General features: G+C 42.7%; 230 protein-coding genes, 1 tRNA gene, 21 pseudogenes, 3 riboswitches and 1 other annotated feature (1 of these 256 running past the window's edge). Of the genes and pseudogenes, 175 read left to right on the top strand and 77 right to left on the bottom strand.

Annotated features, from left to right (window positions below; translation table 11 throughout):
* Window positions 1–509: pseudogene (gene tnpB / locus NSQ23_RS11730) on the top strand (IS200/IS605 family element RNA-guided endonuclease TnpB); it begins 646 nt to the left of the window's first position.
* A gap of 31 nt (window positions 510–540) precedes the next feature.
* Here tnpB and NSQ23_RS11725 read toward each other — a convergent pair.
* Entirely contained in the window at window positions 541–1,224 is a 684-nt protein-coding gene (locus tag NSQ23_RS11725; protein ID WP_339170868.1) for a Crp/Fnr family transcriptional regulator, read from the bottom strand.
* A gap of 175 nt (window positions 1,225–1,399) precedes the next feature.
* Here NSQ23_RS11725 and argC point away from each other — a divergent pair, with 175 nt between their 5' ends.
* The 9 genes from argC to clpB all read left to right on the top strand — a co-directional run bounded on the left by argC (window position 1,400) and on the right by clpB (window position 13,683).
* Entirely contained in the window at window positions 1,400–2,425 is a 1,026-nt protein-coding gene (gene argC / locus NSQ23_RS11720) for an N-acetyl-gamma-glutamyl-phosphate reductase (RefSeq protein ID WP_192949180.1), read from the top strand.
* Window positions 2,426–2,439: 14 nt separating this feature from the next.
* On the top strand, window positions 2,440–3,666 hold the full coding sequence (gene argJ, locus NSQ23_RS11715) for a bifunctional ornithine acetyltransferase/N-acetylglutamate synthase (RefSeq protein ID WP_339170866.1): 1,227 nt from the start codon (window positions 2,440–2,442) through the stop codon (window positions 3,664–3,666).
* A gap of 12 nt (window positions 3,667–3,678) precedes the next feature.
* Entirely contained in the window at window positions 3,679–4,437 is a 759-nt protein-coding gene (gene argB / locus NSQ23_RS11710) for an acetylglutamate kinase (RefSeq protein ID WP_339170864.1), read from the top strand.
* Window positions 4,434–5,591, top strand: coding sequence for an acetylornithine transaminase (locus NSQ23_RS11705; RefSeq protein WP_339170863.1), 1,158 nt, complete (start codon window positions 4,434–4,436; stop codon window positions 5,589–5,591). Before argB ends, NSQ23_RS11705 begins: the two co-directional genes overlap by 4 nt.
* Window positions 5,592–5,640: 49 nt before the next feature.
* Window positions 5,641–6,708 carry a carbamoyl phosphate synthase small subunit gene (locus NSQ23_RS11700; RefSeq protein WP_339170862.1) on the top strand — a complete coding sequence of 356 codons (1,068 nt, stop codon included), beginning with the start codon at window positions 5,641–5,643 and terminating at the stop codon, window positions 6,706–6,708.
* Entirely contained in the window at window positions 6,701–9,805 is a 3,105-nt protein-coding gene (locus NSQ23_RS11695) for a carbamoyl phosphate synthase large subunit (RefSeq protein ID WP_339170861.1), read from the top strand. Before NSQ23_RS11700 ends, NSQ23_RS11695 begins: the two co-directional genes overlap by 8 nt.
* The gene (gene argF, locus NSQ23_RS11690; protein ID WP_004891859.1) at window positions 9,802–10,746 is read left to right on the top strand and encodes an ornithine carbamoyltransferase; all 945 of its coding nucleotides are present in this window, start codon (window positions 9,802–9,804) and stop codon (window positions 10,744–10,746) included. The genes NSQ23_RS11695 and argF overlap by 4 nt, the downstream gene beginning before the upstream one ends.
* 89 nt (window positions 10,747–10,835) lie before the next feature.
* On the top strand, window positions 10,836–11,015 hold the full coding sequence (locus NSQ23_RS11685; protein ID WP_003395421.1) for a YjzC family protein: 180 nt from the start codon (window positions 10,836–10,838) through the stop codon (window positions 11,013–11,015).
* An 85-nt stretch (window positions 11,016–11,100) separates the two neighbouring features.
* Window positions 11,101–13,683 carry an ATP-dependent chaperone ClpB gene (clpB, locus tag NSQ23_RS11680; RefSeq protein WP_339170858.1) on the top strand — a complete coding sequence of 861 codons (2,583 nt, stop codon included), beginning with the start codon at window positions 11,101–11,103 and terminating at the stop codon, window positions 13,681–13,683.
* Between the two features lie 25 nt (window positions 13,684–13,708).
* Here clpB and NSQ23_RS11675 read toward each other — a convergent pair whose 3' ends face one another.
* The gene (locus NSQ23_RS11675; RefSeq protein ID WP_064220507.1) at window positions 13,709–13,888 is read right to left on the bottom strand and encodes a YjzD family protein; all 180 of its coding nucleotides are present in this window, start codon (window positions 13,886–13,888) and stop codon (window positions 13,709–13,711) included.
* Between the two features lie 318 nt (window positions 13,889–14,206).
* Here NSQ23_RS11675 and NSQ23_RS11670 point away from each other — a divergent pair, with 318 nt between their 5' ends.
* From NSQ23_RS11670 to fabF, 3 genes are all read left to right on the top strand, one after another.
* Window positions 14,207–15,160: a BMP family ABC transporter substrate-binding protein gene (locus NSQ23_RS11670; RefSeq protein ID WP_192949177.1), complete on the top strand. Its 954-nt coding sequence runs from the start codon at window positions 14,207–14,209 to the stop codon at window positions 15,158–15,160.
* A gap of 107 nt (window positions 15,161–15,267) precedes the next feature.
* On the top strand, window positions 15,268–16,200 hold the full coding sequence (locus NSQ23_RS11665; RefSeq protein WP_339170857.1) for a beta-ketoacyl-ACP synthase III: 933 nt from the start codon (window positions 15,268–15,270) through the stop codon (window positions 16,198–16,200).
* Window positions 16,201–16,232: 32 nt separating this feature from the next.
* Window positions 16,233–17,474 carry a beta-ketoacyl-ACP synthase II gene (fabF, locus tag NSQ23_RS11660; protein ID WP_339170855.1) on the top strand — a complete coding sequence of 414 codons (1,242 nt, stop codon included), beginning with the start codon at window positions 16,233–16,235 and terminating at the stop codon, window positions 17,472–17,474.
* Between the two features lie 205 nt (window positions 17,475–17,679).
* Here the strand turns inward: fabF and NSQ23_RS11655 are convergent, their stop codons facing one another.
* Complete coding sequence (locus NSQ23_RS11655; RefSeq protein WP_339170721.1) at window positions 17,680–18,909, bottom strand: IS110 family transposase; 1,230 nt, start codon at window positions 18,907–18,909, stop codon at window positions 17,680–17,682.
* Between the two features lie 432 nt (window positions 18,910–19,341).
* On the opposite strand from NSQ23_RS11655, the gene NSQ23_RS11650 reads away from it, so the two are divergent.
* From NSQ23_RS11650 to NSQ23_RS11640, 3 genes are all read left to right on the top strand, one after another.
* Complete coding sequence (locus NSQ23_RS11650) at window positions 19,342–20,064, top strand: DUF2268 domain-containing protein (protein ID WP_339170853.1); 723 nt, start codon at window positions 19,342–19,344, stop codon at window positions 20,062–20,064.
* A gap of 54 nt (window positions 20,065–20,118) precedes the next feature.
* Window positions 20,119–20,325, top strand: coding sequence for a hypothetical protein (locus NSQ23_RS11645; protein ID WP_006318836.1), 207 nt, complete (start codon window positions 20,119–20,121; stop codon window positions 20,323–20,325).
* Between the two features lie 76 nt (window positions 20,326–20,401).
* A complete protein-coding gene (locus NSQ23_RS11640) occupies window positions 20,402–21,142 on the top strand; it encodes a YjbA family protein (protein ID WP_339170851.1) in 741 nt (246 codons plus the stop codon).
* A 29-nt stretch (window positions 21,143–21,171) separates the two neighbouring features.
* Here the strand turns inward: NSQ23_RS11640 and trpS are convergent, their stop codons facing one another.
* On the bottom strand, window positions 21,172–22,161 hold the full coding sequence (trpS, locus tag NSQ23_RS11635) for a tryptophan--tRNA ligase (protein WP_339170849.1): 990 nt from the start codon (window positions 22,159–22,161) through the stop codon (window positions 21,172–21,174).
* A gap of 48 nt (window positions 22,162–22,209) precedes the next feature.
* Window positions 22,210–22,438, bottom strand: a binding site (T-box leader).
* A 35-nt stretch (window positions 22,439–22,473) separates the two neighbouring features.
* Complete coding sequence (locus NSQ23_RS11630) at window positions 22,474–22,803, bottom strand: DUF3899 domain-containing protein (RefSeq protein ID WP_192954053.1); 330 nt, start codon at window positions 22,801–22,803, stop codon at window positions 22,474–22,476.
* Between the two features lie 287 nt (window positions 22,804–23,090).
* On the opposite strand from NSQ23_RS11630, the gene NSQ23_RS11625 reads away from it, so the two are divergent.
* From NSQ23_RS11625 to NSQ23_RS11605, 5 genes are all read left to right on the top strand, one after another.
* A complete protein-coding gene (locus NSQ23_RS11625; protein WP_339170847.1) occupies window positions 23,091–24,743 on the top strand; it encodes a peptide ABC transporter substrate-binding protein in 1,653 nt (550 codons plus the stop codon).
* A 103-nt stretch (window positions 24,744–24,846) separates the two neighbouring features.
* Entirely contained in the window at window positions 24,847–25,776 is a 930-nt protein-coding gene (opp3b, locus tag NSQ23_RS11620) for an oligopeptide ABC transporter permease (RefSeq protein WP_064221105.1), read from the top strand.
* Window positions 25,773–26,786 carry an oligopeptide ABC transporter permease gene (gene opp3C / locus NSQ23_RS11615; RefSeq protein ID WP_035018837.1) on the top strand — a complete coding sequence of 338 codons (1,014 nt, stop codon included), beginning with the start codon at window positions 25,773–25,775 and terminating at the stop codon, window positions 26,784–26,786. Before opp3b ends, opp3C begins: the two co-directional genes overlap by 4 nt.
* Before the next feature lie 13 nt (window positions 26,787–26,799).
* Window positions 26,800–27,858, top strand: a complete 1,059-nt coding sequence (locus NSQ23_RS11610; RefSeq protein ID WP_064221106.1) for an ABC transporter ATP-binding protein — start codon at window positions 26,800–26,802, stop codon at window positions 27,856–27,858.
* A complete protein-coding gene (locus NSQ23_RS11605; RefSeq protein ID WP_339170845.1) occupies window positions 27,855–28,793 on the top strand; it encodes an ATP-binding cassette domain-containing protein in 939 nt (312 codons plus the stop codon). Before NSQ23_RS11610 ends, NSQ23_RS11605 begins: the two co-directional genes overlap by 4 nt.
* Window positions 28,794–28,896: 103 nt before the next feature.
* Here the strand turns inward: NSQ23_RS11605 and NSQ23_RS11600 are convergent, their stop codons facing one another.
* Entirely contained in the window at window positions 28,897–29,088 is a 192-nt protein-coding gene (locus NSQ23_RS11600) for a hypothetical protein (RefSeq protein WP_064221108.1), read from the bottom strand.
* Window positions 29,089–29,336: 248 nt separating this feature from the next.
* Between NSQ23_RS11600 and spxA the strand changes: the two genes are divergently transcribed.
* Window positions 29,337–29,747: a transcriptional regulator SpxA gene (gene spxA, locus NSQ23_RS11595; RefSeq protein WP_004891816.1), complete on the top strand. Its 411-nt coding sequence runs from the start codon at window positions 29,337–29,339 to the stop codon at window positions 29,745–29,747.
* A gap of 12 nt (window positions 29,748–29,759) precedes the next feature.
* Here spxA and cls read toward each other — a convergent pair whose 3' ends face one another.
* Together cls and mecA are read right to left on the bottom strand one after the other, a co-directional pair.
* Window positions 29,760–31,268, bottom strand: coding sequence for a cardiolipin synthase (gene cls / locus NSQ23_RS11590; RefSeq protein WP_339170842.1), 1,509 nt, complete (start codon window positions 31,266–31,268; stop codon window positions 29,760–29,762).
* A 57-nt stretch (window positions 31,269–31,325) separates the two neighbouring features.
* Complete coding sequence (mecA, locus tag NSQ23_RS11585) at window positions 31,326–31,991, bottom strand: adaptor protein MecA (RefSeq protein WP_004891810.1); 666 nt, start codon at window positions 31,989–31,991, stop codon at window positions 31,326–31,328.
* A gap of 224 nt (window positions 31,992–32,215) precedes the next feature.
* Here mecA and NSQ23_RS11580 point away from each other — a divergent pair, with 224 nt between their 5' ends.
* Together NSQ23_RS11580 and pepF are read left to right on the top strand one after the other, a co-directional pair.
* Window positions 32,216–33,400: a competence protein CoiA family protein gene (locus NSQ23_RS11580; RefSeq protein WP_339170840.1), complete on the top strand. Its 1,185-nt coding sequence runs from the start codon at window positions 32,216–32,218 to the stop codon at window positions 33,398–33,400.
* Between the two features lie 37 nt (window positions 33,401–33,437).
* The gene (gene pepF, locus NSQ23_RS11575) at window positions 33,438–35,234 is read left to right on the top strand and encodes an oligoendopeptidase F (protein WP_339170838.1); all 1,797 of its coding nucleotides are present in this window, start codon (window positions 33,438–33,440) and stop codon (window positions 35,232–35,234) included.
* 24 nt (window positions 35,235–35,258) lie between these two features.
* Here pepF and NSQ23_RS11570 read toward each other — a convergent pair whose 3' ends face one another.
* The 5 genes from NSQ23_RS11570 to NSQ23_RS11550 form a co-directional block, all read right to left on the bottom strand.
* The gene (locus tag NSQ23_RS11570) at window positions 35,259–35,423 is read right to left on the bottom strand and encodes a hypothetical protein (RefSeq protein WP_339170836.1); all 165 of its coding nucleotides are present in this window, start codon (window positions 35,421–35,423) and stop codon (window positions 35,259–35,261) included.
* A 238-nt stretch (window positions 35,424–35,661) separates the two neighbouring features.
* The gene (locus tag NSQ23_RS11565; RefSeq protein WP_339170835.1) at window positions 35,662–36,474 is read right to left on the bottom strand and encodes a ClpXP adapter SpxH family protein; all 813 of its coding nucleotides are present in this window, start codon (window positions 36,472–36,474) and stop codon (window positions 35,662–35,664) included.
* Window positions 36,458–36,862 (bottom strand): hypothetical protein, encoded by a 405-nt coding sequence (locus tag NSQ23_RS11560; protein WP_004891799.1) that lies wholly within the window; start codon window positions 36,860–36,862, stop codon window positions 36,458–36,460. The genes NSQ23_RS11565 and NSQ23_RS11560 overlap by 17 nt, the downstream gene beginning before the upstream one ends.
* 56 nt (window positions 36,863–36,918) lie before the next feature.
* Window positions 36,919–37,527, bottom strand: a complete 609-nt coding sequence (locus tag NSQ23_RS11555; protein WP_339170834.1) for a lytic transglycosylase domain-containing protein — start codon at window positions 37,525–37,527, stop codon at window positions 36,919–36,921.
* Window positions 37,524–38,114, bottom strand: a complete 591-nt coding sequence (locus NSQ23_RS11550) for a CYTH domain-containing protein (protein ID WP_004891796.1) — start codon at window positions 38,112–38,114, stop codon at window positions 37,524–37,526. Before NSQ23_RS11550 ends, NSQ23_RS11555 begins: the two co-directional genes overlap by 4 nt.
* 127 nt (window positions 38,115–38,241) lie before the next feature.
* On the opposite strand from NSQ23_RS11550, the gene NSQ23_RS11545 reads away from it, so the two are divergent.
* Genes NSQ23_RS11545 through NSQ23_RS11530 form a run of 4 tightly spaced genes read left to right on the top strand, consistent with a single transcriptional unit; the run spans window position 38,242 to window position 40,938 of the window.
* Window positions 38,242–38,598: a hypothetical protein gene (locus tag NSQ23_RS11545; RefSeq protein ID WP_339170831.1), complete on the top strand. Its 357-nt coding sequence runs from the start codon at window positions 38,242–38,244 to the stop codon at window positions 38,596–38,598.
* Window positions 38,599–38,610: 12 nt separating this feature from the next.
* Entirely contained in the window at window positions 38,611–39,249 is a 639-nt protein-coding gene (locus NSQ23_RS11540; RefSeq protein WP_128356856.1) for a GTP pyrophosphokinase family protein, read from the top strand.
* Window positions 39,250–39,255: 6 nt separating this feature from the next.
* A complete protein-coding gene (locus tag NSQ23_RS11535) occupies window positions 39,256–40,047 on the top strand; it encodes an NAD kinase (protein ID WP_339170829.1) in 792 nt (263 codons plus the stop codon).
* 12 nt (window positions 40,048–40,059) lie between these two features.
* A complete protein-coding gene (locus NSQ23_RS11530) occupies window positions 40,060–40,938 on the top strand; it encodes an RluA family pseudouridine synthase (RefSeq protein ID WP_339170827.1) in 879 nt (292 codons plus the stop codon).
* Here the strand turns inward: NSQ23_RS11530 and prpE are convergent.
* The 4 genes from prpE to NSQ23_RS11510 form a co-directional block, all read right to left on the bottom strand.
* On the bottom strand, window positions 40,935–41,672 hold the full coding sequence (gene prpE, locus NSQ23_RS11525; RefSeq protein ID WP_339170826.1) for a bis(5'-nucleosyl)-tetraphosphatase PrpE: 738 nt from the start codon (window positions 41,670–41,672) through the stop codon (window positions 40,935–40,937). The genes NSQ23_RS11530 and prpE overlap by 4 nt on opposite strands.
* Before the next feature lie 67 nt (window positions 41,673–41,739).
* The gene (locus tag NSQ23_RS11520; RefSeq protein ID WP_318256263.1) at window positions 41,740–42,096 is read right to left on the bottom strand and encodes a hypothetical protein; all 357 of its coding nucleotides are present in this window, start codon (window positions 42,094–42,096) and stop codon (window positions 41,740–41,742) included.
* 52 nt (window positions 42,097–42,148) lie between these two features.
* A complete protein-coding gene (locus NSQ23_RS11515) occupies window positions 42,149–43,249 on the bottom strand; it encodes an amidase domain-containing protein (RefSeq protein WP_012575650.1) in 1,101 nt (366 codons plus the stop codon).
* Between the two features lie 178 nt (window positions 43,250–43,427).
* The gene (locus NSQ23_RS11510; RefSeq protein WP_339170824.1) at window positions 43,428–44,591 is read right to left on the bottom strand and encodes an FtsW/RodA/SpoVE family cell cycle protein; all 1,164 of its coding nucleotides are present in this window, start codon (window positions 44,589–44,591) and stop codon (window positions 43,428–43,430) included.
* A gap of 111 nt (window positions 44,592–44,702) precedes the next feature.
* On the opposite strand from NSQ23_RS11510, the gene mgtE reads away from it, so the two are divergent.
* Both mgtE and fabI read left to right on the top strand, forming a co-directional pair.
* Window positions 44,703–46,025 (top strand): magnesium transporter, encoded by a 1,323-nt coding sequence (gene mgtE / locus NSQ23_RS11505; RefSeq protein WP_192951461.1) that lies wholly within the window; start codon window positions 44,703–44,705, stop codon window positions 46,023–46,025.
* 90 nt (window positions 46,026–46,115) lie between these two features.
* Window positions 46,116–46,892, top strand: coding sequence for an enoyl-ACP reductase FabI (gene fabI, locus NSQ23_RS11500; protein WP_339170822.1), 777 nt, complete (start codon window positions 46,116–46,118; stop codon window positions 46,890–46,892).
* A 312-nt stretch (window positions 46,893–47,204) separates the two neighbouring features.
* Here the strand turns inward: fabI and NSQ23_RS11495 are convergent, their stop codons facing one another.
* Complete coding sequence (locus NSQ23_RS11495; protein ID WP_339170820.1) at window positions 47,205–48,644, bottom strand: DDE-type integrase/transposase/recombinase; 1,440 nt, start codon at window positions 48,642–48,644, stop codon at window positions 47,205–47,207.
* A gap of 164 nt (window positions 48,645–48,808) precedes the next feature.
* Between NSQ23_RS11495 and NSQ23_RS11490 the strand changes: the two genes are divergently transcribed.
* Window positions 48,809–49,165 carry a CotO family spore coat protein gene (locus tag NSQ23_RS11490; RefSeq protein ID WP_339170818.1) on the top strand — a complete coding sequence of 119 codons (357 nt, stop codon included), beginning with the start codon at window positions 48,809–48,811 and terminating at the stop codon, window positions 49,163–49,165.
* Here the strand turns inward: NSQ23_RS11490 and NSQ23_RS11485 are convergent.
* On the bottom strand, window positions 49,149–49,313 hold the full coding sequence (locus NSQ23_RS11485; RefSeq protein ID WP_339170817.1) for a hypothetical protein: 165 nt from the start codon (window positions 49,311–49,313) through the stop codon (window positions 49,149–49,151). The genes NSQ23_RS11490 and NSQ23_RS11485 overlap by 17 nt on opposite strands.
* A 108-nt stretch (window positions 49,314–49,421) precedes the next feature.
* On the opposite strand from NSQ23_RS11485, the gene NSQ23_RS11480 reads away from it, so the two are divergent.
* Complete coding sequence (locus NSQ23_RS11480; protein ID WP_339170815.1) at window positions 49,422–49,754, top strand: DUF1360 domain-containing protein; 333 nt, start codon at window positions 49,422–49,424, stop codon at window positions 49,752–49,754.
* A 20-nt stretch (window positions 49,755–49,774) separates the two neighbouring features.
* On the opposite strand, the gene NSQ23_RS11475 is transcribed toward NSQ23_RS11480, so the two are convergent.
* Complete coding sequence (locus NSQ23_RS11475; protein ID WP_339170814.1) at window positions 49,775–50,449, bottom strand: hypothetical protein; 675 nt, start codon at window positions 50,447–50,449, stop codon at window positions 49,775–49,777.
* A 200-nt stretch (window positions 50,450–50,649) separates the two neighbouring features.
* Here NSQ23_RS11475 and NSQ23_RS11470 point away from each other — a divergent pair, with 200 nt between their 5' ends.
* Entirely contained in the window at window positions 50,650–50,910 is a 261-nt protein-coding gene (locus tag NSQ23_RS11470) for a hypothetical protein (protein ID WP_339170813.1), read from the top strand.
* 34 nt (window positions 50,911–50,944) lie between these two features.
* Here NSQ23_RS11470 and NSQ23_RS11465 read toward each other — a convergent pair whose 3' ends face one another.
* A complete protein-coding gene (locus NSQ23_RS11465) occupies window positions 50,945–51,664 on the bottom strand; it encodes a hypothetical protein (protein ID WP_128356805.1) in 720 nt (239 codons plus the stop codon).
* Window positions 51,665–51,819: 155 nt separating this feature from the next.
* On the opposite strand from NSQ23_RS11465, the gene NSQ23_RS11460 reads away from it, so the two are divergent.
* The 13 genes from NSQ23_RS11460 to NSQ23_RS11400 all read left to right on the top strand — a co-directional run bounded on the left by NSQ23_RS11460 (window position 51,820) and on the right by NSQ23_RS11400 (window position 57,604).
* The gene (locus tag NSQ23_RS11460; protein ID WP_004891747.1) at window positions 51,820–52,086 is read left to right on the top strand and encodes a hypothetical protein; all 267 of its coding nucleotides are present in this window, start codon (window positions 51,820–51,822) and stop codon (window positions 52,084–52,086) included.
* A gap of 71 nt (window positions 52,087–52,157) precedes the next feature.
* On the top strand, window positions 52,158–52,280 hold the full coding sequence (locus tag NSQ23_RS11455; protein WP_004891743.1) for a hypothetical protein: 123 nt from the start codon (window positions 52,158–52,160) through the stop codon (window positions 52,278–52,280).
* Between the two features lie 18 nt (window positions 52,281–52,298).
* Entirely contained in the window at window positions 52,299–52,490 is a 192-nt protein-coding gene (locus NSQ23_RS11450; protein ID WP_004891742.1) for a hypothetical protein, read from the top strand.
* Between the two features lie 84 nt (window positions 52,491–52,574).
* Window positions 52,575–52,778: a DUF1657 domain-containing protein gene (locus NSQ23_RS11445; RefSeq protein ID WP_003395336.1), complete on the top strand. Its 204-nt coding sequence runs from the start codon at window positions 52,575–52,577 to the stop codon at window positions 52,776–52,778.
* Between the two features lie 153 nt (window positions 52,779–52,931).
* Window positions 52,932–53,387, top strand: coding sequence for a YhcN/YlaJ family sporulation lipoprotein (locus NSQ23_RS11440; RefSeq protein ID WP_339170812.1), 456 nt, complete (start codon window positions 52,932–52,934; stop codon window positions 53,385–53,387).
* Between the two features lie 9 nt (window positions 53,388–53,396).
* The gene (spoVAC, locus tag NSQ23_RS11435; protein WP_004891735.1) at window positions 53,397–53,879 is read left to right on the top strand and encodes a stage V sporulation protein AC; all 483 of its coding nucleotides are present in this window, start codon (window positions 53,397–53,399) and stop codon (window positions 53,877–53,879) included.
* Window positions 53,876–54,892 carry a stage V sporulation protein AD gene (gene spoVAD, locus NSQ23_RS11430; protein ID WP_339170810.1) on the top strand — a complete coding sequence of 339 codons (1,017 nt, stop codon included), beginning with the start codon at window positions 53,876–53,878 and terminating at the stop codon, window positions 54,890–54,892. The genes spoVAC and spoVAD overlap by 4 nt, the downstream gene beginning before the upstream one ends.
* Window positions 54,889–55,245: a stage V sporulation protein AE gene (spoVAE, locus tag NSQ23_RS11425; RefSeq protein WP_339170809.1), complete on the top strand. Its 357-nt coding sequence runs from the start codon at window positions 54,889–54,891 to the stop codon at window positions 55,243–55,245. Before spoVAD ends, spoVAE begins: the two co-directional genes overlap by 4 nt.
* A 6-nt stretch (window positions 55,246–55,251) precedes the next feature.
* Window positions 55,252–55,458: a DUF1657 domain-containing protein gene (locus NSQ23_RS11420; protein WP_088223447.1), complete on the top strand. Its 207-nt coding sequence runs from the start codon at window positions 55,252–55,254 to the stop codon at window positions 55,456–55,458.
* A 2-nt stretch (window positions 55,459–55,460) separates the two neighbouring features.
* Window positions 55,461–56,318 carry a DUF421 domain-containing protein gene (locus NSQ23_RS11415; protein WP_339170807.1) on the top strand — a complete coding sequence of 286 codons (858 nt, stop codon included), beginning with the start codon at window positions 55,461–55,463 and terminating at the stop codon, window positions 56,316–56,318.
* A gap of 296 nt (window positions 56,319–56,614) precedes the next feature.
* Entirely contained in the window at window positions 56,615–56,842 is a 228-nt protein-coding gene (locus tag NSQ23_RS11410) for a helix-turn-helix transcriptional regulator (protein WP_019418193.1), read from the top strand.
* A gap of 5 nt (window positions 56,843–56,847) precedes the next feature.
* A complete protein-coding gene (locus NSQ23_RS11405) occupies window positions 56,848–57,141 on the top strand; it encodes a hypothetical protein (RefSeq protein WP_019418192.1) in 294 nt (97 codons plus the stop codon).
* Window positions 57,142–57,298: 157 nt separating this feature from the next.
* Window positions 57,299–57,604 carry a hypothetical protein gene (locus NSQ23_RS11400; protein WP_088223444.1) on the top strand — a complete coding sequence of 102 codons (306 nt, stop codon included), beginning with the start codon at window positions 57,299–57,301 and terminating at the stop codon, window positions 57,602–57,604.
* Window positions 57,605–57,624: 20 nt separating this feature from the next.
* On the opposite strand, the gene NSQ23_RS11395 is transcribed toward NSQ23_RS11400, so the two are convergent.
* Window positions 57,625–57,945 carry a thioredoxin family protein gene (locus NSQ23_RS11395; RefSeq protein ID WP_192949583.1) on the bottom strand — a complete coding sequence of 107 codons (321 nt, stop codon included), beginning with the start codon at window positions 57,943–57,945 and terminating at the stop codon, window positions 57,625–57,627.
* Between the two features lie 84 nt (window positions 57,946–58,029).
* On the opposite strand from NSQ23_RS11395, the gene NSQ23_RS11390 reads away from it, so the two are divergent.
* From NSQ23_RS11390 to NSQ23_RS11380, 3 genes are all read left to right on the top strand, one after another.
* Entirely contained in the window at window positions 58,030–58,272 is a 243-nt protein-coding gene (locus tag NSQ23_RS11390) for a hypothetical protein (RefSeq protein WP_339170804.1), read from the top strand.
* A 68-nt stretch (window positions 58,273–58,340) separates the two neighbouring features.
* Window positions 58,341–58,469, top strand: coding sequence for a YjcZ family sporulation protein (locus tag NSQ23_RS11385; RefSeq protein ID WP_192950917.1), 129 nt, complete (start codon window positions 58,341–58,343; stop codon window positions 58,467–58,469).
* A 90-nt stretch (window positions 58,470–58,559) separates the two neighbouring features.
* On the top strand, window positions 58,560–58,814 hold the full coding sequence (locus NSQ23_RS11380; RefSeq protein WP_192948339.1) for a stage VI sporulation protein F: 255 nt from the start codon (window positions 58,560–58,562) through the stop codon (window positions 58,812–58,814).
* A gap of 17 nt (window positions 58,815–58,831) precedes the next feature.
* Here NSQ23_RS11380 and NSQ23_RS11375 read toward each other — a convergent pair whose 3' ends face one another.
* Window positions 58,832–60,952, bottom strand: coding sequence for an ATP-dependent helicase (locus NSQ23_RS11375; RefSeq protein ID WP_339170801.1), 2,121 nt, complete (start codon window positions 60,950–60,952; stop codon window positions 58,832–58,834).
* Window positions 60,953–61,061: 109 nt separating this feature from the next.
* Between NSQ23_RS11375 and NSQ23_RS11370 the strand changes: the two genes are divergently transcribed.
* On the top strand, window positions 61,062–61,199 hold the full coding sequence (locus NSQ23_RS11370) for a hypothetical protein (protein ID WP_167316073.1): 138 nt from the start codon (window positions 61,062–61,064) through the stop codon (window positions 61,197–61,199).
* On the opposite strand, the gene NSQ23_RS11365 is transcribed toward NSQ23_RS11370, so the two are convergent.
* The 4 genes from NSQ23_RS11365 to NSQ23_RS11350 form a co-directional block, all read right to left on the bottom strand.
* Window positions 61,196–61,873: a DUF421 domain-containing protein gene (locus NSQ23_RS11365; protein WP_339170798.1), complete on the bottom strand. Its 678-nt coding sequence runs from the start codon at window positions 61,871–61,873 to the stop codon at window positions 61,196–61,198. The two genes, NSQ23_RS11370 and NSQ23_RS11365, sit on opposite strands and share 4 nt — an antisense overlap.
* Before the next feature lie 66 nt (window positions 61,874–61,939).
* The gene (locus NSQ23_RS11360; protein WP_339170796.1) at window positions 61,940–62,371 is read right to left on the bottom strand and encodes a GNAT family N-acetyltransferase; all 432 of its coding nucleotides are present in this window, start codon (window positions 62,369–62,371) and stop codon (window positions 61,940–61,942) included.
* A 4-nt stretch (window positions 62,372–62,375) separates the two neighbouring features.
* Entirely contained in the window at window positions 62,376–62,888 is a 513-nt protein-coding gene (locus NSQ23_RS11355) for a YjcG family protein (RefSeq protein ID WP_339170794.1), read from the bottom strand.
* 59 nt (window positions 62,889–62,947) lie between these two features.
* Complete coding sequence (locus NSQ23_RS11350) at window positions 62,948–63,238, bottom strand: alpha/beta hydrolase-fold protein (protein WP_339170793.1); 291 nt, start codon at window positions 63,236–63,238, stop codon at window positions 62,948–62,950.
* 101 nt (window positions 63,239–63,339) lie between these two features.
* Here NSQ23_RS11350 and NSQ23_RS11345 point away from each other — a divergent pair, with 101 nt between their 5' ends.
* Entirely contained in the window at window positions 63,340–63,855 is a 516-nt protein-coding gene (locus tag NSQ23_RS11345; RefSeq protein WP_339170792.1) for a phosphatidylglycerophosphatase A, read from the top strand.
* A 22-nt stretch (window positions 63,856–63,877) separates the two neighbouring features.
* On the opposite strand, the gene NSQ23_RS11340 is transcribed toward NSQ23_RS11345, so the two are convergent.
* Window positions 63,878–64,063 carry a hypothetical protein gene (locus NSQ23_RS11340; RefSeq protein ID WP_339170791.1) on the bottom strand — a complete coding sequence of 62 codons (186 nt, stop codon included), beginning with the start codon at window positions 64,061–64,063 and terminating at the stop codon, window positions 63,878–63,880.
* A gap of 43 nt (window positions 64,064–64,106) precedes the next feature.
* Between NSQ23_RS11340 and NSQ23_RS11335 the strand changes: the two genes are divergently transcribed.
* Window positions 64,107–64,589, top strand: a complete 483-nt coding sequence (locus tag NSQ23_RS11335; RefSeq protein ID WP_339170790.1) for a cupin domain-containing protein — start codon at window positions 64,107–64,109, stop codon at window positions 64,587–64,589.
* 89 nt (window positions 64,590–64,678) lie between these two features.
* Here NSQ23_RS11335 and mscL read toward each other — a convergent pair whose 3' ends face one another.
* Window positions 64,679–65,074 carry a large conductance mechanosensitive channel protein MscL gene (gene mscL, locus NSQ23_RS11330; RefSeq protein ID WP_339170789.1) on the bottom strand — a complete coding sequence of 132 codons (396 nt, stop codon included), beginning with the start codon at window positions 65,072–65,074 and terminating at the stop codon, window positions 64,679–64,681.
* Between the two features lie 13 nt (window positions 65,075–65,087).
* Window positions 65,088–65,858, bottom strand: a complete 771-nt coding sequence (locus NSQ23_RS11325; protein WP_339170787.1) for a class III extradiol ring-cleavage dioxygenase — start codon at window positions 65,856–65,858, stop codon at window positions 65,088–65,090.
* 121 nt (window positions 65,859–65,979) lie between these two features.
* Between NSQ23_RS11325 and NSQ23_RS11320 the strand changes: the two genes are divergently transcribed.
* Entirely contained in the window at window positions 65,980–66,459 is a 480-nt protein-coding gene (locus tag NSQ23_RS11320) for a cupin domain-containing protein (protein WP_339170785.1), read from the top strand.
* Window positions 66,460–66,834: 375 nt separating this feature from the next.
* Here the strand turns inward: NSQ23_RS11320 and NSQ23_RS11315 are convergent, their stop codons facing one another.
* Window positions 66,835–67,401 (bottom strand): DUF5626 family protein, encoded by a 567-nt coding sequence (locus tag NSQ23_RS11315; RefSeq protein ID WP_339170783.1) that lies wholly within the window; start codon window positions 67,399–67,401, stop codon window positions 66,835–66,837.
* A 384-nt stretch (window positions 67,402–67,785) separates the two neighbouring features.
* A riboswitch (SAM riboswitch) is annotated at window positions 67,786–67,893 on the top strand.
* A 72-nt stretch (window positions 67,894–67,965) separates the two neighbouring features.
* Between NSQ23_RS11315 and NSQ23_RS11310 the strand changes: the two genes are divergently transcribed.
* Complete coding sequence (locus NSQ23_RS11310) at window positions 67,966–69,069, top strand: methionine biosynthesis PLP-dependent protein (RefSeq protein ID WP_339170781.1); 1,104 nt, start codon at window positions 67,966–67,968, stop codon at window positions 69,067–69,069.
* A 3-nt stretch (window positions 69,070–69,072) separates the two neighbouring features.
* Complete coding sequence (gene metC / locus NSQ23_RS11305; RefSeq protein ID WP_004891689.1) at window positions 69,073–70,212, top strand: cystathionine beta-lyase; 1,140 nt, start codon at window positions 69,073–69,075, stop codon at window positions 70,210–70,212.
* A 20-nt stretch (window positions 70,213–70,232) separates the two neighbouring features.
* On the opposite strand, the gene NSQ23_RS11300 is transcribed toward metC, so the two are convergent.
* Complete coding sequence (locus NSQ23_RS11300; protein WP_219985493.1) at window positions 70,233–70,769, bottom strand: HD domain-containing protein; 537 nt, start codon at window positions 70,767–70,769, stop codon at window positions 70,233–70,235.
* A 193-nt stretch (window positions 70,770–70,962) separates the two neighbouring features.
* Between NSQ23_RS11300 and NSQ23_RS11295 the strand changes: the two genes are divergently transcribed.
* From NSQ23_RS11295 to iscB (NSQ23_RS11265), 7 genes and pseudogenes are all read left to right on the top strand, one after another.
* A tRNA-Val gene (locus NSQ23_RS11295) sits at window positions 70,963–71,035 on the top strand.
* A gap of 157 nt (window positions 71,036–71,192) precedes the next feature.
* Window positions 71,193–71,624 carry an Rpn family recombination-promoting nuclease/putative transposase gene (locus NSQ23_RS11290; RefSeq protein ID WP_339170780.1) on the top strand — a complete coding sequence of 144 codons (432 nt, stop codon included), beginning with the start codon at window positions 71,193–71,195 and terminating at the stop codon, window positions 71,622–71,624.
* Window positions 71,625–71,922: 298 nt separating this feature from the next.
* The gene (locus tag NSQ23_RS11285) at window positions 71,923–73,380 is read left to right on the top strand and encodes a class I SAM-dependent DNA methyltransferase (RefSeq protein ID WP_339170779.1); all 1,458 of its coding nucleotides are present in this window, start codon (window positions 71,923–71,925) and stop codon (window positions 73,378–73,380) included.
* A gap of 7 nt (window positions 73,381–73,387) precedes the next feature.
* Window positions 73,388–74,560 carry a restriction endonuclease subunit S gene (locus tag NSQ23_RS11280; RefSeq protein WP_339170777.1) on the top strand — a complete coding sequence of 391 codons (1,173 nt, stop codon included), beginning with the start codon at window positions 73,388–73,390 and terminating at the stop codon, window positions 74,558–74,560.
* A 48-nt stretch (window positions 74,561–74,608) separates the two neighbouring features.
* Complete coding sequence (locus NSQ23_RS11275; RefSeq protein WP_339170776.1) at window positions 74,609–77,950, top strand: DEAD/DEAH box helicase family protein; 3,342 nt, start codon at window positions 74,609–74,611, stop codon at window positions 77,948–77,950.
* A gap of 274 nt (window positions 77,951–78,224) precedes the next feature.
* Window positions 78,225–78,656: pseudogene (locus NSQ23_RS11270) on the top strand (transposase); the annotation flags it as partial.
* 417 nt (window positions 78,657–79,073) lie between these two features.
* Complete coding sequence (gene iscB, locus NSQ23_RS11265) at window positions 79,074–80,354, top strand: RNA-guided endonuclease IscB (RefSeq protein WP_339170774.1); 1,281 nt, start codon at window positions 79,074–79,076, stop codon at window positions 80,352–80,354.
* Between the two features lie 148 nt (window positions 80,355–80,502).
* On the opposite strand, the pseudogene NSQ23_RS11260 reads toward iscB (NSQ23_RS11265), so the two are convergent.
* Window positions 80,503–81,685 (bottom strand): annotated as a pseudogene (locus NSQ23_RS11260) (IS701 family transposase).
* 221 nt (window positions 81,686–81,906) lie between these two features.
* Between NSQ23_RS11260 and NSQ23_RS11255 the strand changes: the two are divergent.
* The 10 genes from NSQ23_RS11255 (at window position 81,907) to copZ (ending at window position 90,235) form a co-directional block, all read left to right on the top strand.
* Complete coding sequence (locus NSQ23_RS11255; protein ID WP_339170773.1) at window positions 81,907–82,137, top strand: hypothetical protein; 231 nt, start codon at window positions 81,907–81,909, stop codon at window positions 82,135–82,137.
* 240 nt (window positions 82,138–82,377) lie between these two features.
* On the top strand, window positions 82,378–83,778 hold the full coding sequence (locus NSQ23_RS11250; protein WP_339174405.1) for an ATP-binding protein: 1,401 nt from the start codon (window positions 82,378–82,380) through the stop codon (window positions 83,776–83,778).
* The gene (locus tag NSQ23_RS11245; protein ID WP_339170771.1) at window positions 83,756–84,433 is read left to right on the top strand and encodes a response regulator transcription factor; all 678 of its coding nucleotides are present in this window, start codon (window positions 83,756–83,758) and stop codon (window positions 84,431–84,433) included. The genes NSQ23_RS11250 and NSQ23_RS11245 overlap by 23 nt, the downstream gene beginning before the upstream one ends.
* Window positions 84,434–84,439: 6 nt before the next feature.
* Window positions 84,440–85,021, top strand: coding sequence for a VTT domain-containing protein (locus tag NSQ23_RS11240; RefSeq protein WP_339170770.1), 582 nt, complete (start codon window positions 84,440–84,442; stop codon window positions 85,019–85,021).
* A gap of 119 nt (window positions 85,022–85,140) precedes the next feature.
* Window positions 85,141–86,115, top strand: a complete 975-nt coding sequence (locus tag NSQ23_RS11235) for a F510_1955 family glycosylhydrolase (protein ID WP_339170769.1) — start codon at window positions 85,141–85,143, stop codon at window positions 86,113–86,115.
* Between the two features lie 114 nt (window positions 86,116–86,229).
* Window positions 86,230–86,958, top strand: coding sequence for a sulfite exporter TauE/SafE family protein (locus tag NSQ23_RS11230; protein WP_339174402.1), 729 nt, complete (start codon window positions 86,230–86,232; stop codon window positions 86,956–86,958).
* 24 nt (window positions 86,959–86,982) lie between these two features.
* Complete coding sequence (locus NSQ23_RS11225; RefSeq protein ID WP_339170768.1) at window positions 86,983–87,186, top strand: SHOCT domain-containing protein; 204 nt, start codon at window positions 86,983–86,985, stop codon at window positions 87,184–87,186.
* 98 nt (window positions 87,187–87,284) lie between these two features.
* The gene (locus NSQ23_RS11220; RefSeq protein WP_339170767.1) at window positions 87,285–87,596 is read left to right on the top strand and encodes a metal-sensing transcriptional repressor; all 312 of its coding nucleotides are present in this window, start codon (window positions 87,285–87,287) and stop codon (window positions 87,594–87,596) included.
* 17 nt (window positions 87,597–87,613) lie between these two features.
* The gene (locus NSQ23_RS11215) at window positions 87,614–90,010 is read left to right on the top strand and encodes a heavy metal translocating P-type ATPase (RefSeq protein WP_339170766.1); all 2,397 of its coding nucleotides are present in this window, start codon (window positions 87,614–87,616) and stop codon (window positions 90,008–90,010) included.
* A gap of 21 nt (window positions 90,011–90,031) precedes the next feature.
* Window positions 90,032–90,235, top strand: a complete 204-nt coding sequence (copZ, locus tag NSQ23_RS11210; protein ID WP_035019187.1) for a copper chaperone CopZ — start codon at window positions 90,032–90,034, stop codon at window positions 90,233–90,235.
* A 41-nt stretch (window positions 90,236–90,276) separates the two neighbouring features.
* Here the strand turns inward: copZ and NSQ23_RS11205 are convergent, their stop codons facing one another.
* Together NSQ23_RS11205 and NSQ23_RS11200 are read right to left on the bottom strand one after the other, a co-directional pair.
* Window positions 90,277–91,851 carry a multicopper oxidase family protein gene (locus NSQ23_RS11205; protein ID WP_339170764.1) on the bottom strand — a complete coding sequence of 525 codons (1,575 nt, stop codon included), beginning with the start codon at window positions 91,849–91,851 and terminating at the stop codon, window positions 90,277–90,279.
* Between the two features lie 149 nt (window positions 91,852–92,000).
* Window positions 92,001–92,873, bottom strand: coding sequence for a C39 family peptidase (locus NSQ23_RS11200; protein ID WP_339170762.1), 873 nt, complete (start codon window positions 92,871–92,873; stop codon window positions 92,001–92,003).
* A 192-nt stretch (window positions 92,874–93,065) separates the two neighbouring features.
* Here NSQ23_RS11200 and asnB point away from each other — a divergent pair, with 192 nt between their 5' ends.
* Window positions 93,066–94,964 carry an asparagine synthase (glutamine-hydrolyzing) gene (asnB, locus tag NSQ23_RS11195; RefSeq protein ID WP_339170761.1) on the top strand — a complete coding sequence of 633 codons (1,899 nt, stop codon included), beginning with the start codon at window positions 93,066–93,068 and terminating at the stop codon, window positions 94,962–94,964.
* Window positions 94,965–95,236: 272 nt separating this feature from the next.
* The gene (locus tag NSQ23_RS11190) at window positions 95,237–96,721 is read left to right on the top strand and encodes a type I restriction-modification system subunit M (RefSeq protein WP_339170760.1); all 1,485 of its coding nucleotides are present in this window, start codon (window positions 95,237–95,239) and stop codon (window positions 96,719–96,721) included.
* Window positions 96,722–96,991: 270 nt separating this feature from the next.
* Here the strand turns inward: NSQ23_RS11190 and NSQ23_RS11185 are convergent, their stop codons facing one another.
* Window positions 96,992–98,125, bottom strand: coding sequence for an IS4 family transposase (locus tag NSQ23_RS11185; RefSeq protein WP_339170758.1), 1,134 nt, complete (start codon window positions 98,123–98,125; stop codon window positions 96,992–96,994).
* Window positions 98,126–98,210: 85 nt separating this feature from the next.
* On the opposite strand from NSQ23_RS11185, the gene NSQ23_RS11180 reads away from it, so the two are divergent.
* From NSQ23_RS11180 to NSQ23_RS11170, 3 genes are all read left to right on the top strand, one after another.
* Window positions 98,211–99,269, top strand: coding sequence for a restriction endonuclease subunit S (locus tag NSQ23_RS11180; RefSeq protein WP_339170757.1), 1,059 nt, complete (start codon window positions 98,211–98,213; stop codon window positions 99,267–99,269).
* Between the two features lie 205 nt (window positions 99,270–99,474).
* Window positions 99,475–100,755 (top strand): RNA-guided endonuclease IscB, encoded by a 1,281-nt coding sequence (iscB, locus tag NSQ23_RS11175; RefSeq protein WP_192953104.1) that lies wholly within the window; start codon window positions 99,475–99,477, stop codon window positions 100,753–100,755.
* Window positions 100,756–100,817: 62 nt separating this feature from the next.
* The gene (locus NSQ23_RS11170) at window positions 100,818–103,772 is read left to right on the top strand and encodes a type I restriction endonuclease subunit R (RefSeq protein ID WP_339174398.1); all 2,955 of its coding nucleotides are present in this window, start codon (window positions 100,818–100,820) and stop codon (window positions 103,770–103,772) included.
* 42 nt (window positions 103,773–103,814) lie between these two features.
* Here the strand turns inward: NSQ23_RS11170 and NSQ23_RS11165 are convergent, their stop codons facing one another.
* Window positions 103,815–104,543: a SprT family zinc-dependent metalloprotease gene (locus tag NSQ23_RS11165; protein WP_339170755.1), complete on the bottom strand. Its 729-nt coding sequence runs from the start codon at window positions 104,541–104,543 to the stop codon at window positions 103,815–103,817.
* 229 nt (window positions 104,544–104,772) lie between these two features.
* Between NSQ23_RS11165 and NSQ23_RS11160 the strand changes: the two genes are divergently transcribed.
* The 3 genes from NSQ23_RS11160 to NSQ23_RS11150 are packed head-to-tail and all read left to right on the top strand — an operon-like array spanning window position 104,773 to window position 107,114.
* Window positions 104,773–105,024, top strand: a complete 252-nt coding sequence (locus NSQ23_RS11160) for a FeoA family protein (RefSeq protein ID WP_004891660.1) — start codon at window positions 104,773–104,775, stop codon at window positions 105,022–105,024.
* On the top strand, window positions 105,017–105,751 hold the full coding sequence (locus NSQ23_RS11155; protein WP_004891658.1) for a FeoB small GTPase domain-containing protein: 735 nt from the start codon (window positions 105,017–105,019) through the stop codon (window positions 105,749–105,751). Before NSQ23_RS11160 ends, NSQ23_RS11155 begins: the two co-directional genes overlap by 8 nt.
* A complete protein-coding gene (locus NSQ23_RS11150) occupies window positions 105,720–107,114 on the top strand; it encodes a nucleoside recognition domain-containing protein (protein WP_339170752.1) in 1,395 nt (464 codons plus the stop codon). The genes NSQ23_RS11155 and NSQ23_RS11150 overlap by 32 nt, the downstream gene beginning before the upstream one ends.
* Window positions 107,115–107,158: 44 nt before the next feature.
* On the opposite strand, the gene NSQ23_RS11145 is transcribed toward NSQ23_RS11150, so the two are convergent.
* The 5 genes and pseudogenes from NSQ23_RS11145 to NSQ23_RS11125 all read right to left on the bottom strand — a co-directional run bounded on the left by NSQ23_RS11145 (window position 107,159) and on the right by NSQ23_RS11125 (window position 111,308).
* Window positions 107,159–107,776: a histidine phosphatase family protein gene (locus NSQ23_RS11145; protein ID WP_004891652.1), complete on the bottom strand. Its 618-nt coding sequence runs from the start codon at window positions 107,774–107,776 to the stop codon at window positions 107,159–107,161.
* 39 nt (window positions 107,777–107,815) lie between these two features.
* Window positions 107,816–109,538 (bottom strand): annotated as a pseudogene (locus NSQ23_RS11140) (EAL domain-containing protein); the annotation flags it as partial.
* Between the two features lie 352 nt (window positions 109,539–109,890).
* Window positions 109,891–110,013: pseudogene (locus tag NSQ23_RS11135) on the bottom strand (oxidoreductase); the annotation flags it as partial.
* A 15-nt stretch (window positions 110,014–110,028) separates the two neighbouring features.
* On the bottom strand, window positions 110,029–110,985 hold the full coding sequence (locus NSQ23_RS11130; protein WP_004891650.1) for a cation diffusion facilitator family transporter: 957 nt from the start codon (window positions 110,983–110,985) through the stop codon (window positions 110,029–110,031).
* A 14-nt stretch (window positions 110,986–110,999) separates the two neighbouring features.
* Window positions 111,000–111,308 carry a metalloregulator ArsR/SmtB family transcription factor gene (locus NSQ23_RS11125; protein WP_009361456.1) on the bottom strand — a complete coding sequence of 103 codons (309 nt, stop codon included), beginning with the start codon at window positions 111,306–111,308 and terminating at the stop codon, window positions 111,000–111,002.
* Between the two features lie 150 nt (window positions 111,309–111,458).
* On the opposite strand from NSQ23_RS11125, the pseudogene NSQ23_RS11120 reads away from it, so the two are divergent.
* Window positions 111,459–112,354, top strand: a pseudogene (locus NSQ23_RS11120) (cation diffusion facilitator family transporter).
* A gap of 90 nt (window positions 112,355–112,444) precedes the next feature.
* Here NSQ23_RS11120 and NSQ23_RS11115 read toward each other — a convergent pair.
* A complete protein-coding gene (locus tag NSQ23_RS11115) occupies window positions 112,445–113,167 on the bottom strand; it encodes a ZIP family metal transporter (protein ID WP_009361454.1) in 723 nt (240 codons plus the stop codon).
* Window positions 113,168–113,851: 684 nt separating this feature from the next.
* On the opposite strand from NSQ23_RS11115, the gene NSQ23_RS11110 reads away from it, so the two are divergent.
* From NSQ23_RS11110 to NSQ23_RS11065, 10 genes are all read left to right on the top strand, one after another.
* A complete protein-coding gene (locus NSQ23_RS11110) occupies window positions 113,852–114,769 on the top strand; it encodes an Rpn family recombination-promoting nuclease/putative transposase (protein ID WP_339170750.1) in 918 nt (305 codons plus the stop codon).
* 402 nt (window positions 114,770–115,171) lie between these two features.
* A complete protein-coding gene (locus NSQ23_RS11105; RefSeq protein WP_013146668.1) occupies window positions 115,172–115,489 on the top strand; it encodes a hypothetical protein in 318 nt (105 codons plus the stop codon).
* A gap of 669 nt (window positions 115,490–116,158) precedes the next feature.
* Window positions 116,159–116,992 (top strand): pirin family protein, encoded by an 834-nt coding sequence (locus NSQ23_RS11100; RefSeq protein WP_339170747.1) that lies wholly within the window; start codon window positions 116,159–116,161, stop codon window positions 116,990–116,992.
* Between the two features lie 154 nt (window positions 116,993–117,146).
* The gene (locus NSQ23_RS11095) at window positions 117,147–117,881 is read left to right on the top strand and encodes a metallophosphoesterase family protein (protein ID WP_035067472.1); all 735 of its coding nucleotides are present in this window, start codon (window positions 117,147–117,149) and stop codon (window positions 117,879–117,881) included.
* 470 nt (window positions 117,882–118,351) lie between these two features.
* Window positions 118,352–118,639 (top strand): hypothetical protein, encoded by a 288-nt coding sequence (locus tag NSQ23_RS11090; protein WP_339170745.1) that lies wholly within the window; start codon window positions 118,352–118,354, stop codon window positions 118,637–118,639.
* Between the two features lie 158 nt (window positions 118,640–118,797).
* Window positions 118,798–119,283 carry a GNAT family N-acetyltransferase gene (locus NSQ23_RS11085; protein ID WP_339170744.1) on the top strand — a complete coding sequence of 162 codons (486 nt, stop codon included), beginning with the start codon at window positions 118,798–118,800 and terminating at the stop codon, window positions 119,281–119,283.
* Between the two features lie 62 nt (window positions 119,284–119,345).
* On the top strand, window positions 119,346–119,909 hold the full coding sequence (locus tag NSQ23_RS11080; protein WP_339170743.1) for a winged helix-turn-helix domain-containing protein: 564 nt from the start codon (window positions 119,346–119,348) through the stop codon (window positions 119,907–119,909).
* Entirely contained in the window at window positions 119,902–120,405 is a 504-nt protein-coding gene (locus NSQ23_RS11075; RefSeq protein WP_339170741.1) for an IS630 family transposase, read from the top strand. Before NSQ23_RS11080 ends, NSQ23_RS11075 begins: the two co-directional genes overlap by 8 nt.
* A 48-nt stretch (window positions 120,406–120,453) precedes the next feature.
* Complete coding sequence (locus tag NSQ23_RS11070) at window positions 120,454–121,206, top strand: uridine phosphorylase (RefSeq protein WP_309138159.1); 753 nt, start codon at window positions 120,454–120,456, stop codon at window positions 121,204–121,206.
* 564 nt (window positions 121,207–121,770) lie between these two features.
* Window positions 121,771–122,646 (top strand): hypothetical protein, encoded by an 876-nt coding sequence (locus tag NSQ23_RS11065; protein WP_033025400.1) that lies wholly within the window; start codon window positions 121,771–121,773, stop codon window positions 122,644–122,646.
* A 59-nt stretch (window positions 122,647–122,705) separates the two neighbouring features.
* On the opposite strand, the gene NSQ23_RS11060 is transcribed toward NSQ23_RS11065, so the two are convergent.
* Window positions 122,706–123,752 (bottom strand): IS630-like element ISBs2 family transposase, encoded by a 1,047-nt coding sequence (locus NSQ23_RS11060; protein WP_150825609.1) that lies wholly within the window; start codon window positions 123,750–123,752, stop codon window positions 122,706–122,708.
* A gap of 297 nt (window positions 123,753–124,049) precedes the next feature.
* Between NSQ23_RS11060 and NSQ23_RS11055 the strand changes: the two genes are divergently transcribed.
* The 3 genes from NSQ23_RS11055 (at window position 124,050) to NSQ23_RS11045 (ending at window position 126,778) form a co-directional block, all read left to right on the top strand.
* Window positions 124,050–124,511: a GNAT family N-acetyltransferase gene (locus tag NSQ23_RS11055; RefSeq protein WP_318274958.1), complete on the top strand. Its 462-nt coding sequence runs from the start codon at window positions 124,050–124,052 to the stop codon at window positions 124,509–124,511.
* The gene (locus tag NSQ23_RS11050; RefSeq protein ID WP_339170740.1) at window positions 124,483–124,986 is read left to right on the top strand and encodes a GNAT family N-acetyltransferase; all 504 of its coding nucleotides are present in this window, start codon (window positions 124,483–124,485) and stop codon (window positions 124,984–124,986) included. The genes NSQ23_RS11055 and NSQ23_RS11050 overlap by 29 nt, the downstream gene beginning before the upstream one ends.
* Window positions 124,987–125,563: 577 nt before the next feature.
* The gene (locus tag NSQ23_RS11045) at window positions 125,564–126,778 is read left to right on the top strand and encodes a hypothetical protein (RefSeq protein WP_128999913.1); all 1,215 of its coding nucleotides are present in this window, start codon (window positions 125,564–125,566) and stop codon (window positions 126,776–126,778) included.
* 41 nt (window positions 126,779–126,819) lie between these two features.
* Here NSQ23_RS11045 and NSQ23_RS11040 read toward each other — a convergent pair whose 3' ends face one another.
* Both NSQ23_RS11040 and NSQ23_RS11035 read right to left on the bottom strand, forming a co-directional pair.
* Window positions 126,820–127,227, bottom strand: a complete 408-nt coding sequence (locus NSQ23_RS11040; protein WP_042896001.1) for a DUF86 domain-containing protein — start codon at window positions 127,225–127,227, stop codon at window positions 126,820–126,822.
* Entirely contained in the window at window positions 127,220–127,624 is a 405-nt protein-coding gene (locus tag NSQ23_RS11035) for a nucleotidyltransferase domain-containing protein (RefSeq protein ID WP_043968371.1), read from the bottom strand. The genes NSQ23_RS11040 and NSQ23_RS11035 overlap by 8 nt, the downstream gene beginning before the upstream one ends.
* Window positions 127,625–127,721: 97 nt before the next feature.
* Between NSQ23_RS11035 and NSQ23_RS11030 the strand changes: the two are divergent.
* The 11 genes and pseudogenes from NSQ23_RS11030 to NSQ23_RS10980 form a co-directional block, all read left to right on the top strand.
* A pseudogene (locus NSQ23_RS11030) lies at window positions 127,722–128,033 on the top strand (RNA-guided endonuclease TnpB family protein); the annotation flags it as partial.
* Between the two features lie 182 nt (window positions 128,034–128,215).
* Window positions 128,216–129,274: a 2,3-butanediol dehydrogenase gene (locus NSQ23_RS11025; RefSeq protein WP_339170739.1), complete on the top strand. Its 1,059-nt coding sequence runs from the start codon at window positions 128,216–128,218 to the stop codon at window positions 129,272–129,274.
* A 339-nt stretch (window positions 129,275–129,613) separates the two neighbouring features.
* Window positions 129,614–130,894: an RNA-guided endonuclease IscB gene (gene iscB / locus NSQ23_RS11020; protein ID WP_339170738.1), complete on the top strand. Its 1,281-nt coding sequence runs from the start codon at window positions 129,614–129,616 to the stop codon at window positions 130,892–130,894.
* A 91-nt stretch (window positions 130,895–130,985) separates the two neighbouring features.
* Window positions 130,986–131,750: an alpha/beta fold hydrolase gene (locus NSQ23_RS11015; RefSeq protein WP_339170737.1), complete on the top strand. Its 765-nt coding sequence runs from the start codon at window positions 130,986–130,988 to the stop codon at window positions 131,748–131,750.
* Between the two features lie 145 nt (window positions 131,751–131,895).
* Window positions 131,896–132,260: pseudogene (locus tag NSQ23_RS11010) on the top strand (hypothetical protein); the annotation flags it as partial.
* An 88-nt stretch (window positions 132,261–132,348) separates the two neighbouring features.
* Complete coding sequence (locus tag NSQ23_RS11005) at window positions 132,349–132,636, top strand: transposase (protein ID WP_339170735.1); 288 nt, start codon at window positions 132,349–132,351, stop codon at window positions 132,634–132,636.
* Window positions 132,637–132,816: 180 nt separating this feature from the next.
* A pseudogene (locus NSQ23_RS11000) lies at window positions 132,817–133,506 on the top strand (IS3 family transposase).
* A 213-nt stretch (window positions 133,507–133,719) separates the two neighbouring features.
* Entirely contained in the window at window positions 133,720–134,271 is a 552-nt protein-coding gene (locus NSQ23_RS10995) for an isochorismatase family cysteine hydrolase (protein WP_014195912.1), read from the top strand.
* Window positions 134,272–134,812: 541 nt separating this feature from the next.
* The gene (locus tag NSQ23_RS10990) at window positions 134,813–135,730 is read left to right on the top strand and encodes an Rpn family recombination-promoting nuclease/putative transposase (protein ID WP_339170733.1); all 918 of its coding nucleotides are present in this window, start codon (window positions 134,813–134,815) and stop codon (window positions 135,728–135,730) included.
* Between the two features lie 10 nt (window positions 135,731–135,740).
* Window positions 135,741–136,740 (top strand): annotated as a pseudogene (locus NSQ23_RS10985) (ISL3 family transposase); the annotation flags it as partial.
* 588 nt (window positions 136,741–137,328) lie between these two features.
* Window positions 137,329–138,222, top strand: coding sequence for a CPBP family intramembrane glutamic endopeptidase (locus tag NSQ23_RS10980; RefSeq protein WP_339170732.1), 894 nt, complete (start codon window positions 137,329–137,331; stop codon window positions 138,220–138,222).
* A 201-nt stretch (window positions 138,223–138,423) separates the two neighbouring features.
* On the opposite strand, the gene NSQ23_RS10975 is transcribed toward NSQ23_RS10980, so the two are convergent.
* Window positions 138,424–139,797: an IS1380 family transposase gene (locus NSQ23_RS10975; protein WP_339174395.1), complete on the bottom strand. Its 1,374-nt coding sequence runs from the start codon at window positions 139,795–139,797 to the stop codon at window positions 138,424–138,426.
* Between the two features lie 16 nt (window positions 139,798–139,813).
* Between NSQ23_RS10975 and NSQ23_RS10970 the strand changes: the two genes are divergently transcribed.
* The 8 genes and pseudogenes from NSQ23_RS10970 (at window position 139,814) to NSQ23_RS10935 (ending at window position 145,354) form a co-directional block, all read left to right on the top strand.
* Entirely contained in the window at window positions 139,814–140,152 is a 339-nt protein-coding gene (locus NSQ23_RS10970) for an anti sigma factor C-terminal domain-containing protein (protein WP_339170730.1), read from the top strand.
* Window positions 140,153–140,604: 452 nt separating this feature from the next.
* Entirely contained in the window at window positions 140,605–140,814 is a 210-nt protein-coding gene (locus NSQ23_RS10965) for a hypothetical protein (RefSeq protein ID WP_339170729.1), read from the top strand.
* Complete coding sequence (locus NSQ23_RS10960) at window positions 140,807–141,055, top strand: hypothetical protein (RefSeq protein ID WP_339170727.1); 249 nt, start codon at window positions 140,807–140,809, stop codon at window positions 141,053–141,055. Before NSQ23_RS10965 ends, NSQ23_RS10960 begins: the two co-directional genes overlap by 8 nt.
* Before the next feature lie 105 nt (window positions 141,056–141,160).
* Window positions 141,161–142,389, top strand: a protein-coding gene (locus NSQ23_RS10955; RefSeq protein WP_339170726.1) for an IS3 family transposase whose coding sequence is annotated in 2 segments (ribosomal slippage) — window positions 141,161–141,449 and window positions 141,449–142,389 — 1,230 coding nt in all. Because the reading frame shifts where the segments join, the coding sequence is not laid out codon by codon here.
* Between the two features lie 524 nt (window positions 142,390–142,913).
* The gene (locus NSQ23_RS10950) at window positions 142,914–143,336 is read left to right on the top strand and encodes an NUDIX domain-containing protein (RefSeq protein WP_339170725.1); all 423 of its coding nucleotides are present in this window, start codon (window positions 142,914–142,916) and stop codon (window positions 143,334–143,336) included.
* Between the two features lie 916 nt (window positions 143,337–144,252).
* Window positions 144,253–144,510 (top strand): annotated as a pseudogene (locus tag NSQ23_RS10945) (transposase family protein); the annotation flags it as partial.
* 118 nt (window positions 144,511–144,628) lie between these two features.
* Window positions 144,629–144,946 (top strand): annotated as a pseudogene (locus NSQ23_RS10940) (transposase); the annotation flags it as partial.
* Window positions 144,947–144,958: 12 nt separating this feature from the next.
* Entirely contained in the window at window positions 144,959–145,354 is a 396-nt protein-coding gene (locus NSQ23_RS10935; RefSeq protein WP_339170724.1) for a hypothetical protein, read from the top strand.
* A gap of 333 nt (window positions 145,355–145,687) precedes the next feature.
* Here NSQ23_RS10935 and NSQ23_RS10930 read toward each other — a convergent pair.
* Window positions 145,688–145,825: pseudogene (locus NSQ23_RS10930) on the bottom strand (helix-turn-helix transcriptional regulator); the annotation flags it as partial.
* A gap of 2 nt (window positions 145,826–145,827) precedes the next feature.
* Between NSQ23_RS10930 and NSQ23_RS10925 the strand changes: the two are divergent.
* Window positions 145,828–146,781, top strand: a complete 954-nt coding sequence (locus tag NSQ23_RS10925; RefSeq protein ID WP_339170722.1) for an RHS repeat-associated core domain-containing protein — start codon at window positions 145,828–145,830, stop codon at window positions 146,779–146,781.
* Between the two features lie 150 nt (window positions 146,782–146,931).
* On the opposite strand, the gene NSQ23_RS10920 is transcribed toward NSQ23_RS10925, so the two are convergent.
* Window positions 146,932–148,161, bottom strand: coding sequence for an IS110 family transposase (locus NSQ23_RS10920; protein WP_339170721.1), 1,230 nt, complete (start codon window positions 148,159–148,161; stop codon window positions 146,932–146,934).
* A 432-nt stretch (window positions 148,162–148,593) separates the two neighbouring features.
* On the opposite strand from NSQ23_RS10920, the gene NSQ23_RS10915 reads away from it, so the two are divergent.
* Both NSQ23_RS10915 and NSQ23_RS10910 read left to right on the top strand, forming a co-directional pair.
* Window positions 148,594–149,028: a hypothetical protein gene (locus NSQ23_RS10915; RefSeq protein ID WP_153126382.1), complete on the top strand. Its 435-nt coding sequence runs from the start codon at window positions 148,594–148,596 to the stop codon at window positions 149,026–149,028.
* Between the two features lie 124 nt (window positions 149,029–149,152).
* Window positions 149,153–149,906: pseudogene (locus tag NSQ23_RS10910) on the top strand (transposase).
* A 69-nt stretch (window positions 149,907–149,975) separates the two neighbouring features.
* On the opposite strand, the gene NSQ23_RS10905 reads toward NSQ23_RS10910, so the two are convergent.
* Entirely contained in the window at window positions 149,976–150,353 is a 378-nt protein-coding gene (locus NSQ23_RS10905) for a hypothetical protein (protein WP_025950780.1), read from the bottom strand.
* A 145-nt stretch (window positions 150,354–150,498) separates the two neighbouring features.
* Between NSQ23_RS10905 and NSQ23_RS10900 the strand changes: the two are divergent.
* Window positions 150,499–151,065, top strand: a pseudogene (locus NSQ23_RS10900) (IS982 family transposase); the annotation flags it as partial.
* An 80-nt stretch (window positions 151,066–151,145) separates the two neighbouring features.
* Here the strand turns inward: NSQ23_RS10900 and NSQ23_RS10895 are convergent.
* On the bottom strand, window positions 151,146–151,301 hold the full coding sequence (locus tag NSQ23_RS10895) for a hypothetical protein (RefSeq protein ID WP_155116435.1): 156 nt from the start codon (window positions 151,299–151,301) through the stop codon (window positions 151,146–151,148).
* Window positions 151,302–151,662: 361 nt separating this feature from the next.
* Here NSQ23_RS10895 and NSQ23_RS10890 point away from each other — a divergent pair, with 361 nt between their 5' ends.
* The 7 genes and pseudogenes from NSQ23_RS10890 to NSQ23_RS10860 all read left to right on the top strand — a co-directional run bounded on the left by NSQ23_RS10890 (window position 151,663) and on the right by NSQ23_RS10860 (window position 160,049).
* Window positions 151,663–152,031: a metalloregulator ArsR/SmtB family transcription factor gene (locus NSQ23_RS10890; protein ID WP_012875087.1), complete on the top strand. Its 369-nt coding sequence runs from the start codon at window positions 151,663–151,665 to the stop codon at window positions 152,029–152,031.
* Window positions 152,024–154,162 (top strand): heavy metal translocating P-type ATPase, encoded by a 2,139-nt coding sequence (locus tag NSQ23_RS10885; protein ID WP_339170720.1) that lies wholly within the window; start codon window positions 152,024–152,026, stop codon window positions 154,160–154,162. Before NSQ23_RS10890 ends, NSQ23_RS10885 begins: the two co-directional genes overlap by 8 nt.
* A 117-nt stretch (window positions 154,163–154,279) precedes the next feature.
* A pseudogene (locus NSQ23_RS10880) lies at window positions 154,280–154,890 on the top strand (helix-turn-helix domain-containing protein); the annotation flags it as partial.
* A 232-nt stretch (window positions 154,891–155,122) separates the two neighbouring features.
* On the top strand, window positions 155,123–156,403 hold the full coding sequence (gene iscB, locus NSQ23_RS10875) for an RNA-guided endonuclease IscB (protein ID WP_339174393.1): 1,281 nt from the start codon (window positions 155,123–155,125) through the stop codon (window positions 156,401–156,403).
* Between the two features lie 694 nt (window positions 156,404–157,097).
* Window positions 157,098–158,309, top strand: coding sequence for an MFS transporter (locus NSQ23_RS10870; RefSeq protein WP_339170719.1), 1,212 nt, complete (start codon window positions 157,098–157,100; stop codon window positions 158,307–158,309).
* A gap of 247 nt (window positions 158,310–158,556) precedes the next feature.
* The gene (locus tag NSQ23_RS10865) at window positions 158,557–159,462 is read left to right on the top strand and encodes an Rpn family recombination-promoting nuclease/putative transposase (RefSeq protein WP_339170718.1); all 906 of its coding nucleotides are present in this window, start codon (window positions 158,557–158,559) and stop codon (window positions 159,460–159,462) included.
* A gap of 149 nt (window positions 159,463–159,611) precedes the next feature.
* Window positions 159,612–160,049, top strand: a complete 438-nt coding sequence (locus tag NSQ23_RS10860; RefSeq protein ID WP_339170717.1) for a GNAT family N-acetyltransferase — start codon at window positions 159,612–159,614, stop codon at window positions 160,047–160,049.
* A 92-nt stretch (window positions 160,050–160,141) separates the two neighbouring features.
* Here the strand turns inward: NSQ23_RS10860 and NSQ23_RS10855 are convergent, their stop codons facing one another.
* Entirely contained in the window at window positions 160,142–160,579 is a 438-nt protein-coding gene (locus NSQ23_RS10855) for an IS630 family transposase (RefSeq protein ID WP_339170716.1), read from the bottom strand.
* A gap of 77 nt (window positions 160,580–160,656) precedes the next feature.
* Window positions 160,657–161,176 (bottom strand): annotated as a pseudogene (locus tag NSQ23_RS10850) (winged helix-turn-helix domain-containing protein); the annotation flags it as partial.
* Window positions 161,177–161,746: 570 nt separating this feature from the next.
* On the opposite strand from NSQ23_RS10850, the pseudogene NSQ23_RS10845 reads away from it, so the two are divergent.
* The 16 genes and pseudogenes from NSQ23_RS10845 to NSQ23_RS10770 form a co-directional block, all read left to right on the top strand.
* A pseudogene (locus tag NSQ23_RS10845) lies at window positions 161,747–161,965 on the top strand (ISNCY family transposase); the annotation flags it as partial.
* A gap of 31 nt (window positions 161,966–161,996) precedes the next feature.
* Window positions 161,997–162,215: a DUF6444 domain-containing protein gene (locus NSQ23_RS10840; RefSeq protein ID WP_339170714.1), complete on the top strand. Its 219-nt coding sequence runs from the start codon at window positions 161,997–161,999 to the stop codon at window positions 162,213–162,215.
* A pseudogene (locus NSQ23_RS10835) lies at window positions 162,205–162,696 on the top strand (transposase); the annotation flags it as partial. The gene NSQ23_RS10840 and the pseudogene NSQ23_RS10835, both read left to right, overlap by 11 nt.
* Before the next feature lie 359 nt (window positions 162,697–163,055).
* On the top strand, window positions 163,056–164,315 hold the full coding sequence (urtA, locus tag NSQ23_RS10830; protein ID WP_339170713.1) for an urea ABC transporter substrate-binding protein: 1,260 nt from the start codon (window positions 163,056–163,058) through the stop codon (window positions 164,313–164,315).
* A 60-nt stretch (window positions 164,316–164,375) separates the two neighbouring features.
* Window positions 164,376–165,275 carry an urea ABC transporter permease subunit UrtB gene (gene urtB, locus NSQ23_RS10825; protein ID WP_064220639.1) on the top strand — a complete coding sequence of 300 codons (900 nt, stop codon included), beginning with the start codon at window positions 164,376–164,378 and terminating at the stop codon, window positions 165,273–165,275.
* Between the two features lie 12 nt (window positions 165,276–165,287).
* A complete protein-coding gene (urtC, locus tag NSQ23_RS10820) occupies window positions 165,288–166,361 on the top strand; it encodes an urea ABC transporter permease subunit UrtC (RefSeq protein ID WP_042535400.1) in 1,074 nt (357 codons plus the stop codon).
* Window positions 166,318–167,067: an urea ABC transporter ATP-binding protein UrtD gene (gene urtD, locus NSQ23_RS10815; protein ID WP_042535398.1), complete on the top strand. Its 750-nt coding sequence runs from the start codon at window positions 166,318–166,320 to the stop codon at window positions 167,065–167,067. Before urtC ends, urtD begins: the two co-directional genes overlap by 44 nt.
* A complete protein-coding gene (urtE, locus tag NSQ23_RS10810; protein ID WP_339170711.1) occupies window positions 167,061–167,762 on the top strand; it encodes an urea ABC transporter ATP-binding subunit UrtE in 702 nt (233 codons plus the stop codon). Before urtD ends, urtE begins: the two co-directional genes overlap by 7 nt.
* A 34-nt stretch (window positions 167,763–167,796) precedes the next feature.
* Window positions 167,797–168,099, top strand: a complete 303-nt coding sequence (locus tag NSQ23_RS10805; RefSeq protein WP_339170710.1) for an urease subunit gamma — start codon at window positions 167,797–167,799, stop codon at window positions 168,097–168,099.
* Between the two features lie 12 nt (window positions 168,100–168,111).
* Window positions 168,112–168,447 carry an urease subunit beta gene (locus tag NSQ23_RS10800; protein WP_339170709.1) on the top strand — a complete coding sequence of 112 codons (336 nt, stop codon included), beginning with the start codon at window positions 168,112–168,114 and terminating at the stop codon, window positions 168,445–168,447.
* Complete coding sequence (gene ureC, locus NSQ23_RS10795) at window positions 168,444–170,153, top strand: urease subunit alpha (protein WP_064220634.1); 1,710 nt, start codon at window positions 168,444–168,446, stop codon at window positions 170,151–170,153. Before NSQ23_RS10800 ends, ureC begins: the two co-directional genes overlap by 4 nt.
* A gap of 12 nt (window positions 170,154–170,165) precedes the next feature.
* Window positions 170,166–170,615: an urease accessory protein UreE gene (ureE, locus tag NSQ23_RS10790; protein WP_339170707.1), complete on the top strand. Its 450-nt coding sequence runs from the start codon at window positions 170,166–170,168 to the stop codon at window positions 170,613–170,615.
* 1 nt (window position 170,616) lies between these two features.
* Complete coding sequence (locus tag NSQ23_RS10785) at window positions 170,617–171,288, top strand: urease accessory protein UreF (RefSeq protein ID WP_339170706.1); 672 nt, start codon at window positions 170,617–170,619, stop codon at window positions 171,286–171,288.
* 26 nt (window positions 171,289–171,314) lie between these two features.
* Window positions 171,315–171,929 (top strand): urease accessory protein UreG, encoded by a 615-nt coding sequence (gene ureG / locus NSQ23_RS10780; RefSeq protein WP_339170705.1) that lies wholly within the window; start codon window positions 171,315–171,317, stop codon window positions 171,927–171,929.
* A complete protein-coding gene (locus tag NSQ23_RS10775; protein ID WP_064220632.1) occupies window positions 171,926–172,741 on the top strand; it encodes an urease accessory protein UreD in 816 nt (271 codons plus the stop codon). The genes ureG and NSQ23_RS10775 overlap by 4 nt, the downstream gene beginning before the upstream one ends.
* Before the next feature lie 23 nt (window positions 172,742–172,764).
* The gene (locus NSQ23_RS10770) at window positions 172,765–173,397 is read left to right on the top strand and encodes an urease accessory protein UreH (RefSeq protein ID WP_339170704.1); all 633 of its coding nucleotides are present in this window, start codon (window positions 172,765–172,767) and stop codon (window positions 173,395–173,397) included.
* Between the two features lie 140 nt (window positions 173,398–173,537).
* Here NSQ23_RS10770 and NSQ23_RS10765 read toward each other — a convergent pair whose 3' ends face one another.
* Together NSQ23_RS10765 and NSQ23_RS10760 are read right to left on the bottom strand one after the other, a co-directional pair.
* Window positions 173,538–175,079 (bottom strand): cation acetate symporter, encoded by a 1,542-nt coding sequence (locus tag NSQ23_RS10765; protein WP_339170703.1) that lies wholly within the window; start codon window positions 175,077–175,079, stop codon window positions 173,538–173,540.
* Window positions 175,079–175,414: a DUF485 domain-containing protein gene (locus tag NSQ23_RS10760; protein WP_004891560.1), complete on the bottom strand. Its 336-nt coding sequence runs from the start codon at window positions 175,412–175,414 to the stop codon at window positions 175,079–175,081. The genes NSQ23_RS10765 and NSQ23_RS10760 overlap by 1 nt, the downstream gene beginning before the upstream one ends.
* Window positions 175,415–175,829: 415 nt before the next feature.
* Between NSQ23_RS10760 and NSQ23_RS10755 the strand changes: the two genes are divergently transcribed.
* From NSQ23_RS10755 to NSQ23_RS10745, 3 genes are all read left to right on the top strand, one after another.
* On the top strand, window positions 175,830–177,236 hold the full coding sequence (locus tag NSQ23_RS10755; RefSeq protein ID WP_004891557.1) for an amino acid permease: 1,407 nt from the start codon (window positions 175,830–175,832) through the stop codon (window positions 177,234–177,236).
* A 91-nt stretch (window positions 177,237–177,327) separates the two neighbouring features.
* On the top strand, window positions 177,328–177,483 hold the full coding sequence (locus tag NSQ23_RS10750; protein WP_339170702.1) for a hypothetical protein: 156 nt from the start codon (window positions 177,328–177,330) through the stop codon (window positions 177,481–177,483).
* A gap of 130 nt (window positions 177,484–177,613) precedes the next feature.
* A complete protein-coding gene (locus NSQ23_RS10745; protein ID WP_339170700.1) occupies window positions 177,614–178,219 on the top strand; it encodes a DedA family protein in 606 nt (201 codons plus the stop codon).
* A 42-nt stretch (window positions 178,220–178,261) separates the two neighbouring features.
* Here NSQ23_RS10745 and NSQ23_RS10740 read toward each other — a convergent pair whose 3' ends face one another.
* Window positions 178,262–178,564 carry an AzlD domain-containing protein gene (locus NSQ23_RS10740; protein ID WP_004891553.1) on the bottom strand — a complete coding sequence of 101 codons (303 nt, stop codon included), beginning with the start codon at window positions 178,562–178,564 and terminating at the stop codon, window positions 178,262–178,264.
* Window positions 178,554–179,243 carry an AzlC family ABC transporter permease gene (locus NSQ23_RS10735; RefSeq protein ID WP_339170699.1) on the bottom strand — a complete coding sequence of 230 codons (690 nt, stop codon included), beginning with the start codon at window positions 179,241–179,243 and terminating at the stop codon, window positions 178,554–178,556. The genes NSQ23_RS10740 and NSQ23_RS10735 overlap by 11 nt, the downstream gene beginning before the upstream one ends.
* 126 nt (window positions 179,244–179,369) lie before the next feature.
* On the opposite strand from NSQ23_RS10735, the gene NSQ23_RS10730 reads away from it, so the two are divergent.
* Together NSQ23_RS10730 and NSQ23_RS10725 are read left to right on the top strand one after the other, a co-directional pair.
* Window positions 179,370–179,546: a hypothetical protein gene (locus NSQ23_RS10730; protein ID WP_003399256.1), complete on the top strand. Its 177-nt coding sequence runs from the start codon at window positions 179,370–179,372 to the stop codon at window positions 179,544–179,546.
* The gene (locus NSQ23_RS10725) at window positions 179,543–180,301 is read left to right on the top strand and encodes a serine/threonine-protein kinase (RefSeq protein WP_339170697.1); all 759 of its coding nucleotides are present in this window, start codon (window positions 179,543–179,545) and stop codon (window positions 180,299–180,301) included. The genes NSQ23_RS10730 and NSQ23_RS10725 overlap by 4 nt, the downstream gene beginning before the upstream one ends.
* A gap of 13 nt (window positions 180,302–180,314) precedes the next feature.
* On the opposite strand, the gene NSQ23_RS10720 is transcribed toward NSQ23_RS10725, so the two are convergent.
* Window positions 180,315–180,647, bottom strand: a complete 333-nt coding sequence (locus NSQ23_RS10720) for a helix-turn-helix transcriptional regulator (RefSeq protein WP_339174390.1) — start codon at window positions 180,645–180,647, stop codon at window positions 180,315–180,317.
* A gap of 185 nt (window positions 180,648–180,832) precedes the next feature.
* On the opposite strand from NSQ23_RS10720, the gene NSQ23_RS10715 reads away from it, so the two are divergent.
* The 6 genes and pseudogenes from NSQ23_RS10715 to ytvI all read left to right on the top strand — a co-directional run bounded on the left by NSQ23_RS10715 (window position 180,833) and on the right by ytvI (window position 186,873).
* Window positions 180,833–181,843, top strand: a complete 1,011-nt coding sequence (locus NSQ23_RS10715) for an asparaginase (protein WP_339170695.1) — start codon at window positions 180,833–180,835, stop codon at window positions 181,841–181,843.
* Between the two features lie 67 nt (window positions 181,844–181,910).
* A pseudogene (locus tag NSQ23_RS10710) lies at window positions 181,911–182,048 on the top strand (ATP-binding protein); the annotation flags it as partial.
* Window positions 182,049–182,149: 101 nt separating this feature from the next.
* Window positions 182,150–183,049 (top strand): Rpn family recombination-promoting nuclease/putative transposase, encoded by a 900-nt coding sequence (locus NSQ23_RS10705; RefSeq protein ID WP_339170693.1) that lies wholly within the window; start codon window positions 182,150–182,152, stop codon window positions 183,047–183,049.
* A gap of 511 nt (window positions 183,050–183,560) precedes the next feature.
* Window positions 183,561–184,643, top strand: coding sequence for a DUF1611 domain-containing protein (locus NSQ23_RS10700; protein ID WP_035018798.1), 1,083 nt, complete (start codon window positions 183,561–183,563; stop codon window positions 184,641–184,643).
* A complete protein-coding gene (locus NSQ23_RS10695; protein ID WP_339170691.1) occupies window positions 184,640–185,740 on the top strand; it encodes an alanine/ornithine racemase family PLP-dependent enzyme in 1,101 nt (366 codons plus the stop codon). The genes NSQ23_RS10700 and NSQ23_RS10695 overlap by 4 nt, the downstream gene beginning before the upstream one ends.
* Before the next feature lie 110 nt (window positions 185,741–185,850).
* On the top strand, window positions 185,851–186,873 hold the full coding sequence (gene ytvI / locus NSQ23_RS10690; RefSeq protein ID WP_339174389.1) for a sporulation integral membrane protein YtvI: 1,023 nt from the start codon (window positions 185,851–185,853) through the stop codon (window positions 186,871–186,873).
* A gap of 15 nt (window positions 186,874–186,888) precedes the next feature.
* Here the strand turns inward: ytvI and NSQ23_RS10685 are convergent.
* Both NSQ23_RS10685 and NSQ23_RS10680 read right to left on the bottom strand, forming a co-directional pair.
* Window positions 186,889–187,107, bottom strand: a pseudogene (locus NSQ23_RS10685) (DMT family transporter); the annotation flags it as partial.
* A gap of 43 nt (window positions 187,108–187,150) precedes the next feature.
* Window positions 187,151–187,786: an FMN-dependent NADH-azoreductase gene (locus tag NSQ23_RS10680; RefSeq protein WP_004891529.1), complete on the bottom strand. Its 636-nt coding sequence runs from the start codon at window positions 187,784–187,786 to the stop codon at window positions 187,151–187,153.
* 294 nt (window positions 187,787–188,080) lie between these two features.
* Here NSQ23_RS10680 and NSQ23_RS10675 point away from each other — a divergent pair, with 294 nt between their 5' ends.
* The 3 genes from NSQ23_RS10675 (at window position 188,081) to NSQ23_RS10665 (ending at window position 191,477) form a co-directional block, all read left to right on the top strand.
* The gene (locus NSQ23_RS10675; protein WP_004891527.1) at window positions 188,081–188,752 is read left to right on the top strand and encodes an N-acetylmuramoyl-L-alanine amidase; all 672 of its coding nucleotides are present in this window, start codon (window positions 188,081–188,083) and stop codon (window positions 188,750–188,752) included.
* Between the two features lie 77 nt (window positions 188,753–188,829).
* Complete coding sequence (locus NSQ23_RS10670) at window positions 188,830–190,485, top strand: DUF6044 family protein (protein WP_339170688.1); 1,656 nt, start codon at window positions 188,830–188,832, stop codon at window positions 190,483–190,485.
* Entirely contained in the window at window positions 190,482–191,477 is a 996-nt protein-coding gene (locus NSQ23_RS10665; RefSeq protein WP_339174387.1) for a glycosyltransferase family 2 protein, read from the top strand. Before NSQ23_RS10670 ends, NSQ23_RS10665 begins: the two co-directional genes overlap by 4 nt.
* Before the next feature lie 8 nt (window positions 191,478–191,485).
* Here the strand turns inward: NSQ23_RS10665 and NSQ23_RS10660 are convergent, their stop codons facing one another.
* Window positions 191,486–192,652, bottom strand: coding sequence for an MFS transporter (locus NSQ23_RS10660; protein ID WP_339170687.1), 1,167 nt, complete (start codon window positions 192,650–192,652; stop codon window positions 191,486–191,488).
* Window positions 192,653–192,789: 137 nt separating this feature from the next.
* Between NSQ23_RS10660 and NSQ23_RS10655 the strand changes: the two genes are divergently transcribed.
* The 7 genes from NSQ23_RS10655 to NSQ23_RS10625 all read left to right on the top strand — a co-directional run bounded on the left by NSQ23_RS10655 (window position 192,790) and on the right by NSQ23_RS10625 (window position 199,044).
* The gene (locus tag NSQ23_RS10655) at window positions 192,790–194,046 is read left to right on the top strand and encodes a HAMP domain-containing sensor histidine kinase (protein ID WP_339170685.1); all 1,257 of its coding nucleotides are present in this window, start codon (window positions 192,790–192,792) and stop codon (window positions 194,044–194,046) included.
* A 97-nt stretch (window positions 194,047–194,143) separates the two neighbouring features.
* Window positions 194,144–195,559 carry an amino acid permease gene (locus NSQ23_RS10650; RefSeq protein ID WP_339170684.1) on the top strand — a complete coding sequence of 472 codons (1,416 nt, stop codon included), beginning with the start codon at window positions 194,144–194,146 and terminating at the stop codon, window positions 195,557–195,559.
* A 252-nt stretch (window positions 195,560–195,811) separates the two neighbouring features.
* A complete protein-coding gene (locus NSQ23_RS10645) occupies window positions 195,812–196,597 on the top strand; it encodes a TerC family protein (protein WP_339170682.1) in 786 nt (261 codons plus the stop codon).
* A 56-nt stretch (window positions 196,598–196,653) separates the two neighbouring features.
* Complete coding sequence (locus NSQ23_RS10640) at window positions 196,654–197,157, top strand: ferritin (protein ID WP_035019246.1); 504 nt, start codon at window positions 196,654–196,656, stop codon at window positions 197,155–197,157.
* A 93-nt stretch (window positions 197,158–197,250) separates the two neighbouring features.
* Window positions 197,251–197,403: a hypothetical protein gene (locus NSQ23_RS10635; protein ID WP_158074585.1), complete on the top strand. Its 153-nt coding sequence runs from the start codon at window positions 197,251–197,253 to the stop codon at window positions 197,401–197,403.
* Between the two features lie 18 nt (window positions 197,404–197,421).
* The gene (locus NSQ23_RS10630) at window positions 197,422–198,120 is read left to right on the top strand and encodes a type II toxin-antitoxin system VapC family toxin (RefSeq protein ID WP_339170680.1); all 699 of its coding nucleotides are present in this window, start codon (window positions 197,422–197,424) and stop codon (window positions 198,118–198,120) included.
* Between the two features lie 69 nt (window positions 198,121–198,189).
* On the top strand, window positions 198,190–199,044 hold the full coding sequence (locus NSQ23_RS10625; protein WP_339170679.1) for a DnaD domain protein: 855 nt from the start codon (window positions 198,190–198,192) through the stop codon (window positions 199,042–199,044).
* 11 nt (window positions 199,045–199,055) lie between these two features.
* On the opposite strand, the gene NSQ23_RS10620 is transcribed toward NSQ23_RS10625, so the two are convergent.
* From NSQ23_RS10620 to NSQ23_RS10605, 4 genes are all read right to left on the bottom strand, one after another.
* Complete coding sequence (locus tag NSQ23_RS10620; protein WP_339170677.1) at window positions 199,056–200,402, bottom strand: (Fe-S)-binding protein; 1,347 nt, start codon at window positions 200,400–200,402, stop codon at window positions 199,056–199,058.
* Window positions 200,399–201,811: a glycolate oxidase subunit GlcD gene (gene glcD / locus NSQ23_RS10615; RefSeq protein WP_339170676.1), complete on the bottom strand. Its 1,413-nt coding sequence runs from the start codon at window positions 201,809–201,811 to the stop codon at window positions 200,399–200,401. Before glcD ends, NSQ23_RS10620 begins: the two co-directional genes overlap by 4 nt.
* Window positions 201,812–201,906: 95 nt before the next feature.
* Window positions 201,907–203,010 (bottom strand): sugar diacid recognition domain-containing protein, encoded by a 1,104-nt coding sequence (locus tag NSQ23_RS10610; protein WP_339170675.1) that lies wholly within the window; start codon window positions 203,008–203,010, stop codon window positions 201,907–201,909.
* A gap of 469 nt (window positions 203,011–203,479) precedes the next feature.
* Entirely contained in the window at window positions 203,480–203,872 is a 393-nt protein-coding gene (locus NSQ23_RS10605) for a DUF3905 domain-containing protein (protein WP_339170674.1), read from the bottom strand.
* A gap of 32 nt (window positions 203,873–203,904) precedes the next feature.
* On the opposite strand from NSQ23_RS10605, the gene NSQ23_RS10600 reads away from it, so the two are divergent.
* The 3 genes from NSQ23_RS10600 to NSQ23_RS10590 are packed head-to-tail and all read left to right on the top strand — an operon-like array spanning window position 203,905 to window position 204,334.
* Window positions 203,905–204,045, top strand: coding sequence for a hypothetical protein (locus NSQ23_RS10600; protein WP_004891500.1), 141 nt, complete (start codon window positions 203,905–203,907; stop codon window positions 204,043–204,045).
* A 2-nt stretch (window positions 204,046–204,047) separates the two neighbouring features.
* Window positions 204,048–204,203: a hypothetical protein gene (locus tag NSQ23_RS10595; RefSeq protein WP_035018793.1), complete on the top strand. Its 156-nt coding sequence runs from the start codon at window positions 204,048–204,050 to the stop codon at window positions 204,201–204,203.
* Window positions 204,200–204,334 carry a hypothetical protein gene (locus NSQ23_RS10590; protein WP_269194787.1) on the top strand — a complete coding sequence of 45 codons (135 nt, stop codon included), beginning with the start codon at window positions 204,200–204,202 and terminating at the stop codon, window positions 204,332–204,334. The genes NSQ23_RS10595 and NSQ23_RS10590 overlap by 4 nt, the downstream gene beginning before the upstream one ends.
* 12 nt (window positions 204,335–204,346) lie before the next feature.
* Here the strand turns inward: NSQ23_RS10590 and NSQ23_RS10585 are convergent, their stop codons facing one another.
* Window positions 204,347–206,074 (bottom strand): B12-binding domain-containing radical SAM protein, encoded by a 1,728-nt coding sequence (locus NSQ23_RS10585; RefSeq protein ID WP_339170673.1) that lies wholly within the window; start codon window positions 206,072–206,074, stop codon window positions 204,347–204,349.
* A gap of 154 nt (window positions 206,075–206,228) precedes the next feature.
* Between NSQ23_RS10585 and NSQ23_RS10580 the strand changes: the two genes are divergently transcribed.
* The 6 genes from NSQ23_RS10580 to NSQ23_RS10555 all read left to right on the top strand — a co-directional run bounded on the left by NSQ23_RS10580 (window position 206,229) and on the right by NSQ23_RS10555 (window position 212,416).
* Window positions 206,229–206,948 (top strand): FadR/GntR family transcriptional regulator, encoded by a 720-nt coding sequence (locus NSQ23_RS10580; protein ID WP_339170672.1) that lies wholly within the window; start codon window positions 206,229–206,231, stop codon window positions 206,946–206,948.
* 107 nt (window positions 206,949–207,055) lie between these two features.
* Window positions 207,056–207,772 carry a (Fe-S)-binding protein gene (locus NSQ23_RS10575; RefSeq protein WP_339170671.1) on the top strand — a complete coding sequence of 239 codons (717 nt, stop codon included), beginning with the start codon at window positions 207,056–207,058 and terminating at the stop codon, window positions 207,770–207,772.
* 12 nt (window positions 207,773–207,784) lie between these two features.
* The gene (locus NSQ23_RS10570) at window positions 207,785–209,203 is read left to right on the top strand and encodes a LutB/LldF family L-lactate oxidation iron-sulfur protein (RefSeq protein ID WP_339170670.1); all 1,419 of its coding nucleotides are present in this window, start codon (window positions 207,785–207,787) and stop codon (window positions 209,201–209,203) included.
* Window positions 209,204–209,866 (top strand): lactate utilization protein C, encoded by a 663-nt coding sequence (locus NSQ23_RS10565; RefSeq protein ID WP_192954257.1) that lies wholly within the window; start codon window positions 209,204–209,206, stop codon window positions 209,864–209,866.
* A 153-nt stretch (window positions 209,867–210,019) separates the two neighbouring features.
* A complete protein-coding gene (locus NSQ23_RS10560) occupies window positions 210,020–212,179 on the top strand; it encodes a PAS domain S-box protein (protein WP_339174386.1) in 2,160 nt (719 codons plus the stop codon).
* A gap of 33 nt (window positions 212,180–212,212) precedes the next feature.
* Entirely contained in the window at window positions 212,213–212,416 is a 204-nt protein-coding gene (locus NSQ23_RS10555; RefSeq protein ID WP_339170669.1) for a hypothetical protein, read from the top strand.
* A 53-nt stretch (window positions 212,417–212,469) separates the two neighbouring features.
* On the opposite strand, the gene NSQ23_RS10550 is transcribed toward NSQ23_RS10555, so the two are convergent.
* From NSQ23_RS10550 to iscB (NSQ23_RS10520), 7 genes are all read right to left on the bottom strand, one after another.
* Window positions 212,470–213,429: an ABC transporter permease gene (locus tag NSQ23_RS10550; RefSeq protein ID WP_091701149.1), complete on the bottom strand. Its 960-nt coding sequence runs from the start codon at window positions 213,427–213,429 to the stop codon at window positions 212,470–212,472.
* 2 nt (window positions 213,430–213,431) lie between these two features.
* On the bottom strand, window positions 213,432–214,919 hold the full coding sequence (locus NSQ23_RS10545; RefSeq protein WP_339170668.1) for a sugar ABC transporter ATP-binding protein: 1,488 nt from the start codon (window positions 214,917–214,919) through the stop codon (window positions 213,432–213,434).
* Window positions 214,916–216,034, bottom strand: coding sequence for a sugar ABC transporter substrate-binding protein (locus NSQ23_RS10540; protein ID WP_339170667.1), 1,119 nt, complete (start codon window positions 216,032–216,034; stop codon window positions 214,916–214,918). The genes NSQ23_RS10545 and NSQ23_RS10540 overlap by 4 nt, the downstream gene beginning before the upstream one ends.
* Window positions 216,031–217,089 carry an S-methyl-5-thioribose-1-phosphate isomerase gene (gene mtnA, locus NSQ23_RS10535; protein ID WP_339170666.1) on the bottom strand — a complete coding sequence of 353 codons (1,059 nt, stop codon included), beginning with the start codon at window positions 217,087–217,089 and terminating at the stop codon, window positions 216,031–216,033. The genes NSQ23_RS10540 and mtnA overlap by 4 nt, the downstream gene beginning before the upstream one ends.
* Window positions 217,076–218,245: an S-methyl-5-thioribose kinase gene (gene mtnK / locus NSQ23_RS10530; protein WP_339170665.1), complete on the bottom strand. Its 1,170-nt coding sequence runs from the start codon at window positions 218,243–218,245 to the stop codon at window positions 217,076–217,078. The genes mtnA and mtnK overlap by 14 nt, the downstream gene beginning before the upstream one ends.
* Before the next feature lie 72 nt (window positions 218,246–218,317).
* Window positions 218,318–218,417, bottom strand: a riboswitch (SAM riboswitch).
* A gap of 87 nt (window positions 218,418–218,504) precedes the next feature.
* Window positions 218,505–219,299 (bottom strand): carbon-nitrogen family hydrolase, encoded by a 795-nt coding sequence (locus NSQ23_RS10525; RefSeq protein WP_339174385.1) that lies wholly within the window; start codon window positions 219,297–219,299, stop codon window positions 218,505–218,507.
* Between the two features lie 36 nt (window positions 219,300–219,335).
* Entirely contained in the window at window positions 219,336–220,640 is a 1,305-nt protein-coding gene (iscB, locus tag NSQ23_RS10520) for an RNA-guided endonuclease IscB (RefSeq protein ID WP_339170664.1), read from the bottom strand.
* Between the two features lie 327 nt (window positions 220,641–220,967).
* On the opposite strand from iscB (NSQ23_RS10520), the gene NSQ23_RS10515 reads away from it, so the two are divergent.
* From NSQ23_RS10515 to NSQ23_RS10495, 5 genes are all read left to right on the top strand, one after another.
* Window positions 220,968–222,140: a pyridoxal phosphate-dependent aminotransferase gene (locus tag NSQ23_RS10515; RefSeq protein WP_339170662.1), complete on the top strand. Its 1,173-nt coding sequence runs from the start codon at window positions 220,968–220,970 to the stop codon at window positions 222,138–222,140.
* A gap of 89 nt (window positions 222,141–222,229) precedes the next feature.
* Window positions 222,230–222,336, top strand: a riboswitch (SAM riboswitch).
* Between the two features lie 60 nt (window positions 222,337–222,396).
* Window positions 222,397–223,617 (top strand): 2,3-diketo-5-methylthiopentyl-1-phosphate enolase, encoded by a 1,221-nt coding sequence (gene mtnW / locus NSQ23_RS10510; protein ID WP_091704040.1) that lies wholly within the window; start codon window positions 222,397–222,399, stop codon window positions 223,615–223,617.
* The gene (locus NSQ23_RS10505; protein ID WP_339170661.1) at window positions 223,614–224,273 is read left to right on the top strand and encodes a 2-hydroxy-3-keto-5-methylthiopentenyl-1-phosphate phosphatase; all 660 of its coding nucleotides are present in this window, start codon (window positions 223,614–223,616) and stop codon (window positions 224,271–224,273) included. The genes mtnW and NSQ23_RS10505 overlap by 4 nt, the downstream gene beginning before the upstream one ends.
* Window positions 224,270–224,875, top strand: a complete 606-nt coding sequence (locus tag NSQ23_RS10500; RefSeq protein ID WP_192954260.1) for a methylthioribulose 1-phosphate dehydratase — start codon at window positions 224,270–224,272, stop codon at window positions 224,873–224,875. The genes NSQ23_RS10505 and NSQ23_RS10500 overlap by 4 nt, the downstream gene beginning before the upstream one ends.
* A 14-nt stretch (window positions 224,876–224,889) precedes the next feature.
* Window positions 224,890–225,426, top strand: coding sequence for a cupin domain-containing protein (locus NSQ23_RS10495; RefSeq protein WP_192954261.1), 537 nt, complete (start codon window positions 224,890–224,892; stop codon window positions 225,424–225,426).
* 8 nt (window positions 225,427–225,434) lie between these two features.
* Here NSQ23_RS10495 and NSQ23_RS10490 read toward each other — a convergent pair whose 3' ends face one another.
* From NSQ23_RS10490 to NSQ23_RS10475, 4 genes are all read right to left on the bottom strand, one after another.
* The gene (locus NSQ23_RS10490; protein ID WP_339170660.1) at window positions 225,435–226,286 is read right to left on the bottom strand and encodes a DMT family transporter; all 852 of its coding nucleotides are present in this window, start codon (window positions 226,284–226,286) and stop codon (window positions 225,435–225,437) included.
* Between the two features lie 12 nt (window positions 226,287–226,298).
* Entirely contained in the window at window positions 226,299–227,033 is a 735-nt protein-coding gene (locus tag NSQ23_RS10485; RefSeq protein ID WP_339170659.1) for a ZIP family metal transporter, read from the bottom strand.
* 11 nt (window positions 227,034–227,044) lie between these two features.
* Window positions 227,045–228,460 (bottom strand): ATP-binding protein, encoded by a 1,416-nt coding sequence (locus tag NSQ23_RS10480; protein WP_339170658.1) that lies wholly within the window; start codon window positions 228,458–228,460, stop codon window positions 227,045–227,047.
* A gap of 102 nt (window positions 228,461–228,562) precedes the next feature.
* Window positions 228,563–229,984: an amino acid permease gene (locus NSQ23_RS10475; RefSeq protein ID WP_339170657.1), complete on the bottom strand. Its 1,422-nt coding sequence runs from the start codon at window positions 229,982–229,984 to the stop codon at window positions 228,563–228,565.
* Between the last annotated feature and the right edge of the window lie 83 nt (window positions 229,985–230,067).

Raw genomic sequence — 230,067 nt, 5'->3', positions numbered from 1 at the left:
GTATTCTTTCCAGACGAAAAAAAGGTGGCTCGAATTGGAATAAGCAACGAATAAAAGTTGCTCGTATTCATGAAAAAATCGCAAACGCTAGAAATGATTACTTACACAAAATTTCCACCGAGATTGTCAAAAACCACGACATTATCGGGATGGAAGATTTGTCGGTAGCTAATATGCTAAAAAATCATAACCTTGCAAAAGCGATTCAAGAAGTATCTTGGTCAATGTTTAAAGCCATGATCGAATACAAAGCTAGATGGTATGGAAAACAGATCGTAACCGTAGCAAAAAACTTTCTGTCTAGTCAGCTTTGTTCGTGCTGTGGCTATCAAAACAAAGACGTGAAACATCTTGCTTTGCGTGAATGAGAATGTCCTGTCTGCCATACTCATCACGACCGAGATGTGAACGCAAGTATCAATATTAAAAACGAAGCGATTAGGCTTCTTAACCACAGGAACTGTGGGGATCGCCTACTAAATAACCGAAAAAACTTTCGGTGTTCGTAGGAATCCACTATGGCTTTAGCCTAGTGGTAGTTCAATTCATATTGCATACGTCAATGGGGCAACCTTCGCAACGAATTTCATCTTTTAAAAACTGCAAATCGTGAATCGTTATTTTTCCTTTGTGGACAGAGATGATTTTTAGCTCTTTTAACTCTTTTAATAATCGGCTGACGACTTCGCGTGCACTGCCACAAAAATTGGCGAGTTCTTGCGTCGTCATCGGAAGATCGATAGAAATGCCGTCTTCTGTTTCAACACCGTAGCTATTCGCTAAACGAATGAGTGTGGAATAAAGCGCACCTTTTTTTCCGTGCAAAATTAAATCGCGCACTTTTGCTTGCATCCGTTGCAATTGTAAATGAATCCATTGCATAAACCGCAACGCAAACGCATGGTCTGTCGTCAATTTTTCTTCGAGTTGTTGCTTGTTGATGACAGCTAACGTCCCCGCCTCCATCATTTTTGCGCTAACGGTACAAACGCACATCGGTTGAAACGGAACGATCTCCCCAAACGCGTCCCCTTGCTCACAGATGCGCAGCAATAGTTCGCGTCCTTCATCGGTTGTTTTACTCAATTGTACTTTTCCTGTACATACAACATACAGCTCGCTTGTCGCTTCTCCTTCACGAAAAATATATTCTCCTTTTTGAATGTCGATCGTATGGTGAGAGAGGGAAAGAAGTTCGGATAAGGAGATCGGTTGAATTGTCATATGCTAACCACCTTTTGTTGTTATCTAATTCCATTAAAAAGAAAAACAGGTGTAGCGTCAATAAAGGAGGTGAAAAAATAAAAAAAATATTTAAATATACATTTGATTTTATTTTTATGCAGTATTATAATGATAACTAAATTTATAAAATATACAGAAAGTGGGGAACAGGTTAATGAAAGTCTCCGTTATTGGAGCGACAGGATACGGGGGAATTGAACTCATTCGCTTATTGCAACATCATCCGCATATGCATGTCGCTTCTGTTCATTCATCTTCACAAGCAGGTGTTTCGCTACATGACGTGTATCCGCATATCGAGGAGCGTTTCGTCTTGCGTGATATTCGAAGCGACGATATCGAAGGCGAGCTTGTGTTTTTAGCGACACCGCCTGGCGTATCGAGCGAATGGACGCCAAAATTGCTGGCAGCAGGGCATAAAGTTGTTGATTTATCCGGAGACTTTCGTTTGCGTGACGGGAACGTATATGCGAAATGGTATAAAAAAACGCCACCGAGTGAAGAAATGCTTAAACAGGCTGTATACGGTTTAACGGAATGGAATCGTGAGCATATTGCGAAGGCGAATGTCGTTGCCAATCCCGGCTGTTACCCGACAGCGACGTTGCTCGGATTAGCGCCACTTGTCATTCAAAAATGGGTTGTTTCTGATTCGATTATTGTCGATGCGAAGTCAGGTGTGTCTGGTGCAGGGCGCGGAGTGTCGCTTGGCGTTCATTTTGCAGAAACGAATGAAAACGTAAAAATATACAAAGTGAATACGCATCAACATATTCCTGAAATTGAACAAATGTTAGGCGATTGGAATGACCAAATTGGGCCGATTACGTTCAGCACGCATTTAATTCCGATGACACGCGGCATTATGGCGACGATATATGCGGAAGCGGCATGTATCGTATCGGTTGATAGAATAATAGAGTTATATAAAGAAACGTACAAACATTGCCCGTTCGTGCGCGTGCGGGAAGCTGGATCGTTCCCATGTACGAAAGACGTATATGGCTCAAATTATTGCGATATTGGGATTGCTTATGATGAGCGTACGAATCGCATTACTGTTGTGAGCGTGATCGATAATTTAATGAAAGGGGCGGCAGGGCAAGCCGTTCAAAATGCAAATGTGATGTTTGGATTCGACGAACAAACGGGACTGACGGCGATGCCGATGTATCCGTAAATGGGGGGAGAAAAGTGAAAGTGAAAGAAAAAAAAGTAAAATATATAGCCGATGGAACGATTGTTACACCGAAAGGATTTCAAGCCGCTGGTGTGCATGCGGGACTGCATTATACGAAAAAAGATTTAGGGGTGATTGTTTGCGACGTGCCGGCAACATGTGCGGCAGTGTATACGCAAAATGTGTTTCAAGCAGCCCCTTTGCAAGTGACGAAAGAGAGCATCGCCGTTGAAAATAAGTTGCAAGCCGTTATCGTCAATAGCGCCTATGCTAACGCATGTACGGGCGAACAAGGGCTAAAAGATGCGTACGACATGCGGAAGTTGTGTGCGGAAGCGTTCGGGCTTCATGAGCATCTCGTAGCGGTCGCATCGACAGGAGTCATTGGTGAGTATTTGCCGATGGAAAAAATTCGTGCGAGCATTCCAAAATTGAAACCGAAGGCGGAATGGGATAGTGCAGTTGATTTTCAAACGGCTATTTTAACGACTGACCTTGTTATGAAAAAAACGTGCTACGAAACGATCGTGGACGGTCAAGTGGTGACCGTTGCAGGAGCGGCAAAAGGTTCGGGGATGATTCATCCAAATATGGCAACGATGCTTGCTTTTATTACGACGGATGCGAACATCCCATCAGACGTATTACAAGATGCGCTGCGCTCCATTACAAATGTATCGTTTAATCAAATTACGGTCGACGGAGAAACGTCAACAAACGATATGGTCATCGTCATGGCAAGCGGATTAGCAGGCAATGAGACGCTTTCCCCGCAACATCCGGATTGGGAAAACTTTTATGAAGCGCTTCGCCAAACGTGTGAACATTTAGCGAAACAAATTGCGCGCGACGGTGAAGGGGCAACGAAATTGATTGAAGCGCGCGTCAAGGGAGCGCGAACAGACGAAGAAGCGAAATGGGCGGCGAAACATATCGTCGGATCGAATTTGGTGAAAACAGCAGTATATGGGGCAGATGCAAATTGGGGGCGTATTATCGGTGCGATTGGACATAGCGGAGCATACATCAATCCTGATTGTGTTGACGTATGGATTGGCTCCATTCAAATGTTAAAGCAAAGCCAACCGGTGCCGTTTTCAGAGGAAGAAGCTAAGGCGACTCTGATGGAAGATGTTGTCGTCATTACAGTCGATTTGCATGTCGGCGAAGGAGAAGGGATCGCATGGGGATGCGATTTAACGTACGACTACATTAAAATTAATGCGAGCTATCGCACATAAGGTGGGATCGTTGTGATTGTCATTAAATGCGGCGGCAGTGTGCTTCATGAGTTATCTCCATCGTTTTTTACGAGCGTTAAACAACTAAGAGAAAGTGGACTTGATGTTGTCATCGTTCATGGCGGCGGGCCAGACATTGGGCATTTGTTACAGGCGCTCAACATTCCGTCCGAATTTGTCAACGGCTTGCGAAAAACGACAAAAGACGTGCTAGACGTTGTTGAAATGGTGTTAAACGGAAAAGTGAACAAGACGCTCGTTTCACTTTTGCAAACAAACGGCATTCGTGCGGTTGGTTTGTCCGGTGTCGACGATCGCTTGTTACAAGCGAAACCGATCGACGTACAAACGCTCGGCTATGTCGGTGAAGTTGTGAACGTTCATACGAAGTTATTGCATACGTTGCTGCGTCACGGATACGTCCCTGTCATTGCGCCAATCGGTGTGGATGAACACGGTCAGACGTATAACATTAACGCAGATACAGCCGCAGCGGCTGTGGCACAGGCACTTTCGGCTGATAAACTCGTTTTTGTCACAGACGTCGCTGGCATTTTAAAAAATGGAGAAGTTGTTAAAGAAGCAACTGCTCAAACGGTTGAGGCAATGATGGCTGATGGAACAATTTCAGGTGGGATGATTCCAAAAGTCAAAGCCGCCCTTCATGCGCTCAACTCGGTCAATGAAGTGGCGATTGTAAGCGGAAAAGTTCCATTTTTTAAAGACGGAACATGGCATGGAACGATGATGAAGAAAGAGGTGTACGTATGATTTTTCCAACGTATCAACGATTCCCGATTACGGTGGCAAAAGCTGAGGGGACGAAACTTATCGCAACAGACGGAACATCATATCTCGATTTTGTTGCAGGCATTGCGGTATGCAATCTCGGTCATCGCCATCCTGCAGTGCAACAAGCCCTCGAGGCGCAACTAAATGAAGTATGGCACGTGTCCAATTTATTTCATCTCCCGATTCAAGAAGAAGTCGCTTCTCTTCTCGTTCAACATTCTGTTGGCGATGCGGTGTTTTTTTGCAATAGCGGAGCGGAAGCAAACGAAGCGGCGATCAAGCTTGCACGCAAACATACGGGACGTTCGAAAATCATTACGTGTGAACAATCGTTTCACGGGCGTACATTTGCGACGATGTCAGCAACAGGGCAAGCGAAAATTCATGACGGCTTTGGCCCGTTGTTGCCGACGTTTGTGTATGTACCGTTTAACGATATCGATGCCCTTCAGAGAGAAATGGACGAAACGGTAGCGGCTGTCATGGTGGAAGTCGTGCAAGGTGAAGGCGGTGTTGTCGTCGGAGAAAAATCATTTTTACAGGCAGCACAACAGCTTTGTCAAACGTATGGAGCATTGTTGATTGTCGATGAAGTGCAAACAGGGATCGGGCGAACAGGAACGTTATTCGCTTACGAACAGTTTGACATTTCACCTGATGTTATTACGATTGCGAAAGGGTTAGGAAGCGGATTTCCTGTTGGGGCGATGCTCGGAAAAAAACATGTCGTCGCAACGTTTAGCGCAGGTGTGCACGGCTCCACGTTTGGCGGAAATGCTTTGGCGATGGCAGCAGCGAAAGCAACGCTTGAAATCGTCACTCAGCCTTCGTTTTTACAAGAAGTACAGGAAAAAGGAATATATTTCAAGAAAAAATTAGCCGAGCAGTTAAAAGACGTTCACATCGTTCAAGACGTACGTGGTTTAGGACTGATGGTTGGTATTGTATGCAGCGAACCAGTCGCAAACATATTGCCGCATATTCATGAAAAAGGGCTGCTCGTTTTAGCGGCGGGACCGAACGTTATTCGCTTGTTGCCACCGCTTATTGTCACGAAGCAAGAGATTGATGAAGCGGTAAATATATTACAAGATGCGTTAACATCGTATGAACGCAATTTTTTATACGCATAGATGAATAAAAATTCTATTTGTTTAATAAACATTCGGTTGGGGTGTTGAAATGGAAGCGTATTTACATTTACAAAACGGCAAAACGTTTGTCGGCAATTTAGAAACGGCGTGGACGGGAGATATTGCGGGAGAAGTTGTCTTTTTTACAGGAATGACAGGATATCAAGAAGTGTTAACAGACCCGTCGTATAAAAATCAAATGATTGTTTTTACGTATCCGCTCATTGGAAATTACGGGATTAATGAAGTCGATTTTGAAAGTAAAAAACCGCATGTGAAAGCGGTGATCGTCTATGAAGCGGAGGAAACCGGTTATCATTACGAAGCGGCCTATAGCCTCAAGCAATATTTGCAAAAATGGAACGTCCCCCTTCTTACGCATGTGGATACGCGGGCGGTTGTGAAACAAATTCGTGAACATGGGGCGATGCCTGCCGTCATTTCAACAAGTCGTCAAGCGGTCGTGCAAATGGAGGAACAAGCGCCTGTTCCACTCGTTAGTACATCGGATGTACAAACGTACGGAGACGGTCATATGCATGTTGTTTTATTTGATTTTGGCTATAAAAAATCAATCGTTCATTCGCTAATCGATCATGGGTGTCGGGTGACCGTCGTTCCGTACAACACGACGTTACAAACGGTAGAACAACTTGATCCAGATGGGGTGTTATTATCGAACGGACCGGGGGATCCGAAACAGTTGTCGCATCATTTACGAAACATTCTTTCCGTTATTGAACGGTATCCAACGCTTGCGATTTGTCTCGGACATCAGCTCGTGTCGCTTGCTTACGGCGGGGATACGGAAAAATTGCCGTTTGGGCATCGTGGGGCAAATCAGCCGGTATATGATACGAAGACGAAAAAAGTGTTGATGACGTCACAAAATCACGGCTATGTCGTCAAGGCGGAAAGTTTAGCCGATACGCCGCTCTCCATTCGCTTTATTAACGTTAATGACGGTTCAGTGGAAGGAGTCGTCCATGAAACGAAGCCGATTTTATGCGTGCAATATCATCCTGAAGCGCACCCTGGACCAAACGATACGCAATTTATCTTTGCAGAATTTGTCGACATGATGAAAGCAGCAAGAAAGGAGAAAGTGTATGCCTAAAGATACAACGCTTCGCTCGATTCTTGTCATCGGTTCAGGGCCGATCGTCATCGGGCAGGCAGCGGAGTTTGACTATTCAGGAACGCAAGGTTGTTTAGCATTGAAAGAAGAAGGATACCGCGTCATTTTAGCAAACAACAATCCTGCGACAATTATGACCGATGAAGTGCATGCGGATGCGGTATATTTTGAGCCGCTGACCGTTGAAAGTATGGAAAAAATTATCGCAAAAGAGCGACCCGATGGGCTGTTGGCTACGCTTGGCGGGCAAACCGGACTAAATTTGGCTTTTGCGCTCCATGAACGTGGTATTTTACAAAAATATAACGTTCGTTTGCTCGGTACACCGATTGAATCGATTCAACGTGGTGAAGACCGCGAAGCGTTTCGAGCGTTAATGTATGAATTAAATGAACCGGTGCCAGAAAGCGAAATTGTAACGACAGTTGAAGAAGCGGTGCAATTCGCAAAACAAATCGGGTTTCCGATCATCGTCCGTCCGGCATATACGCTCGGTGGAACAGGCGGTGGCATTGCCGAAACGATGGATGAGCTTGTTGACATTGTCACAAAAGGATTGCAGGAAAGCCCGATTACGCAATGTTTAGTGGAACGAAGCGTCGCGGGTTTTAAAGAAATTGAATATGAAGTGATGCGAGACCATACAAATACGTGCATTACGATTTGTAATATGGAAAATATTGATCCTGTCGGTATTCATACGGGCGATTCGATCGTTGTTGCCCCGTCGCAAACGTTGACGGATGTCGAATATCATATGTTGCGCTCGGCAGCGATTAAAATTATTTCTGCGCTTGGTGTTGTCGGCGGATGCAACATTCAATTTGCGCTTGATCCAACGAGCAAAAAATATTACTTAATTGAAGTCAATCCACGCGTCAGCCGTTCATCTGCGCTCGCATCGAAAGCGACTGGCTATCCGATCGCAAGAATGGCGGCGAAATTGGCGGTCGGCTACACGCTTGCCGAATTAATGAATCCGGTGACAGGCCATACGTATGCGAGCTTTGAGCCTGCACTCGATTACGTCGTCGTCAAATTTCCGCGCTTTCCGTTTGATAAATTTTCGTTTGCCGATCGTCGTCTCGGGACGCAAATGAAAGCGACAGGAGAAGTGATGGCGATCGACCGCAATTTCGAGCGAGCGTTGCAAAAGGCACTTCATTCGCTTGAGTTAGACCATATTGGCTTATATTCACCAACAATGGCGAAACAGCCGACGAAGATGTTAATTGACATCGTAAAAACGGGAGACGATCGGCGCTTTTTTGCGATCTTAGAGCTGCTTCGGCGCGGCATGTCAACAAGTGAAATACATGAGTGGACAAAAATTGACTTATATTTTTTAACGCGTTTTGCTCAGCTCATTGCGCTTGAACAACAGGCGAAAGAAACGACGCTTCATTTGATTGATGAACAAACGTTTCGGGCGTTAAAAGAGAAAGGATTTTCTGATGCGTATTTAGCTCATATATGGAACGTTGCTGAAAAAGATGTACGTGAAAAAAGAAAAGCATACGGCATTGTTCCAGCTTATAAAATGGTCGATACGTGTGCGGCAGAATTTTCAGCAGAAACGTCATATTACTATTCGACATATTTTGGCGAAAGCGAAGTGCAAACGAGCGACAAACCGAAAATGCTTATTCTCGGTTCAGGACCGATTCGTATTGGGCAAGGGATCGAGTTTGATTACAGTTCTGTTCATTGTGTGTACGCTTTACAACAAGCGGGTTATGAAGCGATTTTAATCAACAACAATCCCGAAACGGTAAGTACCGATTTTACGGTAGCGGATCGTTTATATTTTGAACCGCTCACCGTCGAAGACGTATTAAATGTGGTGGAAGCGGAAAACGTCAAAGCGGTCATCGTGCAATTTGGTGGGCAAACGGCCATTAATTTAGCAAGCAAACTTGAAGCGTATGGCGTTTCCATCATTGGAATGAATAGCGATACGATCGATCAGTTGGAAGATCGGGAGCGTTTTTATACGTTGCTTCAATCGCTTGACATCCCACACGTGAAAGGGGCGATGGCAAACGATGAAACGGAATTGTGGAGAAAAGTAGAAGAAATTGGATATCCACTTTTGCTTCGCCCATCGTATGTCATTGGCGGGAGAGGGATGCATATTGTTCACGATAAACAACAGCTTTCTGCCCTTGTAGAGCAAGGCATCGTTTATCCTGTATTAATTGACGAATATGTGCGCGCAAAAGAAGGCGAGCTTGATGCGATTTGTGACGGATATGACGCGTTTGTTCCGACGATCATTGAACATGTCGAAAAAACAGGGGTGCATTCGGGCGATAGTTATGCATTGTTGCCTGCTCAATCGTTTACGAAAGAAGAAAAAGAAAAAATGATCGACTATACGAAACGAATCACAAAAAAGCTTTATTTTAAAGGATTAATGAACGTTCAGTTTATCGTACGAGACGGCGAAGTGTACGTATTAGAAGTGAATCCGCGGGCAAGTCGTACCGTTCCAGTTGTTAGTAAAGTGACAGGGGTACCGATGGTTCAACATGCGACAAACGTATTGCTTGGGAAATATTTGTCGGAAGAAGTCAAACAAACGGTTTTACTCCCGTATGTTGTCTTAAAATATCCGGTGTTTTCGACATATAAATTGCCTGGTGTCGATCCGCTCGTTGGGCCGGAAATGAAATCGACAGGCGAAGGCATTAGCATCGCCAAAACGATCGAAGAAGCGGCATATAAAGCGTTTTATCCATATCTCGTGAAGAAAAAAGAGGCGCATGAAATATACGTCGATGCGCCAGCGGATGCGAAGTCCTTTATTGAACAAGCGCAACAACAAGGAGTAACGATTGTAACAGATGAGCCGTTTGAACAATGGGTCGCGAAAAAAGAGGCGCTTGCGTTTGTTAGCTTTATGCGTGATGAACAAAGTGCGGGGCGAAGAAAACAAGCGCTCGCTCGCCATGTGCTCGTGTTAACGGAAGAAGAAACAGCGAAATTGTTTTTACAAGCGTTGTCCGTGCAACATTTTTCCGTTTGTTCGATTCAAGATTGGTTAAAAACAATAAGTGAAGTGGTGAGAAAATGAACATGACAGCAACCATTCAATTAAAAGGAAAAGATTTTTTAACGTTAGCGGATTATTCAAAAGAAGAAATTGAATATTTGCTTCATTTAGCTGTTGAATTAAAAGAAAAACAACAAAACGGGGAGCGGTATACGCCGTTAAGCGGCAAAACGTTGGCAATGATTTTTGAAAAGCCGTCAACGAGAACGCGCGTCTCGTTCGAAGTAGGTATGGTGCAATTAGGCGGACATGCGCTTCATTTAAGCAGTCGCGATTTGCAAATTGGGCGCGGAGAAACGATTGCCGATACGGCGCGCGTATTGTCCGAATATGTCGACGCCATTATGATTCGCACATTTGAGCATGAAAAAGTCGCGGAACTTGCTCATTATGCGACGATTCCAGTTATTAACGGGTTAACTGACGACGATCACCCGTGTCAAGCGCTTGCTGATTTATTGACGATTTATGAAGTAAAAGGAAAACTACAAGGACTAAAGCTAGCCTACATTGGCGATGGAAACAATATGGCACACGCCTTAATGCTGGCTGCTGCAAAAGTCGGCATGCATTGTGTGGTCGCTTCACCGAAAGGATATGAGCCGAAAGAAGCGATTGTTAAAGAAGCGAAGCAGATCGCAAACGAAAGCGGAGCGACGATCGTTGTCACAAACGATCCGTACGAAGCAATTGCTGATGCGGATGTGGTGTACACAGACGTTTGGGCAAGCATGGGGCAAGAAGCGGAAGCAAATGAGCGCATGCACATTTTTTCCCCATTTCAAGTGAATGAAGCACTCGTCCAACGAGCGAAACAAGATTTTATTTTCTTGCATTGTTTGCCAGCACACCGAGGAGAAGAAGTGACGGAAGGTGTCATCGATGGGAAGCAGTCGTATATTTTCCAACAGGCAGGCAACCGCCTTCATGCACAAAAAGCGCTGCTCGTTTCGTTACTGTAACATTTGGATGCCCATCCGTTATTTCTCATGATGTTTACGAAGCCAAACGGACATATTATAAAATGATGAGACGATGAGGAGGGATACGGATGGGACAAAGTCGACATTTCCGCCCAGGGCAAAAAGCACCTAACAACGGGATATATATTGAAATTGGTGAAACAGGGGATCAAGTGAAAAACCCGAAAAAATTAAAGCTAAAAGCAGGTGACCGTTTCCCCGAGACGTCAAATCATAATCGCATTTGGACGTACTTTCCAAAACCGTAAGCCATCCTTGCATAAGGGTGGCTTTCTCGTTATAATACGTAATAGATAAAAGTCAAATAAAGTCAAAGTCAAAGGGGTGAGCGCGATGAATATGCAACAAATGACGGAAAAAGTGCAAGAAGCACTCATGCGGGCTCAATCGTTGGCGGTGGAAAAACAACATCAAGAAGTCGATGTCGAACATGTATGCATCGCGCTTTTTGAACAAGAAGATGGGCTCGCTCGACGAATATGCGAGAAAATGTCAGTTTCCGTCGCAACGTTGTTAGATGAATGGCATAAACAGCTAAACAAAAAACCGCAAGTTATTTCGAGTTCAGAGGCAGGAAAAATATATGTAACAAATCGTTTACAACAATGGCTTGTGCGGGCAGAACAAGAAGCGAAACAAATGAGAGATGAATATGTATCGGTTGAACATTTGTTGCTTACCCTCGTTGATGATAAAGAAGCGAAACAAATATTGTCGCGCTACGGTATTGACCGAGAAAAGCTACTACAAACGATTATGGGAATAAGGGGGAATCAACGCGTGGTTAGTCCAAATCCGGAAGCTACATACGAAGCGTTGCAAAAATACGGTCGCGATTTAGTCGCAGAAGTAAAAGCGGGAAAAATAGATCCGGTCATCGGCCGCGATAGCGAAATTCGCCGCGTCATTCGCATTTTATCGCGCAAGACGAAAAACAATCCGGTTTTAATTGGGGAGCCGGGCGTCGGTAAAACAGCGATTGTCGAAGGACTCGCGCAGCGCATCGTCCGAAAAGACGTGCCAGAAGGATTGAAAGATAAAACGATTTTTGCACTCGATATGAGCGCGCTCATTGCCGGTGCGAAGTTTCGCGGAGAGTTTGAAGAGCGGTTAAAAGCGGTATTAAATGAAATAAAGAAAAGCGAAGGTCGTATCATTTTATTTATTGACGAACTGCATACGATCGTCGGGGCAGGGCGAGCAGACGGTGCGCTCGATGCTGGTAACATGTTAAAGCCGATGCTTGCGCGCGGGGAATTGCATTGTATCGGAGCGACGACGCTTGATGAATATCGTCAATATATTGAAAAAGATCCAGCGCTCGAACGTCGTTTCCAACAAGTGCTCGTCGAAGAGCCGACGGTCGAAGATACAATTTCAATTTTACGCGGATTAAAAGAGCGATTTGAAATTCATCATGGTGTCAACATTCATGACGGTGCGCTTGTGGCAGCAGCGACATTATCAGACCGTTACATTTCCGATCGGTTTTTACCTGATAAAGCGATTGACTTAGTTGATGAAGCGTGCGCGATGATTCGAACAGAAATTGATTCGATGCCAACGGAACTTGATGAAGTAATGCGAAAAATGATGCAATTGGAAATTGAAGAAGCAGCGCTTAAAAAAGAACAAGACGAAGCGAGCAAACAACGCTTACAGGCGCTATCGCAAGAGCTGGCAAATTTGCGCGAAAAAGCAAACGCGATGAAAGCGCAATGGGAAAAAGAAAAAGAAGCGATTCAACACGTGCGCGCGTTGCGTGAGCAGTTAGAAAAAGCAAAGCGTGAGTTAGAAGAAGCAGAAAACAATTACGATTTAAATAAAGCAGCAGAACTTCGTCACGGACGCATTCCACAGCTTGAAAAACAATTGAAACAATTAGAGCAAAGCGAAAAAGAGCGACGCTTGCTACGTGAAGAAGTAACGGAAGAAGAAATCGCAACGATTGTGTCGAAATGGACGGGCATTCCGGTGACGAAACTCGTGGAAGGCGAGCGAGAAAAGTTATTGCGGCTTTCAAATATTTTACATGAACGCGTTATCGGACAAGATGAGGCTGTTGAGCTAGTGAGTGATGCGGTGTTACGCGCGCGTGCAGGGATGAAAGATCCGAATCGTCCGATCGGTTCATTTCTTTTCCTCGGTCCGACAGGTGTCGGAAAGACCGAACTGGCGAAGGCGTTAGCGGAAGCGTTGTTTGATAGCGAACAACAAATGATTCGTATCGATATGTCGGAATATATGGAAAAACATGCAGTATCTCGTTTAATTGGAGCGCCTCCGGGGTATGTCGGCTACGAAGAAGGGGGACAACTCACCGAAGCGGTACGCAGAAAACCGTATTCGGTCATTTTGCTTGATGAAATTGAAAAAGCGCATCCAGAAGTGTTTAACATTTTACTGCAAATGTTAGATGACGGTCGCATGACGGACTCGCAAGGAAGAACGGTAGACTTTAAAAACACAGTCGTCATTATGACGTCCAATATTGGCTCGCACACGTTGTTAGAAGCGGTCGATGCGCACGGGGAGGTAAACGAAGAAGCGCGCGAACAAGTGTTAAAACAGTTACGTGCGCATTTTAGACCAGAGTTTTTAAACCGCATCGATGATATCGTCTTATTTAAGCCGTTAACGGTACGTGAAGTAAAAGGCATTGTCGAGAAGTTTATCAAACAATTAGAGGAACGGTTAGCGGAGCGTCACATCACAGTCACATTAACGGACGAAGCGAAAACATACATTGCGACACATGGGTTTGACCATGTATATGGTGCGCGCCCGCTCAAACGGTTTATTCAAAAACATATCGAAACGAAGCTTGCGCGTGAAATTGTTGCTGGACATATCAGGGACCATAGCGCGGTTACAATCGATGTCGAAGGCGATGAATTGGTTGTAAAAAAAGGATAAACGGACAAATGCCGTTTATCCTTTTTTAATGATGCACAGGGTCGTCTGGAATAAGTTGCGCGATTAACAAAATGAGAACGGTTGCAATGACTGCCAATGTTGTACCGGTTGCGAAATGGTACGCCACACCGATCATGGAGCTAACGACGTATGTCAACATGTTGACTAATAAAAACGTCCAAAAAAACGTCCAAAAAATGCGCATGTAACTCCCTCCTTTGCACTCTTTTTTTATCTTAACATAAATGATGGATGTGCGAAAACGAAAAATTATAACGCCTAGTACACGAAAAAGAAAATCGCATACGATATATTGTACAATGATGTGCTTAAGGTGGACGGTTATGACAGAGAAGCAACGATTTTTCCAATTCAGCGAGCAATGGTGTGCGATTCATATGAACGCATTTACGAACAATATAATGATGTATAGTCCCCATACCCGTGGGGATTTTTTCTTTACCAACTAGAAACAAAGCAAGTAAAATAAGAGATGAAACGGAAAAAGGAGTGTTGCATGTTGATGTGGCGATATACATATTTGATTTTTGCACTACTTGTTATATTATCTTCTTGCGCTCCTGCTCAATTATCATCGGGACATGTACAAAAGGTTGGTTTGCTCGTTCCGGATACGATCGACGATCAAGTGTGGGGAACGAAAGGATATAAAGGGTTGCTTCGTATTCAAGCGAAGTTTGGCGCTGAAGTGTTTTATCGGGAGGGTGTGAACTCGGAAGCGGCCACAAAACAGGCGGTAAAAGAGTTTCATCAAAAAGGCGTTAAGTTAATTTTCGGGCACGGAAACGAATATGGGGAATATTTTGATGACATCGCGGAAAAATATCCGAACATACATTTTGTATTTTTTAACGGAGAGGCGAAAAAGAAAAACGTCACAAGCTTCAATCTCCAAGGACATGCGATGGGCTTTTTTGGAGGCATGGTCGCAGGACATATGACGAAAACGAATAACATTGGCGTGATTGCCGCATTTGAATGGCAGCCGGAAGTGGACGGTTTTTTCGAAGGAGCGTTATATGAAAACGAAAATGCCCATGTCGACGTCGAATATGTGCAAAATTGGGATGACATAAATACAGCTTTGGAGATTGCTGAGCGGATGATCGCAGATGGCGTAGATGTCATATACCCAGCTGGCGATAAATTTAGCGTACCGATCATTGAAAAAATGAAAGAATATGGGCTTTATGCGATCGGATATGTAACAGACCAATCAGATTTAGGGGAACGAACAGTGCTGACAAGCACCGTCCAACATGTCGATGCACTATATGAACTCGTTGCGCAAAAGTTTATCGATGGGGAGTTAACGTCAGGAACGACATATGTTGATTTTCAAGACGGTGTCGTTGAACTCGGCGCGTTTAGCCCGCTTGTAGATGAATCGTTTCAACAAAAAATGACAAAAGCGATTGAGCGATATAAAAAAACGGGGAAATTGCCGAATGAGTAAATGGGTTGTCGAGTAAGCACCTCATTTTTTTATTGCACGAAACGAAAAAAGAAAGTAAAATTAGTACCAAGTAATAAAGTTTGATAATAAAAGGAGACGATATTTCCGTGAGTGCAGGAATTATTGGAATTGGACGATATTTGCCGGAACGTATTGTGACGAATAAAGAATTAGAACAACAAATGGATACGTCCGATGAATGGATTCGGACGCGTACAGGCATTGAAGAGCGGCGCATTGCGTCAGACGATATCGATACGTCCGATATGGGCTATATCGCAGCGAAGCGTGCGCTTGATGATGCGGGTATTTCTCCCGAACAAATTGATTTGATTTTAGTAGCGACGGTGACACCAGATCGCGCGTTTCCGTCTGTTGCATGTATGCTGCAAGAAAAGCTTGGTGCGGTGCGCGCGGCGGCGCTTGATGTGAGCGCGGCATGCGCAGGATTTATGTATGCCATGGTGACAGCGAAACAATTTATTGAAACGGACACGTACAAATATGTGCTCGTTGTCGGGGTAGAAAAATTATCGAAAATTGTCGATTGGACGGATCGCAACACAGCGGTGTTGTTTGGAGACGGCGCAGGCGCTGTCGTGATGGGAAAAGTGTCTGAAGGTCGTGGCATCGTGTCGTTTGAGTTAGGAGCGGATGGAACAGGTGGAAAATATTTGTATCATGACGATTATGTCGTCATGAACGGACGGGAAGTATTTAAGTTTGCCGTGCGTCAAATGGGCGAGTCGTGCATTCGTGTGTTAGAAAAAGCAGGTTTGACGAAAGCGGACGTCGACTTTTTAATTCCACATCAAGCGAACATTCGCATTATGGAAGCGGCGCGCGAACGGTTAGAGCTCCCAATCGATCGCATGTCGATTACGGTCAATAAATACGGAAATACGTCCGCTGCATCGATTCCGATTTCGCTCGTTGAAGAAGTAGAAGCTGGACGCATTCAAGATGACGATTTAATTATTATGGTTGGCTTTGGCGGTGGTTTGACGTGGGGTGCTATCGCGTTGCGCTGGGGCAAATAACGATGTATGATGAAACAAAGGAGTGATGAGTGGTGGCAAAAAGACGAGTCGTCGTCACGGGATTAGGGGCTGTCACACCGTTAGGACATGATGTGGAAACGACATGGAAAAACATCGTGGCAGGAAAATCGGGCATCGGTCCGCTTACACGGTTAAATGCGGACGATTTCCCTGCGAAAGTGGCGGCAGAAGTGAAAGATTTTCAAGTCGAACAATTTATTGATAAAAAAGAAGCGCGTAAAATGGACCGCTTTACGCAATATGCAGTTGCCGCTTCGATGATGGCAGTAAAAGATGCAAATTTACAAATTACGGAGGATAACGCTACGCGCGTCGGCGTATGGATCGGTTCAGGTATCGGCGGGATGGAAACGTACGAAGAACAATTGAAGACGTTTTTAGAAAAAGGATATCGTCGCGTCAGCCCGTTTTTCGTTCCGATGATGATTCCAGATATGGCGGCCGGACAAGTGTCGATTATGCTTGGGGCGAAAGGAATAAACTCATGTACGGTGACCGCCTGCGCCACAGGAACGAACTCGATTGGCGATGCGTTCAAAGTAATTGAACGTGGCGATGCCGATGTGATGATTACAGGCGGAACAGAGGCGCCGATTACACATATGGCGTTTGCCGGATTTAGCGCCGCAAAAGCGCTCTCGTTTAACCCTGATCCGAACACAGCGTGCCGTCCGTTCGATCAACATCGCGACGGATTTATTATGGGCGAAGGGGCTGGCATTATTATTTTAGAAGAACTTGAACATGCGTTAAAACGTGGTGCACGCATTTATGCAGAAATTGTCGGCTACGGTGCGACAGGCGATGCGTATCATATTACCGCGCCAGCACCGGGCGGAGAAGGCGGCGTCCGCGCGATGCGCCAAGCGCTTCATGATGCGAACATGCGACCAGAAGACATCGATTACATTAACGCACACGGAACGAGCACAGAGTATAACGATAAATACGAAACGATGGCGATTAAAGAAGTATTTGGTGAACATGCGTATAAACTAGCGGTCAGCTCGACGAAATCGATGACAGGGCATTTGCTCGGGGCAGCAGGGGCTGTTGAAGCGATTTTCTCCGTGTTATCCATTTATGATGGTGTTATTCCACCAACGATTAACTATGAAACACCAGATCCAGAATGCGACTTAGATTACGTGCCAAACGTTGCCCGCAAACAAGACGTGCGTGCCGTATTAAGCAACTCGCTCGGTTTTGGTGGCCATAATGCGACGATCATTTTCAAAAAATATGAAGGATGAGGCTTTCCTCATCCTTTTCACATTTTCCTTTCGTTTTTCGTATAATGCGATAACGAAAGTCCTGCGGTAATATGTCAAGGTGAAAAATCATCGAAATTGGAAATTCGATTGTCCGATGACCCGAAAAAAGGCAATACTTAAGAAGCCCAGTCTTGTCTTATGTCATTAACTGGGTTTTAATGCAAAATCAGTTAGATCGATACCCCTATCGATCTTCCCCCTTTCTTGGCGTGTAGATTTGACCGTTGCGTAGCAGCGCATCGATCACACGCACGAGTTTTCGAGCGGTGAGGACGAGGGCTCGTTTGTGTTGGTGCTTTGGTACTTCCTCATACTTCTTCCGGTAATAGGTGCGAAACGACGCATCATGCCGTTGTACCGAGTTGGCAGCCTCCACTAGGTAGTAACGGAGATAGCGATTGCCGGAACGAATGAGGGAAGTCTCCTCGGCTTGGAACCGACCGGACTGGTGCTTAGACCAAGTCAAACCTGCATACTTTGCTAAGGCGGCTTGGTTGTCAAAGCGCTCGATTTGTCCAATTTCGGCTAAGATGCCAGCGGCGTAGACCGGACCAATGCCGGGAATCGTTTGTAACGTATTTGGGATGCCTTCCAAATGGCGAGTAATCGCTTTATCTAGCTCTTTAATTTGCGCTTGAAGGCTACGGATGGATTGAATTGATAGCCCTAAAAGCAAGTCGATGGAATCCTCGACACATTTGGAAAGCCGATACGACGAACGAGCCGCCTTTTGAATGGACTTGGCGATGCATTCCGGATCGGCAAAGCGATTGCGTCCTTTTTGGCGCAAGAAGTCAGCGAGCTGTTGCACGTCCATCTGACTGATTTCGTCTAAGCTAAACGACTCGAGAAGAAGCTCTAAGATGGCATGTCCGAACACGGAGCTGTCCACCTCTTGGGTAAAGGAACTGCACTTGTAAAACAAGTGTTGGAGGAAGTACTGCTTTTCCCGAGTCAGCTGATGGACGAGATGATAGCGCATGCGCGTGAGCCGTTGAAGGGCGATAAACTGTTCTTGCATGACAGCTGTCACTTTCAAACGGCCAAAGCGAAGCCGATCGGCGATGATCCACGCATCGATGCCGTCCGTTTTATCCAAGTCAGTGTACGCTTCTTTAAATTTGCGAATGAGCTTTGGATTGATGGTAAACACCTTGACATTCCAAGACTTCAGCTCCTCCTGTTGGTGGAAAAACATCGCTGGATGCCAGCTGTAGACCGAAGTGGCTTCCATCCCGATGAGAATTTCGGATGGTTGGCGCTTGTTGGCCCACAGGAGGATTTGATCGCGAAGGAAGGTCGCGCCAAGGAGATGATTGTCCACCTTGAATTGGGCGCACGTGTTTCCTTCTTGATCCATGATACACGTGTATAAGTCCGTTGAGCTCACGTCAATCCCGACGTAGAGTTTCATGAGATCACCTCCAATCGTAGTAGGATCGTGGGGTTGGGACTCTTCGGGATGCCCCCGGACCGCGCCTGTTGACCAGTCACCCTCGCATATGAGAACTCACGTTGGGCCATGGGCTGCCTGGAAGCTGCTCCTTCCAGCATGGGAAACCAACGGGAACAGCCTGCGGGTTAGAAGTCCGAACAGGAGCCGGGGAGACAGACTTTCTAAGTAGTCAAAGCTACAGGAGAGAGAAGAGTGTCCCCGATGATCCTAAGACCATTATCCAAGAACATCGCGAAAAGTCCAACCCCGATGTAGTGCCATCCACGGGGGAGGGGCGCGCCCCTCCCCCGTGGGCAAATCACTTACACATATGCGATTGTCAAGGAGCATATCCAACTGGAAATTCGATTTAAAAATCTTTCTAAACATACTATACGAGGAGGGAGTGTTATGGGAATAATTAACACAAAAAACTGGTTTGAACATGACAAATGGCGAGAAAAAATAAAAGAAGACGTACAGCGCCATTTATTTGCGCACGGCATGGCGCGACGCAATCAACAGGAGATCATGAAACAGCTCGCTGAAAAAAATGTATGGGCGTTTGTCGCCAAAAAGTTTGCGGGGCTAAAAAAAGAGTGGAATGGGCCAGATGTGCCGATTTATATTTTTCCTGCAGATGCCACAAATCGTTCGCTCCAACATGAATTTGGCGGAAAGTCAGGCGTCGCTTTTCGCGATCAACTATTTTTGTTTTTGCTTCCTCATGTCTCGGATGAACATATTTACGCCCTCCTCATTCACGAATACAATCACGTTTGTCGTTTACATGTGGATCCGAAAGATGAACGAGAATATACGCTCCTTGACCGCATCGTCATGGAAGGATTAGCCGAACATGCGGTGTATGAGCGACTCGGAAGCGAATATGTCGCCAAATGGACGACATATTACACAGAAGAACAACTGAAGCAGTTTACGAAAAAATGGCTCGTGCTAAACTTGTCTCTTCGTCTGGACGATGCTCGTTATCGTGCCTTGTTGTATGGTTCGATGTTGTATCCACGCATGCTTGGTTACGCAGTTGGATATGAAGTGGTGAGACGAGCGCTAGCGAAAAAGACGATGACGGAGTTACTCACTATGACATCTGAACAAATTTTTTTTATGTAACGCATCGTTATGTCGCTTGTTCATACATATAGTAGTGGACAAGGGGGCTAATGTATGCGTTTCTTTTTTTATTTGCTTGGGTTTGGAATGTCGGTGATCGGTGGAACGACGATGATTGCGTATTTAAACATTATGGCATCGCGCTCAGACTGGAAAGAATATTTGTTATTTATTAGCACAAAAGTGGAGTGTTATTTTTTACCGATTGGCTTATTCATGACGTGGCTAAGCATTTTTTTCCCATTTCGTGATGATGGTTAAATTTAGGGTGAAATGGAATAAAATGAACAACCTCTGACCATACTGTGAACAAATCGTTCGAAGTGAGGGGTTATGTATGTTATATCTTCACGATGTTTGGGTGAATTGGTTTGAAGGAGAAGAAAACGGCTATAACGTTTGCCACTTTTATGAGTGGAGAAAAGATGATGCGATTGAACTGTTAGATCAAGTGCCCGTGTTGAAAGTGAGCGCGCCGTTGTTTCAATACTTAGAAAACAGCTTGGCCGAAATTCCGAAACCGTTGCTTGAAGACGTATATCAAAAAGCGTACGTGCGCAAAAACCACGAACGCATTCAACTTGATTATTGTTTTATCGCCACAGATGGTTACGGCATTATCGCCATTGATACGATTGGTTATCATATTCCGATTCGAAAAAGCCGCCTCATTCCACGTCAAGAACAGCTCGTTTATGAGATGATGAAAGAGCAAGATGTACGCATATATCCGTTTCAACAAAGTGAAAGAGAATATCACATTTTATCGCCTCATCCTGCGCTCATGAGCGGATTGACACGTAAAGAGCGGCAATTGAAACAACTGTTATTTATGGCGCTTGATCAACTATACGGAACGAAAAATGTTGCCGAAGTGCGTTATTGGTATACGGAATGGGCGCCAGAAAAGTATGCGTATATTCAACAAATGTCGTTCGAAGAAGCGTGGAACGGCTTGTATGAAGAAACGAAACATGGATGGTCGGAGCGCCATGCGCATTTGTGCGAACGTCTCGTGAAAGGACAACCGTTTTTTGAAAAACTATGGGAAATGGAACAAGAACCGAAAGTGAATTAAAAACTCAGCCCCACACGGAGCTGAGTTTTTTATCTTCTTTTTCTTCCTAAACCGATGGCATTTTCCATTTTCTTTAACATTTTGCTTGCGACTCGGTTTGCTTTTTCGGCACCTTCGTCTAAAATGTCGTCTAGTTCGGAGCTTTCCATGAGCTCATAATATTTTTCTTGAATTGGCGTTAATGTATCGATAATGACTTGGGCGACGTCCGCTTTAAATTCTCCGTATCCTTTTCCTGCGTAGCGCTCTTCTAATTGCTCAATCGATTCGTTCGCTAAAATGGAGTAAATCGTTAATAAGTTCGATACGCCCGGTTTATTTTCTTTATCGTAACGAATGATGCCTTCGGAGTCCGTCACGGCACTTTTTACTTTCTTCTCGATCGTTTTCGCATCATCAAGCAGCGTAATGTACGATTTTTGGTTTGGATCAGATTTGCTCATTTTTTTCGTCGGATCGGTTAGCGACATAATGCGTGCTCCGATTTTCGGAATGCGCGCTTCTGGGATCGTGAAAATTTCCCCGTATCGTTTATTGAATCGCTCCGCTAAATCGCGTGTCAACTCAATATGTTGTTTTTGATCTTCACCGACAGGAACGATGTCTGTCGAGTAAAGTAAAATGTCCGCTGCCATAAGCGGCGGATACGTTAACAATCCGGCGCTGACCGCTTCTTTTCCTGCTGATTTATCTTTAAATTGCGTCATGCGCTCCAATTCGCCGATGTAGGCGATGCATTGTAAAATCCAACCTGCTTGTGCATGCGCAGGAACTTCTGACTGGATAAATAACGTTGATTTGTTCGGATCGATGCCGACTGCTAAATAAAATGCAGCTAAACTGCGAATGTTTTTACGGAGCGCGAGCCGATCTTGCGGAACGGTAATCGCATGTTGATCGACGATGCAAAAGTAGCAGTTGTAATCGTCTTGCAGTTCAACAAATTGCTTCATCGCCCCGATATAGTTGCCGAGCGTAATGACGCCGCTCGGTTGAATGCCAGAAAAAATCGTCTTCATGAAATCACTCCTTTTTTTATTTTTCCAAATAAAAAAGGCTCTATCATCTGTAGGGACGATAGAACCGTGGTGCCACCCTAGTTATTGTCATGTCGACAATCACTTTGCCCATGCTTTACGCATGGCGCCTTTGTAACGGAAGGCAACCGTCCAAGCTTACTTTCGTTTCAGCTTGAATGCTCGAAAGCCCATTCCATATAACTAGCGGCTTGTTCGCACCATCCACAAGCTCTCTGAACGCCTCGTCATATGTACTATTCTTTGTCATCGCATCGGTTTTTTAAAACATTATATGGTGTTCGTTTTTTTATGTCAATAAACGTATGACAAAATGAGCGTCATGAACGTTACGAATAGCCCAGCGAAAAAAAAAGGAGCACCCCACTGCGTTTTTGTTTCATCATCATGTTTGTCTTGGGCATAATAACGCTCGACAGGTGAGCGAAACAACCGCTTAAAACTCGCGATCGTTACATCGAAAAATCCTCGTTCATAAATGAACCGTAAGCCACCGATGATGATGAGCGGTTGAGCGAGGAGAAACGAAACGTTAATAAAAGTAAGCCATCTATGTGCAGAAAAAAGTGCAACTGTTAGCGCAATAAAAAAGACGAGAACGCTTGTCACAACTAGTTTTTTCACAACTTATCCACCTTTCGTGCTTAATCGCTGTGAAGTATTATACTAAAAAAAGTGTAAATTTTCTATTTACAAATGAGAATAAAACGAATAAAATAGTCATCAAGTTGATTTTATCACATTTGTAAAAAAAACTTACATTCGTTTAAGATGTTAGAAAATTTAAAAAAAGTTTTTAAAAAATCTTTTCAAGTATACTAATTCATTGATATAATATCCTTGTGTTTCAAATCTTCTGATAAATCAGAAGATGGAAATAAATACAATAAAAAGATAAGGGGGAAACTCGCATGAAGAAAAAGCTATCTGTCTTTTTCGCTCTTCTTCTCGTCGCTTCCATGGTACTAGCAGCGTGTGGCGGCAAAAAAGAAGAAGACAAGACTGCCAATGAGGGCGAAAAGCCGGCTCAAGAAGCGCCAGCAAAAGAGCAAGTATTGAACTTGTTAGAAAGTTCGGAAATTCCTTCACTAGACACTACGTTAGCGACTGACAGCGTATCATTCCGCGTCATGAACAACGTATTTGAAGGGTTATATCGTTTAGACCAAAACAACGAGCCAACGCCAGGAATGGCTGAAAGCTATGAAGTAAGCGAAGATGGAAAAGTGTACACATTCAAACTTCGCGATGCGAAATGGTCAAATGGTGAGCCTGTAACGGCAAACGATTTCGTATTTGCATGGAGAAAAGCGCTTGATCCAAACACAGGTGCTGAGTATGCATACATTATGTACGACATTAAAAACGCTGAAGAAGTAAACACAGGAAAAGTGCCTGTTGACCAATTAGGCGTAAAAGCAATTGACGAAAAAACGTTACAAGTTGAATTGAAAAACCCAATTCCATACTTCTTAAGCTTATTAACATTCCCGACGTTCTATCCACAAAACGAGAAATTCGTTAAGGAACAAGGGGACAAGTACGGTCTTGAAGCAAACACAACAATTTACAACGGTCCGTTCGTATTAAGCGAGTGGAAACATGAGCAAAGCTTCCAATTAAAGAAAAACGAGCAATATTGGGATGCACAAACAGTTAAACTTGAAACAATTAACTTCAACATCGTAAAAGATGTAGCGACAGGTGTAAACTTGTATGAAACAAACAAAGCAGACCGCGTCGGTTTAAGTGCAGAGTTTGTTGACAAATATAAAAGCGACAAAAACTTTAAAACAAAATCTGAACCAGTATTATTCTTCATTCGTATGAACCAAAAGAATGAAGTGTTGAAAAACGTAAATGCTCGCAAAGCGATTGCGATGGGCTTCGATAAAGAAGCGATGGTTGCGACGATTTTAAATAACGGTTCTAAAGCAGCGAACTACCTCGTTCCAGAAGGATTCGTTAAAGGTCCGAACGGAAAAGACTTCCGTGAAGAAAATGGCGATTTATTGAAGTTTAACGCAGAAGAAGCGAAAAAATATTGGGAACAAGCGAAAAAAGAGCTTGGCAAAGACAAAATTACGCTTGAATTGTTAAACTACGACAATGATAGCGCGAAGAAAATCGGTGAATTTTTGAAAGAGCAACTTGAAACGAACTTACCAGGTTTAACAATTAACATTAAACAACAACCATTTAAACAAAAACTTGAGCTTGAAAGCAAAATGCAATATGATCTTTCATTTGCAGGTTGGGGTCCAGACTACAAAGACCCAATGACATTCATCGATATGTTTGTCACAAACGGTGCTCATAACCAAACAGGTTGGTCAAATGCGGAGTATGACAAACTTGTAAAAGATGCGAAAACAACGCTTGTTTCTGACTTGCAAGCTCGCTGGGATGCGATGGTAAAAGCTGAGAAAATCTTGTTAGACGAGGCAGTTATCGCGCCAATGTACCAACGTGGTTCAGCGTACTTAGAGCGTGAATACGTGAAAGGTATCGTTGATCATCCATACGGTCCAGACAACAGCTATAAGTGGGCTTATATCGAGTAATCGAAAAAGAAAGGAGAGTATATGTGCGAAAGCATATACTCTCCTTTTGCCTGCTAATCAGTAAAATTTCAAAAAGTTTTTAATTTTTAAGGAGGTGTGCGATATGGCACGATATACGTTGCAACGTCTTATTTATATGATTATTACGCTATTTATTATTGCAACGGCCACGTTCTTTTTAATGAAACTTCTCCCAGGTTCTCCTCTCCAAAATCAAGAGAAGTTATCACCAGAACAACAAAAAATCGTTTTAGAAAAGTATGGATTAAATGATCCAGTTCCTGTGCAATACGTTCGTTATTTAGGCAATTTAGTAAAAGGTGATTTAGGAATTTCCTTCCAATATGATAACCGTCCAGTAACAGAGTTGATCGGTGATCGCATTGGGCCATCGGCACAACTCGGTTTTCAAGCGCTCGTATTCGGGACAATTGTTGGTATTTTGCTCGGTGTGATCGCTGCTGTTCGCCATAATACACCAATCGACTATGGTGCGACAGTACTAGCTGTTCTAGGTATTTCTATCCCATCGTTTGTATTCGGTGGCTTGTTACAATACTACATTGGTGTTAAATTAAAACTACTTCCTGTTGCGTTTTGGGAAGGATTTGAATACACAATTATGCCAACGCTAGCATTATCCGTATCCGTTATCGCGAGCATCGCTCGTTTTATGCGTACAGAAATGTTAGAAGTGCTCGGTTCCGACTATATTTTAACAGCGCGCGCGAAAGGAATTAGCGGCTTTGGCGTCATTTTTAAACACGGATTGCGAAATGCAATGATTCCGATTATTACAATTCTTGGTCCGATGGCTGTTAACTTAATGACAGGAACACTTGTCATTGAGCAAATTTTTGCTGTCCCTGGTTTAGGGGAACAGTTCGTTCGTTCCATTAACTTAAATGACTATCCGGTCATTATGGGAACGACTATTTTCTATAGTGCGTTATTTATTTTTGTTATTTTTATTGTGGACGTGCTTTACGGCTTAATTGATCCGCGAATTCGTTTGGCGGGAGGGAAAAAATAATGACAGAAAAGCAACTATCTCCTGAGTTGTTTGAGTTAGCGACAGAACGTCAAGGTGATATGGAAAAAATTAATCGTCCAAGCTTAACGTTTTTACAAGACGCTTGGCTTCGATTAAGAAAAAATAAAGGTGCTGTTTTCGGACTAATCATGATTATTGCCATTACGTTGATGGCTATTTTTGCACCGATCATGAGCGATCGTACGTACAAACAACAAAATTTAAGTCATGCGAAATTACCACCGCGCATTCCGGTGTTAGAACATATTGATTGGCTTCCATTTAACGGAAAAGATATGAACGGCATTGATGTGTACGAGAAACGTGGCGTAAAAGAGTACTATTGGTTTGGAACCGATGACCTCGGTCGCGATTTATGGACACGTACGTGGTATGGTGCCCGTATTTCGTTATATATCGGGGTGTTAGCTGCAGCCATTGACTTGTTAATTGGAATTATTTACGGTGGTGTGTCCGGTTTTTACGGTGGGCGCGTCGACAATGTGATGCAGCGCATTATTGAAGTATTAGTCGGTATCCCGAACTTAATTGTCGTTATTTTATTTATTCTCGTATTTGAGCCGGGAATTATTTCAATAACGATGGCGATGGTTATTACAGGTTGGGTGACGATGGCGCGTATTGTGCGCGGACAAATTTTAAAGTTAAAAAATATGGAATACGTATTAGCGGCACGTACGCTCGGAGCGTCAGATGCACGCATTATCGGCAAACATTTGCTTCCGAACGTCGTTGGTCCAATTATTATTACGACGATGTTTACGGTTCCAAGCGCCATTTTCACAGAAGCGTTTTTAAGCTTTATTGGACTTGGTATTCGTCCACCAGAAGCATCGCTCGGTTCACTTGTAAATGACGGTTATAAGTCGATCCAAACGTTCCCGCATTTAATGATGATTCCAGCGTTTGTTATTAGCTTGCTCATTTTAAGCTTTAACTTATTAGCAGACGGATTGCGCGATGCGCTTGATCCAAAAATGCGTAAATAGAGGAGGTGGAACAATGGAAAAAGTGCTCGAAGTAAAAGATTTGCACATTTCGTTTGATGTGTACGGTGGAGAAGTACAAGCTGTACGAGGTGTATCGTTTGATTTGTACAAAGGAGAGACGTTGGCGATTGTTGGGGAGTCCGGATCAGGAAAATCGGTGACATCAAAAGCGCTTATGCGTTTACTACCGGTTCCTCCTGCGCGAATTAAACAAGGACAAATTTTATTAGAAGGTCGCGATTTAACGAAGCTGTCAGAGAAAGAAATGCAACGTGTGCGCGGGGCGGAAATTTCGATGATTTTCCAAGATCCGATGACCGCGTTAAACCCGACGATGACGATCGGAAAACAAATTACAGAAGTATTGTTAAAACATCAACAAATGACAAAAGCGGAGGCGAAAGCGCGCGCCGTTGAGTTGCTTGATCTTGTTGGAATTAAAGAGCCAGCGCTTCGCTTTAAACAATATCCACATCAATTGTCAGGCGGGATGCGCCAACGTGTCGTTATTGCAATTGCGCTTGCATGCAATCCGAAAGTGCTCATTGCCGATGAGCCAACGACAGCGCTGGACGTGACGATTCAAGCGCAAATTTTAGAACTCATTAAAGATATTCAAAAAAAGACAGGCACATCGATTATATTCATTACACATGATTTAGGTGTTGTGGCAAACGTAGCTGATCGTGTGGCGGTCATGTATGCAGGAAAAATTGTTGAAAAAGGAACGGTCGATGAAATTTTCTACAATCCGAAACATCCGTATACGTGGGGGCTGCTTGCGTCGATGCCAAGCCTAGAGCACGGAGACGAAGAATTGTACTCCATTCCAGGAACGCCACCAGACTTATTAAATCCGCCAAAAGGCGATGCGTTCGCGCCTCGTAATGCGTACGCGTTAAAAATTGACTATGAAATGGAGCCGCCAATGTTCCAAGTATCAGACACGCACTATGCAGCGACGTGGTTGCTTCACCCGAACGCACCGAAAGTTGAACCTCCGAAAGTCGTTCGTGAACGGATGAAAAAATTCGTTACACTAACGAACAACAAAGGAGGGAATAAGCAATGAGCGAAAAACAAAAACTCGTTGAAGTGAAAAACTTAAAACAATATTTTAAAGTCGGGAAGGGTCAAGTCGTTAAGGCGGTTGACGATGTGACGTTCGATATTTATAAAGGCGAAACGCTCGGTCTTGTTGGGGAGTCAGGATGTGGAAAGTCAACGACAGGCCGTACAATTATCGGGCTATATGAAGCAACAGATGGTGAAGTGTTGTTTAACGGGAAAAGTGTGCATCGGAAAAAGTCAGCGAAAGAAGCGAAAGAATTAAAACGAAAAATGCAAATGATTTTCCAAGATCCGTATGCGTCATTAAATCCACGTATGACGGTTGCGGATATTATTGCGGAAGGCATCGATATTCACGGCTTAGCGTCGTCGCGAGAAGAGCGCATGAATCGCGTATATGAGCTTCTTGAAACAGTCGGGTTAAATCGTGAACATGCGAATCGCTATCCGCATGAGTTTTCGGGTGGTCAGCGTCAGCGGATCGGCATTGCGCGCGCGCTCGCTGTTGAGCCGGAGTTTATTATTGCGGACGAGCCGATTTCGGCGTTAGACGTATCGATTCAAGCGCAAGTCGTCAACTTAATGAAAAAGCTGCAGCGTGAAAAAGGATTGACGTACTTATTTATCGCGCACGACTTATCGATGGTGAAATACATTAGCGATCGCATCGGTGTTATGTATTTCGGAAAAATGGTTGAGCTTGCCGATGCGGAAGAACTGTATCGCAACCCAATTCATCCATACACAAAATCGCTCCTTTCTGCGATTCCGCATCCAGATCCAGAAACAGAGCGGACGCGTAAGCGCATCATTTACGATCCGTCACAACATAACTATAAAGAAGGCGAAGATGTGCGCATGCGCGAAATTACGCCAGGTCATTTCGTTTACTGCTCTGAAGCAGAGTACGAAACATATAAAGCGATGTACAGCTAATCTCTCGGCTTTCGAGAGATTAGTTTTTTTCGTTTGATGAACTAAAGTATTATACAATATTTTGATTCGTTTGACTATTTTGTTTTTAAAAAAAGCTTCGAGACTATTTCGAAGCTTTTTTGCCACCGACCATTTTCCATCCTGTTTGCACATGTTCGCTCATCGCTGTATGTAGCCGCTTTTTTCGTCCGCCAAATATGTTTTCCCCGATGCCGTTTAAAATGACGCCCATAAGCGCCGTAATGCCGATTACTAAAATAGCGACAATCGTAAAGTCAATAAAAAATTGCGCCATACGTTTTCCCCCTTTGTTTGCCATGTCTATTTTTATTGTAGAGAAAATTTAAAATGTAAGCAATAAAAAATGAAACCATTTTGATCGGACAACCGTATAATATGTTGGGTAAAATTGAAAAAAGGTGTATCTTTCTAAACTTTTTTGTTGTATAATATACGTTGTAAAGTTTTTTAAAGTCATTTTAAAATAAGATGTGTTTTAATACAGAAAGCGAACAAAGCAACCCATAAGGGAGTGATTCACATATGGTGATCGTATATTCATCGCCAAGTTGTACGTCTTGCCGAAAAGCAAAAGCATGGTTAGAAGAGCATAACATTCCGTATAAAGAGCGCAATATTTTCGCTGAACCGTTAACGATTGAAGAAATTAAAGGCATTTTGCGCATGACCGAAAACGGGACAGACGAAATTATTTCGACGAGATCAAAAATTTTTCAAAAGCTAAATATTCAAGTCGATTCATTGCCGCTGCAAGATTTATATGAAATTATTCGCCAACATCCAGGCTTGTTGCGCCGTCCGATTATTATGGACGAAAAGCGCCTACAAGTTGGCTACAATGAAGACGAAATTCGTCGCTTTTTACCGAGAAAAGTGCGTACGTATCAATTGCGTCAAGCACAGCAACTCGTCAACAACAAAGGCTTAGCGTAAACGCTAAGCCTTTTATAGTAACGGCGAAAGGAGGCGAGCAGTCGACTCGGCGAGCCGCATCCAAAGCGGACGATGTTGAAATTGTTTTTTATCGATTTGCGTTGAATCGCGAAAGTCGTTTAAAAAGTCATCGACTAACGTTTGCACGCTTGGCGTTTGATATAAAAACGCATTCACCTCAAAATTTAAATGAAAGCTGCGCATATCCATATTCGCTGTGCCGATGGAAGCGAGTTCTCCATCTACAACGATAATTTTGCTGTGCATAAATCCTTTTTCGTATTCGTAAATGGTCGCTCCTGCTTCGAGTAGTTCGGGAAAATAAGAGCGTGACGCGTAAAATACAATTTTCTTATCCGGTCGCTTTGGGACAAGAAGCCGCACGTCAATTCCGCTTAATGCCGCTACTTTTAACGCCGTTAAAATGTCTTCATCTGGAATAAAATACGGCGAGGCGATCCAAATGGAGCGCTGTGCTGATGTAATCATCGCAAAAAATAAATGTTTCAGCACTTCCCATTTCGTATCCGGTCCGCCGGCGACAAGCTGAACCCCTCCAAGTGCTTCAGCCTCAACTGTCGGTGCACTTAAGTAGTTCAGCGTTAATAGCTGTTGACCGGTCATGTAATACCAATCTTGCAAGAAGATGAGCTGCAACGTGCGAACCGCTTCGCCGTAAACGAATAAATGCGTATCGCGCCAAAACCCGAAATATTCGTTTTTTCCTAAATATTCGTCCCCAATATTTAACCCGCCAACAAAACCGACTTTTCCATCAACGACGATAATTTTACGATGGTTGCGGAAGTTAATTGTATTGTTTAAAAACGGCAAGCGCACAGGGGAGAAAGGGATGATATCAACGCCAGCTTCACGCATCTCCTGTATGTACGTTTTCGATAGCTGCCAACTGCCGACCGCATCGTATAAAAAGCGGACGTGCACCCCTTTTTTTGCTTTGCCCATTAATATTTGCTTCAGCCGTTGGCCGATGTCGTCATCGCGGACAATATAATATTCAAGATGAATGTGATGCTCGGCTTTTTCCAATTCGGCAAAAATAGCGGCAAACGTTTCTTCTCCGTTCGTCAACACACGTGTTTTTGTCGCAGTTGAAATCGATTCTTTCGTCATGCGTCTCGCTAGTTGTAGCAACGGCTGTTGATGCGGTTTCATATATAATGTTTGCGCGTCATGCGCCTCGTTGCGCTCTAGTTTGCGAAACGTTTGTTCATCAAGCAACGCCTTTTTTCGAAATAGTCGTTTTTTGCGATAGTTTTGGCCGAGTAAAAAATAAAGAATAAAACCAACGAGCGGAAAGCTGCTGAATAAAACGAGCCATGCGAGCGTTTTTGTTGGATGGCGATTTTCTAAAAAGATGACAAACGAAATAAAAATTACTGACAAGGTGACAAATAAGCTGAACGTTCCGAGCAGCCAGCCTTCCCAATAATCTTCTATCACTACTAAAAAGCCGACGAAAGTAAGTATAAATAGCACAACTTTTAAAGCGTTTCTCATTTGTTGTTCACCTGACCTCGCGAGAAAAAAGCCGATTTCAATCAATTGAAATCGGCGTTATGAGTTTGGAAAGTGTTTGGCGATCATTGTTAATGCTTGTTCTGCGATGACGATTTTTCCGTATTCTTCGAGACGATGAATCGTCATTTGCGAATCTTGCCCGTATTCAAGCAATATGCTTAACATATTGTCAATGTCGCGATCGGTATCTTCTTCTGTAAATTCGACGTACAAGTAGTAGTGATTTTCAAATGCGAATAGTTTGTTGTGTAATGTTGAAAAATCGCGACGGTGCGCAAGGGCAATGACGTCTTCAATCGTTTTGAAACGGATGACGAACTGGAGCGGATTATCAGGTTCTGATGATGATGCTTTTATAATGTTAAAATGTTGGTCTAATATATGTTCAATTTTTTCATCAACCGGTAAGTCTCTGAAGCGTTCATCGACAATTGGCAATTCGAGTTTGCTGCCGTCTTTTGAAATTTGCGCTTTTGTAACGAACACTTCTAACCCTTTTTCAAGAGCATGCACTTGAATCCAAAGCGGTCCTTCTAAATAAATTTCTGCTTCTTGATGGATTTCATCCATCATTTCCCAAAATAATTCTTCACTCCGTTCGCGATTGTACCAAATTTCTTCACGATCGAAGCCGCGTTCTTCAATATCTCCGTAAGATATATATAGTTTCAACGTATATTCATTGATGCGTTCGATTTCCATGTTCCTCAGCTCCCTTCTACGATTATCCAGTCAGGAAGGGAATGTATCCCCGAGCGTTCGCCCATCCTCCTACATCTTGTACTTCTATTGTATGACAAAATGTGAAAGAAGGGAAATAAAAAACGCCTAATTCAATAAATTTAGTTGTTCCCCTATTTTTTGTATTTGTTGCAGGAAAAAAGACGATGGTGGTGAAAAAAATGTGTGGAGAAAGGAGAGGTTATATGTTTGTCGCATTATTGAAAAATGGAGAAACATGTTCGTTGTTAGACGATTGGACGATCGAGCAGCTACATGTATTGCGAGCGACGCAGGCGTTTTTTTGTCCTGTTTGTTTAAAACGAGTTCAGTTGAAAATAGGGACAAAACGTATGCCGCATTTTGCGCACGAAACGAAATGTACGATTGAAACAGAGCGGGAGACATTTGCTCATTTACAAGGAAAACAACAATTGTATGAATGGTTGACAAATGAAAAAATCGAAGTAGAAATCGAGAAGTATTTGCGGCACATTCAGCAACGTCCAGATATATTTGTTCGACATATGCAACACATGTACGCGATCGAATATCAATGTTCCGTCATTCCATTCTCTTTATTCGCGAAACGAACGAATGCATACAAGAACGCACATATTGTCCCGATTTGGTTACTTCATACATCCCATGTCAAACGCCGCAGTTTGTTTTTTCAACTTTCCTCATTTTCATGGCTATTTTTCAATGATCAAGAAGTCATCCCGTTTTATTGTGATGAACGCCGAGAAGTATCGTTTCTTCATCATCTTATTCCGCTCTCTTCTACGCTCGCATACGGAGAATGGGCGACGTTTCCACTTCATGCGATATCGTTTTCTTCTTTTTTTCAGACGCCACAACGACAACATGATGTTTTGTTTCATGCATGGCAAATGAAAAAGAAGCAATGGCGGCTATCTCCCCTATACTATCGCACAAATCGAACGTTTTGCCGCATTGTATATCATGCGCATATGACCCCATCGTTATTTCCTCATGAGGCAGGCATTCCGCTTCGCCATGCGTATTGGTTTGAGACACCTCCGTTTATTTGGCAAACGTATATGTTGCTTGAGATGATGCGTATTCCGCTTCATGTGACGTTTTCGTTTCATCAATTATATGAGCGAATGCGATATTTCATTCGTCAAAATCTTATTCATATTCGCCGCTTGCCGCTTGTGACAAAAAGTCATTACTCATATGCCCTTATGGATTATTTACATGCGCTCGTTTCGCTTCGTTTTTTAAAAAAAGTCGGAAAAAGTTCGTTTCAGCGCATTCGGTCATGGTCGCTTCCGCGCAACGCTGAAGAAGCGATCGTTGGAGATGAGCAACTATTGCGACGAATTGTAAGCAAAAAAGAGGATTTTTTCACAAAACGAGAATAATATATAAGTAAACATTTTGATGTAAGAGGTGATTGATATGGAAAAAACGTTGCCGACACGTAAAGACGTTCCGGTAGAGTACACATGGCGTCTCGAAGATATTTTCGCAACAGATGAACAATGGGAACAAGAATTTCAACAAATTCAAGCACTGCTTCCGAAATTTTCGGAGTATAAAGGCAGATTAGGGGAAAGCGCACAGATGTTATACGAAGCGTTACAATATCGCGACCATGTGTTCATGCGACTAGGAAAATTATATGCGTACGCACATATGCGCCATGACGAAGATACGGCTAATTCGCTTTATCAAGGATTGGAAACGAGAGCGGAAGGGTTGTATGCGGAAGCAGGTCAAGCGACGGCGTTTATCGTGCCAGAAATTTTAGCGATGGATGAAGATGTGTTGCGCACGTTTTTACAACAATACGAGCCGCTTCGTTTGTATGCGCATGAATTAGATGAAATGAACCGCCAACGTCCGCACGTGTTATCGGAAAAAGAAGAAGCGTTGCTTGCACAGGCGGCGGAAGTGATGAACGCATCAAGCAATACGTTCGGGGCGTTAAATAATGCTGATTTGCGTTTTCCGACGATTACAGATGAAAACGGAGAAGAAGTGGAAGTGACGCACGGCCGTTACATTCGTTTTCTCGAAAGCGAAGATCGCCGCGTCCGCCGCGATGCATTTAAAGCGGTATACGATACATATCGCAAATATGAAAATACGTTTGCGAGCACGTTAAGCGGAGCGGTGAAGCGCAATAACTTTTTTGCGCGCGTTCGCAACTATCGCTCAGCGCGCGAGGCGGCATTAAGTAAAAACCAAATTCCTGAAACGGTGTACGATAACTTAATTGAAACGATTCATCGCTATTTGCCACTTTTGCATCGTTACGTTCAATTGCGCAAGCGCGTGCTCGGATTAGATGAATTGCATATGTACGATTTATATACGCCGCTTGTCAAACAAGTCGATATGAAAGTGACGTATGAAGAAGCAAAAGACATATTGTTAAAAGGATTGACGCCACTAGGTGACGAATATATTTCGATCGTGAAAGAAGGGTTTGATAACCGTTGGGTTGACGTGCAAGAAACGCGCGGCAAACGAAGTGGAGCGTACTCGTCTGGTTCATATGGAACGAATCCGTACATTTTAATGAACTGGCAAGATAATGTGAACAACTTATTTACGCTTGCCCATGAGTTTGGCCATTCGGTGCATAGTTACTATACGCGCAAATATCAGCCGTATCCGTACGGAAACTATTCGATTTTCGTTGCGGAAGTCGCATCGACGTGCAACGAAGCGTTGTTGAACGATTATTTATTAAAAACGATCGATGACGAGAAGAAAAAGTTATATTTATTAAACCATTATTTAGAAACGTTCCGAGGGACGGTGTTCCGTCAAACGATGTTTGCGGAGTTTGAACATATGATTCATCAAATGGCACAAAACGGGGAAGCGTTGACTGCCAAAGTATTGACGGAAAAATATTATGAGCTAAACAAAACGTATTTCGGGGATGGCGTCGTCATCGATGAAGAAATCGGTTTAGAATGGGCGCGCATTCCGCATTTTTACTACAACTATTATGTGTATCAATATGCGACAGGCTTTAGCGCTGCGACCGCATTAAGCAAACAAATTTTAGAAGAGGGTACACCTGCGGTTGAACGTTACATTGGATTTTTAAAAGCAGGAAGCTCCGATTATCCGATTGAAGTGTTGAAAAAAGCAGGTGTCGATATGACAGCGCCTGAGCCGATTGAACAAGCGTGTCAAGTGTTCGAACAAAAATTACAAGAACTCGAGCAACTATTGTAAAAGGCGACCGTGCGTCGCCTTTTTTCAATGAAATCCGCGAAAGCGGTGGCGGTTGTTCAAATAATTGAAAAACGAAAGGAAAGAAAGGAATAAAAACGGAGTTGAGATGAGCAGCGGAAATAAACGCATTAATGCAAAAAAGTGAATGATGAGTGCGACGATGATCCAGACGATATGCAACGCGAACATGCTGATCCCCCCTTACTTATTCATAGTAAGCGAGGGAGAAAATAATTATGACAAATGTGTGAACAAGTAAGCAAAGCACTTGTCAAGGCATAAAGGAGTCTGTTAATATATAAACGTGAAGTGAATCACAATCAAACAAACTTATACCCCTTTGTTTGACCGTGAAGAATTTCTCCCATCCCCTTTGTTGTCTTTATGACAAAGAAAAAGGACTCGGCATCCCCCGAGTCCTTTTTCTTTATCCGATCCAGCGCCAAAATGAGCCGATTTTCTCCACTTTTTGCTTTAAACGCAACTTTTTTAATTCGCATTCCGCTTTGCTGCGCGGGATGTTGTATACCATGGCAATATCATCGGTCGTAACAAATAGCGCATGATGTAAAAACTGTTCAATTGGTGGAAGTGAAGATGGTTGAGGATGAAATCCGAGCATTTCATGGATTAAATCGACATATACGTCGTACGGATAACAGCCTGAAATTTTAATGCCTTCCTCTTCAATGTTTTCGTTAAAAAAGACGAGCGTTGGAACTTCGCGAACGTCCATTTCTGCACTAATTTTTAAATCGCATTGTAGCGCTTTAACGGCACTTGGAGAAGATAAATCGTTTATAAACTCTTGCACATCTAAACCAGCATCGATGGCGCATTGAATGAGTGTGTTTGTTTCTGTAATCGTTTTGCCTTGAATAAATACAATTTCTTGTAGTTGACGCAAAAAGCGAATGCTCGCTTGACGCCCTTGCAATTCGGCTGCTTTCACAGCGAGCGAAGCAATGTATGGGATCGGCAACGGCGTTTGAAGAAGCACGCGGTCTTCACAGGCGATGCCGACGCGCGACGCATGCCGATCGATTTGTTTATAACTGACGCCATTCAGCCGATCGAGTTGACCGGTTAAGACGTGACGCAAAGCAAAATATTGTCCGTATTCGATCCATAATTTTTTTAACACAGGTTCAAGCGCCCAACAGTCTGGGCAAAGAGGATCGACAAATAAGTAAATCTCTAATTGCTTTGCCGTTCCTTCTTGCTTACCATTCACCTTCATGCTCCTTTCGCTCGTCATCTGGTGTATTAATCATATGTTGGGCAGTCAAAACAAGGCGTTGATACAATTCATCTCGAACAGGTCCTTTTAGTCCGATCGCATCCATCGCTTCATGCATACACGCAAGCCATGCTTTTGCGCGCGTTGGTGTAATTGGAAACGGCAAATGACGGGCGCGCAACATCGGGTGTCCGTGTTCGGCTGTATATAGCGGAGGGCCGCCTAAATATTGCGTTAAAAATTGTTTTTGTTTTCGCGCGGTTTCCGTTAAATCGTTCGGGAAAATAGGCGCCAAGTCAGGATGCTTTGCGACTCGTTCATAAAAAGCATCAACGAGTTTTGAGACAACTTGTTCGCCTCCAATCGCTTCATAAGGGGATTGAAACATATGAAAAACTCCTTTGCCGAGATATATACATATTGTAACAACGACTTTGTTTCATCTCAAACGATGTGACTTGCGGCATAGTACGTTTGCATGACTTTTTTCACGTAGTTCATCGTTTCGCGAAACGGTGGAATGCCTCCATGTTTATCGACATTCCCTGGTCCTGCGTTATAAGCCGCAAGCGCAAGGGCGATATTGCCGTCGTACCGATCGAGAAGTTGGCGTAAATATTTTGTCCCGCCTTCAATGTTTTGTTGTGGATCAAAGGCGTCTTGTACCCCTAACATGCGCGCCGTGCTCGGCATTAACTGCATCAGTCCCATCGCCCCGACGCGGCTTTTTGCTTGCGGATTGAAATTCGATTCATGGCGAATGACCGCATAAATGAGTTTCGGATCGACATCGTATTTCGCTGCAGCTTCGCCAATCCATTGATGTATTGTATCTTTATGAAGCGGTGCGCTCACTTTATATGTCGGCGCTTTCGTTTCTTCGCTTGTCATAGGCGGAAGCGATAGGCGCATTGCTTCCGTTTTTTCGTTCGTCTCTGGCGTTAACAGCTCGCGAAATAAGTCGTGAAACGATGTCGTTGGCGCTTCTTTTTTTCCTTGTAAATGTTGCAACGCTTGCAGTTCAAGAAGCAATTTCAATTGTTGCACGTTCATGACGATCGCTCCGTTTCGTATTTAGCTTCGTAAAATCGTTCAATTTTATTTTTTGTTTTTCGTTTTGGAATATGAAACGATTCGAGCAGTTGCGTAAACGTTTTTTCCCCTTCTGCTCGTTCGTTCGCTTCGTATTCGACTTCATAGTCAGCTACGTTCATATATTCGCTATAATCGAAAACGAGCGTGCCATTTTTATACGGGCGTTCCGCGCGCCGAGTTGTGAGCGATCCGAAACAAACGATCGCTGTTGGATCGATATGAAGCGCCTGCAATATGTTGGCGATGTCGCCTTGAAGTGATGTCGCACCCGAAATAAGTGCTGTCGCGGTTTCAGACGTTAGCGGCTCATGCGTTTCTAACAGCCCGTCTTCGTATGGTTGTTTTAATGTTAATGTATATGAGCCGTTTTTGAAACGAATGCGTAATGCGCTTTTTTGTTGTTTCAGTTGAAAGTCTGGCGTGTCAAAATAATAATTTTGTTGCACGTCCCATTCCTCATCGCGCACGCAAAATGCGTTCGTTAAGCGGGAAAATTCTTCAGCCGTCAACACGTTTTTAAATTCAATTTCTAATTCATGCTTCATCGTTTTTTCTCCTTACATCATTCTACTTTTATTATCAACATGTACGCGAAAAAGTGCAACTAGTGAACATCGCTAGGTGAAATGTGGTAAAATAAAGGCGGACATCATGGATGACGGAGGAACAAACATGAAAATATATGTACATACAGCAGAAAAAAAAGAAAACGGATGGTACTTTTTATGTGAGGCGTCGCTTCAAGGGTTACAAGCGAAACGCCATATGCTTGTTGATTCGGATGCATGTGCGTTCGCATACATATTAGAAGCGGCGGATGCGTTCGTTTATGTCATTATGCCAAAGGAAGTATGGGGGGCGATGAAAGAAGCGCTTCGTACAAGCGAGCCGGTGTTTCTTGTCGGAAACGATGCAACAATCGAGTTAGAAGGCATTCATGAAGAAGTGGCATACTTAATCGAAAATATTGCAGGAAATGCAAACTACGGTGAAGAAATGGAACAGGCGGTAACGGCATTTTTCGCATAAGTAGGTGGTTGAATGGAAAGACATTGGGAGTTTTTTTTAGCGCCGTATAAACAGGCGGTGGAAGAGCTGAAAGTAAAGTTAAAAGGGATGCGCGCCCAATTTGAAATGCAAGGGGTGCATTCTCCAATTGAATTTGTGACAGGAAGAGTGAAGCCGATTGCGAGCATTTTAGATAAAGCGCAAAAGAAAAATATTCCACTCGATCAACTCGAAGAACAAATGCAAGATATTGCTGGTTTGCGCATGATGTGTCAATTTGTCGATGACATTCAGACGGTCGTTGAACTGTTGCGCAAGCGCAACGATTTTACGATCGTTGAAGAGCGCGATTACATTACGCAAAAAAAAGAGAGCGGGTATCGTTCGTACCATGTCGTCATTCGTTATCCGGTGCAAATGATTTACGGTGAAAAAAACATTTTAGTGGAAATTCAAATTCGCACGCTTGCGATGAATTTTTGGGCGACGATTGAACATTCGTTAAACTACAAATATAGCGGCAAGTTTCCAGAAGATATTCGCCAACGATTGCAGCGCGCCGCAGAAGCCGCATATTTGTTAGACGAGGAAATGTCAAAAATTCGCTTTGAAATTCAAGAAGCGCAAGCGGTGTTTTCGCGCAAACAAGACTTAAAAGAGAGCGAGGAGTGAAGGCGCGTGAAATTTGCGGTCATATCCAAAGGGGATGCGATATCAAACGAATGTATGTATAAAATTCGTACATATTTAACCGATTTTCGTTTAACGTATGATGAAGATGAGCCGGATATTGTCATCTCAGTCGGCGGGGATGGGACGTTGTTGTATGCGTTTCATCGTTATCGAAGCCGGCTCGAACAGACGGCGTTTGTCGGGGTACATACGGGTCATTTAGGCTTTTATGCCGATTGGGTGCCAGATGAAATTGAAAAGCTCGTCATTGCGATTGCGAAAACGCCATATCAAATCGTGGAATACCCGCTTTTAGAAGTGACGATTCGATATGTGCGCGGCGGACGCGAAGCAAAATATTTAGCGCTCAATGAATGTACGGTGAAAAGCGTTGGAGGGACGCTTGTGATGGACGTTGAAATTCGCGGCGATTTGTTTGAAACGTTTCGCGGGGATGGGTTATGCATTTCGACGCCATCGGGAAGCACCGCTTACAATAAAGCGCTTGGCGGGGCGATTTTACATCCATCGTTAGAGGCCATTCAAGTCGCGGAAATGGCGTCGATTAACAATCGCGTCTTCCGCACGATCGGCTCGCCGCTCGTTTTGCCGAAGCATCATACGTGCATGTTAAAGCCGGTCAACAACGTCGATTTTCAAATTACGATCGACCATTTATCGTTATTGCATAAAGATGTGAAGTCGATACAATGCCGCGTCGCTGATGAAAAAATTCGCTTTGCGCGCTTCCGTCCGTTTCCGTTTTGGAAGCGTGTGCGCGAATCATTTATTCAGTAGAAAGGGATTCGTATGTTTCAAATTCGTTGGATCGTCACACAACAACAAGACGGCATGCTCGTTCGTGAATTTTTAAAACAACAACATATTTCAAAAACAGCGCTCACCGATATTAAATTTCAAGGGGGGCGGATCGAAGTGAACGATGTGCCTGTGACCGTCCGTTACGTGCTAAAAGCAGGCGATGAAGTGTGCATTTCGTTTCCACCAGAACAAAAAGGGGTACATATGGTCGCTGAGCCGATTCCGCTTTCGATTGTGTACGAGGACGATTATGTTATCGTCGTCGATAAGCCGCCGCATATGGCAACCATTCCGTCGCGCGAACATCCGCATGTGACGCTTGCGAATGCGTTATTGCATCATTACGAACAACAACAGTTACAAACGACGGTGCATGTCGTCACACGGCTTGACCGCGATACGTCTGGGCTTGTGCTTGTCGCCAAACATCGCCACGTGCATCATTTACTTAGCGAACAACAAAAGCAAGGGCGGGTGAAACGGCGGTACGAAGCGGTTTGCCACGGTTATGTCACCCCGCTCGTTGGAACGATTGATGCGCCGATCGGACGAAAAGGCGACAGCATCATCGAGCGGGAAGTGCGGCCAGACGGTCAGCGAGCGGTGACGCATTATGAAGTATTGCAACAGAAAAATGAGATGACGCACGTGTCGATTCAATTAGAGACGGGGCGAACGCATCAAATTCGCGTTCATTTTTCTCATATCGGTCATCCGCTCGTTGGTGATGATTTGTATGGCGGTTTTCGGGAGCAAATCGACCGCCAAGCGTTACATAGTTGTGAGCTGACGTTTTTTCATCCGTTTTTTGAAAAAACGATGACGTTTCATGCGCCGCTCCCTGACGACATCGCCCGTTTGCTTTAATCAAACGGGCGAAACTTTTCAGCGACATATGGCATCGTTGATGGAACAGAAACGGTCTCCATTTCTGGATAGCGAAGCGCCGTGAGTTGTCCACCGAATACGCAGCCGGTGTCGATGTTGACGGTGTTGTTTAGCCAGCGCGGCTCTTTGACCGGCGTATGTCCATATACGATGAGCGCATCGCCTCGGTAATGTTTTGCCCAATCTCGGCGCACAGGGGAGCCGTCTGGATGTTTTTCTCCTGTAATGTCGCCGTATAGCACAAACGTTTTTACTTTTTGATTCGATTTGCCAATATAGTCCCCTCGAATGCCGGCGTGGGCGATCACAAGTTTTCCATCGTCTAAGACGGCATAAAGCGGGGCGTTTTCGTACAGCTTCATAAATTGCGTACGAATGCGCGTTTTTGTTTTTTCATCGGCTTGTTCCCACTCCGCTACTGTCGTTTCAAGCCCGTGCGTAATTTGTACGTTTCGACCGAGAAAAAAACGATACAATTTGTCGCAATGGTTGCCCGGAACGTACACCGCTTTGTTTTGTTGAACGAGCGCAACGACCGTGTCAATGACTCGCAACGATTGCGGACCACGATCGGCTAAATCGCCGACGAAGGCAAGCTTTCGCCCGTTCGGATGAATCGGGATATCGTGTTCCCAAACGTAGCCAAGCTTTTTTGTTAATAACATGAATTCGTGAAAACAGCCGTGAATATCGCCAATAATGTCGTATATCATCTATTGATCTTCCCTTTTTTACTATTCATTATGTACAACAAATCCCCAGGGCAATACGCGCTGGGGACTACTCATTTTTTTGCCAAAAGATTTTTGGATCATATTCCGTAATTGTCATTTTGTCGTTGTAAAAACTTACTTCGATCAGTCGATTATCTTTACTGAATATATGGCGATATTCGCCTAATTTTTTTATTGCTTCTTCATCTTTCCATCCTTCATTTACAATAGTTTGATAGAAAGGATGGGACGGTGTAAAGTCAGACATAGGCTCTTCTAACTGGAAGAAAGCTTGACTGATAAAAACAGGATGCACCTTGCCTTTATCGTTATCTATTTTTATGACTTTTGCCCCTTCAGGAATTGGAAATCCATTATACATAGGGATTTCTTTTTTATTGCATCCCATCAACAAACCTAACAAGATAAATAACAATATACACTTCTTCAATGCTTTCTCCTCACTTTAAACTTCACTAATTAGAATACCAGTAATCATTTGTTTGAATAAAGTAATGTTTTGCTAATGAATTGACTGATTTCCAAGGGCGGTTATAGTCACTTGGAGTATGTTGAGCAGTCAAAGGTTCTCCGTTGCTATCATAATTCACTACAATAGAAAGGTGATCGAAATAACCATCGTTGTCAAAGTCATATCCAACAAGACTACCTATTTTCAAATCTTTTACGTTACTTATATAATAAGCACCAAGCCCACCTGCATCATTGTTTCTTCTTGCATAATAAACATAATCATGAGCAACAGACCAACTTGTAGTGTTTTGGTTACCTTGATACCACCACCGCAAATCGCCCCACCAATCCATATTTACTCCACCACCGCGGTTAATTGCTTGTGAAATAAAGTTTGTACAATTATTTGAGAAAACTCTAAAGTCAGGGTTGTTTTTGTTATACCAATTGTATGCATATGATCTAGCTCCTGATCGATTGTACAAGTGTTGTGTGGACATTATGCTTATGTCGTTCGTTGCTTCAATAACTTGTTGTCTATTCATTTCTTCAATTGGAGGTAAGTTGCTATTTGATGCCTGTTCACTAGTGTAATCCATTTCATCTTCAAATTTGTAATCAACTAATGCATATAACTTGCTTCTTTTGTTTTCGCTGGACGTGAAAATAAACTCATGTGTTCTTGTCTCTAGCCATGGATGTTCCTCCATCTGTTTTTTATTTTTGTACTGGTAGTATTTAGCTACCTCCACACGTAAGCTCAATTTGATTGTGTCATTCATTTTATCTATTTGTATATCATCTACGTTTAAAATTTCTATTTTCTTGTAGGATGCACCTAGTTCGTTTATATAATTTTTATCTCTCTTTATAATACTTTCCAATCTCAATTGCGACTTAGTATTTTTTAGTTGAGGTACTTCACTTTCTTCTTGTTGTTGTGAAATAAGAGAGTTGTACCTCTTTTCAATAACTTTCAAAGCTTCTTGAACAACTTTATTTTTCTCTTGCTCACTTATATTGTTATGGGCTAAAGTAGTAGAAAGAGGAAGAATGAAAAAGAAAAGCAAAACAGAGAGAGTTGAGATGAAAATATTTCTCATATAGAAACCTCCTTTTTTTCTGAAAAAAAATTTTATAAATCAAGAATAATTTTAACATGTAAGTAAAAATTATTTCAATAGGGATTATTTACCGTAATTATGGTAGTACGTCGTCTTATATGTGAGAGGAGACGAGATGTGAAAAACAATAGGGGAGGTGACAAAGTCTAAACCTCTCCTATTGTTCTGCAGAAAACATAAATTTTTGTGTGCGGGAGCGGACGTTTAAGACGAGCCCGATCGCAAGCATGTATGTGGCAAGCGAGCTTCCTCCGTAGCTGACGAATGGAAGCGGAAGACCGGTAATCGGTAGTAACCCGATCGTCATGCCGACATTTTGGAATACTTGGAACGTAATCATGCCGATGACGCCGGCGCATAAATAACTGCCGAATGGGTCGTGGCATTCTAGCGCAATTTGAATCATGCGGTAAATGAGCAAGAAAAAGAGCGACACGACGATGCTTGCCCCAATAAAGCCGAATTGTTCTCCGATAATGCTAAAAATAAAGTCAGTATGCGACTCTGGTAAATAGACGTCTAAGTTTTTATATCCTTTTCCATATAATTCCCCAGATCCGATCGCCAGTAGCGATTTAATAAGCTGAAACCCTTGATCGCTTGAATATTCGTACGGATTCAACCAGCCGTAAAAACGGTTTAATTGATATTGTTGAATTTTTAATACGTCTGGGAAATATAAAAACGCCACGATAAACGCTGTTGCGCCAAGTACAGCAACACCGACGATAGCGGCGATAATGCGCAAACGAATGCCGGAAACGAGAATGAGCGAGCCGGTGATCGCCATAAATACCATTGACATCCCCATATCAGGCTGACGGGCAAGTAAAAAAAGCGGCGGCAGTAGCGAAAGCCCGATTTTTCCGAGCAGTTTCAAATCGTCTTGCAACGTCGGGTCATGGTATTTTTCACGATGGTTGACGATCATGCGGCTAATGACGATAATCATAAAAATTTTCATTAGCTCAGACGGCTGAAAGTTTCCGCCCGGCAGGCTGTACCAGCTCGTTGCTCCTTTAATCGTTAATGTACCCGGGACGTTTAATTCTAATCCAAGTAAAAGAATCATCCCGAAGCCGTACAAATACCAAGCGATTTTAAACAGTCGATCGTAATCGACAAGCATCGTCACCGCAATGACGACGACTCCGACGCCATACCACATGAGCTGCTTTTGCGCAAAGTTAATATGTTGCAGTTTAGCGGGGAGTGTCTCGCGCGCGCTTTCGATGGCGATGGCGCTGACGATCGCAATTAAAAATAAAATGAACAATAAATGATAATCTATTTTCGATTGAACGGTTTTTTCGTTTTCCATTTTTGTTCCCCCTGTGTTTCATCGTGCATTCTCATTTTACATCGTTGCTTGCAAGTTGGCAAAGATTCGCGCATAATAAGAAAAGCGATTTTTGTCGAGAGGAGGGGTATTATGTTGCAGGCGTTATATGATGGAAAAATCGAAGCGTTTCGAAAACAGTTTTTAAAATTGCATCCGTATGATCGGGCGAAGTTTTACGTTGAACAAAGCCCGGAAGTAAGAAAACGCATGTATGAATATTTATCGCCAGCGGAAATGGCGGAAATTTTTGACCATCTCGACATTGAAGAAGATGAATATAAAATTTATTTGTCGGAAATGGATCCGTTATTTGTGGCGCAAATGCTCGCGCACATGTATGCCGACAATGCGGCGGACGTATTAAATGAACTAGATAAAAAAGAAGTGGCGAATTATTTAACGATTATGGACGATGAAGCGGCGAAAGATATTCAAGGGTTGCTTCATTATAAAGAATATACGGCCGGAAGCATTATGACAACGGAATATATCGCCATTCACGCCAATCAAACGGTGCGTTCGGCGATGCAAATTTTAAAAAGAGAAGCAGCGAATGCGGAAACGATTTATTATTTGTATGTCGTCAATGAACAACGGCAGCTCGTTGGGGTATTGTCGCTACGCGAGCTGTTGACATCGGATGATGATGCGATGATTTGTGATGTCATGAACGATCGGGTCGTTTCTGTATTTGTTGATGAAGATCAAGAAGAAGTGGCGCGCAAAATGCAAAACTACGATTTTTTAGCGCTTCCTGTCGTCGATATGAACAATCATTTGCTTGGGATTATTACCGTCGATGACATTGTCGACGTCATTTCGGAAGAAGCGACAGACGACTATTCGAAACTCGCGGGGGTTCCGGATGTCGATATTCAATACACTCCGTTCGAAGCGGCGAAAAAGCGGTTGCCGTGGCTCATTATTTTACTGTTTTTAGGCATGATGACGGCGAATTTAATTAGCCGTTTTGAAGACACGTTGCAAAAAGTCGCGATTTTAGCGGTGTTTATTCCGCTTATTGCGGGCATGTCTGGAAATACAGGGACGCAGTCGTTGGCGGTCGCGGTGCGTCGTTTAGCGATGGGGGATTTCGAAAAAGAAGGAAAGTGGAGTATGATCGCGCGTGAGGCGTTGACAGGGCTGATTATTGGGTTGTCGTGTGGCGTCATCATTACGATTGTCGTGTATGTATGGAAGCAACAGTTTTTCTTAGGTGTGCTCGTCGGATTAGCGTTATTTGCGACGTTGACGGTCGCGACAGTTGCAGGGGCGCTCATTCCGCTCTTTATGCATAAATTGCGCATCGACCCGGCTGTTGCATCTGGTCCGTTTATTACGACGATTAACGATTTAATTAGCATTCTTATTTATTTCGGTTTAGCGACGATGTTTATGGACTATTTATTATAAATTCCCTATTTCAAAGTAGGGAATTTTTTGTTATAATCATATTAATACTAGGTTCTAATAACAAATCATAATTTAAGGGGATGAACGAATATGCAATTATCATTGCAAGGAAAGACATACGTCATTATGGGTGTGGCAAATAAACGAAGCATCGCTTGGGGCATTGCGCGTGCGCTTCATGCGGCAGGGGCGCGATTAATTTTTACATATGCAGGTGAGCGTTTTGAAAATGAAGTGAAAAAATTAGTGGCGACGTTAGAAGATGACACAGCGCTTGTGTTACCTTGCGATGTGACGAAAGATGAAGAAATTGAAGCATGCTTTGCGCAAATCAAAGAACAAGTAGGCGTCATTCACGGTCTTGCGCATTGTATCGCGTTTGCGAATAAAGAGCATTTAGAAGGCGAATATATGAACGTCGATCGCGAAGGATTTTTGCTGGCGCACAACATTAGCGCATATTCATTAACAGCTGTGGCGAAAGCGGCGAAAGAGCTAATGACGGAAGGCGGAAGCATCGTCACATTAACGTATTTAGGAGGCGAGCGCGTCGTACAAAACTATAACGTTATGGGCGTAGCGAAAGCGTCATTGGAAACGAGCGTCAAATATTTAGCAAACGACTTAGGCAAATACGGCATTCGCGTCAACGCCATTTCCGCAGGTCCGATTCGCACGTTATCTGCGAAAGGCGTCGGCGATTTTAACTCGATTTTAAAAGAAATTGAAGAACGCGCACCGCTGCGCCGTACAACGACACAAGAAGAAGTAGGCGATACTGCTCTATTTTTATTTAGCGACTTATCGCGCGGCGTCACAGGCGAAATTATCCACGTTGACTCTGGCTACCACATTTTAGCGCGCTAATTTGAAAGCTGTTTGGCATCGACCAAACAGCTTTTTATGTATTATGGCATGCCCCTTTCTTTTTGCGCATATAGTAGTCGTAAAAGGTAGCGTCAAAAAATCTATGAAAAGTCATCACAGGCTACCTTTTGAAGGAAAATAAAGAGGATAGTGGAATCGGATTCGCCCTTGACCAACACTCGCCAAAGGAGAAAAACGGTTAGTAAGGGCAAGGGCAGAAAAGAAGGGCATAGGAAAGCAGCCCTTGCCCTATCCTGATTTTACCTTTGGCGAGGTTCGGATGGTCAAGGGTACGCTCCGCCGAATCCGTCCTTAGGATGCTGCTTGTTGGGTCAACATCTCTTGAGCCATGACAATGAGCTTTGCCCAACGTGCCGGCATATGCGGAAGGCTCTCTAATGCTGGGATGACGACCGGCACTCGTTTTTCTAACGCGCTATGTGGCCGTAAGAAGTTGAAGTACGCCACAAAGAGCGTAACGAAAGAAATAGAGCCTTCTTCGGCTCCAAAGCCGTGAGTCGGTCGATAGTTGCCTTTAAACGTCCGATGGAATCGTTCAATGATCTGTTTGAGTGGTCGATATTCCTCGGACACGGGATCCTCGTTTGTCAGCCCAATGACTTGGCGAACATCGAAAGAAATCCCGTGTTGGGCGAAAAAGTGCTGTGCTAACAAGTAGATGGGATTGCCATCGACGACAAGGGACAAATCTTCAGGAATCGACGGCAGCTTGTTGAGGACATCGTCGATCGCACGGATGGCAGCCAATGTATCCCGATTTGGGGAAACCCGATAAGACAGAACCACCTTTTTCACGGCATCAAACATAAAAAACAGGTAATGCCAGCGTCCTTTGACGCGAATATACGTCTCGTCGCCACAAAAAGAACCCGACAGCTCATACGGAAAATGATCAACAAAAGGCTTGACGATCAGCGCGACGCTATTGGCGTAGTTGATGACAGTCTGGTGGGAAATCGACAACCCATGGATGTCTTTCATGATTCTCGCTGTTTTCCGCGCGGAGAGTCCATAGTTGACGTGATACGTCAAGATGAGTCCGAGTGTATGCGAAGACACGGAAAGACGCGACAAATCCACCTTGGTTTGTATCGGCGACGACGGTGCCAACGGCTGAAAATCAAAGAGAAACTCACGGAAAATGTATCGAACTTTAAAGGCATGCGGCGCGTGTTGAAATTGTTCTTTTTCCTGAGGTGTCATCCGCCGCAAGTTTGTTTGGTAAAACGAACAATCATCATTCTTACATTTGTGAATATGATAATCTTTACGCTCTTTAATTTTTTCAAGGGTCTTTAAACAATGCGGACATCGAAAGACCACTGATTTGGCAAAACGACTACGATGGTTGAAACGGCAGCGACATACTTTACATTGATACTGCCCCTTGCCCCCGTTATTGGCGTACACATACGCAGACGGCGCTTCGCACTGTGGACACGTCAATGCATCAGGCACCGTGGTTTTCGTGTTTGCGTGCCTCTTAATTGGTTTCAATGGTTTTCCGTGTTGTTGTTCGTATTCGACAAGAAGCTGACGATAATCCAAACGCGGAAGCGTTTCGATGACAGGAAGCTCATCGACTTGGAGTTTCTGATACGGTTGATTCACCGGTTCTTCGTCATCCCAGTCAGTGAGGGATTTTCCAAGAAGTGCACCTAACAAATAAATAATGATTTGATATTGGGTCTTGATTATTTGAAGACATTTGATTAATAATTGAGGTAACAAGCTTGTCACTCCTTTGTTTTGGTTGGGTGTGTGGTTACCTCAATCGTACCAAAAACAGCAGGGGTGGCAAGCTTTTTTTGTCGAGAACCGCATAAAATCAATAAAAACTTAGGGTATGTATTTAAAACTTTTGACAATACCTCGTAAAAAGGAGGGGTATGGAAATGAAAAAGCATGTGGAAAATGCACCGTTGTTGTATATCGTTCAGCCGAATTTAGGGACGAAAACGTGCTATATGCAACAGACGTTTCGGACAAAAAAAGAAAAGACGTCGTATCCACCGCCATCGTTTGCGAACTTTCGCGACATGGATACGATCGAGCGCATTGAGTTTTTAGCGACGCTGCCAAACGAGCTTCGGCCAGTGACGTGTGAGTTGAAAACGAAAAACAAGACGTATGAAGGGGTTATTCAAACGTGCGATAAGAAAAAAGTCGTTTTTACGCTAAGCGATGAAGAAAAAACGATCACGATCCCGCTAGAACATATCGTATCCGTATCGCTTATTGGCAAATCGTAATATATACACGCTTAAGCTGCTCGGCTGTGTTTGCGAATGAAAACGTCGTTTCTGCCCGTTTTCGTCCTTCGCGAGCAAGTGCGAGCGCTTTTTCTTTATTTGTTTTTTTTTTTGCTAAAAAGTCTTTGCTGAAAAAAATGCGATACATTCGTTCCACTCCTTTCTTCGTCTAGTACGGAAAGGAAAAGGGGAATGGGCGGTTTGCCGACATTTTTTCATCGTATGTCACATACAGTAGAGCGAGGAGGCGAGAAAGATGGATGCGTTTCACTTTTTTCTTTTATGTATTGCTTCGTTTCGCTTGACGCACCTCATTGTATATGACCGCATTACGTCGTTTTTGCGCGCGCCATTTCATGATGAAGTTGAACAAGATGGAGAAACGTATATCGTCATAAAAGGAACAGGAATACGGAAATGGATCGGAGAACTGTTAAGCTGTCATTGGTGTACAGGGGTATGGTGCGCAGCGGCGTTGTACGTTGGCGTGATGTTCGCCACGTACATTGTCATGCCGTTTGTGTGGATATTAGCGATTGCAGGAGGTGCTGCGCTTATCGAAGTCGTTGTCCAACAATGGAGCAAATAAAAAAGCGGGCAAATGCCTGCTTATTTATTGATAACGATATGATTGAAGGAGGGGATTCCTTGTTTGAGCTGGCGGAAATAAACGAACGCTTCTACAACGATCGTATGGAATATGCGCAATTCGAAAGAGGAAAAGCGCAGTTGTTCATTTGGTAAAAGCGTCGTTTCATCGATTGGCTTTAACCAATATTCTCCTTCTTTTATTTTTTGGCGCCAATTGTCGATCGCAAACGTCCATCCTTCTTCTTCTTGCGTATGTCGAAAAGAAAATTTTCCGCTGAATTGAGCGTGATCGGCAGGGCGGAGACGAACGCAAATGATCGGATCGTTAAGTGGTGTATTACCAATATTTTCGACAACGAAATCGCCGATGACCGTCGTTGGCTCTTCTTTCTCCTCTGAAATCATGACCGTATACGTGAAATACGCATGCGCACGTACGATATCTTGTTTCATTTCTTTTTTTCGCTTTTTTTCTTCTTCAAGCGCCACTTCGTAAAACAGAAGCTGTTGTTCGAGCTTTTCGATCGTTTGTTCATATTCATCCATTTGTTCAAGCTGTTTTTGCAAATAATGATTGCGCAGCTGCTCACGTTTTAGTTCGGTTTCAGCAAGCTGCAAAAGTTGTTTATATTTGGCCACTTCCGAGCGATAATGAAGCACTTTTTGTTGAAGTTGAATATGTTGGTCGTTCATCGCCTCCCCCCCTATAAGCATTCTGGGCATCCTTGCCAACCATTTGGAGTCATATGACTTGGTTGAATGATAAACATCGAACAAATGAAAAATACGACCAATATTTTTTTCGTCATTTTATGCCATCCTCTCTTTTTGTTGTTTCAATATTCATTTTATTTTATCATATGTCATATATACCAAAGTAAAGGTGTGATTGAATGGGAACATCGCTTTCTATTTTGACTACAATCGTATTTTTATTTTTTGTTCCATATGCGGCAAGTGAAAAAACAGGCGTGCCATATATGGAATGGACGTTTCTTGTCGGTGTGATTGCCACAAGTTTTCTTTTTTATATACATGGAAGTGGGTATATGTGGAATAGGTATTCAGAAGAAGTGAAAAATACGTGCTATCGTTCTTATTCCTTTTGGATTGCTTGCACATATACGGTAATCAGCTACATGTTAAACATATAAAAGAAGCAGGCTGTATGTGAGCCTGCTTTACTCATTAATGTGCTGGGAATACTTCAGGGCATTGCGGTGGGAATTTGTCTGTTGGGCAAAGCGTCGCTTCTAAAATTTCTTCGCGCGGCTGGCAGTAGCGTGCTTCGACTTCAAGTTTTACCTCGGCTTCCATTTGCACTTCTAAACATAATGTAATCGATACATCGAGCTGTGAGAAGTTGTCGGTGCAAATTAAGCTAGCGTCACATTCGAAAAATGAAATGTGGCAATCAAGCGTCGTTCCTTCTGGGGCGCATAAAATAAATGTTTGCGCTGTCGCGAATGGAATTGGATTTGATTCACAAACAACGTAGCCGTTTGCGTTTACGACTTGCACAACAACGTGGCCTTTTACGAGCACTTTTACTTTTTGTAATGTGACTGTATCGCCTGATGGAAGAGTGACGTGAACAGGTTGGCGTCCGTCTGGTTGCAAAATTTCTTGGCAAATAAGAGCATTGTTATCTACTGTTTGATCGATGCGGTTTCCTTCATCGTCTGTTAAGAAGCAGCGAATCGAGAAATCGCCAGCACTTAAACCGTTTGATGCGAAGAAGTCACAAACCGATTGCCCTCCACGTGGACATTTGCATTCTGGAAAGATCGCTTCCAAATCCCCATTTGAAAAACTACGCAACGGCACATCGACTTGACGAGTAACCCAGTCATACACTTTGCGTGTTTTAATACACACTTTTTCTTTACATTCTTTATGATGCGTCATGCCTCGTTCCTCCTATTTCAGTTTTTCCCGTCGCATGTATCGGGACTACTGTATAGTATGAGAAAGGTAGGTAAGTGTGCAGGGATATGTGCGGAATTTTTTTGTCATAAATGAGCGCAATGTTGAATTGTTATGTAGTAGAGAGGAGGCGGCATATGCAAAACGAGTTAGACGTGTTGCGAGCGGAAAATGTGTTGTTAAAAGAATTAGCAGCGTTAAGTGAACAGCGTTATCAAGAAATGAAACGGTTAAAAAAAGAAAATGAGGAGTTGAAAAAGCAGCTCGAACAAATGACCAAACAGTTATTTGCCCAAGGAACAGATTCATGGTTTATGCACAATATCAAGCGACAACAAACGTTAAAGCATGGCGGACAATTACCGATGGCGACCCCGTTTTCGTTTGCGGAAAAAAAGAAATAGGGAAAACGCATAGTCATTCGCTCCGTCTTTTTCATATGTTATTGTATCTTACATGTGTGGAGGGTTACAAAATGGAAAAGAAAAAGACGATGGCGCTTCACGGAACACAGTCGGCAAAAGTATATACGTCTTCCCCAGCACCTGTCAAAAAAACGGGTGGCTGCGGATGTGGAAAAAAAATAAAAAAACAATAAGCACGGGGTGAGAAGAAGATGGAGCGTTTTAAAAATTACGGGCTATGGCTCGCAATTGGCGCTTTTATACCGCTTTTCTTGCAAACGTTTGGAGTCGATATTGATTTAGGAAAATATGAGCAATTATGGAACGCCTTTTTAAGTATTTTAGTCATGGCTGGAATCATCAATAACCCGTCGCTCGGAAACGGATTTCGCGATAAATGTTAGCTCCTTTTAGGGGCTATTTTTTTGTATAACTTTACGAGATGTGTGCACACTACGGGATGAAAAAGAAAAAGGAGGTTTTTCAATATGACTGTTGCAAGTTCTGTGAAACAAACGTTAGCTGGATTAAAATCGGCGCAAGCAAGTTTTGAAACGTTCGCTCTGCAAACGGAAAATGAAAAGGCGAAACAATTGTATCAACAAGCGGCACAACAGACGCAAGCGATCGTTGATTTGTTGTCCCCGCGCCTGCAAGAAATTGAACAGGAAGAGCCACAATATAAACAGTAAGTAAGTCGGGTGTCCAATCGTGGGCGCCCTCTCGTCACATGAAGTAAGTGAGTCGGGTGTCCAATCGTGGGCGCCCTCTCGTTACATGAAGTAAGTGAGTCGGGTGTCCAATCGTGGGCGCCCTCTCATTACATGAATAGAAAGGTGAATGCGATGAGACAATTGCTCGTAATGATCCTCTTTTTTTCCATCATAGGTTGTGCACATGAGCCAAAAGAACAAAAACAGTCTCTGCAAAACGAAAACATCACGAACGTAAGCCATGACGGAAGCGCGAAACGAAGCGACCAACAACATGCCGAAAAAGCCGTACAGATGTTAAAAGCACGACGCGATGTGAAAGATGCGGTGGCGGTCGAAGCGAACGGACGACTGCTTGTTGCGTATCAAGTGAAGCATATGCAACGATTTCGTATGAAAGCTATTGAAAAAGATGTACGGAATATGTTAAACGATACGTTCGATGAAAAAGTGATCGCCTCGCACGATTTAAAAATTTTTTGGGAAACGAAAGCGTTAAAAGAAAAAATGGAAACGAAAAACATGAGTGAAAAAGAGATCGAAAAAGAAGTAACGATCATCCAAAAATTAAGTGAAGAACAAACGTGAGGTGAGATGATGGCAAACGAAAAGCGAAAAAATTTAACGCCTGTACAACAACAATATCATCAGTTTGAACAAGCGCGCGAAACGAAGCGTCCGGTGTTGAAAAATTGCGTGCGCGCCTTTTTTGTCGGCGGGCTCATTTGCGTCATCGGACAAGCCATTTCTTATTTTTACATGTACTTTTTCGATTTTACGGAAAAAACGGTCGGCAATCCGACGGTGGCGACGATGGTGTTTATCGCGATGTTATTAACGGGGTTTGGCGTATATGACCGATTGGCGCAATTTGCCGGGGCAGGAAGTGCGGTGCCTGTCACCGGATTTGGAAATGCCGTCATTTCGCCTGCGATTGAGCATCGGACGGAAGGGTTTGTGCTCGGTGTCGGTGGAAATATGTTTAAATTAGCGGGCTCTGTCATTTTATTTGGCACGTTTTCTGCCTTTGTCGTTGCGCTCATTAAAACGATTGCGGTGAGATGGGGTGGGCTCGGATGATGAAAGGGCATCGTACGTGGGTGTTTGAAAACCGTCCGGTCATCGTCTCCACCGCAACGGTTGGCGGCCCGTTTGAAGCGAACGGAAAGATTGCCGATGATTTTGATTTGCTTCATGAAGACCTTTGGCTCGGGGAAGATTCGTATGAAAAGGCGCATAAAGTGTTGTTTGAAGAAGCGTTTTTTCAAGCGATGAAAAAGGCGCGCATCGAAAAGGAACAAGTGCAGTTTATTATTTGTGGCGATTTAATTAATCAAATGACCCCTTCAAGCTTTGCGGCGCGCACGCTCAGCACCCCGTATCTCGGTGTATTTGGCGCTTGTTCAACGTCGATGGAGGCGCTCGCACTAAGCGCGTTTATCGTTAATTACGGCGGCGCAAAGTACATATTAACAGGAGCGGCAAGCCATAATACAGCGGTCGAAAAGCAGTTTCGCTATCCGACGGAATACGGGGGACAAAAGCCGCCGACGGCACAATGGACGGTGACCGGGGCAGGCGTGGCGCTCGTCGGGGGCGAAGGAGACGGTCCGCGCATTACGTCCGCAACGATCGGGCGCGTCGTCGATATGGGATTGACCGATCCGTTTAATATGGGGGGAGCGATGGCGCCAGCGGCTGTTGATACAATTGAGGCGCATTTGCGCGATATGCAAGTCGATGCGTCGTATTATGACTTAATTGTCACAGGTGATTTAGGAAAAATTGGCCGCACCGTCTCGCTCGATTTATTGCGGAAAAACGGAATGGAGCTAGAGGAGGAGCGATATCAAGATTGCGGGTTAATCATTTATCGCGAAGGGCAGCCGGTGTTGTCAGGTGGAAGCGGGGCGGGATGTTCTGCGACGGTCGTGTACGGTCATTTGTTGAATCGTATGAAGCGCGGGGAAATTCGGCGCATGCTCGTCGTCGCGACGGGCGCACTTTTGTCGCCGCTCACGTTTCAACAAGGGGAGACGATCCCGTGCATCGCACATGCGGTGGCGATTGAATATGGAGGCGATCATGGATGATGGCAATGTTTTTTTGGGCGTTTGTCGTCGGCGGGCTCATTTGTGTTATCGGGCAGTTGATGTTTGATGTATTCAAGCTTACCCCAGCCCATACGTTAAGCACGCTCGTTGTCGTCGGAGCGATTTTAGACGGCTTCGGCTTATACGAGCCGCTTATTGATTTTGCTGGAGCGGGTGCGACTATTCCAATTACAAGTTTCGGTAACTCGCTCGTGCACGGAGCGATGCAAGAAGCGGAAAAGCATGGCATCGTCGGGGTGTTAACCGGCATGTTTGAAGTGACGAGCGCCGGCATTTCGGCAGCCATTGTATTCGGCTTTATCGGAGCATTATTATTTAAACCGAAAGGATAGAGGAAGATGACCATTGGTTCACAAGTAAAGCAAAGTTTAGCGAACATGAAGGCCATTCATGCGACGCTGCAACAGTTGGCGCTCACTTCGACAAACGAGGAAGCACAACGGGCGTTTCATGAAGCGATGCTTAAAACGGAACAAATGATTGCGGCGCTGAAAGGTCGAATATCGACGCTTGAACGCGAGGAGCCGCAATACAAGGGGATGTAAATATGCCAGCATGGTTAGAAGTTGCGATTCGCTCCATTTGCATTTTAATCGGACTGTTCATCGTTACGAAATTGTTAGGAAAAAAACAGTTGTCAAAGCTGTCGTTTTTCGAATATATCGTCGGCATTACGATCGGGGATATTGCTGGTACGATGTCAATGGATTTAGATATTCGATTAACGGAAGGGGTTACGAGCATTTTAATTTGGGCGCTTTTCCCCGTCGCCATCTCGCAAATTTCGTTACGAAGCAAAAAATTTCGTGATTTTGTCGAAGGAAAGTCAACCGTATTTATTAAAAACGGAAAAATCTTAGAAGATAATTTGAAAAAAGAGAAATATACGGCGGACGAATTGCTTGAACAGCTGCGGAAAAAAGATGTGTTCCGCGTCGCCGATGTGGAATTTGCGACGCTTGAAGCGAACGGTGATTTAAGTATTTTATTAAAACGCGACAAACAGCCGTTGACGCTCGGAGACATCAAACCGTATGCGCCAGAAGAAAAAGAACCCCAAACGGTCATTATGGACGGCAAAATTTTAGACGAACCGCTTGCGACCGCCCGTTTAAGCCGCGGCTGGTTAAAGCAGCAACTCGATCAAATGGGCGTCGCTATCGAAAACGTCTTTTTAGCGCAAGTCGATTCGTACGGCCAGCTGACCGTCGATTTATATGACGACCGCATTCAAGTACCAGCACCGCAACAAAAACAACTATTGCTTGCCTCGATGAAAAAAGCAGAAGCCGATTTCGAGCTGTTCTCTTTACAAACGAACGATGCAGAAGCGAAACAAATGTATGAACAACAAGCAAAACAAATGCAGCAGCTTATTCAAAAATTGAAGCCGTTTCTTATGTGAAAGATAAACACCGCTCTTATGCGAATAGGCATAGGGGCGGTATTTTTGTTTTTCTAAGGGGAAATGGTTCAGCTTACATATAGAAAGCAAAGTGGACGATGGGTCATTGTCGCATGTAGTGGTTAAGCGATTTAACGTTGACACATGCGAACATTTCATTTTGCCAAGTTATTTTCGGATAGTATACGAGTTCTAGGTGGAAAACGTAACGTTTTTATGTAAAATAAACTTTACATTTTGTAAAAAATACTTTACTATGTGTATATAGAAATCTTTGCATAATGGAGGTGTGATAAATGACAAAGAACAACGGCTCTTTATCCAATCGAATCAACGTTTTAAGAGCCGAACGGAAAATGACACAAAAAGATTTAGCTGAAAAAGTAGGGGTTAGTAGACAAACGATTATTTCAATTGAAAAGGGAAACTACACACCCTCGTTAGTATTAGCGTTTGAAATTGCAAATGCTTTTGGAGTGGACATTAATGATGTATTCCAGTTTAAAAAAAATGAGGAGGTTTGATAATAATGGGTACTTTCGTTCATTTTACTAATATTTTAGCAGTATTAGCACTGGCTGCTTTTTTAGTTTTAATTTTTTTGATTAAGCGAGAAGGTAACGATGAAAGAACACAATATATGGTTTATAAATTGTTTAGTTTTCTGTTTACTTTCCTGCTGATCGGACTATCTTTAATTATAATTGTGACAGGGTGGAAAACTATAGATTATACTTTGCTTAGAGTTAGCATCACTACTTTAATGTCATTGAACATTTTTGTTGGACTTGTTTATTGGATATATCTTAGTAAAACAGCTTAGTAAAAATAAAAGTTGTACACCATTTTTTATAACATGTTGTACTGACATTTATACGAAAGAATAAGCAAATGAATGATGTTTTCACATTCTTGTTCAGGAGAGAGCATCATTTGTCAAGTACATGTTGTGATAATGAACCAAAAAATTTTATCAAAAAATGAAGGAACATTTGAAAGAGGCAGCTGAAAAACCGTATGCCGATATTTATTTACAATCTTCTGTTCCGTTTGTTTTTGTTGATTCCCAAAAAGTATATTTAGCGTTTGTGGATGGCAATCTCAGCTATGAGCATGCGCATGATATGAAATCGGGCGATTATCTTGTTGGATTTTACAAAGATACGTATGTTGGTTTTGGGCTATACAACAACATCAAAAATGAAAAAACGATTCAAGACTGTTATTCACGGTTGTTTGCTGTATTAGAAAGAATAAAATATACAGGAAAAGTGGAGATTCGATAAAGAAGGGCTGACATCATTTGTCAGCCTTTAATTGTTTGCAGAAACTCCTCGACTTGTTCGCGTGTTTTTGCATTGGCGCTATGCAAGTGGGCGATTTTTTCGCCGTTTTGGAATACAAGTAAGCTCGGAATGCCCATAACGTTGTACGTTTCGGCGATGTCTGGCACGTCATCGCGATTGATGTCATACCACTTAAATTGTGGATAAGCAGCGATCACTTCGCCGATAAATTGATCCATGCGCACGCAATCTGGGCACCATGTTGTAAAAAATTTCACGACAACAGGTGTAGCCGATGCGATTGCTTGTTCAAATTGTTGTGCGTCTTGTAGCCGTTCCATATGACACGTCCTTTCTTTTGATTTCGTCTTTTATTTTAGCACATTTTTACGTTTGTTACGTATGAAAAAGCAAGGGGGGAGGCGATGAACCGATTGGAAAAAGAACTGCAATCGTATGCGCGCGCAAAACATCAAAAGCACGATGCGTTCATGAAGGCGTTTGACACATGGGAGAAAGAAGTCGAAGCAACGCTAAGCAAACTTGAAAACATAAACGGTAAGCTATTGCAACAATTTGAAGCAAATATGAGCGATGCCGAAGCGTTTTTTGCGAAAAAAGAAAAGCAGTTCGCGCGGATGTTTCGGCAAGGAGGGAAATTTTTATAGGAGCGCCCATACCAAATTCATTTGTATGCATATGATGTAAGCGACAACGTTCAAGGAGGTGGAGTCTCATGGGCTTCGGATATTGCGGATATGGTTACGGTGGCTACGGCTACGGCGGCGGACACGGTTCAACATTTGTGTTAATCGTCGTGTTGTTCATCTTATTGATTATCGTTGGTGCAGCGTTCGTTCACTAAAAAGAGACGTTCCAAAGGGTCACGCCTTTGGAACGTTTTTTTTTGCTTTTTCATATGCTGAAAAAGAAAAGTGAAGGAGGCGGGAGAAAGATGGATCAACATTTTTTTAAAAATATCGAAAAGAAAACGGGCGTCAATATGCAAGACATTTTTGCGCTCGCCAATTCATTGCAAAACGCAAACTTTAAAGACGAAAAAACGGTGCGCGACATCGTCAAACGCGTCGCGCAAATCGCTAATCGCAACGTGCCGAAAGAATTAGAAGATAAAATTGTTCAATCGATTATCAACAACGGAAAACAAATGGACTTCAATACGATCGCGAACATGTTAAATAAAAAGTAACGAAAAAGCGAAAAGTATTAGACGAGGCTTTTCGCTTTTGTTTGAGAAGAAAGCAAGCGCGAGGCGTTTGCTTTTTTTAAACGGCGCATGGACGGAACGGAAATAAAAAGACGTTGTTTCGCGCGCGTGACGGCGACGTAAAGAAGGCGGCGTTCCTCTTCAAGTGGGTCGACATCGCCGTTTCGGTACGCCTCAAGCGCATAATCGTGAGGTAATAGTCCGTCCACCGCCCCGATGATATATACGATTGGAAATTCTAGCCCTTTTGAGCGATGAATCGTCATGAGTTGAACGCCATCGTCGCATGTCGTGTTGGCGTACGCTTTGGTGCGCGCGACGTGGGCAAGAAACGCGGGAATCGTTTTAAATTTGCGCGCGACAACTTTTACATCGCGTACGTCATCGGATCCTTTTTCTATCGTATTTCCTTCGTTGCCGCGCTTTTTTAAAAATTCGCCAAACCCCATTTCTTTTTCAATGAAATCGATCGCCTCAAACGGCTTCATCTCTTTCACTTTCGCAAATAGCGGAACGATTGTGCGTAATTTTTGTTTTTGAAACGGCGGAATGCCGTCAAGTTTAGCAAGCGCTTCAACGAGCGAACAGTCTTGTAAAATGGCGTTCGCCTTTAAGTCGTTCATAATCGTTTGTTTTAAAAACAAAACGGTGGCGACGTCGGTCATTGCTTGTTCGTCATTTGGATCGAGCGCAAGTTGAAAAAAGCTTAACAAATAGCGCACGATGCGACGATTGTAAAACGAATCGCCGTCTGTCGTGACGGGGATGTGCAGTTGTGAAAGCCGTTCAAAGACGGCGCGCGACGCGGCGTTCGTTCGGCATAAAATGGCGATATCGCTCGGTTTCGCACCTTGTTTCATTCGCTCTTGTATGTCGCATACGATCATCGTCGCTTCTTCTTCTTCATCGTACGGAAAAAACAGCGTCGGACAATGCATGCTGTCGGTTTGAGCGTTCATTTGTTTCGGAATGCGCTTGCGACTTTTAGAAATAATGCTGTTGGCAAGCGATACGATCGGATGTGGCGAACGATAGTTTTCCGTCAACTTTACGATTTTTGTATGTGGAAAATCTTGTTGGAATTGATGAATAAACGATGAATCAGAGCCGCGAAACGCATAAATCGCTTGGTCATCATCGCCGACGGCGCATATATGGTGCGTATGTGACGCAAGCAGTTTCATCGTTTCGTATTGCACGCTGTTAATGTCTTGAAATTCGTCGATTAAAAAGTAATGAAACCGTTCGTGATATTGTCGCAATCGTTTTTCGTCCGTCCGTAACATGTCATAGCACGCGTATAACATATCATCAAAATCAAACAATTCGAGCTGTTGTTTTTTCGCTTCATATTGTTTGTACAATTGCACAACGCGCTCGTCCCATTCGTTTTCAATGGTGATGGTGTGAAGGGGCGTCAGCGTATTTTTCCAATATGAAATACGTTGCATCGCTTCATCGTACGGAAAATCGCGCTCATCGATGCCGAGTTCGCGCCCGATTTCTTTTATCATTCGCTCTTTTTGCCAATCGCGAATGAGCCGCTCATGCCGCCAGCGAAACGGATCGGCATGTTGCAACATGCGATAAAACAAGCTATGAAATGTGCCGACGGTCGGTATGTTGTCAAGGTTGTACGACTGCAGTCTGTCGACTAGCTCTTTTGCTGCTTTTGTCGTAAAGGTGACGATCATCATGTTTGTCGCTTTTATATGATGTTCAGTCATCATCGCTGCGGCGCGCGTCGTTAACGTGCGCGTTTTGCCGCTTCCTGCACCGGCGAGGACGAGAAGCGGTCCTTCGACGTGGCGGACAGCTTCATATTGATCCGCATCGAGCGACACTCCGCATACGATCGTCTGTTTTTTTTCTTTCGCTTGAAACGGTTGGTGCGGTCGAATAGCAACCGCGTTTCCTCGTTGTCGTTCTTCTTTTATGCACGGATTCGAAACATGATAAAAGTGCGGGGCATGTTCAATCGCTAAATGAAAGCGAACGACTCCACCGCACATCGGGCACGTCCATTTGTTGCGTAAACTTTGTTCATACACGAGCTCGTATTTTTCCCTTGGTAACGTATGAATGTCAAACAATTTGCCGTTATATTGCGCCTTATTCATCAGTCAAACTCCTTCGTCTAACGTCAACGTCTATGTTAACAAAACATACAATAAGAGAAAAGGAGTTTTTCGTTAGATGGCGAATATATAAACAAAGGAGGCGATTTGTATGCACATCCCACCGATTCGTTCACATCCGTTAACCGTTCCGCGCGTCACAAACATACAACGAGCAACAAACGAGAAAAAACAAGAAACGTCCCAAAAGAAAAAACGACCTCAAGATCGTTCTTTAAAAAAGCGTTAGTATGATTGTACGTGCATGCCTTTGTCGTCTTGCCATTCGGCGTATAAAATGTCGCTATAGCTTTCAAACCCCGCATGGCGTATATGTTTTTTCAGCCATTGTTCGTCCCAGCCGTTTTCACGTAAATTGTCCCAAATGACTTCCCCATCGATAATGACCGTCACAGGCAATACCGCTTCAGGTGCAGATATGTTGTGATCTTTTCGCGTCGGTTGTTCGTACGGCGCTTTTTTCATGACGCTCACCGTTCCGTCTGTTTCTAAAATGGCGTATTCGACTTCGCGAATGGAAAAGACGTTGCGAGAGCGAAGTAAATGTTGCAGTTGGTTTAAATCAAGCTTCGTTTTTTTCAATGCGTCATATAAAATTTTTCCTTTTGAAATGACGATCACCGGTTTTCCTTCTAGCAGTTCCCTCAGCTCTTTTTTCTTTTGCGTAATCATTTCAGTTGCGTAAATTAAAAGTCCCCAAAGAGCGATTGCGAACAATACTTGCGCAAGTCCGACATTTGCATCGTATAGCCCGTTTCCGACAAGCTCTCCGAGAACGAGGGCGGAAATGAAGTCAAATGGTGTAATTTGCGTAATTTGTGTCCGTCCGAGTATTTTCGCCATAATAAACAAGGCGATATAACCGACAATGAGTTCGACCGCAATTTGTCCAAATTCGTTCATAACAATATCCTTTCTTCTGTCGCTTCTTTTGTTAGTATGCCAAGGGAAAAAGAAAACATGCGACCGTTATGATCGCATGTTGATTGCTTTGACCATTGTCACATGTGGAATGCCAGCGTCAAGGAAGACGCCTGATACGGTTTCATAGCCGAGTTGTTTGTAAAACGGTTCAGCATGTGTTTGAGCGTTTAGTTTTACCTTTGTGACATGTTGTTTTGCGTATTGTTCGATTGCTTTCATGATGCGCTTGCCGATGCCGCGTCCGCGATAAGCAGGGAGGACGCAAATGCGTTCAATTTTACCGATGTCGTCAATCGTTCGGAAGCGTCCTGCCGCAATCGGTTTGTCATCGTCGTATAGTACGAAATGAATGGACGTTTGTTCAAATGCGTCAATTTCTTCCTCTTCCGATACCCCTTGTTCGTCAATAAAAACGGCGCGGCGAACGATCAGGGCGTCGCGCCAAAGCGTTTCCTCTTGTCCGTATTTGACGTACATATGATTATTCCTTTCCGAGATGAAATGTTTCGTATGTCGACCAAGATCCGTTGTCAAGCTGATATAACAGATGGAAGCGGTCGACTTGTTCTTCAAAATGGACGGACTGCATGTTAAAGCGTCCGAATACGTCGGAATATTCGTCGTTTGACAAATCGCGTGCGATCGTAATGTGCGGTACGAACGCATAGTCCGTTTGTTCGATAAACGGTGGACGATGTAATTTTTCATGTAGTTTGATGAGCGGCTCTGTTTTTTCCACTTTTAAATAAATGACATTGTTGACTGGATAAAACGAACTAAATTTCGTGACGCGCAACGTGAATGGCTCTGTTTCGCGCGCGACGTTGCGAAGTTGTTGAACGAGCTCATTGAGCTTGTCCTCTTCCACCTCAAACGCATACTTTAACGTGATATGCGGTGGGATTAAGGCGTAGTGAGAGTCGTACCGTTTACGATACGAATTTGCAAAATCTTGAATTTTTTTTGATGGAAAAATCGCGATGCCACATTTCATGCGATTTCCTCCTTTCATCATTATATTTATATATTATAACAAATTTTCGGAAAATACTGTTACATTTCAATAACTTTTTTTAATCCGATCGGTAAATCCGGTTGCCAGTATGTCCATGAATGATCGCCGTCAAACTCGTGGTAATGATAGCGAGCTTGTTTTGCTTGAAGAACGTGAGCAAGCGCACGATTTGGTTCAATGAAATTACGGACAGCGCCATCTGTAGTTTTCACTTCGGTCTCTTTTATGCCGATGGAATGATAAAAAAGCGGTGTAACAGGTTTTGAACAGTACACAGGTAGCGCCAGTTCTTCGTTTAAATGTTGGCTGTGAAGTTTTAACTCTTGCATGTTCTCCCATCCTTTTACGACGTTGTTCTTTTTTATCGTATCACATTTCTGCATTTTTTGTCGTTGCGTGATATAATGATAGAACGAGAGGAGGATGAGGAATGAAGCGTGTGACAAGTAAAGAAGTGTACGAAAGAACGTTGCAGTTATTAACAGAACGTGGGGTAACGATTCCAGCCATTGCTGAGATTGTATATGAAATGCAAAGTCCTTACAACAAAGAGCTAACGATGGCAGAATGTATCGAAAGCGTCGAAAAAGTGCTACAAAAACGCGAGGTGCAACATGCGATTTTAGTTGGCATCGAGCTTGATAAACTCGCAGAGCAAGGCATGCTGTCCGAACCGCTTCAGACGATTGTTGAAACGGACGAAGGATTGTTTGGCGTCGATGAAACGTTGGCGCTCGGCGCAGTGCTCGGATACGGAAGCATTGCGGTGACAACGTTTGGTCATCTCGATAAAAATAAAGTCGGGATCATTAAGCAGCTTGATACGAAACGTGGCAAAGGCGTGCATACGTTTTTAGACGATTTAGTCGCAAGCATTGCCGCAAGCGCCTCCGGTCGCCTTGCGCACAACTTGCGCGACGAGGAAGAAGCTGTGTTGAATGCATAAACGTTTGAAGCTGCCCAAAAAGTCAGTTACGCTGACTTTTTGGGCAAGCCCCTTTTTGAAAACATGTCGAAGCTAATCCCCCAACCGCTCCCGTACTTCCTTCTTCTCGACGTTGTTCTAAGCTTTTTTTCAATCCTTCTTTCAGCCCTTCAACGATTTCTTCCGTTTTACAATAAATTTTTTGGACATAGGGACGTTGTTCAAGCACGGCGCATAACATAGCGATTGATGATATTGAAAGAGGTGGGAATGTGTACTATTATTATCCGAGCTATATGTATGTGCCGATGTATCCATATGCGATGATGAGGTATCCGCTTCCGCGAGCAACCGCGAAAGATTACGGGCCGAATCCATTTGTTGTTCAAATAGAAGAAGCGACGAAACAAAACAATATGTTTCGTACGGCGCTATGGACAGGGCCGCATTTGCAAGTGACGTTAATGAGCCTTCAAGTTGGAGAAGATATCGGTTTAGAAATGCATTCGGGCGTGGATCAATTTTTACGTATCGAACAAGGGGAAGGCGTTGTGCGCATGGGAAAAAGGAAAGATCAGCTCACGTTTGAAAGAAAGGTAGCGGACGGATCGGCTATTTTCGTGCCAGCGGGAACGTGGCATAACTTGATTAACACGGGCAACGTTCCACTTAAACTGTACTCGATTTATGCCCCGCCGCAACACCCAGCTGGAACGGTGCATCCGACAAAAGCAGATGCCCTTGCGGCAGAATGATAAGAGACTTGGGGCGATGCCTCAAGTCTCTTACTTGTAGTGTCCAATAAGCTCTTGATAGGATGACATGCGACTTTTCGGACAGCCATTTACGACATTTCTTTTTGCTGTTTTAACAAATCGCGAATTTCTGTGAGCAGTTGTTGTTCTTTTGTCATCGTTGGTGCGGTTTGTTTCGTTTCTTCTTGTTTTTTCATTCGCTCGTGCAAGTTGTTTAAAAGTTTGACAAATAGAAAAATCGAAAAGGCGATAACTAAAAAGTCAACGACGGTTTGAAGAAACGCCCCGTATTTCACTTCCGCTTCGCCGACTTTCCAAGACAACCCCCTAAAATCAATGCCGCCTAAAATAAGACCAACGAGCGGCATAATGATGTCGTTGACGAGAGAAGAAACGATTTTCCCGAACGCCCCGCCGATAATGACCCCGACAGCTAAGTCGATGACGTTGCCCCGTACTGCGAATTTTTTAAATTCTTGCCACATCCGAACCCCTCCTCTAAAACGATACAGCCATTAAACTTAAGCTTCCGTACTCGTATGCTCGAAATAAGACGCGTGGAGCTTCTTTGCGGTCGCCTGCTCCGTAAGCGATCCAGTACGGTGCTAAATGTTCTGGTGTTGGGACAGCTTGTTTCGCATAAGGGGCTTTTTCTTCATAGTGAAACACATCTTCACTATGGGCAGATGACTGGGCAAGCAACCAATCATCGAAAGCAACAGCCCAAGAATCTGCTTCCGTTTGTTCATCCCAGCGAAGCGCCATTAAATTGTGCACTGTGCCACCACTGCCGATGATCATGACACCTTCGTCACGCAACGGGCGGAGTGCCTCTCCGAGTTGAAACAATTGCTTTGGTGTCCACCACGGAACGACAGATGCTTGGATGATTGGAATGTTTGCCTCTGGAAATAGTCGGCTTAACAATACCCATGAACCGTGGTCAAGTCCACGTGTTTCATCGATATTGACGATAGGTGAGACGTGCTTCAGATGATGTTGGACGCGTTTTGCCCATTCGACTGAACCTTGTGCAGCATAGGTTACTTCATACAATTCACGTGGGAAACCGGAAAAATCATAAATTATTTCATACGTTCCGTCAATCGATGAAACGGTCGGTTGACGCGTCGTCCAATGTGCAGTAAAGACGACGATAGCTTTTGGATGCATGTGTTTTCCGAGCGTTGTTAAAAACGATGTATATGCGCTATCTTCAATCGCTAACATCGGTGATCCATGCGCAAGAAATAAAGCAGGTGCTTTCATTATCTCCCTCCTTTTTTTTAATGTACCATATATATTTCTGATTTGTCGATTTTTGCATGCGAGGCGCATGGTCGGGCAGTTGTGCATAACATGACGATGAATATGAAAAAGAGGTGAGAACATGTATTATTACTATCCGCATTACGTGTATCCAATGTATCCATATCCGGTCATGCCTTATCCGCTTCCGCCAGCAACCGCGAAAGATTACGGGCCGAATCCATTTGTTGTTCAAATAGAAGAAGCGACGAAACAAAACAATATGTTTCGTACGACGTTATGGACAGGTACGCATTTACAAGTGACGTTAATGAGCTTGCGTGTCGGGGAGGATATTGGTTTAGAAATTCATCCGGGCGCGGATCAATTTTTACGTATTGAACAAGGCGAAGGGATTGTACGGATGGGGAAAAAGAAAAACGAGCTAACGTTTGAACGACGAGTGGGCGACGGTTCTGCTATTTTTGTCCCTGCTGGAACATGGCATAATGTAATAAACATTGGAAACGTTCCGCTAAAATTGTATTCCATCTATGCACCGCCACAACATCCAGCGGGTACCGTCCATCCGACAAAAGCCGATGCTCTTGCGGCGGAATGAGAGAAAAAGGGGGACAATCTTTGTCCCCCTTTTTCACTGCCAAACTACAAAAAATGTGATTGAGTACTCAACTTCAAAACAGAAAAGCTATTGACACAGTGTTGTCGGTTCTATTGGATCTGTGTATTTTGTTCATATTATCTCTTTTTATGATTTTGTTCTATTAGTAATTGGATAATGTGTTCGTTTTGTTTAATTTGTATATCGCTATTTTTTTTTAGCTGGTAAGCACATTTCAAAAGAAAAAATAGTGAAAATGCAAAAATAATAATGGCTACAAGTGAAAAGTATCCCATTGCTCTCCGTCCTTAGTAATTAGTTTTCAATTAAATAATAAAAATCATTCTTAGAGCTAGTGAATATTTATTAATCGTCCTACATTCTTGTACTTATAGTAAGAAGATTCCCAGATAAAATTGCCTTAACATAAACATTTGCTCCACCAAGTCCTCCTAACCATGATACATCAGCAGAAAACTTAGCTGTTTTATCCGTATGATTCAAAGTAATGTTATTCAGAGTTCCTCCGATAATCCAATAATCATAGGAATAAGCTTTAATAATTTGGGATTGTTCGATATTGTTAGGAATGTTAACATCAATAAAATAACTAATTCCCATATAAGGGGTTGTTGCTTTTACTTGGTAAGTAGACTTCCCATATGGAAAAAGATGTTGATACGAAAATACACTTACTTTGTCATAATTCATGCTTTCCGATAAAATAAAGGGCTCAACGATAAAGGTTATTTCTTTCCCAAATTCATCGACGATACTTATCTCGTGTTTTTCTTGATTAGACAAATCGAACTGAACGACAATCTCTTTTTCGTTTTCTGTTTCTTCTGTAACAGATAGTTCTGATGCATATGAAAAAGACTCGTAAAACCCGAATACAAAAATATTAGTCAGAAATATTGTAAGAGTAAGAATTTTTTTCAATTGGAATACCTCCTAGTAATTATAATTTAAGATATATTTTACATGATTTATAGTCCAAAATTCTATATAATTCACATTATTGTAAAAAATAAAGTTTGTCATATTCCTATACAAGGAGGTATGCGTTCTGTTATATCAGATAAGACTTATCTGTTGTTTTTTATATAAAAAAGGGGTTCATCATCACAACATGTGCTTGACAAGCGATATGCTCTCCTAGACAAAGATTTGCAAAAATCATTGACTCACTGATTTTTCCTTACAAGCGCGAGGGGGGCATGTTGCGAAAAAATCAAGCACAACTTTTAGTGAAGAAAACAGTTGCAATTTTGTTGTAAATGATGTACATTAATTAAAAATCAGAAAATTCAATACCGTTTTACGTTCTTATCAAGAGAAGGGGAGGGACTGGCCCGATGAACCTTCAGCAACCAGCCGAAAGCGGTCAGGTGCTAAATCCAGCGAATTGGCGTTCAATTCGGAAGATAAGAAGAAGCGATTGTCTATGGACAAAAAAGCCTTCTTCTTTGAAGGCTTTTATTTTTTTAGAAAGGAAGAGAGCGAATGAGTCATGTGGAAACGATATTAGCGCAAATTGGCAATCGAAGCGAGACGGTGACAGGGACGGTCAATCCGCCAGTATATTTTTCAACAGCGTATCGGCATGAAGGAATCGGACAGTCGACAGGGTACGATTACATTCGAACCGGCAACCCAACAAGGCATATTGTCGAAGAAGCGATTGCACAGCTAGAAGAAGGAGATCAAGGTTTCGCTTGTAGCTCAGGTATGGCAGCGATTCAAACGGTGTTTGCTCTGTTTGAAAGCGGCGACCATTTTCTCGTTTCCGCCGACTTATATGGCGGAACGTATCGGCTATTTGAAAAAGGGTGGAAGAAATACGGTTTGTCGTTTACATACGTCGATTTTCGCGATCTCGATGCGGTAAAGGCGCATGTGACGGACAAAACGAAAGCGATTTTTTTAGAAACGCCGACAAATCCACTTATGCAAGAGGCGGATATTGAAGCGGTGGCAACGTTCGCGAAGCAATATGGGCTTCTTCTTATTGTTGATAATACGTTTTATACCCCTGTGTTACAAAAGCCATTAACGAAAGGGGCTGATATCGTCATTCATAGCGCGACAAAATATTTAGGCGGGCATAACGATGTGCTTGCCGGGCTCATTGTCGCCAAAGGAAAAGAGCTGTGCGAGCAACTCGCGATGTATCATAACGCGATCGGGGCGGTGTTATCACCGTTTGATTCATGGCTGTTAATTCGCGGCATGAAGACGCTTGCGCTGCGCATGCGCCAGCACGAACAAAACGCAAAGGCGATATATAAATTTTTAGTCGAACATGAAGATGTGACGGACGTATTGTATCCGGGGAGAGGCGGCATGTTGTCGTTTCGCGTGCGCGATGAAAAATGGGTGAATACCTTTTTACAAAGTTTAAAACTGATTACGTTTGCGGAAAGTTTAGGCGGTGTCGAAAGTTTTATTACGTATCCAGCGACGCAAACGCATATGGATATTCCAGAGGATATTCGCATCGCAAACGGGGTGTGTAATCGCTTATTGCGTTTTTCTGTCGGCATTGAACATGCGGACGATTTAATTGCCGATTTAACTCAAGCGTTTCAACGCATGAAAGAGGTGTAAAAGATGGATTTACAAACACAACTTGTTCATAATAAATGGCGAATTGATGCGCAAACAGGGGCAGTTAGCGTCCCGATTCATCATGCATCGACGTTTCATCAGTTTGATTTTGATACGTTTGGCAAGTACGATTATAGCCGTTCGGGAAATCCGACACGCGAGGCGCTTGAGGAAACGATTGCGGAATTAGAAGGTGGAGTGAGCGGTTTTGCGTTCGCTTCCGGCATGGCTGCCATTTCAACAGCATTTTTATTGTTGTCAAAAGGAGATCACGTATTAATTACCGATGATGTGTATGGTGGAACGTATCGCATCATCACGGACGTATTGAGCCGATTTGGCATCGAACATACGTTTGTTGATATGACCGATTTAGATGCGGTAGCGCGCCACATTCGTCCAAATACGAAAGTCATTTATATGGAAACGCCATCGAATCCGCTTTTGAAAATTACGGATATTCGTGGGGTTGTGAAGCTTGCGAAAGCGCACGGTTGTTTGACGTTTTTAGATAATACGTTTGCGACCCCTCTGTTACAGCGTCCGCTTGATCTCGGCGTCGATGTCGTTTTGCATAGCGCGACGAAATTTTTAGCTGGCCATAGCGACGTTGTAGCTGGGCTGGCGGTTGTAAAAGACGAGCGTCTCGCAAAACAGCTTCGCAAACTGCAATATTCGTTCGGGGCGGTGCTTGGCGTGCAAGATGCGTGGCTCGTGTTGCGCGGGTTAAAAACGCTTCACGTTCGGTTAGATTATGCTTCACGTTCGGCGTTGCAGCTGGCGCAGTTTCTCCATCATCATCCGAAAGTTGCGCACGTATATTATCCTGGGCTTTCTTTTCATGAAGGACACGATATTCATCGCGATCAAGCGCGCGGATTTGGTGCGGTGCTGTCGTTTGAATTGGAGGACGAACAAGCGGTGCGGACGTTTGTGAAACATGCGCGCATCCCTGTGTTTGCGGTCAGTCTCGGGGCGGTCGAGTCGATTTTATCGTATCCGGCGAAAATGTCGCATGCCGCTATGCCGAAAGCGGAGCGCCATCGTCGCGGCATTACGGACGGCTTGTTGCGCTTAAGTGTTGGATTAGAGGCGACCGATGATTTGCTTGCTGATGTGGAACAGGCGTTATCATATGTATAGGCTAGGCACATCGCCTAGCCTTAGCTAATTTGGTCGAGCGCATCACGCTTCATTTGCTGTTCGACCATGCGATCAAGTTGTTGAATTTTTTTCAAAGCGAGTTCGTCATCGATTTGGCGATAATGATGTTTACCGCCCGGTTCCTCATCCGCTTCATCCGCAAGTTTGACGATCGTCTGTAGCGGCTTTCGTTTTAATTCTCCTTCTGGAAGGTACGAATCGGTGTGAAGCAAAATGGCGAGGGCAATTTCTTTCGCATGTTGAGGGTGTTCGCCGAGTCGAATAAGCAACTTATGCGCTCGCTCTGCCCCTTTAATCGCATGAATATCGTTTTGTTTATATGTTTCATAGTCCCACGTTCCGTTTGAGTACCATTCATAATGACCGATATCGTGAAGCAAAGCAGCTTTTGTCGCTAAATCGACGTTCACTCCATAAAGCAAGGCGAGGCGATATGCGTGGTATGCAGTAGCGATGGCGTGTGCGACGCCTGAACGTTTCAAATATTTTTGAGTGATGGGGTGAAGGAAGATGTCAGTTAATGTGACACGTCTCATAGCTCACCATCCCTTTCGAATGTTTTTCTAATTATCATATCATGTCTTTTTTAGAAAAGGCAATATATATTTTTACAGAAAAGAAAAAATAGACGAAAGACGTCATGACGAAAAAATTTTTTAAAAAAAGTGTTTGACAAACTAGGGGACGATACGTATAATAAAAAATGTGTTCGATAACACAACAACATACGATTCCGTAGCTCAGCTGGGAGAGCGCCACCTTGACAGGGTGGAGGTCGCTGGTTCGAGCCCAGTCGGAATCATCGCAAAACCCGAGTTCGATGAAAGAGCTCGGGTTTTTTTGTTTTGGGGGAAATCTGTTAGGTGATGTTTGTGAAAAATTAAATTTTTAACTTGAAAAACACAGCTCTATGTAATACCTCGATTTAACAATTTCATGTACTCGACTTGTCACAATTTATGGTAAAATGGAAGAAATATCGGAGAGAAGTGAAACAGTCACCGGAATGGCCATGGCTAACGATGTTGTCGGCTGTCGATGGACGAACGAAAAAAATGGATGAAGAGATGTTTCGTGAATTGGAGGGAATAGCCATGACAGAACAAGACATTTTAGAAGCGCTAGAAGAATGGCAAAACTTAAGCGTCGACCCCGAAAACCGTTACGCGTACGAAATGCGGCTGAAATGGCTCCTTGATCAACTCTCAAACATTCGCGGCAGTCGGGAAGAAGGAAGACAAGAAGGATTGAAAGAAGGATTAGAACAAGGTCGAGAAGAAGGGAAAAATGAAACGATTCGAAAAATGGTCGAAAAAGGAATGAGTATAACAGACGTTGCTCATATTCTCGACATGACAGAGAAGGAAGTACGGGAACGGTTGGGAGATTAGCAAACGGTGTCGGGTTCTGTTTGCGCTCCCAGTCTGTGAGGGACTTCCCGAGAAGTGCTCCCAACAAATAAATAATGATTTGATATTGGGTCTTAGTTATTTGAAGCAATTTGATTAATAATTGAGGTAACAAGCTTGTCATTCCTTTGTTTAGGTAGTTGAATGTGTGGTACCTCAATCGTACCAAAAACAGCAGGGGTGGCAAGCTTTTTCGTCGAGGACATCTTAAAATCGGAAAAAACTTAGGGTGTGTCTTTAAAAATTTTTACAATAAAAGAAATGATAAGGGGGCAGCTATATGATTACAGGGGAACTAAAGAGCAAAGTCGATAAAATATGGGAAACATTTTGGACAGGCGGTATTACGAACCCGCTGACGGTTATTGAGCAGTTTACATACCTTTTGTTTATTAAAGGTCTTGATGAAGTGGAAACGAAAAATGAACAAGAGGCTGCTCTGTTAGGTATTGATTTTGAACGAATCTTTCCTGAAGATAAGCAGCACTTGCGCTGGAGTAAGTTTAAAAACTTAGAAGCTACTCAAATGTACGAAATCGTTTCTAATGAAGTATTCCCATTTATTAAAAATCTTCATGACAATAAAGATTCTGCCTACGCCAAATATATGAGTGATGCGATTTTTATGATTCCTACGCCGCAAATGCTCACAAAAATTGTGGATGGTATCGATAATATTCCAATGAAAGACCGCGATACAAAAGGGGATTTATATGAGTATCTACTATCAAAAATCGCGACGGCAGGAACAAATGGTCAATTCCGTACACCTCGTCATATCATCGACATGATGGTAGAGTTAGTCAAACCTACACCGGAAGATATTATTGTCGACCCAGCCGCCGGTTCCGCGGGGTTTTTAGTCGCTGCAGGAGAATATTTGCGCAAACATCGCAGCGACTTATTTTTAGTGCAAAGTTTAAAAGAACATTTTAATAACCATATGTTCTACGGTTTTGACATGGACCGCACGATGTTGCGCATCGGTGCGATGAACATGATGCTCCATGGCATTGAAAATCCAAATATCGAATATCGCGATTCGTTGTCTGAGCAAAACAAAGACAAAGATAAATATACCCTTGTCCTTGCCAATCCGCCGTTTAAAGGCTCATTGGATTATGAAGCTGTTTCTAGTGACCTATTAAAAATTACAAAAACAAAGAAAACCGAGCTTTTATTCTTGGCGTTATTCTTGCGGATTTTAAAAACGGGCGGGCGCTGTGCGTGCATCGTGCCAGACGGAGTGTTATTCGGAAGTTCGAAAGCGCATAAAGACATCCGCAAAGAAATCGTTGAAAATCATAAATTAGAAGCGATTATTTCGATGCCAAGCGGTGTGTTTAAACCATACGCCGGCGTTTCGACAGCGATTATGATTTTTACAAAAACAGGCGTCGGCGGCACGGATCAAGTATGGTTTTATGATATGAAAGCGGATGGCTACTCATTGGACGACAAGCGCAACCCGATTGAAGAAAACGACATTCCGGACATCATTGCGCGATTCCATAACCGTGAAGCAGAAAAAGAACGGAAACGGACGGAGCAATCGTTCTTCGTGCCGGTGGAAGAAATTCGTGAAAACGACTATGACCTTTCGATTAACAAGTATAAAGAGATTGAGTATGAAGAAGTGCAGTATGAAGCGCCAAGTGTGATACTTGAAAGAGTGGAAACGTTGGAAAAAGAGATTATGCAAGGATTACAGAAGTTAAAAGATTTAATTAGAGGATAGTGATAGTATGCCAATTAGAGAGGTAAAACTTGGAGATATTTGTACGATTAAAGGGGGATATGCTTTTAAAAGTAGCGAATTTATCAAGAGTGGTATCCCTGTTGTAAAGATTGCTAATATAGTTGGTAGAGAGATAGATTTTAACGAAGATTCAAGTTTTCTTTCTCCCGCTAATTTAGAACAATATAGAGAGTATGTAGTTAATAAAGGGGATATTTTAGTTGCATTGTCTGGTGCAACAACAGGAAAGTTTGGAATTTATAAGTTGGATGAAATCGCTCTTCTAAATCAGCGTGTAGCAAAAATTGTACCAAAGAATGAACAAGTTTGTCCTAAGTATTTATTTTATTATATGGATAAACTACAGAATAAGATACTACAAAAAGCTGGCGGAGCGGCTCAACCAAATATTAGCCCAAAAGAAATAGCCCAGTTTACGATACCTTTACCTTCAATCGAGATACAAAATAGAATTTCGGAAATTCTCGATAAAGCCCAAGAACTTATCGACAAACGAAAAGCTCAAATTGAAGCGTTAGACCAGTTAACGCAAAGTGTGTTTTTAGAGATGTTCGGGGATCCAATGTTAAATAAGAAACAATGGCCTAAAAAGAAATTAGGAAATATTTGTTCCATTGTCCGAGGTGGATCGCCAAGACCAATAGAGAAGTTTCTTGGTGGCCATATACCGTGGATTAAGATAAGTGACGCTACTAAAGGTGACAGTATTTACTTAAAAAATACAAAAGAATTCATAATAGAGGAAGGTGTAAAGAAGAGTCGACTAATCAAGAAAGGAAGCTTAATATTTGCTAACTGTGGAGTGAGTTTAGGATTTGCCAGAATCATAACTTTTGATGGATGTATTCACGACGGATGGTTAGCTTTTGAAGATATTCCTAATTATGTTAATAAGATATTTTTATTAAAATTACTCAACCAATTCACTGATTATTTTAGAAAGACTGCACCTGATGGAACTCAACCTAATTTAAACACCACTATTATGAAGAATTTTGAAGTCATTTTGCCTCCAATTGAATTACAAAATCGTTTTGCAGATATTGTATTAAAAATAGAATCTCAAAAAGACCTTCTTCAAAAGAGCCTAGAAGAACTCGAAAATAACTTCAGTTCCCTCATGCAACAGGCATTTAAGGGAGAACTATTCAACGATTAATAAATGTGAAGGAAATTCATGTTGGTTTGGTCGAGGGAGGGGTGTTTGTTGTTATCCAACTTTCATTTTTTAATAGGAAAACCTCATTATGAGAGCTTTACGAATGCGTGTTTAGAGGCGGAGAAAAGTTTGGTCGTGAGTCCGGCGACGTGCGCGATTTTGACGCGCCGTGCGCTGGAGCTTGCCGTTAAGTGGGTGTACAGTTTTGACAGCGCTTTGAAAGTTCCGTATCAAGATAATCTTTCCAGTTTGATTCATGACAACGTCTTTTTGTCCATTATTGATGAAGACTTGTTGCCGTTGTTGCGTTACATTGTCAAACTGGGGAATGTCGCGGTTCATACGAACTCGATGATTACGAGGGAAGAAGCGATTCTTTCCCTGCATAATCTGCATCAGTTTGTGTCTTGGATTGATTATTGTTATTCCGATGAATATACGGCTACGGATTTTGACGAATCATTGCTGCCAATCGGAGAGGAAAAGCGCGAGCGTCCGGAAGAATTAAAAGATTTATACGAACGGTTAAGCTCCAAAGACAAGCGTCTTGAGGAAATGATGAAAGAAAATGAACAGCTCCGCGCTCTTCTCACCGCCAAACGGGAAGCGAATACAAAAGAGTACCACTTCCAAGTCGATGAACTGAGCGAATGGGAAACAAGAAAGAAATATATTGATTTAGATTTGAAGCTGGCGGGTTGGGAATTTAAAAAGGACGTTATTGTGGAATACCCTGTCGTTGGCATGCCGAATCAGGAAGGAGTCGGCTATGTCGATTACGTCCTTTTTGGCGATAACGGGAAGCCGCTTGCGATCATCGAAGCGAAACGGACAACCGCTGATCCAAGCAAAGGAAAGCAACAAGCCAAGCTATATGCCGACTGTATTGAAAAAATGCACGGCCAACGACCGATTATTTTCTACACAAACGGTTTTGAAACGTATATGTGGGACGACCTTAACTATCCGGCGCGGAGAGTTTCCGGCTTTTACAATAAGGAAGAATTAAGCTTGCTTATTGATCGTCGGACGATGAAGAAGCCGCTAAAAAATGTGCAAATCAATGACAACATAACGAATCGCTATTACCAAAAAGAAGCGGTTTTAGCCGTATGTGACGCGCTCGGGAACAAACGACGCAAAGCGTTGCTTATCATGGCAACGGGGAGCGGCAAAACTCGGACAGCGATTTCGATTGTCGATGTTCTTACTCGCCACAATTGGGTAAAAAATATTTTGTTTTTAGCGGATCGCAAAACGCTTGTAACGCAAGCGAAAAATAGCTTTAGCCATTTGCTTCCGAACTTGACGCTTTGCAATTTGCTCGATAATAAAGACAATCCAGAGGAAAGCCGGATGGTGTTTTCGACGTACCCGACAATGATGAACGCGATTGACGAAGCGAAGCGAAAAGACGGCAAACGTCTCTTTACCGTCGGGCATTTTGATTTAATTATCGTCGATGAATCCCATCGCAGTATTTATAAGAAATATCGGGCTATTTTTGACTATTTTGATGCGATATTGCTTGGGCTTACCGCCACACCAAAAGATGAAATTGACCGCAATACGTATGAAGTGTTTGATCTGGAAAGCGGCGTGCCGACCTATGCCTATGAGTTAGATCAAGCCGTTCAAGACGGCTATTTAGTCGATTATCGGACGATTGAAACAACGCTAAAGTTTCTCGAAGAAGGCATTCGTTACGATGAGTTATCGGATGAAGAAAAAGAACGATATGAAGAAACATTTGATGAGGAAGTAGGCGAGGATATTGACAGTGCTGCGTTAAATGAATGGCTGTTTAATGACGATACGATTGATACGGTACTGAGAGATTTAATGGAAAAAGGAATTCGCGTAGAAGGCGGAGACAAACTCGGCAAAACGATTATTTTTGCGAAAAACCATCGCCATGCGGAACGAATCGTGGAGCGCTTTGATCAATTGTTCCCTGAATACAAGGGCGGCTTTGCACGGGTCATTGATTACAGCGTGAACTACTACCAAACATTAATCGATGATTTTTCCGACCGTAACAAATTGCCGCAGATTGCGGTATCGGTTGATATGCTCGATACAGGAGTAGATATTCCGGAAGTCGTCAACCTTGTGTTCTTTAAAAAAGTACGCTCCAAATCAAAGTTTTGGCAAATGATCGGACGCGGAACCCGTTTATGCAAAGACTTATTCGGAGTTGGACAAGATAAAACGCATTTTCTTATTTTTGACTATTGCGGCAACTTTGAGTTTTTCCGCGAAAATCCGAAGGGAATCGAAGGAAAAGCGGTGGAAAGCTTAACGGAGCGTCTATTTAATGCCAAAATCGAAATCATTAAAGAACTGCAGCATTTACAATACCAAGAAGAAGAGTATATTGCCTATCGCAATGAATTGATTGACGAGGTGCTAGCGGAAATCAATAAGTTAAACGAAGAAAACTTCCGCGTACGCCAACATATTCAATACGTACACAAGTTCAAAAACCGGACTAAATGGGATTCCTTAACGGCGATGGATGTTAATGAAATTAAAGAACATATTTCGCCGCTGATTGTTCCGCTAAACGATGATGAATTTGCGAAACGTTTTGATTTACTCATGTACACGATCGAATTGGCGAAGCTGCAAACGAAAAATGCCACAAAGCCAATTCGGAGTGTGATTCGCACCGCAGAGGCGTTATCTAAGCTCGGTTCCATTCCTCAAGTGATGGAACAAAAGTACATTATTGAAAAAGTACAGACGGAAGAATTTTGGAGCGAAGCCGATATTTTCGAATTGGAAGCCGTTCGCGAAGCGTTGCGTGATTTAGTGAAATTCCTTGAAAAAGAAACGCAAAAAATTTACTATACGAACTTTAAAGACCAAGTTTTAGAAGTCAAAGAAAATGGTCCGATGTTTAATGTCAATGATCTGAAAAATTATCGGAAAAAGGTTGAACATTATCTGCACGAACACCGCGACCAGATGACCATTTACAAGTTGCGAAATAATAAAAAGCTAACAGTCCAAGACTTAAAAACGTTGGAGCATATTCTTTGGAATGAGCTTGGCACACAGGAAGATTATAAAAGAGAATTCGGAGACACACCGATTACAAAACTCGTCCGCCAAATCGTCGGCCTTGACCCACAGGCCGCCAACGAAGCGTTTTCCGAATTTTTATCAAGCGAACGGTTGAACATCCAACAGAGCCGTTTTGTCAAATTGATCGTCGATTACTTTGTGAAAAATGGAGTCATGGACAAGCGGGTGCTGCAGGAAGAACCGTTTAAAACCGTCGGCAGCATTGTTGAACTCTTTAAAGACAACATGGATGACGCGCGGAAGATTATTAGTATTATCGATGAGATTAACAGAAATTCAGAAGATATTGTGGGGGCGTAGCAAAAGCGCTGTTTGTGATATTTAGTTAGCCGTTGGGGTTGTTGCTAACGTTTCAATATATTCTGTTTTTCTTCGGTGTTAAGGCATCTTTGAGAGTGAAGTATCTCAAAGGTGCCTTCTATTTCTTATACATATAGAACTACATATAGAACGAAACGAGTATAAATGTTGTGTATATAGCCCATATTGAGTCGAAATGGTTCGGCAAATATCCATGTATTTGATAATCTAAAATTGAGCCACTTTTTAGCGAACGGTGCCAGGCACTGTTGTCCGCAACTACATCCGCCAAGACAACCCGATCGCCGCTGCACTACTAAGTAAAATGGGGTATACTGAAAGTGAACGGGTAGAATTGAAAAAACAATTTTTACGCATGCTTGTCCGAATGGAATTAGACGAAGCGAAACAACGGTTGTTGTTTGGCTTTTTTGAAACATATGTGAAACTATCAGATGAAGAAGAACGAAGACTGCGAAGCGAGGTGAATGAAATGGAGACGAAAGAAAAAGAACAAGTGATGGAATTGATTATTTCTTATGAACAAAAGGCGTTAGAAAAAGGAAGAGAAGAAGGGGTGAAGCAAGGAATAAAGCAAGGAATGAAGCGTCTTGTACAAACGATGGCGAAAAAAGGGATGAGTGTAAAAGACATTGCGAACGTCACGGACCTTTCGGAAGAAGAAGTGGAGCGGTTGTTGGAGTAGGGGAGACTGTCATCGACCTTTTTGGAGACGGCAGTTTTTTGTTTTACAATGAGTGGGTGCCAATATGATGTTCGTTTGCCGTTTAACACGCTTTCTTCTAACGTTGCAAATTATCACGAATATTTCTTAAGATGTTCTCATTTTGTTGTCATTGTGCGTGTGTCCGTAAGTATGAGTGTCAACAACCCAACGACTAAAGTCGTGGGCTTGTAAGCCCCATGTTGACCAGACCAAGGCTTGAAACAGAGCCTACGTTATAGATGTCATGACACGGTGGGGTGCTTCTCCAGCCCTACCCCCTGTCGTGCAAGATTAAACAAGCGTGATGGGTGGCGCTAGTGTCTTGCACATAACAAGCATCTATAACATGGTCGAGGAGAATATGACCTGCGTAAGCAGAGGAAAGGGGAGGACCCTATGGTTTTTGTGTTAGACACAAATAAGTGTCCGCTTGCTCCTTGTCACGAAGCAGTTGCGAGAAAGCTGTTGAAACAAGGGAAGGCGGCGATTTACAAACGATTCCCATTTACCATTATCTTGAAAAAATCAGTGGACGAATCAGAAAATGAAACAACATATCGGCTAAAAATCGACTATGGAAGTAGACATACAGGATTAGCGATTTTGCGAGGACAAGAAGTGGTATGGTTAGGGCAACTTGACCATCGCACAGACATCAAGGAAAGAATAGATAAAAGGCGTGCTTTTCGTCGAGCAAGACGAAATCGAAAAACAAGATACAGAAAACCACGCTTTCTGAACCGAAAGCGAAAGGAGGGATGGTTGCCTCCATCACTAGAGAGTCGTGTGCAAAATATCCAAACATGGGTTAACCGCCTAAAGAAGTTATGCCCCATTGGGTATATATCATACGAAAATGCCAAATTCGACACGCAACTCATGCGAAATCCTGAAATCAATGGTGTAGAGTATCAACAAGGCACGCTACAAGGATATGAAGTACGGGAGTATTTGCTTGAAAAGTTTGGGCGGAAGTGTTGTTATTGCGGAAAAGAAAATGTTCCACTTGAAGTGGAGCATATCATTCCAAAATCGAGAGGTGGAACAGACCGAGTGGATAACCTATGTCTTGCCTGTCATGACTGTAATCAGCGCAAAGGAAGTAAGACAGCAGAAGAATTCGGGTATCCGCACATTCAAAAGCAAGTCAAAGAAACATTAAAGGATACAAGTGCTATCAACTCGACAAGATGGAAAGCGTATGAAGTGTTAAAGCAGACAGGATTAGATGTCGAGTGTGGAACAGGTGCACGAACGAAAATGAATCGTATTCGTTTAGACTTGCCGAAAACACATTATTTTGACGCTTGTTGTGTAGGCGAAAGCACAACAAATCACTTATATTTCAAAACAAAAGAAGTGTTATTTATCAAGGCAAAAGGGCGTGGTAGTCGCTCTCGTACAAACCTAGATAGATATGGCTTCCCAAGAGGTTATCTTGCAAGACAAAAATTCTTCTTTGGTTTTCAAACAGGGGACATGGTTAAGGCTGTTGTCCCAAGAGGGAAATATCAAGGCGTTTGGTTTGGCGAAGTCGCATGTAGAAAGACTGGAAGTTTCGATATTAAAGGCAAGGACGGAAAGCGTATCGCACAAGGAATAAATTATAGATATGTCCAAGTCATTCAGCGATTTGACGGATATGCTTATGGAAAGGGGGTGGCGGAACTTGCGTAAGGTGCAATTCCTCCCCGTGCCTAAAGGCAGGGACTTCCTTGCGTAAGTTTCGTGAAGAAGGGATTGGATTGAAAATAGCTAAGGTACTGTAGTTGAGTAATTTTAATTACAATAATTACCATTTAAAAAGAGACAAACAGGGTACCCCTTATGCCACGTGGAGCTGTTTTTTCACGGTATCAATGGGAATATTTTGTTTTGCTGCACGATAAATGAACTCCACGAGGCTATGTCCTTTTCTCTTGCGCAGAAGATCGAGCCCATCAGAAAAATCGCTGTTCGACTCGAACATGCTGTACACATACGCAAGTTGCACTAAGATCCAATACCGTTTCACCGCCCGACGCCCGCGAACGCGGTATCCATCGAGTTTCAGCTGGTCTTTCGCTTGACGGAGAAAACATTCGATCGACCAACGCTGGGCATAGTAGCGCAAGATCTCTTCATCGCTTAGATCCCGGTCGGTGCTCAAGACGCAGTGAAGATGTTCCGATGTCATCGGCTGATCGGCTTTCCAAGCGAGCAGCACCACGGCATCCTTGAGACCGTTCAGAGCGCCTTCGTAGCGATAAACCCGATAACGCTCTTTTCCCACCGTGACGAGGTGAGTGTCTTTCGGTTCGATGTAGCGGGCAAACTCCCTCACCTGAACCGCAATGCCTTTTGGATAAAGAAGCCGATTGGCCTTGAGCATTGCGATTACGTGGAATCCCTTCTTCAGGCAAGCTTCCACGAGCGTTTGCGATGGATACCAAGAGTCCATCAGCACATAAACAGGACGGTGTACATCCAAAGAAGAAAGCATCTCGATCGCGAGTTCCCCCTTGCTTTTCCCAGCCGCCTTGTCGTAGAGGCGAAAGGCAAAAGGAAACGCTTGGGTCATCGTATGAACCATGAGCCAAACGAGAGAATGTCCCCAGATCGACTTTTTCTCTACGTGAGAATAGTGCCAATCACACCCTTGAATGGCGTGCGTTGCCTGTGACGAAGGCTTGGTTTTTTTGGCAAATCGTATCATCGATCGAAACAAAAAGGGGTTGATTCTCCTGTTTGGCGATGCGTTCGACACGATGAAGCCCCCACTGTTGGAGTTTGCGAAGCAGCGTCTCTTCATCTCAAGGGCTTTTCGTGAAAAAATGGCTGAGTGTCGTGCGGTGGTTCGGATGAAAGCTCCAATGATGAAGATCGGTCAATGTTCCCGCAAATCCTTTGGTGGTCAGCGCATCGACGATATGAACGAGATGCTTCATGACAGGTTTTGAAAAATAAAGTGCCAACCCCAACATCGTGAAAAACTTGTGGATTCCTTGATGATGTGCTAATCTATTCATGAGACATGAACCTCCTTGTGGATAGTTGTGGCACATCTATTCTAACCAAGGAATCGGGTTCATGTCTCTTTTTTTGTTTGGTTGTAAATTTATGTTAGTAAATTTGCTCATCTACAGTTACTAATGATAATTCGCGACAAAAATTTGTAAATGTTTATGAACACTTTCTCCATACTTTTTCTTTATTCTAAAACCAGAATAAGAATGGAGGTGTTGAAAAAATGAAAAAATTTATTTCAAGTTTGCTCGTACTTGTTTCAGCTTTTGTGTTAGCTACAGCTGTTTTTGCAGCAAATAAAAATGATAATAATGATTGGAAAGAAATGTTGCCAATGATGAAACAAATGCATCCAAACTTCTCAGAGGAACAATTACAAAAAATGTATGAACAGTGTCGAAATACTAAAAATATGGATCAAATGATGGAACATATGATGAATAATGATGAATAATAGCAAAACGAATCAACAAATGATGAAACAAGGACATATGATGTAAAGATCAGTTATTGAAACACTGTAGGCTTAAAACTACAGTGTTTTTTTCGTCCGCCTATTGTTGTATGATATTTGCAAGGCAATATTCGTGTGTATTTTTCACTGTAAAATCCATCGATTCTGCAAATTTATGTCGTAAAATAAAAAGCGCTCTACATAAAAGTAATAATGAGCTCTTATAAGGAAGGGACAAAAGTGCGAAAAATTTCGTTTAAGTTAGGGCTATTATTTTTTGTCTTTGTGTTAGGAATCGAAACGGTTTTATTTGCGTCGTTATATGTGACACTCGTTAACGCTAGAATTAATGAAGAATTTGAGCAGCTGTTAGCGAGAGGGAACAATCACCGTGATGTATTGGAAAAAAGCTATCACCCTTCTACGTTAGAACATGTCACCATGATGGAGTCGGAAGCGGAGACGGATGTTGTCATTACAGATTCAAAAGGGAATATTTTGTATTTTTCCGATCACATTTTGCCGTTTGCCAAAAAAATCATTCCGTATGCCGATGTCCACCACATTCCTCACAGCGGGATGGTTGTGCAAAACAACTGGAAAAAAGAATCGTATATCGCTACCGCCAGCCCGATTCGGATTGACGGCAAGATCAAAGGGTATGTCTATATGTTTCAGAATACGGCTTCCATTCAAAACATGATTTATAAGTTAAAGCATCATTTCCTTATGGTTGGAATTCTTTCCGTATTTTTAACGATTATTACGATTGCTTTCTTGTCAAGAATCATTACGATTCCGCTCATTCGGATGAAACAAGCGACCGAAAAACTGAGCAAGGGGGACTTTTCTGTCCGCCTGCAAGTAAAGGGAGAAGATGAGTTGGCACAGTTAGGAAAAGCGATTCAAACGTTGGCAAAGGATTTAGAATACTTAAAAAAAGAAAGAAACGAATTTCTCGCTAGTATTTCTCATGAACTTCGTACTCCGCTCACGTATGTCAAAGGATATGCGGACATTGCAAGAAGGCCAACGCTCGAGGAGGAAGAAAGAGCAAAATATTTGTCCATTATTTATGAGGAAGCAGAGCATATGCAAAAGTTAGTGAAAGACTTGTTTGAGCTTGCGAAAATGGATCAACATTCGTTTCAAATCGAGAAAGAGCCAACTCCACTGTGCCTTTTTTTAAAAAAAGTATACGTGAAAATGTATCCCGCGTTTCAGGCGAAAAATATGTCGCTTGTCTACCGCTGTGATGAAGACATTACTGTCCATATTGATCGACAGCGTTTTGAGCAAGTGATGATGAATCTTTTGGACAATGCGTTAAAATATTCTCATCAAGGTTCTACCGTTTCCATTGATGTAAGAATGGAGAAAAAGAACGTGATGATCATGATTTCCGACGAAGGAATAGGAATTCCTGAAGCAGATTTGCCGCATATTTTTGAACGATTTTATCGGGTCGACAAGTCAAGATCGAGAACAAGTGGAGGGACGGGATTAGGATTGGCGATTGTGAAAGAAATTGTCGAAGCGCACGGCGGTTCGATTTACGCAACGAGCCAATTCGGAAAAGGGACAAACATGATCATTACATTGCCAGGAGGGGATGAAGGTGTACACGGTTTTATTGGTTGATGACGAAAAACGAATGTTGGATTTATTAGAGCTGTATCTTGCACCGAAAGGGTACCGTTGTGTGAAATGTGAGTCAGGGGTAGCGGCGATCCGCTATTTGGAAAACAATAAAGCGGATCTCGTTTTGCTTGATGTGATGATGCCAGAGATGGACGGATGGGAAATGTGCAAACAAATACGAGAGTTTTCGAATGTCCCAATTATTATGGTAACAGCAAGAGGAGAAACGACAGATGTTGTCCAAGGGTTGAAAATCGGAGCAGATGATTATATTACAAAACCATTTGACGAATCTGAGCTGCTCGCTCGGATCGAAGCGGTATTGCGCCGTTCGGTCGGAAAACAAGCGAAACTGGAGTTTAACGGCTTAGTTTGGGATGAAGCGCAGCATAAAGTCCAATATGCTGGGCACGATATTTTTCTCACGCCAAAAGAGTTTGCCATTTTAGGACTTTTTCTCAAAAATCCAAACAGGGTATTTAGCCGAGAGCAACTCATCGTGGCATTATGGGGGTATAACGCCAATACAGAAGAACGGACAATCGATTCGCATGTCAAAAATATTCGCGAAAAGCTCCGCCAAGCCGGTTTTCCGATCGATCAATTTCTGCAAACCGTTTGGGGTGTAGGATATAAATGGGGGGGGATAAGGTAAAAAGAAATGGAAGAGAAGCTCATTACATTGTTTCATACATATGAAAGCGTTGCTTATCTCATTAGTATTGCGATCAATATTGTGATCAGTATTTTAGGCGTTGTACCGAGCGTATTTCTCACTGCAGCTAACTTGGCGGTATTCGGTTTTTGGAAAGGCACCTTTTTATCGTTTGTAGGGGAAGCTGTTGGGGCGATTGTATCGTTTCTGTTGTATCGAAAAGGTTTTCGGAAACTTTCGGAAACGAAATGGTTTTCCTATCCGAAAGTGAAACGTTTGCTTGAGGCAGAAGGGGTAGAAGCCTTTTCGCTTATTTTGTCTTTGCGTCTTCTTCCTTTTGTTCCGTCGGGACTTGTGACGTTTGTGGCAGCGATCGGACACACCTCCTTACTGATCTTTATCATTGCCAGCTCGCTTGGAAAGCTGCCAGCACTTTTGTTAGAGGCATATTCGGTTTATCAAGTGATGAATTGGACGTGGCAAGGGAAGGTGATATTGACATTTTTGTCTATTTTTTTACTCCTATTTACTTGGAAAAAAATCAATCGAAAAAAGGCTCGAGCTAACAAAATTGAAAGGGATTTATGAAGAGTGACAAAGAAGTTGTTAATATCATATCCAGAGAGAAACAAACTCCATAAATTCTGCAAATTTTTCTGCTATAAAATATACTATGTCTACTTAATACACGAAAAGGAGTATCAGCAATGAAAAAAATGACGAAAGCGATAATGATTACATCATCCATTCTTCTTCTAAGCGCTTGTTCATCATCCAATGAAAAAAAACAAGCCTTTATTACGAGCAAAGAACAAGCAAAATCCAACACATCTGTTACAAATAATCCTTTCTTTAAAGAAAAGAAAGAAGGAAAGTTCGAACATTTACATGGAATTGGTTATGCAGGCAACCAAAATGCGATTTACTTTGCTACACATGAAGGTTTACTTGTTTACCAAAATAATAAGTGGTATGAAACGATTTCTAATAAGCATGATTATATGGGCTTTTCGGCTACAGACGACGGCTTTTATTCATCAGGGCATCCGGAAGAAGGTTCATCTTTAGGAAATCCACTTGGTCTTGTGAAAAGTTTTGATAATGGACAAACATTGATGAATTTAGGATTTTATAAAGAATCTGATTTTCATTATATGACAGTTGGCTATAAAAGCCATACCATTTATGTTGTGAACCAAGAAGAAAATAAAACGCTCGGACAAGGGGTATTTTACAGTAAAGACGACGGCAAAACGTGGTCGCCAAGTCAATTGAACGGCCTGCCGCAAACTGCAGCGGGAACGATTGCTGCCCACCCAACGGATGAAAATATGGTTGGAATTAGTACATCGGAAGGAATTTTTGTTTCGAGAGATAATGGGAATACGTTTGAACGGTTTACTCGAAAAATCAATACGACGACGTTTGCGTTCCAAGAAAAATTCATTGTATTTGCAGCTGTAGAGAACGATAAACCTATCCTAATCAAACAATCATTAGACACAAAACAAGAGGAAGTTCTTTCTGTTCCTGCATTGGATAAAAAAGATTATATTATGTATATCACCTCTAATCCAACAAATGACAACGAAATAGTGATCGCCACCATGAACGGGGATATTTTCATGACAAAAAATAACGGTGCAAGCTGGACAAAACTAGCATCGAAAGGGAAAATATAAAAAGACATGCGGGTGCATGTCTTTTTGCTTACTGAAAAATATACCACTCCACAATTTCTGCAAAATTCATTGCTACAATATAGACATCAGATAGAGAAGAAGGTGAGAAGAAGGGTGTATTCGTTCTTGAGTCAGATCAGTAACTTTCTAAGTCAACCGTTTCTTAATATGGCAAATAGCATGACAGAGATTCCTATTTTGTCAGCCTTTCTTCTTGGCATCGTAGGAGCGATGGCTCCGTGTCAACTCACCAGTAATTTAGGAGTGATCACGTTATACAGTAATCAGTCCTTGCAAAAAGGAATTGCGTGGAAAGAGTTGTTCCTATTTATTTTTGGTAAAATTATTGCTTTTTCCGGTTTAGGTTTCATCGTTTGGCTGATGGGGAAAGAGATTCAAAGTACGCTAATATTGTATTTTCCGTGGTTAAGAAAGCTTATTGGTCCCATTCTCATTCTTGTAGGCTTATATTTGTTAGGGCTTTTTAAAATGTATTGGAACGTTACCTTGTTCAAAGTGCCTGAGAGATGGCGAAAAGGAAAAATCGGTTCGTTTTTCATGGGATTTGGCTTTTCATTAGCTTTTTGTCCAACGATGTTTGTGCTGTTTTTTGTCACTCTCATGCCTCTCGTCTATTCAACGTCTTATGGGGTACTGTTACCGAGCATCTTTGCCGTTGGAACTTCTGTACCTGTTATTTTCTTTATCTTTATCCTTTGGTACTTAGGATTTAGCGGCACTGTAATGAAAAAAGGAAGACAGGTAGGGGGGATTGTTCAGAAAACAGCCGGAATCGTGATGGTTTTACTTGGTATATTAGATACGATCACTTATTGGTTTTAAAGTTAGGAAAAGGAGGGAAACTCAATGGGAATGTTTGAAGGTTCTTTTATGATGGTTGGGATCATGTTATTTTGGGTTGTATTAATCGCCATTGGTTTTTATCTCTTATATCGTTTTATCAATGATCGTAAAGAAGAACTCTCTCCGATAGAAATATTGAAAGTACGATTAGCCAAAGGAGAGATCTCTTTAGAGGAGTTTGAACGGCTGTCGAAAAAATGTGAATAAATGATGAAAAATTGTTGACGATAACGATGTGTCAACGATCTCTTTTGTTGTGTTGTATACCCATTACCGGTATAATGTAATCAAAGAGGTGATATTTCATGAACCATTGCGAAGATCATAATATGGATAAAAAAATGGTTCCGCGTACAGAAGAAGAGATCGAAAGCATTATCAAGCGCTTGAAGCGCATTGAAGGACAAGTGCGCGGTGTGCAAAAAATGGTGGAGGACAATCGTTATTGTATTGATATTTTAGTGCAAATTTCAGCGATCACGGCAGCGTTAAATAAAGTAGGATTGAACTTGCTAGAACGTCATGTTGGCCATTGTGTGTCGAAAGCGATTCGCGAAGGAAGCGGAGAAGAATCCATTCGCGAATTAATGGATGTCATTAAACAGTTCTCAAAGTGAAAGGAGTGGGAAGCATTATGAGTGAACAAAAGCATGTCACACTTAGAGTGACCGGCATGACATGTGCCGCGTGTGCCAATCGGATTGAGAAAGTATTAAATAAGATGGATGGAGTAGAAGCCAATGTCAATTTGGCAATGGAAAAAGCAACGATTCAATATGATCCATCGAAGCAAACGATCGCCGATATCGAAACGAAAATTGAGAATTTGGGGTATGGCGTTGCGACAGAAAAAGTGACGCTTGATATTGAAGGAATGACATGTGCGGCATGTGCGACACGGATTGAAAAAGGGTTAAATCGGATGGAAGGTGTGACAAGCGCTGCTGTAAACTTGGCGACAAACAGTGCTGTTGTCGAATACAAGGAAGGCGTTACATCTGTCGAAGACATTTTAGAAAAAATCAAAAAGCTTGGGTACAAGGGGCAGATTCGAAACGAAGAACAAGACGATGCTAGCCGGAAAGAAGAGCGGCTTAAACAAAAACAACGGCAACTCGCGATTTCTATCATCTTATCGTTGCCGCTGCTTTATACGATGCTTGCCCATATGCCGTTTGATATAGGCTTGCCGATGCCGCATCTGCTGATGAATCCGTGGTTCCAGCTTCTTTTAGCTACACCCGTTCAGTTCTACATCGGCGGTCCCTTCTATGTCGGGGCGTACCGGGCGTTACGAAACAAGAGCGCTAACATGGACGTCCTAGTGGCGCTTGGAACATCGGCTGCGTACTTTTACAGCTTGTATGAAGCTTTTCGGACGCTTGGGAATCCTGAATATATGCCAAGATTATATTTTGAAACGAGTGCCGTCTTGATTACGCTTGTGCTTGTCGGCAAATACTTTGAGGATCTTGCGAAAGGGAGAACAACAGAAGCTATCTCTAAGCTGTTGAGCCTTCAGGCAAAGGAAGCGACTGTCATCCGTAATGGGGAGGAAAGAAAGGTTCCGCTCGAGGAAGTGGTGATCGGCGATACGATTCTTGTCAAGCCAGGAGAAAAAATCCCGGTAGACGGTACGGTCATCGCCGGGGCATCTTCCGTAGATGAATCGATGATTACTGGTGAATCGATTCCAGTTGATAAGAAGGAAGGCGACTATGTGATCGGGGCGACGATGAATACGAATGGCGTACTGACCATTCGTGCCGAAAAAGTCGGAAAAGATACCGCGCTGGCCAATATCATTAAAATCGTTGAAGAGGCGCAAGGGTCGAAAGCCCCGATTCAGCGGATGGCGGATACCATTTCCGGCATTTTCGTACCGATTGTTGTCGGAATTGCTGTCGTTGCATTCATTATATGGTACTTCTTTGTTGCGCCGGGTGATTTGGCAAAAGCGCTTGAAGTGGCCATCGCTGTTCTTGTCATTGCGTGTCCTTGTGCGCTCGGTCTTGCCACGCCGACATCGATTATGGTCGGTACAGGCAAAGGGGCAGAACATGGTATTCTCTTTAAAGGAGGTGAGTACCTAGAGGGAACGCATCAAATCAATGCCGTATTACTGGATAAAACAGGAACAGTGACAAAAGGAAAACCGGAAGTGACAGATGTGTTACAATTCCAAGAAAACATGCTCGACTATGCCGTTTCAGCCGAGAGCGCTTCGGAACATCCGTTGGCTCATGCGATTGTTGAATACGGGAAGAAACAAGCAATTTCTATTAAACCATTGGAGCATTTCTCTGCCATTACCGGCCACGGAATTGAAGCTGTCATTGACGGAAAAAGCATCCTTATTGGAACGCGAAAATTGATGAAGGAGCGCTCTGTAGAGATTTCTGTGCATGAAGATAAAATGGTAGAGCTTGAAAAACAAGGGAAAACAGTCATGCTCGTTGCCATCGATGGACAGCTTGCCGGCATCATTGCTGTCGCGGATACAGTAAAAGAAAGCTCCAAAGAAGCGATTCAAACATTAAAACAAATGGGTATCGAAGTGTACATGGTAACGGGAGACAATAAACGGACAGCGGAAGCGATCGCAAACCAAGTGCACATTGATCATGTCTATGCAGAGGTGCTGCCGGAAGACAAAGCGAAAATCGTCGAGGAATTGCAAAAACAAGGGAAACGAGTCGCGATGGTCGGTGATGGAATTAATGACGCTCCAGCTCTTGCGAAAGCGGATATTGGGATGGCGATTGGCACAGGAGCGGATGTCGCGATCGAAACGGCCGATGTTACCTTGGTCGGTGGGGATTTAGCCCATATTCCGAAAGCGATTGAGTTAAGCCGCAAAACAATGAAAAACATTCGGCAAAATCTGTTCTGGGCTTTGTTCTATAATACAGTTGGCATTCCTGTAGCCGCTCTCGGGCTGTTGGAACCTTGGATCGCTGGGGCAGCGATGGCATTTAGCTCTGTATCGGTTGTGACAAACGCGCTTCGTTTGAAACGCGTGAAAATATAAACATTTAAGGAGGAATGGATGATGACGATTACATTACAAGTACAAGGAATGACATGCGGACATTGCAAAGCGGCGGTGACAAATGCACTTCAAACGTTAGATGGCGTCAGCCGCGTCGAAGTACATTTGCAAGAAGGTACAGTCGATGTAGATTATGATGAAACAAAAGTAAGCGTAGAAAAACTGAAAGAAGCGATTGAAGAGCAAGGATATGATGTGAAGTAAGGGAGAAAAAGGTGTCCACACAATGTTGGACACCTTCTTTCTTATTCCCCTTTATTCGTTGTGTTATTCGGATCTGGGGTATAATCCGATTTGTAATCGGTATATTTGACTTCTGTGACCATTCCGGCTGAAGCATGGTGCAAGTCATGGCAATGGAACATCCAATTTCCCGGATTATCCGCTTTAAACGCGACTACATATTCTTCACCCGGTTTTAAATTCAAGGTATCCTTAATCAATGGGGAGCCTGTAATTGGCTTACCATTTTTACTTAATACTTGGAAGAAATGTCCGTGTAAATGCATAGGATGTAAATCTTTCGGTGAATTGTTCACCAATTTTACTTTTACTAGATCTCCTGTCTTCACATTTACGGGTGCTGTTTCAGGATACGTTTTCCCATTAATCGTGTAGACCATGCCATCTTTGCCCATGGCTGTTCCTAAATCCATTGTGTACTCTACATCATATTTTTGGTCTAATGTAAATTGACCTAATTCATGTTTTCCGTATTTTGTCATATCAACGATAGGGAGGTCTTTTTTTGCATTTTCTTTATCCGTATTGTTTGCTTGTCCTTCGTATTGAATTTTCACTTTCATGCCATCGGTACCTTCCATATCACCATGACATTCTAATAACCATTCACCCGGGTTATTCGCGATAAATTCAATATCATAACGTTCACCCGGAGCAATACTTAAAAGTTCATCTTTGATTGGTTGCGGATCTTTTAACGGCTGCCCGTCAGTTGCGACAATTTTAAACTCATGACCATGCAGGTGAAGCTTGTGGGACATGTACCCTGCGTTAATTAGGCGAAGTCGCACTTTTTCGCCTTTTTTCACTTTTAACGGTTTGACAGCAGCCCCGCTTTTTCCGTTAATCGTGAAAATATCGTACATATTCATATTATGTCCCATGCTGCTCATATCCATTTGTTGATTATCAGAGCTATTTCCATTATTCATATTACTATGATCCATTCCACTCATATCCATATTTCCTTCATCCGGATTGCTCATCCATTCATCTAACACAAGTGTATAATCTCGATCGACTTTTTCTTCATTTTTCGGTTCTACGATTAATGTACCGTATAATCCCTTGTCCACTTGCTCGGCGCTTTCTTGATGGGAATGATAAAAATACGTTCCCGGCACGGTTGCTGTAAATTCATACGTAAACGTTTCACCCGGTTTAATGGCGTCCATCGTGACACCCGGTACTCCATCTTGGTTATTTGGAACAGGGTAGCCGTGCCAGTGAATCGTAGTCGGTTCTGGCAATTCATTTTTTAAAACAATTTTCACATTATCCCCTTGCTTTACGCGGATTTGCGCACCGGGTACCGATCCATTATACGTGTATACCGGGAGTTTTACTTTATCATTTATTTGTAATAATGCTTCCTTAGCAGTAAGATTAATCTCTTTACCGGATAAAACTTCTGTATTGGTTGCCAAAGGCAGTTTCTTACTGGAGTCCTGTGCGGTGTTTTCTTCCTTCATATTCATGTTGGACATGTCGTGTCCTTGCATCGAAGAATTATTTGAGCAAGCTGCACCAATCGCAACAACTCCTGCCAAAACAGTTCCTAACAATAATTTCTTCATCGCTTTCCCTCCATAAACTTGTGATGTAAGTCATAGTAACATCATCATAAAAAATAAATGTGCAAAATTTATGGGGAAAAATTATATTTTTTTCACACGAAGTAGTTCGAAGATTAAAATAAAAAAGATAAGCCACTACCTATAACCGGTTAATTGCGGTTATAGGTAATAGCTTGTTTGCCCATTTGTATCCAAGCTTGAATAAATTCAGACTTAGGTGCTTTTTTATTTTTCGTACCTGTCAATGGGTCATTAAAATAAATATATTTCTCATCATATCCGGTGATTAACACGGAATGCTCCCGGTATGTTATTTTTATAGGGCCTTGCGGGGTCTGCCATTCAATAAATTCAGACGGAGGAAGTATACGAAAGGTTGTGTTGGTAATAACCCAAACTGGGGTACCTTCAGACAAATACTTATATATTTCTTCAAATGATTGTCCTGTTAAATCAACGATTTGGTTTGGTAAATAAATCTCGGCTAATTCTTTTATAGGTTTATGATAGACACCATATCCCGGTTTCTTTATTGTATACATGTCACCAACAAACCCTTCATTTGGATGTCCATAAAATACTTTTCCATTATGTATTCGATAAGGGGTTGGATTTTTCTTTATTTGCTTCGCTAGTGTCATCTTGTCTACATTGATTCCCGCGTGATTCAAAAGCATTGCCAGACTTGTTACCTCGCACCCCCTTGGTAGTTCTGGGAGTTGCGAGAAAAGGGGGGCACCAATGAGAGCTGATTTAACCGGGATTTGTTCTTTTGAATGTCTAGATGATGGATTTCTCGCTTCAACTTTATTTTTATATGATGTTTTCTGTACTAGATTGTTTATAGCGTCGACCATATTTTCAGAATTTACATAATGGAAAAATAGAGTTAAAAACAATAGGAAAAAAGCGATATAGGATCCTATTGCTAGTTTATATAACTTCTCATTGGTTGGCTTTCGTAAAAGAAAAATAGAAAGTGAAACAATCATAAAGGCTAAAAAAAGTATAATCCCTAACATGACAGCTGCACCCCTTTGTTAAACTTGCTGTTTTTATATTATCGACTACATATGCAGAAACAATGAAGATGATTCTTATCATGTAATTATGTAACAATCTCAAAAAATCCATAACTTCTCCACATTTTATTGTTTTAATATGTTAGAGGAATGAAAATATCGCAAGCAGGTTTCAGGAGGAATAAAAAGTTCATGTGCGGTTTTATTGGTTGTATTCATGATCATCCAAGAATCATTGATGAAAAATGGAAAGAAACGTTTCAAGAAATGAATGATATCATTACTCATCGTGGTCCTGACGATGGTGGTTATTTTTTTGATGAATATGTGAATTTTGGATTTCGACGTTTGAGTATTATCGATCTTGAGACAGGGCACCAGCCATTGTCCTATGAAAATGAACGATATTGGATCATATTTAATGGGGAAATCTACAACTATGTGGAATTGCGAGAAGAATTGCTTGCAAAGGGATATAAATTTACTACTCATTCCGATACAGAAGTCATTATTGCTCTTTATAGTGCTGAAAAAGAAAAAGCTGTAGAAAAGCTTCGAGGTATGTTTGCTTTCGTCATCTGGGACAAACAAGAGAGAACGATTTTTGCGGCACGTGACCCGTTTGGCATAAAACCATTTTTCTATATGGAACAGGGCGACCGTACGTTTTTTGCTTCCGAGAAGAAAAGTATTTTGCTAGCTCTTAAAAATGATTTATTAGACTATGATTCACTGCAGCATTATTTAACATTCCAATATGTACCTGAACCAATGACGATGTCTGTTGGTATTAAAAAGTTAGAACCGGGTCATTATATTAAGAAAAAAATCGGTGAAAAATTAACCATTCATCGCTATTGGAAAGCCAAATTCCAACCTATCATCAAATCAGAAGATGAACTTGTCAAAGAAATTCGCAACGCGCTGTTCGATTCCGTGCAAGTGCATATGCGCAGCGATGTGCCGGTAGGTTCGTTTTTATCAGGAGGAATTGATTCATCCTTCATTGCAGCAATTGCTAAACAATTCAATCCTAATATCAAGACATTTTCTGTCGGCTTTGAGCGGGAAGGCTTCAGTGAAATTGATGTGGCAAAAGAAACAGCGGAAAAGCTGGGCGTTGAGAATATTAGCTATGTCATTTCACCAGAGGAATATATGGCGGAATTACCGAAAGTTATGTGGCATATGGATGATCCACTTGCCGATCCTGCGGCAGTACCGCTTTATTTTGTTGCCCGGGAAGCAAGAAAGCATGTAACGGTCGTTCTTTCCGGTGAGGGAGCTGACGAGTTATTTGGCGGTTACAACATTTATCGTGAGCCACAGTCATTGGAACTTTTTGAGCGAATGCCAAGTACGGTTAAATCAGCTTTGAGAGTGATTGCAGGGCTACTCCCGGAAGGAATAAAAGGAAAAAGCTTTATTGAGCGCGGTACAACACCAATGGAAGAACGATATATCGGCAATGCGAAAATGTATAGCGAGACAGAAAAACAAGAACTGCTAAAAGGATATAAGAGGGGATTAGAATATACATATATTACAGCTCCTTTTTATAGAGAAACAACTCATTATCCTCCTGTAAACCGGATGCAATATATTGATATTCATACATGGCTGCGAGGCGATATTTTATTAAAAGCCGACAAAATGACAATGGCCCATTCATTAGAGTTAAGGGTTCCATTTTTAGATAAAAAGGTATTTGAAGTAGCCGCCAAAATTGCTCCGGAAATGAAAACGACAAACAAAACGACGAAATATATTCTACGAAAAGCAGCAAAAGGAATTGTTCCAGATCATGTTTTAAATCGCAAAAAATTAGGATTTCCGGTGCCAATTCGTCATTGGTTAAAAAATGAAATGCATGATTGGGCGAAAAACATTATAAAAGAAAGCGCAACCGATCATTTATTTAATAAAGATGTATTGTATCGTTTACTAGACGAACATTGCAAAAATAAAGCAGACCATAGCCGAAAAATCTGGACCGTCCTTGCTTTTATGATTTGGCATCAAGTATACATGGAAAAGAAATACGATTTTACAAATATATATAGAAAAGACAAGCTGTTGCTATTAATCTAATTTGACTGATTTTCGTTGCCTGTCTTCTATTGTCGGCCTCCAATCTTGCAAAAACTCCGGGGGATCGACGACAAATGTACCAGTCCATAAAGATGATGGACTAATAACCCCAGCTATGTTCAGATAGCTGGGGTTTCATATATTTGGGCATATGAGACGAGACATGATGTTCTTATCCATTGTTGTCAAATGACAGTAGTCTACAAATAGGAATTTTTGTTATGATTAAAGTTGGAAGAGATGAAAGAACAAGAAAAAACGGAGGCAACACGATGAGCAAGTTAACGCTACAAGAACTTGAATCTCATTTATGGGAATCAGCGAATATATTGCGTGGCAGTATTGATTCTTCTGACTATAAAAACTATATTTTTGGAATGTTGTTTTTAAAACGATTAAACGATGTGTTTGTCGAAACCGCTGAGCGGATTGAAAAAGAAGAAGGAGAAGATTACGGTTGGTATGATCGCGACGAACATCAATTTTTCGTACCTGAAAAAGCACGTTGGAGTTATATTCAATCCCACTCCCAAGACGTGGGGGCGGTTATTAATAAAGCTTTTGAACTATTAGAAGATGAAAATCCTTCCCTACAAGGGGTATTAGCCAATATTGATTTTAACGATAAAGAAAAACTGTCAGATAAAACAATTCTTCAATTAGTACAGCATTTCTCACAAATTGATTTACGCAACGAAAATTTATCAGAACCTGATATCCTTGGTCGTGCTTACGAGTACCTAATTAAGCAGTTTGCTGACGATGCAGGAAAAAAAGGCGGCGAGTTTTATACGCCAAGCCAAGTCGTTAAATTAATTGTCAAACTGATTAAGCCTGAAGAAGGCATGCGTGTATGTGACCCAACAGCGGGATCTGGCGGGATGCTCATTCAATCGGTTGACTATATAAAAGAAAAAGGCGGCAATCCGCGCAACATTACATTGCATGGACAAGAGAAAAACTTAAATACATGGGCGATTTGTAAAATGAATTTGTTGCTTCATGGCTTAAGCGACCATGAAATTAAAAAAGGCGATACAATTCGTGAACCGAAACTATTAGACGAAAACGGCGAGCTTCTACTATATGATCGCGTCATTGCTAATCCTCCATTTAGCTTAAAAAACTGGGGACGTGAAGAAGCAGAAGCAGACGCATTTAACCGTTTTCGCTTTGGTTTACCACCAAAAAACGCAGGAGACTATGCGTTTATTCAACATATGATTGCCACACTCAACGATGAAGGAAAAGCGGGAGTTGTTATGCCACACGGCGTTCTTTTCCGCGGCGGAGCGGAAGGGAACATTCGTCAAGGCATATTAGAAGAAGATTTAATTGAAGCGGTTATTGGTTTACCAGCCAACTTATTCTACGGAACAGGTATTCCAGCATGTATTCTCATCATCAACAAAAACAAAGAAGAACATAAAAAGGGAAAAGTTCTTTTCATTGACGCATCACGGGACTATCAAGAAGGAAAAAATCAAAACGTTCTTCGTGATGAAGATATTCAAAAAATCGTTAGCACATACGATGCATGGAAAGATGTCGAGAAATATAGCCGTGTCGTTACATTAGAAGAAATTAAAGAAAATGACTACAACTTAAACATTGCACGTTACATTGATACAATCGAAGAAGAAGAGGAAATTGATGTCGCAGAAGCGCTTCGTCAACTTCGTCAACTCGAACAAGAACGTGATGAAATTGAAAAGGTGATGTATGGGTATTTAAAGGAGTTGGGGTATGGTGAGTAACTCTAAAACTAAAGATACATTACTAGGGCCACTTCCTATAGATTGGGATGTAAAGAAAATAGAGGAAGTATGTGATATTCTTGATTCTCAAAGAGTTCCTTTGAACAAAGAACAACGAGATGCGATGCAAGGGGAAATTCCATATTATGGTGCAAATGGCGTAGTTGATTATATAAACGAATATTTATTTGATGAACCATTAATCTTGATGGCAGAGGACGGGGGGGATTTTGACGAATACCAAACACGCCCTATAGCCACGGCTGTTGATTATCCAAAATTAGGCATACTACTCCCATATATTCGGGCATACTCAAATAAGACAGCTGCCATCTCGGATTTCCATTCGAGAGGAAGTTGCCCAGAGAAAAAACGACGGACAAACGAAAGAAAGGTAAGGGACGAGGTTGTCCGTTTTTCCGTTCGATGATATAGCCATCTCAGTAACACATAAGCGATAAATGCCGCAAAAAGTTGGTTGTATACCGCATGCTCGTTGGTGCCAAATAAGGTCGGAACGTTTAGATATTGCTTGATCCATCGGAAAAACACTTCCACTGTCCAACGTTCTTGATACATCTCGGCAATCTTTTCCGCCGATGCCTCTAAGACGTTCGTGACCACACGGATTTCATGCCCGTTCGCATCCTGAAAGATCACGACGCGATGGCGCTTTTTGGAACGACATTGTTTCGTTCCTAACTGGCAAGTAAAATCCGCCACAATAGAAGAAGAGGAGGAAGAAAGGCGCTTTAGGCTCTTTTTTTGATGGATCTCGACATTGTCTTTCATCCGAATCACAAACGGTTGCTTCTGTTCGACAAACCGATCGAGGCGTTCAATTTTAAAGTACGCTCGATCTTCGACAAGAACCGTTTGTACGTCTGTGAGCCGCTCTCCCACCGGTCCATCGTGGCGCAACCCTACGGTTTCTACGATGTCGCTCGGCATTTGTTGCTCAGGGGAATACGCGACGTGCATTTTCACTCCGGATCGTTCCCCATGATAGGGTGCCCATGTCAGGCGGTTTTTCCCCACGGTGACGGTCGTGGAGTCTACTATACGCAATGCTTTTGGAAAGCGAAGCGAACGGCGGGTTTGGCGATTGCACTTAGAAACAACCAAAGCAAATAAGCGCTTCATCACCTCGTACGGAACTTCTTTCGCTTTCTTAGAAACCGTCGAGTAATGAAACGTCGGCAATCCGTACATTTTCGCCACATCGGCACCATGACGGAAACTTTTCCATTCGTGAAGTGCCGCCAGCAGAAAAAAATCAACCAACGTGCGCACCGTAAACGTCCGCGAAGTGTCATGGTAGCCAACGGCTTCGGTAATCGACTGGAGATCTTCATCAGAAACAATTTTTTGCATCAAATTTGGGAGTGTGGTATGCTTGTGCATAGAGAGCACCTCCTAGGTTTGTTTGTGTTGTTACTTACATTCTACAGGAAAGGTGCTCTTTTTTCTATGTTTTTTATGGATATTATTGGTTAATCAACACGCCTGCCCTATAGCTTATAAAATTCAGGGAAAAAGTTGGGTAAATAATCACGCACATGTATTGAGACCAAAGGAAAATACGGATTTTGATTGGGTTTTTTATAGCTTAGTTCACAAAAATGTCATACCTTTTATCAATGGTGGAACTCGGGCTAAACTAAATCAAAGTGATTTACGGATTTTACCGATTGCAATTCCACCCCTAGCCGAACAACGCAAAATCGCAGCCATTCTCTCATCCGTCGATGAAGCCATAGAGAAAACCGAAGCCATCATCGAGCAAACGGAGAAAGTGAAAAAGGGGCTTATGCAACAGTTGCTTACAAAAGGAATCGGACATACGAAGTTTAAAAAGACGGAGATTGGGGAGATTCCTGAGGGGTGGGAAGTTGTTGAATTGCAAGATTTATCGAATCCTCATGATAGATACGCTTTTACGGGAGGGCCTTTTGGATCTGACTTAACAGCAAAGGAGTATACGGATGAAGGTGTACAGATTATTCAACTTCAAAATATAAAAGAAGGATACTTCTCAAATGATTATCAAATATTTACAAGTGAAGCGAAGGCTGATGAACTTTTAAGTTGCAATATATATCCAGGAGACATTATTATTGCTAAAATGGCTGAACCTGTAGCACGAGCATGCATTGTACCGAATCATGCACAGCGATTTGTAATGGCATCAGACGGAGTTCGATTATCGGTGGACAAAGAGCGGTTTGTTACCGATTATGTAGTATATGCAATAAATGCTCCTTATTTCAGGGAACAAGCAATAAATAATAGTACAGGAACAACACGTTTGCGAATAGGGCTTTCTGCTTTAAGGAAGCTTAAAATTTTAATTCCTCCTTACGAAGAACAACAAAAAATTGCAGATATAATGACGAAAATTAGTCAAAAGATTGAAGCTGAAAAGACTAAAATTGAAAAACTTACTGTTATTAAAAAAGGTCTCATGCAAGTCCTGCTTACAGGCAAAGTCCGTGTCAAAGTCGATGATGAGGTCAACAACCCAATGACTAAAGTCATGGGCTTGTAAGCCCCATGTTGACCAGACCAAGGCTTGAAACAGAGCCTACGTTATAGATGTCATGACACGTTCGGGTGCTTCTCCAGCCCGTTCCTCTGTCGTGCAAGGTTAAACAAGCGTGGTGGGTAGCGCTAGTGTCTTGCACATAACAAGCATCTATAACATGGTCGAGGAGAATATGACCTGCTTTATGCAGAGGAAAGGGGAGAACCCTATGGTTTTTGTGTTAGACACAAACAAACGTCCGCTTGCTCCTTGTCACGAAGCAGTTGCAAGAAAGCTGTTGAAACAAGGGAAGGCGGCGATTTACAGGCGATTTCCATTTACCATCATCTTGAAAAAATCAGTAGACGAATCAGAAATTAAAGCAACATATCGGCTAAAAATCGACTATGGAAGCAGGCATACAGGATTAGCGATTTTGCGAGGACAAGAAGTGGTATGGTTAGGGCAACTTGACCATCGCACAGACATCAAGGAAAGAATAGATAAAAGGCGTGCTTTTCGTCGAGCAAGACGAAATCGAAAAACAAGATACAGAAAACCACGCTTTCTGAACCGCAAGCGAAAGGAGGGGTGGTTGCCGTCATCACTAGAGAGTCGTGTGCAAAATATCCAAACATGGGTTAACCGCCTAAAGAAGTTATGCCCCATTGGGTATATATCATACGAAAATGCCAAATTCGACACGCAACTCATGCGAAATCCTGAAATCAATGGTGTAGAGTATCAACAAGGCACGCTTCAAGGATACGAAGTAAGAGAATACTTGCTTGAAAAGTTTGGGCGGAAGTGTTGTTATTGCGGAAAAGAAAATGTTCCACTTGAAGTGGAGCATATCATTCCAAAATCGAGAGGTGGAACAGACCGAGTGGATAACCTATGTCTTGCCTGTCATGACTGTAATCAGCGCAAAGGAAGTAAGACAGCAGAAGAATTCGGGTATCCGCACATTCAAAAGCAAGTCAAAGAAACATTAAAGGATACAAGTGCTATCAACTCGACAAGATGGAAAGTGTATGAAGTGTTAAAGCAGACAGGATTAGATGTCGAGTGTGGAACAGGTGCACGAACAAAAATGAATCGTATTCGTTTAGACTTGCCGAAAACACATTATTTTGACGCTTGTTGTGTAGGCGAAAGCACAACAAATCACTTATATTTCAAAACAAAAGAAGTGTTATTTATCAAGGCAAAAGGGCGTGGTAGTCGCTCTCGTACAAACCTAGATAGATATGGCTTCCCAAGAGGTTATCTTGCAAGACAAAAATTCTTCTTTGGTTTTCAAACAGGGGACATGGTTAAGGCTGTTGTCCCAAGAGGGAAATATCAAGGCGTTTGGTTTGGCGAAGTCGCATGTAGAAAGACTGGAAGTTTCGATATTAAAGGCAAGGACGGAAAGCGTATCGCACAAGGAATAAATTATAGATATGTCCAAGTCATTCAGCGATTTGACGGATATGCTTATGGAAAGGGGGTGGCGGAACTTGCGTAAGGTGCAATTCCTCCCCGTGCCTAAAGGCAGGGGCTTCCTTGCGTAAGTTTCGTGATGTCACAGTGACCACTTCAAGTGAATGGAATGAGTTAAACCTCGTAGAAAAACGTTTAATCAATCAGCTTCAAGAGCTGGGCTATGAACATGTACCAGGCTCAGCTCTTGAGTCTGAACGTGATTCATTAAGTGAAGTCATTTTGAAGGAACGGTTAAAGAAAGCAATTCAGCGGTTAAATCCATGGATTGACGAGAACAACCTTGCTCGCATCATTTACAACCTGACTCATATCGAAGCAACAGGATTAATGCAAGCGAATGAAAAGTTTCATGAAATGCTTGTGAACTACATTTCGATTCAACAAGACTTAGGAAAAGGGAAAAAAAATCAAACGGTTAAACTCATTGATTTTGATAACCCTTATAACAATGAATTTCTTGTTGTTGACCAGTTCCGTATTCAAAATGCAAGAGGCACGATTCGTCCTGACGTTGTTATTTTTGTGAATGGATTGCCTTTAGTCGTAATTGAATGTAAAAGTCCAACGTTGCAAGAAGATACGCAAATTTCGAAAGCGGTCAACCAATTACGACGCTATCAAGAAACGCATGAGCAACTTTTCTACTATAACCAATTTATGATTGCGACAAGCAATTATCGAGCGAAAGCAGGAACAATTGGTGCGAAAGTACAACATTACAGTGAATGGAAAGATCCGTATCCAAGAACGGTGCCTGAACTTGGTGACTCACCTACAAAACAAGACATTTTAGTGGCAGGAATGTTATCGAAAGAAAATTTGCTTGACTTGATTCAAAACTTCATTGTCTTTGAAGTTGATGGCGGTCGGGTCATTAAAAAAATTGCCCGTTATCAACAATTCCGTGCGGTCAATAAAGCGATTCATCGCATTTTACATGCAAAAACGCCGAAAGATCGCGGCGGGGTGATTTGGCATACGCAAGGTTCAGGCAAATCGTTGACGATGTTATATTTAGCCGTCAAACTGCGACGAATCAAAGAGTTGCACAACCCAACGATTGTCGTTGTAACCGACCGTAAAGATTTGGATGACCAAATCACAAAAACATTCCGTAAGTGCGGCTTCCCGAATCCGCAACAAGCGGAAAGCGTTAAAGACCTTAAAAGGCTATTACAACAAGGTCCTGGTTCAACGATTATGACGCTTGTGCAAAAGTTCCAACCAGATAAGGATCAAGACGAGTATCCAGAACTTTCAAGGTCGGAAAATATTTTTGTGTTAGTCGACGAGTCGCACCGTACGCAATACAAAGGTTTAGCGATGAACATGCGGAAAGGATTGCCGAATGCATGTTATCTTGGCTTTACAGGAACACCGATCGATAAAGAAGATAAAAGTACAACACGAACGTTTGGCTCTTATATTGACAAATATACGATTGAACAAGCGGTCGATGATGGGGCAACCGTTCCGATTTTCTACGAAGCTCGTATGGTCGACCTTCATTTGCAAGGCGAGTCACTAGATCGCTTATTTGATCGTAAATTTAGCGACTATAGCGAAGAAGACCGTGAGCGTATTAAAAAGAAATATGCCAATGAAGAAGCAATCTTAGCCGCTCCGGGCCGCATTGGAAAAATTGCCTTAGATATTGTAGAACATTTTGAAAATTATATCTTGCCAAACGGCTTTAAAGCGCAAGTGGTGGCGGTGAACCGTGAAGCAGCAGCCATCTATAAACAAAAGCTAGATGAACTCATTAACGGAAAATATGAAACAGCATTAATTATTTCAACAGGTCCCGAAGATAAAAACAATGAATTATTAAAAGACTACTCCCTTTCTCGTGAAGAAGAAAAACAATTAATTGAACGCTTCAAAAAGCCGTTTGAAGAAGACAAACTAGCGATTTTAATTGTTTGTGATAAACTTCTCACAGGCTTTGACGCACCAATCGAACAAGTGATGTACTTAGATAAACCGTTAAAAGAGCATAACCTTCTTCAGGCAATCGCTCGTACAAACCGTACGTATGAAGGAAAAACGTATGGGCTTATTGTTGACTACTTTGGGGTATCGAAATTTTTAGAGAAGGCGCTCGCGATTTTCTCTAAACAAGATATTCAAGGAGCGTTGTTGCCGATTGAAAGCGAATTGCCAAAGTTGAAACAAGCCCACCGAAAAGCGATGAGCTTTTTTGACTATATTAACCGAAGCGATGCCGATGCGTGCGTTCAAGTATTAGAGCCTGAAGATGTGCGTCATGAGTTTGAAAAAGCGTTTAAAGAGTTTTCCAAACGAATGGATATGATTTTACCGAACCGTGAAGCTTCTCCATATATAGAAGACTTAAAGTTTTTAGGGAAAGTACGGCAAATGGCAAAAACGTTATATCGTGACGAGCAAATGGATATTTCCGAGTGTGGCGAGAAGGTCAAACAATTAATTGCAGAGCATTTATATGCTGAGTCTGTCGAAGTCATCCATGAACCGATTGATATTTTGTCCAGTAAGTTTGATGAGCGGCTAAAAAAAGCCCCTTCAAAAGAAGCACAGGCGGCGGAAATGGAACATGCGATTCGTCATGAGATTAAAGTGAAGCTGGAAGAAAACCCTGTATACTACACGTCGTTAAGAGAAAAACTTGAACAATTAATCGAAGCAAGACGGAAAAAAATGATGGATATCGCAGAATTAGTAGAAAAGCTACGCAGCATGGTCAATGACATGCGAAACGTCAACCAACAAGCGCAAAATCTTGGCTTTACACGGGAACAATATCCATTTTACCAGCTGTTCCAACAGCTTCTTCCAGACGAAGAACATAAAGATACGATCGATGCGTTGACGCATCTTGTAACAGACATGATTGCCAAGGAAAGCCAAGTCATTGATTGGGTAAACAAAGAAGATGTAAAACGAGAAATGCGGAAGAAAATTAAAAAGCAGTTGCGGGCAAGTGTTATCCCTAAAGATCAGATAGAAAATGTAACGCAACAGATTATGTCATTAGCGATGGTTCATTATAAACGATAAACGTATGAAAGCCTCCTACCAATCTAGGGAGGCTTTCGTCATTTATAAAGTTAAGGTTGGGCCATTTACACGCAACCATTCTTTTCTTTGTTCATAGTCCGACATCACAGATTTAACAAAATGCCAAAAATCATTGGAGTGATTCGGATATTTAATATGTGCTAATTCATGTACTAATAAATAATCGATAATCGGCATTGGTGCCATCATAATTCTCCAGTTTAAATATATGGCTCCTTCGTTTGTACATGTTCCCCAGCGCATTTTTTGTTCTTTTAATTTAATTTTAGTAGGGGTTACTCCCATTTTAGGGCAATAAATTTTTAAACGTTCTTGTAGTTTCATTTCTCCGTACAGAATATACCAATCTTTGAACGCTTGTTGGAAAAATGAGATTCTTTCTTCTTCTGTTAAATGCGGTGGCACCGTGGCAATAAATTTCCCTTGTTTAAACATAAGAATCGGCTTTGTAACTTCCTCGCTTTTATATACTTTTAATCGATAATTGCGCCCTAAATAAGCAAATTTCTCTCCGCTTACAAACTCTTTTGGAGCAGGGCAATCAGAAATTTGATTCAACGCCTGCCATTTATCAATAATCCATGGAGCTTTTTTATAAAGGATAGAATGTAAAAGTGTAGGCTCTATCCCCTCAGGAGCTACGACCTTTACTCCTTCCAACCATTCAACCGATATCGTCACATCCCGCTTTTCCGGCTTATACTCTACTGCATAATCTATTGTTGTCTTGCCATATTGAAAGCTAGGCATAGAAATACTAACTCCTTCGTTCCTTTAATTGTCTTTCATTTTAACTTTGGGAAAGCAAAAGGTCAATTGCGAACGGTGCCAGGCACTGTTCGTAAGGAATATGCTCTTTTCGCCAAAAAACAAGCAAAATCGTTGACAAAATGACATTCGCTGAATAAGATAAGATTAAAAGTTGGTTTAGGGAAAAATTATAACCTCTGTACAAATTGTTAATAGGAGGGAAACTGTTATGACTCAAGCAAAACTCGAACGTTTATGTGATGCTCAACCAGGAGAACGTTTTCGTATCACAAAGATTAATATAGAAGGAACAATGAAGCGGAGACTGCTTGATTTAGGGTTTGTGCCCGGCTGTGAAGTAACAGTCTTGCAAAAAAGTCCGTTAGGTGACCCAACGGCTTATCGTGTCAGCCATACGACCATTGCTTTAAGAAAGGAAGAAAGTTCTAATATTTACGGGGAGAGGATCGGCAATGAATAATCGTGAATATACGATTGCACTCGCAGGAAATCCAAATACAGGAAAAAGTACGTTATTTAACGTGTTAACGGGCTTGCGGCAACATACAGGAAACTGGCCGGGGAAAACGGTCGTTCACGCCGAAGGCTTTTTCACCTATAAAGATGAACAATATCGAATCATCGATCTTCCCGGAACGTATTCGTTATACTCTAACTCCGTGGACGAAGAAGTGGCGCGGGATTTTATCATTTTTGCCAAGCCTGATGTTACGCTCGTCGTGTTGGATGCAACGGCGCTGGAGCGAAATTTGAATTTAGCGTTGCAAGTATTAGAAATGACCGACCGTGTCATCGTCTGCCTCAACTTAATGGACGAAGCGAAAAAGAAAGGAATTGTCATTGATATCGCTAAACTTTCCAAAAAACTAGGCGTTCCGGTTGTACCGCTTGCGGCGCGTAATAAAGAAGGCATCGAGGAATTGCTCGAAACAATCGTCCGGATGGTTCACGGGGAAATCAAAACAAAACCGATCGTTGTTTCATACAGTCGCGCGATCGAAGAAAAGATCACCAAACTTCTCCCGCTTGTTAAAGAAATTGTCGGGGAGGAATATCCGGCGCGCTGGGTTGCGCTTCGTTTATTAGACGGAGATACGTCATTGCTTCACGCCTTGCAGCATCAGCCGCATCATTTGTTAAAGGGGGTGCCGAACTATGCGTGCCACTGTTCCGCTAAATCCATTTGATGAATTGATGGATTATGCGAAAAGTTTATCGGACGGCGATACAAGGGAACAAATTGTTTCCGCTATTTTCCAAACATCAAGAGACATTTGCAAAGAAACTATTACGTACACAAAACGTGAAAAGCTGCATGAAACCGAAAAGCTCGATCGTATTTTTACTTCAAAAATCTGGGGATTCCCTATTATGCTCGCCATGCTTGCCGTCGTTATTTATATCACAATCGCTGGCGCAAACGTTCCTTCTTCGCTGCTCGCTGAATTTTTCGGATGGTTTGAAGGATATATAACGCTTGCTTTTGAGAAAATGCATGCCCCAGAGTGGCTGCACGGAATTCTCGTGCTAGGATTGTACCGTGGCACAACGTGGGTCGTGAGCGTCATGTTGCCGCCGATGGCGATTTTCTTCCCGATTTTTGCTTTGCTCGAAAACTACGGATATCTTCCACGCGTTGCTTTTAACATGGACCGGTTATTTAAAAAGTCAGGAGCGCACGGAAAGCAGTCGCTGACGATGGCGATGGGGTTCGGCTGCAACGCTGCGGCGATCATGTCCACAAGAATTATCGAGTCGCCACGTGAACGAATGCTGGCCATTTTAACGAACAACTTTGTCCCTTGCAACGGCAGATGGCCGACGTTAATTTTGCTTGCTTCATTATTTATGGCAGCTGGCTATACAGGTGGCTGGAAGACGTTGATGACAGCAAGTGTGGTCGTCGCGATGGTCGTATTTGGAATCGTCGTCACCCTCACCGTTTCCTGGGTGTTATCCAAAACCGCGTTACGCGGCATGCCGACCCATTATACGCTCGAACTTCCGCCATACCGGCGGCCAAAAATATGGGATACGATTGTTCGCTCCACATTGGATAAATCCATTTACGTCTTAAAGCGGGCTGTAACAGTCGCTGCTCCAGCTGGCGTGTTGACATGGGTGTTAGCTAACATTCATATCGGTGATACAACAGTCCTTGCTTATGTCGCCCATTTGCTTGATCCGTTTGCCCGCCAGTTAGGACTCGACGGCTACATTTTGATGGCGTTCATTTTAGGGCTCCCTGCCAATGAAATTGTGCTTCCGATTTTATTGATGGGGTATTTATCGACAGGAGCGTTAACCGAAGTTGATGGGCTTCATTCTCTGAAACAAATTTTCCTCGACCACGGCTGGACATGGCTGACGGCGTTAAATATGATGCTGTTTTCGTTGCTTCACTATCCGTGCGGGACAACACTCATCAATATTTATAAAGAAACGAAAAGCAAAAAATGGACGTTTGTGGCGTTCGCACTTCCAACAGGTATTGCGATTGCCGTAACGTTTACAACCGCCCATATCGTACAGTGGCTAGGGCTCCTTTAATGAACATCCCGCTTCCTTAGTTAAAAGGCAAGCGGGATATTTTGTTATACCTCTTTCACTTCCTCTAAATGCGACACATCTGCTTCTACAAGCAACTCCAATCGCCCGTCTTTCACTCGAACGGTTGTAAGACTCGCACCATGCATAAACGGCCGAGCCCAAAGTTCTTCCAGCGGGGCTTGTTTCAGACGAGTCACGATCGTTTTTAAGACAACTCCGTGCGTTACAATTACAATATTGCCGGAACGGTACTCATTGATGATGTCAGTTAATGCAGCAAACGCCCGATTTTGCACGTCACTAAATCGTTCCCCTCGCTTCGGGGCGTACAAGTGCGGCTCATTCCAAAAATGGTGAAACAAAATGGGGTCGAACCGCTGAATTTCGTCATGCGTTTTTCCTTCCCAATCCCCGAGATGGATTTCCCGCAATCTTTCCTCTTGATAAATCGGAATCAACCGCTCCCCACGGATGATCTTTGCTGTATCAAGCGCCCGTCCGCTTGTGCTCGCATAAATTGCTGTCAAATCGACTTCCTCTAACCTTTTCCTAAGCCGGCGCGCATCTTCCCTGCCTTTTTCCGTCAGCGGCGAATCTTGCCAACCTTGCATGCGCTTCTCTATATTCCACTCCGTTTCCCCATGTCTTGTCAAATATAGCATAAGCACGCTAGTCCCCCCTTGTAACATACCCTCTCACCATTACGTGTTAGAGGGCATGTTTGCTCGGTTATATTGCTCAAGCCATTGCTTTAACTTTTCCGCTTCGAGCGATTTGCTGAAATAAAAGCCTTGGGCAAAATCACAGTGCATTTGTTGAAGGAGAGATAATTGGTGATTCGTTTCGACCCCTTCTGCAAGTACTTGAATATCAAGGCTTTTCGCTAAATGAATAATCGTATCGACAATCGTTGCATCTTTTGAATTTTCAACAATCCCTTGAATAAAGCTGCGGTCAATTTTTAACATCGACACCGGCAAATTACGGATATAGGCAAGCGATGAAAAACCGGTACCGAAGTCATCGATCGCCACTTGCACACCGATGTTTTTCAACTCCGTTAAAATATGCCTGCCTGTTTCGATATTTTCCATCAATCCGCTTTCTGTCACTTCTAAAATTAAATGCTCCGGCGCAAAGCCAGTTTCGTTCAATATGTAAATGACATGACCGACCAGTTCTTTTCGATTCAACAAAAATGGAGATAAATTTACCGCTAATTTTAACTGCGGAAAATGGACTTGCCACTCCTTTACTTGCCGGCATGCCTGCTCTAATACCCACAAGGTAATTTCAAAAATAAATCCGCTTTTTTCTGCAAGTGGAATAAATTCAAGCGGCGGAATTTCTCCAAGTTTCGGATGCCGCCAGCGAAGCAACGTTTCTACCCCCATCGCAGAGCCGCTTCCTAATTCGATTTTCGGCTGATAACATAAATAAAATTGTTCACGCATAATTGCAAACGGAAGATCACGCTTAATCACCGCCGCCTGGTTTTGAACGGGCTGGTAAAAATAATAGCCGTTTTTTCCGCGATCTTTCACATAGTAAAGTGCTTGATCGGCATATTTCATCAGTTGTTCTTGGTCGTCCGCATCACTCGGAAAAAACGCAATGCCGATCGAAAGCGTCGATTGAATCATTTGTTTTTCGTAACGGAACGGCTGGTGAAACGCCTGAATCAACCGCTCCGCTAACTCGGACACTTTTTCTTTTGTTGCATTCGTCAACAATAGCACAAATTCATCTCCGCCAATTCGCGCAAAAAAAATCATCAGCACGCAACACCGCTTGAACCCGCTTCACCGCCTCTTTTAAAAAATAATCTCCCGCCTGGTGCGAAAAATGATCATTAATCCATTTGAACTTATCAAAATCCAAATAGCATAAGGCAAACGTCGTCTGCGCTTCAACAAGCTGACGTATATATTTTTCAAAATAACTGCGATTGGCAATGCCAGTTAACGAATCAAAATAAGCGAGCTGATGCAATTTTTCTTCATATTTTTTGCGCTCACTAATATTTTTCGCCGTAACAACAATGTAATCAAGCTGATCGTCCTCATTTAAAATCGCTTTTCCATGAGCTTCCATCCATACCCATTCGCCTTGTTGGTTGAGTCTACGAAATTCTACGGTTTGTTGCTCGTTCGTTCCATATAACATTTGTAATTTTTCTTGCAAAAGCAACACATCTTCCGGATGTACGTAACGAAACAAATCGTTCTTCAAGCATTCTTCTCGAACGATACCGAACGTGTTTTCAAAAGAAGGAGAAATATACGTTACTTTTCCTTCATTAGAAAGAATTAAAATGTAGTCGGATGAATGTTCAGCGATGATCCGAAACCATTTTTCGCTTTCTTGCAGCGCCGCTTCCATCTGCTTTTGTTCTGTTCGATCGCGTAATACGCATAAAATAGCGCAAACGTTTTCTAAGCGAACAGTGCCAGGCACTGTTCGTAATTGGTTTGTACTAAATATTTTGCATAAAGGAAACTTTTAGGGTAAAAAAAATTGCTCCTACACTTAGAATTAGATATATGTAAGAGCAAAGAAAATGTTGCCTAAATAAATTGTACCTCCGAAAGAATTTTAGTCAAGGGAAACTTTTATTACTTATTAGTTCTTAGGCTCTCTAAAATATTGAACAAGGTACTGACCTTGTTCAAACCATTTAATAATATTTGAAACTTATGTTTGAATGAATACTCTCCCACTTACGTTAAGCTTAGAAGGGCTATAAAAAGTTCTAACCATAACATTGCCATCACCTTCAATGGTTTAAAAAATCATTTATCAAATACTCTGCATCGGCACCCACTCCTCCAATAAGAGCGGATCCTCTTCGATACTGCCACGGCAATCCTAAGAAATATAATCCTTGTACAGAATCAACCAGCTCCGAAGAGGGTTAGATTCTCATTTCCCCGTGATGGATTTGAGAGGTTTCAATTTGAATGGTTGTATGCTGAATTTTAAAGTGTTCCTCAATAAAATGGATCGCTTCTTGTAAAACCTTTTGGCTGTCTTGATGATCTTCAATCAAAATATGGCAACTTAATGAGTCCAACCCTGAAGTAATTGTCCAAATATGAAGGTCGTGAACGTCAATCACTCCTTCAATACTTTCTAAGGCTTTTTTCACTTCATTTTGGTCAATGGTAATAGGCGTTCCTTCCATCAAAATATGAACCGTATGTTTAATAACTCCCCAAGCACCTTTCAAAATTAATAAAGCAACCAAAACTGAAATAATGGGGTCTGCAATATACCAACCAAAGAGCCACATAACGAGTCCTGCAACAATGGCTCCAACAGAACCTAAAGCATCTCCGATAACGTGAAGATAGGCACTACGAAGATTGACATTATTTTTAACATCACCTTTTCTCATTAACGCCCAGGCGCTTAAAAGGTTGGCAAAAAGTCCAATGAATGCAATCAGCATCATAGAACCGCTAGCTACAGTTGGCGGGTTGTAAAAACGCTGAATAGCTTCCCATACGATAAATCCAGCGATAACAAACAAGGTAACTCCATTAAATAAAGCGGCTAAGATTTCAAAACGATAAAAGCCATACGTTTTATTGGGGGAAGCTGGTTTGGTTGCAAACCAAATTGCAACTAAGCTAAGAATAAGTGAACTGGCATCACTAAGCATATGACCAGAGTCAGAAAGAAGGGCTAGGCTGTTTGTGATTAAACCTCCGAAAAACTCTAACAACATAATTCCAGAGGTGATGAGAAGGGCAATCGTAAGCCCCTTTTTATTACCTTCTCTGCCGAAGTCGTGGTGATGATGTCCGTGACCGTGATGATGGTGATGACCGTGGTGATCGTGAGAATGATGGTGATGATGATTATGCATTGTAAAACGCCTCCTTAATGATGTTCAGAATGGTCAATGGCTTGTTTTAATAATGAAATAACGTGTTCGTCATCGCAGGAGTAAAATAGTGTTTTTCCTTCACGGCGATACTTAACCAGTCTCAGATTTCGTAACATACTAAGTTGGTGGGAAACAGCTGATTGAGACATTTCCAATACTTCTGCAATGTGATTTACATTGCACTCTTCTTGCGATAACAAATAAAGAATTTTGATTCTTGTTGGATCGGCTAATACCTTAAATATTTGCGATACATTTTCAATGGTTTCAGATTTTAAGAAAGAATGGTCTTCGGTTTTCATTATGATTTCCCTCACTTTATTTATTATATATGAGCATATGTTCATATGTATGTAATAATATTTTAAATTCAGTTTTTTGTCAAGTTTAGGAAATGTTTTTTAATGAAAATGGGTGATTTAGCTAATAATGAATGAGAGGAGGCTGATGATATGGGAGACAATCATAATCATTCCCACGTATCAGATAACAAAAAGGGATTAATGATCGCTCTTCTTATTACTTCGGGGATAACGGTTTTGGAGTTCTTTGGTGGACTGTTTACGAATAGCCTAGCATTACTATCGGACGCAGGGCATATGTTAAGCGATATTGGCTCTCTAGCTTTGAGCTTGTTTGCTATGTGGTTCGCCGCAAGACCCCCTTCTCCACGAAAAACATACGGTTTTTACCGATTTGAAATACTGGCAGCTATGTTGAATGGACTTCTCTTATTCGTCATTGCGGGATTTATTTCTTACGAAGCTTATAAACGTTTTTTTGAACCTCCAACAGTCGCAAGTGGTACAATGATGCTCATTGCTACCATTGGATTGTTGGCAAACATCACCAGCGCATTTATTTTGACAAAAAAAGTGATACCAAAGAAAATGTAAATGTGCGAAGTGCCTATTTGCATATCATTTCTGATGCATTAGGTGCGATTGGGGCAATTGTGGCAGGGATTGTAATGTACTTTTTCGGCTGGTATGTGGCTGACCCCATCATCAGTGTTGTCGTGTCGCTATTAATCTTGAGAAGCGCTTGGGGTGTGGTAAGCAACTCCTTTCACATTCTTATGGAAGGAACGCCGATTACAATTGATATGGACAAAGTAAAGCAAACTCTTCAATCCATTGAGGGCGTAAAAGATGTTCACGATTTACACATCTGGACAATCACCTCTGGGTTGGATTCGCTCAGTTGCCATTTGCTCATTGATGATACCAAGGATAGTCAGGACATTTTGAAACAGTCCATCCAACGGATTGAAGAAGAATTTCACATCTTGCATACGACAATTCAAGTGGAAAAATCGGACTTACAACATACCGATTTAAGGGTATAAAAAGGACAGCAGTAAGCTGTCCTTTAAAATATAAGCACATCTATTGTAAATTCTTATTCAAATTCCCGTATGACGTTATCCTCAAGTTTTTTACAGAAAAAATAAGTAAAATGAAACCAATACAAAACCAATTATAGCCATTATAACACAGTATATTTTTGTAGATGTGCGTAAAGCTGTTCCAAAAATTTCTTTTCCCGTCACTGAAAGCATTACCCCCATCGCCAATGCGATAATCATTGCTACTAGCCAAGGAACCCCCATTCCATAATTGCTTCCTATGAAGGCTCCAACTCCTACGGGGGCGGAGGCTATGGTTGCCCCAAGTATGATGCTGAGAATTCCAAACCCAGCCATCAACAAGGGAGTAAAAACAGCAATCCCTTCTGGAATATTGTGAAGCATAATCGTAGTCATCATTGGTTTAGTCAATGAAGCGTGAGTATTAGTTCCAAGTGCAATGCCTGTTGGAAAATTGTGCAGGGCAATACTGAATGTTAAAAATAGACCAGAATGTACGAATACGTCTTTTTTAGCGTCATTTGTAATAATGATCACATTATGAGAAACCTTTTCTAGATGCTTGTAAATAAAATAACCAAAAACCAATCCGACAATAACAATAAACCAACCTCCGATTTCTATACTTTCAGGCAAAATTTCCATTGTGACCAATCCAAATATCATTCCACTACATATTGAAAAAATGGTCGGCATTCCTTTTTGTAAACTTTTAAACAACCAAGCAATCACTCCACCAGATAACATTCCAATAGCAGAAGCAGAAAACCCTAAAAGCCCAAGTGAATTCACCCATCGTCCCCCCTTGTACTAGTTGTCTTTACTTTGTATATCTATCAAAACCATAAAATATGCCTTAAGAAAACAAAAAAAATCCTCCGCCGTGGGAGGATTTTAAAGTTGTTATGAGACTTTGACTACGAAAGGAACGGTAATAACCTTGCCTTCGTGTTGGAACTGACCCCAAATTTTATAGATTCCACTCTTAGGGAACTTAGGATCGGTGCCTGTCACCGCCCGAAGTATGTCGAAAAGCTCTGCGGAGAGAAATCTCTGCGGGGCTTTTCTTTTGTCTTCCCTTTCTTTGATTAAAAAGAAAAAAGGCAAAGCGACAATGGCTTTCCCCTGAAATGGATGTGGATGATATCTAGTCATCTGAGACTTTAATCAAAACTTCTTCTCTTTTCCGTTTTATTCGTTTCCAAAGATATGGTCCAGCGAAGAATAAACACTTTGTAACTATTCAGCCACATGATCAAGTGGGCTGAATTTAAACAGTTGGAATTTATTTTATCTTTTAATCACTCTCTCCCTTCAAAAATTAAATTTTCAACCTAAAAAACGGTTCATCCTCCCGCTTTTTTACCCCATTTGTCATAAAAATTTTCCGCAAAATTCAATTTTCTACTTTTGCATTTCCCTTATTTCCCGATTTTAATCAAATTGTCCCCTATATTTTACGAAAGGATGATTTGTATGCAATACCTCGATTTAAAAATGGATTTTATGTTTAAACAACTGTTCGGCCACCCAAGCAGAAAGTCAATCACGATGGCGTTTTTAAATGCGTTGCTGCATCGGACTGGAGATGATCGCATCATCGACGTACAGTTTGAAAACACCGAACTAACGAAAGAAACAGAAGACGGTAAGACTGGACGGTTAGATGTCATCGTTCGCACAAATCGCGGCGAGCGCATTCACGTTGAAATTCAAATCATCCCACAATACGGCATGCCCGAACGGCTATTGTATTACTGGGCAAGGTTGTTTTCATCTTCACTATCGAAAGGAGAACGGTACGACATTCTCCCTCCAACGATTATGATCGCCATCTTAAATTATCCCCTTTTCCCACATGAAACAGATCGCTTTCATACCGTTTTTCACATTCGTGAAGACGAAGAACAGTTTCTTTGGAGCCATCACCTTGAATTTCATGTACTCGACTTGTCACAATTTATGGTAAAATGGAAGAAATATCGGAGAGAAGTGAAACAGTCACCGGAATGGCCATGGCTAACGATGTTGTCGGCTGTCGATGGACGAACGAAAAAAATGGATGAAGAGATGTTTCGTGAATTGGAGGGAATAGCCATGACAGAACAAGACATTTTAGAAGCGCTAGAAGAATGGCAAAACTTAAGCGTCGACCCCGAAAACCGTTACGCATACGAAATGCGGCTGAAATGGCTCCTTGATCAACTCTCAAACATTCGTGGCAGTCGGGAAGAAGGAAGACAAGAAGGATTGGAAGAAGGCTTAGAACAAGGTCGAGAAGAAGGGAAAAATGAAACGATTCGAAAAATGGTCGAAAAAGGAATGAGTATAACAGACGTTGCCCATATTCTCGACATGACAGAGGAGGAAGTACGGGAACGGTTGGGAGATTAGCGAACGGTGTCGGGTGCTGTTCAACTATGTTGTGTCCCTCTTTGTCCCACGTCAATGATGTTGCACAGGTGATTGGAGAGCGATCAGAAAATCGATTCGCTGTTCAAATACGTCCTAAATTAGCGAACGGTGCCAGGCACTGTTTAGCGAACAGTGCCAGGCACTGTTCGTAAGGACTACGGCAGTAAAAAGGTAGCAGATACTATCAGGGAATATGCCGATAATATTGCTGATACCTTGCGGACCATAGCTTCTTGGAAAGACCTTTCTATCCAAATCATTCAAGATCAAGTTAGCGGGGCGTTATATGATCTGGGAGTACCACTGAGTACAGCGAGACAGGTTGGTTGGGTCATTTCAAAATTCGTAGACTGGGTATTACTATAGTACAAGGAGGGTGCTATGAACGAGGAAAGAATCAAGGATCTTGAAGCAAAATTGAGTCTAGCCACCGACGCAATTACGTTACTCTTAGATATGGTGAACAAGGAGCACAAAAGCTTTGCGATTCTGGCCTTAGCCACTGGCTTTACTGCCGACGAGTTGGAACGCCTGGAAAAGCTGTTTTATCACGCTGGCAAATCACAGTGGGACAAGGACACATTTGTGGCAGAGTTCGAGAAGCAGCTTCCCAAAAGAAGTGCAATGTTGAGAAGCATTTTGGAAGGGCTAAAGTCAGATGGAAAGTTCGTATCGTTATGCGAGAAGTATTTGGATTGACAGAAAAAACCCGCCCATGTCGAGGCGGGTTTATTTTTCTTCAAAACATCCAAATCTTCACCAAACGATTCTGTCAATGTCAAGAGAGTATGGAGATCGCGAAACTCAAAGCGAACGGTGCCAGGCACTGTTCGTAAGGAAGGATTGAATGAATCCATTGGCAAGGATATAATGATGGAAACATTAAACATTTTCAATTCAAATATGTTACGAAAATAAAATAGAACAAAACTAAACAACGTCAACTAGAAACAGGAGGAGAGCCTTGTCAACTACCCCCACTTAGCTAACGCTTGAAGTGAGGGCTTGCAACTCCCCAGAAGTGCAAACGGACTTCTTCCTCCTTCCTTGACTTGGGGTTGCATCAGGGGCAGGTTGACGACTACCCAACGACGCAGGTCATGCCTGCATCGTTACCGATTCTCTCGGTGTGTCTGTTGGCAGTACTTGGCTTCCACACACAACAGACGGACCTACGCTCGATGTTTTACGGTTACAACGTTTCCTGTAACCAACTCCATACATCGAGTAGCAGTTATTGGAGTGCCTTTATTGAACGGTTTTCTCCACGCCTTTATTATATCATACACAAAAGAAAGGGGGAACGCGCATTCCTCTCCCACTTACTCCCTTTGGTCGTTGAAGTGGGAGTCTCCTGCGCGAAATAGGATGAAAGCACAACGAGGCATTCGTCGTATTAAGACAGTGCAGTACCAAACAAACAGCCCAATTCACCAGAATGGTTTTGTTTTAGAACCGGGAAATTGGCAAGAATACGACCCGTTCTTAATGCTTGCCGAAGATTTTTTTCAAAGAGGAACGTTCGATCTTCATCCGCATCGCGGCATTGAAACGGTGACATATGTGATTGATGGGGTGCTTGAACATTTTGACAATAAAGCAGGTTATGGAAAACTGGAGCCGGGAGATGTGCAATGGATGACAGCTGGGAGAGGTGTCATTCATAAAGAAGACCCAGCACCTGGTTCTACTGTGCATAGCCTGCAGTTATGGATTAACTTGACGAGCGCGAAAAAAATGACTGAGCCTCGTTATCAAAATTTAAAAAGTAAGGATATGCCTGTGCGTAAAGAAGAAGGGGCTATTATTCGAGTTTTTTCTGGTTCATCAAAAGGGGTACAGGCTTCAACCCTTAATCATGTTCCTGTTACGATGGTAGAAATGTTGCTAGAGCCAGGAGCGAGTGTTGTACAAGATTTGCCGGGAAGTTATAACGGCTTTCTTTATATTTTAGAAGGAAGCGGAACTTTTGGGATCGATGAAACAGAAGGACATAAAGGACAAGTGTTGTTTTTAAGTTCAGCGGACGGAGCTTCCGAGAGCGAAATTAAAATCACTGCTAAAGAAAAACTTCGCATTCTCCTGTATGCAGGTGAGCCAATAAATGAACCTGTTGTCGCATACGGACCGTTTGTCATGAATACAAAAGAAGAGATTCGTCAAGCTATTCTTGATTATCAAACAGGGAAGTTCGATGAATGAAACGGCTTTTATTTTTTATGAACTGAGGGAAAACGCCTTTATTCTTGAATAAAAGGACAAGAACGCCTAATAGGTTGATAGAATGATGGTCTTAGGTATGAAAAAAACAATCACCAAAATATTATAAATTAATAAAGAATTGGAGAGGGGAGTTTTGGAAACAAAATTAGCAATCATAACCGATATTCACGGCAACAGTGCTGCCTTGCGAGCGGTATTGGATGATATTGACAGAAATAATCCAGTAGAACATATTTACTGCCTAGGTGATTTAGTGGCGATTGGACACGAAACAAACAAAGTTCTTGAACTTTTATTTTCCCGCAATGATATATCTTATGTTATGGGGAATCATGATGAAGCCATTTTAAACATAATGAAAGGGAAAGAACCGGGAAGTGTGGGCGAAGAAAAAGAACATCATCAATGGATTGCTTCACAGCTGGACAAAAAATTTATTCCCGCTTTATCGAAAATACCGAAAAAATTATATGCCGAATACAATGGGAAAAAATTATTATTTGTGCATTATCATTTGAACGAAGAAAATCAGTTTATCCCTATTGATCAACAACCAACAATAAAGAAACTTGACGAACTATATAAAACTTCTGACGTAGATGTCGTTTGTTTCGGTCATCATCATATACTACATCATTTTAGATCTAAGGAGAGGCTTTATATTAATCCGGGCGCTTTAGGCTGTTATCACAAGCCTCTAGCTCCATACGCTATTCTAAACATCGGTGCGGAAGGAATCAGTGTCACTTTCAAAGAAGTAGCGTATGACAATCGGGAATTTTTGCTTGCCTACGACAAACTGAAGGTCCCAGCCCGTGATTTTATTCTTCGTGTTTTTTACGGAAATCAACATTTGCAATTTAACTAAATTCTGTTTTCAACTAATGAAATAGACTTAGTGAAGAAAGAAAAGTGAGGATCACTCATAAGGTAGAACATTTCCTTAGATTAATCCTTATTTACAATTTACATAAAGATTGGAAGAGATTTCATTATGAATGATCGCTACTGTCACACCCAGGCGTTTACGTTTCTTGCCTGGGCTTCTTTTTACTGTTATGTGGGTTTATGTTCATCAGTTTGGACAATATGATACTGGTGCTAGTATAGTTTTATGGACAGTTTTTTGTTAGGCAAACAAAACGTCCCTTTGCTACAATAGTTAACGACAAAACCATCGAATGTAGCGAACAGTGCCAGGCACTGTTCGTAAGTGTATTCACTTTTTTTTCATGCGTAGGAGTAGGAATTATATATTATTCTCTACCACTTAATTCGGATGCATTAAATGTAGATAGAAAAAATAATGGTATTTCAATTTATTGGAAAGGTGATTTTTTGGCAAAACGTAGGAATTATAATATATTAATATCTGAAGGTAAAAACAATACCATCAGACTTAAAAATGTTGATTTAGAAAAGATAAGACGAAAAGAATTATTTTCAGAGGCTGCTAAAAATGATTATCAAAACTTATACTTATCTTATTTTGAAGAAAGTGACTTCTATAACAAAGATAAAGGATATGAATATTTTATTATTCCTAGTGATTATGAAGGTTTTATTTATGTGAGTAATACCAATACTAATCTTTACTATATGTATTTATATCCAGAAATGAGATGAAGTCCGAGTTTTTGTGTAAAAAGAAACGGCAAAGATCTGTTTAATTTTCCCAAGGCCTAAATTCGTTGGAACGAGAGCGAAATTTTACACAATAATCAGGACTTGACCGAGTTTGAAGATTAGGATACACATCAATCAGACATGAAAGGTAGATTAATATGAACATCATCCCTACTCATCTTGCTGACCATTCGACAGTGCAGAAGTTTTTTAATGCCCATTGGGGAAGTCCGCAAATGGTTGTTTCAACGGGAGTGTATGATTGCAGCGAGCTGGACGGTTTTGCCGCTCTCCAAGACAACGGGGAAATAGCGGGGCTAATCACCTTTGTCATCCATAAAGGGGAATGCGAGATTGTTTCACTAGACAGTGTGATTGAAAACCAAGGGATCGGCAGCGCTCTTTTGGAACAAGTGGAAGCATTCGCCGCGCAGCATGGATGTGCCTTAATTCGCCTAATTACTACGAACGATAATTTGCGCGCATTGCGATTTTATCAAAAACGAGGCTACCAGATTGTTAAAGTCTTCCCGAATGCCGTGGAAAAAGCAAGACAAATTAAACCGAGCATTCCGCTCTTTAGCGCAGACGGCATTCCGATTCGGGATGAACTGATGCTTGTTAAACAACTGATGTCTGTATGAACACCTTTTTTTCATGGCTATACTGCTCCTAAATATTTCTATACAAAAGGAGCGGAATTGGCATGAAACGTTTGAAAATCACAAATGATCACGGTTGGACACCTCGAACACTTCGGAAACAAGAACGGAAAACCAAAGATGCTTCTCTTCGCGTTCGGGTGACCGCTGTTCGTCTTGTCATGGAAGGTCACCTCGGTAAAGATGTGGCCAAAATGGTCAACGTATGCCGTCAATCCGTTACCATCTACGTTGCACGTTTTAATCAAGGTGGGCTCGATCATCTACTCGATCGTCGGTTGCCGCCTGGTCGTGTGCCATTTCTTACGGAAGAACAACAACAAGAAATCAGACAACTCGTGTTAACCACCACACCTTTGGATGCTGGCTGGGGCATCGCTTCATCATGGAACACGCGCATTTTACAATCTTACATTCAACAAACCTATGGTGTTTCCATGTCACGGGAAGGTATTCGCAAGTTGTTGCATCGTTTGCGTTTGTCATGGACATGCCCGACGTATAAGCTCGTCAAAGGAGACGCTAAGCGTCAAGCTGCTTTTCAAAGAGAACTTGAATTTATAAAAAAAACTAATTACCGAGAATGCCATGCTGTTTTATGTGGATGAGACACATGTTCGTGCTTATCAAGCGCTACGTACGACATGGGCAGAAGTAGGGAATCAAAAACACGTGCCGAGCTACGGTCACCACGCCCACGTTTCTATTTTTGGCGCCGTCGATGTTCAACAAGGCGATGTGGTGTTTCATCGTGCATCATCCGCCAATGCCGAAACGTTCCTTGACTTTTTGCGCCGATTGAAAGAGAAATATGCTGATCGATTCCTCGTGCTTGTATTGGACAATGCGCGTATTCATCATGCCAAGATGGTGCAAGCCTTTCTTAATGGCGAGGAAGGCGATGCGTTTCATTTCATCTTTTTGCCACCGTATTCTCCACAGTTGAACCCAATTGAACGGTTATGGAAGTGGTTGAAAGATGAGGTGATTGCCAACGTTTTTCACAAGGATCAAAATGACATTGCCCAGTCCATTACTCGCTTTGAACAATACGTTCTACAACACCCGGATGAGGTGTTGCGCCGCATCGGGTGTACTGCGTGAACCAGAGGTTAAAATTTTAAATTGGATGTATATAGCACCATCTAGGGAGTGATAATCTTGAAATTATACGGTGAATTTACAAAGAAAGATTGGCTAAAAGCATTTAATATAGAAGAAAAGGATGTTCCAAAGTCATTTATTATTCATGGTGCTTGGGAATATGAAAAAAACCTAACGATATGGAAAGATAAGATTGTTAAGGATATATGGACACCTCATTGGAATTCAATTATAGGGAAATTAAATAATCAAAGAATCGGATTTGCTAATGTATTTGGAGGTCCAAGTGCTGCAGTAATATGTCATCAATTTGCATCTCTTGGAACCGATATTTTCATTCAGACGGGATACTTTGGTGGTCTATCTCATGATGTACAGTTTGGTGATATTTTAATTGTAACCGCTGCTGAAATGGCAGATGGTGTTTCACATTGGTATCTACCAGACCAACAAACAGTACAATCTGATAGAGAACTTATAGAGACAGCAATTAACTTTTGTGAAGACAGGGGATATAGTTATGTAACCGGAACCGTCTTTACAACGGGTGCAATCATGGTAGAAACAAGTGAAATGGTTCAAAAATGGGCTAAAAGTGGTCATATAGGGGTTGATATGGAAACAGCTACAACTCTAGCTGTTGCGAGGAAGTTTAATAAAAAAGCAATTGGACTACTCAATCTTTCTGACCATATTATAAAAAGAGATACATTCTATTCGCCTAATAAAAGACGAGATGAGATAAAGGAAAAAACTGATGAAAAGATAAGAGAACTCGCATTATATCTATCAAGATTATAAAATCTTTTATTCCACTAAGATGCCAAGAGACATGGGAGGGTTCGTCATCATCAGCGATGCAGAGATCCACGGTGCATCCCATACGCTTCCCCTACTACAACCAAATTTAACCAGTAGTGGCCACGAAGTGTACCCACCCAATGTAAGATATACATATATTTAAGAAATAATGTTAGGAACTTTGTCGAAAAATATTTTTTGACACCCCTGAAACGGCTACAACCGTTGATATATTAACATTTATAGAGGGAGGAAACCGCTCATTAACATGCAAATGAATTATATAAAAAGTATGCACTTGGCTGCTTTCATATTATAAGCTTAATAAGGAGCTGGCTTGATTGACAACAAATCGAACGTTTCAAATCTTCATGTTCTACAATTTCATATTTTCGAGATAGCAGTAGAAACCTATCTGTCACCAAAGTATTCAAGAAGAAGGTCATTTGATCTTCTTCTTTTTTAGGTCAACTGGGGCATAATAAGACAGTTTAGTTTAAGAAGGAATTAAAGCTAATCGAGAAGAATAAGTAAATAAAAAAATTACAAAGGAGTAAGGGGTACATGGCATTTACCAATAAATTAAAATTAAAAATGGATGATAAGATCAATGATGAAATTTGGATAAATCTAAATACAAATGACAGAGCCGGTCTAAATTTACTAGACGCAAAATATTTTTCTATTGATAACATAATAAGAGAAATTAATACAGGCTGTTCTCCATGCCCAGATATCTTAACCGAGAATTTTGGAAGTAAACCTTCTGTCATGTTTGTATCTACAGTATATGGATTAGTTAATAAGTATTTAAAGCAGGAATACGATAGATCGAAGCAAGATTGGAATACCTTTTGCAATGATTTCTATAAAAAAATTATTCAATCCGGTACGGGTATATATAAGAGATTAGATAAGATTTATAGGCTGCTAGCGGAAATTAAAGGGCGAGAACTAGATTTTTGTTTTACAGAACTAGTCAAAACTGTATTAGTCGATCATGATAATAAGGTAAGTGGTTTAGGAAGTAAGGGTTCGTTCATAAAATATTTTGAAGAAGTTGAGTTCAGATTCCTTGAAGAAAGAATAAATCAAATAAAAAATGAATGTTTTATATTCTCTTTTTCTGAAGAAGTAACTTATTTTTTAGTAAAAATCTTTAACAAAGGAGCAACTTTAGAGGACGATTTTAATATATTACATACTGAAAATAAGAAGGTTAATATAAATATTAGAATAAAAAGGAACGGAGATTATCAGTTTAATATAGAAGCTGGGGGAACTTATTCAAACTCCGTTGCTTTTAAAACGGTATTAAAGGTAAAAGATAAAAAAATATATATCATTCCTCTGCCACATCCATCGACAGCGAATAATAAATATTGGCAAGAAAATCAATGTTGGGGACAATTAAAAGAACTTTTAAAAATGTGTATATGATTGCACGCAAGCGGATTCAGTTTTTTGCCATTTTTATTTATATAAGTTGAATTAAAGATTTACAACTGAACACACAAACGATCGATCGTTTGTTCTGGTTTCTGGTTGATTCGCTGAATAAAGGCTTGGACATTCTTTCTAATTTCTTGCACACTCGAATAGAACACGTTGTAAATCACGTCTGATTTCAGCCATTTCCATAGCCCTTCAATCAAGTTCAATTGCGGACTGTATGGTGGCAAAAAGACGAGCTCTAACCGATCTTCGTGTTCTTTTAAAAATGGCTGAATGAGTTTGGCATGGTGAATTCGAGCGTTATCTAAAATCATCACTATTTTGCCTGTGGGATAGCGTTCTAACACAAGTTGAAGAAATCGAAGAAATGTTTCCGCGTCATAGCGTTCTTCTTCGATGCAAAACACTTCCCCTGTTTCGTAGTTCAACGTGCCAATCAGCTTCAGCCCTTGATGTTTTCCAAACGTCGGAATGATTCGTTGTTTTCCTTTGACAAACCATGTTTTTTGAATCGCTTGGTAATCACGAATCATCGACTCATCTTGAAAGAGGACATGGGCGATGTTCCCATCTACCAGTTTTTTTTTTACTTCAGGGAAGGTGATTTCGACGAATTCTTTCTGTTTCTCTTCATCGGCATTGGCTAGTGTATAGGTCGGTTTCGTATAGCTTAGCCCTAACCGATGCAGAATGTCACTTGTTCCGCGAAGCGTGTATGTTGGCCCCCACTTTTGTTGAATGAGTTCAGCGATTATCGCAAGCGTCCAATTATATTTTGCTTCGAATCCCACATCTACGGGGAGCTGATGTTCAATGATCAAAGCCAGCTCTTTTTCCTGCTCAGGGGTCAATCGACGTGGGGCGCCAGGTGAGTATTTCATCTCCAGTCCATCAAGACCGCGCTGGGCGTAGGCATGAATATAGTTATAAATAGTTTTCTTGGATCGACCAATAATCGTTGCGATTTCTCCTTTGGTATATCCCTGCAAATGAAGATAAATCGCTTGGTAGCGTTCATATGCTCGTTTACTTTTTGCTTCTTTCATGGCAGTGGACAACTTTTCGATCTCGTCTTTGTGATTTGGCATCATAGTTTTCTCTCCGTTCCCCTATTTTCTCTTTGTATTTATTCGCCGTGGAACGGGAGAAAACCTTTATTTCAATTTATATACAATATTCGACAACATTTTCTGTGACATTTCAGTACAATAGAATTGACGGAGATTTTCGATTTATAAGGGGAGAAGAAACATCACGGGAGATGTTTTATCTCATTGTTGTTTTGTTTCGTTCTAGCAAATGCCGTTATTTTGTACCGATACGGAAGGGTGCAGAACAGAACTGGTGATTACACCGAGCTACTGTCGAAAAGGGAGGGAGAAGAGGATATGGGAAGATGGCATATTGAGCGCGATTTGCAAAATGCTGATTGGAACCGAATGAAAGAAATATACGAATCCGTTGGTTGGGCGAAACATACGGAAGAAATCATTCAGCGCGTGTTTCAAGCGAGCAATATCGTGGCGCTTGCCTTTTCCGAAGGCCGCCTTGTCGGATTTGGTCGCGCCCTTTCTGACGGCGTGTTTAATGCGGCGATTTATGACGTCGTCGTTCATCGCGATGATCAAGGTCGAGGCATCGGGAAGGCGATTGTGGAAGATTTGCTTGCGCAGCTTGAGTCCGTGTCGTGTGTCCATCTTATTTCCACGACCGGAAACGAGCCGTTTTATATGCAAACAGGTTTTCGCAAAGCGAAGACGGCGCTCGCCCGCTATCAAAGCGCGGAGTTGGCAACAAAGTATTTGGAAGGGGGAAACAACATTGAACATTCGCCACGCAACGGTCGATGATGCCAAACGGCTCGCCGCGCTCATTTTGCAAGTCGAGTCGGAGTCGGACTATTTGCTGTTTGAAGCGGGGGAACGCAAGCTCACTCCCGAACAGCAGCGCAGTCACCTCGAAGCGATCACGAACGAAGACAACGCGACTATATTGCTTGCCGAGATGGACGGAGGGGAGTTGGTCGGCTATTTATTGGCAAGGGGGGGATTTGCAAGACGAAACCGACATTCCGTTTACACTGTCATCGGGCTGCTTGCCGCTTTTCGGGGAAAAGGAGTCGGCACGATGCTGCTGACAGAGCTGGAGCGATGGGCGCGGGAAAAAGGCGTTCATCGCCTTGAACTGACCGTCGTGATAGACAATGCCCCTGCGATTTCGTTATACCAAAAGATGGGGTTTGAACAAGAAGGCGTCAAGCGCCATTCGCTGAATATCAACGGTCGATACGTCGATGAATATTGCATGGCAAAATTGCTGTCATAGCTTGTACGAATGAGGAAAAAGGGGGGAAGAGGTAGACCGTGTTTATTTTTTCACCGGATTTCCGGAGGTTATTGCCTCGATGTTGCTTGAGGAGCTGATCGCGAAATGGGCTCCAGAAAAGATTTATACGTTTGTGCTGTCCAATATGAAAGACAAGAAAAGTCCGACGCTGAATATTTCAGGGAATGGTTTTTGTATGAGTTCGGTATTGAACCGGACTCATGCTGTGTTATTTAACTAATGAGGAAGATTTCAATCACTCTTTAAATTTCGTGCATCAAATTATTTGCTGGGACGTAAAACTTGTAGACGGCGATTCGATTGAGGACATTCAAAAGCATTCGTATACTTTTCGGTCATATGCGACAAATAAGGAAGAGCCGTTATAGAAGGTTTTTCTTTGACAGTGATGGTAAGCCGAACAAAGTTGAAGTAATGCAAAATCAAACGAGCTTGCAATACGATGATATGGACACGTTAATGCCGCTACCTCTGCACCTTGCACAAAAGGCAAAAGAATATGCTAAGATGGTGTTGTAGAACGAACAGACGGGAAACAGTGAAAGGAATGGTGCGCATGAATATACAGAAAATTGTTCAGCGGCTTTCTCGTGACGAATTGTTGGAGCTTGTGTTGAACTTAATTCGATCGGACAAGCGTGTTCAAGAACGGGTGCTTGATTTTTTGGAACGAAATGGGTGCTTGACAGCCAAAGAAACGGCACAAAAACATAACCGCGAATATCGGGAGAAATTTGCGGAAGCAATCGGTATTATTAAGGAATTTAATATGTATGGTGGTGGACCTGAGGAAGAAGAAGACATTGTTTACGAACATATGGAAACAATCCTCGCGCTCCTTCAAGACGGACATCTTCCTGAAGGCGCTAGAGAAGAAATGATTCATGCGTTAATGGAGCAATATTTAGAAGGTAACTCAGGATTTGAGGATGCGATATGGGAATGGATCGAGCAAATCGCTTCTACTGAAACACATTGGCGCACGATCGTCGATTATTTAGAATCATTGGGGGATAGATACTATCAGTCGCTCATATTAGATATTTATCGCTACAAGCTTGATGATGCGCATACATATGAACAAAGACGGGCTCAGCAGCTTCGCTATGGAAGCGATTATGTCGAATATGCTTTATTTTTGGAGGAAAAAGGCGATCGGGATAAAGCATTGGAAATTGCGGAGAAGGGACTGAAAGAGGGAGAAGGGGCGCTAGACGGCTTGTATGCCTATTTGTTCAAGCGGTACGATGAAATGGGAGAGAAGGAAAAAGCACTTCAATTATTGAAACAACACTTTTTCCATCGTCCTTCTTATGAGCTGTATCAACAAGCGATTGTATACGCACCGCCAAACCAAAAAGAAACAGTGAAACAAGAATTGTACGATTGGCTCGAAAGCCATCCTGTGCACGCTTTCCTCAAAGCGAAAATTGACTACAGCGAAGGAAATAGCGAAGCGCTGCTCCACTATGTGACAAAACGTTCGCGTGCTTTTGATTATTCCAGCCCATCAACATATGAACGGTATTTGAACAAGCACTATCCACTTGAAATGATTGCATACTATAAACGAATCGTCGAAGCGTTACTTGCGGAAAGAAAGCGTTCCGCCTATCGACGCGCCATTGTGTTTATTAAAGAAATCGAGCATGTATACACGAACATTCTCAAAGAGCCGAACAAATGGGACTTCTATTTTCAAAGTTTTATCGTGCCGCATCAACATCGTCTCCCTGCCTTTTTAGATGAGTGGAAGAAGCATTGGGATTAGGATTAGAAAGTGGTTGCTAAGGCGGTGCATATTCGCACCGCCTATTTTTGTCCAACAATTGCTTTCGTAAACTCAGTAAAGTCTGTTAAATGGCTGTCGAGTATTTTTTGTAAAATGGTCAAATTCAGTTCTTGATAGTCATGCACGGCGATATTGCGAAATCCGACCATCGCTTTCATTTTTTGCGATAGGGATGGAGAGATGATGCCGTGTTGTTCTAAAAGAGTAAAAGCATCTCGGCTTGTTTGTGGAAGTCCGAGCTTTTTTTGCGCGACGATGTGCATTGCTAAGTCAATGCTCGCTTCACACGCTCGTTGAAGATTGAGGACAATGGAATCTTGCTTTGTGTAGTTCTCCAAATGTTTTGGATTGTTTTCGTATTCTTCCTGAATACGCTTCAGACACCGTTCAACCACACTTACTTTATTTAAGATGACATCATTAATCATAAACCGACCCACTTTCAGCAATGTTTCGCAAAATTTCTGCTCGTTCTTCGTTTAGCTTCGCATACATTTTCAGAATTCGCCATTCGTACTCCGCTTTTTTTTGTTCGTCTGCACAATAGATGACTTTGCCGCTACTGACGATTTGTGCTTGAAAAACGGTGCTCGCTTGCTTTAAATCGATGAGGTCAACGTCTCGTTGTAATCGCTCTGCCGATTGTTGTGCAAGCATAAAGCGTTCATAATGATCCAACGATCGTTTATCGCTTAAGAAAGCAATATCTATATCGCTATCGGGACGAACGTGTCCTGTTGCTGCTGAACCGAACAAATAAATAACATATGGGGAGACTGCATCTTTTAACATTTCGACTATGATTTGTTCCATTTGTTCCGTCATGCCACCATTCCTCCTATTTCCAATTATATTATTTTCGTTTGTGCCTGTCACCTGTCGAAACTAAGGAAAAACGTGAGGATCGGTGCCTGTCACCGCCCGAGTATCTAATATGTTGAAAAACCATAAATTAGCCAAAGCTATTAGTGAAGTATCATGGTCACAATTTAGAACGATGTTGGAATACAAAGCGAAATGGTACGGAAAGCAAGTTGTAACGGTGGCGAAAAATTTTCCATCCAGTCAGCTTTGTACATGTTGTGGCTATAAAAATAAAGACGTTAAAAATCTTGGATTGCGTGAATGGGAGTGTCCTAATTGTCATACCCATCATGACCGGGATATTAACGCAAGTTTAAATCTTCGCAAGGAAGCCTTGCGATTAACCGTAGGAACTACGGGGATAGCCTAATCAATTAGAGTTCGATAGAACTCTGTACTTAGGAATCCACTATGGCTTTAGCCTAGTGGTAGTTCAAATAGAGCATAAAACGTTTACAAAATGTTCAAATTTCGTGTAAAAATGATGCAGGAATTTTACAAAAGATTGTAGAAACATGTCGATGACACTAAAAAATAGAAGGAGTGTTTAATATGAGAGCAGCAAGATGGTATAACGCAAGAGATATTCGAGTAGAGGAGATTCCGGAACCGAAAGCGGCAAAGGGACAAGTGAAAATTAAAGTTGCGTACTGTGGGATTTGCGGTTCCGATTTGCACGAATATTTGGCAGGCCCGATTTTTGTTCCTGTAAGTGAACCGCATCCGCTTTCAAAAGATAAAGCACCGATTGTGATGGGACATGAATATGCAGGGGAAGTAGTAGAAGTCGGTGAAGGGGTGACAAACGTAAAAGTAGGGGACCGCGTGTGCGTAGAACCGATTTACAGCTGCGGTGAGTGTGCGTCTTGTAAAAAAGGGCATTACAATGTTTGTGAAAAATTAGGGTTTGTTGGTTTGTCTGGCGGTTATGGAGGATTTGCGGAATACAGCGTTGTTCCTTCCAGCATGGTGCATAAAATTCCTGAACAAATGTCTTGGGAGCAAGCAGCGCTGGTAGAGCCTACAGCGGTTGCTGTTCATGCCGTTCGTCAAAGCGATTTAAAACTTGGAGATACGGTTGCGGTATTTGGAACAGGACCTATCGGCTTGCTTGTGATTCAGGCAGCAAGAGCGGCGGGGGCAAGTAAAATTATCGCAGCGGAAATTTCACCTGAACGTCAGGAGTTTGCCAAAAAAGTGGGAGCGGATGTTGTCATCAATCCGTTAGAAAAAGACGTTGTGAACGAAATCAAATCTCATACAGATGGGTTAGGGGTAGATGTAACATTTGAAGTTGCTGGAATTGATGCAGCGTTAAACGCAGCGATTCAATCTACAAAAATGGAAGGAAATGTGGTAAATATCAGCATTTGGGAAAAGGCGGCAGCTATTCCGTTGAACAATCTTATTTTGACAGAAAGGAAAATGACAAGCATTATTGCGTATCGTAACATTTTCCCGCAAGTCATTCAACTAATTGCGAACGGCCAAATCAAAGCATTGGATTTAGTCACCAAATATATCAGCTTAGATGAAATCGTATCAGAAGGTTTTGAGGCGTTAACGAAGAACAAAAATCAAATTAAAATTTTGGTCAATCCATCCAAATAAAGCAAAAAAGCGAGACTATTCTTCTTTTTAGTTATTTGTTAAGTTTGATTGCCATCCCCTATTTACCGGATGAAGCGGCCGTTCATTGAAACACGGTTGGTCAACAACCCAATGACTAAAGTCATGGGCTTGTAAGCCCCATGTTGACCAGACCAAGGCTTGAAACAGAGCCTACGTTATAGATGTCATGACACGTTCGGGTGCTTCTCCAGCCCGTTCCTCTGTCGTGCAAGGTTAAACAAGCGTGGTGGGTGGCGCTAGTGTCTTGCACATAACAAGCATCTATAACATGGTCGAGGAGAATATGACCTGCGTAAGCAGAGGAAAGGGGAGGACCCTATGGTTTTTGTGTTAGACACAAATAAGTGTCCGCTTGCTCCTTGTCACGAAGCAGTTGCAAGAAAGCTGTTGAAACAAGGGAAGGCGGCGATTTACAGGCGATTTCCATTTACCATCATCTTGAAAAAATCAGTAGACGAATCAGAAATTAAAGCAACATATCGGCTAAAAATCGACTATGGAAGCAGGCATACAGGATTAGCGATTTTGCGAGGACAAGAAGTGGTATGGTTAGGGCAACTTGACCATCGCACAGACATCAAGGAAAGAATGGATAAAAGGCGTGCTTTCCGTCGAGCAAGACGAAATCGAAAAACTCGATACAGAAAACCACGTTTTCTTAATCGTAGGAGAAAAGACGGGTGGTTGCCGCCATCACTAGAGAGTCGCGTGCAAAATATCCAAACATGGGTTAACCGCCTAAAGAAGTTATGCCCCATTGGGTATATATCATACGAAAATACCAAATTCGACACGCAACTCATGCGAAATCCTGAAATCAGCGGCATTGAGTATCAACAAGGCACGCTTCAAGGATACGAAGTAAGAGAATACTTGCTTGAAAAGTTTGGGCGGAAGTGTTGTTATTGCGGAAAAGAAAATGTTCCACTTGAAGTGGAGCATATCATTCCAAAATCGAGAGGTGGAACAGACCGAGTGGATAACCTATGTCTTGCCTGTCATGACTGTAATCAGCGCAAAGGAAGTAAGACAGCAGAAGAATTCGGGTATCCGCACATTCAAAAGCAAGTCAAAGAATCATTAAAGGATGCAAGTGCTATCAACTCGACAAGATGGAAAGCGTATGAAGTGTTAAAGCAGACAGGATTAGATGTCGAGTGTGGAACAGGTGCACGAACAAAAATGAATCGTATTCGTTTAGACTTGCCGAAAACACACTATTTTGACGCTTGTTGCGTGGGAGAAAGCACAACAAATCACTTATATTTCAAAACAAAAGAAGTGTTATTCATTAGAGCAAAGGGGCGTGGTAGTCGTTCACGCACAAACCTAGATAGATATGGCTTCCCAAGAGGTTATCTTGCAAGACAAAAGTTCTTCTTTGGCTTCCAAACAGGGGACATGGTTAAGGCTGTTATCCCAAGAGGGAAATATCAAGGCGTTTGGTTTGGCGAAGTATCATGCAGAAAGACTGGAAGTTTCGATATTAAAGGTAAGGACGGTAAACGTATCGCACAAGGAATAAATTATAGATATGTCCAAGTCATTCAGCGATTCGACGGATACACATATCGAAGGGAGGGAATGAACATTGCGTAAGGTGCAATTCCTCCCCGTGCCTAAAGGCAGGGGCTTCCTTGCGTAAGTTTCGTGAGAGGAACGGATTTGACTAGATAAGGGGGAGAGGAAGATGAGCGAACAATATCCGGTGCTCTCGGGCGTGCTCTCGGGCGCCGAGCCGTTTTACGCCGAAAACGGGCCGGTCGGGGTGCTGCTCGTGCACGGATTCACCGGCACGCCCCACAGCATGCGTCCGCTCGCTGAAGCGTATGCGAAAGCCGGCTATACCGTTTGCCTGCCGCGCTTAAAAGGGCACGGAACGCATTACGAAGACATGGAACGGACGACATTCCACGATTGGGTCGCCTCGGTCGAAGAAGGATATGGATGGCTGAAACAACGATGCCAAACCATTTTTGTCACCGGGCTGTCGATGGGTGGGACGCTCACGCTTTATTTGGCGGAACATCACCCAGACATCTGCGGCATCGTGCCGATTAACGCCGCTGTCGACATCCCGGCCATCGCCGCCGGGATGACGGGCGGGGGCGAGCTGCCGAGGTATCTGGATTCGATCGGTTCGGACTTGAAAAATCCGGATGTGAAAGAGCTGGCATACGAGAAAACGCCGACCGCTTCGCTTCTTCAGCTGACTAGGCTGATGGCACAGACAAAAGCGAAACTCGATCGCATCGTCTGTCCGGCGTTGATTTTTGTCTCCGACGAAGATCACGTCGTGCCGCCGGGAAACGCCGACATCATCTTTCAAGGTATTTCATCGACAGAGAAAGAGATCGTCTGCCTCCGAAACAGCTACCATGTGGCGACGCTCGATTACGATCAACCGATGATTATTGAACGGTCTCGCGAATTTTTCGCCAAGCACGCCGGATAAAACGAATCGGTATATGGCTGATCCTGTTCAAAGGAGAGGCCATTTTTTGTTTGTCGGTATTTTTGTGAAAAAATATGTGGCTGTTTTGCCGGGCTTGTTCTACACTTATAAATAGCTGGAAAAAGAATAAGGGAGTTTTCTTTGTATGAATCATATCAAACCGATCGCATTGCTCGTTGAAGAAAAACGAATCGTGGATGCCCTTGCCCAGGTGTGGCCGCTCATGGCTTCGTGGGACGAGATCGAACCGTTTCGGACGCTTGTCCGCCTGTTCGACTACGCGCTTATGTACCGGCATAGCGGGCTTGTCGCCCGGTACGCCCACCGGAAGTTCAACACGCTGCAGACGCTCGCGTGGTTGTGCGACGAATGGCTCGATCAACGCCGGCCGCTCGATGTGGAAGAGGCGCTCACTCCGCGCCTGACCGCCGCGCTCGAAGGCCGGGTGGAGGAGCCGAGGGAAGTGCGATCGCCCGGGCGGCGTTTGCGTTGGTGCGCGCTTTATTGGATAATGCAGCGGATTGATGTTAGTCTAGATTATAGACACAACGAATAGAGAAATGTACAGTAAATCCATCAATCATAGGGAGTGTCTATAATGACAAGACGTTTTGATAAAGAATTCAAAATACATGCAGTAAAATTAGTGGTCGAGGAAGGAAAGGCGGTCGCTCAAACCGCAAGACAACTCGATATTTCGCCAAAAACTCTTCATAAATGGGTCGCAGATTATAAAAAAGATGATGAGCATAGCTTTGTGGGGAGTGGAAACCTCAAGCCGGAAGATCGTGAAAAGCATGAACTTCAAAAACGCATTCGGGATCTGGAGGAGGAAAACGCGATCTTAAAAAAGGCCATGAGCATCTTCGCCAAAAATCAGAAGTAATTTATGCATCCATTCATACGCATAGAAAGGAGTTTCGCGTGGCGAAGATGTGTGAAGTCTTAGGCGTTTCAAGAAGTGGATACTATGCATGGGTCAAACGACCAGAAAGTCAACAAAAGAAAAGACAGGAAGCATTGAAAAAGCAAATCAAAAAGATTCATATCGAGTCAAGAGAAACGTATGGCAGTCCAAAAAATCACAAAAATCCTTCCGAAACAAGGGGTTAAGGTATCTCAAAAAACGGTCGCCAGAATCATGAAAGATGGTGATATTCGTTCAAAAACAAAGAAAAAATATAAGGTAACCACAAACTCGAAGCATCATTTGCCTGTGTATCCCAACTTATTGAATCAGCAGTTTGAAGCAGATGAGCCGAATCAAGTATGGGTAGCGGATATCACGTATATTTGGACGAAAGAAGGATGGCTGTATTTAGCTTCGGTCATGGATTTGTTTTCTCGTAAAATCGTTGGCTAGTGTCTTTCCGAGCGAATGACAAAAGAGTGAGTGATCAAAGCATTAAATCGGGCCATCAACGAGAGAAAGCCTCAACCAGGTCTGATTCACCATTCAGATCAAGGGAGCCAATATGCATCGAACGAGTATCAAGCCATTTTACGACAGCACGGAATGCAAACCAGCATGAGTCGAAAAGGAAACTGTTATGACAACGCATGTGCGGAATCGTTTCATAGCATCATCAAAAAGGAACTGATTTTCCACGAAACCTTTACAACAAGAGGAGAAGCCAAACAGCGAATTTTCGAATACCTGGAATGTTTTTATAATGCCCAACGAATTCATTCGGAAAACGGGTACATGTCTCCGATGGCGTATGAGAAGATGCATCAGCAAGGCAAAAAGCAGTGAACTCTTCTCTCCACAAAGTCACGATATAAGAGGCATCTTTCCTCTTGAGAAGGGGAAGGGTTTACCAAACCGTTCTCCTTCTCAAGAGGCCACCAAACGAAGTGCGGTAGTAGGGTTTTAAAATTTTTCTCGATTTTACGTGTCTATTTTCTTGACATAATACCAATGTACAGCAAGACCCGTTTGTTAGACAAACACGCAGGAGGGATTTTCATGAAGAGGGCACTCATTAACATCGACTACACCGTCGATTTTATCGCCGATCACGGCGCGCTCACATGCGGGAAGCCGGGGCAGGCGATTGAAGAAGAACTTGTACGGGTGACGAAACAGTTTATCGATCGTGGAGATTTTGTTGTCTTCGCCATTGACAAACATGTGGCGGGAGATCACTACCATCCGGAAACGAAGCTGTTTCCGCCGCATAACATTGAAGGGACGGAGGGCCGAAAGCTGTACGGGGAGCTCGAAGAGGTGTATCAAGCAAATAAGCATAAAGACAACGTCTACTGGATGGACAAAACGCGCTACAGCGCGTTCGCCGGGACCGATTTGGAGCTGAAATTGCGCGAGAGAGGCATCACGGAAGTGCATTTGGTCGGCTGCTGCACCGATATTTGCGTCCTCCATACGGCGGTCGATGCATATAATAAAGGCTTTCGCATCGTCGTCCACCGGCGGGCGGTCGCGAGCTTCGACGCGGCGGGACACGAATGGGCGCTCCGCCATTTTCGCCATACGCTAGGCGCAGAAATAGTGGAATAATGGAGAAAACATGATAGAATAGACGGTCAACGTTCTTTTTCTCCATTCGGCGGCGCAGTAAGGCTCACTCCACTGTCACCGCCCGAAGTATGTCGAAAAGCTCTGCGGAGAGAAATCTCTGTGGGGCTTTTCTTTTGTCTTCCTTTTCTTTGATTAAAAAGAAAAAAGGCAAAGCGACAATGGCTTTCCCCTGAAATGGATGTGGATGATATCTAGTCATCTGAGACTTTAATCAAAACTTCTTCTCTTTTCCGTTTTATTCGTTTCCAAAGATATGGTCCAGCGAAGAATAAACACTTTGTAACTATTCAGCCACATGATCAAGTGGGCTGAATTTAAACAGTTGGAATTTATTTTATCTTTTAATCACTCTCTCCCTTCAAAAATTAAATTTTCAACCTAAAAAACGGTTCATCCTCCCGCTTTTTTACCCCATTTGTCATAAAAATTTTCCACAAAATTCAATTTTCTACTTTTGCATTTCCCTTATTTCCCGATTTTAATCAAATTGTCCCTTATATTCTACGAAAGGATGATTTGTATGCAATACCTCGATTTAAAAATGGATTTTATGTTTAAACAACTGTTCGGCCACCCAAGCAGAAAGTCAATCACGATGGCGTTTTTAAATGCGTTGTTACATCGGACTGGAGATGATCGCATCATCGACGTACAGTTTGAAAACACCGAACTAACGAAAGAAACAGAAGACGGTAAGACTGGACGGTTAGATGTCATCGTTCGCACAAACCGCGGCGAGCGCATTCACGTTGAAATTCAAATCATCCCACAATACGGTATGCCCGAACGGCTATTGTATTACTGGGCAAGGTTGTTTTCATCTTCACTATCGAAAGGAGAACGGTACGACATCCTCCCTCCAACGATTATGATCGCCATCTTAAATTATCCCCTTTTCCCACATGAAACAGATCGCTTCCATACCGTTTTTCACATTCGTGAAGACGAAGAACAGTTTCTTTGGAGCCATCACCTTGAATTTCATGTACTCGACTTGTCACAATTTATGGTAAAATGGAAGAAATATCGGAGAGAAGTGAAACAGTCACCGGAATGGCCATGGCTAACGATGTTGTCGGCTGTCGATGGACGAACGAAAAAAATGGATGAAGAGATGTTTCGTGAATTGGAGGGAATAGCCATGACAGAACAAGACATTTTAGAGGCGCTAGAAGAATGGCAAAACTTAAGCGTCGATCCCGAAAACCGCTACGCGTACGAAATGCGGCTGAAATGGCTCCTTGATCAACTCTCAAACATTCGCGGCAGTCGGGAAGAAGGGAGACAAGAAGGATTGAAAAAAGGGTTAGAACAAGGTCGAGAAGAAGGGAAAAATGAAACGATTCGAAAAATGGTCGAAAAAGGAATGAGTATAGCAGACGTTGCCCATATTCTCGACATGACAGAGGAGGAAGTACGGGAACGGTTGGGAGATTAGCGAACGGTGTCATCAAACGGTGTACTTGTTCGTGAAGATAAAGCGCTATCGATGCTGGAATTGTTCTCAAGTGTTTTCCGCCTCTTTGGAATCGATTCAACCAAATCAACACTATACCAATCGATTTTGTGAGCACTTGTATGAACTTTGTGAAGGCTCCACCATTCAAGAGGTTAGCCGAAAGCACCGCATCCCATATACAACATTGGAACGCATTTATTACTCCATCGCATCAAAAAAAGCAAAAGAGCGTCAAACAGCGATAGAAGCATCTTCTCAAGAAGGAATGGTGCTTAGTTTAGATGAAATCGCTGTAAAAAAGGGACATCAGTATGAAACTGTATTGATGGATGTCGGTCATGGGAATGCATGCCGATCGCCAATGTGACTCCGCCATCCACTTGTTGAGCTAAAATATCCTGTCGAAAGAAATGGTCCAAACGGTGATTCTGGACATGTGGGAACCTTATCATAAGGCGGTTCGCGCCCTGTTTCCATCTGCTTCGATTGTCATCGATAAGTACCATGTGGTTCAAAAAGTGACCCAAGCCTTGGATCAAGCAAGAAAGGAATGTTCTCCATTGAAAAAGGCTCGATATCTTCTCTTAAAAGGCTGTGAAAAGCTTCGTAAGGACCAACGGCGTCGATTAGACGATATCTTGGAGGAGTATCCGGTACTTTCCATTGCTTATTATCTGAAAGAGTTGTTTCGGGATTTTTACCGAACCGATGGATATAACGAAGCAAAGGAACGCTTGGAAGAATGGATTAAGTTAGCTAAACAGAGCCCTTTTGCTTCTTTTCAGGAAGCAGCCAACACGCTTGAAAGGTGGAAGGAGCCTATTCTTTCCTACTTTTTGTGCCCATATACGAATGCCCGAATTGAGGGGACGAATCACAAGATCAAAAACATCGAACGCCGGGCATATGGCTATCGAAATCTAGAACGGTTTCGTTTGCGTGTATTTCTGGGGTGTACAGGGAACACTACAGGTAGTCAGGCTGCTTAAGCGCTCCCTTCTTCCGCTATCGGTATGATAGTCGGTAGAATGGAACCCGTCAAGGAAAGCACTTGACTGTTTCCATTCTACCAACTTCGTGGTCTGTATGCGGAAGAAGGATCCTGACTGATGAACCTATTTCATCCAGCTAACATGTATCTAGGATTGAGTAGAAATCACAGAAAATGGTGAAGACCCAAAATTCAAAAGTGGAATATATGTATCATTTTAGATATATAAACTACTTATTCTATATAATGTTACTCAGTGATTCGTCCTCTATTATAAATAACATTGGCACATTTAGTCGATATTGCTCCTAAAGAAATGAACAGAAAGTAATAGAACCTCAATTGTGGAATTTTTATACAATAGAGGAAGTGATGAATAGTGACTCACCTGCAAAGAAAAATAAATATAAAAAACTTCACTATTTTTTTCATTAGTTTTTTATTCATAATCTTAATATGTTCTTTTTTCTTTACACGTATTGCATATAGCTTAGTAGAATTGTTCATAGAGAATCGGAAAACACTCGTACTCAAAGATGAATTTATATTTGTGGTTTTACTAGTAATATTAAATATTATTTTGGTAATGGAAAAAAAGAAACCTTTCCAACTCCAAAAGAAGCTAATTTTTTATAGTTTAGTAGGCGTTTGTTGCATTTTTTTCTTTATTGGCCCCTATATTTTTAAATTTATTCCTTTATACAATATGGACACGATCATTAATGTTTTATTGTTATTACAGATAATTTTAATGGTATTAGCTATTAAGAAGCTTCCGATCAGTAAACCGTCAGAGACCTCTTCTTTTATCGGATTACTTGTTATCGCCATAGTTGAATTCTTTATCACAATAACAATCGTAATTTGTAGAAAAGAAATTTTTTACATAACCCAATATCTCAAAAACAAAACGTTTCATTTTATTCAACCAGTTCTGGTGATTGGTGCTGTTAGCTTTATTCTGCTTTTAATAAGCATAAAGTTGTTTGGCAAGTTAAATATTAGAAGGTTAGAGCTATTCCATGCATTGAGCTTGATAAACGGTATCGCAATATTTTTTTTTATTTGGATTTTGGTTCAGCTCACACAATTTGTAGTTGTTTATTTTTTGGCGAATAAAGTTGTTTGGGTATTTAGCTATGATCACATCATGCCGGCAGAATGGCTTGGCAATTATTTCGCGTATATTTTTGGTGTGGGATTACCCGAGGAGTTTTCCATGCGGGGGTTTATGTTTATTCAACTTTATTCGCTTTTTTTAAGTAAATTTTCATTAAACAAAGAGTGGAGCATTTTCATTTCTTTAATGATATCACAGGCTTATTTTAGTATGAGTCACTTACCTAAATTATTAGAGTTAGGAATGGCATGGGATTATTTGATTCAAACCTTCGTACTTGGTATATTTTTTGTACTTGCTTATCTTAGAACGAGTAACCTATATGTGTCTATTTTTATTCATGGTTTAATTGATTCCTGAATCCGTGATGGATTGACATCGACTTTGACTTTTTTGCTGGTTTTATGGATACGTGATCCACCATTCCCTTTTTATGTTTAAAACAGATGTCATCTTCACTCTCAGAAATGAAATAAATATCTTTTTTAGGTATATAAACCAAAGAAAAAACAAAAAAGGACAGAGGGTTAGGATGAGTACAGAATTGCGAACAATCGTTCGTTATGCTCCTTCTCTCCATTTTATGTAAATGTTCAGAAGGGGCTCGCTATAGCCACTCCTTCGCGTCAGTTTCATCCAGATCTGTCGTGATCGGCGGACGAGTCGACCTGCCATCGTGATCACCGTCTGAATGATCGTCTTGATGCGGCGGCGTTTCACTTTATGATGTAATGGATGTCTCGGATCGCTTAATAGATCTTGTCCAATCAGACGAAGAAGGTTGTACACGAATGCTCCCATGACTAACACGAGCGCATTCGTTTTCATCTTCCCTGATGGAAGTCGCTCTAAATCTAAGTCGCTTTTCAGTTCGCTATGAAACTGTTCGCATGTCGCATGATCGTGATACAATGCGAGCACATCACTCATTCGAACATGCTCGTATCCTTCGAGGCGCACCCAGTAGCTTTCGACTTCGTAATCAGGAACGAGCATCAGCTGTCCATTTCGTTCCATCGTTCGTTCCGTCACTTGGGTGACTTGAACGTACGTATACGTGTGTCCATCAATTGCTGCTGTCTGTGGAAGGCATAACTCATACGTTTGTACTCCTTCGGTTTGTCCATCATCGATGCGTCTGCCCTTTTGCGAAGCGATCTGGAACCAAAGCGCTTTCGATTCTCGGCGTAAGTTTCGCTTGATGACAAAGTCCACGTCTTCCTTTAGACATACGTGCACATTCGCTTCCGCATCGTTTCCTGCATCCATGCGGACAAGCAGACGAGACGAGGTCAGCGGACGAGCTCGACGGATGGCGGTAGTTAAAAACGAAGGCATGTTGTCTTGTACATGTTGTTTCCCTGGACGCAGCTCGGCATGAACGATATACCCTTCCTTCCCTGCGTACGCAAACAACGGCGTAAAACCGTCAAATCCTTTATACGTTCGACTCACTCCTTCTTTCTTCGTATCGGAGTTGTCAAATGGGGAAGCATCTATATCAAGGGGAAGCCATGTCGTTTTCCCTTTCGCCCAACAAGGGGACAAGGTAGCGTGTTGTCGAACCAACAGACGCATCGATTCCTCCCAAATGATGGTTTCGGTCATCGGAAGACAAGCGAGCTGATCGAGACGCTGTCGCAACGTTGGGGAGGAAGGCACGTGCTGAATACCCATTGATGTCGAAAAGATATCGTCCTGACGATACGCTTCGATATGATCAAAATCCGTTTTTCCTGTGGCAAGCAAGCCGATCATCGAGCGAATGACGTCGCTATGGGAAATGTGCACATCTCGACGAACCGTTGGGAGCCGAAGGGCGTTTACTCGTTTATCCAGCTTCGTTTGGTGCAGTAAGTAGCCCACGAGAGCAAGCCCAGCACTTGGAGTAATCGCTTCATCTGTCAATACAAACCGAATCGGGAAATCTTTCATCACATTCACCTACTTGATGAAGAATCGTCAACGTCGTTTTCCCTTATCGTATCAACGGTTTGCGACCATTGTAAAGATGTTTTGTCACGGATTCAGGTCTATATTCAATCGTTCGTTTACTGATTACGAAGAAGTAGTCAAAGGGCTCGAGCTATTGAACAAAAACGAAAAATGGGCAACACAGCTAACAGAATACAAAGACTTAAAAATGGCCGAGCGACTAAAATGGGTAAAAAAACATAAAGAATTAAAGGTTTACGGAATCGCTATTACAGGAACCGCCGAAGATGTTTTGTCCCTAGAAAAGATGAAAGAAGTCAACGTGATTCGATTAGGTCAGATCAATTTGCCATAGCAAAGGGGGAATAGTCGAAAATGAGAATGGTAAGAATCAATATACTAAATACATTGGTGGCTATATTTTTGCTTATTTTGTTAAATGTACAAATTATAGCGGAGATCCCTGTTTTTGATATCAGTTACATTTGGATTTCATTGTTCGGAATGCTCATATGCTTGCTTGGTCTCATAAAACAAGATCGATTCTACTCTTATTTAGGCGGCATCCTTCACTTCATCCTAATCGTATCTTGTATGGGAATGATTTTGTTTGGAATAGGCATTAACTATCAGCCATAAGAAAACTCATGGAAATCACAAACTGTCACATTGCAAATTCACATGTTAAAACACTTGCCAATTTCTATGTTAAAATTCATGTTTCCATCAACGTCTATTGAATATATTTTTATGGAGTTTACCCGATAACAAGTACTTATTATTAGAGAAATATAAGGAGGAACAGATTTGAAAGGACTTTTTAAGTTATTTATTGGATTGTTTTTCGCTTTTTCTTTAACAGGATGTATTGGAGAGCACTATGATTTTACACCTCCTAGCGTTTCACTCGATATCGAATATGGTATTCAATCAATTCAATTAAAAGAAGCGAATATAAATTGGAATTCCGATAAACATTACAAAAAAAGAAACGAAAGATATTCCATCCTTGGCTAGAAAACAAAAACAAGTGAGTGTGAAGTCAGGTCAAGAAGGTCTAATACTTTTTGACAGTGAAGATTTTAAGGTCTTAGACTTAAGGGTTTGGCTATGGCAGAAGGATAAAAAGATGGAATTGAAACTTGATAAAAACCGTAATTTTTATTTCCCTAAAGAAAAAGGAGAGTATCTAATTGAGGTAGACCTTCGTACCGATAGTGGAAGTGCTCAATATGTAGGGAATATAGTGATTGAGTGATAGTAAACACTTGGTGTTATCTCATTAGCCCCCTAATGAATTTAGACACTCGATAAGGTGTTTTTTATAATCGAAGTGACCAAATGAAGGGGGCTTTTGATATACATGAAACGAAGAAAACATTCGAAGGAATTTAAGCTACAAGTGGTGAAAGAAGCATTAGAAGTTGGAAATAAAGCATTGGTAGCTAGAAGATACGAGCTTAGCCCGAATCTTGTGCAAAGATGGGTGAAGGCATATGAAGAAGGAAAACTAGGACAAGAAATGGTTTCCTCTCCCTCTTCAGCTGAAATCAAACGGCTGGAGGAAGAAAACGAGCAGTTCAAGAAGCTATTAGGGGAAAAAGATTTAGAAATCGCGATTTTGCGTGATTTGATAAAAAAGAAGAACCCTCACTTACTGAAAAATTGGAAGTAGCCGAGCAGTGGATCAAGAAAGGATATCCGATTACAAAAGTATTGGAGATTCTAGAAATCAATCGCTCAACCTACTATTATCAGCAGAACGGAGAAGTCGAGAAGAAAACAGTAGGTGGGGGACGTCCAACACCCGGCTACTCTCTAACGGCAACTGGCGAAAAAGTGCCAGACGAACAAATCCAAGAATGGCTCTCTGAGCTTGTGATGGGAGAAGGATTTGCCTACGGATATCGCAAGCTGACCATTCAGTTAAGAAGAGACCATCAGCTTGTGATCAGTAAGAAAAAAGTATATCGATTGTGTAAAGCGATGGATTTACTACGTCCGCAGCGAGAGAAACGGATTCAATATCCGAAGAAACTCGCTCGAAATCGCATTATTACAGGCTCGAATCAGTTATGGGAAATGGATGTGAAATATGGATGTATCGAAGGAGAAGAACGCTTTTTCTTTGTTTTGTCGCTCATCGATGTGTACGACCGTTCGGTGATTGATTACCATATTGGGCTGAGTTGTTCAGGAAGCGATGCCGTAAAGACGCTTCAAAGAGCGTTATTCAAGCGTCAGCAATTTGAACAGGCAAATAAACCTGTGATTCGGACAGACAACGGCCCGCAATTTATTTCTCATGCCTTTGAAGCTGCCTGTGAGCGATTTGGAATCGAACATGAACGGATTCCATCACGGACGCCGAATATGAATGCGCATATTGAAGCGTTTTATCGTTTACTGGAGGAGGAATGTCTAGGAAGAATGGCGTTTGACAGCTATGAAGAAGCTTATCAAGCCGTGATGGAGTACATGAAATTTTATAACGAGCGAAGGATTCATTCGAGTATTCTCGATCTTCCACCGCATGAATTTTACAAAAAAGCGCAAACGGAATCGTTAATCATCAAAGAAGTTCGCGTATAAGGCAAGAGGATTTTGTCTTCTTGCCAAGAAAAAATGAGAAATTTTGAGAATAACCTAAAATAAGATAGGATGTGTCCAAATTTAGGGGGTCAATCCGCAAAAGTGAAAAGGACAGTCCAAATTAAGGCTGTCCTTTTTCAATATAGGAACGTGTTGCAAAAGACATAGATGCATACATATAAAACAAATACCAAATATCCCAAATTTATCTTGATATATTTTACTAGAACATTTAGATTATTCTATAGATACAAAAATGAAATTAGTTTGTAAAATGTCACTTTTCTTATTATCTCAACCGCCGCAATCGGATTGATTTGGGGAGGTTTTCTAAAAAGCAAGTAAAAGATATGGTTTTGAAAGTAAGGATTTATGGAAACGCGGTATGGCTTGTCTTTTTAATGTGCTGGTATATATTTTATAGTTGGTTTCAACAACCATAAAGGTGATTCTTCTTAATTCGTTAATCGAGCGAGGGCAACCGTGTTATATTCATAATTTCATAATGAGGAAAGGTGCTTGAAATGACAGGTTTAAATGAAATGGTTGTAGTTTTGAAAGGGTTTATTTTACACGAAGGAAAAGTATTAATTGTACAACGCGCTAATGATGACGAAGTGGGCGGGGGAACATGGGAGTTAGCCGGAGGAAAAATACACTTTGGGGAAGATTTAGAAGCGGCGTTGTTGCGCGAAATTCAGGAAGAAGTCGGATTGGATGTGACAGCAGAGCGGATTTTATATGCGACGACGTTCCAAACGCACGCCACGCGACAAGTAGTCATTCTTACATACTTATGCAAAAGTGATCATCATGAAGTCGTTCTTTCGGAAGAGCATATCGATTATTGCTGGTCGACTAAAGAGAGAGTGCGTGAACTGCTGACTCCAGCCATTCTTCACGACTTTGAAAGAAATAAAGTGTTTTTGTTGGAAGAATGGGTATAGAGCAGAGATTTAAGATCCGCGGACCGCACTATCCAAACAAGAAGGTTTGTTAAGTTTGCCCAAAATTTACATGGAGGACAGTAAATGCTATATACCCCTGATTTATTAGTGGAAGATCAAATTTACTTGGGTTCTCTTCCAAACAATTGAGTATCCGTTGGTCACAGGGACAACAATTTATTTTATTATGAATTTACTTTTGTACGCCAATATACGTGACAAGCTGAGAGGTGATATTAAAAACGAGAAAGGAAATAAAACAAATTGATTAAAAAGGGGAGGCATTTTGTTGAATATAGTTCCATTATTACTATTAGTAATCTCGACCCTTATGTTTATTTCTTCTGAAGGGTTAAATTTATTTATTATTATTCCAACCGCTACAATTGGATTCATTTGGGGAAAACTTTCTAAAAAACAATCAGAAGATATGGTTTTAAAAATTGGTGTTTTGGGAAATGCGATATGGCTTATCTTTCTAATATGCTGGTACTCATTCATTTTCTATAGTTGGTATCAACAACCCTAAAGCAAAATGTATATAAGATGGTGATGATGCATAACAATCGCTGAGATACACGGGAAGCTTCCAGAATATGAAGGGATGGAGGATTTACTGACATCAGATGTGTTTTCCGACTTTAAAGACTTGTGCTTAGATCTTGCTTTCATTTTAAGAATGTTTATTCAAAAGGTGCCAGGCACTGTTCGTAATCGATCGTTGTGTTATGTGGCAAGCTATTGAAGATTCTATACGCGGTTTGTACGAAACGGCAAGCATTTGATGGGGAACGGATGATGCAAGATATCTTGGTTCATCACCAAATTTTGTGATTTAGTGATAAAAAAGGGAAAGCACTGACGAGATCCTGGCAATAATGTTAGCGGTGAAATCAACATTAGGGAGGTCTCGTAAGTGCTTTCTATATCACTAGGATTGCCAGAATTTAAAGTGATTAAACACGAACTTCTTTCCTATGGTTATGCGATTCATGTAGAGAAAACAGAGACACAGGAACGTTGCCCTCATTGTGGGTTTGCCACTTCCTCTGTCCACGACAAACGGACAAGAAAAGTACGGGATTTGGCGATTTTCCATCAGCCGGTGTACTTGTTCGTCAAGATAAAGCGCTATCGGTGCCGGAATTGTTCCCAAGTGTTTTCTGCCTCTTTAGCGAACAGTGCCAGGCACTGTTCATAAGTGTTACATAAATTGTAAATTGTGTAACCGTAGGTGATAAAAGAGTTTACTAGAATCGAGATTTAGAAGTTAAACTAAGGGTATTGGTAAAGGGGAACAAGTATTAGATAAAGTCAAGACATATGAACAGGCTAGAAATAAAGCACTAGACCTAGTTGGAGATTTAGGACCAAATTCAAATCCATATATAGGAACTCTTAAGTCAAGTGCTGGATATGGTAAAGTAATTGGTAGGCAGTCTGCTGACGGAAAAGTAAGATGGAGATTAGATTATGACCCAAATAAGGGGACACATATAAACATTGAAGATTTTCGAAATGGTAAAGAGGCTAATGCTCGAAAAATCGTTATTCCATTTGAGGGTAACGAAAGCACCTTTAAATCTTTATTAAAACATTTGAATAGATAAGGGGGAATTTGAATGAGTTTATTTGATGAGTGTATTGAAGCACTAGGTGAGAATGTACACGTCTTATCTGATAGTGAGGGAGAGCAAGTACTAAGAGATTTTGAGAATTCTTTTCCATTTACTGAGTGGGGGCGTATTGAATGGGAGAAAGTGACTTATCATGCTAAAGTGAATACAGTTGATGAGATCATCTCCTTTTTGAACCAAAACATTGATGAATACAGCAACGTTATATATGTAATTTGGGATGAAGGGACATTACCTATAATTCAATCTGAGTTAAATAAAGTATTTGAAGTTATAGATGATGTTACTGCTGTAAGTTTTGATACATGGATATTTTCACCATCTTCAGGATATGTTATTGAGATATTTCATGACGGTGAAGTAAGAATAGGATTGAAGTAAAATATCATTGAATTAACCCTCAAAAGGGGAATATAAATTCTCTTTTGAGGGTTTTCTACTAGTGACGTGGTGCCGAACGAGCTGCTAGTGATACAATTTGTGCATGTAATCTATTCAATTTCTATATGATAATTTTTAGAGTTATCTTGTACGCACAAAATGTGTATAAAAAAGATGGCCTATTTTATAATTTTCATCAAATATAACCCACTGAAAAATTATCAGTTACTACCGTTTTTATCGCCAAAAACCTTACCCTTGTTTTCCCACCATTTTATAAAAATTTTTTTCGCAACTTTTTCTTCGCTACCACCGATTACTATAGCGAGAGGATTACTCCACCTCGATTAACTCCTGGATGTCGATGTCTAGCACTTTGCACACTTTTTCTAATGTTGAGAGATAAACTCTGTCCACGTTGTCTGAACAAAGATGGCTGATGGTGTTCGGGCGCAGCCCTGTAAGTCGAGCTCGTGGCACGTGCCTGGAACCTGTCGAACATCGTATTCTTCGATCAAGATACAGATATGTATTTAATGGGCTGGCGCGATTATGATCCAAAAACAGGCCGCTTCATTGTACCGGATGAATATGAAGGAGAAGAAGACGAACCAACTTCGCTGAACCGTTACTTGTACGCCGATGGAGACCCAGTCAACAACATCGACCCGGACGGCCACTTGCCGAAATGGCTGCAGCGCGGATGGAAAGCAACGAAAAAATGGGCGAAGAAAGGATATGACTTCGCAATTGGCGACGATATTCGGACATTGAAAAGCTCGAAATCGAAGTGGTACCATAAAGCTGGAGCCGCCGCGAGCCTTGCGAGCAACTTCATCCCAGGTGCGGGAGCCGTCAAATGGGGCGTAAAAGCCGTAAAATACGGCAAGAAGATGAAGAAGTCGAGGAAATTCGCTGCGGCATCGATTAAAAAGATGCGGAAGGCGAAGTTAAAGACGAAAGCCAAAGTCAGCCGATCCTACCATAAGACAAAAAAGGCTGCGCATCGGGTGAAGAATCGGACTGTCAAATCTAAGGGTGTAGCTAAACTTAATAAGCCTGTTGCCGGAGATAATATAGGAATAAATTTAAGGTCTAAGGGTACGGGTAAAAGTTGGAAAGTAGGAGACCCTATAAATAAATTAACAAAGAAAGGTAATTATCCTTCATGGAGTACAGTAAAAAGTAGGTATTGGAAGAATGTTGCTAATGAAGCAGATGAAGGAGAATATTCAGCACAAAATTTAGCACGAATGAAGAAAGGGAAAGCACCTTTACATCCAAAATTAAATGTACCGAAGGAATTACATCACATTAATGGTAGGAATATACCTGACCCTCATAATATAAACAACTTACAAGAAGTGTGGCCATGGGAGCATGCTGATATTGACCCATTTAGACATTATAAAGGACCACGTCCATAGAAAGTCCTGCGGTAATATGTCAAGGTGAAAAATCATCGAAATTGGAAATTCGATTGTCCGATGACCCGAAAAAAGGCAATACTTAAGAAGCCCAGTCTTGTCTTATGTCATTAACTGGGTTTTAATGCAAAATCAGTTAGATCGATACCCCTATCGATCTTCCCCCTTTCTTGGCGTGTAGATTTGACCGTTGCGTAGCAGCGCATCGATCACACGCACGAGTTTTCGAGCGGTGAGGACGAGGGCTCGTTTGTGTTGGTGCTTTGGTACTTCCTCATACTTCTTCCGGTAATAGGTGCGAAACGACGCATCATGCCGTTGTACCGAGTTGGCAGCCTCCACTAGGTAGTAACGGAGATAGCGATTGCCGGAACGAATGAGGGAAGTCTCCTCGGCTTGGAACCGACCGGACTGGTGCTTAGACCAAGTCAAACCTGCATACTTTGCTAAGGCGGCTTGGTTGTCAAAGCGCTCGATTTGTCCAATTTCGGCTAAGATGCCAGCGGCGTAGACCGGACCAATGCCGGGAATCGTTTGTAACGTATTTGGGATGCCTTCCAAATGGCGAGTAATCGCTTTATCTAGCTCTTTAATTTGCGCTTGAAGGCTACGGATGGATTGAATTGATAGCCCTAAAAGCAAGTCGATGGAATCCTCGACACATTTGGAAAGCCGATACGACGAACGAGCCGCCTTTTGAATGGACTTGGCGATGCATTCCGGATCGGCAAAGCGATTGCGTCCTTTTTGGCGCAAGAAGTCAGCGAGCTGTTGCACGTCCATCTGACTGATTTCGTCTAAGCTAAACGACTCGAGAAGAAGCTCTAAGATGGCATGTCCGAACACGGAGCTGTCCACCTCTTGGGTAAAGGAACTGCACTTGTAAAACAAGTGTTGGAGGAAGTACTGCTTTTCCCGAGTCAGCTGATGGACGAGATGATAGCGCATGCGCGTGAGCCGTTGAAGGGCGATAAACTGTTCTTGCATGACAGCTGTCACTTTCAAACGGCCAAAGCGAAGCCGATCGGCGATGATCCACGCATCGATGCCGTCCGTTTTATCCAAGTCAGTGTACGCTTCTTTAAATTTGCGAATGAGCTTTGGATTGATGGTAAACACCTTGACATTCCAAGACTTCAGCTCCTCCTGTTGGTGGAAAAACATCGCTGGATGCCAGCTGTAGACCGAAGTGGCTTCCATCCCGATGAGAATTTCGGATGGTTGGCGCTTGTTGGCCCACAGGAGGATTTGATCGCGAAGGAAGGTCGCGCCAAGGAGATGATTGTCCACCTTGAATTGGGCGCACGTGTTTCCTTCTTGATCCATGATACACGTGTATAAGTCCGTTGAGCTCACGTCAATCCCGACGTAGAGTTTCATGAGATCACCTCCAATCGTAGTAGGATCGTGGGGTTGGGACTCTTCGGGATGCCCCCGGACCGCGCCTGTTGACCAGTCACCCTCGCATATGAGAACTCACGTTGGGCCATGGGCTGCCTGGAAGCTGCTCCTTCCAGCATGGGAAACCAACGGGAACAGCCTGCGGGTTAGAAGTCCGAACAGGAGCCGGGGAGACAGACTTTCTAAGTAGTCAAAGCTACAGGAGAGAGAAGAGTGTCCCCGATGATCCTAAGACCATTATCCAAGAACATCGCGAAAAGTCCAACCCCGATGTAGTGCCATCCACGGGGGAGGGGCGCGCCCCTCCCCCGTGGGCAAATCACTTACACATATGCGATTGTCAAGGAGCATATCCAACTGGAAATTCGATTTAAAAATCTTTCTAAACATACTATACGAGGAGAAAGATAAATGAAATTTGGTAAAAAACGTATATACAATGATGAATTTGAAGGAAGAAACAATGTAGTTATGTGGGATGTTTTAAAAATTGATAATGAACAAACAATAAAATTAACATTTATTAGTAAGAATTCGAAAAATAGACAGGGAGTTAGATTAGGGATAGATGTAGGAGAAGGATATATTGAAGTTAATGGATTAAAATCAAAAAGTATCGAATTATGGGAAGATACTGCTCCAAAAGAAGTTCTGTGCAAGTGTGTTTCTTCCGAGGGTTTGTTAAGTGTGTATAATATTTGGGATAAAGGTAAGGGACGTCAATCGCAATTATTAACATCGGGAATGATACTTGAAGAAAAAGATAATAAAATAATTTATTATTGTAATGATTATGGTTTTGAAACAGATTTCGATAAATTAGTATTTTCAATAGAAAAACTATAGAGAATTAGAAAAACGGTTATTACATTATTGATAGTAACTATTCAGCCACATCATAAAGTGAGCTGAATATTTTTTGCTTTTCCTGTCCATGATGTGAATATTGATAGACAAGGAGGTGAATCGCATGTTGACGGTACAACAAGCTGTATTTACAGTTGAAAGCTTAATCAGCAAAGTCCAACAACAGAAAAAACTCATTGCTCACCAACAACAAGTCATTGAGCAACTGTTGACAGAAAACAAACAGCTGCGCAAAGAAAATGAACAACTCAAGTACCGCGTTCAAGAGTTGGAAGCACGCACGAAAAAAAACAGCTCCAATAGCCATTTGCCCCCATCTTCTGACCGTTTTCACACCCATTCTTCTCGCAAGCCATCTGGCAACAAATTTGCGTGAATTGAAGGGCTTCATCGAACAAGGGCATACGTGGGCGATGCGCATGACGACGTTTCTGTTAGCCGCCAAACAGGCTGTCGAAGCTCATCACGGTGCGCTTTCCGAAGAAGAAGCGAGACGGTGGGAACGAGTGTATGATCGCATCCTAGAAAGAGCACAACACCGATTGGAAGCGAAGACGCCTCTTCCGAAAAAAGCACTCGCTTTTGTTCGACGCCTTCAAAAACGAAAGGAAGAAGCGTTGCGTTTCTTACGCGAAGTGCATGTTCCCTTTGACAACAACCAAGCCGAACGCGATCTTCGCATGGTTAAAGTCAAAGAGAACATTTCGGGTACATTTCGCGAAGAAATATTCGCCCAGTCTTTTTGCATCACAAGAAGCATCATTCCCACACTGACGAAACACGAAAAAAACGTGTGGGATTCGTTATGTCTTCTGTTGACAGGCGAAACGCTCGATCGTGTTCTTTCTACCACTTAGGGCATTTTCTATTACGGGGATGCCCTATTTGTGTTGCGCTTCTTTACATACTACTATCGGGGTGAATAGTTACTTTAATCCTATATTTTCTGTGTAATCAATTATTTTAAGATCTTTATCCACTTTTTCTAGTTCTTCTTTTGTGTTTGGGTAACGTTTATAGTTATTATCTATATCTCTCTTATATAAGGATTCAATTTGTTTTCCTGAAACATCATATATGAGCTCAATAAATTTTCCGTCTTTAAAAACAATAATACCTGTGTCTTCTCTTTTTAAAATTTGGGTATCAGAAAATATTTTCTCTTTTTGTAAGTATTTATTTTCTAAAGTAATCACTTGATTAATTGCTGAATCATACTTTTTCTTATTTTTTTCCTCGTTACATCCTGTTAATAAGATTGTAATTATTAAAAGAACTACAAAAGGTATTAACTTCAATTTCATTTGATTTTCCCCTCTTTCCGAAAAAGTATGCTTATATATTAGTACCCGTGGTGCTAGATAAAATCGAGTAAGCATAAAAATAGCCCTTGCTTGTGGATCTCCTGTAGAATGAAAGTGCTATCCAACATTCGAAAGGAGAATCCCCATGCAAGAGCACTTTCATTTTGCTACAGATCAGGCAAAGATTCAAAAACAATATGCAGCCATTTTCTTTTTTGTTTCTGCCCAGCTGTCACAAATTCCATTCTATCTTCAACGTCGCAATCGTCATTTGGTGAAACAAGAAGATGCGGTGATCATTGCTATTCATCTTTTAGGAAAGCTGCTTGGCTTCTCTTCCGAACGTGCATGGCATCGCTTTGTGACTGGGAACTTGTTTACGGATGGACATTTTCTCGAACGTTCTCGATACAATCGCCGTTGTCGAGCGCTGCGCTTTGCGATCAAATGGATCCGCCATGAGCTAGCCAAACGTGGACAACACCACGCCTATGCGGTAGTAGATAGCATGCCGCTCGAGTTGTGCCATACCGCAAGAATGTATCGAGTCAAACGACTTCAAGGAATCGCGGACATTGGACTTTGTGCGTCCAAAAAGCAGTGGTACTACGGATTTAAGCTCCATCTTCAGGTGACCAACCAAGGACTGCCCGTGGGATACGTGGTAACGGAGGCGTCCTGTCACGATCGAACTGCAGCTGAAACCGTCATGATTGATTTATATAGCACCACGGGTTTTATGTTAGTAAATTTGCTCAAGTACAGATACGTAGGGAATTATCAATCAGAACTTTAATCTCTTTTGTTCTTTTCATTTAAAATTTTATCTATTTTTTCAGTTAATCTAGAGCTATCTATAGCTCTTCTAACTGCTGTTTCAATTATTACATATAAAATTAACCCTGAAAGAAGACACCAAAATATTAGTAACCCCAAAGATACTTTCACAATCTTCCCCCCAAAACAGATGTTTATCATATTATAACACATAGTTATATTTTTCCTCTTAATAAAACATATCCTACTTTTTGTCTATTTTATTTTAAATTTGGATCTTCATCGAAAGTTGTACTATTCTTTGGTTAAGAAATAGTAAACCTCATTATCTTTTTGCGGATAATGAGGTTTATTGTTTTTAGCTAATAGAATTTTTTGATGTAGCTAATTAAATGAACTACCTGGTAAATATTAGGTTGATTTTTTACATCCAATTCTTTTTTGTTTTTCATTCAAATAAATGTTTGAATAATAAAAGAAATGGGGTATAATATATTCAAACGGAAATTTGAATATGAAAGGGGGATAATGAATGAGTAAGAAAGATACATGTGAAATTTATTGTTATGACGAAGAAAAAGTCAATCGAATACAAGGGGAATTGCAAAAAGAAGATATATCCAGTGTTGTCCTGTTGTTTAAAGCACTGGCAGATGAAAATAGGGCAAAAATTGCCTATTCACTTTGCCAAGATGAAGAGTTATGTGTATGTGATATTGCCAATATCATTGGGGCTTCTGTTGCAACAACTTCCCATCATTTACGCACCCTTTATAAACAAGGGATTGTAAAGTATCGAAAAGAAGGAAAGCTAGCATTTTATTCGCTGGATGATGACCATATTAAGCAGTTAATCATGATTGCGTTAGTACATGATAAAGAGGTGAAAGTCCGTGTCTGAACAACAAGCAAAATTATCTAAATCAGAAGCGAAAACCTACCGTGTTCAAGGATTTACTTGTGCAAACTGTGCAGCAAAGTTTGAAAATAACGTAAAAGCATTGCCAGGTGTTCAAGATGCTAAAGTAAACTTTGGAGCATCTAAAATTACCGTTTGGGGTACAACAACCATCGAAGAATTAGAAAAAGCAGGAGCTTTTGAAAACTTAAAGATTCGGGAAGATAAAGAAAAAGCAGTCAAGCGTGAACCTTTTTGGAAGCAAAAAGAGAATATTAAAGTGTACATTTCCGCCGTTTTGCTTGTGATCAGTTGGTTTCTAGGGATGCAATACGGAGAAGAGCATATCTTTGCGACAATTGGATATGCTGCAGCAATTTTAATCGGTGGATATTCGTTATTTATAAAAGGGTTCAAAAACCTAGTTCGATTGAATTTTGATATGAATACGCTGATGACAGTGGCGATTTTAGGAGCTGCAGCGATTGGTGAATGGGGAGAAGGTGCAACGGTTGTTATTCTATTCGCCATTAGTGAAGCCTTAGAGCGTTATTCCATGGATAAAGCTCGTCAATCCATTGAATCGTTGATGGATATTGCTCCAAAAGAAGCATTAATTCGTCGAGGAAATGAAGAAATGATGGTCCCTGTTGACGATATTCAAGTCGGAGATATTATGATCGTAAAGCCTGGTCAGAAATTAGCGATGGATGGAATCGTCATCAAGGGTACATCTACGCTAAATCAGGCTGCCATTACGGGAGAAAGTGTTCCAGTAACCAAAACAGTCGGTGATGAAGTCTTTGCAGGAACATTGAATGAAGAAGGGTTATTGGAAGTAAAAGTTACAAAACGAGTGGAAGATACAACTCTTTCGAAAATCATCCATTTAGTGGAAGAAGCTCAAGCAGAACGAGCACCTTCTCAAGCGTTTGTAGATCGTTTTGCCAAATACTATACACCAGCCATTATCATTTTTGCTCTTTTACTAGCCGTTATTCCGCCATTATTTATGGGTGCTGATTGGAGCGAATGGATTTATCGAGGTCTAGCTGTATTAGTGGTTGGTTGTCCGTGTGCGCTGGTTATTTCCACGCCTGTTTCGATTGTAACTGCCATTGGAAATGCAGCGAAAAACGGTGTGTTAATTAAAGGTGGTATTTATTTAGAGGAAGCAGGAAACTTAAAAGTGATTGCTTTTGATAAAACAGGAACATTAACAAAAGGTATTCCTTCCGTCACCGATGTGGTCACTTATAATGGCAATGAAAATGAACTAATGACCATTACAGCAGCCATTGAAAAAGGCTCACAACATCCACTTGCTTCCGCCATTATAAGAAAAGCAGAAGAAGATGGATTGAATTTTAATGATGTATCGGTTGAAGAATTCCAATCCATTACCGGTAAAGGGGTCAAAGCCAAAGTAAATAACGAAATGTATTATGTCGGAAGTCCAGGTCTTTTTGAAGAACTTCTTCCAAATGGCATCCAATCAAAAATAAAAGAACAAATTACAACCCTTCAAACACAAGGGAAAACGGTCATGGCATTAGGGACGGAAAAAGAAATTCTGGCGTTAATTGCCGTGGCAGACGAAATAAGAGAATCATCCAAAGAGGTTATTCGAAAACTTCATCAAGTCGGTATTGAAAAAACGGTGATGCTGACGGGAGATAACCAAAGAACAGCCGAAGCCATCGGAAAACAAGTCGGGGTTTCCGATATTAAAGCCGATTTACTTCCAGAAGATAAACTGAATTTCATCAAAGAGCTTCGCGACAAGTATCGAAGTGTTGCGATGGTTGGAGATGGTGTGAACGATGCACCAGCTCTTGCAGCTTCAACCGTTGGTGTGGCAATGGGTGGTGCTGGAACCGATACAGCCCTAGAAACAGCCGATATTGTCTTAATGTCTGATGATTTAAGCAAATTGCCATATACGATTAAATTGAGCCGCAAAGCTTTAGCGATTATTAAGCAAAACATTACTTTCTCTTTAGGGATTAAGGCATTGGCATTACTGTTAATTGTGCCTGGTTGGTTAACGCTATGGTTAGCGATATTTGCGGATATGGGAGCAACATTAATCGTAACATTAAACAGCATGCGATTGCTAAAAGTTAAAGAATAGGCTCTTCACCACAAGTTGTACTTGATCATTTAAGGTAGGTGTGCATAGAGGGTACAAAAAATGCGAATTTTCCTGTATGGTAAAGGTGACCAAACCAAACCATGGAGGGAAATTCGCATGTACTCTCAGTTTATCAAAGAACTCATCGATTTACCAGATGTTTTGATTCAAAAGGTGCGAAAAGAAGGGGAACGTTGGATTTTCGAACTTTCTTTGCCCGAACAATGCCCGTTATGTCCTGTCTGCTTGAAGCGCACGATCAAAATGACAGGAAAAAAGAAGCAATGGATGCATGGCTATGCTCAGCGAATTGGAATTTTTTTGATCGAACTTCCTGTCGAGCGCAGACGTTGTCGTACGTGCGGCGTGACGTTCAGCACGTCGTATCCAGCCATCTCTCCGCGAAGTGTGGCGACGGATGCGTTTCAGCGATGGGTCGCGCAATCTTGCATCGGAACATCCATTCAGGCGGTGGCTCGTATGCTCAAGCTTCCTTACACGACCGTTGAACGCTGGTTTTATACCCATGCTCCTTCCTATCGAATGACGTCCAACCAAAGGCGGTTTGTGTCGATGAGTTTGCTTTTCGAAAAGGGCATGACAACGGAGTGGCGATCATGGATGCCGAAACGGGGGAAGTGTATGCCATGGAAGCAGGAAAGAACGAGGAAGCCATTGGGCGTGCATTGGCTCATGTATCTCGTTCCGTTCAGTATGTCGTCAACAACCCAATGACTAAAGTCATGGGCTTGTAAGCCCCATGTTGACCAGACCAAGGCTTGAAACAGAGCCTACGTTATAGATGTCATGACACGTTCGGGTGCTTCTCCAGCCCGTTCCTCTGTCGTGCAAGGTTAAACAAGCGTGGTGGGTGGCGCTAGTGTCTTGCACATAACAAGCATCTATAACATGGTCGAGGAGAATATTACCTGCTTTATGCAGAGGAAAGGGGAATACCCTATGGTTTTTGTGTTAGACACAAATAAGTGTCCGCTTGCTCCTTGTCACGAAGCAGTTGCGAGAAAGCTGTTGAAACAAGGGAAGGCAGCGATCTACAAACGCTATCCATTTACGATTATTTTAAAAGAAATTGTCGATAATTTTCGACCGAAAACACCGTATCGGCTCAAAATCGATCACGGAAGCAAACACACAGGACTTGCGATTTTGCGAGGACAAGAAGTGGTATGGTTAGGGCAACTTGACCATCGCACAGACATCAAGGAAAGAATGGATAAAAGGCGTGCTTTCCGTCGAGCAAGACGAAATCGAAAAACTCGATACAGAAAACCACGTTTTCTTAATCGTAGGAGAAAAGACGGGTGGTTGCCGCCATCACTAGAGAGTCGCGTGCAAAATATCCAAACATGGGTTAACCGCCTAAAGAAGTTATGCCCCATTGGGTATATATCATACGAAAATGCCAAATTCGACACGCAACTCATGCGAAATCCTGAAATCAATGGTGTAGAGTATCAACAAGGCACGCTACAAGGATATGAAGTACGGGAGTATTTGCTTGAAAAGTTTGGGCGGAAGTGTTGTTATTGCGGAAAAGAAAATGTTCCACTTGAAGTGGAGCATATCATTCCAAAATCGAGAGGTGGAACAGACCGAGTGGATAACCTATGTCTTGCCTGTCATGACTGTAATCAGCGCAAAGGAAGTAAGACAGCAGAAGAATTCGGGTATCCGCACATTCAAAAGCAAGTCAAAGAATCATTAAAAGATGCAAGTGCTGTCAACTCGACAAGGTGGAAAGTGTATGAAGTGTTAAAACAAAGCGGATGCGAAGTAGAGTGTGGAACAGGTGCACGAACGAAAATGAATCGTATTCGTTTAGACTTGCCGAAAACACACTATTTTGACGCTTGTTGCGTGGGAGAAAGCACACCAAATCACTTATATTTCAAAACAAAAGAAGTGTTATTCATTAGAGCAAAGGGGCGTGGTAGTCGTTCACGCACAAACCTAGATAGATATGGCTTCCCAAGAGGTTATCTTGCAAGACAAAAGTTCTTCTTTGGCTTCCAAACAGGGGACATGGTTAAGGCTGTTATCCCAAGAGGGAAATATCAAGGCGTTTGGTTTGGCGAAGTATCATGCAGAAAGACTGGAAGTTTCGATATTAAAGGTAAGGACGGTAAACGTATCGCACAAGGAATAAATTATAGATATGTCCAAGTCATTCAGCGATTTGACGGATATGCTTATGGAAAGGGGGTGGCGGAACTTGCGTAAGGTGCAATTCCTCCCCGTGCCTAAAGGCAGGGGCTTCCTTGCGTAAGTTTCGTGAATGATAAAGAAAAATAGGTATTGCGGTATCACCAAAAAACGGCAGTGAAATTGCTGCCGTTTTAACATTTTTTCTGATTCATCTCTTGAACAGTGCCAGGCACTGTTCGTAAAAAAATTAATTAAAAAGGGGAATATTCATGAAGCTTATTTTGTTAGTTATTTCATGGTTTATTATTCTATTTACTCTGATGATTCAAGATTCCGATACATTCGTTTATCGGCTTAATCCAAATGTAGTATCAATTAGTGATGAAAGGTATTTTTATACTCTGGTACCTACCTTTTTGAATATCCTATTTCTATTTTTCCAAATTAAATTTTGGGGGGCTAGAGAGAGAAAAACAAAAAAAACAACTATCCATAAAATCTTAGTTGGTACATTTGTTATTAATAACATCCTATTCTTATATTACCTGGTTTATCAGTTTATTAAATAATTCAAATCCATTTCAGAGAAACACTACCCCATTACATTACACAAAATTCTTGACGGTGCCGTATTTTCCAAATAAAATAATTATTGTAATAATTGTAATATAATGAATCTTTAGTTATATTAAAACCGCCCCTTATCCTATGTTTTGATTTTGTTCTGTTTCACAAGTGCATTACATGCCTAGTCTCAATCTTTCTAAGGGTGATCATTTTGAACGCTACAAAATTTTGTATAGCAACGTTTCTTTCAAACTTGGGGGATGTCATATACAGTGTTGTTATAGCTTGGTATATTGCTGATGTTTTACAATCAGGTTTTTTGATGGGAGCAGTTTTATTTTCCCTAGGTTTGTCGAGATTTATTGCTGGGCTTCTTTGCGGACCGGTTATTGATCGAATAGGGGCAAAGTTGTTTCTGTGGTTGTCAGACATGATAAGGGCAATCATTGTGTTAGTTTTGGCTATTCTGTTATGGGATCATACTATCTCTTTTGTAATTCTCATAACGGTCTCCGTTTTGTTTGGAGCGATTGATGCTTTTTATTGGTCAGCCTCAGAATCAATAAAGCCAAGATTAGTCGCTACTGAATATTTGAGTCGTCTCAATAGTCAATACTTCACTGTTGTAAGAACAACGATCATTTTGGGACCTTTAATCGCCGCTTGGACGGTTGAATCAATCTCAATAGAACATTCCTTGATAGCCATTTCCATCTTATATGTATTTTCAACTTTTTTAATTTTGTTTATTGACTCTAAAAATAGTCATCTTGAAAATATGAACGATAATAATGACAAAACTTCTTACTTTTCGGATTTAAGACTTGGTTTTAGTTTTTTGAATAGACAAAAAATGATTTTTTATTTGGTTATAACTATGTTTTTTGTAAATATTGGAGCAAACGGGGTTAATGTATTGTTCCCTTTTTTAGCTAAAAATGTTAGTGATGATGCTAAGTATTTAGGATATATATATTCATCGATGTCAATGGGAAGTTTGTTAACTGGTTTAATCTTTTCAGTTAAAAGCATTCACAGGGTTGAATTGAAGATTATTTATTTATCTTTTCTCTTACAAGCTACTGGTATTGCCGCACTATGTTTCACCCAAAATTTTTTGATTATTCTAATTTTTGTTTTTGTAATTGGCTTAATTACTGGTTTTATAGGAGTCCTTATACCTACTTTTGTTCAACGTTCTGTGCCTATTCATTTATTAGGAAGAGTTAATAGTATTATGATGGCGATTTCAATGCTTTCAACGCCAGTAGCCCAGTTTATTTTTGGGGTCAGTGTTGATTATTTCAATATAAAATATCTTTTCTTCATTGCAGGTGCTTTGGGTATAGTTACTAGTTTGTCTTCGTTATTAATTAATAAAAGAAAAGGTACGCCAAGAGAAACTGTAATGTAAAGGAGGTGTTAAGCTTGAATATATTAGTTGGCGTTACAGGTTCTTCAGGAGTTGTTGAACTACCTATGTATTTACGAGTTTTTAGAGAAAAACTAGATGCTAACATTAGACTAGTTTGTACATCGAACGTTCAGAAATTTATTGCGAACGGTGCCAGGCACTGTTCGTAAATTTTCCACTTTTGCATTTCCCTTATTTCCCGATTTTAATCAAATTGTCCCTTATATTCTACGAAAGGATGATTTGTATGCAATACCTCGATTTAAAAATGGATTTTATGTTTAAACAACTGTTCGGCCACCCAAGCAGAAAGTCAATCACGATGGCGTTTTTAAATGCGTTGCTACATCGGACTGGAGATGATCGCATCATCGACGTACAGTTTGAAAACACCGAACTAACGAAAGAAACAGAAGACGGTAAGACTGGACGGTTAGATGTCATCGTTCGCACAAACCGCGGCGAGCGCATTCACGTTGAAATTCAAATCATCCCACAATACGGTATGCCCGAACGGCTATTGTATTACTGGGCAAGGTTGTTTTCATCTTCACTATCGAAAGGAGAACGGTACGACATTCTCCCTCCAACGATTATGATCGCCATCTTAAATTATCCCCTTTTCCCACATGAAACGGATCGCTTTCATACCGTTTTTCACATTCGTGAAGACGAGGAACAGTTTCTTTGGAGCCATCACCTTGAATTTCATGTACTCGACTTGTCACAATTTATGGTAAAATGGAAGAAATATCGGAGAGAAGTGAAACAGTCACCGGAATGGCCATGGCTAACGATGTTGTCGGCTGTCGATGGACGAACGAAAAAAATGGATGAAGAGATGTTTCGTGAATTGGAGGGAATAGCCATGACAGAACAAGACATTTTAGAAGCGCTAGAAGAATGGCAAAACTTAAGCGTCGACCCCGAAAACCGTTACGCATACGAAATGCGGCTGAAATGGCTCCTTGATCAACTCTCAAACATTCGCGGCAGTCGGGAAGAAGGAAGACAAGAAGGGTTGAAAGAAGGTCGAGAAGAAGGGAAAAATGAAACGATTCGAAAAATGGTCGAAAAAGGAATGAGTATAACAGACGTTGCCCATATTCTCGACATGACAGAGGAGGAAGTACGGGAACGGTTGGGAGATTAGCGAACGGTGTCCAAACGGTGCCAGGCACTGTTCGTATGTATTTGAAATGACAGAAACTTTTGAAAGTCTCCGTCTATCTAAGTTCAGTGCTTAAAAAGGTCATTAACGGGCAATCGGCTTATAAATACTGGGAGAGGAGAACTCAATTTATGGAAATTAGAAAACCAAACGATTCGGAATATAAAAAGATTTTATCACTTTCACCACAAGCATTATTCGAAGGTACATTAGGCGAAGCAAAACCGTCAGATGAAAAAGTCAAACAACTTATTGAACCATTATTGCAGAAAGGAAGCTATTATTTGATAGCAACTGAAGGCGATAATCTAATGGGTTGGATTCTTATAGGAACAAGTAAAGACCAATTTACTGGAAAGATATATGGATTTATTTATGAATTGTTTGTGTTAGAGGAATTTAGAGGAAATGGAATTTCAAAACAATTGATGGAAACTGGTATCGAACATCTTAAACAAGATGGATATTCAGAGGTTCGCTTAAGCGTATATGCAGGAAATCAAGCGATTAAACTGTACGAAAAATTAGGATTCAAAAATAGAACCATTACAATGAGTATGAACATATAAAACAAACATCTTTATTGAATATCTAATAGACTGGTTTATTGAGAATTGGGGAACGTTTTATATACATCCAATTTAAAATTTTAACCTCTGGTTCACGCAGTACACCCGATGCGGCGCAACACCTCATCCGGGTGTTGTAGAACGTACTGTTCAAAGCGAGTAATGGATTGGGCAATGTCGTTTTGATCCTTGTGAAAAACGTTGGCAATCACTTCATCTTTCAACCACTTCCACAGCCGTTCAATCGGATTTAACTGTGGAGAATACGGTGGCAAAAAGATGAAATGAAAAGCATCGCCTTCCTCGCCATCAAGAAAGGCTTGTACCATCTTGGTATGATGAATACGCGCATTGTCTAACACAAGCACGAGGAATCGATCGGCATATTTCTCTTTCAATCGGCGCAAAAAGTCGAGGAACGTTTCGGCATTGGCGGATGATGCGCGATGAAATACCACATCGCCTTGTTGAACATCGACGGCGCCAAAAATAGACTTGGCACTTGTTTTTGATTTCCTACTTCTGCCCATGTCGTACGTAGCGCTTGATAAGCACGAACATGTGTCTCATCCACATAAAACAGCGTGACATTCTCGGTAATTAGTTTTTTTTTTATAAATTCAAGCTCTTTTTGAAAGGCAGCTTGACGCTTGGCGTCTCCTTTGACTATACGTCGGACGTGTCCATGACAAACGAAGACGATGCAACAACTTACGAATGCCTTCACGTGACATGGAAACACCATAGGTTTGTTGAATGTAAGATTGTAAAATGCGCGTGTTCCATGATGAAGCGATGCCCCAGCCAGCATCCACAGGTGTGGTGGTTAACACGAGTTGTCTAATTTCTTGTTGTTGTTCTTCCGTAAGAAATGGCACGCGGCCAGACGGCAACCGACGATCGAGTAGATGATCGAGCCCACCTTGATTAAACCGTGCAACGTAGAGGGCAACGGATTGACGGCATAGATTGACCATTTTGGCCACATCTTTACCGAGATGACCTTCCATGACAAGACGAACAGCGGTCACCCGAACGCGAAGGGAAGCATCTTTGATTTTCCGTTCTTGTTTCCGAAGGGTTCGAGGTGTCCAGCCGTGGTCATTTGTAATTTTAAGACGTTTCATGTCCTTTCCGCTCCTTTTACACATGAGTATTTAGGAGCAGTATAGCCATGAAAAAATGTGTTCATACAGAAGTCATCGTTTTAAAGTGCATGTATATAGTACTTAATTAATTATTTTCTGTAAAAGCTAACCTGATCATCTAAATTAATAATTATGTAGTAATCAAAAGCTGATATTAGTCACGATTGAATAACCTTTAAGTGATTTTTCTACAATACTGTTAACTTAAAATTCAATCGATCATCCTAGGAGGGAACTTAGGTTTGTACAATGTACTCTTAAAGGTTATAATTACTTGTAATAATTACTAATAGTGTAAAGGAGATATGAAAAATGAACAAAGAAACTATGGGAAAAAGTGCAATAAGGTGGATTATATACGCTCTCTTAGCTTTGGCCGTAATAAGATTTATAGACAAATTAATTTAATTAATCAATTAGTTTTTATGAAAGTGTTGCAAAATGCATAATGGATAATAATGGATGCATAAAGAGAAAACAAAAAATCCACCCATTTTGGAAATCATTATAGAGTGACCAAAAACTCAGTTCCAATGGGTGGATACTATCATTATTTCCAATTTTATCAGTGAACCTGCACCGTATAGTGAAATAGATCCTCTTTTACAGGCTTTATTTCGGTACCTCGACCAACTTTCCTTACCAGAAGCGTCCTATGTGACAGGGAGATCACCCGGTTCGAAAAAATCATTGTTAAAATGTCTCATTTTAAACACTTATTTTTCCATTGATTCGTTACGTCAGTTAGTAGACATCCTGAATCGCTTCGGCTATTACACAAACTTTTTATACATTATTAATGTTACAAATATCGTCTGTACATTTATTAACGGGTATCATTAGCGAACGGTGCCAGGCACTGTTCGTACGCAAAGAAAATGAACAACTGAAGTACCGTGTTCAAGAGCTGGAAGCACGCACGAAAAAAAACAGCTCCAATAGCCATTTGCCCCCATCTTCTGACCGTTTTGCCAACACACGTTCTTCTCGTCAACCATCTGGCAACAAATTTGCATGAATTGAAGGGCTTCATCGAACAAGGGCATACGTGGGCGATGCGCATGACCACGTTTCTGTTAGCCGCCAAGCAAGCCGTCGAAGCCCATCACGGTGCACTTTCCGAAGAAGAAGCGAAACGTTGGGAACGAGTGTATGATCGCATCCTAGAAAGAGCACAACACCGATTGGAAACGGCGACGCCTCTTCCGAAAAAAGCACTCGCTTTTGTTCGACGCCTTCAAAAACGAAAGGAAGAAGCGTTGCGTTTCTTACGTGAAGTGCATGTTCCCTTTGACAACAACCAAGCCGAACGCGATCTTCGCATGGTTAAAGTCAAAGAGAACATTTCGGGTACATTTCGCGAAGAAACATTCGCCCAGTCTTTTTGCATCACAAGAAGCATCGTTTCCACACTGACGAAACACGAAAAAAACGTGTGGGATTCGTTATGTCTTCTGTTGACGGGTGACACGCTTGATCATGTTCTTTCTACCACTTAGGGCATTTTCTATTACGGGGATGCCCTATTTGTGTTAGGTTTCTTTACATACTGCTATCTGGGTGAAGAGTTATCTTTTCTGCAGTTTTCCATTCAATCAAAAAGAACCCATATTAGGTTATATGACAAAATACAATATTTTTCGAATTTTCTGTTGACACTGCAAAAAAACATATATATAATGTCAGATAATATTACATTTAGTTGTTATAAAATATAACGAATGGAGGTGGAGAAAAAGAAAAAAGGAATTTTCTCACTGTCATGAGAAAATTCCTTATAAATCGGGCATTACATACGTCGGTGCATGCCTGATTCTAATTATATTATAAATATTAGAATCTTGTAAGGGGTGTTTACATGAAGAGATTAAAAGGAAATGGATTGAAATGGCTCAGCTTGCTTTTATGCGGAAGTTTATTGGTACTGAATGGATGTGCTGCATCATCGGCAGTCGATGAGGCGAAAGGAAAGGAGAAAGAAAGTAGCACATCGGAAACAAGCGACACTGTCAAAGTAGGGATACTTCACTCATTGAGCGGCACGATGGCGATCAGTGAGGTATCGTTGCGAGATGCGGAATTAATGGCGATTGAAGAAATTAATGAATCTGGTGGTTTGCTAGGGAAAAAAATTGAACCTGTCATAGAAGACGGCGCCTCAGACTGGCCAACGTTTTCGGAAAAGGCGAAAAAGCTACTACAGAAAGATAAAGTAGTGACAATCTTTGGTGGATGGACATCAGCGAGCCGCAAAGCGATGCTTCCGGTCGTCGAACAAAATAATGGGTTGCTTTGGTATCCAGTCCAATATGAAGGGATGGAGTCTTCACCAAATATTTTTTATACAGGTGCCACGACGAACCAACAAATCGTTCCGGCGGTAAGCTGGTTGTTACAAAATAAAGGAAAGAAATTTTTCTTGCTTGGTTCGGATTATGTGTTCCCGCGCACGGCAAATAAAATTATTAGAGCTCAATTAAAAGCGGAAGGCGGGCAATTGGTCGGTGAAGAATATACGCCGCTTGGCCATACAGATTATAACACGATTATTAGCAAAATTAAAGATGTGAAGCCAGATGTAGTGTTTAACACGCTAAACGGGGACAGCAATGTTGCGTTCTTCAAACAATTAAAAGATGCCGGGATTACACCAAAGGATTTAACGGTTATGTCTGTGAGCATCGCCGAAGAAGAAATTCGTGGAATTGGCGGTGATGTATTGGCCGGCCATCTTGCGGTATGGAACTATTTTCAGTCAACGGACACACCGGAAAACAAAGTATTTGTAGAAAAATATAAAAAGAAGTATGGAAAAGACCGCGTCACAAGCGACCCGATCGAAGCAGCGTACTTTGCTGTTCATTTATGGGCCGAAGCGGTAAAAAAAGCCGGCTCGTTTGATGTAGATAAGGTGAAAAAAGCAGCAGATGGCATCGAGTATAAGGCGCCTGGCGGAACGGTAAAAATCGACGGAGAAACACAACATACATGGAAGATTGTGAGAATAGGAGAAATCCAACCGGATGGTCAATTTAAAGAATTATGGAATTCTGGGGAAGCTGTTAAGCCAGATCCTTATTTAAAAAGCTATCCATGGGCAAAAGACTTGATGAATTAAATACATTTGTGGGAAAGGGGTTATGCTCCTTTCCTCTCCTAAAAGAAAGGGGGTATTTCCTTGTCAGTTTTTGTGACACAATTGTTTAACGGTTTAAGCTTAGGTTCGATCATGCTTTTCATTGCCATCGGGTTGGCGATTACGTTTGGGTTAATGGGCGTCATCAACATGGCTCATGGCGAATTGATTATGGTGGGAGCTTATGCGACGTACGTTGTTCAACAGTTTTTTGCGCAATATGCACCGCAATCGATGGACTATTATTATGTCATCGCTATTCCTGTCTCCTTTTTTGTTTCTGCTCTCCTTGGTTTAGGATTGGAAAAATCGTTAATTCGCCACCTATATCACCGGCCATTGGATAGTTTACTGGCAACGTGGGGAGTGAGTTTGATTTTACAGCAAATGGCGCGGACGATTTTCGGTGCGCCCAATGTGGCGGTACTTCCTCCCAAATGGTTAGATGGCGGGGTTCATGTTGCGGGAATGGTGTTTCCGTATAAACGGTTGTTCATTTTAACATTTGTCGCCGTGTCAATCTTTGTACTTTATATGTATTTAAATAAAACAGCAGCTGGCCGAAGAATAAGGGCGGTTACACTTAACCGGGATATGGCCGCATGCCTTGGCATTTCTACGCAAAAAGTAGACGCATACGCTTTTGCGATCGGATCCGGCTTTGCGGGTTTGGCAGGTTGTGCATTAACGCTGCTCGGTCCGATTGGTCCAACGATCGGAACGTATTATATTGTCGATGCATTTATGGTCGTTATTTTAGGGGGAGTAGGGAAAGTAATCGGAACAGTTTTAGGGGCATTTGGAATCGGATTGATTGGTACATTGACCGAATATTCGACAAGTGCCACGATGGCAAAAGTGATTACGTTTGCGTTGATTATTGTCTTTTTGCAATGGAAGCCTTCTGGACTTGTGAGCATGAAAACGAGATCACTCGATTAAGGGGGGACAAAAATGATCAAAAAGAACTGGATGTATTGGATGTTTTTTCTTGCTTTGTTTTTAGCGCCGTTTTATTTAACAGAATTTCGTTTGTCGCTGCTTGGGAAATTTCTTTGTTTTGCGATGATTGCGATCGGCATTTCTTTAATTTGGGGCTATACCGGCATTTTAAGTTTAGGTCACGGTGTATATTTTGGCTTAGGAGCTTATTGTATGGCGATGTATTTAAAACTGGAGGCTTCCGGTGGTCGGTTACCCGACTTTATGGAATGGAGCGGTGTAAACAATCTACCTTGGTTTTGGAAACTGTTTGAACATCCAATCATCTCCATATCTTCCGCCATTATCGTTCCGGTGCTTCTAGCGATGTTTTTAAGCTATTTTACGTTTAGAAACCGAATCAAAGGTGTTTATTTTTCATTATTATCCCAAGCGATCGTGGTTGTTTTTGTGACGTTATTTATCGGAAAGCAAGAATGGACCGGGGGAACAAACGGGTTAACGAATTTTTCTACCGTTTTTGGGTTCTCGCTATCTTCTCCTCTTACACAAATCGTTCTTTATTTATTAACCGTTGTTTTGCTTTTGTCGATGTTTCTTTTCTCTCGCTGGTTAACGAGGAGTCGATTCGGTCGGGTGCTTGTTGCGATTCGGGATAGTGAAAACCGGGTCCGCTTTTTAGGATTTAATCCGACTACGTATAAAGTGTTTGTATATAGCCTTTCCGCTGCTTTTGCTGGAATAGCAGGAGCGATGTTTGTGCTGCAGGTAGGGCTTATTTCTCCGGCAATGATGGGAATTATTCCTTCCATTGAAATGGTGCTATGGGTTGCCGTCGGCGGAAGAAGTTCGTTAATCGGAGCGATCATCGGTGCCATTGTGACGAACGGTGCGAAAAGCTTTTTTAGCGAAAATTATCCTGATATATGGCTGCTGTTTTTAGGGGGATTATTTATTGCTGTCGTGCTGTTTTTGCCAAACGGGCTAGCAGGCGTATATCAGTCTGTTAAACAACGAAAAAAACAAGGGGAAGTGAGAGCAAATGAAGCCAGTTCTCATGTGCTGCAGCGTGTCAGTAGATTTTGACGGGTTTTATGCGTTGCAAGGAGCTGATTTGAAAGTTTATCCACATGAAGTACGATTTTTAATCGGGCCAAACGGAGCGGGAAAGACGACGCTATTAGATGTGATTTGCGGTAAAACAAGGGCAAGCAGCGGAAAAGTGTTATTTTACTCACACGATATTACCGATATGCCGGAACACAAAATTGTACAGCTTGGTATTTCTAGGAAATTTCAAAGCCCATCGATTTTTCATCAGTTGACTGTATGGGAAAACATGGAACTAGCTTTAAAACAAGATCGCGGGCTATTTGCTGTTTTACGGGCAAAGATGTCAGAGGCAGATCGGGATATGATCATCACGTTATTACAACGTATCGAATTACTCGATTATGCTGATCAAAAGGCTGGTTCTCTTTCACACGGCCAGAAGCAGTGGCTCGAAATCGGCATGCAGCTGATTCAGTTTCCTCAACTGTTGCTGCTTGATGAACCGATTGCAGGAATGAGTGCCGCGGAACGGGAACGCACAGGGGAATTGATCCATGAAATTGCTCGCGATTGTGCAGTTGTGATTGTCGAACATGATATGGATTTTGTGCGTCGTTTTTCAAAGCAAGTGACGGTGATGCATGAAGGGAAAGTATTGTGTGAAGGGACGATGGAAGACATTCAGCAAAATGAAAAAGTAGTCGAAATTTATTTAGGAAGAGAGGAGAAAGCGTGTTAAGCGTTCGAAATATGGCAGCCGGATATGAACAAAGCGTTGTGTTAGAAAACGTAAGCATGGACGTACAAAAAGGATGTGTGACGGCAGTGCTAGGGCGAAATGGTGTCGGAAAAACGACGCTTATGAAAAGCATCATCGGATTGATCAAACCGATGAGTGGCAACATCGAATGGGAGGGTGAGGATATTACATCATTGCCGCCGGAACAGAGGGTAAGAAGAGGAATTGGATATGTTCCTCAGGGTAGAGAAATTTTCCCTTCGTTAACGGTCGAAGAAAATTTATTGTTAGGATTCGAGGCGCTTCCTAAAAAAATCAATTCGTCACACGTTTTAGAAGAGATTTATGAATTATTTCCTATATTAAAAGACATGTTGCATCGAAAAGGAGGAGATTTAAGCGGTGGGCAACAGCAGCAACTTGCCATTGCCCGTGCGCTGATTGGACAGCCAAAGCTGCTTTTGCTTGATGAACCGATGGAAGGCATTCAGCCATCGATCGTACAACTGATTCGTGATGTTATCATGAAAATTACAAAAGAAAAAACGGTCGGGATTGTACTTGTCGAGCATAGCCTAGATTTAGCTTTTTCATGCGCCGACTACTTTTACATTTTCGATCGCGGCATAGTTGTTGCGCAAGGGCATGTGAGTGAAACGAGCATGAGTGACGTTCAGCGGTTTTTAACCGTATAAGTCGAACGTAATGAATAAGGAAGGTGGGAGAATATTGAAATTAACTGCACGTGAACAGGAGAAGTTGCTTATTGTCGTTGCAGCGGATCTCGCACGCCGCCGCAAAGAAAGAGGGGTGAAGCTAAATTATCCCGAAGCAGTAGCGCTTATTACATATGAAATTTTAGAAGGTGCGCGCGATGGGCGTACAGTGGCAGAGTTAATGCAATACGGGACAACGATTTTAACCCGTGATGATGTGATGGAAGGAGTGCCGGAAATGATTGAAGACATACAAGTGGAAGCGACATTTCCCGACGGCACAAAGCTCGTGACGGTTCATCAGCCAATTCGTTGAAGGGGGGATACGATGATTCCAGGAGAATATTTGTTAAAAGAAGATACGATCGTTTGTAATCGCCATAAACCGATTACAAAACTGATCGTGACAAATCGTGGAGATCGTCCGATTCAAGTTGGATCTCACTTTCACTTTTTTGAAGTGAACCCGTTTCTTGAATTTGATCGCCAATCGGCATATGGGAAACACTTAAATATTCCAGCAGGGACGGCGGTGCGTTTTGAGCCTGGTGATGCGAAACAAGTGGAATTAGTCCCGTTTTCCGGGGAGCGCCGTGTTTACGGATTGAATAATTTGGTCAACGGACCGCTTGATCGAGATAAGAAAGGGGGAGTAAGTGGATGAGTTTTCAAATGCCGCGAAAACAATATGCGGACATGTTTGGACCGACAACAGGAGATTGTGTCCGTTTAGCGGATACCGATTTATGGATTGAGATTGAAAATGATTTCACCGTTTATGGTGATGAAGTGAAATTTGGCGGCGGAAAAGTCATTCGCGATGGAATGGGGCAACATCCGCTTGCCACGCGTGCGGAATCGGTAGATTTAGTGCTGACAAACGCGATTATTGTAGACTATACGGGAATTTATAAAGCAGATATTGGGATTAAAGATGGCAAGATTGCCGCGATCGGGAAAGCGGGCAATCCGCTGTTAATGGATGGAGTCAATATTATCATCGGAGCATCGACAGAAATTATTGCAGCGGAAGGAAAAATTGTCACCGCAGGGGGAATTGACGCCCATATTCATTTTATTTGTCCGCAACAAATCGAAACAGCCTTGTCATCGGGGATCACGACAATGATCGGCGGCGGAACAGGACCGGCGACAGGCACAAATGCGACGACGTGTACTCCCGGGGAATGGAACATCCATCGCATGTTGGAAGCGGCCGAAGCGTTTCCGATGAACCTTGGATTTTTAGGAAAAGGCAACGCATCGGCGAAAGAGCCGTTGGCGGAACAAATTCGTGCGGGAGCCATTGGCTTAAAGCTTCATGAAGATTGGGGGACAACAGCGGCGGCCATTGATGCGAGTTTGCAGGTCGCGGACGAATATGATGTGCAAGTGGCGATTCATACCGATACGCTGAATGAAGGGGGATTTGTCGAAGATACGTTACGGGCGATTAACGGGCGCGTCATTCACACATATCATACGGAAGGAGCGGGCGGGGGACATGCGCCGGATATTATTAAAGTAGCGAGTTTTCCAAATATATTGCCTTCTTCTACAAATCCAACGCGACCTTATACAAAAAATACGTTAGATGAGCATTTAGATATGCTGATGGTTTGTCATCACTTAGACCCGTCTGTCCCGGAAGATATTGCATTTGCTGACTCGCGCATTCGTAAAGAAACGATTGCGGCGGAAGATATTCTCCATGATTTAGGCGTTTTTAGCATGATCAGCTCTGATTCGCAAGCGATGGGACGCGTCGGAGAAGTGATTTTGCGAACGTGGCAAACGGCGGATAAGATGAAGAAACAATTTGGAAGACTGCCAGAAGAAAAAGGAAGAGGTGATAATTTTCGAGTGAAGCGTTACATTGCCAAATATACGATTAATCCGGCGCTTACCCATGGGATTGCGAAGTACGTCGGATCGATCGAAGTGGGCAAATTAGCCGATTTAGTCGTTTGGCATCCTGCATTTTTTGGTGTAAAACCGGAACTTGTTTTGAAAGGTGGAATGATTGCCTATAGCGTAATGGGAGATCCAAATGCCAGCATTCCGACTCCGCAGCCGGTCATGTATCGACCGATGTTTGCAAGTTATGGAAAAGCTTTATATAGAACTTCTATTACATTTGTATCGAAAACAGCTTTTGAACTTGGAATCTCGCAACAACTTAATTTACAAAAAATGATTCAACCGGTAGAGCACATTCGCAACTTGTCGAAAAATGATATGGTGTATAACAGTGCGATGCCAAAGATTGATGTCGACCCGCAAACGTACGAGGTAAGAGTCGATGGAACACTTATTACGTGTGAACCAGCCGAAGTTGTTCCAATGGCTCAACGATATTTTTTATTTTGAGGTGATAAGAAAATGATTGTAGAAAAAATAGTCGGAAATATTAAAAAGTTAGACCAATTACCCCCGCATATAGAGCGAGTATATTTAAGTAGCGATGATTTAGTCAAACGAATCCAACGCGTTGTCACCGACCATGGCAGAGAATTAGGGATTCGTTTAAAGGATGCAAAGGAATTGACCGATGGCGATATCTTATTTATGGATGAGAAAAATATGATTGTTGTGAGCGTGTTGCCTGATGATTTGCTTGTCATTCGGCCCACATCAATGAAACAGATGGGAGAAATTGCGCATCAGCTTGGGAATCGTCATTTGCCTGCTCAATTCGAAGGGGAGGAAATGCTCGTTCAATATGACTACTTAGTAGAAGAGCTGCTAAAACAATTACATATCCCATATCAGAGGGAAAAACGAAAAGTAAAGCAAGCATTTCGCCATATAGGACATAGCCATGCTGGATAAGATGGATAAGCTGTTGCCTTTATTGCAGCTGTGTGATTCGAACTTTCCTTCCGGAGCATTTTCTCATTCCTTTGGTTTTGAAACGTATATTTCCAATGAAAAAATCAATAACTATGAAACGTTTCGCGATGCGCTCTGTGCTTATATTCAAACGCAACTGACGTATACCGATGGATTGGCGTGCCGGTTAACGTACGATTTTTTAGAGGAAAAATCGAAAGAGGATGTATGGCGGTTAAATGAAATGTTGGCTGCGCTTTGCCTGGCGAGAGAAACAAGAGAAGGAACGCGGATGATCGGGGAGCGAATGTGGAAAATTTGCCGCGAAATCTATCCTTTTGACATATGGAATGATGATAAAAAGAAACGTGGGTATATGCATCCTGCTCTTGTTTTCGCCATAGTTTGCTATCATTTGGAAATACCGAAAGATACGACGGTTTTATCGTATTTGTATACTTCTGTCCAAGCTCTTGTTCAAAATGCGGTTCGCGGTATTCCGCTCGGCCAGACCGATGGGCAACGGCTGCTCGTTTTCGTACAACCGCATTTGATAAAAGCGGTACAGAAGATCCATACGTTAACAGAAGAGGAGTTAGGAGCTACAGCGCCGGGATTGGAAATTGCGCAAATGCAGCATGAACAACTTTCCGTTCGCTTATTTATGTCTTAATTTTTCGAAAAGGAGATGAAATGGAGATGGAACCAGTAAGAATAGGAATCGGCGGACCGGTTGGAGCTGGAAAAACGATGCTTGTCGAAAAACTTACTCGGGCGTTGCACCGTGAATTCAGCCTGGCAGTAGTAACAAATGATATATATACAAAAGAAGATGCGCAGTTTTTAGTGAAACATAGTGTGTTGCCGGAAGATCGGATTATTGGCGTGGAGACCGGAGGATGTCCACATACAGCCATTCGTGAGGATGCTTCGATGAATTTTGCGGCGATTGACGAGTTAAAAGAACGTCACCCGGATGTAGAAATTATTTTTATCGAAAGCGGCGGCGATAATTTGGCCGCCACATTCAGTCCGGAGCTCGTTGACTTCTCTATTTATGTGATTGATGTAGCGCAAGGGGAAAAAATTCCACGCAAAGGTGGACAAGGAATGATTAAATCCGACTTGTTGGTTATTAATAAAATCGACCTCGCCCCTTATGTAGGAGCAATTTTAGAGGTGATGGAGCGCGATGCAAAAGCGGCGCGCGGAACAAAACCAGTTATTTTCACCAATTTAAAAGAAGAGATTGGATTAGCGGAAGTAGTGGAGTGGATTAAAAAACAAGTGATGTTGGTAGGGTTAGAAGAATGAGCTGGTCAGGACTGTTGCAGTGTACGGCTGTGGAGAAAAACGGCCGTACGGTTATTTCCGATTGCTATTATGAAGGAGCGTTGAAGTTGACCCGGCCGGTATACCTTCATCCGTCTCAGCCGACGATTTACTTGATTCATGTAGGGGGAGGGTATGTAGACGGGGATCGATATAAAACGGAAATAATGTTGCAAGAAGGAGCACATCTGATTGCCACCACCCAATCGGCAACGAAAATATATAAGACAGTCAAGGTGCCGGTACAACAATATACGTCAGTTTACTTGGATGATCAAAGTGTGCTCGAATTTTTTCCCGATCCAGTCATTGCTTATGAAAAAGCTCAATTTTATCAAGAAATGACCGTTTATATGAAAGAAAGTTCTACATTTATTTATGGGGATATTATTACGCCAGGGTGGTCAGAAAGTGGCGAGTTGTTTCGCTACGATTGGATCCGCTCTAAATTAAAGATATATTATGAGGACAATTTAAAGTTGTTTGATCATCTCTATTTAGAGACAAGCACAGGGATGACAGGAATTTTTCAGATGGAAGGATATACTCATTTTGGTTCGCTTTTTGTGATTAGCCCTTTTATGACACAGGATCTTCTTCAAAAATTTGAATCGATGGCAGCGCGTTTTCCTGCTTCTGTACACCTTGGCTGGTCCATCCCTATGATCCCTGGATTGGTTATTCGTGTTTTGGCCCATGAAACGCATGCTATTGAAACGATTTTTCAAATGATTCATCAGTTTATTCGCGAAGAATGTTTTCAAGAGGAACCTATTTTTCTGCGAAAGTACTAAAAAGATAAGGAGATGGAGTGTTGGTGAGTACCGTATTACCGATTTTACTTTTTGGATTTGTCTTAGGCATCAAACATGCAACCGAACCGGATCATGTCATTGCTGTATCCACCATTGCCAGCCGAACAAATAAGCTTTCGCTTTCATCGCTTGCAGGGGTTTTTTGGGGGATCGGCCATACCGTAACCCTGTTTGTCATTGGCATGGTTATAATAGGGATGGAGCAACAAATACCAGAAACCACAGCAATGTGGCTGGAACTAGTCGTTGGAGTGATGATCGTAGTCTTAGGAATTACAAGCTTTCGTTCCGCTTATATGATTCCTATTAGAAAAGAAATGAATATAAACCATCTGCATTTAAAGTCGACCTTAATTGGAATTATTCATGGATTAGCCGGCAGTGCCGGGATGGTGCTTTTAACGTTAACAACTGTTGATAATCGATGGCAGGCGCTGCTGTTTATACTCATATTTGGCGTAGGAACGATCATTGGCATGATGTTATTCACTACTTTTCTAGGGCTTCCGTTCATCTGGATGAAACAGAAGCAAACGATTTATCAGTTCATTGTAAAAGTAGTTTCGCTAATTAGTATCATATATGGCTTATACTATATGTATAAAATTGGTATAGAAGAAGGACTGTTATTTTAAACAAATACACCATCCCCGTCTTTCTAAAGAGAGAAGGGGATGGTTTTTAGCGAACGGTGCCAGGCACTGTTCGTAAAAAGAATCAGAGCAATTTCGCCCTGATTCTTTCAGATGATTGTTTCGGATGTACCGATCGAACATTAATGTGTTAGTTCTTTTATGCCGGTATTTGCTTTGACGAGAATTTCTTCGTATTTTTTCTCGTCTGCTTTTTTCGACGAGAGGAGCGTACCGACAATAGCCCCGATAAAGCCTAACGGAATGGACACAATTCCTGGGTTTGAAAGTTTGAAAATTGGTTCGCCAACGAGAATGGCTACACCAGGTTCTGGTGCCCAAACGTTCGGGCTAAGCGCTACAAGCAAGAGTGAGCTAAACAAGCCGACGAGCATGCCTGTAATGGCGCCTGTTGTATTAAAGCGCTTCCAAAAGATCGTTAATAAAATGATTGGCAAGTTGGCGCTTGCTGCTACGGCGAACGCTAATGCAACGAGGAATGCCACGTTCATTTTTTGGGCAAATAACGCTAATAAAATGGACAATACGGCAACTCCAACTGATGCCCAACGCGCAGCCAACATTTGCTCTCTTTCTGTTGCTTGCCCATGACGAATAATATGGCTATAAAAGTCGTGGGCAAATGCTGATGCGGCAGATAAAACAAGTCCAGCGACAACCGCTAAAATGGTTGCGAACGCGACCGCAGAAACGAATGCGAACAAGAAGTCGCCGCCTAACGCTTCAGCTAATAATGGCGCAGCCATATTTCCAGCTGGGTTTGCTGCAACGATTTTATCGTAGCCTACAAACGCTGCTGCTCCGAATCCTAAGAAAATCGTCATAACATAGAACAATCCGATAATCCACGTTGCATATACGACTGATTTTCGAGCTGTTGGTGCGTCTTTTACTGTAAAGAAACGAATTAAAATGTGTGGAAGTCCTGCTGTACCTAAGATGAGAGCTAAGTTGAGTGAAATGGTGTCAAGTGGATTTTTAAACTTATTGCCTGGATTTAAAAACGCTTCGCCTAACGGTGTTGCTGTTTTTACTTCTTCAAACATTTTGAAAATGCTAAAATCAAATTTCGCAAATACCATGATGGAAATAATGAACGTACCAACCATCAATAAAACAGCTTTTACAATTTGCACCCAGCTTGTTGCTGTCATTCCGCCGAATACGACATAAATGGTCATCAACGTTCCGACGATTAAGACAGAGTACACATAATCAATACCTAATAAAAGTTTAATGAGGGCACCTGCACCGACAAGTTGTGCAATCATGTAAAAAATAGAAATCGAAACGGTGTTTAATGCTGCCACACCGCGCACTTTTTTATCATCAAAACGTGCAGCGATCATGTCTGCCATCGTATACTTCCCTAAGTTGCGAAGCGGCTCTGCAACGATGTAAAGAACGACAAGATATGCGACGAGGAAGCCGATGCTGTAGAAAAATCCGTCAAAACCAACTAACGCAATCATTCCAGCAATACCTAAAAATGAGGCAGCTGACATGTAGTCTCCGGCGATTGCTAATCCGTTTTGCCAGCCAGTTAATGAACTGTCGGCTGTGTAAAATTCACTCGTTGTTTTTGTTCGTTTAGAAGCAAAGTACGTAATAATAAGCGTTAATGCAACAATCGCTAAAAATAGGGTGAATGCTAATCCGTTCATTACATGTTGCCTCCTTTTACTTCTTGTTTCATTTTTTCAACGATTTCATCAAAACGTGCGGCGCGCTTAGAGTACAACATGCAAAGCACCCATGTCATGATGAATTGAGCGAAAGCAAACACCCAAGCCCAGCTAATGGAGCCGAATGCTGGAGTATTGAGCACAGTTGAATACGATGTTAAAATCGGCAACGTAAAATAAAACGCTAAAAAGAACAATGAGAAAGGTAAAATGAATCCGCGTTTTTCACGCATAAGCTGTTGGAAAGAAGCTGATTGAACGACTTTGCTATAGTCAATCGTTTGCTGTTGAGAAGAAAATTCTTTCAAAGCCATGATTTTAACCCCCTCTTACAAATATTTTTTTGCTTTTGATGGGCAAGATAAAAGTAATGTGATCCTCCTTTCAATTCGTTTTCATAAGTATGACACATGATGTTCACAAGTATGTCACAATTTCATTATACATTTATCTGAAAAATTAGTAAATTAAAAAATTTAAAAAATTAATTGTCATTTAACTATATTTTTATCAGAAAAACAACTGAAATTATTTTTGTAAAATTAAAATAATAATTTATTTTCTGATAAATAAGGTAATTTTCGTGTTTAGAAGGTGAGTTTGTGAAAAAAGAAAAGTAATCGGACTATTTCTTTATTTTTCAACTTTACAAAAAATATCGAATAGTATACAATTTCAGTCGTACAACTTCTGCAACATTCGACAAAAAACAACAAGGAGAGACAGCGGATGAATTTATTCAGAAAGAAACCGATTGATGTCCTTCTGAGAGAAGCAGAAGGAAAAGGGGCATCACTAAAAAAAGAATTAGGTGCATTTGATTTAACGATGCTCGGAATTGGTGCGATCATCGGTACAGGAATTTTCGTACTTACAGGGGTAGCAGCAGCAGAACATGCCGGGCCAGCACTTGTTCTTTCATTTATTCTTTCCGGTCTTGCGTGCGTGTTTGCGGCACTTTGCTATGCAGAATTTGCATCGACTGTTCCGGTATCGGGAAGTGCGTATACGTATAGCTACGCAGCTTTTGGTGAATTAATGGCTTGGATTTTAGGTTGGGACTTAATTTTAGAGTACGGGGTCGCTTCCTCTGCCGTTGCGGTAGGATGGTCCGGTTATTTCCAAGGGTTGTTAGCAGGTTTTGGCATCGAACTTCCGAAAGCACTTACAAACGCTTACGACCCAGCAAAAGGAACATTTATTGACTTACCAGCCATTTTAATCGTTTTACTTATTACGTTCTTATTAACGCGTGGAGTAAGAAAATCGGCTCGCTTTAATGCGGTGATGGTAATTATTAAAGTTGCGGTTATATTATTGTTCCTTGCAGTTGGCGTATGGTATGTGAAGCCAGAAAACTGGACGCCGTTTATGCCGTACGGTTTCTCAGGCGTTGCGACAGGAGCGGCGACAGTATTTTTCGCATACATCGGATTTGACGCCGTTTCTACTGCTGCGGAAGAAGTGAGAAATCCACAACGCAATATGCCAATCGGAATTATCGCATCACTTTTAATTTGTACGTTATTGTACATTGCCGTTTCACTCGTATTAACAGGTATTGTTCCGTATGATCAGCTAGGCGTAAAAAATCCGGTAGCATTTGCTTTAAACTACATCCAACAAGATTGGGTCGCTGGATTTATTTCACTTGGAGCAATTACAGGAATTACAACAGTATTGCTCGTTATGATGTACGGTCAAACTCGTTTATTCTATGCAATTAGCCGTGACGGATTGTTGCCAAAAGTATTTTCACGTGTTAGCCCAGTTAGACAAGTTCCGTTTGTGAACACATGGCTAACAGGTTTATTAGTTGCGTTCTTTGCAGGAGTTGTACCATTAAATAAACTTGCAGAATTAACAAATATCGGAACATTGTTCGCGTTTATCGTCGTTTCAGCGGGTGTTCTTGTTTTACGTAAAACGCAGCCAGATTTAAAACGGGCGTTTAAAACACCACTCGTTCCACTTGTGCCATTATTGGCGGTGGCGTTCTGCGGCTATTTAGTGCTTCAATTGCCGTTAACGACGTGGATCGGTTTCGTGACTTGGTTATTGATTGGTCTTGTGATTTACTTCACCTACGGACGCAAACATAGCACGCTAAACGAAAAAGCTTCTGCTAGCGAATAATGTAAAAAGGTCTTTGCTACATGTTAGCAAAGACCTTTTTACATAGCGTCAAAGTTGACTGTATGGTTGTTTTTTTATATCCTTTTGTTTAATGAAAAAATTTGACATTCAACAAGGGGAAGCATACACGTATGGTGATTACGAATTTAAGGTAGTGAAAATCGAAGGGCGCCATATTCAACTCGTACAAATTACGAAACGGACAGACGTCCCGTTGGTAAGAGAACAAGAAGAAATGATGCAATAATTAGTGCCCCCATCATCGAAAAGACCTTTACTATCGTTGAGTAAAGGTCTTTATTTATGTGCTTGGTCATATTATAATATTGTAGTCTTTGGAGTTCATTCATCACAAGGTCTATGAGATGAGGTGGGTTATGGAAAATTGGATTATACATATTATAGAACAATACGGGTACATCGGCATTCTCTTTTTAATTGCGTTGGAAAACGTATTTCCCCCGATCCCTTCTGAAGTGATTTTAACTTTTGGCGGATTCATGACGACGAAAACGAATTTAACGATCGGTGGCGTAGTAGTTGCATCGACGCTAGGTTCTGTGTTTGGGGCTGCAATCCTTTACGGTGTCGGTTTGTTGATGGATATTGAGCGGCTCGGAAAAATCGTTGACAAATGGGGACATATTCTCCGCCTGACGAAAAAAGATGTCGATCATGCGAATGCTCGCTTTTTAAAATACGGGGTGTGGGCGGTATTTTTATGCCGTTTTATTCCTTTAATAAGAAGTTTAATTTCCATCCCAGCTGGCATGGCGCGCATGAAATTTAGCATCTTTTTATTGTTGACAACGATTGGTACAGCCATTTGGAATATTGTACTCATTAAAATTGGCGCGATGGTTGGCGAATCGTGGGAAAATATTGTCGAGTATATGAACATGTATTCACATGCTGTTTATGCGTTGTTAATCGTTCTTTTTATTGCTTTTATTGTGTGGTTAATGAAAAAGAAAAGAGCTTAAATGAACATCCCCCACTTTCACTTGTCCAAGTGGGGGATTGTTTTATAGTGTCGTATACACGCTTAATACAAGCACCGCAACGAAAACGACGATCATGACGTTAGCGCCGAGTGAAGCGGCGAGTACGGCGCTAAAAAAGCCGAGAATACCAAACCACGGATCGTCTTGGATAAGAAAAATGCCTGGGATAATGAGCGCACCAAGCGTAGCGTATGGTACGTTTCGCAACACGCCGCGCCAAAACGGCGACAAGTCGATGCGATGAAAAAGCGTCAATGGAAGCATGCGCGGAATGTATGTGACGATGCCCATGCCGAGAATGATAAAAATGATGTCACTGCGCATACTCCGTCTCCTTTCCTTTCTCGGCAAGCCATTGGATGACCACAGCCGATACAATCGTGGCGATGACGATCGCCCATCCTTTTGGGACGTTGAGCCATAAGAAGAGCGCGCAGTTCATTAGCCCGGAACTGATCGCGAGCCAAAGCGCTTTTCGCTCTGTTTTGATGGCTGGGACTAACAAGCCGATAAACATCGCATAAAGGGCGACAGATAAGCTTTGTTGTACGTTTTCCGGCAAATATGCGCCGACGATATGTCCGATGGCAGAATTGACGACCCAGCTGCTGTAAGAAATAAAAATAAGCCCGAACATATACGAAGCGGAGACGGTCCCTTCTTTCATCGCAGCGACAGAAAACGTTTCGTCCGTTATGCCGAATGCGTACAACGCTTTTTTCCAAAGCGACTCGCGTTCGGCTTTTTCGTTTAATGATGCCGACATTAAAAAATGGCGAATGTTTAAAATAAATGTCGTTAAAATGATTTCAAATGCGCCTGTCCCAAGAGAAAGTAAATTGAGCGAAATGTATTGCGCCGCCCCCGCAAATACAATCATGCTCATAAGCGTCGTGTCCATAAGCGACAGCCCTGTTGATTTCGCTAACAAACCGAACGTTAGCGCAACAGGCGCATATCCAATCGCAATGGCGATTCCTGATTTTAGCCCATCTCGAAACATATGATCTCCCCTTTCTTTCGTATTTTCTTAAAATTTTTTCTATTTCGCAAGGATATAATTTAAATATGAAACTTTTTTCTTATTTTTCCGTATAGTAAGCTATCCGTTATGAAGGGGATGATAACCATGCTGAAAAAATTGCTTGAGATGCTTTTACACAAAAATATGCACAAGCATCGTTACAGCAGCAGTGACCGTTATACGTACCGTCCGCATCGCCATCCGTCGCAATACGGCTACAAACATTATAAAAAGAAGCATCGTAGCCATAGCGTATTTTCTAGCTTTTTTGGCAGTTCATGATTTTTATTGAAAAGCCGTATCGGGAAGGAACGGTCGTAAACGGGAGATACACGATTGAAGCGCGGCTCGGTGAAGGAAGCTACGGGATAACATATGTGGCGCGCGATGAGGAGACGAACCAGCTTGTCGTTTTAAAACAAATGAAGCGCACGAAAACAAAGAAGCGAATCGCATCGTTTGAACGAGAAGCGCTCATGTTACGAAAGCTAAACCATCCGCAAATTCCAAAGCTATATGATATGTTCGATGTGCGCGGCATTCCGCATCTTGTCATGGAATATATCGATGGAGATACGATCGAAACGCTTATTTTTGAGAAAAAACAAACGTATGGGGAAAAAGAAGCGTTTTCGTTGTTGGCAGATGTGTTGCCGGTCATTCAATACATCCACGCGCACGGCATTGTGCATCGCGATTTGCGTATTCCGAACATCGTTTTTCGTAATGGGATTGTATATGTGCTCGATTTTGGGCTTGCGCGCTTTTTATATGAAAAAAACGAACGGTTGTTCACGCTTGAACAGCGGCTAAGGCGAAGCATCCATGTAAAGAGCGACATATACGCTCTTGGACATTTTTTACTGTTTTTGTTATATTCGGCTTATGAGCCAACAGAGGACAAAGAGAAAAGTTGGGAAGACGAACTTTCCTTGTCAATAGAGGCGCGTTGCGTGTTGCGGCGCATGTTGCAGTTGGATCTGCCGTATGCATCTGTTGCGCAATTGGCGCGCGATGTTGCATACGTGATGAAGTAGGCGTTGTTGACGCCTATTTTTTATGTTTTTCAAATTCGCGTTTCGCACGAATGAATGCGACGAGCTGAATGATCTCGTCTTCCGTTAACGGTTCGCCGTCTACTGTCAGTCGAACCGTCGGGCGAGTGAGCTCAATCGACGGTTGTTCCTCGTCTGTTGCCCCGAGTAAGTAGTCTGTCGTTGTGCCAAACAACGTCGCCAGCTCCTTGACCGCTTCTAACGACGGCTGGCGATAACCGGACTCATATCCGGCGTATGTGCTTTTTGCGATATTGAGTTGATCGGCAATATATTGCAACGACCATTGCTTTCTTTTTCTTAATTCCGATAATCGTTTTGAAATCATCATGTTTCTCCCCCTTATTGCTGTTCGCGAAATGAATAAAAACACTTGTTATTTCCTTTTTTTCTGAATATAATTGAAGTGAATGTACGCGAATCGCGAACGAATGTATTTATAGTTTACACTACATGACACAAAGAATACAATAGATGACTTAAAATCGCCATATTTGAGGTAAGGTGACGATAATGAAAAACATTTTGTTGCTTGCGACAGGCGGCACAATTGCTTCCGTGCCAAGTGAAGAAGGATTGACACCGAAACTAACCGCAAAAGAATTAACAAGCTACATTACGATTGAAAATCAGCCGTATCATTTAGATAGCCAAATTTTAATGAACATCGATAGCACAAACATGCAGCCGGAGCATTGGCGAGACATTGCGGAGGCGATTTATGAGCAATACGATCGCTATGACGGCTTTGTCGTGACGCACGGAACGGATACGATGGCGTATACGGCAGCTGCGTTGTCATATATGCTTCAAAACGTGAATAAGCCGATTGTATTGACTGGCTCTCAAGTGCCGATCGGCTTTCCGAAAACGGATGCGAAAAAAAATATACGCGATGCGCTTCGCTTTGCGTGCGAAGATGTGAGTGGGGTGTTCGTCGTTTTCGATGGGCGCGTTATTTTAGGTACGCGGGCAGTAAAAATGCGGACGAAAAGCTATGATGCGTTCGAAAGCATTAACCATCCGTACGTCGCTTACATTCATCACGATCGCATCAATTATCAATACGAACTGCCAAAGCCGAGCGGCGAGTTGCAATTTGATCCGTCGCTTTGCCCGGACGTGTTTTTATTGAAGCTTCATCCGGGTACGAAGCCAGAAATATTTGATTACATTCGCCATTTATATCGCGGCGTCATTATCGAAAGTTTTGGAAGCGGCGGTGTGCCGTTTCAAGGGCGCAATTTGTTGCCGAAAATAAAGGAGCTAATTGATGATGGCATGGCCGTTGTCATTACGACGCAATGTTTAGAAGAAGGAGAAGATTTAACATTATATGAAGTTGGGCGAAAAGTGGCGCAAAATACGGTCATTTTATCAGGCGATATGAATACGGAAGCGATCGTACCGAAGCTTATGTGGGCGTTAGGAAAAACGACGAATGTACTTGAAGTGAAAAAGATCATGGAAACGCCAATCGCCAATGACATTACGCCAAAACAAGAAGAAAGTTGGGATGCCTGAACCTCCCGATGGCTAAAGCCACGGGGTTCTTGTGTACAAAAGGGTTTCTCGTACACCTAATTGCAACACGACAAAGTCATCGGGGACAGGCTTAGGGCTGACGATCGTGAAACGAATTATTGAAAACCATGGCGGAACGATTGCGCTTCACGACAGTTCGGAGAAAGGAACGACGTTTGTTATCAGCTTGCCGATTAGGCGATAAAAAGCCAGCTCGCTAGGAGTTGGCTTTTTATTATGACATGCAGGAAAAGAGATGATATTGTCGAATAAAACCATCGAAACCATTGTATGTGAGGTGAATGTATGCCGATTGACCACGATCGTTTGTTTAAAGAGTTGATCCAAACGTTTTTTGAGGAGTTTATCGTTCTCTTTTTTCCAACGATGCATGAGCATATCGACTTTCGCCACGTATCGTTTTTATCGGAGGAGCTGTTTACCGATGTAACGGCAGGGGAGAAATACCGCGTTGATTTGTTGGTCGAAACGAAATTAAAAGGAGAGGATAGCCTCATTATTGTCCATATCGAAAACCAAAGCTACGTCCAACCGTCGTTCCCTGAACGCATGTTTATTTATTTTAGCCGTTTGTTTGAAAAATACCGTAAACATATTGTACCGATTGCTGTATTTAGCTACGATCCGATCCGCGACGAACGATCTACATTTATGATCCACTTTCCTTTTGGCAAAGTCCTCGATTTTCATTTTTTCACTGTGGAACTTCGGAAACAAAACTGGCGCAACTACATCCGCCAAGACAACCCGATCGCCGCTGCATTGTTAAGCAAGATGGGTTATACTGAAAGTGAACGGGTAGAACTGAAAAAACAATTTTTACGCATGCTTGTCCGAATGGAATTAGACGAAGCGAAACAACGGTTATTGTTTGGCTTTTTTGAAACATATGTGAAATTATCAGACGAAGAAGAACGAAGACTGCGAAGCGAGGTGAATGAAATGGAGACGAAAGAAAAAGAACAAGTGATGGAGTTGATTATTTCGTATGAACAAAAGGCGTTGGAAAAGGGAAGAGAAGAAGGGATAGAACAAGGAATCAAACAAGGAATCAAACAAGGAATCAAACAAGGGATGAAGCACCTTGTACAAACGATGGCCAAAAAAGGGATGAGTGTAGAAGATATCGCAAACATCACAGACCTTGCGGAAGATGAAGTGCGTGAGTTGTTAGAAAAGGAATAAGTAATTTGCGCATAATTTCACAACCGTCGTCGACCTCCAATCTTGCAAAAAACCCGGGGGATCGACGACAGTTTAATTTCTACCACTTTGTCAAACGTATCAAGCGACAAAGACCATTGACTGAATTTTCGGATGTATGTATAATGATATTGTATAGCTTTTCCATGTGTTGATATATCAACACTTTTTGGGATTTGTATCGTACCTATGAGGAATTGAAACTTGCTCCTATCGATGCAAACCACGGTGGAGACGGTATCATTTGTATCGTACCTATGAGGAATTGAAACCTTTTTCCTGAGTCAGACTAGTAAGATTTCGAGCAGCAGTTTGTATCGTACCTACAAGAACCAGTATGTTAGGGTCTGGATTTTTTTGTATATACCATTTTACTTTTTCTTTAACATTTGTTATAATATAAGGTAGAGAACATCTTTCTTTCCGATTATGGTAAAGTAAGATGTTTTTTTCGTGGAAATATTGATTTCACAAAGAAATGGAGGGATTTCTGATGAAGAAATACGCCATTGTGTATTGTGAACATCAATTTGGTTCCATGGATGGAAAAACAGCGAATGGGCTTGTGCGCGATTCAGGGCTGTATGAGATCGTTGCAGTCATTGATTCGACAAAAGCTGGTCAAGATGCCGGAGAGGTGCTTGATCAAAAGAAAAATGGCATTCCGATTTGTAAAAACCTTCAAGATGCAATAGCCTCCGCAAAAGAAAAACCGAACTACTTCATCTTAGGAATTGCTCCAGCGAACGCTTTTCTCAAAAAAGAAGAACGCCAAGTAATCATCGAAGCAATGGAAGCAGGCATGCACATCATTAATCCACTTCAAGAGTTTTTAACAGAAGATGAAGAAATGATGACGATGGCGAAGCGATACGGGGTCACGATTCGCGACGTTCGCAAACCGCGTCCGAAAAAAGAATGGACGTTGTTTACGGGACGTATTTTGCAAGTGAAAACGCCAATTGTGGCGGTGCTCGGGACAGACGGAGCGTGCGGAAAGCGAACAACGGCGATGATCGTTGATAAAGCATTACAAAAGCGCGGCTATAAAACTGCATTCGTTGCGACAGGGCAAACGGGCTTAATTCAAGGCGCTTCGTACGGATTTGCGATGGACGCGTTTCCGCTTCAATATATGATCGGTGAACTTGAACGAGAAGTTGTGCGCGCATATGAAACAGAACGTCCAGATATTATTATCGTTGAAGGCCAAGGGGCGCTTAGCCACCCAGCTTACGTCAGCTCGGCTGGCATTTTAAAAGGGGCGCGGCCGCAAGCCGTTATTTTACAACACCCACCGAAGCGAAAAGTGCTTGGTGATTTCCCGTTTGTTGAGATGCCGACGGTAGAAAGTGAAATTGCGTTAATTGAACATTTCGGAAAAACAAAAGTTGTTGCGATTACGTTAAACCATGAAGGAATGACAGATGACGAACTAAAACAAACCATTTACGAATATGAACGAAAATTCCGTATGCCTGTGACTGATGTATTAAAATACGGAGCCGACAAAGTCGTTGATCGTCTCATTGACTATTTCCCATCTCTACAAAAACTTGAGGTGGCGGTGTCATGACGGCGAAAGTCGAAATTGACTTGCGGAAAATTCGTCATAATGCTAAAACGCTGAAAAAATGGTGCGAAGAAAAAGGAATTCAAATGACCGCTGTCATCAAAGGGGTAAACGGAGATATGGAAATTGCCCGCGCCCTTGTCGATAGCGGTATCACAAGTTTAGCGGATACGAAAGTCGAGCGCATCGCAAAATTAAAATCAGCGCAAATTCCAGCAACGTATATGCTTATTCGCACGCCTGCGCTAAGCGGAGTGAGCGAAGTTGTTCGACATGTCGATGTGAGCGCTCAATCGGAAATCGACGTCGTGCGTGCCATCTCTGCAGAAGCGGTGAAGCAAAACAAAACGCATGCGATCATTGTGATGGTCGAGATGGGCGATTTGCGCGAAGGCGTCATGCCGAAAGATGTGCCGGCGTTTATTGAACAAATCTTGCAGTTGCCAAACATTCAAGTGGTCGGCATCGGAGCGAATTTCGCCTGCTTTGGCGGCATTATTCCAACAGAGCAAAAAATGCGTGAGCTTTCGTCACTTGCGAAACATATTCAAAAAGAGTATTCGTTATTTTTACCGTACGTATCCGGTGGCAATTCCGCGAACTATTATTGGTTAAAACAAACGAAAGACGTCGGAGCGATTAACCATCTTCGTTTTGGCGAAGCGATTTTTTTAGGACGCGAGACGATCCGTGGGGCTGCGATCCCTAACTTATATCAAGATGCGTTTTGTTTAGTGGCAGAAGTGATTGAAGTAAAAACGAAGCCGTCTGTTCCGTACGGTGTACAAAGTCGCAATGCATTTGGCGAAACACCGACGTTTCAAGAGCGCGACATGATGAAACGCGCGATTGTCGGCATCGGCCGCCAAGACGTGTACGTCAACGGATTAACTCCTCTACAACCCGTTCAAATCATTGGCTCAAGCAGCGACCATATGATTGTTGACGCTACATACACCGACATTCAAGTCGGCGACCATCTTCGCTTTGCGGTTGACTACGGTGCGATGATTTCGCTCATGACGTCCCCGCACGTTCAAAAAACGTATGTACAAACAGATGAAAAAAACGGTCGTTTTCCGACAAAAACGTCGGCGTAAACAAGCCAGCGCATTAGGCGCTGGTTTTTTTCGATAGGTGACAGGAAGCGCGAGAGTGTTATATTATGATAAAGTAGGAATTGAAAAAGAAATGGGTTGAATGAAGCATGATGAAAAAGTGGCTTGTTCTTGCACTGTTGGCAGCAATCGCGTTTTTTTTGCTTCCGTACAGTTTACCGCTCGTGTTTGCGTTCTTTACCGCCCTTCTCCTTGAGCCGGGAGTACAAAAGCTGCAAAAAAGCGGATTGAAACGAATCCACGCAGTAACGATTACGTTTACGCTCTTTTTGCTTGCGATGGGAGGACTTGCTTATTTTGTTGTTGCGATTCTCGTTGAACAGACGATGATGTTTTCGCAAAAAATGCCGCTCTTTTTATCGGAAATTACCGCAGTTGTCAATGAGCTCATTCAAAAATGGCAGTCGTATTCTAGCGACATTCCGCGTGAAATCATTACATCGCTCGAAAATAGCGTCGAAACGGTGAAAAATATGCTTTTGTCGTTTGCGACAAATTTGACGCAAGCGATGATTGGCTATTTGACGAAAATTCCAGAATTTTTAATTCATTTTCTCGTCTATTTAGTTGCGCTTTTTCTTATTAGTCTCGATTGGCCGCGGCTCAAAAAAGCGCTCGAAAAACATTTGTCCGAGCGCACAAAGCAACGGTTGACAATCATTATAACGCAGCTAAGCCGTGCAGGTGTCGGCTTTATTAAAGCGCAGTTTTTATTGAGCGTCATTACGTTTTTGCTTGCGTTAGGCGGCTTGCTTATGTTAAGGGTCGATTATCCGATTCTTTTTTCCTTGTTAATTGTTGTTGTCGATATTTTGCCGATTTTAGGGACAGGTTCGGTGTTAGTGCCATGGGGAATTTTTCATATTGCCAACGGACATAGCGCGACAGGCATTGGGTTAATTGTCCTATTTGTCGCCATTACGGTCATCCGGCGAACAATCGAACCGAAAATTTTCTCGTCGAACTTAGGCATTAGCCCGCTCGCCGCATTAGTAAGCGTCTACTTAGGATTCCGCCTCCTTGGTTTTCTTGGACTGTTCGTCGGCCCTGCCATCGTCATTGTCATTGAAGCGATGGTAAAAGCAGGGATTATTAAATTCACATTTAAACTGTGACAAGCTGACGACATGTCAGCTTTTTTGTTCGACAGATGGCGCGTATCGTCTCACATGTTTTCGCGGCATTTCGGCGTATAAAATGCCAAAAAGCACAAGTGCAGCACCGATGTACCCTTTGACTGACAATACTTCTCCTAAAAACAAATAGCCAAACAGCGCCGCAAATACAGGTTCGAGGGAGAAAATTAGTCCAGCATGGGTAGCGGTCGTTTGTATCGTACCTATGAGAAAATAAAAAAGTCAGCGCTGAACACGCTGACTTTTTTGTTTGTTATTAAAACTGTTTCGCTGCTTCTTTTGCTCGTTCGATTGCTTGTTGTTTAATGGCTTCTGCTTCGTTTGGAAAAGCGTTCATACCTTCGACCGCAATCGTTTGAACGTCTGTTATGCCGATAAAAGCGAGAACAGCTCTTAAATAGCGGTCACCAAACTCCATTTCTTTCGCCGGACCTTCAGAATATATACCTCCTCGCGCTTGAATGTGGAGCGCTTTTTTCCCTTTTAGTAGTCCAACAGACCCTTCTTCTGTATATTTAAACGTTTTTCCGGCGATACAAAGCGTATCGATATATGCCTTCAATTTTGGAGGGAAGCTAAAGTTCCACATCGGTGTGACGAATACATATTTGTCAGCTTCAATAAATTGGTCGCATAATTCGTTGATGCGCGCTACTTTTTGTTGTTCATCTTTGCTTAATTGGTCAAATGCTTGTCCTTGTTGTAGTTTGCCCCAGCCGCTAAATACATCAGCATCAATGTAAGGGACGTCGATATCGTACAAGTGTAGTTCAACGATTTCATCTTCTGGATGATGTTGTTTGTAAGTTTCTAAAAACGCACGACCGACTGATAAACTAAATGATTGTTGTTCTTGTTTTGGATTTGCGGTAATATACAATACTTTTGCCATAACAGTTCCTCCTTGACGTAAGTTTATACTTACTTATGTTTCGCTTTGATATAAAAAGCTATAACTATAATATAGTTTGTTACTTACTTTTGTAAAGTAAAAAGATTGCTGATTAGATGATAAACAGCGAAGGAATAGGCAAAATACGTATGTAGGTATAAAAATAAAAGGACGGATGATTCATGTGCGGGCGAAAGAAAAAATAGATAAATACGAAAAGGCCGTATCCTTTGTCCGAGATCATGTATATGTTATTAGCAGAGAGAAAATTTGTTAGAAAGGTGTGAGGATATGATGGTAAAAATTGTTTTAGATGCAGGGCATGGAGGGCGTGATCCGGGGGCGGTCGGAAACGGACTTCGTGAAAAAGATGTAACGTTAACGATTGTGACGAAAATAGGGGAGATGTTGAAAGAGTATGAACGTGTCGATGTACACTATACGCGGACAGACGACCAGTTTATTGAACTCTCGGAACGGGCAGCGATGGCGAATCGGATCGGTGCGGACTTCTTTTTATCCGTTCATGTGAACGCAGGTGGTGGAACAGGATTTGAATCATATATATTCAATGGAAATGTGAGCAAAGAAACTGTTTCATATCAAAACATCATTCATGATGAAGTGATGAAAGCGATTGGAGATGTGCGCGATCGCGGAAAAAAACGTGCGAGCTATGCGGTGCTTCGTCAAACGAATATGCCAGCTTTATTGACGGAAAACTTATTTATCGACAACGCAGGAGATGCCGCAAAGCTGAAATCAGACGAATTTCTGTCGCAAATTGCCCGCGGTCATGTAGAAGGAATGGCGAAAGCGTTCGGATTGCAAAAGAAACCGCCTGCTCCACCGAAAGACGATGGAAAGTTATACCGCGTGCAAGTCGGAGCATTTCGCGATAAAAAAAATGCAGAACGTCTCGTCGAAGAGTTAAGAAAAAAAGGATACGATGCGATCATTGTTTAACCTCTGCGATTGGCAGGGGATTTTTTATGCATATTTTTTATTTGTTGTCAAAAAATAATAGCGAATGGAGGGGCGTTATGAGACTGTTCACATGTGGCATCATCATCGTTTGTTTACATGCCTTGCCGTATTTTTTACTTGGGGAAGATGCGCACATGCGCGTGCACGATAATTTAGACTCTAATATTGCTTGGTATCGCGTGCTCGTACAAAGTGGCGAGCTGTTCGGCTCCGTTCATGCGACAATTCCGCAAATCATCGGCGGCTTGCCGCGCAACGCGTACGGGACGGAGTTTAGCGGCATCGTTTGGCTTCATGCGCTCTTTCCGTCCGTTTACGCCTATGGATTGAGCCAGCTTCTTACGCGCCTGTTTGCGTTTATCGGCATGTATTTATTATTGAATACGCACGTATTAAAGGAAAAAGAAGCGGAGTGGATTCGCGTCGGGGTCGCGCTTGCGTTCGCCCTTACGCCGTTTTGGCCGTCAGGCATGCTTAGCACGCTCGGTATGCCGCTAGCATTATGGGCGCTGTTAAACATTCGCGCCGGCGATCGCTCGTTGAAAAATTACGTTGTGCTGACGTTGTTGCCGTTCTACTCTAGCTTTGTGCTCGGCTTTTTCTTTTTTTTAAGCGCGATGTTTATATTTTGGGCGTTCGATGCGTGGCGACGCCGTCCGAACGTACCCCTTTTGTTGGCGCTCATATATATGACCGTTCTTTATTTAGCGATTGAATATCGGCTCGTTCATTCATTTTTATTTGCGACCGAACCGACAAGTCGGGATGAATATTTCCATGCCCGTCTGTCGTTATGGCGCTCGCTTCGACTAACATTAAAAAACTACATATTCGGTCATACGCATGTGATGACGATTCATACGCTTGTCATTTTACCTGTCACGTTCATCGCCTTATATATCGTATGGAAACGAAAATGGTGGCGGAATGAACGGCTATTTTGGCAGCTTCATGTGCTCAATTTCATTTTGTCGCTTTGGTATGCGTTTTGGTTTTACAAAGGATGGTTGCCTGCAACAGAAGCGTTTCCGTTTTTAGATCGGTTTAACTTTGCGCGCTATCATTTTTTGCGACCGATGGTCATTTATGTGCTGTTTGCGCTATCGCTTCGCATTATATGGCGCGCGTGGGATCGAGGAATCGTCTCGTTTGCGATTGCCTCTCAACTCGTTGTGGCGATGTTGTTTCATGAACAAATTGTATATCGCGACAAGCCGACATTTCGCGCGTTTTATGCCGAAAAGCAGTTTGAACAAGTGAAGCGATACATCGGCAAGCCGCTTCATACGTATCGCGTCGTCAGCATCGGCATGCATCCGGCGATCGCGCAATATAACGGCTTTTATACGCTCGATACGTACAACAATTTTTATCCGCTGTCGTATAAGCATCAGTTTCGGAAAATTATTGCGAGTGAGCTTGCGAAAAATAAAAAACTAAAACAATATTTCGATGAATGGGGCGGTCGCTGTTACATATTTGTCGATGAGCTAGGAAAGCACTACATGTTTACGAAGCAATCGAACAAGCGCATACGCCATCTCAAGCTTCATACTGACGTATTGTACGACATGGGCGGACGATACGTGTTTTCCGCCTTGCCGATTGACAACGCAAAGGAAAACAACTTAAAGCTATTGCGCACGTTTGAACACGATGAATCCGCATGGAACATTTACTTATACGAAGTGGAAAGGGAGAAAACGACATGACCGTTTTAGCGATCGTTGTACCTTGTTATAACGAGCAAGATATATTGCCAGAAACGATTAAACAACTGCTTTCGTTAAGGCAACAGCTCGTAGATGAACAACTTATTTCGAAAGAAAGCAAAATTGTATTTGTCGATGACGGAAGCCGCGATCAAACGTGGACGATCATTTATAAAGCATGTTTGCGACATGAAGAAGTGAAAGGAATAAAACTGGCAGGCAATGCAGGGCATCAAAACGCCCTTTTAGCAGGCATGTTTGCCGTCAAAGGCGCGGCGCATTGCATCGTAACGATGGATGCCGACTTGCAAGATGATATATATGTCGTGCGCGAGTTTGTACGAAAATTTCATGACGGATACGATATCGTTTATGGGGTGAGAAGAAAGCGCGACGTTGATTCGTACATGAAGCGGTGGACGGCCGAAACATTTTACCGCATGATGAATCGCATCGGGGTGAAGCTTATATACAATCATGCAGACTATCGTCTCATGAGCCGGCGCGCGGTAGAAGCGTTGCAGCAATTTCGCGAAGTAAACATGTTTTTGCGCGGAGTTGTCCCGCTCCTTGGTTTTCCTTCTACAACCGTATATTATGACCGAAAAGAGCGAAAAGCAGGCGTGACGAAATATCCGCTTATGAAAATGATACGCTTTGCCTTCGATGGACTCACGTCATTCAGCATGATGCCCATTCGGTTCGTTTCCTTTCTCGGTTTTTGTTCATTTTTCATTAGCGTCTTGTTTGCGCTATACGTGCTTTTTTTAAAAATAACAGGACATACAGAAACGGGCTGGACGTCGCTCATCATGTCCATTTGGCTCGTCGGTGGGTTGCAGCTCATGGCGATCGGTTTAGTCGGGGAGTATATCGGAAAAGCATATCAAGAAGTCAAACAACGTCCGCGCTACATTGTCGACGTCGATTTGTTAAATGGACCGATGATCGCAAGGCACGAACGGGAAAAACTAGCTGAGGAAATTAGTTAAGGCTCCGATTACGCGGAGCCTTTTTGCATCATTGCTCGTTGAAACGACTGAAATAGGGCGAACGAAACGAACGTCAGCAATATGCCTGTCACATACGGCAAACTCGGTTTTAACGTAAACAGCCAACCTGCGATTGCCGGACCGCCGATGCGCCCGAGCGAATCGAACGATGATAATACGCCTGTCGCGCTTCCTTGTCCGCCCGTTGTATATTTCGTAAGCAAGGACGATACACATGGGCGAATGACGCCGTTACCGATGCCGAAAATCGTTAAGTAAAGCGCCGCTGTCCAAAAATGATTGATGAACAAAATAAGAAAAAAGCCGAGCGCTGAAAGAAATAAACCAGCGCGAATGACCGTTCTTTCACCGAACGATGCGATCAGTTTTCCGAGCAGTCCCCCTTGAACGATCGCCCCAGCAAGTCCCATAATCATAAAAATGTAGCCGAGCTCTTTTGACGTAAGACCTGCGCGTTTTGCGGCAAAATAAGCGAACGTCGCTTCAAGACCAGCAAGGGAAAATGTGACGATCAGCTGCAACATATATAAGCGCGCCAAAGGTCCTTGAAGGGCGGAGGAAAGCGATGGCCGTTTCGCTTGTCCGATCGAACGCTTTTCTTTCGGAAGTGACTCTTGTAAGAAAAAGAAAACGAACACGGCAGTCAAGAGCGATAAACAGCCGGCGATCCAAAACGGGACCGTTAAGCTTGTAGCGGAAAAGATGCCGCCGATCGCTGGTCCGAAAATAAATCCGAGTCCGACAGCCGCCCCGATCATGCCCATTCCTTTTCCGCGGTTTTCTTCTGTCGTTACATCAGCCACATATGCCATCGCTGTCGGCATCGTCGCGGCAGATAAGAAGCCGCCAATGATGCGGGCCGCAAACAACATCCAAAGTTTTGTTGCTAAGGCGAATAAGAAAAACGACAGCGCCAAGCCGGAAATACCGATAAGTATCATCGGCTTTCGCCCGTATCGGTCAGATAAGTTTCCCCACATCGGTGCGAACAAAAATTGCATAAAAGAATACACGGCCATGAGCCAACCGAGCTCTGTTGGGGTTGCACCGATGTTTTCAGCGAAAAACGGAAGGACGGGAATAATAATTCCGAATCCCATCATGACGAAAAACATAACAATAAATAAAAGCGGCAAATAACGCCGATCGTTCATATGACCATCTCCACTATGTAGTTTGCATCTTTATCATAATGGAAACGAGGCAATTTTTCAAAGATGTCGATGCGTTGACAACAGAAAAAATTTTAGCGAAACTGAACGTGTATGAATGACGCCGGGAGAGATGAGAGATGACATATATAAATGAGCACGTGTTAAACAATTTATTTTACATGCTAGTGAGCATTTTTTTCTTTTATTTTTTATACGATCACGTTCGGTTTTTCCAGCGAAAAAAGGCGCATCAACGATTGTTGCTTATCGCATGTTTAAGCGTTCCGATCATTTTATGTATGAAATATCCGATTTACATCGCCCCTGATTGCGTGCACGATTTGCGACAAGTGCCGTTTTTACTTGGCACGTTTTACGGCGGTTGGGCGGTGAGCGTACCGCTATTGCTTATTTTGCTTGTGGCGCGCTTTATGATGTATGGATATGAGTTTATTACCGTTGCGGTATATGTGATGATGTGCCTATGCGGCAGCTTGTTTTCTCCGTTTTTTCAGCAGCTTACAAGAAAGCAGCGGCTCGTTGCTTCGGCGGCGATGACGTTTCTTTTGGCGATTGCGGCAACGGTGTTGGCGATCGTCATTTCTGATTTTCAAGTGACAGAGTCGTACATCATTCACTTTATTCTCGTTCCTCCTTTTGCCGTATCGTTCGTTGTGCTTATCGTTGAAACGTTGCGTGAAGCGTTGCTCGTTCGCTCGGAAGCGATTAAGCTTGAAAAAATGGAAGTCGTCAGCCAGCTTGCCGCAAGCATTTCTCATGAAATACGCAATCCGTTAACCGTCGTCAAAGGATTTTTGCAGCTCATGAAATCAAAAGACATATTAGCGGAAACGAGAGAACAATATATCAATATCGCCCTTGAAGAATTAAACCGCGCCTGCGCCATTATTGACGATTATTTAACGTTTGCGAAGCCGTTTCCAGAAAAAATGGAGCCGCTTGACGTGCATCATGAGTTAACGAAAGTCATTGATATGTTGCGTCCGTTAGCGAACATGTCGGGAGTAGACATCGTGTCAACGCTCATGCCTGCGAAAGTAAGTGGCAACGCCCAATATTTTCGGCAATGTTTTTTAAATATAATAAAAAATGGAATAGAAGCGATACAGCATGGCGGTGCGGTATATGTGCATATGCACGTCGATGAACGAACGGTGACGATCGTTGTGCGTGATGAAGGAGCCGGCATGACGAAAGAGGAAATCGCGCGCTTCGGAGAACCGTATTTCAGCATGAAACAAAAAGGAACAGGTCTTGGGGCGATGGTAGCAGTTCGCATCATTGAAATGATGAACGGCACGTGGACGATAAAAAGCAAAGTCGGATCCGGAACGACGATGACGGTGACGCTTCCTCTGTTATTAGAAAAATAAAAATATTTTGAAATAATAAAAATGTATTGCCTTTAATGATTTTGGGCGTTAAAGTATAAAACAAGATGTTTATTTTTCAAAAGGGGAGTTTACAACGATGAGTTTGTTCAGGAAAAAGTCGATTGACGCGCTCATGAGCGAGTCAGGAAAAAGCGGCGCTGCACTAAAAAAAGAATTAGGCGCCTTTGATTTGACGATGCTTGGCATCGGAGCGATTATCGGGACGGGCATTTTCGTCTTGACGGGCGTAGCGGCGGCAGAGCATGCGGGACCAGCGCTTGTTCTTTCGTTTATTTTATCTGGATTAGCGTGCGTATTTGCGGCGCTCTGTTATGCGGAATTTGCATCGAGCGTGCCCGTATCGGGAAGCGCGTATACGTACAGCTATGCGACGTTTGGTGAGATCATCGCATGGATGCTTGGCTGGGATTTAATTTTAGAATACGGTGTGGCTGCATCGGCGGTAGCGGCCGGATGGTCGGGCTATTTCCAAGGGTTGCTTGCCGGTTTTGGCATTGAGCTTCCGCATGCCCTCACAAGCGCATACGATCCATCCAAAGGAACGTTTATTGATGTGCCAGCCATCGTTATTGTTTTACTTATTACGTTTTTATTGACGCAAGGTGTGAGAAAATCAGCGCGCTTTAATGCGGTGATGGTCGTCATTAAAGTGGCAGTCATTTTATTGTTTATCGCCGTTGGTGTATGGTATGTGAAGCCAGAAAACTGGACGCCGTTTATGCCGTTTGGCTTTTCTGGTGTTGCGGCAGGAGCGGCGACGGTGTTTTTCGCATATTTAGGGTTTGATGCGGTATCGACAGCGGCAGAGGAAGTGCGCAATCCGCAGCGCAACATGCCGATCGGTATTATCGCTTCGCTTGCTGTTTGTACGTTGTTGTATATTGCGGTGTCGCTCATTTTAACAGGAATTGTACCGTACGATCAATTAGGTGTGAAAAATCCAGTTGCTTTCGCGTTAAATTACATTAACCAAGATTGGGTTGCTGGATTTATTTCGCTTGGGGCGATTACAGGAATTACGACGGTGCTTCTCGTTATGCTTTATGCACAAACGCGCCTCTTTTATGCGATTAGTCGCGATGGCTTGCTTCCATCGTTATTTGCGAAAGTGAGCGAGCGCAAGCAAGTGCCGCTTGTGAACTCATGGGTAACAGGCATTGCTGTTTCCATTTTTGCCGGTGTTATTCCGTTAAATAAATTGGCGCATTTAACGAATATCGGAACGTTGTTTGCGTTTACGACTGTTGCGATCGGCATTTTAGTGTTGCGAAAAACGGAACCGAATTTAAAACGAAGCTTTATGGTGCCGTTTGTGCCGGTCATTCCGCTTCTTGCGGTAGCGTTTTGTACGTATTTAGCGTTTCAGCTTCCTGCCATGACGTGGCTTAGCTTTGGCGGTTGGCTCGCGATCGGTCTCGTCATTTACTTTTTGTATGGTCGCAAGCACAGCAAGCTAAACGAGGCGCATGCGGAACAAAAACAAGTAAGTTGACGGGTTGACAAAATGCGTTCATGTCTTTATAATAAAAGTACAGTTAAATTATAGTTTTCCTTTTACAAAGGGGAGTAGCGTTCAGGCGTTGCCTGAAAACAAAGTCGTCAATTCGTGGACCTTGTCCATCGGCTTTGTTGGCACAACATGTGTCTAGCGAGACCTTTGCCGTTCGGCGAAGGTCTTTTTTGCGTTTTCATGATTTTTTGCCGACGGGCGAGGGAAAACTACATATTACAGGAGGGATCATTGATGGATGTGTCAATGTTATTAGAGTATGGTTGGGTGCTTCTCGTTTTAATCGGATTGGAGGGCATTTTAGCGGCCGATAACGCTGTCGTCATGGCGGTCATGGTCAAACATTTGCCAGAAAAACAACAAAAACGGGCGCTCTTCTACGGGCTTGCCGGGGCGTTTATTCTTCGCTTCGCTGCGCTTTTCGTCATTTCGTATTTAGTGAATATTTGGCAAATTCAAGCGCTCGGCGCGTTGTATTTAATGTTTATTGCCGTACATCATTTTATAAACAAAAATCGAGACGGTTCGCATAAAGAAGGGAAAAAGCAATCTGGTTTTTGGATGACTGTACTGAAAGTGGAGCTCGCTGACTTAGCGTTTGCGATCGATTCGATTTTAGCAGCGGTCGCTTTAGCGATGACGTTGCCAGATACGAACTTACCGCCTATTGGAGGCCTGGACGGCGGAAAGTTTTTAGTCATCTTCGCTGGTGGATTGATTGGTGTCATTATTATGCGTTTTGCGGCAAATGCGTTCGTGAAATTGTTGCATAAACGCCCAAGCCTAGAATCAGCTGCGTTTTTAATCGTCGGCTGGGTCGGTGTGAAGTTGGCAGTATATACGCTTGCGCATCCGAGCTTAGCTGTCGTTCCTGAACATTTCGCGCATTCGGCGTTATGGAAAGCGATTTTCTGGATCGTTCTTTTAGCGATTGCTGCTGGCGGCTGGTTTTTCTCCGGAAAAGAAACGAAACAACAGAAAGAAGCGATTCAAACGTTGAAAAAAGCGCAAAACGAATAAGGGGAGGCACGTTCCTCCTCTTTTTGTTATAATAAAGAAAGAGAGGAGTGTTGATGTTGTTAAGTGAAAAATTGTTAAACGGACTGAATGAACAAATGAATTTTGAATTTTATTCCGCACATGCGTACATGGCGATGGCGGCATATTGCTCGGCGGAAGGATTGGATGGTTTCGCAAACTTCTTTTTAGTGCAAGCGGAAGAAGAACGTTTTCATGCGATGAAGTTTTACAACTTCATTAACGCGCTCGGCGAACGGGCCATTATGACAGGTTTTCCTTCGCCAAATAACGAATTTACGTCCGTTCGCGACTGCTTCGAAAAAGCGCTCGCCCATGAAAAAGAAGTGACGCGCCGCATTTATAAACTATCTGACTTAGCGTTAGACGAGCGCGAACATGCGACGATGAACTTTTTAAAATGGTTTATTGACGAACAAGTAGAAGAAGAGTCGATGTTTGATACGCTTATTCAAAAACTGAAACGCATCGAAGGCGACAGCAATTCGTTGTTTATGCTCGACAACGAACTTGCCCAGCGCACATTCACACCAGAACCGTAAAGGGAATGCAAAGGCATTCTCTTTATGGTGCATATGTGTACAAATGCTTTTGATGAATGATATAATGTTTCGAAAGGGAATGGAGGGACGAATATGTCAAAACAAGTTGAAACAGCGATTTCTTCTCAAATGAAACGAAATAAGTTAAATGCTTCCTGTGTTGACTTTGCACAATTAAGAAAGAAAATTGCGAAACCTTCCCCTTTTGGTAGAAAGCTAGTGGATATGTATAAACAAGGAAGGTAGCGTCGCATGTCCTTCGTATTGACTTTTGAAGATGCGCGTCATGAAAATTTTGAACAAGCGTCCATTTACATTGATGCTTGTTTTATTTTGGCTTACATGAACAGCGATGATCCACGTGGGGACAAGGTTTGTGAAATGTTACAAAAATGGCAAGAGGAAGGTATCGCTCAATTAGGAATAAGCAGTCATGTATTTGGAGAAGTGATCCATCAGTTGTTTATGCAAGAAATATTGTTTCCGCTCGAAATATACCACAACAAGCAGCAACGTCCTAAATTAAAATCATCCTCATATACTCAGTTAGGATCGTTAGAAGAGCCTACTGCATTTCTTTATGACGTATGGAAAAAAGAAATTCCGCGTTTTTACAATAAACATTTTGTCGTCAATGTATCCCGTCTTATTAAATCTGTAAAAAATCGTTATCCATCGCAAAGAAATAAGTTGCAAATTTTTTATAACAATGCAATTGATCGCTACAATGAGTTTTTGAGTGCTTTGAGAAATAATTTTCACGTATCGTTTTTGAACACAAACATTGATATTCAACAGTTAACATTAGCTCAAATGAAATTATTACAATTGGAAGTGTACGACGCGTTACATTATGCACTGGCTCTATACCATGGCTATGATTATTTTGCGACGCTAGATGGAGATTTTGTACATGATCTTTACTCTGAAAATAGTAAAACAAAAATTTTAAAAATTGCCTAACACACTTTTTTCTTTTCGCCTAACCAACGATCGCGCGTCAAGCGATAGTTGGATATAGGAGGGATGGAGATGAAATGGTTAGTCGATGATGAGCCGTTGTTCGTTTTGCCGACGGTGGCGGTGAAGCTCGGATTGAACGAAAGCATTTTTTTACAGCAGCTTCATTATTGGCTCGGAAAAAGCACGCATACGCATGATGGACATGTATGGGTGTACAACACGTACGAAGGGTGGAAAAAGCAATTTCCGTTTTGGTCGGAAAGTACGATTCGGCGCACGATCGTACGGCTTGAGAAAAAAGGGATCGTCGTCTCGCGCTATCGCTCACAGATGGATAAAACGAAATGGTATCGCATTGACTACGATGTGCTTGCCAAAGTGCTTGACACAAACGTTGTACATGACGAGCAAGTGACGGAAGATGACGAGAAGATGTGTATCGAAAAAACGAACGGTCAACATGACGAGCGGACGATGCAACATGACGCATCGCACGCGTCAACTTGCCAAGACGCACATGGCTATATGAACAGACAAACAGAAATAACAACAGATCATACGTTACAAAACTTGATTTATTTTTATGAACAAAACGGTTTTGGGACGATCAGTAGCTATGTCGGTGAACAGATGGCGCTATGGGTGAATGACACGTCAGCGGAATGGGTGCTCGAAGCGTTAACGATCGCGTTAAAAAACGGAGTGAAAACATGGAAATATGCCGAGGGGATTTTGCGCAACTGGAAGCAAAACGGATATATGCGTTCACAACAAAGAAGAAAACGAGCGGTGCGAACAGAAATGATTCCGGAATGGCTACATATCGACTATACGCAATATGAGCGAAAAACGTATAGCGAAGCGCAGTTAGAACAAAAGCGTGCTGAATTAGAAAAGCGTTTAAAAAAGAGGAAAAGGGCATGAAGGTCATACCCTTACCCTGTTTGTTTCACCGGCTCGTTTGCTTCTTTTGTCGCTTCTACCGCTTCTAAAAGCAGCTCGACGAGGTGAACGGCGCGTACGTTCGTCAGCCCTTCCCGTTCAATGCCGAGCTTCATTTGCAGCAAACAGCCGGGATTGGCGGTTACAATTGTCGTCGCTTTCGTTTGTTTCACTTGTGCCATTTTGTAATCAAGCACTTGCATCGACATGTCTGGCTCGATGATGTTATAAATGCCTGCTGAACCGCAGCATCGATCGGCATCTTTCATTTCGCGAAACTCGACGCCTGCAATGGATTGAAGCAACAGGCGCGGCTCGTTTGCGGTTTTCATGACGTTGCGCAAATGGCACGAGTCTTGATACGTCACGATTTGTTCTGGCAAGCGCCATCCTTCGAGATGAAAGCCGAGTTCGACTAAAATGACGGAGACGTCTTTTATTTTGGCGACGAAAGATTTGGCGCGCTCTGCCCAAATCGGATCGTCTTTTAATAAATGGTCGTATTCGATTAAAAATGCCCCGCAGCCGCCGGCGTTTGTGACGATGTAGTCAACATCGAGCGCTTCAAACGCTTCAATGTTACGCTTCGCTAGTTCTTTGGCGTCCGCTTTTTCGCCGCTATGCCCATGAAGCGCACCGCAACACGTTTGGGCCGGTGGAATGACGATGTCGCAGCCGGCAAGCTGCAATAGTTTCATCGTCGCATCGTTCGTGTCCATAAACATCGTATCCATTAAACAGCCGCTAAAAAAGGCGACACGTTTTTTTCGTTTCGTTTCCGCTTCGATGTGCGTTGGTCGTTCGTTCATTTGTTTCCACGTCGGCACGTTCGGCAACACTTTTTCCATCATCGCTAAATGATTTGGCAACACGCGCAATAAGCCGAGTTTGCGAACGAGCGCCTGCAATCCGGAGCGTTGATAAATGCCGATGAGGGCGGTCACCATTCGCATCCGCTTCGGATGAGGGAATAGCTGCTTAAATACGACGTGGCGAATGAGGCGAATGAACCACGGATATCGTTTATGTTGCGCAATAATGTCGCGCGCTTCTTCTAGTAAATGGCCGTAGCGCACGCCAGAAGGGCAAACCGGTTCGCACGCTCGGCAGCCGAGGCATAATTGGAGCGAACGTTCGACATCTTCGTCCGGTTCAATGAGCCCGTCGACGACCGCTTTCATGAGCGCAATGCGTCCGCGCGGCGAGTGTGACTCTTGAAAGCCCGACTCAATATACGTCGGACATGTCGGCAAACAAAAGCCGCAGCGCATACAGTTTAATAACTCGTCTTCATTCATGCGCGCTTGAAATTGTTGTTGGATGAGCTGTTCGTTTTTCATCGCGTCATCACCACCCGTTTGCGCGTGCTTTTTGCGAACACTTTCCCTGGATTCATAATGTTGTTCGGATCGAGCGCTCGTTTAATCGCCTGCATCGCAGCGATTCCTTCTTTGCCGAGCTTCCATTCTAAATACGGCGCTTTCATGACGCCGACGCCATGTTCGCCTGTAATCGTGCCGCCAAGCTCAATCGCTTTGGCGAATATGTCTTCAAACGCCTGCTCGACGCGATGCAGTTCGTCTTTGTCGCGCACATCGGTCGGACATGTCGGATGAAGGTTGCCGTCACCTGCGTGACCGAACGTGCAAATGTTGACGTTATATTTTTTAGCAATATCGTTAATCGCTTTCACCATATTTGCAATTTGCGAACGTGGAACGGTCGCATCTTCTAAAATCGTCGTCGGTTTTAAGCGAGCGAGCGCCGATAGCGCTGAGCGACGCGCTGTGCGCAAATTGTTTGCTTCTTCTTCCGTTTGTGCCACTTGAACAGAAATGGCGTGTTGTTCGCGGCAAATGCGAGCCATCGCTTCCATATCGCGCTCAACGACTTCTTTCGGGCCGTCTTGTTCGATGAGCAACACCGCTTTCACGTCCGTCGGCAAGCCGATGTTGACGAACGACTCGACGACTTGTAACGTCGGCTGGTCTAAAAATTCAAGCGTCGTCGGAATGATTTTATTGGCGATGATGGCAGAAACGGAGCGTGCTGCCGCTTCTAAATCTTCATAAAGCGCGAGCATCGTTTGTTTCGTCTCCGGCATCGGAATGAGTTTTAACGTCGCTTCTGTAATAATGCCGAGCGTGCCTTCCGAGCCGACGAATAGGCGCGTTAAATCGTAGCCAGCGACGTCTTTTGCGAGCTTGCCGCCCGTGCGAATGATGTCGCCGTTGGCGAGTACAACTTCAAGCCCCATGACGTAATCGCGTGTGACACCGTATTTTAAGCCGCGCAAGCCGCCGGAATTTTCGTTAATGTTTCCACCAATCGTTGAAATTTTCATCGAGCTTGGATCAGGTGGATAAAACAGCCCTTTTGCTTCAACGGCGTGAATAAGGTCAAGCGTAATAACGCCCGGTTGAACGGTCACCGTCAAATTTTCTTCGTCAATTTCTAATATGCGATTCATATGTTTAAAAATGATGACGATGCCGCCTTCCGTTGGACATGTGCCTGCACAAAGATTTGTTCCTGAGCCGCGCGGCACGATCGGAATGCGGTGCTCATTGCAAATCTTTACAATTTCGCTCACTTCTTTTGTGTTGCGCGGGGCGATAACTGCGTCAGGAAGCGATTGGAAGTTTGGGGTTGCATCGTATGAATAAACGAGCCGTCCGGCTTTCGAATCGTCGTAGTTTTCTGCGCCGACAATTTGAATGAACTGTCGTTTCACTTGTTCAGTAATCATATCATCCACCTTCTTCCCTTTGTTTGTACTGTAAGCATATAAAAAAGCGGGAAAACCCGCTATGTATAAACATATAAAAATAAAACGCTTACACATTATTTTTTTGTTGTTTCATCTAAAAAACGAATAGCTAAGTATAAGGTGATGATATGTTCGAGATGGCGCACGTTCAGTTTCGTATAATCTTGTATTTTTTTTAGCCGGTAATGAAGTGTATTAATGTGAATGTGAAGCGCCTCTGCCGTTCGTTTGAGCGATAAGTCGTTAGCGAACAACGTCCGCAGCGTATGCAACAATTCTTCATCGTGTATGAGCGGTTCAATCGTTCGTTTAATCAACTCTTGTTTTGTCGCAGGCGAAATGTCTTCTAAACACATGTCCAATCGTAAATCTTCATCGAAAACGATGTCGCCTGTTTGTTTGGAGATATGAAGGGCACGTTCAGCTTGCTTATACGAATGGTACACCTGTTTACTATCTCCCATTTTTCCGCATCCGATATGAAGCGTCACATCGTATTTGTCTAATAATGAGCGTTGCATCGTTTTGAGTTTAGCGATCGTTCGTTCTTTGTCGTCGTCTGTTTGTAAAATAAGTAAGCGATCGTTTCCCCAACGGACGATGACATCACGTGCATCGCTCCAAACGATTTGAACGTATTTCCACATGTCAACGGAAATCGTTTGTTTTGTTTCATTTAACGAAGCGATAATGACGCGCCGCGAGCTAGCGAGGTCGATATGAAACAGTTGGGCTCGCTCGTGCAAGGATGGCGACCATTCGCGCGCTTGCAGCCAATCGAAGACGAACGTTTCCAGCGCACGCGCTTCAAGTTGTAACTGTTCCGTATAATAGTTTTCTTGAATGAGAAGCTCGGTCATTTTTTTTAATAGCTCACCGTATGGTGATACGTTCGCTGGATCTCCTGTAATGCCGATGACGCCAATGACGTCACCGTGAAAAAAAACAGGTAAGTTGATGCCAGCTTTTACTCCTTTGAGCTTTCCTTCGTCTTCTTTCGTAATGATTCGTTTTTGTTTTTCTTGGCAAACGAGAAACGCGCCTTCATGAAATTGCCCGATGCGCGTCGGGTCGGTGCTGGCGATAATGATGCCATGCGTGTCGACGATAATGAGATCTTCATGAATGAGGCGGCGGACGTCCGACACAATTTTTTTCGCAAGGTGAGGGGAAAGCATGCGTCCACTTCCTTTCTGAGTGAATACAAACGAAGAAACCGTCCTTTTGATGATGCGAAAGGACGGTTATCTATTTGTTACATTTGAAAGCGTGCGACCGCCTGACGAAGTTGCTCTGCTGTGCTTGCGAGTTCTTGCGACGAGGCGAGCAGCTCTTGCATCGTTGCGTTTTGTTCTTCTGTCGTTGCGGCGACTTGTTCAATATTATGGGCGGATTGGGATGATTATAGCACGACAGTTCGTGGGAAGGGGAGAACATTTTTGGACAAAATACCACGAATTTTGTCACAAATTTTTTGTTGCAATCGGTTTCAAGTTTGGTTGAAATTCAAATCAACAAGGACAATACATTAGCTATTGGAAGTACATTATGGCGGCGTCGATGGTGTTTACGATGCCTGTGTTAGTCATTTATGCATTTTTTAATCGCTACTTTCTCAAAGGTATTTCGTTTACGGGGGAAATAGCTTTAATCTGCCCCATATCCGACGTCTTTGTCTGGATGCATAAACGGAGCGTTTTCGCTTCGTTTTTCTTCTAATTGGGCACGGTTTTCAGGGGTGTTCCAGCCGATGTCGTTCGTCGGATGCACCCATTCATCACCCGCCATGACACTCGGATCTGTTTCATCGCTCCATTGATTGAGCGGGGAGTTTGGCGAATTGTATTTACTGTCGCCAATAACGACCCCGTGTTGATTGACAAACGGCGGCTGCATGCGCATGCCCGTTCCTTTAAATGACGGAGCATGTATTTGATGCGGTTGCGTCTCATTGAAAATGGGCGATTCGATTTCTTTTTCTTTTTCCATGATGATCACCTCATCATTAATGTGGCTAAATGGCGTATAAAATATGTTCATTTGCGTGACATTACTTGTGAGGGGGGATTTATATGCGTTTTCCTATTGCGCAGTTGCATGAGCGCGACATCGCCCAAGTGCAACAATTTGAGCGAAAGCTTCGTGAACAAACGGGCGAAGACATTATACTCATTGCATACAAAAAAGAACAAACAGACGGACGAGGTGAATGATGATGAAGCGAAAAGTGACACACGATGCCGCAAAAACGAACAACCAAACGCCGACAGAAAGCATGCCGAAAGATGAATTTGCTGCGCAATACGCTGGCGGAGAAGATATGAGCCGAGGGGCGAACCGAAATTCGAAAAAAGGACGGCAAGGAAAATGAAAAATAAACAAGCAGGGAAAACGATTCCAATTCCAAGCGATATATTAAAGGAAGAATTCGGGAGCGAACAAGGTGACATCAATGCGCATAAAGTGATCGAGTTAATGGAAGAGGCAAAGAAGAAAAAGTAGGAGTGGAGGCTCCTACTTTTCCATTTCCAAAAAATACGTCTCTGCTTTCATTGTCGTTTGGTTAAAGTATACGATCATCGCCATGTTGCAACGGCGAATGTGTTTCGTTTGTAAATAATGCGGCAAGTCGAAAGGAATCATTTCGACGACGGTATGTTTAAATAATTCTTTTTCGCTTAGGGAAAGAAGATGCGGTTGTTCGGACAGTTTTTCGTATACGCGCGCGCGCGCACTCTTGTCCGTTTTTTCGTCCCACCACGGTTTGCGCGGTTTTTGTTTTTGATTGCGCAAATAGTCGTATTTCATGAGCGCTTCGACGATCGGCAAGTCGTTCGTGTGTAACGTTTGTAAAAACGAATAGAGACGGCGGAATAAATCTTCAAGCTGATGTCCGATGCGCGCCCATCCTTGTTCGTCCCAATATGTGCCGAACGATTGGAAAAAGTCAAACGGTGTGTCAAATAAATGGGTGACGATATATTCAATCGTCTCGTCCATGCGATGGTCGTTCCAATATTTTTCAAGCACATCTTCTACTTGTTTTAAGCGAATGACGTCGTCAAATGATAGCACGCGGTTGCGCAACATTTCATACGGTGCCCGATCCATAAAGATGTAGCCGTACTCGTCTGCTTGACGGCGCAGTCCTGTGCCGCGCAACATTTTTAAAAACCCGAGCTGCAATTCTTCAGGGCGAAGGGCAAACACGTCGTTAAACGTTTTTCGAAACGATGTGTAATCTTCTTCAGGAAGTCCGGCAATTAAATCGAGATGTTGCGCAATTTTTCCACCTTGTTTTACCATCGTAACCGTTCGGGTAAGTTTATCAAAATTTTGTTTCCGCATGACGAGTTTATTCACTTCATCGTTCGTCGATTGCACGCCAATTTCAAAACGGAATAGCCCTGGCGGCGCTTCACGGTTTAAAAACTCGATCACTTCTGGGCGCATAATATCCGCTGTAATTTCAAATTGGAACACGACGCCCGGCACGTGCTCGTCAATTAAAAATTGAAACATATCCATCGCATAGCTTCGGCTAATGTTAAATGTGCGATCGACAAATTTAATGACTTTCGCGCCATGTTTCATTAAGTAGCGTAAATCTTCTTTTATTTTTTCGCGATCAAAATAGCGCACGCCAACTTCAATGGACGACAAACAAAATTGACAGCTGAACGGACAGCCGCGGCTCGTTTCGACGTATGTGACGCGCTTGGACAAATGCGGAATATCTTCTGGAAAGCGAAACGGCGACGGCATATTCGCTAAATTGATTTTATTTCGCTGCGGATTGATGACCGGTTTGCCGTCTTGATGAAAGGCAAGTCCAGCGATCGTTGCGACATCTTCACCGCGATGAAGCGCTGTCAGAAGCTGTTTAAACGTTTCTTCTCCTTCGCCGATGACGATATAATCAAACTGTGGTACGCGCTCAAGCCAATAAGCAACGTCGTATGACACTTCTGGTCCACCGACGACGATCGTAACGGTCGGATGCACTTTTTTCAAAAGCTGAATAACTTCAATCGTCTGTTCGATGTTCCAAATGTAACAGCTAAACCCGACGACATCGGGTTTGCGGCGATATAAATCGGTGACGATGTTTAACACCGGGTCTTTAATTGTATATTCGACAAGCTCCACATGAAACTCCGGTTGGGCGTATGCTTTCAAATACCGGATCGCTAAGTTTGTATGAATATATTTCGCATTCAACGTTGTACAGATGATATGCACTGCAAACGACTCCTTTGCATATATGTTGCGACGAATTATTATATCACATAGGAAGGGAAAGAAAAAAGGAAGGAAGATAAACAACAATTTTATTTTTTAGAAAAATACGATATGATATGCTATTTACATAGGGGAGTAAACAAGAGATGATGGGGTGGACAATGTGTACAAACAAATTAAGCCGAAAAAAATATATGAAGAAGTAGCCGAAGCCATTTTACATATGATTCAAACGGGACAGTTAAAACCGGGCGATAAACTCGATTCCGTTCAACAACTAGCTGAAAATTTCCAAGTTGGCCGCGCAGCCATTCGCGAAGCGTTAACGGCGCTTAGGGCGATGGGGCTCATTGAAATGAAACAAGGGGAAGGCACATACGTGCGTGAATTTGACCCAGCGATGTTATCGTTCCCGATTTCTACCGCTATACTGATGAGCAAAGAAGACGTGGCCCATTTATTAGAAGTAAGAAAACTACTTGAAGTTGGCGCAGCTGGATTGGCGGCGCGAAAACGGACGGAAGAAGATTTGCGCGCCATGCAAAGCGCCCTTGCGCAAATGCGTGAGGTGATCGGCGATGAAGAGCTTGGCGAAAAAGCCGACTTTTTATTTCATATGGCAATTGCGGAGGCAACGAAAAATCCGTTGTTAGTTAGCTTAATGAACAACGTATCTGGCATGATGATGGAGACGATGCGAGAAACGCGACGCATTTGGCTGTTTGCCAAACAAGCGACGACAGAACAGCTACTTGAAGACCATATCGCCATTTTTGAAGCGATTCGCGACCAAAACGCTGAACTTGCCCAAGAGCGAATGAAAGAACATTTAGGACATGTTGAAAAAGTGCTTGCTAACTACATATCTTTATAGTGGAGGTGCTCCCTCCGCCCTTAATCATCAGATGACCGGTTGACTAATTTTGCAATTGCATGTAAAGTGAAAGAAAAGAAAACGTTTTCTTGGAGAGGGGATTTCGGATGAACGTCACATTATTCGTTACATGTTTAGTCGACTTATTTCACGTCAATGTCGGAAAAGCGACAGTAGAGCTGTTAGAGCGGCTTGGATGTACAATTCATTTTCCAGAGGCGCAAACGTGCTGTGGCCAGCCAGCTTACAATAGCGGCTACGTGAAAGAAGCGAAAGAAGCGATGAAACATATGATTCGCACGTTCGAACATGCGGAATATATCGTCACGCCATCGGGTTCGTGTGCGACGATGTTTAAAGAATATCCGCACATTTTTAAAGGCGACAGCGAATGGGAAGAGCGAGCGAAACGCGTTGCCGATCGAACGTATGAATTAACACAATTTATCGTCGATGTGTTAAAGGTAGAAGATGTGGGGGCGCGGCTAGAAGGAAAAGCGACGTATCACACGTCATGCCATATGACGCGCTTACTTGGCGTCAAAGATGCGCCGCTTACGCTTTTACAACACGTAAAAGGGCTTGAAGTTGTCCCTTTGCCGAACGCGCACAATTGCTGTGGATTTGGCGGTACGTTTTCAGTAAAAATGGGACCGATTTCGGAACAGATGGTCGATGAAAAAATTCAATGTATTGAACAAGTCGAAGCCGACTATTTAATCAGTGCGGACTGTGGCTGTTTAATGAATATCGGTGGGCGAATCGAGCGAAAAGGCAAACCGATTCGCGTCATGCATATTGCCGAAGTGCTCAATAGCAGATAAGGGGGGATTCATATGGCGATGAAAATTAACATGGGAGAGTTTCACGAACGCGTCGAGAAAGGAATTCATAATACGTTTATGCGCGGAGCGGTTGCTGGAGCGCAAGAGCGGCTGCGCACGCGCCGGTTGGAAGCAGCTGCTGAGCTTGGCAACTGGGAAGAGTGGCGCGCGCTCGGAGAAGAAATTCGCCAACATACACTTGAAAACTTAGACTATTATTTAATGCAACTGAGCGAAAATGTAAAAAAGCGCGGCGGCCATGTGTTTTTTGCGCAAACGGCAGAAGAAGCAAACGACTACATTTGCCGCGTCGTCGCAAGCAAACAAGCGAAAAAAATTGTGAAATCCAAATCGATGGTGACGGAAGAAATTCATATGAATGCCGCATTAGAGAAGCTTGGCTGTGAAGTCATTGAAACGGACCTTGGCGAATACATTTTGCAAGTCGACGACCACGATCCACCGTCTCATATCGTTGCGCCGGCGCTTCATAAAAATAAAGAACAAATTCGCGACGTATTTAAGGAAAAGTTAGCGTACACAAAAACGGAAAAGCCGGAAGAGCTTGCCCTTCATGCGCGCCATATGCTTCGCCATGAATATATGACAGCTGATGTGGGCATTACCGGATGCAATTTTGCGATTGCGGAATCCGGTTCGATTACGCTCGTGACGAACGAAGGAAACGCCGATTTAGTCACCGCATTGCCGAAAACACAAATTACAGTCATGGGAATGGAGCGCATCGTACCGACGTTTGAAGAAATGGAAGTGCTCGTTGGTTTACTGACGAGGAGTGCGGTCGGGCAAAAGTTGACGAGCTACATTACCGTATTAACCGGTCCGCGCGAGGAAGGGGAAGTGGATGGACCAGAAGAATTTCATCTCGTCATTGTCGATAACGGGCGTTCTGACATTTTAGGAACGGAATTTCAGTCGGTGTTACAATGCATTCGCTGCGCGGCTTGCGTCAACGTTTGTCCCGTATACCGTCATATTGGAGGACATTCGTACGGTTCGATTTATTCCGGGCCGATCGGGGCGGTATTGTCCCCGCTTCTTGGCGGTTACGATGATTATAAAGAATTGCCGTATGCGTCCACGTTATGCGCGGCATGTACGGAAGCGTGCCCGGTTAAAATTCCGCTTCATGAACTGTTGTTAAAACATCGTCAAACGATTGTCGAACGGGAAGGAAAAGCGCCGATTTCAGAAAAATTAGCGATGAAAGCGTTCGGATTAGGTGCGGCATCGTCGCTTTTATATAAAATCGGGTCAAAAGTGGCGCCGAGCGCTATGAATCCGTTTACCGTCAACGACCGCATTTCGAAAGGACCGGGACCGTTAAAAGCGTGGACGGACATTCGCGAGTTTCCAGCGCCAGAAAAAGAGCGATTCCGCGACTGGTTTAAACAAAGGGGGAACGAATAAATGGAAGCTTTTTTACAACGAATTGCTTCACGACTTGGACGCGATGTGCGTACGTCTGTAGAACGCCCGAAATGGAAACATGCCCCGCAACATACCGTATTTCAAGGGTATAGCCAAGACGAGTTGCTTGATGAATTAAAAAAGCAATGTACGCGCATTCATACGACACTTGTTGAAACGACAGCAGATCGTCTCGTTGACGCGATAGACGACGTTATAGCGGCACATGGCGGCGGCCCGATTGTCGTCGCAAACGATGAGCGTTACGAGCAGTTTGGATTAAGCTCGCTTTTCACGCGCGAAGATGTACACGTATGGGATCATACGCTCGGACGGGCGAATATCGAAGCGGCTGAGCGAGCCAATATTGGCATCACCTTTAGCGACATCACATTAGCTGAATCAGGAACGGTTGTGCTATTAAACAACCGCGATCAAGGGAGAACGATTAGCTTTTTACCGACGACGTATGTGGCGCTTATTCCGAAAAGTACAATCGTTCCCCGAATGACGCAAGCGGCGCACATCATTCGGGAGAAGCATGTTCCGTCATGCATCAATTTCATTACAGGTCCGAGCAACTCCGCAGATATTGAAATGAACTTAGTTGTCGGCGTGCATGGGCCGGTGAAAGCAACATATATCGTCATTACCGATCGATGAGCAGCGAACAAGCTGCTCTTTTTTATTCCGATCAGATTAGTGAAATTATCAGAAAGTTAAGAAGGAATAACAAAAAATGTAGCGAATATAATCAAAAATATAGTAGAGAGGGAGTTAGTCGGGGAGGGAAACCATTTGAGTGCGAAAGGAAATATGATTGAAAAACCACAATTCATCCACATGGCCAAACAAGAAAAAGAAGCGATGGAGGAGAAAATTCGTCAATATCATTTTATTTTTGAACAAGCGACAGATGCGATTGCGTTAGTGAATAAAGACGGTGCGTTCATCGACATGAATGAAGCGGCGTGCCGCCTGTTTCGTGCGTCAAAAGAAAAACTGCTACAAAAACATTTTCAAGACTATTTGCATCTTGTTCCTGAACATATTTTCCAATTTCAAAAACAAATGCTTCATAAGTTCGGGTCATACGATGACGAGCTTGTCATCCGTTTAGCTGATGGCGAAACGAAGCATGTGCAATTGTTTATGCGCCGCCACCCATCATTTGATTTATACATCATCCGCGACATTTCCTCAAAAAAAGTGCTTGAGCGTGAACGTTCGATTAACGAAACGTTATTTAAAGATTTGTTTAACCGCGCAGGTGATAGCATCATCATTTTTGATGCACGAGGGCGATTTATTGATGCGAATCCTTCCTTTTGCGCGAGCGTCAACGCAAACAAAGAGGAGCTGTGCAAGCTTTCTATTCAAACATTTATCCCGATCGAATATCATCATTTGTTCGAACAACTGTTGCTGATGTTAAAGCGCACAGGGACAGTATCGAGCGAACTGCCATTTATTTTAGCGGACGGCATGCAAAAGTTGTTTGAAATGACGCTCACGGCGAATGTACATAGCGGCTTTTTTATGGCGATTATGCGCGACGTCACCGAAAAACGAAATATGGAAATGAACTTACAGCGAAGTGAAGAGCGATTTCGTGCCATTTTTGAACAAGCTCACGAAGCGATTTTCATTTGCGATGATTGTGGCAACATTTTGCGCGCCAACCCTGCGGCAAGCCGAACGTTTGAATTGCCGCTCCACGATCTTGTTCATGCGAGCTTAATGCAGTTTATTGATGCAAAAGATGAAAAAGTACGTCGCGTATTACGGCAATTTTTCCGCGACGGAGAAATTCGCGACGAATTAACGTTTCATATGCCAAATGGAGAGCGAAAACAGCTTGAATTTACGTCAAAAAAAGGAGTCATTAACGGCTACCATTTAACGATTTTTCGCAACGTTAGCGAACGTAAAAAAATGGAGAAAGAGTTGCGCGAACAAGAACAAAAGTTTCGCAGCATATTTAATCATGCGATGGACGGGATGATGTTAATTGACGATGAGCAGCGCATTTTTGATGCGAATCCGGTAGCGTGCCGCATTTTCGCTTTAAAAAAAGAACAGTTGATCGGAAAACGTGTGCACGCTTTTATCGAAACGAATCATTTAAAACATTTTCAAACGTGGTTGAGCGAAGCAGGGGAAGAAGAAGAATTCGTCATGGTGGACGGAAAAGGGAAACAAAAAATTGTTGAACTGTCGTTTAAACGAAACGTCATTGAACATGTTGGACTTATGATGGTGCGCGACATCACGGAGAAAAAAGAAATGGAAGAACGTCTGCGCAAGTCGGATACGTTAAACGTCGTCGGGCAGCTTGCGGCAGGAATCGCCCACGAAATTCGCAACCCGATGACGGCGTTAAAAGGGTTTATTCAACTGTTGCAAGGAAGCATGAGTCATGAGAACGAAATGTATCATATGTACTTCGAGGTCATTATGTCGGAATTAAAACGAATTGAATCGATTATTACCGAGTTTCTCGTGCTCGCTAAACCGCAAGCCACTCATTATGAAAAAAACGATGTCGCGAAAGTGATGCAAGAGACGGTTGACTTATTAAGCGTGCAAGCGACGATGCATAACATTCAAATTGAAGCCACATATGAGCCGGTTCCGCCCGTTTATTGCGATTCGAAACAACTGAAACAAGTGTTTATTAACATGTTAAAAAATGCGATCGAAGTGATGCCAAAAGGCGGGACGATTACCGTGTCCGTTCAGCATGTCGACGAAGGCGTGCGCATTGCCATTCGCGACCAAGGTTGCGGCATTCCGAAAGAAAAAATAAAAAAAATAGGCGAGCCGTTTTATACGACGAAAGAGCGAGGCACAGGGCTCGGATTAATGGTAAGCTATAAAATTATTGAAGAACATCAAGGGCGCATTGACGTCGAAAGCGAAGTAGGTGTCGGCACGACGTTTTATATTACTCTGCCAGCGACGAACGATATGTAGTACAATAGACTGACAGCTAAAGAGGTGGATATGATGTTATTTAAACATCTTCGTCCGGCAGTAAGCGAACTGCTTGAAAAAGGAACGGACTATTCGTTTCACGGACGGTTTGTCGATACGTTATCGTATAACCATTTTACAACGGAAGATTTCGCAAAGTTAAAACAAATTGATGAACTCATTGCCCGCACAAGCAAGAAATATTTGCCGAAGTCATTCAGTTGCTCGATGAACTGATGGAAAAAGTCGAAAAAGAACGAACGTTTGAAACCCACCTCGCGTAAGGTGGGTTATTTTTTCGCTATATGGGACAACGCAAGTGCAAAAATTAAAATGGCGCCTTTGACAATATCTTGAGCGTAATATGGCACGTTCATCATCGTCAGCCCATTTAACAATACGCCAATGAAAATCGAACCGAGCAACGTGCCGATGACGTTCGGCTTGCCAGCGCCGAATACAGAAAAGCCGATGAACGCCGCTGCGACCGCATCCATTAATAACGGCGCACCTGCCGACACTTGTCCGGTGCCGATGCGCGAAGCGAGCACAATGCCGCCTAAAGCTGCAAACGCTCCGCTAATCATATAAGCATACGCGCGATAGCGATTGACCGGAATGCCGGTTAGTCTTGCGGCTTCGCGGTTTTCCCCGGTCATATAAAACATTCGCCCTGCTTTCGTGTACGTTAAAAAAAGATGGGCGCAAACGACGATGATGAGCATAAGCAAGACGGAAAAAGGGATGCCAAACAGCTCTCCTTGCCCGATAAATAAAAAAGAAGGGATAAACTTGCCCGGCGCTACACCACCTTCTGGAAGCGGCATGTCATTATAAATGGAAAATCCTTTCGTATATGTGAGCTGAACGCCGTTGACGATATACATGACCGCTAACGTCGCCAACAAATCAGGCAGCCGCAGTTGAATCGTTAAAAATGCATTGCACAACCCGACGAGCACTCCGAGAAGAAGCGGAATGATGAGCGCGACAAATAGTTCTTGCCGATGTAAAACGAGCGCGGATGCGCTAGCGATCGTCGCTAAGCTAGCGGTTGAGCCGACCGATAAATCGAACCCATCGACGATAAGCGAAAATGTGATTCCAATTGCGACGAGTGTGACGATAGAAATGGATCGTAAAATGTCGCTAAAATTCGCATACGTGAAAAAAGAGTCGAGCGTCGCGCTAAAAAAAGCGATGACGACAACAATCGCAACGATCGTTCCGTATTTATATAAAAATTTCACCTTTATTCACCTCCGCTCATGTCATGAACGAGCTGTTCGTATGTCGTTTCATATGCTTTCACTCGCTTAATGAAGCGACCGTCCACCATGACGTAAATGGTATCGGCGATATGAAGAAGCTCTTGGCATTCGCTCGTGAAATAAATAATCCCCTTTCCTTCGTCCGCAAGCGAGCGAATAATCGCAAACACTTCTTCTTTCGCATGCACGTCAATGCCTTTTGTCGGCTCATCAAAAATAAAGACGTCGCCATTTGTTTGTAACCATTTCCCGATGACGACTTTTTGTTGATTGCCGCCGCTTAAGTTTTTCGCAAGCGCAGTCGGCGAAGACGGGCGAATATGTAACGAAGAAATGAGCGATGTAGCGAGCGCCCGCTCGTCTCGTTTTCGAATCCATTGCCACGTTGACACGCTAGACAATAGCCGCACCGTCAAATTTTTTTCGACCGTTTCGTTCATAAATAGCCCTTGTTTGCGCCGTTCTTCTGGAATGAAACAAACGCCAGCTTCAATGGCGTCTTTTGGTGACGACCATGCTTGTTTTTTGCCGCGGACGATGCGTTCGCCTGTCGTTTTTACGTGAGCGATCATACTTTCGGCGAGTTCTGTTTTTCCCGCTCCAACGAGGCCGGCGATGCCGACAATTTCCCCGCGGCGTACAGTAAGGTCGACCGTCGTTTTCGTTTTTGGAATGTACAATTGTTTTACTTCAAAAATCGTTTCTTTGCTTATGTTGCGCACACGCTCATTGCGCACCTCCGTTTGCCGTCCGACCATATGGCGCACGATATCTTCTGTCGCTAGCGACACATCGCCTTCGTAAACGACTGTCCCATCGCGCAAAATCGTCATGCGGTCGCAAATGCGTTTTATTTCGTGAAGTTTGTGCGAAATGTAAATAAACGCCACGCCTTGCGCTTTTAACTGTTCAATCATCGCAAACAACCGGTTCGTTTCTTCATCGCTAAGCGAGGCGGTCGGCTCGTCTAAAATGATGTAGCGAGCGGAAGAGGAAAGGACGCGCGCCAGTAAAATGAGCTGTTTTTCATGAAGCGTGCACGTTTGTACGGGCGCATCGAGCGACAAATGTTCCAAGCCGACGCGCGCAAGAAGCTGTGTGACAAATGAACGTTGCTTCGTTTTTGAAAACAACGGTTGTTTTTGCGCGACGATATGTTCGGCGAGCACGTTTTCGTATACGGACAAAGCAGGGAACAACGCGGCATCGACTTCTTGTACGACATGTCCGATGCCCGCTCGTTTCGCATCTTTTGGTGAAAAAAAGGTGTGCGTCTTTCCGTCGATGGCAATCGTTCCGCGCGTCGGCTGCAACACGCCGGCTAAAATGTTCATTAACGTGCTTTTTCCTGCTCCGTTCATTCCTAAAAGGGCGTGAACTTCGCCCGGTTGGACATGGAAGTTCACGCCGTTTAATACGGTGACGTCACCAAATGAATGGACGATCTCATTCATGCGTAAGCCGCTCATTGCTTATTCACCTTTGCCTCTAACGTTTTCATCCACGGTGAAACCGCAACGTTCGATTGTCCCCAGCCTTGGATGTAGTTGTGCAAATCGTTCATCGTAATCGCTGTGTTTGGTAAATCGGAACGTTTCACTAAATGCGGCTCAAGTGAATAAATGTTTGGTGTTTTTTCCCCAGCAATTTTTTGATAAGCAAAGCGCACTTGTACGCGCCCAACTTCCGCTGGATCGGTAGCAGTCGTTGCGACCCAAGGGCTGTTTGGCTGTTGAATGATTTGTAAATCTTCATCGCTTAAGTCGATGCCGTACACTTTAATTTCTGTTCGGCCTGCTTGTTGAATGGCGCGCGTCGCTCCTTTGGCGAACTCATCCCACGTCGCAAACACCGCATCGATGTCGCCTTTGTTCGGATATTTTTTCAAAATCGCTTCCATTTGCGTTTGTGTATCTAATGCAGTATTGGCGCTTGCGGTGCCGAATTTCGCCACTTCTTTTATGTTTGGATATCGTTTTTGAAACGCTTCATATATGACGTGGCGGCGTTCCATCGGCGTAAAACCGCCGACCCAAATGGTGACAATTTCTCCTTCACCGTTTAAATCTTCCGCTAACGTTTTTAACGTTTTCCACGCTAAGCTGTAATCGTCTTGGTCAATAACCGTGACGCCCGGAATGTTTAAGTCGTTGTCGAATGCGACGACGTGAATGCCTTTCGCGAGCGCTTTTTCAACAGGCGCTTTGAGCGCGTCGGCGCGTCCGTGGTCTAGTAAAATGGCATCGACGTTTTGGTTGATTGCTGTTTCAACGTATGAGGCCATCTTCGTTAAATCGTTGTCGGCGTTATAAATTTGCACGTCGCCGCCAAATTTCGCGACTTGTTCTTTTACGCCGGCGATATATTGCGATGAAAACGTGCCGATCGACATTTGCATAATGGCAGCAATCTTAATCGGCTTTTGTAACGCTTCTGGAATGTCGGCTTGTTCTGTTTCTCCTTTTGCTTCTTCTTTCGCTTCTTGTTTCGGCTGTTCGGCCGGTTTCGATACGGCGTCTTGTTCATTCGTGCACCCTGTTAAAAGGGCAAATATAAGCACGATGAGTATTGATAGTTTTTTCATGCGGAAACCTCCTCAAATAATGTCGGTAGCTTCGTTTTGTAGTCGCCAGACACGATGCCTTTTTCGGTAATGATGCCGGTAATGAGTTCATGCGGCGTAACGTCAAATGCAGGATTGTACACGTTCACATTCGGCGCGATGTTTACACCAGCGATATGGGTCACTTCTTCTTTCGCCCGTTCTTCAATCGGAATGTCGTCGCCTGTTTCCGTCTGTAAGTCGATCGTCGATAGCGGAGCGGCGACGTAAAACGGAATGTTGAACGCGTTCGCTAAAATCGCTAAGCCGAGCGTGCCGATTTTGTTCGCTGTATCGCCGTTGGCGGCAATGCGGTCTGCCCCGACGATGACGGCAGAAATGCGCTTTGCTTTCATCGTTTGCGCCGCCATATTGTCTGTAATGAGCGTCACATCGATGCCAGCTTGCGAAAGTTCCCAAGCGGTAAGCCGCGCACCTTGCAGCACAGGGCGCGTTTCGCAAGCGTACGCATGAAGCGTCATTCCTTTTTCTTTCGCTAAATGAAACGGTGCGAGCGCCGTGCCGTAACGCGCCGTTGCAATCGCCCCCGCATTGCAAATCGTCATGATGCGATCGCCGTCTTGGAACAAAGAAAGGGCATGTTCGCCGATGCGTCGGCATACGTCTTCATCTTCAACTTGAATGCAAATCGCTTCATGAATGAGCGTCGTTTTCGCTTCATTGACCGAGGTGGCGTTGGCGACGCTTTTCATGAGCCGGTCAAGCGCCCAAAATAAATTGACGGCAGTCGGGCGCGAACTCGCTAAATAGTCGCGGTCGCGCTTTAAATTGGCGTGAAACTGTGCTAAGTCGTTTGTTTCATACGATTTTGCCGCAAGCGCTAACCCGAAGGCAGCGGTCATGCCGATCGCCGGCGCCCCGCGCACTTTTAACGCGACGATCGCGTCCCATACGTCTTTTATGTTTTTTAAGTCTAAATATTCAGTCTTATGAGGCAACGCTTGTTGGTTTAAAATCGTAATATGCGTATCGTGCCATTGTACAGATTTCATCATTTTCCTCCTAGCTGTTGACATGTGCGGTTTGTTGTACGAGACGTTTGATAGCATGAATCGGCAAATGTTCACGTTGCACGATGAGTTCGCGTCCGAGGCGAAGAGCGTGCCGTTTCGCTTCGAGTCGCCGTTCAAGCGGCAATTCATCGAGGTCCGCCACATGCGCTAAACCGATCGTGCGGCGAATGACTTCGCAACCCGCAAATCCGATCGCTTCGACGAGCGCGTCGTTCATGATGTCGTCGAGCACGAAAGAAACACGCGCATACGGTTCGTTGCTTTCTTGCCAACATGTCGTAAATGTACGAACAAACACGTCCCACGTTTTTTCAATATGCGTAAAGAGCGGCTCGCGTTCGCTTTCATGGCGAGAGAGGGCGTTTAATAGTAAATTGGCAAAAAATTGCCCTAAATCAAAGCCGATCGGACCGTAAAATGCAAATTCTGGATCAATTACTTTCGTGTCATCGTCGCTTGCGAATATGCTTCCGGTATGTAAGTCGCCATGAAGCAACACGTCTGCTTTTGTTAAAAAGAGCCGTTTTAATTTCGCTGTTTCGCGCTTGAGTTCATCATCTTGCCAAAGTTGTTCGACGTCTGTACGAAGCTCCGTTTCAAAGCTGTTCGTGTCGTGGTCAAAAAACGGGTCGGTAAAGACGAGATCTTCCGTAATTTTACAAAGTTCAGGGTTTGTAAACTGTTGCACGAGCTTCTTTTTTTGTTGTTGATTCATGCCGAAATCAGACGTATAAAAAGCTGTTTTCGCGACAAACTCACCGATATGTTCAGAAAGCTTCGGAAATGTTTTTCCTTCGATCAGCCCGCGGCGTGCAATTTGTAAATGCGACAAATCTTCCATCACCGTAATCGCTAAAGTCTCATCGGAATAATACACTTTTGGTACATACTGAGGGACGTAGCTTGCGAACGTGCGCAACGCTTGGCTTTCGATTGTCGCGCGCTTTAATGTAAGCGGCCAGCTTTCGCCGACGACTTTCGCGTACGGCAACGCTTGTTTAATGATGATGCTGTCGTTTGTGCGCTCGTTGACGATGCGAAAGACGAGGTTTAAGTTGCCATCGCCAATTTCTTGGCATGAAAGAAGTGCATCTTCTTGGAATAGCCCTAAACGAATCGCGAGCGCGACCGCCTTTTGCTCTGTTAACGGTTCGTACATAGTAATTCCTCCCTTAGCATAAATAAAAAACCTCTTTCGCTGAACGAAAGAGGTTTGAAGTTTGCTTCGCACCTCTTATCTCTCAGCCTACTGCTGCAAGAATTAGCACCGTGCGTCATCGCCGGTTGCCGGGTTTCATCGGGCTCGTCCCTCCACCTGCTCTTGATAAGAGTGTTTACCATTATTTAAATGTTTTGAACAGTGAAAAAGTTTCGTGAATTCGCTTGATTCGAATCATACATCGCTTTATGCTTGTTTGTCAATCCCTTTTTTCAAAAATTTTATACACATCTGGGCGACGATCGGCAAAAATCGGGATGCGCGCGCGCACGTCTTGCACTTCGTTTATGTCGATATTCGCCACAATGACCGTTTCTTGTTCATTTCCTTCCGCAAGAATATTTCCCCACGGATCGATAATCATCGAGTGGCCGGCAAATTCGTTGTTCGGATCTTTTCCTGCGCGGTTGCAAGCGACGACGTAACATTGATTTTCAATCGCGCGCGCCATTAACAACGTGCGCCAATGATGCAGGCGAACGAGCGGCCATTCGGCGACGACAAATAGCACTTCGGCACCGTGAAGCACATGAGCGCGAATCCATTCCGGAAAGCGAATGTCATAACAAATGACGCCTGCGCCCGTCACACCGTCAAGCGAAAATATACCCGTCGTTTCCCCAGCTTGCAAATGTTTATGTTCATCCATCAATTTGAACAAATGAAGTTTACTATATTCACAAACGACATCGCCGTTTCGATCGACGATATACATCGTGTTCGTTATTTGTCTTTCTGTCTTTTTCGCTACCGATCCGCCGACAATATGCACATTGTACGCACGTGCAAGCGAAGAAAGAAACGTTTTTGCATCTTCGCCGTTTTCATCGGCGATATCGCCAAGTCTCGCTAAATCGTATCCTGTCGTCCATAGCTCTGGCAAGACGACGACGTCGACGTTACGGGCAATTTGTTCCATGTAGCGCACGACGGTTTGTTTATTTTTTTCCGGCTCCCCAAAGGCAATGTCCATTTGTATACAAGCAATATTCATTCGTTTCACGAAACTCACGCAAGGAAGCCCCTGCCTTTAGGCACGGGGAGGAATTGCGCCTTGTGCAAGCTCCGCTTCCTCCTTTCTGTAAGTATATCCATCAAATCGCTGAATGACTTGAATATATTTATAGCTGATTCCTTGTGCGATACGTTTACCGTCTTTTCCTTTGATGTCGAAATTTCCAGTCTTCCTGCATGCCACTTCACCAAACCACACGCCTTTGTATTTTCCTCTTGGAACAATAGCCTTAACCATGTCTCCTGTTTGGAAGCCAAAGAAGAACTTTTGTCTTGCAAGATAACCCCTTGGGAAGCCATATCTATCTAGGTTTGTGCGTGAACGACTGCCACGCCCTTTTGCCTTGATGAATAACACTTCTTTTGTTTTGAAGTACAAGTGGTTTGGTGTGCTTTCTCCAACGCAACAGGCATCAAAATAGTGTGTTTTCGGCAAACCTAAACGAATACGATTCATTTTTGTTCGTGCACCTGTTCCGCACTCAACATCTAATCTTGCCTGCTTTAATACTTCGTACACTTTCCGTCTTGTTGCGTTAATGATACTTGTGTCTTTTAATGATTCTTTGACTTGTTTTTGAATGTGTGGACAGCCAAACTCTTCTGCTGTTTGGTTTCCTTTTCTTTGGTTGCAATCTCGACATGCAAGGCAAAGGTTATCTATTCGATCTGTCCCGCCTCTCGATTTTGGAATAATATGCTCCACTTCAAGTGGAACGTTTTCTTTTCCGCAATAACAACACTTTCGTCCAAACTTTTCAAGCAAGTATTCTCTTACTTCGTATCCTTGAAGCGTGCCTTGCTGATACTCAATGCCACTGATTTCAGGATTTCGCATGAGTTGCGTGTCGAATTTGGCATTTTCGTATGATATATACCCAATGGGGCATAACTTTTTTAGACGGCTAACCCATGTTTGGATATTTTGCACACGACTCTCTAGTGATGACGGCAACCACCCCTCCTTTCGCTTGCGGTTCAGAAAGCGTGGTTTTCTGTATCTTGTTTTTCGATTTCGTCTTGCTCGACGAAAAGCACGCCTTTTATCTATTCTTTCCTTGATGTCTGTGCGATGGTCAAGTTGCCCTAACCATACCACTTCTTGTCCTCGCAAAATCGCTAATCCTGTATGTCTACTTCCATAGTCGATTTTTAGCCGATATGTTGTTTCATTTTCTGATTCGTCCACTGATTTTTTCAAGATAATGGTAAATGGGAATCGTTTGTAAATCGCCGCCTTCCCTTGTTTCAACAGCTTTCTCGCAACTGCTTCGTGACAAGGAGCAAGCGGACACTTATTTGTGTCTAACACAAAAACCATAGGGTCCTCCCCTTTCCTCTGCTTACGCAGGTCATATTCTCCTCGACCATGTTATAGATGCTTGTTATGTGCAAGACACTAGCGCTACCCACCACGCTTGTTTAATCTTGCACGACAGAGGAACGGGCTGGAGAAGCACCCGAACGTGTCATGACATCTATAACGTAGGCTCTGTTTCAAGCCTTGGTCTGGTCAACATGGGGCTTACAAGCCCATGACTTTAGTCATTGGGTTGTTGACCTCAAAAAAATTTTCTTTACATTTTGATTTTTACAATATATGATGTTTGACTAGAATTTCAACCTTTTTGTGAAGTAGGTGGGAAAAATGACGACATTTCCGCAATCGAACTTGTTACAGCAACTACCGAAGCAATTCTTCGCTTCGCTCGTCCAAAAAGTACATGCGGTCATTGCTGAAGGAAGAGATGTTATTAATTTAGGACAAGGAAACCCGGATCAGCCGACGCCTCCGCATATTGTTGCCGCGCTTCAGCAAGCGGCTGCCAACCCGACATATCATAAATATTCGCCATTTCGCGGCTATTCGTTTTTAAAAGAGGCGGTGGCGACATTTTATAAGCGCGAATATGGGGTAACGATTGATCCGAAAAAAGAAGTCGCCATTTTATTTGGCGGAAAAGCTGGGCTAGTCGAAATGCCGCTTTGTTTATTAAACCCAGGCGATGTTGTGCTCGTTCCTGATCCTGGATACCCAGATTATTGGTCGGGCGTTGTGCTCGCGCGAGCGCGCATGGAAACGATGCCGCTGCGAGCGGAAAACAATTTTTTGCCTAATTATGAGGAGTTGGACGAACGTGTCGTAAAACAAGCGAAACTTATGTTTTTAAACTATCCGAACAACCCGACAGGCGCGACGGCAACACAATCATTTTTTGCTGAAACAGTTTCGTTCGCACAAAAATACGGGATTGGTGTCGTGCACGATTTTGCGTACGGGGCGATCGGTTTTGATGGGAAAAAGCCAGTAAGCTTTTTACAAGTCGAAGGGGCGAAAGACGTCGGCATTGAAATTTATACGTTCTCAAAAACGTACAATATGGCAGGATGGCGCATCGGTTTTGCGGTCGGTAACGAAAGCATGATTGAAGCGATCAACGTATTACAAGACCATTTATACGTCAGCATGTTCGGGGCGATTCAAGAAGCGGCAGCAGTCGCACTACTTGATTCGCAACAATGCGTCGCCGAGCTTGTGGCGACGTATGAATCGCGGCGCAATACGTTTATTCATGCGCTTCGTGAAATCGGGTGGGACGTGCAAGCGCCAGCAGGTTCGTTTTTCGCTTGGCTTCCGGTGCCAAAAGGATATACGTCTGAGACGTTTGCTGACCTTTTGCTTAATCAAGCGCATGTGGCGGTCGCACCGGGCATCGGTTTTGGGGAACATGGGGAAGGCTACGTGCGCGTAGGGCTATTGACGAGTGAAGAACGGCTAAAAGAAGCAGCGGAACGAATCGGACGGTTGCAACTTTTTTAAAAAATGATTGACAAATGGAGAAAGTGCTGGCATAATTCGAATTACATTTACGAAAAACGAACTGTTCAAAAAATTATATACATTGCGAATTCTTATCAAGAGTAGGCGGAGGGACGAGCCCGATGAAGCCCGGCAACCGACTTAACAGCTGTTAAGCACGGTGCTAATTCTCGCAGCAATCGCTGAGAGATAAGAAGAGACGACTGATCGAACCTCTTCTTATGAAGAGGTTTTTTATTTGTAAAGGAGTGGGAGTATGATTACCGCAACGTATTTGATTCATGATGACAAAGATTTGGCGAAAAAAGCGGAAGGAATCGCGCTTGGGCTCACTGTCGGTTCGTGGACCGATTTGCCGCAGCTTGAACAAGAGCAGTTAAAAAAGCATAAAGGCATCGTCGACTGTATCGAACAGCTGGACGAAGACGAGCGCGTCAATACGTATTTCGGGAAGCGGCTTAAACGGGCGCTCGTGCGCATTTCGTATCCGAGCGTCAATTTTAGCGCCGATTTTCCAGCGATTTTGACGACGACGTTTGGGAAGTTGTCGCTTGACGGAACGATTAAACTCGTTGATCTTACGTTTTCGGATGAATTAAAACGGGCATTTCCCGGTCCACGCTTTGGCATGGACGGCATTCGCGAAAAGCTTGGCGTCTTTGACCGTCCGCTTGTGATGAGCATTTTTAAAGCGGTCATTGGGCGTGATTTACAATACGTCACCGAACAATTAAAACTGCAAGCGCTTGGCGGCGTCGATCTCGTCAAAGATGATGAAATTTTGTTTGATAACGACCTTACCCCTTTTGAAAAACGGATCGTCGCAGGAAAACAAGCGTTACAAGACGTGTACGAACAAACAGGGCATCGGACGTTATATGCGGTGAACTTAACCGGAAAAACGTTTGAACTAAAAGACAAAGCAAGGCGCGCGGCAGAACTTGGCGCGGACGTATTATTGTTTAACGTCTTTACATACGGACTTGACGTGTTGCAAGCGCTTCGTGAAGATGACGACATTCGTTTGCCGATTATGGCGCATCCGTCGTTTAGCGGAGCGATCGCTTCGTCGCACGTGTATGGCGTCAGTTATGCGCTTTTACTTGGGAAATTGTTGCGCATGGCAGGGGCAGATTTTTCGCTCTTTCCATCGCCGTACGGAAGCGTTGCGCTTGAAAAGCAACAGGCGCTCGCCATTTCTGAGGAGTTGACGAAAGAAGATTTGTTTTTACGCGCATTCCCTGTTCCATCTGCCGGTATTCATCCGGGGCTTGTGCCGCTTCTTATGCGCGACTTTGGCATCGATTGTGTCATTAACGCGGGCGGTGGAGTGCACGGACATCCGCAAGGCGCTGTCGGTGGCGGGCAAGCGTTTCGCGCCGCGGTGGAAGCGGTGCTTTCTGGGCGTTCGCTTCATGAGGCTGCGACGGAAAACGAAGCGTTAAAACAAGCGCTTGACTTATGGGGGAGCGCATGATGAAGCCGGTCATTTTTTGCGATTTTGATGGGACGATTACGTTAAACGATAATATTATTGCTTTAATGAAACAGTTTGCTCCGCCGGAGTGGGAAGCGATCAAAGACGATATATTGGCGCAGGCATGTACGGTGCAGGAAGGGGTCGGTCGGATGTTTTCGTTGTTGCCGACGACGCTGAAAGAAGACATCGTGCAATTTCTGATTGACACCGCGCGCATTCGCGACGGATTTTCCGACTTTGTCGCGTTTACGAACGAGCGACAAATTCCGCTTTATATTGTGAGCGGCGGCATCGACTTTTTCGTTTATCCGCTGCTTGACGGGCTCGTTGAAAAAGAGCGCATTTTTTGTAACAGCGCCGATTTTAGCGGCGATACGATTCGCATTACGTGGCCGCATGCGTGCGATGAATATTGCCAAAATGGATGCGGCTGCTGCAAGCCGTCGCTTCTTCGTAAACTCGCGCCAAAAGGGGCAAAAACGATCGTCATCGGCGATTCCATTACCGATTTAGCGGCAGCAAAACGAGCCGATCACGTCATCGCGCGCGACTTTTTACTTGAAAAATGCCGTGAGCTAAACTTACCGCATACGCCGTTTACGACGTTTTATGACGTCATTCATGTGTTAAAAGAGAGCGAGGTGATTGTGTGAAAGAGAAATGGGAAGAGCTAGCGGAAGTCAAACGAGAGCTAGCGGCGCGCGACTGGTTTATGGCGACAAGCGGCAATTTGTCGCTGAAAGTGAGCGATGAGCCGCTTACGTTTCTTGTCACCGCAAGCGGAAAAGATAAGCGAAAAGAGACGGCGGAAGATTTTTTACTCGTCGATGCTGACGGACGACCGGCGGAAGCGACGCATGTAAAGCCGTCGGCGGAGACGCTTCTTCACGTTGAAATTTACAACAAAACGAACGCCGGTTGCGTTTTGCACGTGCATACGGTCGACAACAATATCGTTTCAGAACTGTACGGTGACGAAGGGGAAGTCGTCTTTTCGAATCAAGAAATCATTAAAGCGTTCGGATTATGGGAGGAAGATGCGCAATTTCGCATTCCGATTATTCCGAATTTCGCCCATATTCCGACGTTAGCAAAAGCGTTCGCCGACCATGTCCATGGAGATGCTGGTGCGGTGCTTATTCGCAACCACGGCATTACCGTTTGGGGAAAAGATGTGTTAGAGGCGAAAAAGTTTTTAGAAGCGTGCGAGTTTTTATGTCAATATCATGTGAAATTATTGCTTATTAAACGATAAGGGGGAAAATATGTATGGCAGTCATTAAAGTGCGAAACACAGGGGAAGTTATTGAAGGAAAAGAAAACGTTGCGGCGTTTTTAAACAACCAAGGGGTGTTGTATGAACGGTGGGATGCAAGCAAACTTCCTGCTCATTTACAAAACAAGTTTGTATTAACAGACGAAGAAAAAGCGCATATTTTAGCGACGTTTCAGACGGAAATTGAAGATTTAGCGAAGCGGAGAGGCTATAAAACGTGGGACGTCGTGGCGCTTTGTGAACAAACGCCAAATTTAGAAGAGTTGTTGAAAAAATTTGAACAAGTGCATACACATACGGAAGATGAAGTGCGGGCGATCGTCGCTGGTCATGGCATTTTCGTCATTAAGGGCGATGAACAAACAGGTTATTTTGACGTTGAACTAGAGGCAGGCGACGTTATTTCCGTACCAGAAGGAAATCCGCATTTCTTTACGTTAATGGACGACCGTCAAGTCGTTGCCGTCCGTTTGTTTATTGATCCATCCGGATGGGTGGCGCATCCATATGAAGAAAAAGAAGGGGAATAACGCCCCTTCTATTTTTTTGTAAACAGCACAACGCCTGTGATCGTAATGAACGAACCGATCCATTGTGCCACCGTTAACGTTTCATGAAGCAATATGTATGCAAACAATGCGGTAAAAAGCGGATTAAAATTTAAAAACATCCCTGCTGTTGTGGCACCGACTTGTTTCACGCCGACGTTCCAAAGAAACATCGCAAGCACTGTCGCTCCGACGCTCGTATAGATGAGCGCAAGCAAAAACGAGACGTTTACGTGATGAACGGAAAAAGAAGATACAAATGGCAACAATCCAACGACGCCAAAGACGCCTGACCAAAACGTTGCCGCAAGCGGAGAATACCATTTCATGACCGCTTTTGCGCATGCGGAATAGATGCCCCAAACGATGACGGCAGCGATCATCCATACATCGCCGATATTGACGTGTAGCACGCGATGAAGCTGTCCGTGCGTCATAAATAAAAGGACGCCGATAAGGGAGACGGTCATGGCTAACCATTGTCTCATCGTCAGTTTCTCACGGTATACGACGTAAGCAACAAGCGCAATCGCCATCGGATTTAACGTTGAGATGAGCCCGACGTGATCGGCCGATGTGTAGCGAAGCGCCTGAAACATAAAAACGTTAAATAATACGACGCCTGTCATGCCCATCGCAATAAGCGGGATAATGCCGCGTTTTTGCAGGCGGACGGACCGTTCTTTTTTTAATACGATCGGAAATAAAAAAAGAACTGCGATCGTCCAGCGCATAAACGTTAATGAAAGGGGGGAGGCGTGCGGCACGAGCAGTTTGCTTGCGACAAAGTTGCCTCCCCATAGTGCGCTTGTCAATAAAAGAAGCATATAATATTTCGACATGATCCTCATCCTTTAAAACGTTTCGATTAAAAAGACCATCAGTAACAATCCGATAATAAAGGCATACGTGGACGATTGTTCGTTTCCGTCGCCATGGCTTTCCGGGATCAACTCTTTATAAATGATAAACAACATCGCGCCAGCTGCGAACGCCAAACCGTACGGAACGAGCGAATCGACGACGGACGTTAAATAATAGCCAGCGATCGAAGCGACGAGTTCAATAAGCCCTGTGCCCATCGCCATGAAAAACGCTTTTCCTTTTGAAATGCGTTGATTAAATAAAAAAAGCGCAACGAGCAATCCTTCTGGAGCGTTTTGAAAGCCGATCGCTAAGGCGATTAAGTTGCCGATTTCGCCCCCTTCCCCAGAGGCGTAGCTCACGCCAACTGATAGTCCTTCCGGGATGTTATGGAGCGTAATGGCGGCGAGCACAAGGAGCGATTTTTTATCAACAGCTATGCTGCTTTCAGTATGCTTTAAATCAATATGCGGCACCATTTTTTCAAGAAGCGTTAACGTCAATACGCCGATGCATAGTCCAACCGCAAGCGAGAGAAACGTTCCTGAAGATAGCGCTTGAGGAATGAGGCCAAGCATCGATGCCGCCATCATAACACCAGCTGTAAAAGCAAGCAACATGTCGCGCCATTGGTGCGTAAAGGAGCGCGATAAAAATAAAATAGGAATCGCGCCAGCACCTGTTGCTAGCGCAGATAACGTACTGCCAACAAGCATGTCAAACATGTTTCCACCTCCTACTGTAAAGGAAGGCGAACGGTAATCGTCGTTCCTTTATTTTCTATACTATGAATGTCGATCGTTCCTTCATGCATGTCAACGATGCGTTTACATATGACAAGCCCGAGTCCTGTTCCCATTTGCTTCGATGTGACAAAAGGTTGAAACAGTTTGTTTTTTACGTCGTTTGGAATGCCGCATCCATTGTCCGCCACTTGCAGCACCGCCCAGTCATTTTGTTTCGTCAGCGAAATCGTTAGCTCACCGCCATCGGTCATCGCTTCGATCGCGTTTTTCGCTAAGTTTAACACGACTTGTTTTAAATGGTCTTTATAACAGCGAATAGGTAAAGGTACGCGAGCGCATTGCAACGAATACACGACGTTATGCAAATGCGCTTGCGATTCAATAATTGGATGAATGCTTAAAACGATATTGTTCAAATCGCACGTTTCAAACTTTTGTGCCGTCGGTTTGCCGAGAATTAAAAATTCGTTCACAATATCGTTAATGCGTGTAATTTCATTTTGAATGACGGAAAAATAAAGTTGTGATTCGTTATCTTTATGTTTTTCACTTAATAGTTGAATAAATCCTTTAATGCCAGCGAGCGGGTTGCGAATTTCATGCGCCGTGCTTGCGGCGAGTGTGCCGACAAGTTCGAGTTTTTGTGCTTCGGTCTCTATGCGTTCAAGCATCGTTTGCCGTTTTAATAACCAATATTGAATCAGTAGCCAAACAATATGGATGGCGACGATCAGCAATAAGATGTATGGAAGGGATGTTTGCACATTTTGTTTCATCGTTACGTGCGGCACGTTCGCTTCAATTATCCATGGTGCATAATTTAAATGAACCGTCACCGTTTGTTGTGATGGGCGAATGTCGTTTGTTGCCAACAACATCGTTCCACGCTCATCATATAAACGAAACGATGCGCCTTGGTCAATGATTTTCATCCGTTTTTTTATGTAATCCATACGTAATTCCGCCACAAAAAAACCGACTGTATCACTTGTTTTTTCATCGACAATCGGTGTGACGATCGTTGTTGTATGATCGCTGTCAATGACCGTTTGTTTTGTCGTTTTCGCCAATCGCATCGCTGAACTTGTACTTTCAGAAAAAAACGATATGTGATGAAAACGAACGTCTTGTTTTTCTATTTGTTGCAACATGTCGTTTATGTCTTTTTCGCTTAACATCGCCATATGTTTGCTAACCATAAACGCTAACGTCTCGAGTTTTGTCGTTGTCTCCGCAAGAAAGCGATCGAGATCGTTTTTATGTATATTCGCAAACAAGAGCGTTTCTTCGAGCAATTGTTGTTGCTGTTGTTCATCTTGCCAAAGCACAATCCACGCGCTTCCTACAAGGCATGGGATCATAACAAGCAAGATGTACAACCATCGTCTCATTCTCTCTCTCCCCATATATGCTCCCTCAACAAAACAAAATTCAAGGAATATTATAACATAAAGATGAAAAAAAGACGGAGAAAATGAAAAAACCCCGCCAAATGGACGGGGGTTTTGTTATGCCGACTGTTTTTGTTTCGTTTTATGTTCGCTTTGTTGTTTAAGAAGTAGCGGATAAAACAACAAGCTGCTTGCAAGCAAGGCGACGCCGAACAAAAATGTTTTCATATCGGCCGTTCCTGCTTTGACGAGCCAAATGGAATAAACGGTCGCAAGAAGGGCGATGATGCCGTCTGTCATTCGTTGTTTCGTCGTTTCATATGTTTCACCCGTCCAAACGAGCTTCAATTGGAAGACGGAGGCGATGAAATACGGAACGAGATACGATAATGTTGCAATATAAATGACGAAATCAAATGCCGCTGCCATCGAGTTCGAAATCGTCGAAAAAATAAATAGCTGGGCGATCATATTTGAGACGATTAAAGAAAAACGCGGCATGCTTTTTTCGTTTTCTTGTAAAAAGGCGCGAATAAATAATCCTTGTTTCGCTGCTTGATACGGCACTTCAGCACTTAAAAAAATCCAGCCGAGCGTTGAGCCGATTAAACTAATTAAACCGAGTCCGGCAAGCAGTTGCGATCCGATAGGACCTAATACCGTACCGATTGCATCGACGAGCGGTTTTTCAGATTGAATGAGCACATCTTGTTTTAACAGACCCATGACGAGTATGCTAATGCCAATATAAATGGCTAAAGCAATGAATAGTCCGACAATCGTTGCGCGTTTGACATCGCTTTGTTTTCGGGCACGCGAAGCAAAAACGATCGCTGATTCAATGCCGATAAACGCCCAAAGTGTGCTTAACGCGACGTTGTTAATTTGCGAAAGCAATCCGAGCGTATGACCTGCTTCATCGTAACGCGGAGCAACAAACGGTTGGACATAGCTTTTTTCAAACGCAAACAATCCGATAACAATGAATAAGAAAAAGCCAAGCACTTTCGTTGCCGTTGCGACAAAGTTCAACTTTCCGGCACTTTCTGCTCCTTGTAAAATGATCGCATGCATCATCCATAAAAGTGCGGTGCAGACGAGAAACGTGAGCAGATTGCCAAGTTTTAATGTAAATGAGCCAACAGAGAAGACGACATGTCCGCTCGTTAAAATAGGGAAGAACGTCGATAAATAACTAGCAAACGTCGTAATGATCGCAACGTTTCCAGCGACGTTGCCGATCCAATAGCCCCAAGAAGCCATAAAACCGGATAAAATGGATGCTTTTGAACCTTTCGGAAACAGTTCCTTCGCGTAAATTTGCGGTCCGCCGTTTAATTCCGGTTTACGAATAGCTAAATTGCCAAAAATGATCGCAATCATTAACACCCCAGCCCCCGTCAGCAGCCAACCGAGCAACACGCCAGCAGGGCTTGCCGCTTCTGCAAGCGAGCGCGGAAGCATAAAAATGCCCGACCCGACCATATTGCCGACAACGAGTGCTGTCAATAACCAAAACCCGAGTTGTTGTTGTTTCATGTTCGTCATCCTTTCATTCATGATTATGGCGACGCAGGCGGACGGAGGGCTGTTGTCATACGAAAAATAAAAAAGTGCACCCT

It is taken from the genome of Anoxybacillus sp. FSL W8-1294, assembly GCF_037965005.1.
Lineage (GTDB): Bacteria > Bacillota > Bacilli > Bacillales > Anoxybacillaceae > Anoxybacillus > Anoxybacillus flavithermus_G.
This window is presented reverse-complemented; position numbering and strand designations above follow the sequence as displayed.

Excerpts from the sequence above, each read along its gene's own strand:
- NSQ23_RS10745 (WP_339170700.1), top strand. The coding sequence starts at position 177,614 with ATGGAAAATTGGATTATACATATTATAGAACAATACGGGTACATCGGC.
- mtnW (WP_091704040.1), top strand. The coding sequence starts at position 222,397 with ATGATTACCGCAACGTATTTGATTCATGATGACAAAGATTTGGCGAAA.
- NSQ23_RS10610 (WP_339170675.1), bottom strand. The coding sequence starts at position 203,010 with ATGCTTTCCCCTCACCTTGCGAAAAAAATTGTGTCGGACGTCCGCCGC.
- NSQ23_RS11725 (WP_339170868.1), bottom strand. The coding sequence starts at position 1,224 with ATGACAATTCAACCGATCTCCTTATCCGAACTTCTTTCCCTCTCTCAC.
- NSQ23_RS11600 (WP_064221108.1), bottom strand. The coding sequence starts at position 29,088 with ATGGCGCAATTTTTTATTGACTTTACGATTGTCGCTATTTTAGTAATC.
- NSQ23_RS11105 (WP_013146668.1), top strand. The coding sequence starts at position 115,172 with ATGAACGAGGAAAGAATCAAGGATCTTGAAGCAAAATTGAGTCTAGCC.
- NSQ23_RS10980 (WP_339170732.1), top strand. The coding sequence starts at position 137,329 with ATGGAAAAAAAGAAACCTTTCCAACTCCAAAAGAAGCTAATTTTTTAT.
- NSQ23_RS10680 (WP_004891529.1), bottom strand. The coding sequence starts at position 187,786 with ATGGCAAAAGTATTGTATATTACCGCAAATCCAAAACAAGAACAACAA.
- NSQ23_RS11220 (WP_339170767.1), top strand. The coding sequence starts at position 87,285 with ATGAACCATTGCGAAGATCATAATATGGATAAAAAAATGGTTCCGCGT.
- NSQ23_RS11400 (WP_088223444.1), top strand. The coding sequence starts at position 57,299 with ATGAAGGAACATTTGAAAGAGGCAGCTGAAAAACCGTATGCCGATATT.
- NSQ23_RS11670 (WP_192949177.1), top strand. The coding sequence starts at position 14,207 with ATGTGGCGATATACATATTTGATTTTTGCACTACTTGTTATATTATCT.
- NSQ23_RS11440 (WP_339170812.1), top strand. The coding sequence starts at position 52,932 with ATGAGACAATTGCTCGTAATGATCCTCTTTTTTTCCATCATAGGTTGT.
- NSQ23_RS10655 (WP_339170685.1), top strand. The coding sequence starts at position 192,790 with ATGACATATATAAATGAGCACGTGTTAAACAATTTATTTTACATGCTA.
- NSQ23_RS10975 (WP_339174395.1), bottom strand. The coding sequence starts at position 139,797 with ATGAAAGATTTCCCGATTCGGTTTGTATTGACAGATGAAGCGATTACT.
- NSQ23_RS10665 (WP_339174387.1), top strand. The coding sequence starts at position 190,482 with ATGACCGTTTTAGCGATCGTTGTACCTTGTTATAACGAGCAAGATATA.
- NSQ23_RS10475 (WP_339170657.1), bottom strand. The coding sequence starts at position 229,984 with ATGAAACAACAACAACTCGGGTTTTGGTTATTGACAGCACTCGTTGTC.
- NSQ23_RS10650 (WP_339170684.1), top strand. The coding sequence starts at position 194,144 with ATGAGTTTGTTCAGGAAAAAGTCGATTGACGCGCTCATGAGCGAGTCA.
- NSQ23_RS10760 (WP_004891560.1), bottom strand. The coding sequence starts at position 175,414 with ATGGCTTTGAAAGAATTTTCTTCTCAACAGCAAACGATTGACTATAGC.
- mecA (WP_004891810.1), bottom strand. The coding sequence starts at position 31,991 with ATGGAAATCGAACGCATCAATGAATATACGTTGAAACTATATATATCT.
- NSQ23_RS11470 (WP_339170813.1), top strand. The coding sequence starts at position 50,650 with ATGGGAACATCGCTTTCTATTTTGACTACAATCGTATTTTTATTTTTT.
- NSQ23_RS10950 (WP_339170725.1), top strand. The coding sequence starts at position 142,914 with ATGACAGGTTTAAATGAAATGGTTGTAGTTTTGAAAGGGTTTATTTTA.
- NSQ23_RS11080 (WP_339170743.1), top strand. The coding sequence starts at position 119,346 with ATGAAACGTTTGAAAATCACAAATGATCACGGTTGGACACCTCGAACA.
- NSQ23_RS11445 (WP_003395336.1), top strand. The coding sequence starts at position 52,575 with ATGACTGTTGCAAGTTCTGTGAAACAAACGTTAGCTGGATTAAAATCG.
- NSQ23_RS11350 (WP_339170793.1), bottom strand. The coding sequence starts at position 63,238 with ATGCAAGAGTTAAAACTTCACAGCCAACATTTAAACGAAGAACTGGCG.
- NSQ23_RS10480 (WP_339170658.1), bottom strand. The coding sequence starts at position 228,460 with ATGGGGAGAGAGAGAATGAGACGATGGTTGTACATCTTGCTTGTTATG.
- NSQ23_RS10865 (WP_339170718.1), top strand. The coding sequence starts at position 158,557 with ATGCAATACCTCGATTTAAAAATGGATTTTATGTTTAAACAACTGTTC.
- NSQ23_RS11700 (WP_339170862.1), top strand. The coding sequence starts at position 5,641 with ATGGAAGCGTATTTACATTTACAAAACGGCAAAACGTTTGTCGGCAAT.
- NSQ23_RS10660 (WP_339170687.1), bottom strand. The coding sequence starts at position 192,652 with ATGAACGATCGGCGTTATTTGCCGCTTTTATTTATTGTTATGTTTTTC.
- ytvI (WP_339174389.1), top strand. The coding sequence starts at position 185,851 with ATGAAAAAGTGGCTTGTTCTTGCACTGTTGGCAGCAATCGCGTTTTTT.
- NSQ23_RS10560 (WP_339174386.1), top strand. The coding sequence starts at position 210,020 with ATGATTGAAAAACCACAATTCATCCACATGGCCAAACAAGAAAAAGAA.
- iscB (WP_339170738.1), top strand. The coding sequence starts at position 129,614 with ATGGTTTTTGTGTTAGACACAAATAAGTGTCCGCTTGCTCCTTGTCAC.
- NSQ23_RS11150 (WP_339170752.1), top strand. The coding sequence starts at position 105,720 with ATGCGTGCCACTGTTCCGCTAAATCCATTTGATGAATTGATGGATTAT.
- argF (WP_004891859.1), top strand. The coding sequence starts at position 9,802 with ATGAACATGACAGCAACCATTCAATTAAAAGGAAAAGATTTTTTAACG.
- NSQ23_RS11485 (WP_339170817.1), bottom strand. The coding sequence starts at position 49,313 with ATGTATCGCATTTTTTTCAGCAAAGACTTTTTAGCAAAAAAAAAAACA.
- NSQ23_RS10860 (WP_339170717.1), top strand. The coding sequence starts at position 159,612 with ATGGAAATTAGAAAACCAAACGATTCGGAATATAAAAAGATTTTATCA.
- NSQ23_RS11190 (WP_339170760.1), top strand. The coding sequence starts at position 95,237 with ATGAGCAAGTTAACGCTACAAGAACTTGAATCTCATTTATGGGAATCA.
- NSQ23_RS10740 (WP_004891553.1), bottom strand. The coding sequence starts at position 178,564 with ATGCGCAGTGACATCATTTTTATCATTCTCGGCATGGGCATCGTCACA.
- NSQ23_RS10635 (WP_158074585.1), top strand. The coding sequence starts at position 197,251 with ATGTCAAAACAAGTTGAAACAGCGATTTCTTCTCAAATGAAACGAAAT.
- NSQ23_RS11225 (WP_339170768.1), top strand. The coding sequence starts at position 86,983 with ATGGGAATGTTTGAAGGTTCTTTTATGATGGTTGGGATCATGTTATTT.
- NSQ23_RS10645 (WP_339170682.1), top strand. The coding sequence starts at position 195,812 with ATGGATGTGTCAATGTTATTAGAGTATGGTTGGGTGCTTCTCGTTTTA.
- ureG (WP_339170705.1), top strand. The coding sequence starts at position 171,315 with ATGGAACCAGTAAGAATAGGAATCGGCGGACCGGTTGGAGCTGGAAAA.
- NSQ23_RS11515 (WP_012575650.1), bottom strand. The coding sequence starts at position 43,249 with ATGAGAAATATTTTCATCTCAACTCTCTCTGTTTTGCTTTTCTTTTTC.
- NSQ23_RS10605 (WP_339170674.1), bottom strand. The coding sequence starts at position 203,872 with ATGAACATATTTTATACGCCATTTAGCCACATTAATGATGAGGTGATC.
- NSQ23_RS10570 (WP_339170670.1), top strand. The coding sequence starts at position 207,785 with ATGGCGATGAAAATTAACATGGGAGAGTTTCACGAACGCGTCGAGAAA.
- NSQ23_RS10705 (WP_339170693.1), top strand. The coding sequence starts at position 182,150 with ATGCCGATTGACCACGATCGTTTGTTTAAAGAGTTGATCCAAACGTTT.
- NSQ23_RS11385 (WP_192950917.1), top strand. The coding sequence starts at position 58,341 with ATGGGCTTCGGATATTGCGGATATGGTTACGGTGGCTACGGCTACGGC.
- NSQ23_RS11110 (WP_339170750.1), top strand. The coding sequence starts at position 113,852 with ATGCAATACCTCGATTTAAAAATGGATTTTATGTTTAAACAACTGTTC.
- NSQ23_RS11365 (WP_339170798.1), bottom strand. The coding sequence starts at position 61,873 with ATGAACGAATTTGGACAAATTGCGGTCGAACTCATTGTCGGTTATATC.
- NSQ23_RS11625 (WP_339170847.1), top strand. The coding sequence starts at position 23,091 with ATGAAGAAAAAGCTATCTGTCTTTTTCGCTCTTCTTCTCGTCGCTTCC.
- metC (WP_004891689.1), top strand. The coding sequence starts at position 69,073 with ATGGATTTACAAACACAACTTGTTCATAATAAATGGCGAATTGATGCG.
- NSQ23_RS11130 (WP_004891650.1), bottom strand. The coding sequence starts at position 110,985 with ATGCATAATCATCATCACCATCATTCTCACGATCACCACGGTCATCAC.
- clpB (WP_339170858.1), top strand. The coding sequence starts at position 11,101 with ATGAATATGCAACAAATGACGGAAAAAGTGCAAGAAGCACTCATGCGG.
- NSQ23_RS10485 (WP_339170659.1), bottom strand. The coding sequence starts at position 227,033 with ATGTTTGACATGCTTGTTGGCAGTACGTTATCTGCGCTAGCAACAGGT.
- NSQ23_RS11065 (WP_033025400.1), top strand. The coding sequence starts at position 121,771 with ATGGCATTTACCAATAAATTAAAATTAAAAATGGATGATAAGATCAAT.
- NSQ23_RS11570 (WP_339170836.1), bottom strand. The coding sequence starts at position 35,423 with ATGTTCGCGTTGCATATCGTCTGGATCATCGTCGCACTCATCATTCAC.
- NSQ23_RS10575 (WP_339170671.1), top strand. The coding sequence starts at position 207,056 with ATGAACGTCACATTATTCGTTACATGTTTAGTCGACTTATTTCACGTC.
- spxA (WP_004891816.1), top strand. The coding sequence starts at position 29,337 with ATGGTGATCGTATATTCATCGCCAAGTTGTACGTCTTGCCGAAAAGCA.
- cls (WP_339170842.1), bottom strand. The coding sequence starts at position 31,268 with ATGAGAAACGCTTTAAAAGTTGTGCTATTTATACTTACTTTCGTCGGC.
- ureE (WP_339170707.1), top strand. The coding sequence starts at position 170,166 with ATGATTGTAGAAAAAATAGTCGGAAATATTAAAAAGTTAGACCAATTA.
- NSQ23_RS11560 (WP_004891799.1), bottom strand. The coding sequence starts at position 36,862 with ATGTTTCAATCCCCTTATGAAGCGATTGGAGGCGAACAAGTTGTCTCA.
- NSQ23_RS11695 (WP_339170861.1), top strand. The coding sequence starts at position 6,701 with ATGCCTAAAGATACAACGCTTCGCTCGATTCTTGTCATCGGTTCAGGG.
- NSQ23_RS11160 (WP_004891660.1), top strand. The coding sequence starts at position 104,773 with ATGACTCAAGCAAAACTCGAACGTTTATGTGATGCTCAACCAGGAGAA.
- NSQ23_RS10750 (WP_339170702.1), top strand. The coding sequence starts at position 177,328 with ATGAAAAAATTTGACATTCAACAAGGGGAAGCATACACGTATGGTGAT.
- NSQ23_RS11360 (WP_339170796.1), bottom strand. The coding sequence starts at position 62,371 with ATGTACGTCAAATACGGACAAGAGGAAACGCTTTGGCGCGACGCCCTG.
- NSQ23_RS11405 (WP_019418192.1), top strand. The coding sequence starts at position 56,848 with ATGGGTACTTTCGTTCATTTTACTAATATTTTAGCAGTATTAGCACTG.
- NSQ23_RS10540 (WP_339170667.1), bottom strand. The coding sequence starts at position 216,034 with ATGAAAAAACTATCAATACTCATCGTGCTTATATTTGCCCTTTTAACA.
- NSQ23_RS11035 (WP_043968371.1), bottom strand. The coding sequence starts at position 127,624 with ATGACGGAACAAATGGAACAAATCATAGTCGAAATGTTAAAAGATGCA.
- iscB (WP_339170774.1), top strand. The coding sequence starts at position 79,074 with ATGGTTTTTGTGTTAGACACAAATAAGTGTCCGCTTGCTCCTTGTCAC.
- NSQ23_RS11310 (WP_339170781.1), top strand. The coding sequence starts at position 67,966 with ATGAGTCATGTGGAAACGATATTAGCGCAAATTGGCAATCGAAGCGAG.
- iscB (WP_192953104.1), top strand. The coding sequence starts at position 99,475 with ATGGTTTTTGTGTTAGACACAAACAAACGTCCGCTTGCTCCTTGTCAC.
- urtD (WP_042535398.1), top strand. The coding sequence starts at position 166,318 with ATGAAGCCAGTTCTCATGTGCTGCAGCGTGTCAGTAGATTTTGACGGG.
- glcD (WP_339170676.1), bottom strand. The coding sequence starts at position 201,811 with ATGATTACTGAACAAGTGAAACGACAGTTCATTCAAATTGTCGGCGCA.
- NSQ23_RS11345 (WP_339170792.1), top strand. The coding sequence starts at position 63,340 with ATGAAGCGTGTGACAAGTAAAGAAGTGTACGAAAGAACGTTGCAGTTA.
- fabI (WP_339170822.1), top strand. The coding sequence starts at position 46,116 with ATGCAATTATCATTGCAAGGAAAGACATACGTCATTATGGGTGTGGCA.
- NSQ23_RS10525 (WP_339174385.1), bottom strand. The coding sequence starts at position 219,299 with ATGAATATTGCTTGTATACAAATGGACATTGCCTTTGGGGAGCCGGAA.
- NSQ23_RS10765 (WP_339170703.1), bottom strand. The coding sequence starts at position 175,079 with ATGAACGGATTAGCATTCACCCTATTTTTAGCGATTGTTGCATTAACG.
- NSQ23_RS11060 (WP_150825609.1), bottom strand. The coding sequence starts at position 123,752 with ATGATGCCAAATCACAAAGACGAGATCGAAAAGTTGTCCACTGCCATG.
- NSQ23_RS11200 (WP_339170762.1), bottom strand. The coding sequence starts at position 92,873 with ATGTTAGGGATTATACTTTTTTTAGCCTTTATGATTGTTTCACTTTCT.
- NSQ23_RS11650 (WP_339170853.1), top strand. The coding sequence starts at position 19,342 with ATGGGAATAATTAACACAAAAAACTGGTTTGAACATGACAAATGGCGA.
- NSQ23_RS10775 (WP_064220632.1), top strand. The coding sequence starts at position 171,926 with ATGAGCTGGTCAGGACTGTTGCAGTGTACGGCTGTGGAGAAAAACGGC.
- spoVAC (WP_004891735.1), top strand. The coding sequence starts at position 53,397 with ATGGCAAACGAAAAGCGAAAAAATTTAACGCCTGTACAACAACAATAT.
- iscB (WP_339170664.1), bottom strand. The coding sequence starts at position 220,640 with ATGGTTTTTGTGTTAGACACAAATAAGTGTCCGCTTGCTCCTTGTCAC.
- NSQ23_RS11655 (WP_339170721.1), bottom strand. The coding sequence starts at position 18,909 with ATGAAACTCTACGTCGGGATTGACGTGAGCTCAACGGACTTATACACG.
- NSQ23_RS11465 (WP_128356805.1), bottom strand. The coding sequence starts at position 51,664 with ATGACGCATCATAAAGAATGTAAAGAAAAAGTGTGTATTAAAACACGC.
- spoVAE (WP_339170809.1), top strand. The coding sequence starts at position 54,889 with ATGATGGCAATGTTTTTTTGGGCGTTTGTCGTCGGCGGGCTCATTTGT.
- NSQ23_RS10565 (WP_192954257.1), top strand. The coding sequence starts at position 209,204 with ATGGAAGCTTTTTTACAACGAATTGCTTCACGACTTGGACGCGATGTG.
- NSQ23_RS11380 (WP_192948339.1), top strand. The coding sequence starts at position 58,560 with ATGGATCAACATTTTTTTAAAAATATCGAAAAGAAAACGGGCGTCAAT.
- NSQ23_RS11320 (WP_339170785.1), top strand. The coding sequence starts at position 65,980 with ATGTATTATTACTATCCGCATTACGTGTATCCAATGTATCCATATCCG.
- NSQ23_RS11235 (WP_339170769.1), top strand. The coding sequence starts at position 85,141 with ATGAAAAAAATGACGAAAGCGATAATGATTACATCATCCATTCTTCTT.
- NSQ23_RS10490 (WP_339170660.1), bottom strand. The coding sequence starts at position 226,286 with ATGTCGAAATATTATATGCTTCTTTTATTGACAAGCGCACTATGGGGA.
- NSQ23_RS11355 (WP_339170794.1), bottom strand. The coding sequence starts at position 62,888 with ATGAAATGTGGCATCGCGATTTTTCCATCAAAAAAAATTCAAGATTTT.
- NSQ23_RS11005 (WP_339170735.1), top strand. The coding sequence starts at position 132,349 with ATGACAAGACGTTTTGATAAAGAATTCAAAATACATGCAGTAAAATTA.
- NSQ23_RS11480 (WP_339170815.1), top strand. The coding sequence starts at position 49,422 with ATGGATGCGTTTCACTTTTTTCTTTTATGTATTGCTTCGTTTCGCTTG.
- NSQ23_RS10600 (WP_004891500.1), top strand. The coding sequence starts at position 203,905 with ATGCGTTTTCCTATTGCGCAGTTGCATGAGCGCGACATCGCCCAAGTG.
- NSQ23_RS11240 (WP_339170770.1), top strand. The coding sequence starts at position 84,440 with ATGGAAGAGAAGCTCATTACATTGTTTCATACATATGAAAGCGTTGCT.
- mtnK (WP_339170665.1), bottom strand. The coding sequence starts at position 218,245 with ATGTACGAACCGTTAACAGAGCAAAAGGCGGTCGCGCTCGCGATTCGT.
- NSQ23_RS10715 (WP_339170695.1), top strand. The coding sequence starts at position 180,833 with ATGAAAAACATTTTGTTGCTTGCGACAGGCGGCACAATTGCTTCCGTG.
- NSQ23_RS11085 (WP_339170744.1), top strand. The coding sequence starts at position 118,798 with ATGAACATCATCCCTACTCATCTTGCTGACCATTCGACAGTGCAGAAG.
- NSQ23_RS11545 (WP_339170831.1), top strand. The coding sequence starts at position 38,242 with ATGAAAATATATGTACATACAGCAGAAAAAAAAGAAAACGGATGGTAC.
- NSQ23_RS10730 (WP_003399256.1), top strand. The coding sequence starts at position 179,370 with ATGCTGAAAAAATTGCTTGAGATGCTTTTACACAAAAATATGCACAAG.
- NSQ23_RS11125 (WP_009361456.1), bottom strand. The coding sequence starts at position 111,308 with ATGAAAACCGAAGACCATTCTTTCTTAAAATCTGAAACCATTGAAAAT.
- NSQ23_RS10625 (WP_339170679.1), top strand. The coding sequence starts at position 198,190 with ATGAAATGGTTAGTCGATGATGAGCCGTTGTTCGTTTTGCCGACGGTG.
- NSQ23_RS10505 (WP_339170661.1), top strand. The coding sequence starts at position 223,614 with ATGATGAAGCCGGTCATTTTTTGCGATTTTGATGGGACGATTACGTTA.
- NSQ23_RS10890 (WP_012875087.1), top strand. The coding sequence starts at position 151,663 with ATGAGTAAGAAAGATACATGTGAAATTTATTGTTATGACGAAGAAAAA.
- NSQ23_RS10905 (WP_025950780.1), bottom strand. The coding sequence starts at position 150,353 with ATGAAATTGAAGTTAATACCTTTTGTAGTTCTTTTAATAATTACAATC.
- NSQ23_RS11550 (WP_004891796.1), bottom strand. The coding sequence starts at position 38,114 with ATGAAGCATGAATTAGAAATTGAATTTAAAAACGTGTTGACGGCTGAA.
- NSQ23_RS10495 (WP_192954261.1), top strand. The coding sequence starts at position 224,890 with ATGGCAGTCATTAAAGTGCGAAACACAGGGGAAGTTATTGAAGGAAAA.
- urtC (WP_042535400.1), top strand. The coding sequence starts at position 165,288 with ATGATCAAAAAGAACTGGATGTATTGGATGTTTTTTCTTGCTTTGTTT.
- NSQ23_RS11410 (WP_019418193.1), top strand. The coding sequence starts at position 56,615 with ATGACAAAGAACAACGGCTCTTTATCCAATCGAATCAACGTTTTAAGA.
- mtnA (WP_339170666.1), bottom strand. The coding sequence starts at position 217,089 with ATGTCAACAGCTAGGAGGAAAATGATGAAATCTGTACAATGGCACGAT.
- NSQ23_RS11475 (WP_339170814.1), bottom strand. The coding sequence starts at position 50,449 with ATGAACGACCAACATATTCAACTTCAACAAAAAGTGCTTCATTATCGC.
- NSQ23_RS10590 (WP_269194787.1), top strand. The coding sequence starts at position 204,200 with ATGAAAAATAAACAAGCAGGGAAAACGATTCCAATTCCAAGCGATATA.
- NSQ23_RS10720 (WP_339174390.1), bottom strand. The coding sequence starts at position 180,647 with ATGATTTCAAAACGATTATCGGAATTAAGAAAAAGAAAGCAATGGTCG.
- NSQ23_RS11285 (WP_339170779.1), top strand. The coding sequence starts at position 71,923 with ATGATTACAGGGGAACTAAAGAGCAAAGTCGATAAAATATGGGAAACA.
- NSQ23_RS11685 (WP_003395421.1), top strand. The coding sequence starts at position 10,836 with ATGGGACAAAGTCGACATTTCCGCCCAGGGCAAAAAGCACCTAACAAC.
- urtA (WP_339170713.1), top strand. The coding sequence starts at position 163,056 with ATGAAGAGATTAAAAGGAAATGGATTGAAATGGCTCAGCTTGCTTTTA.
- NSQ23_RS11055 (WP_318274958.1), top strand. The coding sequence starts at position 124,050 with ATGGGAAGATGGCATATTGAGCGCGATTTGCAAAATGCTGATTGGAAC.
- NSQ23_RS11390 (WP_339170804.1), top strand. The coding sequence starts at position 58,030 with ATGAACCGATTGGAAAAAGAACTGCAATCGTATGCGCGCGCAAAACAT.
- NSQ23_RS11300 (WP_219985493.1), bottom strand. The coding sequence starts at position 70,769 with ATGAGACGTGTCACATTAACTGACATCTTCCTTCACCCCATCACTCAA.
- NSQ23_RS11205 (WP_339170764.1), bottom strand. The coding sequence starts at position 91,851 with ATGAAGAAATTATTGTTAGGAACTGTTTTGGCAGGAGTTGTTGCGATT.
- NSQ23_RS10675 (WP_004891527.1), top strand. The coding sequence starts at position 188,081 with ATGGTAAAAATTGTTTTAGATGCAGGGCATGGAGGGCGTGATCCGGGG.
- NSQ23_RS10725 (WP_339170697.1), top strand. The coding sequence starts at position 179,543 with ATGATTTTTATTGAAAAGCCGTATCGGGAAGGAACGGTCGTAAACGGG.
- NSQ23_RS10785 (WP_339170706.1), top strand. The coding sequence starts at position 170,617 with ATGGATAAGCTGTTGCCTTTATTGCAGCTGTGTGATTCGAACTTTCCT.
- NSQ23_RS11645 (WP_006318836.1), top strand. The coding sequence starts at position 20,119 with ATGCGTTTCTTTTTTTATTTGCTTGGGTTTGGAATGTCGGTGATCGGT.
- NSQ23_RS11025 (WP_339170739.1), top strand. The coding sequence starts at position 128,216 with ATGAGAGCAGCAAGATGGTATAACGCAAGAGATATTCGAGTAGAGGAG.
- NSQ23_RS11460 (WP_004891747.1), top strand. The coding sequence starts at position 51,820 with ATGCAAAACGAGTTAGACGTGTTGCGAGCGGAAAATGTGTTGTTAAAA.
- NSQ23_RS11450 (WP_004891742.1), top strand. The coding sequence starts at position 52,299 with ATGGAGCGTTTTAAAAATTACGGGCTATGGCTCGCAATTGGCGCTTTT.
- copZ (WP_035019187.1), top strand. The coding sequence starts at position 90,032 with ATGACGATTACATTACAAGTACAAGGAATGACATGCGGACATTGCAAA.
- NSQ23_RS10990 (WP_339170733.1), top strand. The coding sequence starts at position 134,813 with ATGCAATACCTCGATTTAAAAATGGATTTTATGTTTAAACAACTGTTC.
- prpE (WP_339170826.1), bottom strand. The coding sequence starts at position 41,672 with ATGATATACGACATTATTGGCGATATTCACGGCTGTTTTCACGAATTC.
- ureC (WP_064220634.1), top strand. The coding sequence starts at position 168,444 with ATGAGTTTTCAAATGCCGCGAAAACAATATGCGGACATGTTTGGACCG.
- NSQ23_RS11015 (WP_339170737.1), top strand. The coding sequence starts at position 130,986 with ATGAGCGAACAATATCCGGTGCTCTCGGGCGTGCTCTCGGGCGCCGAG.
- opp3b (WP_064221105.1), top strand. The coding sequence starts at position 24,847 with ATGGCACGATATACGTTGCAACGTCTTATTTATATGATTATTACGCTA.
- NSQ23_RS11290 (WP_339170780.1), top strand. The coding sequence starts at position 71,193 with ATGGTAAAATGGAAGAAATATCGGAGAGAAGTGAAACAGTCACCGGAA.
- NSQ23_RS11555 (WP_339170834.1), bottom strand. The coding sequence starts at position 37,527 with ATGAACGTGCAACAATTGAAATTGCTTCTTGAACTGCAAGCGTTGCAA.
- NSQ23_RS11155 (WP_004891658.1), top strand. The coding sequence starts at position 105,017 with ATGAATAATCGTGAATATACGATTGCACTCGCAGGAAATCCAAATACA.
- NSQ23_RS11255 (WP_339170773.1), top strand. The coding sequence starts at position 81,907 with ATGAAAAAATTTATTTCAAGTTTGCTCGTACTTGTTTCAGCTTTTGTG.
- mgtE (WP_192951461.1), top strand. The coding sequence starts at position 44,703 with ATGTTGCAGGCGTTATATGATGGAAAAATCGAAGCGTTTCGAAAACAG.
- NSQ23_RS10555 (WP_339170669.1), top strand. The coding sequence starts at position 212,213 with ATGTTATTTAAACATCTTCGTCCGGCAGTAAGCGAACTGCTTGAAAAA.
- NSQ23_RS11605 (WP_339170845.1), top strand. The coding sequence starts at position 27,855 with ATGAGCGAAAAACAAAAACTCGTTGAAGTGAAAAACTTAAAACAATAT.
- NSQ23_RS10670 (WP_339170688.1), top strand. The coding sequence starts at position 188,830 with ATGAGACTGTTCACATGTGGCATCATCATCGTTTGTTTACATGCCTTG.
- NSQ23_RS11415 (WP_339170807.1), top strand. The coding sequence starts at position 55,461 with ATGCCAGCATGGTTAGAAGTTGCGATTCGCTCCATTTGCATTTTAATC.
- NSQ23_RS11395 (WP_192949583.1), bottom strand. The coding sequence starts at position 57,945 with ATGGAACGGCTACAAGACGCACAACAATTTGAACAAGCAATCGCATCG.
- NSQ23_RS11185 (WP_339170758.1), bottom strand. The coding sequence starts at position 98,125 with ATGCACAAGCATACCACACTCCCAAATTTGATGCAAAAAATTGTTTCT.
- NSQ23_RS10545 (WP_339170668.1), bottom strand. The coding sequence starts at position 214,919 with ATGAGCGGCTTACGCATGAATGAGATCGTCCATTCATTTGGTGACGTC.
- NSQ23_RS11610 (WP_064221106.1), top strand. The coding sequence starts at position 26,800 with ATGGAAAAAGTGCTCGAAGTAAAAGATTTGCACATTTCGTTTGATGTG.
- NSQ23_RS11455 (WP_004891743.1), top strand. The coding sequence starts at position 52,158 with ATGGAAAAGAAAAAGACGATGGCGCTTCACGGAACACAGTCGGCAAAA.
- iscB (WP_339174393.1), top strand. The coding sequence starts at position 155,123 with ATGGTTTTTGTGTTAGACACAAATAAGTGTCCGCTTGCTCCTTGTCAC.
- NSQ23_RS11215 (WP_339170766.1), top strand. The coding sequence starts at position 87,614 with ATGAGTGAACAAAAGCATGTCACACTTAGAGTGACCGGCATGACATGT.
- NSQ23_RS11045 (WP_128999913.1), top strand. The coding sequence starts at position 125,564 with ATGAATATACAGAAAATTGTTCAGCGGCTTTCTCGTGACGAATTGTTG.
- NSQ23_RS11325 (WP_339170787.1), bottom strand. The coding sequence starts at position 65,858 with ATGAAAGCACCTGCTTTATTTCTTGCGCATGGATCACCGATGTTAGCG.
- NSQ23_RS10915 (WP_153126382.1), top strand. The coding sequence starts at position 148,594 with ATGAAATTTGGTAAAAAACGTATATACAATGATGAATTTGAAGGAAGA.
- NSQ23_RS11675 (WP_064220507.1), bottom strand. The coding sequence starts at position 13,888 with ATGCGCATTTTTTGGACGTTTTTTTGGACGTTTTTATTAGTCAACATG.
- pepF (WP_339170838.1), top strand. The coding sequence starts at position 33,438 with ATGGAAAAAACGTTGCCGACACGTAAAGACGTTCCGGTAGAGTACACA.
- NSQ23_RS11420 (WP_088223447.1), top strand. The coding sequence starts at position 55,252 with ATGACCATTGGTTCACAAGTAAAGCAAAGTTTAGCGAACATGAAGGCC.
- NSQ23_RS11640 (WP_339170851.1), top strand. The coding sequence starts at position 20,402 with ATGTTATATCTTCACGATGTTTGGGTGAATTGGTTTGAAGGAGAAGAA.
- NSQ23_RS10700 (WP_035018798.1), top strand. The coding sequence starts at position 183,561 with ATGAAGAAATACGCCATTGTGTATTGTGAACATCAATTTGGTTCCATG.
- NSQ23_RS10935 (WP_339170724.1), top strand. The coding sequence starts at position 144,959 with ATGAGTTTATTTGATGAGTGTATTGAAGCACTAGGTGAGAATGTACAC.
- NSQ23_RS11510 (WP_339170824.1), bottom strand. The coding sequence starts at position 44,591 with ATGGAAAACGAAAAAACCGTTCAATCGAAAATAGATTATCATTTATTG.
- NSQ23_RS11375 (WP_339170801.1), bottom strand. The coding sequence starts at position 60,952 with ATGAATAAGGCGCAATATAACGGCAAATTGTTTGACATTCATACGTTA.
- NSQ23_RS11540 (WP_128356856.1), top strand. The coding sequence starts at position 38,611 with ATGGAAAGACATTGGGAGTTTTTTTTAGCGCCGTATAAACAGGCGGTG.
- NSQ23_RS11370 (WP_167316073.1), top strand. The coding sequence starts at position 61,062 with ATGCACATCCCACCGATTCGTTCACATCCGTTAACCGTTCCGCGCGTC.
- NSQ23_RS11705 (WP_339170863.1), top strand. The coding sequence starts at position 4,434 with ATGATTTTTCCAACGTATCAACGATTCCCGATTACGGTGGCAAAAGCT.
- NSQ23_RS11490 (WP_339170818.1), top strand. The coding sequence starts at position 48,809 with ATGAAAAAGCATGTGGAAAATGCACCGTTGTTGTATATCGTTCAGCCG.
- NSQ23_RS10800 (WP_339170709.1), top strand. The coding sequence starts at position 168,112 with ATGATTCCAGGAGAATATTTGTTAAAAGAAGATACGATCGTTTGTAAT.
- NSQ23_RS10755 (WP_004891557.1), top strand. The coding sequence starts at position 175,830 with ATGAATTTATTCAGAAAGAAACCGATTGATGTCCTTCTGAGAGAAGCA.
- NSQ23_RS11530 (WP_339170827.1), top strand. The coding sequence starts at position 40,060 with ATGTTTCAAATTCGTTGGATCGTCACACAACAACAAGACGGCATGCTC.
- NSQ23_RS11040 (WP_042896001.1), bottom strand. The coding sequence starts at position 127,227 with ATGATTAATGATGTCATCTTAAATAAAGTAAGTGTGGTTGAACGGTGT.
- spoVAD (WP_339170810.1), top strand. The coding sequence starts at position 53,876 with ATGATGAAAGGGCATCGTACGTGGGTGTTTGAAAACCGTCCGGTCATC.
- NSQ23_RS10920 (WP_339170721.1), bottom strand. The coding sequence starts at position 148,161 with ATGAAACTCTACGTCGGGATTGACGTGAGCTCAACGGACTTATACACG.
- trpS (WP_339170849.1), bottom strand. The coding sequence starts at position 22,161 with ATGAAGACGATTTTTTCTGGCATTCAACCGAGCGGCGTCATTACGCTC.
- NSQ23_RS10735 (WP_339170699.1), bottom strand. The coding sequence starts at position 179,243 with ATGTTTCGAGATGGGCTAAAATCAGGAATCGCCATTGCGATTGGATAT.
- NSQ23_RS11565 (WP_339170835.1), bottom strand. The coding sequence starts at position 36,474 with ATGAAGGTGAATGGTAAGCAAGAAGGAACGGCAAAGCAATTAGAGATT.
- NSQ23_RS11280 (WP_339170777.1), top strand. The coding sequence starts at position 73,388 with ATGCCAATTAGAGAGGTAAAACTTGGAGATATTTGTACGATTAAAGGG.
- NSQ23_RS10840 (WP_339170714.1), top strand. The coding sequence starts at position 161,997 with ATGTTACAAATATCGTCTGTACATTTATTAACGGGTATCATTAGCGAA.
- NSQ23_RS10855 (WP_339170716.1), bottom strand. The coding sequence starts at position 160,579 with ATGGGCAGAAGTAGGAAATCAAAAACAAGTGCCAAGTCTATTTTTGGC.
- NSQ23_RS10695 (WP_339170691.1), top strand. The coding sequence starts at position 184,640 with ATGACGGCGAAAGTCGAAATTGACTTGCGGAAAATTCGTCATAATGCT.
- NSQ23_RS10970 (WP_339170730.1), top strand. The coding sequence starts at position 139,814 with ATGAAGAATCGTCAACGTCGTTTTCCCTTATCGTATCAACGGTTTGCG.
- asnB (WP_339170761.1), top strand. The coding sequence starts at position 93,066 with ATGTGCGGTTTTATTGGTTGTATTCATGATCATCCAAGAATCATTGAT.
- NSQ23_RS10995 (WP_014195912.1), top strand. The coding sequence starts at position 133,720 with ATGAAGAGGGCACTCATTAACATCGACTACACCGTCGATTTTATCGCC.
- NSQ23_RS10595 (WP_035018793.1), top strand. The coding sequence starts at position 204,048 with ATGAAGCGAAAAGTGACACACGATGCCGCAAAAACGAACAACCAAACG.
- NSQ23_RS10515 (WP_339170662.1), top strand. The coding sequence starts at position 220,968 with ATGACGACATTTCCGCAATCGAACTTGTTACAGCAACTACCGAAGCAA.
- mscL (WP_339170789.1), bottom strand. The coding sequence starts at position 65,074 with ATGTGGCAAGAATTTAAAAAATTCGCAGTACGGGGCAACGTCATCGAC.
- NSQ23_RS11145 (WP_004891652.1), bottom strand. The coding sequence starts at position 107,776 with ATGCTATATTTGACAAGACATGGGGAAACGGAGTGGAATATAGAGAAG.
- NSQ23_RS11165 (WP_339170755.1), bottom strand. The coding sequence starts at position 104,543 with ATGCCTAGCTTTCAATATGGCAAGACAACAATAGATTATGCAGTAGAG.
- argC (WP_192949180.1), top strand. The coding sequence starts at position 1,400 with ATGAAAGTCTCCGTTATTGGAGCGACAGGATACGGGGGAATTGAACTC.
- NSQ23_RS11100 (WP_339170747.1), top strand. The coding sequence starts at position 116,159 with ATGAAAGCACAACGAGGCATTCGTCGTATTAAGACAGTGCAGTACCAA.
- NSQ23_RS10620 (WP_339170677.1), bottom strand. The coding sequence starts at position 200,402 with ATGAAAAACGAACAGCTCATCCAACAACAATTTCAAGCGCGCATGAAT.
- NSQ23_RS11580 (WP_339170840.1), top strand. The coding sequence starts at position 32,216 with ATGTTTGTCGCATTATTGAAAAATGGAGAAACATGTTCGTTGTTAGAC.